Here is a 230,686-nt window from a genome sequence, read left to right as displayed (position 1 = left end):
TTTAACTTGGTTTTTGGAAACCGAGCGTACAGAGAAGTTTTCAGCTGAAACTGGTGTCTTTCCTGCAAGAAAAGATGCACTTGAAAACTCCGATTTTTGGACTAATGATGAACATCTAAGAGGATTTGTTCCAATTATGGATGTTGCAGATCCTCGTGGTCCATCACCAGAATGGCCTGAAATCTCTGACGCGATTCAAATCGCATTACAAGAAGCATTAACTGGAACAAAATCTCCAAAGGAAGCACTTCAAGGTGCAGCCGAAAAAGTGGACGAAATCCTTAACTAATCTGTGTAAAGCCCCTTTTCGAAGGGGCTTTACCATTAAACTATCATTGTACGGACAAGGAGAATTAGAAATATGAAAAAGCTCACCAGTAAATGGGAAGGCTACCTCTTCGTCATACCAGCGATTCTTTTTATGCTGCTGTTAATCGGTTATCCGCTTATCTATAATATTGTGCTTAGCTTCCAGGATGTTAATCTTAGTAATCTAGCAAACGATTCAAATCAATTTGTTGGATTTGAAAACTATAAAGAACTGGCGAATGAAGAGGCGTTCGGAATATCTGTTAAGAATACGATAATTTACACCGTTGGTAGTGTTGTTTTTCAAATCGTTATTGGATTTATACTGGCACTGTTCTTTAGCATGAAATTTCGGTTGGCTGACTTTTTGAGAGGATTTATTATGATCAGCTGGTTAATTCCGTTAACCATCACAGCGTTACTTTTTAAATTCATGATGAGCTCTGGTGTAGGTATCTTCAATCAGATGTTACTGTCGATTGGGTTCATTGATGATCCAATTCCCTGGCTGTCAGATCCAAAGATAGCTTTATGGGGTATTATCATTGCGAACATATGGGTAGGAATCCCCTTTAACATGCTATTATTATCAACTGGCTTAAGCAGTTTGCCGGAGGATGTCTATGAGAGTGCTAGCTTAGATGGAGCAAATTGGTTTCAAAAGCTTATTTACATTACATTACCTTTATTGCGTCCGGTAATCTTGGTCGTGATGATGCTTGGGTTCATTTATACATTTAAAGTATTCGACCTAGTTTTTGTAATGACAGGTGGAGGACCAATTAATTCTACGGAAGTACTATCGACCCTTGCATACCGTTTCTCCTTTAATGAGTTTGAATTTAGCTTAGGTGCGGCTGCTGCTAACGTTCTATTCTTAATATTATTCGTTGTTAGTTTAATCTACTTATTTATCATACGAAAAGATGAGGAGGCCTAATAAATGAGTAGGAGAAAAGAAAGATTACTAAATGTAATCGGAATCGTCATTGTCCTGATTTTCATATTTCCTGTGTTTTGGATGATCATTACAGCGTTTAAGAGTCAAAAGGAAATATTTCAAACGCCTCCTACACTTTGGCCACAGGATTTTCAATGGTCTAGCTTCGTGGAAATCTTTCAAAATGGTATCGGACAATACTTCTTAAATAGCATCACTATCTCTGGATTAACAACCATCTTGGTGTTATTTCTAGCTGTGCCTTCTGCCTACGGGCTAGCAAGATTCAACATAAAAGGGAAAGGCTCGATGATTTTGCTATTCCTTGTCACGCAAATGCTACCTGCAACAGTCATTTTAACACCGTTATTTATTATGTTTAATAACTTTTCCTTGTTGAATAGTTATTGGGGTCCTGTGCTATCCTGTGCCACATTAGGTGTTCCATTTTCCGTATTAATTCTTCGAACGTTCTTTATTGGAATTCCAAAGGAACTGGAAGAGGCGGCAAGAATTGATGGCTGTGGTCGTTTAGAAGCGTTTATACGCGTTATTATACCAATCTCGTATCCTAGCATTATAGTTTGTGGAGCCATCTCCTTTTTCTTCTCGTGGGGAGATTTAATATATAGCATCACATTTAACCGAAATCAAGAGCTATGGCCACTGACCGCAGGGATATATAATGCGGTAGGACGTTACGGTATTGAGTGGAATGATTTAATGGCATTTGCAACGGTTTCTATTTTACCGGTTATTGTCATTTTTGTATTACTACAGAAGCAATTAGTAAAAGGTTTGGTAAGTGGTTCGATTAAGTAATGAGGATGAGGTCGTCATTCATCATGTGAAAAGGGTGTGATCAGAGTGAAATTTACCGATGGATTTTGGCTTGTGAAAGAAGGATTTGATATCAATTTTGCCCGCGAAATTCGTGATATCCAGGAAACAAATGAAGGGTTAACCCTATATGCACCATGCAAAGCAGTTCGAAACAGAGAAGATACCTTAAATATCCCTCAGTTAACCATTCATTTATCGGCACCTAGTGAAAATGTCATTCGTGTGCAAGCATATCACCATAAAGGAACCGTTCCGAAAAAGCCGAATTTTGATGTGTTACATAGTGGTGAAGCGTTAAAAATTGAAAAAAATGAGCAGGTATACCAGCTTACTAGTGGGGATTTACATGTGAATATACAACAGGAAGGATTCGGTTTAGAATTCTTTAATCAAGAAGGGAAGCTGACACATGTTGATCCAAAAGGGTTTGCTTGGATAACCGATAAGAACAATGAATCGTATATGCGAGCTCAGCTTAATTTAGGTGTTGGAGAACATATTTATGGGTTGGGAGAACGTTTTACCCCTTTCGTAAAAAATGGTCAAGTGGTAGATACGTGGAATAAAGATGGTGGAACAAGCTCGGAGCAATCCTATAAAAATATTCCGTTTTACTTAAGTAATCATGGGTATGGTGTCTTTGTTAATCACCCAGAAGAAGTCAATTTTGAAATCGGATCAGAGGCTGTTTCCAAAACGCAATTTAGTGTCCGTGGCGAAATGCTAGATTATTACATTATTAATGGTCCAACACTAAAGGATGTATTACGTCATTATACCAATTTAACTGGAAAGCCAGCATTGCCTCCTGCATGGTCGTTTGGATTGTGGTTAACGACATCATTTACAACCGATTATACAGAAGAAACGGTGAATCATTTTATTGATGGTATGGCCGAACGTGATATACCATTACGAGTGTTTCATTTTGATTGTTTTTGGATGAAGGAATTTGAATGGTGTAATTTTGTTTGGGATACCGATGTATTTCCAGAACCCGAAGCTATGATCAAACGACTGAAGGATAAAGGGTTAAAAATATGCCTTTGGATCAATCCATATATTGCACAGAAGTCACCAGTGTTTGATGAAGCGGCTCAGAAAGGCTACTTATTGAAAAAGGAAAATGGAGATTTATGGCAATGGGATTTATGGCAAGCAGGTATGGGGATCGTTGATTTTACCAATCCGGATGCGAGTAAATGGTATGAACAAAAATTAAAGAATTTACTTGATATGGGTGTGGACTGCTTTAAAACAGATTTTGGGGAAAGAATTCCGACAAATGTTACATACCATAATGGATCAGACCCGCAACGAATGCATAATTACTATGCGTATCAATATAACCAGGTTGTATTTGATTTGTTGAAACGAGAAAAAGGTGAGCAAGAAGCGGTTGTTTTTGCAAGATCTTCAGCCGCAGGTGGACAGAAGTTTCCAGTTCACTGGGGTGGAGATTGTGATGCAACCTATGAATCCATGGCTGAAAGTTTACGCGGTGGTTTATCACTTACATTGTCTGGCTTTGGTTACTGGAGTCATGATATTGGTGGTTTTGAAAATACTGCTACACCAGATGTATTTAAGCGATGGACGGCATTTGGACTTCTAACAAGTCATAGTAGACTTCATGGAAGCTCTTCCTACCGAGTACCATGGTTATTTGATGAAGAAGCTGTAGAAGTAACGAGACATTTTACAAAGCTTAAAAACCGACTCATGCCTTATTTATACAGTACAGCAGTAGAAAACCATCAAACCGGAATTCCGGTAATGCGAGCAATGCTACTAGAATTTCCTGATGACCCAACTTGTGATGTACTTGATCGACAGTATATGCTCGGAGATTCCATAATGGTTGCCCCAGTTTTTCGAGAAGATGGGCTAGTATCGTATTATTTGCCAAAAGGAACATGGACACATCTACTCACTGGGGAGGTAGTCGAAGGGGGTTTATGGAAAAAAGCAGCCTATGACTATATGAGTCTCCCTCTTTATGTGAGAGAAAACTCTATTCTAACAATAGGATCAACCCATGATAAACCAGACTATGATTATGAAGAGGATATTACGTTTCAGGTCTACCAATTGCAAGAAGGAAAAACGTCAAGTACGACATTAGTAGACACTAATGGTGAAACAATCGCCAACATTGAAGCAGTGAAGGACGGTAATGTGATTCACTTCAAAACCGATATGTCAAAACCGTATTCGATTTTATTAGTTGGTTTTGAACAGATCACCTCCGTTTCCAGTGGAAGCTGGAAAAAGGAAGAAAATGGTGTGCGAATTGAACAAGATGGTAAGGAAGGTCATTTATCGATCACCCTTTAAATTGTTAGATTAGGAGGAAGAACCATGACAGCATTTAACAACATAAACCAAATTAAATACGAAGGTCCAACATCGACCAATCCATATGCATTTAAATTTTACAATCCCGAGGAAGTAATAAACGGGAAAACGATGAAGGAATACTTGCGTTTTGCAGTAGCATATTGGCATACCTTTACAGAGGATTTATCAGATCCATTCGGTGTTGGTACGGCTATTCGCCCGTGGGATCAATATAGTGGAATGGACTTAGCGAAAGCACGAGTGGAAGCGGCGTTTATATTCTTTGAAAAGCTTGGGGTTCCCTATTTCTGTTTCCATGATGTTGACATTGTCCCAGAAGGAAGTAGTTTACGAGAATCCAATCAAAATTTGGATACAATCGTTGCGATGATAAAAGAGTATATGAAAGATAGTAAAACAAAGCTATTATGGAACACGGTGAATAATTTTACCCATCCTCGGTTTGTTCACGGTGCAGGCTCATCCAGTAATGCAGATGTGTTTGCCTATGCTGCTGCGAAAGTGAAGAAGGGCTTGGAAGTCGGAAAAGAACTAGGAGCGGAAAATTATGTGTTCTGGGGTGGACGTGAGGGATATGAAACCTTGCTGAACACCGACATGAAGCTTGAGCTAGATAATTTAGGACGATTTTTCCATATGGCAGTCGATTATGCGAGGGAAATAGGCTTTGATGGGCAATTTTTAATTGAACCGAAGCCAAAGGAACCGACTACCCATCAATATGACTTTGATGTTGCAAGTGGCTATGCCTTTTTACAGCATTACGATCTGCAGGATCACTTCAAATTTAATATTGAAGCAAACCATGCTACCCTTGCTGGTCATACATTTGAACATGAACTACGATATGCACGTGTGATTGGCATGTTAGGTTCTGTTGATGCAAACCAAGGTCACCCATTATTAGGATGGGATACCGATGAATTTCCATCGGACTTGTATGGCACTACGTTAGCTATGTTTGAAATTATCCAAAATGGTGGCTTAGGTAAAGGTGGTTTAAACTTTGATGCTAAGGTACGTCGAGGTTCCTTTACACCAGAGGATTTATTTCATGCTCATATTGTTGGAATGGATAGTTTTGCAGTTGGACTGAAGGTTGCCAACCGCCTAATCGAAGATCGTGTTATACAAAATGTGGTCGAAGAACGGTATAACAGCTATCAATCAGGTATTGGATTGGACATTGTAAGTGGTAAAACAGATTTCCATAAGCTCGAGGAATATGCACTTGGATTAACGGAGATTACGCATCAATCTGGCCGTTTAGAGCAGATTAAAGCAACGATTAATCAATATTTCCTAACTACGTTTGTAGGAAAGTAAGTGATAGAGGAGGGGCCGAATGAAATATGTGATTGGGGTAGATCTTGGCACAAGTGCTGTCAAGATCATTCTTGTGAATCAACATGGTGCTGTTGTGCAACAGGTTTCGAAAGACTATCCATTAATCCAAGAGAAATCTGGATATAGTGAACAAAACCCGCAGGCTTGGCTAGATCAAACGGTTGCTGGATTGTCTGAACTACTAATGGATTTTGATGGTAATCGTGAGGATATCGAAGGGATAAGTTTTTCTGGACAAATGCATGGTCTGGTCTTACTTGATAAAAATCATGATGTATTACGAAACGCGATACTTTGGAATGACACGAGAACAACAGCCGAATGTCAAGAAATCACAGAGACGATAGGGAAAGAAAGGCTGTTAGAAATTACGAAAAATCCTGCCTTAGAAGGATTTACTTTACCAAAGATCCTATGGGTCAAAAAACATGAACCAGAAATTTTTCAACAGGTAGCGACATTTGTACTTCCAAAGGATTATGTGCGGTATCGATTAACCGGGAAATTACAAATGGAATATTCGGATGCAGCGGGAACTTTATTACTACATGTTTCCGAAAAAACTTGGAGTACATACATTTGTAAGGAGTTAGATATTCCATTAGATATTTGTCCACCATTAGTAGAATCCTGTAATGAGGTTGGGGTTATTTCTGCCGATATGGCAAAAATAACTGGCTTATCTCCGAAAACAAGAGTATTTGCTGGTGGAGCGGATAATGCGTGTGGTGCCATTGGCGCTGGCATATTAGAAGAAGGAAAAACACTGTGTAGTATTGGGACTTCCGGAGTGATCTTATCCTATGAGTCAAGGGATGATTTAGACTTCGAAGGCAAAGTTCATTATTTTAACCACGGAGCGCCAAATTCCTATTATTCTATGGGAGTTACCCTTGCGGCGGGGCATAGCTTGTCCTGGTTCAAGGATACGTTTGCCAAAGATGTGACATTTGAAGATTTGTTGGAGGATGCGGGCTCTGTACCAATAGGCTCCAATGGTCTACTATTTACTCCGTTTATCACTGGAGAAAGGACACCATATGCAGATGCAGAGATTCGTGCAAGCTTTATAGGAATTGACAGCTCACATACGCGTAAGCACTTTGTACGTGCGGTAATGGAGGGCATCACTTTTTCCTTAAACGAATCGGTTCATATTTTCCGACAAAAAGGGCGAGAAATTCATTCGATTGTTTCCATCGGCGGAGGAGCGAAAGATGATGTATGGCTGCAAATACAAGCCGAAGTATTCAATGCTGAGGTGATCAAATTATCAAGTGAACAAGGACCAGGAATGGGAGCTGCTATGATTGCAGCGTATGGCTGTGGTTGGTTCGAATCACTTAAGAATTGTGCAGACCATTTCCTGCAAGTAAAAAAAGTCTTTACACCTATTCCGGAGAACGTGAAGAAATACCAGTCCCTATTCTCCATCTATCAGGATATATATATCGCAACGAAAAATATAAATAAAAAATTAGTAGATTTTCGATTATAGGTTCATAGGAGAAATCCCATTTTCAAGTAAAAGGAAGGCTATTTAGAGGAATGGCAGGAGGTGATTTTATATATATATTTTTCGATTGATTTTAGAAGATTTTTCTCGAATTACTCATTACAAAGGATAAGGAGTGTATTACGAAAATGATTTCTAAATTCATTAAAAAGGCAGTAATCTTAGTGATGATACTTACGCTTTCCGGACAAGGGATGATGTTTCCAGCTGAAACAAGTGCAGAAGAATTCGAGTATCCATTTCGAAATCCAAACCTCTCGATAGATGAGAGAGTGGATGATCTACTATCTCGTTTAACACTAGATGAAAAAGTATCTTTATTGCATCAGTATCAACCAGCTATTCCTAGATTAGGCATCGATTCTTTTCGCACTGGGACAGAAGGATTACACGGTGTTGCCTGGTTGGGAGAAGCAACTGTTTTTCCGGAAGCTACAGGTTTAGCGAACACATGGGATAAAGGTTTGATAGAAGATGTAGGTTCTGCTGTAGGAGATGAAGTTCGAGCATTTCATAAAAAATATCCAGAAGATGTTGGACTATCAGTATGGGCACCGGTAGTAGATTTACAAAGGGATCCAAGACATGGGAGAAATGAAGAATCCTATGGAGAAGACCCAGTACTTGCTGGGGAAATATCTACTGCTTATGCAGATGGTTTAAATGGTGATGATGGGTATTATTTAAAAACGATTCCGACGCTAAAGCACTTCCTTGGCTACAATAATGAGGAAAACAGAGGAGCAAGCTCATCTAGTTTAGACCCAAGAAATCTATATGAGTATCAATTAAAATCATTTGAACCAGCTATTTCATCACAAGCAGCTTATGGAATGATGCCAGCTTATAATGCCATTAATGGTAAACCTGCGAACCTAAGTCCCTTAATTAATGAGCTTGTTAAGGGAGAATGGGCATCCGAAGATTTTCACGTTGTAAGTGATGCATGGGATGTTTCTGGGTTAGTAAACTCCCATAAATATGTGGATACAATGGCAGAAGCAGTGGCACTATCGATTAAAGCAGGTGTAGATAGTATTACCGACCAAGATGCAAACTCTGATATTGTGACAGGTTGGATCCATGATGCTTTAGACCAAGGGTTATTAACGGAAGCTGATATTGATAAGGCTACTAAAAATAATCTTCGTGTTCGTTTTCGATTAGGGGAATTTGATCCAGAAGGTATGGATCCATATGCTGATATTGATGAGTCCGTAATCAATAGTGAGGAGCATCAAGACCTAGCACTAGAGGCTGCACGCAAGCAATTAGTGTTATTGAAAAATGAAGATGCATTACCATTAGACAAAGATGATGAAGCGAATATTGCAGTCATTGGTCCGTTAGCTGACCAAGTATTAACAGACTTTTATAGTGGTACATTGCCTTACTCTGTTTCTACGTTAGATGGAATTAAAGATAAAATTTCAGAGGACCAAATCAATTTTACGAGAGGTCTAGATGAAATCGCACTAAAATCTGTGAAAAACAACCAATTTGTAAGCGCTTTAGCAAGTGGGGACGAGGTATTAAAGGCTAATGCAGATGAAATAGGCACAAACGAAACCTATTATCTGTATGATTATGGCTGGGATCAATTTTTACTTCGCGCAAAAGCAAATGACAAATACTTATCGAATAAGTATCGCCAGGAAGTAATTAATGATGGAAAAGCACCTGGACTACAAGAGAACGAACCTGGTACACAGGATTGGTTTACGTATGAAAACTATAATTACGAAGCACAAGAAGATGGTACCTATGCGCTTTATAATTACCAAGTCGATAATTGGGGAACTTCCTTAGACAATGGAAAATATGTCACAGTTAATGATGATGCACAATTAATTGCTTCTGAAAGAACAGTCGGGGAAGCAGAAAAATTCGAGCAAGTTATCGTATCAGATGGTGTAGAAAAAGCAAAAGAAGCAGCGAAAAATTCTGAAGCGGCAATTGTGGTTGTTGGTGATCAACCGCAAATCAATGCAAGAGAAACAATCGACCGCCAAGACATTTCCTTACCACCTTCTCAAGTAGAGTTAATTGAAGAAGTGGCATCCGTAAATGAAAATACGATTGTTGTTCTAGTTTCTGGTAATCCAATGGCGATTCCAGAAATACAAGATAATCCAAATGTAAAAGCGATCCTATATTCCTCACATGGTGGCCAAGAGGAAGGAAATGCGATTGCTGATGCGTTATTTGGTGCTTATGCACCTGCCGGAAGATTAAATCAAACTTGGTATGCTAGTGTTGATCAATTAGGTGAGATGATGGAGTACGATATTATTAAGGATGAGAAAACATACCTATATTTTGAAGGAGACCCACTGTATTCCTTTGGACATGGATTAACTTACACAGACTTTGAGTATAGCAATCTTCGAGTAAGCTCTCATTCTATTAAGGATGATGAAATGGTTAAGGTTAGTGTGGATGTGACCAATACCGGAGATGTCGCTTCTGATGAGGTTGTCCAGTTGTATACCAGTATCAAGAAATCTAGAGTGAAGCGACCAATTAAAGAATTAAAAAACTTTGACCGCGTTTATATCGAACCAGGGGAAACGAAACGAGTATCCTTTGAATTAGATGCTAGTGATCTAGCATTTTGGGATGTTACAAGAGAAAAGTACACCGTTGAATCTGGCAACTATTCGATTATGATTGGTAGATCTTCATCCGATATTCAACTGAAGAAAAATGTTCACGTCCATGGTGAAAGAGTACCATTTAGAGATTTAACAAAGGTTACAAAAGCGGAAAATTACGATGACTATCATAATGTGAAAATAGTCGAAGAGGCAATGGATGCAGACTATGCAGTTGGTGAAATTACTACTGGTAGCTGGATTGCATTTAAAGACGTAAGATTTAATAAAGGAGTGCGTTCATTTACTGTCCGTGTCGCAAGTGAACAAGAAGGTGGAACCATTGAAATTAGAACTTCTAGCCCAACCGGAAAGATAGTAGGAGAAGTCGATGTTCCAGTAACAGGTGATCTGCAGGAATGGACTAAGATTAATGAAGAAATTTCCAGAATATCTGGTAAAAGCGATGTCTATCTCGTGTTTCATGGAAGCTTTGCAATTGATTCCTTCAATTTTGATGAATTGCAAAACTAGTTAGAATGTAGGAAGAGGCTGTCCCAAAAGTAAATCTTTTGGGGCTTTTTTTTGTGGAAAAGAAAACCCTAGGCTAGGCCAAGGGTTCAAAAGAGCTTTCAGCGTTGTATTAGCAATCAATATTAGGTGGATTTTACTAATAGTTATTGGATTGCTTGGTTTTTGGTAGGATTGTGATTATATAGCCAAAAAAACGAGAAATATGATACGAATCATTCAGACGTGTCAGCAGAGGAACAACTTCAACCGATAGGAAGTTGCGAATCTACACTGGGAATATGAAGATACCTGAACAGAATTAGTTAAGTATTATCTATATACTGAATCATCAAAAAAAAACCAGCTATAAAAAGTCAAGGAACCAAATCGATTTATTTTATTTAGATTTTTAGGCATGACAAAAAACCCTTTCGTATAGCGTCAATTTCAGCGTGGGCTGTTGCATCTTGTTGAGGGTGTACTCTCTATTACGCCCTTTGGCAATCAAGTTTTGATTTTCATCTACAATAACAGCCCCAACTGGATATGTATTCTCTTTCAATGCTTGTTCTGCTTCTTTCAAGATATAGCCTAATTAAGTTTTTCATCTAAATATGACAAAACCTTCCAATCATTAGTTATGGAAGGTATTTGGCATGTTATTTTAAATATTTAACAAGTAGATGCTGAACAATCAATATTAAATGCTAAAATCAGTCGTGAAAAGTTTACAATATACACTTCTTTGGAACCTTGTCCAATGTGCACTGGTGGGATACTGTTCGCCAATATTAAAAAAGTAGCCTGGTTACTAAACGATGACTTGGGTTTTGGTGGTTATCAAAAAATAAAAGATACCAAAGTATTTGATAAAAGATTTTATGAGGTTGAAGCTATCGAGGAACCGTATGACGATTTAAAAAAGAAACAAATGGAATTAATGAGTAAATGGGCAACAAATCCTAATAACGTAATTAACTTACGAAAAGCTGTTATTCCAGAATAGGGCGCAATAGTGTAAGAACCTTTGTTTTTAAACGACTTTATTGTTAATTGTTTTGAGAAAAAAGAATATAGGTTGAAGAAAATTATACAACTATTTTTTTACACCGTTCATTTTCCGAAGGGTGTTATGTGTGTATGTAGTATTAAATTTAAACAACTTTATTGTAAATGAACAGTTGTAAGCAAATAAATGTAGAAAATAAAGGCGGAATAAAGGAATATATACTGGTTGATTGTAAAGGCAATTTTAAAGGAGATTCCGAATTATTATCTGTTCCAACTAATTAGCAGTATTTCAATTATAGGGGGCTTTAATGGAATAAACAAAAGGGAACTTCTAAAAATGGAAGTTCCCTTAATTTTGGTAAAAAAAACAATATTATTTAACATAGCCAAAACTTTTTTAGAGAACAGTACAGTTGCTTTTTTCACCAATGAAAACCTATATAATGATTGCCTTAGCATAGAAATCCTCTCTTTGCAGTACGGGTGATAGAGGCTTTGAATTTTCCAGATTTATATATACTTCGCATAATTACCAATTTAGGAGCAAATTTATATGGATCTGAAATATCTAACCGGTAAAGGGTACGGAGACGAAACTGGATTTTAGGGGCAAAATTGTTCCAGAAAAGGGCGCATTCGCTGTACAAGCTGATCAGAATTACCCAGGAATCTGGAATAAAACTAATTTAGTTTCAAAAACTATAAACTATGAAAAAAGTAGCTGTGACACTTGTGTTGACAATAATTTTATCAAGTCATAATACAACAGATTATTCACAAACGATAAATGAAGCTGACGCTGAATTATGTGACACACTCAAATATGCACTTATAAATGCCTTAGAGAGTTAATTGATAAAGCGATAGATGAAGTTTATAAGGATGGTGAGGATGCACCAGAAGGCCATACTCTTTACGAGGAAGTATAATAGAGATAGCTTATTGAATAGCGGTGATGTTATGGAATATTTAACAGCAAAAGAAGCCGGACAAAAATGGGCTATTACTGCCCGGATGGTAAATTATCATTGCACCGCCGGACGCATTGTCGGTGCGATAAAAAAAGCTGATTTTTGGTTGATACCTGCTGATGCTGAAAAGCCAAAAGAGTGACGAAGAAAGAAACCTTATGAAAATCTTAATCATTTATCAAGAAGAAACAAATAAATCGTCTTGTTATTTTTTATATACTGTAAGATGGAAAATTGCAGGAAGGAGATGGCGTTAGTGGATGAAAAGATCCTAATTGTTGACGACGAGCAGGAAATCGCAGATTTAGTAGAATTGTATTTGAAAAACGAAAATTATACGGTTTATAAGTTTTACACCGCACAGGAAGCATTAAACTGTATCGAAGCAACCGAGCTTGACCTTGCCATACTGGACATTATGCTTCCCGATATAAACGGCCTTTCGATCTGCCAAAAAATACGGGACACGCACACTTATCCCATTATTATGCTGACCGCGAAAGACGCGGAAACAGATAAAATTACAGGGTTGACGCTCGGCGCGGACGATTATATAACCAAACCGTTCCGTCCGCTTGAATTAGTGGCGAGGGTCAAGGCGCAACTGCGCCGATATAAAAAATACACCGGTGGCGCGGCGAAAGAGGATAACGGCGTTATCGTCCACTCCGGCCTTATTATTAACGTGAACACACACGAAGTATTGTTGAATGAAAAACCGTTATCCCTCACACCTACCGAGTTTTCAATCCTGCGAATACTGTGTGAGAACAAGGGAAATGTAGTAAGCTCTGAAAAATTGTTTCACGAAATATGGGGTGATGAATATTTCACGAAAAACAACAACACCATAACCGTCCATATCCGGCATTTACGCGAGAAATTAGGCGATACAATGGATAACCCAAAGTATATCAAAACGGTATGGGGGGTTGGCTATAAAATTGAAAAATAAGAATAAGAAAACCGATTATTCCAAACTAAAGCGAAAACTCTACCTGTACATCCTTGTGATTGTTATGGCAGCAGTTGTATTTGTGTTGTTTTTGCGTTTATTTATCCGTTCGCAAGCACTTGGGGAGAGGATCGTACGTTTTTTGGAAAACAGTTTTCACTTAGAGCGTCTGGACGCGATGATAATATATCAGTACACCATACGGAACAATATGGAAATCCTTATTTATGTGGCGATTGCCATCAGTATTCTTATTCTATGCCGCGTCATGCTTTCAAAATTTGCAAAATACTTTGACGAGATTAATACCGGCATTGATATACTTATTCAGAACGAAGATAAACAAATTGAGCTTTCTGCGGAAATGGAGTTCATGGAACAGAAGCTCAACACATTAAAACGGACTCTGGACAAGCGAGAGCAGGATGCAAAGCTGGCCGAACAAAGAAAAAATAACGTTGTGATGTACTTGGCGCACGATATTAAAACGCCCCTTACATCCGTTATCGGTTATCTGAGCCTGCTTGACGAGGCGCCAGACATGCCGGTAGAGCAAAAGGCAAAATATGTGCATATCACGTTGGACAAAGCGTATCGCCTCGAACAGCTAATCGACGAGTTTTTTGAGATAACGCGGTATAACCTCCAAACGATTACGCTCACGAAAAAGCACATAGACCTATACTATATGCTGGTGCAGATGACCGATGAATTTTATCCTCAGCTTACAGCGAATGGAAAACAGGCGGTTATCCATGCATCCGAGGATTTGACCGTATACGGCGACCCCGATAAGCTGGCGAGGGTCTTTAACAACATTTTGAAAAACGCCGCTGCATACAGCGAGGACAACAGCGTCATTGACATTACGGCGGGCCTATCCGGGGATGTGGTGTCCATCGTTTTCAAAAACGCTGGAAGCATTCCCAAAGATAAGCTCGTTGCCATATTTGAAAAGTTTTACAGACTGGACCATGCCCGTTCTTCCGATACGGGCGGCGCGGGGCTTGGATTGGCGATTGCAAAAGAAATCATTGTTCAGCATGGCGGGCAGATTTACGCGGAAAGCAATGATCACTACACGACATTCAAGGTAGAGCTTCCGGCCTTGCCAGACTTGGTTGGTAAAAAGAGTTCCTAAGAAATGAAACATTGTTCTTAGGAAAATCTCAAGGTCATCTCTACTTTTTCTTAGGAAATTAACAATTTAATATTAAAAAATGGCTCGTTCTTATGCGGTAATCTTAAACCGTAAGAACGCGCTTTTTTCGTTTCATCAGAGAAGGATGTGACAAGTTATGCGTGGATTAAAAAAACAAGGAGGTGCTCACATGGGTAGAAAAAGAGTGACACAAATATTCCCTTTCCTGTTGCCGTTCAGGGTAATGCAGCGGAAGTTGTGTTTTTATGCCGGGATGTGGTTTGATGGCCGCCGCTACGCGGATACCATTGACGGGAAGCAGCTTCCTTATAAGCTCTTTGAAACGGGCTGCGCGTTATACAACGGCAATACCGGCTTTGATATGGAATATCAAAAAAACAAGGTGTTTAACCTGAAGCTGGCGGCAAAGACACTGAACGGGCTCTTGATAAGACCGGGTGAAACCTTTTCCTTTTGGCGGCTTGTAAGCCATGCAGACAAGCATACTCCCTATAAAGATGGTCTTACAGTGACAAATGGCAAACTCACTACTGCGCCGGGCGGCGGCTTGTGTCAAATGAGCAATCTGCTGTTTTGGATGTTCCTGCACACGCCGCTGACGGTCACCGAACGGAGAGGCCACGAGGTGAAGGAGTTTCCCGAACCAAACAGTGAAGAGATCAAAGGGGTGGACGCAACAATCTCCGAGGGATGGATTGACTTAAAGGTGCGAAACGATACCGATTGCACATATCAAATTTCAGTGGCGTTCGATGATAAAAACATCATAGGAACGGTGTTCGTGGACGAGCGGCCCCAAGTACTGTACAGAGTTACAAACGGAGGCATTGAGTATTCCCGCGAAAGCAGCGGGATTTATGAATCCGTCAAGGTTGAGAGAGCGGAAATTGACTCGGACACCGGCGAAATAACAGGGCAAAAGCTGCTTTACACGAACAAATGTAAAATCTGCTATTCCCTGCCGGAGAACGTGGAAATCAAGGAGGCAAAATAAGTTTGAAACGATTTACCGCGATCGGTATTCCCATTTTATTTCTTATTGGTGCCTTTCGCAGAAAGGAATGGTCTTAATTATGAAGAACATCGGCATTACCGTTTATGGATGCGAGCAGGATGAGGCAGATGCATTCCATGCCCTTTCGCCGCGCTTTGGCATTATGCCCACGATCATTAACGCCGCCGTGTCGGAAACCAACGCCAAATCAGCCCCCTGCAATCAATGTATCAGCGTGGGACACAAATCCGAAGTTTCCGCGTCTATTCTTCTTGCGCTGAAGAGAGCCGGCGTGAAATATATCTCTACCCGAAGCATCGGCTGCAATCATATAGATACAACTGCTGCTAAGAGAATGGGCATCACTGTCGGCAATGTGGCGTATTCGCCGGATAGCGTTGCCGATTATACCATGATGCTGATGCTTATGGCAGTACGCAATGCGAAATCGATTGTACGCTCTGTGGAAAAACATGATTTCAGGCTGGACAGGGTCCGTGGCAAGGTGCTGCGCGACATGACAGTCGGCGTGGTGGGAACCGGCTATATAGGCAAAGCGGTTATTGAGCGGTTGCGGGGATTTGGATGTCATGTGCTGGCTTATAGTCGCAGCCAAAGTATAGAGGCAAACTATGTTCCGTTTGATGTGTTGTTGCAAAATAGCGATATCGTTACGCTTCATGTGCCGCTAAATGCGGATACGCGCCATATCATCGGTCACGAACAAATGAAGAGAATGAAGCAAGGCGCGTTTATGATCAATACAGGGCGCGGTGCGCTTGTAGATACCGAGGAGCTTGTTAAAGCATTGGAAAACGGAAAACTGGGCGGCGCCGCATTGGATGTATTGGAGGGGGAGGAAGGGCTTTTCTACTTTGATTGCACACAAAAACCAATTGATAATCAATTTTTACTGAAACTTCAAAGGATGCCGAACGTGATCATCACGCCGCATACGGCTTACTATACCGAACAGGCGTTGCGTGATACCGTTGAAAAAACAATCAAGAACTGTTTGGATTTTGAAAGGAGCCTGGCGCATGGATAGAGTAAAAGTTGCAATCCTGTTTGGCGGTTGCTCGGAGGAGCATGACGTGTCGGTAAAATCCGCAAGAGAGATCGCCGCTAACATTGACAACGAAAAATACGAGTCGTTATACATTGGAATTACGAAATCCGGTGTTTGGAAAATGTGCGAAAAACCGTGCGCGGAATGGGAAAACGGCAATTGCTGTTCAGCCGTGCTCTCGCCGGATAAAAAAATGCACGGATTGCTTGTTCTAAAGAACCATGAATATGAAATCCACCACGTTGATGTAGCATTTTCGGTTTTGCACGGAAAGTCGGGTGAAGATGGATCAATTCAAGGTCTGTTTGAATTGTCCGGTATCCCCTTTGTGGGCTGCGATATTCAAAGCTCCGCCATTTGTATGGACAAATCGCTAGCATACATCATTGCCAAAAACGCTGGCATAGCTACTCCCGAATTTTGGGTTATTCATAAAGACGATAGACCGGCGATAGATACGTTTACCTATCCTGTTTTTGTTAAGCCGGCGCGTTCAGGCTCATCCTATGGCGTGAAAAAAGTCAATGGCGCAGACGAATTGGACGCCGCAATTGAATCGGCAAGTCTATATGACAGCAAAATCTTAATTGAGCAGGCTGTTTTGGGCTGTGAGGTCGGTTGTGCCGTATTGGGAAACAGTTCCGAGTTGACTGTTGGTGAGGTGGACCAAATTACGCTGCGGCACGGTATCTTTCGGATTCATCAGGAAGCCGATCCGGAAAAAGGATCTGAAAACGCAGTTATAACCCTTCCCGCAGACCTGTCGGCAGAGGAGCGAGGGCGGATACAGGAAACGGCAAAAAAAATATATAAGGCGCTCGGCTGCAAAGGGCTTGCCCGTGTTGATATGTTTTTACAAGATAACGGCCGCATTGTGCTTAACGAAGTCAATACTTTGCCCGGTTTCACGTCATACAGCCGTTATCCCCGTATGATGGCGGCTGCCGGTATAACGCTTCCCGAACTGATTGACCGTCTGATCGTATTAGCTTTAAAGGAGTGATAAGCATGGAAAAGGGATTTGTTTTTTTAGATGAAATAGTGCAGGGTGTTCGCTGGGACGCCAAATATGCCACATGGGACAATTTTACAGGGAAACCAGTAGACGGATATGAGGTCAATCGCATAGTGGGAACACATGCCTTAGCCCTTGCGCTGCTGGAGGCGCAGAAGCAAGCGGCGGATCTTGGGTACGGTTTGCTGTTATGGGACGGGTATCGGCCCAAACGTGCGGTAGATTGCTTCCTGCGTTGGTCCGAACAACCGGAAGACAACCTCACAAAAGAAAGATACTATCCGAATATCGAGCGAACCGAGATGGTTTCAAAAGGATACGTGGCTTCAAAATCAAGTCATAGCCGCGGAAGTACGATTGATCTTACGCTTTACCGATTAGACACCGGTGAGCCTGTATCAATGGGGAGTGGGTTTGATTTTATGGATGAGCGATCACACCATGGGGCAAAAGGGATTACAAGCATGGAAGCGCAAAATCGCAGACGCTTGCGTTCCATCATGGAAAACAGTGGGTTTGAAGCATATAGCTTCGAATGGTGGCACTACGTTTTAAGAAACGAACCATACCACAATAGCTATTTTGATTTCCCCGTCAAATAAGCTTTTAACAGTTGCACGGACAACCTATATAATGCTATCTGGTTGGCGTAATCACACGCACTATTGGTGATGATCTCGGCAACGTCAGAACTTTGTTATTGCCGTTCATTGACTTCAACTTCACTGCTCTCGCTATGGTAGAGGGAGTGTTTGGCAGCTGAAAACTCTACAATATTTTTGGAACACCAATAACATTTTGGGCGATGGCATTTGTTGTAAGCCTCGTACCTGGTTTAGCGGCCGTACTGCTGACATATTAAGCCCAGAGGAAACGTTCGGCGGCATAAATGGCGTAAAAATAGGCTGTAGTCAAAGTCCAAATATACCTATCAAACTCTGCTCGACCGGAAGATTTGGAAATTTTTGCTTTGTTTGCGTCATTAAAAGCTCTATTCCGAATTTGACAACTTGCTTCCTGCGAGGTTTTCGGGTCACGCTGGGTTTGTCGAAAGGAGAGAATGTCGATGTGCGGCTTTATCGGATATATGTACAATGAACAGCAAACAAAGATAGAAGAAGAGATGACCAAACTTTGCAGCCAGACTTTTGTAATCAAACATCGAGGTCCTGATGATACTGGATTTTATACCGATTCACATGTGAGATTTGGTTTTACTCGTCTGAGTATTATTGACCTTAAAGGAGGCAGCCAACCTCTTTCCTATGAAAACGAACGGTATTGGATTATTTTTAACGGTGAAATTTACAATCATATCGAGTTGCGCAATGAAATGGAGAAACAAGGTCTGACTTTCGATACGTCATCGGACACTGAGGTCATTCTTGCTTTATACCATCAGAACGGACAAGAAGCGGTGAAAAGCTTACGAGGCATGTTTGCCTTCGTTATATGGGATAAAAAACATAAAGAAATATTTGCTGCACGAGATCCGTTTGGGATCAAACCGTTCTTTTACTTCGAAGACCGCAAAGGGATCTTTTTTGCTTCTGAGAAAAAGAGTCTTCTCCTTGGGGAGAAAGAGAACTTCTTCGATCGGAAAGCCCTTCAGCATTATTTGACATACCAGTTTGTTCCGGAGCCGTTCACTTTATCGGAAAAAATCAAACGTTTGGAACCCGGAAATTATATACAAAAAAAAGCTGGCGAACCGATGAGAGTCAATTCGTATTGGAAGCCGCAGTTTCTTCCTGTTCATCGGCCGTTTGAAGATAAACTCAAAGATATAAGAGAAGTTTTGCGTGATTCCGTGAGCGTTCATATGCGTAGCGATGTCCCGGTAGGCGCTTTCTTATCCAGTGGTATTGACTCAACAAGTATCGTTGCGATGGCAAAAGAAATTCATCCAACCTTAAAGACATTTTCTGTCGGTTTTGAAATGGATGGATATAATGAAGCCGATTTTGCAGCGGAAACGGCAGAAAAGCTCGGTGTGGAGAACCACCGAAAGATGATCAGCTCGGAGGAATTTGTTGAAGAACTTCCCAAAATCATTTGGCATATGGATGAACCTGTCGCAGATCCTGCAGCTGTGCCGCTTTATTTTGTAGCAAAAGAGGCAAGCAAGCACGTAAAAGTCGTTCTTTCCGGGGAGGGAGCGGATGAATTGTTCGGTGGTTACAATATATACAGGGAACCCTTATCATTAAAATGGTTTTCATATTTAAATCCTCTAAGTAAGAAATGGCTAAAAGAAATGGCCGTGAGACTGCCAAACGACCTGAAAGGTAAAAATTATCTGATCCGGGGCTGTACGCCAATTGAAGAGCGATACATCGGCAACGCGAAAATGTTCAGTGAGCAAGAAAAATCACAGTTGCTTGAGCGTTACAATAATCGATTTTCGTATATGAACGTTACACATCCGCTTTACAATCAAATTCGAAATTACCACGATGTGACGAAAATGCAATATATCGATCTGCATACATGGTTGCCCGGGGATATTCTTGTCAAGGCAGACAAGATGACGATGGCTCATTCATTGGAACTTAGAGTCCCGTTTTTGGACAAAGAAGTATTTCAAGCAGCTTCACAATTGTCCGTTGACGACAAAACCGGCGCCGGCATGACAAAATACGCTTTCCGAAAGGCGATGGAAGGAATCGTACCTGATTCTGTGCTTTATCGGAAAAAGCTCGGTTTTCCTGTACCTATCCGCCATTGGTTAAAAGATGAATTATACGATTGGGCATATCAATTGATTAAGGAGAGTAAAACAAGCGCCCATATTCGAAAAGATTATGTATTCAAATTGCTTGAAGACCATCGTAAAGGGAACAGTGACCACAGCCGCAAAATTTGGACAGTGCTGATGTTCATGCTGTGGCATCAGATTTATATTGAAGAGAAATTCGACATCCCTAAAATTACAGAATTTAAAAGTGAAGAAAGGATCGAACGTTTAGGCTGAAGAGGTTATCACGAGTGAATGGGCCTCTCCGGGGATGTGGTGACCATCGTTTTCAAGAACGCCGGAAGCATCCTCAAAGATAAGCTCGCTGCCATACTTGAAAAGTTTTACAGGTTGGACCATGCCCGTTCTTCCGATACGGGCGGCGCGGGACTTGGATTGGCGATTGCAAAAGAAATCATTGTCCAGTATAGCGGGCAGATTTACGCGGAAAGCAATGATCACTACACTACGTTCACGTTAGAGCTTCCGTCCTTGCCAGACTTGGTTGATAAAAGGAGTTCCTAAGAAATGAACATCGCTCTTAGGAAAATCTCAAGGTCATCTCTACTTTTTCTTAGGAAATTAACAATTTAATATTAAAAAATGGCTCGTTCTTATAGGGTAGACTTAAACCGTAAGAACGAGCTTTTTTCGTTTCACTAGAGAAGGATATGACAAGTTATACGTGGATTAAAAACAAGGAGGTGCTCACATGGGTAGAAAAAGAGTGATACAAGAGAATGGGCACCGCTGTAAGCAATGTAGCGTATTCGCCGGATAGCGATGCCGAAATCTCCTGTGCGCTGACCCAGCGCGGCATTATCACTAAGCCACTCACTTAAGGAGGAGACTGAAAATGAAGAAGTAGGGTTTTTTATTGTTATTTTTATTGTGCTTAGGTTTTGCTTTCATTAATAAGGCACCGTTTTTTCAGGATAACGCAGAAATTCAAAAATATGATCAAAATCACAAAGATCATTTAGATAAAAGAGGGACTTCTGAAAGTACCCAAACGAAAACGATTACAAAAGAACAGATTTATCAAGGAAATCTGCTCCTAATCAACAGTGAATATCCTGTTCAACAAAAGAGTATAAAATCGGATGTCATAAATTTATTTTCGCACAAAGAATTGACAGAGGGATATGGGTTGCTTAATAACGAAATTAAATTATCAGAAGAAATAGCTAGAAAATTTTCTGAAATGATAGCTGCTGCTGAAGAGGATGGGGTTAGTAATTTCTTAATTAGCAGTGGCTATCGAGACTTTGATGAGCAAAACAGACTGTACGAGGAGATGGGGTCCGACTATGCTTTGCCAGCTGGTCATAGCGAACACAATATAGGATTAGCAATTGATGTAGGGTCTACTCAAATGAAGATGGAAGAAGCACCTGAAGGAGAGTGGATAGAAGAAAATTCTTGGAAATACGGTTTTATTTTACGCTATCCAAAGGATAAAACTGTTGTTACTGGAATTCAATATGAACCATGGCATATCCGTTATGTCGGCTTGCCTCACAGTGCGATTATGAAAGAAAAGAATTTCGCTCTAGAAGAATATATGGATTTTTTGAAGGAACAGAAGTCCACTACGACTACAATAGACCACCATGTCTATAAAATTTTTTACTATCCTATCACCCAAAATACAACGATCCCTGTGCCTGCGAATGGAAAGTATGAAATTTCAGGCAACAATATGGATGGCGTGATTGTGACAGTTTATTCTGGTAAGCGAGACTAAATTCCGACGGACGAATTTATGCAATCTTGACATTCCGAAGAAAACGGAGAGAGTATCAACAACAACAACGAGCCGACCATAGCAAATGTGAGCTTTTAGAGATGCTCATAAGTGAACCAGCATTGTTTCAGGGCGGCGTGACAATAAATTGGAGGAGAAATATTGGGAAATAACAAATTGACATTCGTATTATTCATAATCTATGTATTTGCACTTATTTGGTTAGTTCTTTTTAAGTTACAGTTTTCTTTTGATCAAATAGACAGAGTGCAAGTCATTAATATGATTCCACTTAATGAGTCTGTCTTTTCTGAGGTGTATAACAATATAAGGATTTTCGTACCTTTGGGTATCTATATTTGCATGTTGAAAAGTAAGTGGTCTTTTATGAAAAAACTTCTTACAATTATTGGTTTTACTCTGGCATTTGAGATTATACAATTTGTTTTAGCAATCGGAAGAAGTGATATTACGGATATACAGGCCAATACACTTGGAGGTACAATCGGTATTGGTATTTATGAGCTATTATTCAAGATTCTAAAAAACAGGACGAAAAGATTTATAAATGTATTTGCCTTGGTGTTAACTTCTTGTGCAGTATTTTTCATTATCTTTATATTTAAAAGGCACATGTAGGTACGTAATTGAATGAATTTTTTTATCCCAAAACTTGAAAGGCGCACTTACATACCATTTTTTAACTCCCTAAAAAATGGTATCGTACTACCCCAAAAAGGTCTAGTCATAGGATTGCTGGCATAGACCCCAAAGCAGCAGATAAGTGGGGATATTTTGGACCTCTTGGGAAAATCCTTGAATTTAAGTAACTTAAATTGTTGAGGGGGAGCCAGAAATGAAAAGAATCTCAAAAATTGATGCTCATCAAGGGATGGAAGAAAGCCCAATTCTCAATTTTAGTGCTGAGGAATTGGGCTCCTTAATCATTCACACCGTCAAATTTCTATTGGAGATGAGATGACTTATATTCAACACCCCAAGTCCCTCAACTATTTCGTACTCATTATCTAAATAATATGGAATGTCTAAAAAAACCTTATATAACGCACAGCCAATGTCATGGTAGAAAACATTGCGATACCTATAAATAACATAAGTACCGTCCTTGTTAAATGGGAATTTTCAATAAGTGCAGTGAAAATCAAAAAGATAGGGAATACGTACTCGTAATGTCGAACCGGCTGATTAGATTCGTGACGACCGCAAACATGCTCGTCTCAAAGAAAATTGATAGCCCCATCGGTACGCCAATCTTAATGATTTCTATACAGCGATCCCATGAAAATCGTTTGGATGGGAAAGTGCCAAGTACGAAGAAAATGCTTCTTCGGTTTTGACAATAAACACCGTCCTAGAATGAACCAATAGGTGATTTCAGTCGCATAACCTCCACCTGCTCCTCCGAGCTCAGGGAACCACCATTTTTCCGAAAACCAACATGTAGTTTAATAGAAACTTGATCGTCAAGTTGATCATCGAATGACCATGACTACCCTTGTCTTTTCTAATGCACAAATGAACGAACGTAATACGTTAAAAATGAACAACGGGATGATCCCGTAACTAAGTCCGACCAAATAATCATGTGCTGTGCTTTAAATACTCGTTGGCAGATCCATATTGTCCAAAATAGGATCAAGTAGAAAATACCCCGCGATGATCAAATCAGCCCCCTATTATAAACGCCTGATAGATGCCATGCATTACGACTGATGATATCTCCCGATTCATCTTTTCCCCCAAAAGCTGGGCTGCAATAGGAGAAACCGCGAGAAGAATTCCGCTCAAGCCTGTGAAGACCGGACTCCAAATATAAGACCGAATGGAAACACAAGCAAGTGCAGAGGTATCGTAACTCCCGGACATAATCGTGATAAAGACACCATTGAGTACATTCCGAGCTGGGTAATTAGGATCGGAATGATCAGGACGAAGATTTGTTTTATTTTTTCCCTAAATGTATAGGTCATTATGTTGTTCCCTTGATGAAATCATCAACCATATTTATTCATTACTATCTAACATAAAACTCTTCCTCTTTTAACAGTGTATACGTTTGAAAAATTCTTTGTTGGCCTGTTCCAGCCTCAGTACCGCCTCTGCGTCATTCTCGTTGATTTCGTTTGGTCGTACATACTTCGTGTTTATAGATGATTTTCCGTATGCTTTCAATGGAAAGGTGGTATTTTTCCTCTAATTCTTTAAACGTCCAGCCCTTCATGTAAAATTGAAAGATCTCCTCGTTCCGTTGGGTTAGTAATTGGCGTGATCCGTTTAGCTTCCCCCATCCAGCCCGCTGGTCCGATTTCTTCGGGATGTAGATGAGTTCGCCCTGGATGTAGTTCTGCAACTCTTTCAGCAAACTAGGAGGGAACACCTCTTTTCCGTTCTTGTATTGCAAAATTTACGTCCTCCTTATTCAAATCAAGGTGTACGTTTACCGACTTTCAGGCATTGTTTGAAGCTCCTTTCATTGTGTATTTGAAAAACAAAGGTTTACTCGACTGTAGAAACAATAAACCATATTTTCAGTATAAGTCACTTTTGGTAAAAAGAAAATTCAGAAAATTAAAAATAGGGCTGCGAAATCACAGTCCTATTCGATGTGGTGGGATTTCCGTCTAAACGGAAATCACCTCTTCACACTTGATCAATATAATCAACCTCCTTTCAGAAGATTCTGTCGGGTCGAAAATTTCATTATCTAATAGCCTTCGTCCAACTTACAAGAGAAAGAATCGCTATAATTTTTCTTTACCAATTTTCATCCACGTTAGGTTGATTCAGAAGGAACTTTTTATTCGAATGATCGAATGGAAAAGAGTTAGTTTAACAATTCAACTTTCGTCCCTAAAAACGACTTCACCCGTTGTTGTGTAAAGAATTAGTGGTACTTCACTATCAATAAAACTGTTATTCAAGAATAGGGCCATTTTCTTGAATAAGAAATACGCTAAAATCTGCATAGGACATTAAAATTACTTACTTCATGAAAATTTTCATCAATCTATTGTAAAATGGATTAATCATGTAACCAGTGGGTTTAACCGAATACCTTCTACACGTGTTGAGTTGGCTGATTTTCCACATTTCTTCATGGGTTAACACAAAATCAAAAATCTCGCTGTTCTCTTTAATTCTTTTGGGATTCAATGATTTTGGAATAATAATAATGTCTCGTTGTAGATGCCGACGTAAAATGACTTGAGCCACAGTTTTCTGATGTTCATGGGCAATGATTTTTAATTCCGGATGTTCCAGTAACGCTTTATTCCCTTGCCCCAACGGACCCCAAGCCTCATGTGAAATGTGATGATTTTTGAGGTAGTCATGAAGTTCATTTTGCGGAAACTCCGGGTGAGTCTCAATCTGGTTAATCATCGGTTGGATTTTGGAATGTTTCATGATTTTTTCAAGATGTTGGATTTCAAAATTCGCAACGCCAATAACCTTGATCCTTCCTTCCATGTACAACTCCTCCATTGCCTTCCATGTCTCCAGATAATGAGGTGAAGCAAAATGGATGAGGTACATATCAAGGTACTTTACATTCAGCTTTTTACAGGTTTGTTCAAAAGCCTTCTTAGTAGCTTTGTAACCATGATCCGTATTCCACACCTTTGAAGTAATAAAAAATTGTTCTCGAGGGATCTGACTTTTTTCAATGGCTGTTCCTAATGCCTTTTCGTTTCCATAAATTTTTTCCGTATCAAAATGGCGAAAACCTATCCGAATAGCCTCATGAATTGCCGTTTCAAACTCTTCTTTTTTCTTTAAATATCTCTTCAAAGTCGGTCCTGTTGAGCTAAACGAAGGTATCGGACTGCTCTCGGAAATTCTCAGCTTCTTTGAAGAAGGCGCAGCTGCTGGGAAAGGTGTCCTTGAAGTCACAGGAACAGACGTTGCTGCTTTCTGCGATACGCTGATTGAAGATTCAAAAACTTACGCTGATCTCTATCAAGAATCGGTCAATCAAAAGTCGATAAAGCTATGAAAAAATAGAAGGAACGTAGTACTTGAAGGGAAAATTCTATTGAACTTTTATCTAAATCCTGTGCTAACTCGAAAGTATCGTTCGAGTTTGCTCCGTACTGGTAATATTCTGTTTTTAATTTACCTTATTATTTGGTTTTTAAAACGCTTTTCGATGGAATCATAAATGTAGGGTGACGCTACTACTTGTGTTCTATCTGATCAAAACCAGAAAAATATCAATATAAAAGTTATATGAGAAGATCGGACACTGTGTTGGCGGGAATTACGCATTTAATTACTTACTGTTCGTCACTGTTCCTACTTCCTTTGGCTCAGATCGTCTTAAAAAAATCGAGAGTATCATTCCAATAGCAGCCAAAATAGTCGCCACCATAAACGACATGTTCACGCCGTCGATTGAACCGTCCATCCTTTTTCCATTGCCAGAGGAGCTATTCGTCATTATAGTGATTAAAATAGCCGTACCTAATGCACCAGCTATTTGTCTCATCGTGTTATTCATCGCTGTTCCATGAGGGATCAGTTTTTTAGGAAGTTGGTTGATAGCTAACGTCGTAATGGGAGTCATCACCATTCCAATACCCAGCATCCGAAAGAAATAGACAATAGACAAATAGAGGAAGGTCGTCTCTGTTGTTAGATAAGAGAGCATCCATGTAGTAATAGTTACCATTCCTAAGCCCAGAATAGATAGCCATTTTGCACCAAATGTTCCGAGTTTATCGTAAAGTCGTCCCGAAAATAATGACATAATCCCCATCATGATGGCGCCTGGCAGGAGCATTAGGCCAGATTCTGTCGCTGTATAATGATGCATATTTTGCATGTAAATGGGGAGAATCGCGGTAGCGCCAATCATGCTTAAATAAATGATCATGGTAATCCCCGTGGATAGAGCAAATACCCCATAACGAAAAACGCGAAACTCAAGTATAGTGGGGTGTTTCATTTGCCGCCAAATAAATATGAAAAGTGAAAACACTCCAATAATTAACGTTAGAAGAACTTCGATATTCACCCATCCTGTGTCTCCTGCGGCACTAAAGCCATACAACAAGCCACCAAAACCGAGCGATGAAAACAAAATCGACACTAAATCGACCTTTGGAGATGTTTGTTCGGTTACATTTTTTATAAAAAAATAGGCACATACAAGATCTATGATCGAGATCACCAAAATAATCCAGAAGATGTAACTCCATGGATAATGATCAACAAGCAAACCGGAAAGAGTTGGTCCCATCGCAGGTGCCAAGGTGATAACTAACCCAAATAACCCCATGATAGATCCTCTTTTTTCTGCAGGAAAAACAACAAATAAAATTGTCTGCATAAGCGGCATCATAATACCTGCTCCCGCACCTTGAATAACTCTCCCTACTAACAAAGTAGAAAAGTTTGGAGAAATCGCACAAATAGCTGTGCCAATTGTAAAGCTTCCCATCGCAATAAAAAACAACTGCCTTGTTGTAAATTTTCCAATTAAAAAAGCAGTGATGGGGACCATGATGCCTATAATGAGTAATACAGAGGATTGCAACCATTGTGCCGTACTGGCAGATATTTGAAGATCTTTCATAATGGGTGGCAATGCCGTGCCTAATAGTGTCTGACTCAGAATGGCAATAAATACTCCCATAATCAAAACGAAAACAAGTGGAATAACTTTTACATCCGTATTATTTTTCGTTTGTGTCATTCATCATTCTCCTTTTATTATTTTTGATAATTGACTAACTCGATTTGTAAAAGCATAAGAAATCAGGTAAAATGAGACTAGTCAATTACTAAGGGATTTAATATTTAGGTTCCTTAGTAAATAGATTAAAAAACAATTTGTGTATTGTCAAGGAGAGAATAATGATCCATTCAAATTCAAGCAAACCAGACCAGAACCACTTAGCTGTGGATGTGGTACATGTTCTGATTAAAACCAATCATTATTTCAACCGAGAATTTGAAAAACGTTTGTCTTCATTAGAAATGCCAATTACCTTATCCGGTTCCAGACTTAGAGTCCTGACCATGGTTGGGAAGATGGGGGAGATTCGTATGAGCCAACTGGCAGAAAAGCTAGGGGTACAAGCGGGAACTGTCACAGATCTTGTTGATGCCTTGCAACGTGATAAGTTGATTAGTCGAGTCCCTGATCCGAAAGACCGCCGAGCCATGCTCCTAAAGCTGACCGAAAAAGCAGAAAAACATTTGGAACCAATTCATGTTATTCAATCCGAATTAGCGGAAAAAATGTTAAAACGATTTTCTCCAGAACAACGCTACCAATTGATTCACCTTCTCGAAGGAATGATGGACAATTTAAATCTCGATTGAGTCGATCAAATTCATATCAAAACCTACACAAATAAACCGACTCCTTAACGTACAGGTAGTCGGTTTATTTGTGTCTAAAATTTGTCTAAACGTACAATTTTCCCGGATTGATACCGTGACCCCTAATAGGCTCCTTTCTCAGCTATTTGATGGAGATCTTCCAGGTCCAAATATATCCTGATCCCGAATACTTCAAAAACGGAACGGTCAAAAAGCAAACCGAGTATATTCAATTAGACATGGAGGAGATCATGCATCATGTCTTCCTTTAGTAGCATGAAGCATTTCTTACAACAACGGATCAAAACTAAAGAAATCATCTGTGTTAGCTTGATGGGCATGTGGTGAGACCCCTATACAGGAGAAAATGGAAGACATTTGGAGAACATCCTACGGGACATGGCAAAACTGCAATGTATCCAATGTTCTATCTTTTTAATCTCAGTGTCAAGAGCATAATATTGACCCACAATTTTGTATGAGCTGGGTTAAACAGCATAGAAATAAGATACCTAATTGGTAGGAAGTATCGAATTCTACTTTGAATTGGATAAATGAACATACTTCAACCGGTTCATCTATTACTGAGTAGTTTAATAAAGGGTGGGGAGTAACTGTCCATCAGTTGGAAGTGCTAATGATGGACAGCTCCAATTTAAATTCAAGCTTTTACCGATTCTTTTAACGGTGCAGGATCAATACTTTGATCATTTGCAGTCAAATCGATTCCATAGTCTTTGGCAAAGACCATGTGTGTTTCAGTAAGAACTCCCTCTTTACTTTCATCTAGGTTGAATACTCTTGCGCCGCGGAGCCTGTTTTTTTCAGCTCCTGAAAGGCCATATGTGCCAAAGCCAGCGCTGCCTCCATAACCAAGTAGAACTCCGTAATAATTGCCCGAGTAAGTATTAATATGGTCATGGCCGCAAAAGACCCCCTTGACATCGTTTCTCTCTAATATGGCTGAAAACATGCCGCTGTTAAACGGTCCTGGGCATTCGTCTTCATTTCGTTCTCCTACAATATTGTGTTTTTTTACAGCTGTTTCATGGTTAGCAGCTGTTCGCCCGTCAACACTTCCGTACCACATAAAACGATGCTCCCATAGAGGAATGTGAATGAACATGAGTGAAGGTATTTTGCGATCAAATCTTTTCTCTAAACTCTTAGATGTTTCATAATACCATTTAACCTGGTTCATTCGAAGCCAATCCCAAGTAGGATAGCCTTCAAAATCCTGACCTGCAATAGTTTTTGGGGCATATCTTCCGCTGTCAAGCAGCCAGAGGTTAAACGCTGCTTTTTCACCCTTGGAATCATTAATGAGCAGGTTCATGTTTCCTGTTCCTGTAATATCTTTTTCTCCAGGTTGGTTCATATTGTATTTGTAAGACATATAGATTTTTAGCATATCTTTCTCGTTAAGACCGCTGTTAGGAGTTGAATCTTCATCATGATTTCCATAGGTAATTGCCCATTTAATTCCTCTTTTCTCCATCGGCTGGGCAACGTTGTTTATTGCTTGTTTCATCTCAAGAGCTGTGTCACAGCCACCGGCAATATTGTCGCCATTGAGCACAACAAAATCCGGTTTTTCTGTATCAAGCACTTTCTCCATTAGCTGAATGGTTCGGCGGTCAATACGCTCATCATCTTGTGTGTCATTAAACTGTACGATCTTGAACTTTCCATTTGGATTAAATTTCAGTTTAGTTTCGTCCTGCGTTTTTGCCTCGGCTGTACTGGTTAAAAAATCAACTGGTAATCCTCTTGTTCCAAGTGTCAAAGCAAGTGTACTCAGCCCGCTTATTTTTATAAAGTTCTTTCTGTCCATCTTTCTGCCTGAATTTTGATTACTCATATAAAAGCCTCCCTATCCGTACACAATTTTTTAAAAATAAAGCATTTGATAAGTAACGAAAATACAATTCTGATAACAACATAAAGAGCTAATTGTAAAACAGAATTATGTCGCCCGTATCCCTATCATTCTTCTTACTTAATCGTAGGATAGAAATGTTGATAGATTATAAACATTGAGTGAAAAGTAAGTAAAAAAACAGTAAATATTTTACATAGATTTTATGGCGACGATTTATCTGAAGTGGCTAATTGGTACTTATCAGAAGTTCTAAAAAACCATAGTTTTCATAATACATTGACAGTACCTTCTGGAGAGCCGTATAACGTTTATGCTCAGAATCTAAATTCAACATCCTTAAACACTTTGTTTATTTAACAAGATGGGCATTAGAAAGGTTAGGGATAGATTTAAAATATCTTTGGGTGGCAGAAGAGGGTAGAGTTGTTGCTTATAAAAACTGGTGAGCCAGAAGAAGCTGTATATATTGATGGAGATTCATTTAAATTCCTTTTCTCCTTTTTACCGAGCCACTCAAGACCTGTAGAAATTAGTCATTATAGTGACTTTATCAAGATACTTCCTCTTTTCCTTCATCCACGAAAGAAACATTACCAACCTGTATTGCAATCAACTTATCTTTCGTATAAAACTCCTCCTGATCTCTAACAATCATCTAAGTTTAAATTTCGCTAAAAATGATGCTTAGTTCAGACCATACTATCCTTCAGCCCCTCCCACCAAGCATCACGTAATTGTTGATCAATAAGAACCCGTGTTTCTACTTCTGTTAATTGAAGATTTATCTCTACTTTTTGGGATTGTTTTTTTTCATACTTGCTTTCCTTTTTCCGTAATATTTTGTTCCATTTCGAATACGATTAAGCTCTTCCTCCATTTGAGCAAGATTTTTAGCAATCCAAATAATAGGCTTTAATAGAGGAAGTATAATATAACGGAAAGTTTGAAATGGGGTAGCTCCATCAATTTATGCTGCTTCTATCGGTTGGTATTGTCTTTTCGATGACCAGCTTCAAATCGGTACGAATCTAGATTCAATTCGTGTTTCACAGCTGTCACGACGACTCAATGCGATCAATCCAGACATCTTCCAACAGCTATTTCTAGCAACGATCGAGAACATTAATATTTTATAAAAAGCTTTGGCATTTACTCCTCCCGTATGACTTGATCAAGTGATAAAAGCAGGAGCTTCTTTAAATACGTGCTGGTTTATCCAACAGGCCATTACGAAATATATGAAGGCTGATATAATTGTGTTAGACAGTCATTGCTGGATACCATCTGTGATAAAGACAGCATGGTTACATTTATTGAAGACCTCGTATTACAAATTTCTTCATGGATGGTCCAGGAGGAACGATCGCATTTGAAAACGGCAAAGAGAAGGTATTAATACAGCATTAAAATCAAAGGACGACCTTGAAAGATCGGGATTCCATATGATAGAGGCTTATAAGCATGGAAAGAAAAAAGTTACAGCTACGCGGCCTATACAACAAGCAGAGGTGAAGAAAACGATATCTACAGCAGTGGGAATATGGTAAGGCCGTTGTCAAGACACAAAGATGTTTTATTGTTTTATCGTCTCGACGAACTCCAAATGATATTATTGACATAATGATATAAAGGAATTATTGTGGAGGTAGGAGGTTATAGTAAATGCAGCATAATTCAAGAAAACCACTCTATTTACAAATACATGAATATTATAAAAGTCAAATCTCTTTGGAAAAGCTTTTGGAACACGAACTGATTCCACCTGAGCGAGAGATTATGAAGAAATTTAATGTTAGTCGGATTACAGTTGCTAAGGCACTGTCTAAATTAGCAAAAGAAGGTTGGATTTATCGAATTCCAGGAAAAGGAAGCTTTGTGCAAGGAGGGATTCATGAATTATCTAAAAAAGGCGTGACTGATTCTCAAGTGGAAGAGTCTTTGCTGGATGAATCAACTGAAATATTTACTAAGAATTTATCCCATCGAAAAAAAATGATTGGTCTAATCATGCCTTCTATGGAGGACTTTTTTGCGATAAGATTAATAAAAGGTGTGAGAGAGGTTCTTGCAGATTCGGACTATTACCTCGTGATTATGCTAACTGACAATTCTAAAGAAAAAGAACGAGAGGCGATTAGAGAACTGATTCGATTACAGGCGGTAGGTTTACTTATTTTCCCGGTTGATGCAGAGGTTTACAATGATGATATTTTGGAACTGAAGGTTCGTGGCTTTGACTTTGTGCTTATCGATCGTTATTTGCCCGGGGTGGAAACGAATTTTGTAGGTTCTGATAATGTCGATGGGGCAAAACTGGCTGTTTCTCACTTATGGGATTTAGGGCATCGAAACATTGCGATCTGTTCCGATTCTGCGCTTCCAACAAAATCAGTAGAAGACCGTATTAAGGGTTATATGGATGCACTCAAAGAAAGAGAAGCGATGATTGATCCCTCTTTAATATTAACTGATTTTCAAGTGGATTATGGAAACTTGGATGATAAATCCCCGTTGTATCAGTTTATGAAGCAACAATCTGCCTCCGCTTATATAACATTAAATGCAAGACTGGGGATTCATATATCCCGACTGGCAAAATTTATTGGCTTACATGTCCCCGAAGATATATCCATTCTAACCTTTGATGATCCATCGTCTGGGTACGATGATTTTGGTGTTTATACTCACATTTCCCAATCTGAGCAGGAAATGGGTCAAGAAGCCGCAAAAATATTGGTCCAATTGCTTAATAATCGAAACAAAAAAACTTCTGATTATAAAAGGAAAATGCTTCAATCTAAAATAATTGTTAATGAATCGACCGCCCTTTGTAAGACTTTTAAAAAATGAATCCCCGTTGGTATCACACTAGTGTTGGTACCTACCGAATCCGGTATAAGTAGAAGCCGAGATGAGCGAATTAAAACATAGGCAGGGATGTGACGTTAAGTCATTTCAGTCTGTTAACATGGAAACGCAAGGGGCGATGTCAATATTAATTTAAAAACGAATACTTAAATCAATAGGTAAAAAGAACGAGTAAACAATCCATCATAAAAGGCGAATCAAAATTTATTTATAAATATTTTGATTCGTCTTTTTGTACAATTTTTGAATTCTAGAAAAGGTTTTTCGGTTCCCTCATCTCATAGTAATGTGACGCTTGTTGGTTAAAAGCATCTAGTTCCCACTGAAAAATTCAGATAATTTTAACTATTACTAATATTTGTATTGACATAATTGAATCATTAAGTATAATCATATATATCAAATATACAAATAATTGTAGAAAAATTTTATTCTTGTTCTTTTGCAAGTGATGAAAACTTAAATTTCCTCTCAGAATAATTTCCTTAAAAACAAAACAAAAGTATGCATTTTTTAAAAACTTAACCTCTAGAGTTTGATATCAAACGTATTATAGCCAGTTAATTTGATCTGAGGAGGTGACTCACTCGTGCAAAATACATATTTGTAGCTCGGCTAAGTAATTAATAGTTTAGAAGATGAGGTGAACGTAAGTGATGGCTTTCTTCAGAAGAAATAGTTAATTTATTTATTGCGACCAATCAGAATTAAGGAGGAAAAAATGTTTCGAAAACTTTTATTGCTGAGTATGACATTACTCTTAGTATTAACATCTACCACTACTTATGCTGATTCCGCGATTTTAGAATTTGTGAAAAATAAAAGTATTAAATGGCCTGATAGCCAGGCTCTACCTACTTTTGAAAAGGTGAAGCATCTCGATGTCGTTAACCTGTTATCGAGCACGGGCGATGAGAAGCTGTTATTTGCTACATTACAAGGAATCGTGAATCGCGAAAAACCAAGAATTTATCTTATCGAAAATGAAGAGGAAGGGAAGTATACGTGGCTAAACGATTTAAAAGTCCCTTATACAATGAAAAGTCCACGGAATCTTTTATTGAAATATAAGGATGAGGTATCCGGTATCATCATCTATGATCCAGAAGTTGAGGATACAGTTAATGTAGCCACAACGATGGCAGGATTGAAAAATGCTGTTGTAGCCAGTCCTGAACTCGCTGAAGAGCTTAAAGAAGCCCCTTACAATTTAACAGTTGTTGAAGACTTACGCGGGCGTTTCAAAGACAGTATGGATGCATATGAATGGCAGTTTGAGAACCTTTGGTCAGAGACGACACACCGAATGCTAGTCGGTCTTAATCCGACCAGAAGTGTTGATTTACCTGATGACAATTGGGACGATTTTCAAACCATTATTCAGGAAGAAGAGCGAATAACAGATAACTCAAACCGTGATGTATATGATCTGGATTTATCCGAGTTCCTTGGGAAAGAAGCAGTCTATCTTCGTTTTCAAGATTCCTTTTCGGATGATGGATGGGGTCCTGCAGTTCATCAGGTAACAGTAAAAGCAGATGGACAAATCATTGCTCAGTTTACACCGGGAACATCAGAAGAAGAGGCTTTTTTATATGACCGCAACCAATCAAATGCGGATGAGCGCTTCGGCGGACATCGTTGGGCGGATGCTGGCGCTTACTTCGTCTATAAATTTAATCCACCTGAAGGTACTCAGGAACTGCTTGTCTCGGTAGATATGTGGAATGAGTTTAAGGTCTCTGCATCAGATGTTCAGCCTGCATCATCGGAGATAACTGAACCGTATGGTTATTTAAGAGATTATGCGGTTGCTAATCGCGCAATGGTATTCTGGCTCGATTCAAATGTGCCAGAAGAAAAGGAATTGTTTGAGCGCATCCTGTCAGATGTCGAACCAAACACACCTTATTTAGGATGGTTCTCAAACGATGTTGCAGGAGAGTTTAGCTCAACAGAACTTCTTTCCAGGCATAGTGTCCCTGTAATTCCTGCTGATTGGTTTAACAATATGACTGTCTTTTCGGGAACGAAGGGAAAAGTTAAAAAACAAAAGCCTGTTCCTGCCCCGGAACTTGATAATAAAATTTACGTCACATTTACTTTGGGAGAAGGAGACAACCTGCAGTACACACAACATAAGTTAAGACTACTTTGGGATGATGAGGAAAGAGGAAGTGTGCCAATTAACTGGTCAATCAATCCGCTTCTATATGATGCAGCTCCTTCAATTCTAAGCTATTACCAACAAACAGCAACGAAAAATGATCTTTTAATCGCAGGCCCTTCAGGTGCTGGTTATATTTATCCTACACCGTGGCCAGATGACACTTTCAGCATATATGCTAAGCAAACAAACAAGTATATGGACCTTACTGGTATGGACATTATATATGCGCTTAACCGTGTTGATGGTCAGAATTTACCATTATCGGAATCGGAAGCGCAAGACTATATCGATTATATTGATCCAAATGGAATTTTCCTCGGTTGGGGGAATTCCAGTGAAACTTCGATCCTGAATGGCAAGCTGCCACAGTCGACTTTGCTCTCTGCCAGCACTGTGGGGCAAGCAAAGAAAGTCATTGCTGAAGCATCTGCCGAATGGGATGGAATGTCACCGATGTTCATCTCAATGGGAATGTTGTCTTGGTCGATCACCCCTTCGGAAATTGAGGAGGTTGCCAAGTCGTTAGGATCGGATTATAAAGTTGTACGAGGTGACCAGTACTTTGAACTCATTCGGGAAGACAACGGGATTGATCAAGGGGACAACCAGTAGCTGATATGAAGGGCTAGTTACGCACATAAAAGGTTTTAAACTGTTGCTGACCCATTAGAAAGAACATGAATTGATTTCTGAGGATGCCTATGACGTTTTGAAAACTGATGCAAATTATTTGATTCAGAAGTGGCAATAGATTCTTGAACTTGGCGTACAAGACAATCCCCTGTGGCATGGTAATGACTTGTGCCGTAACCTACTTGATCCACGTTTTGTAATTCGAACGAGAGTAGCTTTAAATTTACCTGATTCAAACACTTCTGGATCAACTCCTGCGAATGCAACAAGCTTTTTGGGGTGATTAAACCGATCAATTTCCCCAATTTCAGAAATGATCGTTGCAGCGATTTTTTCTCCGATACCAGGGATAGATTGGATAATCTTATATTCTTCAATTTCCTTTGCGAGAGTATCTATCTCAGCCTCCAACTCTGATAGATGCTCTTTGTATTGAAGAAGCATATGAATATACATACTAAAGACTCAGTAAATGACTTTGATAGAGTGTCTTTTGGAATGGATTCCGTGCTGCTGCTTCCTTAAGTTTTTGAGCTTTCTCTTCTGCCCATTTCTTTGAACGCCTTTTACAGAATTCCTTGATTTTATTTGCCAACGTATCTTCACTAACGGCTAAAATATCTTCTGATGCAGGGAATTCTTTTAAAACAAGCAAAGACACTACCGAATATAAGTCACCAAAAACTCCTTTGTATTCAGGAAAGATTTGATCCAGTACTGCTTGAAATTGCAGCTTGTTTTGGACATATATTCCCGTCATATCCTCATGTTGTCTTGTAAGGTTACGCAGGTTTAAGAGTTGAATACCACGTCTTTTATAGGGTTCTAAATCTTCTTTGTAATAAAGCTCGCAAAGACGATAAGCATCGTTGGCATCGGTTTTAACTTTCCGTAAACTAGCACTTTTAGCTCTATGAGAGATCAACGGGTTAACGGACGGGATCTAAGTCCCACGGGCAGTTACGTTCTACCCGGCTACTGTTATAATAAGACCATATAAAAAATGGTCAACCAGAAATATCTAGCATTCTGGTTAACCTTATAATACGACGGGCAGTTTAGTGGAACAACAAATGACATAAGCAGAGGAGAATATTATACTTAGGCAATCTAACATTTGCTTCGATAAGAAAGGAATATACGAGATTATTTATGTAGATTTTCCGCGCCCACCGGGATCTATACGAAAGGGTTTTAGGGGGGAATCGTGCCTTAAGATTTTGATTTTTGACTATAATGACCACTATGCAGCTTTAATTTTTAATAAATAGGAGAGTGGAATATGGAAAATAACGTTTTTGAACAGATGGCAAAAAGATATGATACAGAAGAAAGAATTGAATTAGCTAAAGTTATAGTTAAGGAAGTAAGACCAGAATTACGAAATAGTAAATCAAAATCTTTAATAGACTATGGGAGTGGTACTGGTCTAATTAGTTTAGAATTATCAGATTTAGTGGATTCTATTTTGTTGGTAGATTCATCAAAACAAATGTTGGAGGTTGCGAAAGCTAAAATTTCTCACAAAGGAATTACCAACTCAAAAGTACTTTATTCAGATTTTACTCAAGAAACTCCTGAACTTAAGGCAGACATAGTTTTACTGTCACTAGTCCTTCTTCATATTCCGGATACCAAAAAAATTTTACAAGAATTGTTCAACATTTTAAATAGTGGTGGCAAGCTCATTATTATTGATTTTGACAAAAACGATAAAATAAATCATCCGAAAGTTCATAACGGTTTTTCGCATGAAGAACTGAAAAAAAGATTATCCGAAGTTGGATTTAAATCAATTGAAATTAAGACATTCTATCATGGAAATCGTATTTTTATGAATCAAGATGCCTCAATGTTTATATCCAGTAGTTTAAAGTGATTTCTTGTTTTTTGTTTTCTTAGTTCACACAATCCCTAAACAAGGTATCACTCTGGCTATCCCAAGGTTGGGAAGGATTATTGAATAATTGCATATAATTAAAGGTAAAAGGGATATTCTTTAAGCAAGTCGAAGTTATATTCGGACGTGAGATCACTTACTCCTTAACACGAACTGCCGTGGACTTTTCCTGGAAGAGCGGTGCCCGTGCCATTGAAGGGTATCCAATGATCACTTTGCCAAGACAAGAAATGCCATGGGGTGAGCTTCATGTTGGTGCTCACAACGCCTTCATTGCAGCTGGTTTCTGTGAGGTATCAAGACCTACCAAACGCCGGGTCGTGATGCGTATCGAACTTCAGTAGGATGTCTCATTCCTTGGGAGGGGAATAGTCAAAATATTTGCCGAAATGGTTTATTTGGTTTTTGGAATTCTAAACATTCAAGGAGGAGATGACTTTGAAACGAATTAACTTACTTTTAAACGTACTAGATTCAACATTCGATAAGGAGAGTTGGTATGCACCGTTTAAAGATGCTATAGAAGGACTTACAGCCGAACAGGCTATCTGGAAACCATCTGGAGAGACAACGAAAACCATTTGGGAGAACGTTAATCATCTTATTTATTACAAAGAGAGACTTGCTGCAAACTTGGAAGGCCGTGAATGGACAAATAATCTCGACGGTGATGAAACCTTTTATCTTACCGATCAATCTAATGATGATCAGGAATGGATGAAAATCGTTGAACGTTCCGAAAACGCTCAACGCAATTTAAGACAGGTATTGAGTACAATTTCCGATAGAGAGCTAGATCAAAATTCACTTGAGGGGAAATTACTGGACATCATGCTTCATGATGCTTATCATACAGGCCAAATAATTCAATTAAGAAAAATGCAAGGGTCGTGGCCATCAAATCGTTAACCGAAAGATATTTTGTTTTGGAAAAATGAAATTTTTATGCCCAAATCGTTGAGGAATCATATTCAGTTTACTTTTATAACCCTAATTATTTTTAGTCATATATCATTTATTAACCCCATAAAATGATATATCTAGTTTATATGGGGTGTATAAGGATGGGTGAATATCAAGTAACAGAAGCAATGCTTGAAAAATTTTATAGGCTTAATCAAAAGAAAAAGGAAATTGAATCTGCAATGAAGGAAATGAAAAAGCAATTCCATAATTACTTTGATGAGACGGTAGGCGAAAATGTTAAAGGGCAATTAACAGCTGGGGATTACATATTACAAAGGCAAGTTAGAACTATTGAGAAATTTAATGAAGAGAAGACGGTAGAGAAATTAGAGGAACTAAAATTAGAAGATTTAATGGTGAAAAAACCGGATATAGACAAAATGAAAGCAGCGGTTAACCTTGGTATTTTAAAGGAAAATGACCTGGAAGATTGTCGGGTTATCAATATTTCTCCAGCTATCTCAGTAAAAACTAAATGAACAATTGAATGATATTTTTTTGAGAAGCTGGGATTGTTGCCGCGATAACAATATGATTATGGAAACAATGAATCTTTTAGAAAGCCTTAGTCAAAAAAGGATTTCGAGTCGTTTTGAAGCAGTGTTTTATATTTAAAATCGCATTTTTGTAATAGAGGGTACAGCCCAAAGGACAATTTTAAAAATGGTTAAAGAAAAACGAGCCTCCAGAATCGTTTCTAAGGCTCGTTTGGCATTTTAAAGTCGTGTTTTCGCGGTTTAGCCACTATGATTGAACAGGTAGTTTAAATAGAGTGACCCCACCTTAAAACCAGTGAAAAAGAGCTTCGATTGCGTATTTGTCTGTTAAAATGTGCATAGGATTGGGGTTCCTATGTGAATTCGATTTTAAATCCGAACCCGCTATTAGATCGATAGTTTTTTTCCTTTCATCCAAATATGGATCTAGTAATGATGAATAATATTGAGGGAGCCATGAGACATCCTAATCCTGTATAAAAGGTTGCTGTCATCGCTCCATAAGGAACCAGTTTCGGATCGGTTGCCGCCAATCCTCCTGCAACACCGCTTGTCGTTCCCATAAGCCCTCCGTATACGATAGCTGAACGAGGGTTATCCAGACCAATATACTTAGCAATGAAAGGTGTGCCGATCATGGTCAGGATAGACTTTACGAGTCCCGCTGCAATACTTAAGGTAATGACTTCTGAACTCGCTCCTAATGCAGTACCAGTTACGGGTCCGACTATGTATGTTGCAGTTCCCGCTCCAATAGTAGTTAAGCTGACTGCATCGGTATACCCGAATGCTAAAGCAATGGCTACACCTACAACAAAGGATACCACTACACCAAGAAAAAGGGAGAGAACGCCGGTGAATCCGGCTTTTTTAATTTCTTCGATGTTAGCCCCAAAAGCCGTCGCAACGATTGCAAAGTCCCGAAGCATTCCCCCTCCCATCAATCCGATGCCAGTAAAGATTCCGATATCAGATAATCCTTTCTCTCCACCTGTTGTGACTCCTCCGATGTAAGCGAGAATCAACCCGACAATGATTGCAATTGCCGACCCATGAAGCCTTCCTTTTGTCAGCTTATCTGAGAACAAGTAGGAGAAGTACATGACGACACCGACTAACGCAAATGAAAGAATAAGCCCATTTTCTTTAAAAACATCACTTAGCATCTCGAACATGATCGCTGCCTCCAATCAATTCATCGCCAATCGTGTTCTGTTTTTCCTTTCCGATTTTGCTTAAAAGCGGGACCAATGCCCAACTGACAAAAACAGCAGCAACTCCTGCAAGGATGGCAAGAGGTCCTCCATCAATGGCACCGAAAACGTTTTGTTGAGCTGCCATAGCAATGACGATCGGTATGTACATTGCGCTCCAGAATGCCACACCTTCTTGTGATTTGACCGTCAATTTCTTTTTCTTCTTCAAATGATCGACTGCCAATACAAGGATCAACATGGCGATCCCGACGCCACCTACATTTGCTTCGATTCCAAGAATGCTTCCTAACAAATCTCCGATGAATGCACCTGTCAACATACACAATGCTAATAACGAAACTCCATAAATAACCAACGATTTCACACCTTTCTTCCTTTTTTTATACGTTAAGAAAGTATAACTTTTCAGCGATGCAGCTAACCGACATAGCAGAAAAGTTTACGAACGAAGTATCAGTGCAGCTAAGTCTCAGCCTTCGTCAAGGCTTTGCCAAACCAGGTGAAATTTTTTCCAAGTGTGTTGTCATCTATGAAGTAATCAATGGGGTATTTTTTTAAAAAGGTAAGCGCTTCCAAAAAATATACAGACGGCAATCAACTGTCGACAATTTATATCACTCATCATAAAGGGGATGGGTTAAAAAATCAAATCCTTTTTTAAATTTTCTAAAAATATTGAATAATGGATAATCAGGATGTTATAATTTAAATCGACAGTCGACCAAACGATCGATATACGGGAGGGCCACATGATGGGAAGAATCGATTTAAGCAATAATGCGTTATCCAATCATATTGCAGAACATATTACAGAACAAATCATTACTGGTGAGTTGAATCCTGGAGAGAAGCTGATTGAAAGTACATATGCAGAACAATATGGAACCAGTCGGGCTCCTGTAAGAGAGGCGATATTCCTGCTGACGATTGAAGGACTGGTAGAACGGATCCCTCGGAAAGGGGCAGTCGTAAAAGCGTATAGTGAAACCGAGATATATGATCTGTTGGAAATCAGAACAATGTTGGAATCTATGGCGATGAACCGGATAGCTGAATATGGTGTAGATGCGAAAATCCTTGAAGAGATGAAATCGATCCTTGCAAAAATGCAAGATGGGGTTGAGGTTGACGAATATACGCAGCTCAATCATTCATTTCATATGGGCCTTATAAAAAGCAGCAAGAGTGACGTCATAAAAAAAATGTATTCAAAACTGAAGCTGCCTCTGTTGAGAATTCAGAACCTTTCTTTCGGGACTGAAGGAAAGATACAGAAGTCCCTTAAAGAGCATGCGATTATCATAGATATGCTGAAAAAAAATAAAATCCAAGAAGCGACGGATGTATTGAATCAGCATAATCGAGATGTAATCTTGAACGTCCGGAATTGTTTATTTCAACAGGGCAGACTGGATGAGAAGAAATCATAGCATGTTTCCCAGTGTTCCAGGTGATATCGAATAGAAACACCTGGATTGTGTTTTTGTGAACATTGTCGACAGACGACAATCAAAAACTGATGATGAGAAGAGTGATAAAAGTGAAGGTAGCTTTCTTGTTTCCAGGACAAGGCTCCCAGGAACCTGACATGATCAGCAATTTACCGGATCATCCAGTTATCAGGCGTACAATCGATGAAGCAAGTGATGTGCTTGATGAAGATGTAAACCAGCTAGATAACAAAGATAGGTTGAATTCGAATCGGAATGTGCAGGTATGTTTGTTGGTTACTGGTATAGCAACTGCCAGAGCCTTGAAAGCAGAAGGGGTAAAGCCGGATATGGTGGCAGGTCACTCTGTGGGAGCGTTCGGATCTGCTGTAGTGGCAGGTGTAATGGAGTTCCGGGATGCTATATCCATCGTGAAACGAAGAGGAGAGTGGATGGAGGAAGCCTATCCAACCGGATATGGAATGGGCGTGATTTCAGGTCTCACAAAGAGAAAAGTGGAAGAGATCATTGAGAAGGAAAAGACAGAGGACGGACCAGTGTATCTGGCTAACGTGAACTCGGATGATCAGTTTACGGTTTCCGGCTCGCTTTCAGGTGTGGATCGGGCATTGGAAGTGATGAGGAACAAGGGGGCAAGGAAGGCTGAGCGTCTGAATGTCAATGTCCCATCACACTGTCCGTTGATGGGAACTGTAGCCGAGAAGCTGGATCAGTCTTTAAAACCCATCCCATTCAGGAATCCTTCCATACCTTATGCAGGGAACAGAAATGCCAGGCCTTTACGTGATGCCGAAGCGATAAAGGAGGACTTAGCTTCCAGTGTAGCGCACCCTGTCCGTTGGCATGAGGTCATTTCCTTATATTATGAACTGGGTGCTCGATTATTTATCGAGTTGATGCCTGGACGTGTATTGACAGATCTGGTCTGCCAGTCTTTTCCCACAGCCCGTTCGCTTGCTGTTTCAGCCAGCGGTTTGCATTCAGCGAAAATGTTGACTGAACAGATCCGGCAGATGTGACAATGAACAGATTTTAAAAAGTTGAAAGGAAGGATGTAAAATGACTGGATTGAATCAAATGACGAAAGGTCGTTCATGGACAACGAAACGAGATGCTAAAGCGGAACGTGTTGCTGGTATTGCGGGAATCGCGTCAGGAAAGGTCATACCGACAGATCGAATCGTCGAGGCTATGGAAAAATTGATCAAACCGGGAGATCGCGTCGTTCTGGAGGGGAATAATCAGAAACAGGCCTCATTTCTTTCTTCTGCCCTCAATGAGGTGGATCCAAAAAAAATCCATGATTTACATATGATCATGTCCAGTATTTCACGTCCTGAGCATTTGGACCTGTTTGAAAAAGGAATTGCAAACAAAGTGGATTTTGCCTATGCGGGACCTCAAAGCTTGCGAATAGCACAAATGCTGGAAGATGGAAAGCTGACAATGGGGGAAATCCATACATACTTAGAGTTATACAGTCGATTGTTCGTGGACCTGATTCCATCGGTGGTACTCGTTGCTGCAGAAAAAGCGGATCAGGAAGGAAACCTTTATACAGGGGCTAATACAGAGGAAACACCAACGCTCGTGGAGGCGGCTGCATTTAAAGATGGAATCGTCATCGCACAGGTCAACGAATTGGTGGATGAGTTACCACGAGTAGACATCCCCGGTACATGGATCGATTTTGTTGTTGTGGCGGATCGACCTCTCGTACTGGAACCTTTATTCACAAGGGATCCACGTCATATTACGGAACTCCAGATCCTGATGGCGATGATGACGATTCGAGGGGTTTATGAGCGGCATGACGTCCAGTCGCTTAATCATGGAATCGGTTACAACACCGGGGCGATCGAATTATTGTTACCGACATATGGCGAACAGCTAGGCCTTAAAGGAAAGATCTGCAGGCATTGGGCGTTAAATCCGCATCCGACGCTCATACCTGCAATTGAAAGTGGTTGGGTCGAAAGCATCCATTGTTTCGGTGGGGAAGTAGGAATGGAGAACTATATCGCGGCTAGGCCGGACGTGTTCTTCACTGGAAAAGATGGAAGTCTACGCTCGAACCGGACCCTTTCACAGTTAGCCGGTCAGTATGCTGTCGACCTTTTTGTCGGATCTACGCTTCAAATCGATCGTGATGGAAATTCTTCAACCGTCACGTCAGGGCGTCTGGCAGGGTTCGGCGGGGCACCGAATATGGGACATGATCCAAGGGGAAGAAGACATTCGACCCCAGCCTGGCTGAATATGATGACCTCTGATGATCCACTTGCCAGAGGGAAAAAGCTCGTCGTCCAAGTCGTTGAGACTTTCCAATCCGGAAATTCGCCTGTTTTCGTGGAATCCCTGGATGCAATAGATGTGGGGAGAGAAGCTGATCTGGCTACAACTCCTGTAATGATCTATGGGGATGATGTAACGCATGTAGTCACAGAAGAAGGGATCGCTTATCTGTACAAAGCAACAAGTTTGGAAGAACGCCGGGAAGCAATTGCCGCTGTGGCTGGCGTAACGCCAATTGGATTAGAACATGACACAAAGCGTACGAGAAAACTACGAGAAAATGGGCTTGTTGCTTTACCTGAAGATCTTGGGATCCGAAGGACAGAAGCGAAGCGTTCACTTTTAGCCGCTAAAAGTGTGGAAGAACTTGTTGAATGGTCTGATGGATTGTATGAACCACCTGCAAAATTCCGGAGTTGGTGAGGAGTGAGGAAATGACATGGTATGCAGATGAATGCAGTAAAGAATTGGCCGACCTGGCCGTCAAAGCTTTAGTGGATGAAGCTGAACTGACACCAAAGCCAGGGCTTGTCGATCAACAGGATAATGGAACACACACAGATATGGATTTCAACCTTATGATCAAGTCTGCACATGCTTTATACCCTACCTTCGAGGAAATTGGATACGTGGCCTTCCGTCAAGAGCCAACACAACAACTCCGCGAAAAAATCGCCGTGATCGGACGAAATGGTGAAGAAACGATGATGCAGACGACAGGAGGTGTCAACACACATAAAGGAGCGATCTGGGCGATCGGGTTGCTTGTTGCAAGTGCAGCAATCCATTCGTCTAGAACGGATGTCAAACAGATTGCAATCACCGCAGGGAAGATCGCTGGAATGGAAGATCGATACGCGCCTGATATTCCCACCAATGGGTCAGTTGCCAAACGACGCTATGGTGTGCCTGGGGCAAAGGGTGAAGCTCAGCTCGGTTTCCCGCATGTAATCAAAATTGCTCTACCGGCATTGTATCATGCACGGCATAAAGGATTGTCAGAAAGACGTTCCAGGCTGGAAACGTTGATCACTTTATATGCCCATGTCGATGATACATGCATCCTCCATAGGGGTGGAAAGAAAGCATTGGATGTAACGAAATCGGCAGCCCTGAAAGTCATAGACAACGGGGGAGTTTCAACATCAGAAGGGTGGCAGGCGCTGAAGGAACTTGACCAGGCCTTGATGGAATATAAGGTCTCCCCTGGCGGAAGTGCTGATTTATTAGCAGCAGCCCTGTTTCTTGACAGTATTGATCAAAAACGAACAGAAACATGGAAACGTGTAAATTTAGTGGAGGTGTAGAAATGAATACGATTCATCTTGAATTTCCTGCGACTAGACGGTTGACGAAACGTGCGCATGTCGGAGTAGTTGGTTCAGGTGATTTGGAGATTTTACTGGAGCCTTCAGAAGAACCCTTTGTGAAATTGACAGTGAGGACAGGCACAACAGGTTTTGACCGAACCTGGCAGAATGTCCTTGAAAGGTTTTTCGAGGAAAATGATGTGGCAGCCAACATCAAGATCAATGATTTCGGCGCTACACCTGGAGTGGTCAAGTTACGATTAGCTCAAGCATTGGAGGTGAGCCAGAATGACGTTGAACAACTTGAAAACTAGTTTAGTAGAGTTGGATGCCCGCAGCAGAGCAAAGGCCATTTTAGATGAAGGGACGTTCCGGGAACTGCTCGGACCTTTTGAACAACTGGAATCTCCTCATTTGGCGGCACAAGGGATTGTTCCTCAAAGTGATGATGGCGTGGTTGTAGCAAAAGGTTACATAAAAGGTGAACCTGCCGTCATCATTTCAATCGAGGGCGACTTTCAAGGCGGCGGGATCGGAGAGGTTTCAGGGGCGAAGATTGCCGGGGCATTGGAGTTAGCATTGCGGGACAATAAAAATGGGATCCCTGTACGTCCGATCCTCATTTTCGATACAGGTGGCGTTCGTCTGCAGGAAGCCAATTATGGACTGCTAGCAATCGCAGAAATTGGCTCTGCCATCATTGAACTGCGAAATTACACACCAGTTGTCGGGCTGATTCCTGGAAAAATCGGTTCATTTGGTGGAATGTCGATTACAGCAGGATTATTCAGTAAATTGATCATGACCCGTGAAGCTCGTTTGGCGTTGAATGGTCCCGAAGTCATCGAGCAGGAAGCAGGACTTGAAGAATTCGACTCACAAAACAGACAACAGGTCTGGCAAACGATTGGCGGAGAACAGAGGGTGGTAACTGGTCTTGCAGACATGTTGGTCGAAGATGATATTCCTTCAATGAAAGAGGCCATTCATGCTGTATTTGATAAACCCGAAACGGAAAAACCGCGAAGCACCCAGGTTGCACGTTATCAAACCCTTTTAAAAGCAACGGATCCTTCTTATAAAATGCAGCCTATCGAGATGAGGGAGCTCTGGAAACAGATTGCGGAAGGAAAACCTGTTCAGCAAACATCCGCATTTCATGAACCCAAAAATGGAGAAACTTCCTATAGCAGAGGGCAACGATGGTTCGAAGCGTTGGCTGGTACCTCATCGAAACATGCGGAAGTGCAGTCGATATTATGGACTGACAAGGGTATTGGTGGAGACAGAGCCCGCTTCATTGCCGTCATCCCGAATCCGAACAGTCGATTTCCCCGTGCCCGAAATGGAGAAGTAGGCTTAGAGGAAGGGTGGGCAATTGCTGAATGTGTCCGTGAAGCGGTTGAAGAAGACCGTCATGGAGAGAAGCGCGCAATCGTTGCGATTGTTGATGTACCAAGCCAGGCATATGGCTATCGTGAAGAATTGCTGGGGATCCATCTATCATGTGCAGCTGCAGTAGATGCTTATGCAACGGCAAGGCAGGCGGGCCACCCTGTCATCAGCCTCATTGTCGGAAAGGCGATTTCAGGCGCCTTTTTGGCTCACGGAATGCAGGCAAACAGAATATTGGCACTGAATGATGAAGCAGTCAATGTCCATGTCATGTCCAAGCAATCTGCTGCAAGAATCACACGCCGTTCCATTGAAGAATTGGAAAAAGCGACTGAAAAGGTCCCTGCAATGGCCTATGACATCCATTCGTTTGCAACGCTGGGTGCTTTGTTTGGCATTATTGATGGCGTCGATGCAAACACCCCCACCAAAGAAGATTCCGATAACGTCATGGAAAGGATTCATGAAGCGATCAGAGATGTGAAAAGTGGATCAACGGGTCTGGAACATCGCTTCACGCAAAACGATGGACGAAGAGCATCCATCTTGGTTCGAAAAAGGTTGGAGGAACAATGGTGATCCAGCCTCATGATTTGCTGAAAATCAAAGAGGGAAATCATTTGATCGAAAAAGAAAATGTACCTGAATGGCTTTCCAGGTCTATATCAGAGGTTCGATTCGTTGTGGTAAGACGGGCTCCGATCATCGATGGAGATGTCCCGATTGGTATTAGAGGAAAAACGAGGACGGAAAGATTCGGGGCATTCATCCCTTTAAGTGATGTAACCGAACGCATCACACCTGAACAATTGGCTGCAGCGCAAAAATGGAGAAGCCATCCTTGTTATGAAGATTTCGGTGTTTTTCAAGCATTGAACCTGGTTGAGTCGGTCCTCCAACAGTATCAGCTATCCTGGGGACCGACAGGGAGTGTCGGATTTGAATTGGCAAGCGGTCAACCGACTATAACGGAAACAAGTGATTTGGATATCATCATACGGGCAAACGATATGTCGATCAATATCGCCAAAGAGATCGTTTCTGCTTTTGAGGAAGCGAATGTAAGAATCGATCCCTTAGTCGAAAGACAAGATGGGGCCATCTCCCTGATTGAATATTCTAAAGGGCAGCCCTCTATTCTTTTACGTACAACTAATGGTCCTAAGTTGATCAACACAGTACCAGGCTATTAACCGCAAATGAATTATTTCTATCTGCCTTTGGAAGAATGGACCAATACTTTTGTGGATGAATGGCTGCTACCCGTCATGTTAATAACAAGCAAATATATAGTTGACTTATCAATTAAAAAAGACTATACTTTCAATTAAGTTGACAAGTCAACTAAAAACAAGATACACCGAATAGAAGGGTGAGTTATATGATTAGTGGAGCATTTCCTTACAAAAAAAAGCATCAACAGGTTTTCGATTTAGAAATGGCATATGTAGAGGTTGGAAGTGGTGATCCAATCGTTTTCTTGCATGGTAATCCCGCGTCCTCTTATCTATGGCGTAACATTATTCCTTATGCACAAGAATATGGGCGCTGCATTGCCCCTGATTTAATTGGGATGGGAGATTCCGATAAATTACCGGTTAGCGGTCCGGACTCCTACACCTTTGTTGAGCATCGGAAATATCTCGATGAGCTTCTCAACAAACTTGGAATCTATAAAAATATCACCTTCGTAGTACACGATTGGGGTTCAGCTTTGGGCTTTGATTGGGCAAGGCGTCACCCTGGTGCTGTGGACGGCATCGTTTATACGGAAGCGATTATCAAATCCCGTAGCTGGAGCGAGATGCCAGAACAAGGGCGTAAGATCTTTCAAGCATTGCGATCTCCAGAAGGAGAAAAGATGGTACTGGAACAAAACTCCTTTCTCAATATCAATCTTCCCGTTAATATTTTACGTGAGTTGACGGAGGAAGAGGTGGCGCAGTATCACCGCCCCTTTATAGAACCAGGTGAAGGGCGTCGTCCGATGTTATCTTGGGCGCGACAACTTCCTTTTGATGACGATTCAGCGGATGTGACCGAAATTGTCACAGCTTATGGAAATTGGTTAGCACAAAGTCCCATTCCAAAACTATTCATCCATACAGAACATGGAAGAACTCCACAATCCCACCTAGATTTTTGTCGCAGTTGGCCAGAGCAGACAGAAATTACAGTGCCAGGACGACATTATCCAATGGAAGATGCACCTGATGAGGTTGGGAAGGCTCTTGCTTCTTGGTTGAAAAGGTTGAAATAGAATTTAAGCATTATGGATTATTTGGTAATCTTTCTTTTGAGAACTTGCATATTGGAACGAGACATGCGTGTTTATTAACAGACTCAACGGCAGAGAAGGGTGACTGATAAGATGACAGTAACTCGAAGGGACGACATAGTGGATGAATTACTTTCTTGGACTGGAGTAACAGTTCAAGATCACCGATACGGAGGAATTGAATTCATTTTTGAAGGCAAAGAAATTGGTCACATACATGGAGATTATCTCATCGATCTATTTTTACCAAAATCTAAACGAGATGAAGTGGTTGCCAATGGATTCGCCCAACCCCACCACATGTACCCTGATTCAGGTTGGGTATCTGTTTATTTGATGTCTGATAAGGATATTATCAAAGCAGTCGAACTTTTGCACTTCAAGTATGATCTTATGAAAAACAGAAATCGTTCCTAACTGTTTAGGTGGCTATGGTTCTTAATAAATTTCATGTATTAACATGTATGAAAATATGTTGTGGTTTTTGAATGAGAGAGGGCTCTATTTGGCTCTCTTTTGTCTTTTTAACAAGAGCAAATAATCCCATGATATCATTGTGTTTTACATTTTTTCTATCTATCGCTCCGCTTTTGGACTTGTCGCGGACATCCCCCGATTAGGATGCGAAAATGATTTCTGCTTTTAACGATATAATACCAGTTTTAGTTGACTGCTCAACTTAATTGATGGTATATTCTTTCATATGGTTGACTAGTATACTATACGAAAAGGAGCATACTTGTGAAAAAAGAAAGCATTGCCAGATGGATTTCCGTGCTACATCGTCAATTTCAAATTTACCTGAACAGAGAGTTAAAAGATTACGATATTAACTCATCTGAATACATCTTTTTAGTTAATCTGTATGAAAAAGATGGTATTTCCCAAGAGCGGCTGTCCACCAATCTATTTATTAACAAAGCTGCTACAGCGCGTGCAATTGGACGACTTGAAAAACTCGGTTATGTAAAAAGAACCCGTGATCCAAATGACAGTAGAGCGTATTTGGTCACATTAACTGCTAAAGGATTAGAGATGCGCAATTTTATTAAAACCAAACTGAATTATTGGACTCAAACGATTTCATCCGGCTTAACGACAGCAGAAGCGGATGACTTAGTCCAAAAGATAAAAAAGATGACTATGAATGCACTGGATGAAATAAAAGGAGACGAATGAGAAGTTTAAGTTGAATTTACTCCTGTCAAATAGACAGATCATAAAAGAGGAGGTGGATCAAGCTATTTGCTTGGATCAAAAAATGACAAAAACAATTCATATGCTTAACTTACCATTTGAAGAAAAATGGATCTATCATCCGACTGTACTCTACAATGAAAACTCCAATTCGTATGTCCTTGTTGACACTGGCATGCCTGGTTAGTACGAAGAAATCCTGAAACAATTTGAAGAACTAGGGCTGCCGCGTCATTACCAATAAAGATCTTAAAGAAAACCCACCAGAAGCGTATGAATTCTTAAGCAACTGGAACATCTCGATTGATGAAGTTGAGAAAATGATTGTAGAAATTGAAGAAAACGGGAAAGACCCAGAGAAGGTCGCCTGTGAGTGGGTCGAGAATAACCAGGATAAAGTAAAGAAAATGAAGGGTGAATAATCGATCGTAATAAGAAAGCAGTGTCTAGCATTGGCCAGACGCTGCTTTCTTAAGTGTGTTTAATCATATGGGGAAGACAATCGATTTTACAAAAAGAAAAAAAGGTAAGGGAACCAAACTAAATGGTCAACATATTCATAACAACTTTAATCAATTCCTGAAAAACATTATTCCTTTATTATAGGCATAATGTTTTTGAATTTAATAGGTGAGGATAAAACGATTAGAGTTGTAGAGTCGCCGTGTTTTCCACTTGCATTGATGAAGGATTCCAGTGTTTCCATGGATTCAGCGACTACCTTAAGCAAATAATTATATTGACCGCTTATCCGATGCAATTCAATCACATCATCTGATGCCTCACAAAATTGAATGAACTTTTCACAATCCTTGGTATGGAATAATAGGAAAGCAGTTGTGTGTCTATTCACTTTATGAGGGTTTACAATTGCTCGATAATGGTCAATCACCTCACTTTCTTCAAGTCTTTTTACTCTCTCTGTCACCGCTGGCTGTGACATGGCCACCGTCTTACCTAATTCGGTCATGGATAGGCGAGCTTGTTCTTGAAGAGTAAGTAAAATATCCTTATCGGTCTTATCCACTTTCCTTCCTCCTTTTCATTTCGAACGAAATAATTCCTCACATCTTAAGAACCTATAAATCATTCGCTGATATTTATTATTCCCTTTATTTTATAACAGAACTATTCGAATCTCATTGAATATTCCCTGTGAAAATCCCCTGAAATTCTCTATTATTGGTGTAATCGATTATGAAGAGGGGAAATCCAATGCTGAACATGTATCCATATTTACTAAGCCCAATCCAAATTGGTGGCTGGAAACTTAGAAATAGAATTACCATGGCTCCTATGACACGCAGTTTTGCGGATGACAAAACAGGAGTAGTTGGAAATGATGTTGTCGAGTATTACAAGAAAAGAGCTGGGGATGGTGTGGGCCTTATCATTACTGAAGGGATCATAACGAGTCCTCGTGCGAAGGGGACTTTTAATCTCCCAGGTTTATATACGGATGAACAGGTAATGGGATGGAGGAGAGTGACGGATGCTGTACACGAGGAAAAAGGCACAATCATCGCCCAATTATGGCATGTTGGGAGGCTTACACATCATAAAGTGTCAGCTGGCCTACCACCCCAAGCTCCATCAGCAATAAGAGCGGAAGGGCATGTCCATCGCTATGGAGAGCCATTTGATATGCCAGAGGAAATGACCAAAGAGGATATAAAAGAAACGATACAACAATATGCAAAAGCGGCCAGAAATGCGATCCAAGCTGGGTTTGACGGCGTAGAAGTTCATGGGGCTCATGGGTACCTGATCGATCAGTTCAATTCAGAAGTTTCAAATAGACGAACAGACGAGTACGGAGGGCATCTTGGTCAACGATTGACCTTTATGAAAGAGGTCCTTCATGCCGTCATGGAAGAATCGGGGGTTGACAGAACGATTGTCCGGTTTTCGGAATTGAAAGATGATGCTCCAGATTATAAGTGGGAAGATCCAGAAGCTGCAATTCAAACATTTATTGATGCATTCTGAAAAATGGCCAGACATTACATGAACTTGTGAGGAAGTATTGGGACGATCCGATCATTGGAGTAGGAAATCTCAATCCATCTCTTGCAGATCACGCAATTGAAAAGAATATCATTAACCTTGTAGCATTTGGCCGGCCACTACTGGCTAACCCTGACTTTGTATCTAAACTGAAAAAGGGGACGCCTTTGGAATCCTATAATAGTCAAAAACATCTTGCAAAGCTTCTTTAAAAAAAGAATGATAATTTGAAAGGTAGATAGCTGTCTCCTATAAGGGCAGCTTTTTTTATATTTAGTGAAGTTGAAAAGTTAAGCAGTAAGGTTCTGTAATGTATTTTTCTAAATCAAACGTTGACAAAAGCAACGTTTTTAAGTATAAATAAATTAAATAATCAGAAAATGGTGAATAATTTGTATAATGAAGAAATCAGGAAGTTCAATCGATTTTATACTCGGGTATTAGGGCTGGTAAATCAATACTCTGAAACCAGTTTGTTTTCATTACTAGAATCACAGATTTTATATGAAATCTATTCTAGAGACGTTTGTATCCAAAATGAACTGTGTGAGTTCTTTTCAATAGACAAAGGATACATGAGCAGAATCCTTAATAAATTCAGCAATCAAGGGTTAATTATAAAAAAACAGTATGATCAGGATAAGAGAAAAGTCCAATTGGTTATTACCCATAAGGGACGAGAACAAACAAAAAATCTAATTGACTCTTCTAATTTTTATGTAAATAGAATGATCAAGGATATTCCTACCTCAGAACTCAACAAGCTGATTGCCTCCATGAAAACGATAGAAGATATATTGAATAAACAAGCAGATATTAGTAGTTCTAATAGTAGAGGAGGAGAAAAGTTTGAGTAACGTCTACATTGTTGTTGTGGTCCTTTATTTACTGTTGATGATTGGCATGGGGATTTATTATGCGAAACGAGAAGTGAGGACAAGTGAAGATTTCATGGTGGCTGGGAGACGGTTACCTAGAATTGTTTTAATCGGTACACTTTTGGCTACATGGGTTGGTTCTGGAACTGTTGTTGGAGGAGCCAGCTTTATCTATCAATATGGACCCTTTGCCTCGATTATCTACTTTGCAGGTGCTCCGATCGGTATATTTATTCTATATTTCATAGCTGATAAGGCACGTTCCTTGAGTAAATATACCATTCCGGAAATGTTGGAAATCAAATTCGGAAAGAATACGAGGACGATATCTGCGTTATTTATCTTATTAGCTTATGTAGGGATCACTTCTTATCAATTCATCGGTGGAGGTTATGTTCTCCATCTCACCACTGGAATGTCTGTTGAATTAGGTACGTTGATTACTGCAGCTGTCGTCATCTTTCTCGCTACGACAGGTGGAATGTTCTCTGTAGCCTATACAGACTTTCTAAGCTCCTTCCTCATCGTTATTGGTTTTATTATTGGTATTCCGTTTGCTTTATCAGCTGTTGGCGGGTTCGAAGGATTGACGGCTGGATTAGCGGACCATCAATTAGCATGGGATGGAGGATTGACCATTCCTCAATTATTGGGCTTTTTCTTACCAACCTTTCTTCTGATCCTGGGCGACCAGAATATGTATCAACGTTTTTCATCCGCAAAATCTCCCGAAGTCGCCAAGAAATCAACCATGGGATTCCTGGCCGGGGATTTATTGATCATGGGGCTGGCGATTTTGCTTGCGACTTGTTCGATCGTACTTTTCCCGAATATTCCTCCAGATACTGCTATCTTAGAACTTGCAGCTAGTGGACTTCCAATCGGAATAGGCTCACTTATTCTTGCTGCATCGGTCGCATTCATCATCACTACTGGAAACTCCTACTTATTATCATCAGCAGGTAACTTAGTCTATGACTTGATTCAGGGGCTAAAAAAGAAAAAAATTGATGAGAGTAAGATTCTTGGTTTGAATCGTTATATCGTGATCCTCCTTGGGATTTTTGCATATAGTCTTGGACAGTTCTTCCCATCCGTGTTAGCCATTCAGATGTACTCCTACACGATGTATGGCGCTGCAATCACTCCGACGATTCTGGCTAGTTTCCTTTGGAAAAGAGCCACTACTGCTGGTGTTTTGTCATCGATCATTATCGGTGGATTTGCTACGATATTCTGGGAAATCGGTCTTCAGAAACCAATGGATTGGAACAGTGTATTGTTTTCATTGCCTCTGTCCTTACTCGCGTTGATTGTTGTTAGTTTAATGACAAAGCCGAAAAAGCTTGACGTCCAACCATCAACAACGATCAATAAATAAATAAATTGGAGGGTATTACAGATGAATATCAAAAAGCGTATAGGGAGTTTTCGAAGTTACCTGAAAGAAAATGATCTGTCTGCTGCAGTTGTCATGTTGCCTGATCACCAATATTACTTGACTAGATTTAAAGCTCTAATTTACTCACGACCTATTTATTTAGTTGTTGATGCTGAAAAAAGTACGTTGATCGTTCCTGGTCTGGAAGAGCTCCATGCAATCCAGAAGGCAGAAGTGGATCATGTCGAAGTTTATTATGAGCATCCAGAAGAGGTGAACACCAATCAAATGAAGGTGGTAAGGGAAGTTTTGACCAAATACTCCCATGGCACCCGGATGGGACTGGACCTGGGAAGTGCACCTGCCAGTCTCTATCATTTCATTTCAGATCTCGGCTTTTCCATATCGGATGTAGGAGAACAACTGGTACGTATGCGCTATATTAAAGATGAAGATGAAATTGAAATGATGAAAAAAGCGGGGGAATTAGTCAACCTGGGTGTGAAATCTTCCATCGAAGCTTGTATGGAAGGGACAAGTGAATTGGAAATCGATTCAAAGGGTAATTTGGAGATCTATAAAAAAGCATCAAATGAATATCAAGAGGCGACATTGGACCTCATCGTCATGTCACCATCAGGTAAAGTGAGAACGACGTTACCACATGTTTTCTCCAATACAAGACGGTTCGAAAAGGGAGATGTCATCATCCACAGTCGTCAGGTAGCCCTGAATGGATATCGGGCTGAATTAGAAAGGACCATCTTTGTCGGAGAACCCGATCATGAACAAAAGAAGATTTTTGAAGTGGCGACAGAAGCACAATTGAAAGCATTGGAATTCATTCGTCCAGGGGTAAAGGCGGCTGAAGTGGATAAAGTAGCAAGGGATCTCATCGAAAAAGCAAACTTAGAGAAATATGCTGTCCATCGAACCGGACATGGTTTGGGAATTTCTGCACATGAAGAACCCTATGTCCGATTTGATAATGATTTAATACTGGAAGAAGGCATGGTATTTTGTATTGAACCAGGAATATACGTCCCAGGAATAGGTGGATTCAGACACTCTGATACAGTTGTCATCAGAAAACATGGAGTCGAGTTGATCACTGAATATCCCAAAACACTCAATCAATTGATCCTTCAATAATGTCAATATTATTTGAGACACCCTCCACTTGGATGGTGTCTTTTTTACGTTTCTAGTGCTAGGGGAATATTCAGCGATGGAGAATACACAGAGAGCCGGATGGACTTTAGGACCCATATATCAAGTATGGGGAAAACAACAGGTTATACAAACCTTCCTAAGATTTATAAAGAAAAACCATCGACGAGCGGGTTTTGCCAAAAGTTTTTTAATACAATCATGTTAAAAGGATTGTATCTAAGCAGTATTAATAGTAATATACTATTAAATTAATTAGTATGACATAAATAGAGATTTATAGATTATTAGTATAACCTAAAATTCAACACTACAAGTCAAAATAAGAGGGAGATCATATGTGAAAAACAAGGAAATCGTTTATGTCGTTTCTGATTCGGTTGGCGAAACAGCTGAACTGATGGTAAAAGCAGTTGCAGCACAATTTAACGGTGGAGAGGTTGAAATTAAACATATTTCTTATGTAGAGGATGTAAAAGATCTTAATAATGTCATTACTGCTGCGAAGTATAGTAATTCCATCATTGCCTATACACTGGTGGTGCCTTCTTTAAAGCAATATCTTGATGATGGGGCAAGGGAAGAGGGAATCATTGCGATTGATTTGATGAATCCGCTGATGGAAGCATTCAGTCAAAAATTCAGGAAAGAACCAGTACGTCAGCCAAAACTTATAAGGCAAATGGATGAAAACTATTTTCGTAGAGTTGAAGCAGTTGAGTTCGCAGTCAAAAATGATGATGGGCAAGATGTAAGAGGGCTCAGCCGTGCAGATATTGTATTGATTGGTGTTTCCAGAACATCAAAGACACCACTTTCCATGTATCTGGCCCATAAAAGATTCAAGGTGGCAAATGTACCGTTAGTACCCGAAATAACGCCTCCTGATGAACTTTTTGATATTCCTAAAAATAAATGTGTAGGTTTAGTCATAACACCTGATAAATTGAATGAAATACGGAAGGAACGATTGAAGAATTTAGGATTAACAGCCCAAGCGAATTATGCGAATTTAAATCGGATCCTTGAAGAATTAGATTATGCTGAAAAGATTATGAAACGAATAGGTTGTCCTATTATCAATGTCTCAAATAAAGCAATAGAGGAAACAGCAGACTTAATATTAGCGATGTTAAAAAAGAGAGGGGTAATATTCGATGACTAAATTCGTCTATATGTTCGATGAGGGGAGTAGTGAACAAAAAGAACTTTTAGGAGGAAAGGGTGCTAACCTGGCAGAAATGACTCGGATCGGTTTGCCTGTTCCTTACGGATTCACCATTTCGACAGAGGCTTGTAATTTGTATTACGAGTCAGGAAAATCCATTCCTGCAGAGATCGAGTTTCAGATTTCAAAAGCTCTTCAAAACCTTGAAGAAAAAACAGGTAAACGTCTTGGAGACCCTTCCAATCCGTTGCTTGTGTCTGTCCGTTCGGGTGCAGTACATTCGATGCCAGGAATGATGGATACAGTTTTGAACCTTGGGATGAATGATCAAACAGTAGAGGGCTTGGCAAACCTTACGAAAAACGCTCGTTTCGCTTATGACTCTTACCGTAGGTTCATTCAGATGTTCAGTGATGTGGTGTTGAAAGTTGATGTTTTTTATTTTGAGCAATTTTTAGAAGAGTATCGGATTGAAAAAGGCTACCAATCAGACCCTGAAATGTCTGCAGATGATTGGAAAGAAGTGATCAAGGGATACAAAGATCTTGTTGAAAAGCATGCTGGAAGGACTTTTCCTGAGAATCCGAAGGAACAATTATCCTTATCGATCCGTGCCGTATTTGATTCATGGAATAACCAACGTGCAATCGTATACCGTCGTCTTCAGAAAATCCCTGGTCATTTTGGAACAGCTGTAAATATCCAAAGCATGGTATTTGGAAATATGGGCAATGATTCGGGTACGGGAGTTGCTTTTACCCGGAATCCATCTACTGGAGAAGCAAAACTTTACGGTGAATATTTGATAAATGCCCAGGGTGAGGATGTTGTTGCTGGGATCCGTACCCCGCAGCCCATCGCTACTCTCCAGGAGAAAATGCCAGAAGTCTATGAGCAGTTTGTTGAAACAAGTCACCTTCTTGAAAAGCATTATCAAGACATGCAGGACATCGAGTTTACAGTAGAACGAGGAAAACTGTTCATTCTCCAGACAAGGACAGGGAAACGAACGGCTCAAGCTGCTCTGCGAATCGCGGTTGAACTCGTAAATGAACAAATCATCAGTAAGCAGGATGCCATTTTACGTGTAGATCCAGATCAGCTTGATCAGCTCCTCCATCGCCGTATTGATGAATCATACGTACGGAAACCATTAGCCAAAGGTCTACCCGCATCACCTGGGGCCGCAACAGGGCAGGTCGAATTTGATGCGGATGAAGCAGAACGATTGGCGAAAGATGGCAAACAGGTCATTCTTGTTCGTCCAGAAACAACACCGGATGATATTCATGGAATCGTTTCTTCCCAGGCGACAGTCACGAGCCGTGGAGGAATAACAAGTCATGCAGCTGTGGTTGCAAGAGGTATGGGTAAAGCTTGTATTTGTGGCTGTGATGCATTGCGTATTGATTTGAAGTTGAAGCAGTTCCAAGTGGGAGATACGATTGTCAACCGAGGGGATCGTATTACGATTGACGGTTCAACGGGTGAAATTTTCTTAGGTGAAATTCCAATGATCGACCCACAGCTTTCGGATGAGTTTCAATTGTTGCTTGATTGGGCAGATAAGGAAAGGACACTAGGTGTAAGATCAAATGCGGATAATCCTGCCGATGCCAAGAAGGCCCTTGAATTTGGCGCAGGTGGAATCGGATTGTGCCGTACAGAACATATGTTTATGGATATGAAGCGTATCCCAATTGTTCAGGATATGATCCTTGCTGAAACATATGAGGAGCGTGAAGTAGCCCTTACCAAGCTGTTACCCATGCAACAGGAGGATTTTGAAGGAATCTTTGAAGTAATGCAGGGTTATCCTGTAACGATCCGTTTATTAGACCCTCCTCTTCATGAGTTCTTGCCGGATAAGGAAGAACTGCTAGTTGAAGTAACCAAGCTTCAGATGACAGATCCAAACGGTAAGGAATTACATGATAAAGAGCATCTGTTAAGAAAAGTACGGCAGTTGGATGAATTCAACCCAATGTTAGGCCACCGTGGCTGCCGTTTGAGTATGATTTACCCGGAAATTTACCTCATGCAGACCAAAGCCATTTTTTATGCCGTTGCGAAGGTTATGGAAAAAGGCATAGACGTAAAACCTGAAATTATGATTCCTTTGGTCGGACATGTAAATGAGTTGAAAGAAATGCGGAAATTGGTGATCGATTCCGGGTTACAGGTTGAAGAAGAAACCGGGCAGAAATTTGATTATCTCATAGGTACGATGATCGAAGTACCACGTGCAGCTTTAACAGCTGACCAAATTGCTCAAGAGGCGGACTTTTTCTCGTTTGGAACGAATGATTTAACCCAAACAACATTCGGATACAGTCGTGATGATGCAGAGGGTAAATTCCTTCAAGCCTATATCGAAAATGATGTTTTATCAGAAAATCCATTTACATCTCTTGATCAAGAAGGTGTCGGAAAGCTTGTTGAAACTGGCATAAAGCTTGGCAGGAGTACAAAACAAGGGTTGAAAACAGGAATTTGCGGCGAGCATGGTGGAGAAAAATCATCGATACAGTTCTCCCATGAGGTAGGGTTGGATTACGTAAGCTGTTCACCATACCGTGTACCTCTTGCACGACTGGCAGCAGCTCAAGCTAAAATCAAACATGAACAAAAACAATACGAACCTCAAACACAACTATAAAAAATTCTTTTGAAAGAAAATAGTCATAAATAGGGATAGATTGCATTATGCAGTCTATCCCTTTCCTTATACGAGTGATATATCATACTCTTCAATTAAATCTTTCAACGTCGGCCGTTCATTCCCATCCCGACCGACGACTTTTTCAGCAGTAATCATTGAGTTCAGAATCGCTTCTTCAACCGCTTCCCCTACTGCACGGAAAGCGAGGTCCATATCTGCTTCATGGATCGTCGGAATGGAGAGGAGGTAATCCGGTTTCTTATGGGGAATCCTTGTGGCAGTAGAAAAACCGAGGGCGATGTCACCGCTTCCGTTTCCAACCGTCGATCCAGTCCGCGCCAGTCCTGTAACCGTCCGTTTTAAGATCCGGTTCAACTGTCGCTCGGAAACAGGGAGATCCGTTGCGACAATCATCATGATTGATCCTTTATCCTTTTCCTCCTTTACATTCAAAATGGAATCTCTCAACTCAGGACCTACCGCTTTCCCGTCAACCCTAAAATCACTGAGCATTCCGAAGTTCGATTGGACAAGAACGCCTAGCGTATACGTCCCATGTTCCGTCTCCATTTTTCGCGAAGAGGTGCCGATTCCGCCTTTTATGGAACAGGCGAGCGTCCCGCGTCCAGTACCGACTGCCCCTTCTTCAAATTCAACGGAAGCATTCTCAATCGCCTCGAAGACATGCTCCTTCGTGATGGACCGAGCTCGGATATCATTCAAATACATATCATTGCATTCACCCACAACCGGATTGACCGTACCTGTCTCACGTCCGATTTCAGGATTATCCTCCAGCATATAGTCGATCAGCGCATCGGCAACAATTCCGATACTCGAGGTATTCGTCAATAGGATCGGTGTCTCCAACGTCCCCAGTTCCTCGATCTGGATCGTCCCCACCGTTTTTCCATAACCATTGATCACATGGCTAGACGCAATCAATTTTTCTCTGAAAATATTCCCCTGAAGTGGAAGAACCGCCGTCACACCCGTCTGTACCTCACCATCCGCAAGCGTCACATGCCCGACCGTCACTCCTTCCACATCGGTAATCGCATTCCACTCTCCTGTTTCCAGCTTTCCGATTTTCACACCATAATCCCGTATCCGTTTCTGACCCTTCATCACTATCAACCTTTCATTATGTATGTCTAACTATCATTCTACCATTTTAGTAAACATATATTTTGGATACCTTTTTCTGTTATTATAGGGAAAAGGGGGAGGGTTTAACATGACCTATCATTCATACAGTAAGGATACAGAAGAACTGGCATTGACAATCTACAACGACGGGTTTGGTGTCGTAAAGGAAAAGCGCAAAGTTGAACTGACAGGTGAGGAAACGGAGATCCAATACCTTGATGTTGCGCAGCTGATCGAAACCGATTCGATCCTCGTCGAAGGACTTAACATACTTGAACTGAACTACGATTATGATCTTGTGAGCAAAACGAAACTGCTCGAGAAATACATAGACCAGAACGTGTTTTTATTAGATAAGGAGAAAAATGAACGGAAGGAATACCGACTGTTGAGTGTCGCTAGCGGCATCGTTCTAGAGCATACAGAAACGAAAGAAATCGTCCTCGATCCGAAAGAGGAACTGATCCTGCCGAAGCTGCCAGGCGAACTGATCGTCAAACCGGCGTTGATTTGGAAAATTAAACCTTCAAAAACGGATCAAATCAATGTATCCTACCTTACAAAAGGGATGGAATGGGAGTCCAACTATGTCGTAGAACTGAAGGACAAGACATTCAATCTATCCGGCTGGGTGAACATCCAGAACAATGCAGGCACAACCTTCGACAATGTAAAAGTGAAGCTCATTGCTGGGGATGTGAATCGAGTCGAGGATTACGAGTTAACGCTACCAGATGAACCAGTTTTATATTCGATGGAAAAAAGTTCACAACCATCATTCGAAGAACAAAGTTTCGCCGACTACCACATGTACACCCTGCAGCATATGACCACATTGAAAAACAACCAATCCAAGCAAATCAACTTCATTCAGGCAGAAGAAATTCCATATAAACACTACTATTCATTCAACCCTTACAACGATAAAGCCGAAATAAAGCTTGAATTCGAAAACAAACAAGTCCAAAAACTAGGATTGCCATTACCTAAAGGAAAAGTGAAGGTCTATCAAGAGGATAGGAATGATGGAAGCCTTGAATTCATAGGAGAAGACCGTATCGATCATACACCGAAAAATGAAACGGTAGAACTCTATCTCGGGGATGCTTTCGATATCGTCTGTGAAGGGAACAGTATTGATAGTTATAAAGATGAAAAAGGAATCCGCACAGAAAAATGGGAATATACCATCAAGAACCATAAAGAAGAACCAGCCCTCATGAAAATCACACACGACCTCTACGACCGCAACTGGAAAATGAAAGACACAAGCCACACTTATAATAAAGAAACCTCTAGCAAAATTGTATTTTGGCTGGAAGTACCTACTGATACAATAGAGACTGTTACTTTTGAGTATGAGGTGGATGAAAGAATATATATTACAAAAAGTTAAAGGGTTTGGAAAGGTGTTCTATGCTAGATAAAAATGAAGTTAAAAAATGATTTATGCTTATGGTAGATTTTATGAAATTGAAAACTTTATTAGATTATTTATTTCTGAAAATATGGATTTGTTATATGGAGCAAACTGGTATGAAATTTCTTATAAATAGATAAACAATAGAAGACCTATTAAAGCTTTTGATAATTTATTTCATCCAATAAGTACATTGAAAATGTATTCAGATATGAAATTATTAGTAATTCCTCAAAGATTAATTATGCAACTTAATTATATTACTCCCATAAGGAATAAAATAGCACACACAATACCACTAGAAGAAAATGAATATAAATATCTTGTAGATACATACAAAGAGCTAGATGAATTTAGGATCAATCAATGAGAACCGTATCAAATACTAAACCAATTATACTGAGGTGGATTTTTATTAAGTTGTAAATATAAAATAATTATTACATAATTACTATAAAACTACTTAAGGGGATATGTTAATGACAATAAATTGGTTCGTGATCTCATTCCAGAGATTATTAAAAACACAGGAAAGAACTTTAATACTCGTATTATGGAAGAAGATGAGTATAAGGTCGAGTTAAAAGAGAAGTTAAAAGAAGAATTGAATGAATATTTAGAGGCTAGTGATGACGCTTCATCTATTGAAGAACTTGCAGATATTTTAGAGCTAATTCATTCTTTAATTTCTGTACATAATTCTTCAGTTGAAGAACTTGAAGCTGTTCGGAAGGAAAAAGCAGCAAAGCGCGGGGGATTTTAAGATCGTATTTTCTTGATTGATGTTGAAGATGAGTAAAGTAAAGTTAATAACCGATAGATTGATAGACAATTTACAACAAGAGGTTCAGAGTTCAGATATTATCTATATTCTGACCTCTTTTGTTATGAAATCAGGGGTAGAACTTATTAAACCTCATTTGGAAAATGCAATTAAACGTGGATCGGAAATAAAGCTATGTGCTGGTGATTATCTTTACATTACCCAACCAGATGCATTAGAAAGTCTCACCTCTATTCATGGACTTGAGGTAAGACTGTGGAGAAGCAGGGGGAAGTCATTTCATCCAAAGGCTTATTTATTTGGTCAAAGTAATGATCAGAATGAAGGTTCTTTTATAATTGGGTCATCTAACCTTTCAGCTTCTGCGTTAACAAAAGGGGTAGAGTGGAATCTATACATGAATAAATCGGTAGAACCTTTAAGTTACCAGGAAGCTATGGATATGTACTTAAAGACGTTTTATCATGAAGATACGATTCCAGTTAATGCTGAAACAATAAAAAAGTACCGTGAAGAATATGGAAAATTCCATGCTTCTCATAATATTGCGAAGAAATGGACCGAGCAAGAAGAAACTGAATTAATGTATTCAAGTGATCCAAAGAGCGATGAAGTAAATGATGAGCCAACCACTTATGAAGTTGAGATAAGTAATGAGAAAGAGATAACGCCACGACCTGCACAGAAGGATGCCCTAACTGCACTGGAAACCACGTTTGAAGAAAACTATAACAAGTCGATGGTGGTTATGGCGACTGGCCTGGGGAAAACCTATTTGGCAGGATTTTTTGCTAGAAATTTTAATCGGGTATTATTTGTGGCACACCGTGAAGAAATACTTTACCAGGCAAAGAAATCGTTTCTACATATTATGCCAGAAAAATCGGCAGGGATTTATAATGCAAAAAACAAAGAAACAGATTGTGAATGTGTCTTTGCTTTTGTTTTTACTATTGGAACGGATCATAACCTAAAGAAATTCTCTCCAGATCATTTTGATTTAATCGTTGTTGATGAATTTCATCATGCAGCCGCCAACTCTTATCAAAAGGTCATTCAGCATTTCGAACCAAAGTTTTTACTGGGAATAACGGCTACACCTGATCGTATGGACAATAAAGATGTTTATGGACTATGTGATGGTAATGTGGCTTACCAACTTCACTTTATAGAAGCGATTGAGAAGGAATGGTTAACTCCATTTAAGTATTTTGGTGTTTATGATGATACGGACTATTCAGCAATTACATGGCTTGGAAATAAATATGATCAAGAAGAGTTATTACTTGCTCAGTTAAGGGATGATTTAGCTGACAGAATCTTGAATGCCTGGTTAGACCACTGCCAAACAAGAACATTAGCTTTTTGTTCTTCGATTAAGCAAGCTGATTTTTTATCAAATTATTTTAATCACAATGGTTATCGAACCGTTAGTTTGAATTCAAAGAACAAAAACATATCCCGTAAAGAAGTGATTCAGAAATTAACGAATCAAGAAATTGATATTATTTTTACGGTTGACCTATTTAATGAGGGTGTGGATATACCATCAGTAGATACGTTGTTATTTGCAAGGCCAACGGAATCACTGACAATATTTACGCAACAAGTGGGAAGAGGCTTGCGGCTTCATGATGAAAAAGAGTATTGTCATATCATTGATTTGATCGGTAACTATCGAAATGCAGATATTAAGATGAGTTTATTTGATCGGGATCCTCAACCGGAAAAAGGAAAAGCCCGAGCAATTCCTCAAGTACCAAGAAATTGTGAACTCAATTTTAGATTTAAATGTAATCGACTTATTGAAAGAACTACAACGAAAACGACAACCTCGTAAAGAAAAATTACACGGTGCTTATTTAAATTTAAAAGAAGAGCTAGGCCATCGCCCAACTTACCTTGAACTACATCTGTATGGTAGTGCGAATAGTAAAGAATACAAGCAAGAATTTAACTCTTACCTTAGCTTTTTATCGTGGGCAAATGAATTAAATGAAAAAGAAGAACAAGTCCTCACTAGATATGAAAAATGGATAAAAGAAGTCGAAAGTACAGGAATGGCGAAAAGCTACAAAATGATTGTTCTCTTGTATATGCTCAATCGTGGAATCGAAAATTGGACATTACCTGTAACATCTAAAGAAGTAGCGCCTTTCTTTCATCAGTATCTTACCGAAAAAGAATATCGTAGAAACATCGACTTTTCCGATAAAAACTCTCAACGACTATGGAAGTATGACGAAAAGAAAGTAAGCAAATTAATAGCAGACATGCCAATGAGTAAATGGTCCGGCAGCTCGAATAATATAGTTTCTTTTGATGGAGAGATGTTTAAATTGGAGTTCGATGTGTTAAAGGAAAATAATAAGATCTTATACGCTTGGACCAAACAGATATGCGAATACAGATTACATGAGCATTTTGAGAGAAAAGCTCAAAAGCATTCAGTAAGTTGAATGTTGATAAAGGAGTAACATTATGAATGCTATGAAACTAGGATGGATTGATTATTCCAGTGAACATAAAAACAAAGTCATGGCAGTGCTTGATCTTCTTTCTGATAAAGGGGCAATTGATGAATTGGGGATCGGTTTGATCCGTGATGGGTTTGCGGATGTTTTGTTTCCAGGTACTTCAACTCTTCAAACGAGGGCCAAATATTTTTTCATTATCCCTTATTTAATGATGGATTTAGAAAAAGAAAGACATTCCTCTCCCGGAGAATTTCTTGAGAAGCTTGGTTCCATGGAAGTAGATGTTATAGAAACTTTGCTCCGAAAAGATGCAGAAGGCGTGATTGGCGCAAGGGCTGGGAAAAAGCTTAAGCGGAAACCTTCCAGCGTATACTGGAGCGGCCTCAAGACGTTTGAAATATTTAAACATGATCTTACACTGAACAACTACGCCAAAGCTGTTTTCAGAATGCAGCGTAACAAAGAGTCTCTCCGATCGTTAGGAAATGAAGAGAGTGATGATCTAACGATTGCTGGTTCTGAATATACAAGTACGTATTGGCAGTGTCTTATTCCAGAGTCAAATTGGAAAGAAAACCTTTCTATGGATCTTACATTCAATGAGGCTGGTTTCTTAAAAGATAGAATGATTAAATCAAGGAAGTCGAAGGACAGTCTATTGGCTTTTTTACTTCAGCAAAATCCTTCGGAATTAGAAAAAATAGATGATTTTGATGCAATTGGAGAAGTATTCTCACTCCCTGATGGATTGAGTGATGATTATGCGATAGCCAAAAATTTCAGTATGTTTATTGCTGGTGCAAATATACGGTATAATGTGATCCTTTCCAATCATGAAAATAAAGAGGCTATTCAAGAATGGAAAGAGTGGAAGGAAAGTTCGTTTATTAAAAACGAATTCCCGTATTTCAGGTATCAGGATGTTCTTTACCGGCTAAAAATCAATAACCCTTTGTTGAAAAGGTTTCTTAGTGAATGGCAAAAGACGGCTCTTTCCAATGATGAGACGATGATCGATGAACTACTGATCAAACGTGAAATTGAACTGAAATCAAAAGAAAGAGCTAAATTGTATAATACAAAATTTTATGCGTATGAAGAAGGTAAATGGTTAGGGTCTAAAAAACTACAATATCGTTTTCGGAATTCAAAGGATTTAATGGTTGATATCTTATCAGGTTTGGAGGGAGGACATGCTTAAACCAGACAAGGACCGGCTAAATTATAGTGACTTGCTCAAACCGCCTGTAGGATATGAAGTGGTATTCGCTGTAGGTACTACATATTCTCTTGACTTAGAAGCATTGGTAGGTGTGCCATTGGCTCTTAGTCTTTCAGAAGAAATGGATCAAACATTAAAAGATGACCCGATCTACATGTTGGAAGGGATACGCCGAAGCGCAGATAATCTTGCAATTTTCTGTGAGGCCGGTCAGATCAAGGTACCGCAAAACGGAAACTCATTTTTTGCCTTAATGGAAGATAGCGTGTTTGAAGTAGCTCTGGAAAATGAGCGCTCTTTCCATCCGAAAACCTGGTTGATCAAATATGAGGACAGTCAAGGAGATACCCTATTTCGGTTTCTTGTTTTGACACGCAACCTTACCTTCGATCGGAGCTGGGACATCGCGTTGGCATTAGAAGGGAGACAAAAACAGGAGATGGCTCATAAAAACCGACCATTGATTGATTTTATACAATTCCTTCTCCCACAGACTACTAGCCAACAGAAACAGGAGAGTATTCAGGAGATGATGGCTGAGCTTGAGTATATTCATTTTGAATCAGGCGACAAACATATACCAGAATTTGATTTCTGCCCTTTAGGAATTGAGGGATATGAAGCAAAAGATATAGGGTTATTTGAAAGTTATCATCAATTGATCATTATGACACCATTTTTGAGTAAAAGTATAATTGCAGAGTTGAATGATTACTCTTTGACATCTCCTACCAAGGTATTGATCACCAGAAGGACGGAACTCCATAAACTTACAGAAAAGCTCATCAACGATATTGATGTATATGTGTTGAAGGACATCATTGTTGAAGGTGAAGGAGCTTTTAGTGAAGAGGAAGATGAAAACGAATTAGATCAGCTTCAGGACATCCATGCGAAACTTTACGCCCGTTCTAAGTATAATGAGCATCATTTCTTTATTGGCTCTGCGAACAGTTCCCATTACGCATTCAATGGTAATGTGGAATTCTTATTGAAGATGCAATATAAAAAGTATGGCTTCAGAATTACTGACTTATTGTTGGATTTATTTGGAGAAGAGGAAGAGGACAACCCTTTTGAAAAAGTCGAGTCCATTCCTGAAGAAGAGGATACAGAAGCCGAAGTCACTGACAAACTCCAAAAAGCGATCAAGCAACTTTGTCGTGTCAAATCACACGCTTTAGTCCAGAAAGAAAGTGATTATTTATATACCGTTCATCTCTCATTTGAGACCATACCTGATGGCATTGAATTTTCAATTGGACCATTGTTAAGCAAAAAAACACAGAAATTTCAACAGGACATGAGGATTAATGACTTAAGTATGCTCGAACTTGGAGAATTTTATGTTGTAAGGGCTCAATTAGATGGAGAAACAGTGGAACGTGTTATTAAGATCCAGACAGAAGGGCTGCCAGAAGAGCGTAATCAAGAGGTTTTTCGTTCAATAATTAATAATCCATATGTTTTCTTACAATATGTAGCATTCCTGCTTGCAGATGATTTTTTGTTGTCTGCTCTTGAGCAGATGGAAATCAAAAAACTCGGGTCAGGAGCCTGGGATATGCAGGCTGCCCGTTATCCTGTATTGTATGAAAATATGCTGAAAGCAGCTGCGCGGTCCCCAGAAAAATTGAATGATGTTCATAAATTTATTGAAATGATTGATGACGAGACAATCATACCTCAGGAATTTTACCGATTGTATGACACTTTCAATCAGGCAACGAAGTTGGTGGAAAAATGATAGATTTGAAGACAAAAGACGAAGAGATTTACGAAGGTCTTAAAGATTTTCAAAAGGCAACGGTTGACAGAGTGTATAATCTGTTGACTGATGATTTTACCCGCGTTCTGGTAGCGGATGAAGTTGGCCTTGGTAAAACGATGATAGCTAGGGGCGTTATGGCAAAGATAGCAAGGTATCACCAGGAAGTTTTAAAAGACCCCCTTTTTAAAGTTGTTTATGTCTGTTCAAATCAGAGTATTGCCAGACAAAATCTGCAAAAACTGCAAATCGATAAGCGTGTAAAGCTGGAGGACTCTTCGGATACCCGGTTATCAATGCAACACTTGAAGATATTTGAGAATGATTTTGATGAAGAGTTGAAGGAAAGGTTTATCCAATTGATTCCGTTAACGCCCTCCACTTCTTTTAATATGACATCAGGTTGTGGAAGTGCATCCGAAAGAGCATTGATGTACTTGATTCTAAAAGAATTCAGCCCCATAAAAAATTATTTGGATCAGTTGGATATCTTGTTGATGGATTCTGCCACAAAGAGTTGGGAATGGACAAAACTTGGTTACGAAAAGCGAGTAGAAGTCTGTAATGCTAAAAGTGATGGTCAGTATCTCAACACCATGTTGTACAGGATAGAGCAGTTTTTTGACAAGGACAGCTCTCTTATTGATACCATCCATGAAGTTTGTGAAAGGATCAAGCAGGAAAATGTAATAGGAATACGAGTTGAAGGTGCCAATCAATTAATTTTCAAACTGCGAAGGATGATGGCGGAAATAAGTGTCGATCTAATGGATCCCGACCTGGTTATTATGGACGAATTTCAGCGTTTCCCGGAACTAGTGAATGCTGATGGGGAAAGTGAAACTGCCCTTCTTGCTAAGAAGTTTTTTAATAGCCCTAGGTTGAATGATAATGAAAAAGTAAAGATTCTATTGCTATCTGCTACACCATATAAACTTTACTCTACGCTAGAAGAAATTTCTGAAAAGGGTGAGGATGAACATTATAAGGAGTTCATGCAGGTAACCGGATTTCTGTTTGAACATCATCCTGAACAGCAACGCCACTTCAAAAGGGTTTGGGAGGATTTTTCTTCTTCACTAAATTTATTTTCGATTAGGGATATCGCCGTCCTTCAAGCAAAAAAGCAAGAAGCAGAAGACAGCTTGTATAGAGGAATTGCCCGTACAGAACGAATGGCAGTAGAAGGATCAAGTGAATTGATTAATGCATCTCTAGAACCAGTTAAAATCACCAAAGAGGATGTCTTGTCCTATGTCCATATGGATCGTATGCTCCAGGAAATTGGGATAATGGACAACGTTCCTGTCGACTATGTGAAATCGACCCCTTTCCTTATGTCATTTATGGAACATTATAAGTTGAAACAAAAAATAACCCGTCATGTTAAAAAATATCCTGAAAACCTCTCGGTAGTTGATAAACCTCATCTCTGGATAAAAAGAGGTGCAATTAACCGTTATAAAAAACTGCCTGATACCAATGCCAGGCTTACAAAAATAAAAGAAATTGCATTGCCAAAGCATGCTGAACGGTTGTTATGGATTCCGCCTTCATTACCATATTACGAATTTGGAGGCTGCTATAGTAGACAAGAACGGTTCTCGAAATTACTTATATTTTCAGGATGGGAGATGGTTCCAAGGGCCGTTTCAACGCTATTATCCTATGAGTCTGAACGCTTGACGGTAGGGGAGTTGATTAAAAAAACATCGAAAAAAAAGAAGTGGAAAAACCGTACGTATTTTGCGGAAAGGCGGTTCCCCCAACCCCGTTTATCGTTCGCAATGAGAAATAATGCACCAGCTAATATGAATCATTTGACACTTTTATACCCTTCTATCACGTTAGCAAAGCTTTTCAATCCGATAGATGTATTAAATAAAAATCTTACACTGGAAGAGCTGAAAAGTGAAATAGCGGATAACATCCAATATCTGCTTGACCAACTGCCATATCAGACTTACGAACAAGAAGTTCGGGAAGATGAGAGATGGTATTATCTTGCTCCTTTGTTATTGGATCAAGATGAAGAAGCTGTTAAAGAATGGTTTAACAATGAAAAACTATTGCCTGTAATGGATGATAACAAAGATGAGGATACAACGGATGACAAGGCAGCCTTAACAAAGCATCTAGAAGAACTTCGTACCATTTTTCAAGAAAAAGAATTTGTGAAACTTGGTAAACAGCCAAAAAATTTGAAAGACGTACTTGTGAATATGGTTTTAGGATCGCCAGCAATTTGTGCTTTGCGTATGTTCAATGATTGGGAAGGCAGGTCCTTACCTTATGCGGTTCATCTGGCAAAAATCCTCATAGATAGATTTAACACGCAAGAGTCAATTTCGATCGTTGAATTAGAGTACGGGAACCAAAAGAACAAGGAGCGCAATGCCCACTGGCAGAATGTTCTTAAATATTGTGTGGATGGCAACATCCAGGCAATGCTCGATGAGTATGCACATATGCTGATCGAAGAGGCAGGTCTTCGGAATGTTGACAATGATTGGCGTAACGAGCAGTTAACCCATTTAATGACGAGCGCATTAAGTACCCATTCTGCAACTTATAACGTAGACACCTATGAAAGTTTCAAAAAACGTGTGAAAGATAAAAGCGGCAAGGATCAAGTAATAAAATTGCGAACCAATTACGCCGTAGGTTTTGCGGATAAACGAAATGAAGACACAACTCATAATAGAAAGAAAAACGTAAGATTGGCATTCAACTCTCCGTTTCGACCGTTTGTATTAGTAACTACATCAGTCGGGCAAGAAGGTCTTGATTTCCATTACTATTGCAGGAAGATTGTCCATTGGAATCTACCATCAAATCCAGTTGATCTCGAGCAGCGGGAGGGACGGATCAATCGTTATAAATGCTTTGCAATTCGCCAGAACATTGCCAACAAATATGGCAATATACCATTTGAGAATGATGTATGGCAGGAAATGTTTACGGCAGCAAACAAGAATGAAAGAAATGGACACACGCCTGAACTGGTACCTTTCTGGTCGCTTCCTGAAAATCAGGATATTAAAATTGAAAGAATTGTCCCAATCTATCCCCTTAGTAAAGACGGTGTGAAATATGAGCGTCTTATGAAAATCATGCAACTTTACCGGTTAAGTTTAGGACAAGCTCGCCAAGAGGAATTACTTGAATATTTATTTAAACATCAGGTGGAACAAGACCAGCTGCAAAATCTATTTATGAATTTAAGCCCTTATTATAAAGAGAAAGAAAAGATAGGTAAATATTAAGTAGAAATTCTTTTTTAAAAATTCACTTCAAATAACTGGTCTCTATAAACTAAAGATAATTACTCCCTAGGAGGATTTGTATGGCTATTCCAGATTATCAATCGTTTATGTATCCTTTACTAGAGTTATTACAAGACGAGAAAGAACATACGCTACAAGAGTCCTATGTTTATCTAGCAAATTATTTTCAACTCACTGATGAAGAAAAGGAGGATATATTACCTAGCGGAAAACAACTTGTCTATCACAATAGAATTGGTTGGGCAAGAACCTATTTAAAAAAAGCAGGACTGCTTCGAACAGTTAGGAGAGGCACCTTTGTTATAACCGATAGAGGTAGAATGGTTCTTCAAGACCCGTCAGTTACTGAAATAAACAGGAACTATTTATTGAGATATAAGGAATTTCAGGACTTTCAAAAAAAGAAGACCATAAATGAATTTTCAGATGCTAACAGTGATGAAGAAAAAGCTTTAACTCCTCAAGAACAATTAGAGGAGAGTTATAAAGAATTGCAAAGGCAAATAAGTGAAGAGATTCTAGAAAGAGTTAAAGGGTGTACCCCTGAGTTTTTTGAACGATTAGTTGTTGAATTGCTAGTTGAAATGGGATATGGAGGTTCCATTCAAGATGCAGGTCGAGCCATAGGACGAAGTGGCGATGAAGGTATAGATGGCATTATTAAAGAAGATGTACTCGGTTTGGATATGATATATGTTCAGGCCAAACGCTGGGAAGGTGTCGTAGGTCGACCAGAAATTCAAAAATTCGCAGGAAGTTTAGAGGGTCAACGGGCTAAAAAAGGTGTCTTTATCACTACTTCCGATTTTACAGAAGGTGCAAAAGATTATGTAAATCGAATCGAAAAAAAGATCATTCTCATCAATGGTACTGATTTAGCCGAGTACATGTTTAAATATGATATTGGTGTCTCCAAAGTAAGTCAATATACCATAAAGAAAGTAGATTTAGACTACTTTGAAGAGTAGAACAAGTGTCCTCTTGATGTAATTTTTGAATGAAGAAAGCTGCCTATGGAAACTACTATTAATTTAATCAAATTAGCACCGATCTATTTAGACAAGATTGTTGATATTTACTGCCGAGTTCATGGCGGAGATTTTGATTCTACTAAAGACCGTTTTGAATGTCATGTTACGTATGAAGGATATCAGGGACTGGTAGCGGTGGATGAAAACGATAAGGTCCATGGTTTTGTTTATGGTTACACCTCTTTACCCGATCAATCAAAAGTCCAATACGAGAAGTGGTTAGGATCCTTGAAATAGAGGACTTCTAGAGTTGGTCAACTCTAAATGGTCGTCTATAACCAAACATTGAAAGATATTAAGGATTTATATATTACTGTCGCAAGGCCTCGAGTCAATTGCGGTTCGTCAAACGACCAGGTTAAACTTTGGAAATATTAATAATTATATATATGAGGGTCATTAATGGGGGGAAAAGATTGAATCGTGAGAAATATATAAAAGTTTTTAGGATTTTTGTAGCTGTGGTATTAGGTGTTAGCTTAGTTATGAATTTCAAATTATTTTCCAAAATGGATCAGTTAGAGAACCAATTGAATAATGTTTCTTACGTTCAGCAAGACATTATCAGTAATGTAAATGGTCAAACAGGTCATATCGAAAATGTATTAAATGGTATAAAAGAGGAGCAGAGTTGGATTAGTAGGATCAATATGGATGTAAATACATATGAAATAGAAGATGGTCAAGCGGAAGCAACCTTCGAATGGCAAGTGAAGGAACTTCAAAGTGATTCTGAAGTTGTTTTTCATTATGCTTATGGCGATCGTGAGGATTTTACAACTATTCCCGCGGAGGAGGGACAGCAAGGGCTGTTCCAAGTGAAAGTCCCGGTTGAGGTTGATGTAGGGCCACAATGGGAGGTTGTGCGTAACCCCAGTTCGCATAATGAAATGTCCAAAAAAGAGATGGAAGAAAAAATGGAAGAGGAACACCGTCAAAATACAATCGAGTATTATGTAACCGTATCCTATGGTGACATGGTCAAGAGTGGGGAAATCCACACTGAAAATTTAGAGCATCTTGGAACGAACAATTATGGCATCTTACAAACTGACGTCCATATGTATGATAGAAAATTTGATGTTACACTAATGAATCATAATGTAAATGCTTCTTCTTTCGTGGTAGAAGAAGCGTATCTTTTCAAGTATGAGGATGAAAGGTTACTAGGAAAAGAAAAAATAAAAATAGATGAGCAATACGATCCATCTGACGAAATGATGCGCTTTTTTCATTTGAATCAAGTTGATCAATATGAAGATATGCGCCTCGTGATAAAAGTGGTATATAGTAACGGAGGGACATTCGAAAAGGAAGTTTATTAATGCTTGAAGAATCCCCTGATGTTATATGAAGCAGGGGATGAATTACAGTTTAACAAAATCTCTTAAAGGAAAAGACCCGTCATATCGACGAGTCTTTTGTTTATACGTTAGGAAACGATAACTTTTCAACATGATGTAAGTTCCGACGTAGCGGAAAAGTTTATGGACCAAGTATAAGGACAACTAAGGCTCAGCCTTCGCCAAAGGCTTGGCTTTGCCAGGTTTTCTTTACCAGTCTAGTCCTTTTTTGCCGCCGACGATCGGTAGGTGGATGCGACTGTGTTTCGGGTTAAGCGTAATTTCGGTACCAGCTTCCGGACGAAGGGTGTAGTTGTAGTCACTTGCAATGAAGACGATGCCGATCCGGTTGCCCTCTTGAAAGACATAGTCATCTGGCTGCATATTCCATTGGAACGTGTATTCCTTGCCAGGGACAAGAGCGCTTGACCATTGAGAAGATCGTAGGTTTTGTGGATCTATCCAGCCACGCGTCACGATTTCTGGCTGTTCTCCACCGTAATCGACCAGCAAAGCTGTCAAATTGGTGACTTCCCGATCAATGTTCGCACGGATGCTGACCTCCGGTGTCCCACTGATTCGAGTCTCTTCTGTCAATTCAGGTGTTAGATAGACAAGTCGATTCGGGTTATCCGATTCAGGAGATTCCACGAGATTAGTCGCCTTAATTATCGGGTCATCAATAAAGGAATGGCTTTCACTTGGACCACGCCAGGATGGATGATCACTCAGGGTGCCGTCCGCTCCATCTTCATCAGGGTTCATGTAAAGGGTCGTCGATTGGGCGTCTTCATTCGGCCAGTTGGCTTCCTGATCCCAAGTGCGGTCCTCCCGTTCAATGTCAATCATCGGCTCATCCATGATGCCATTTTTAATTCCGTACAACCAATGGTCGAACCATCTGTTCTCTGTTTCCTTCCAATTGTTCGCAGAAGTCCCGCCGTGCCCGCCTTAATGGAGCCACATTTTGCGCGGAACATCATATTTCTCAAGTGCTTCCCACCATTGGGAAAACTGCTCGGTTTTTACGTTCCAATCATTCAGTCCATGTAAGACAAGGACACTCGCTTCAATATCCTTTGCATCTTTTAAATAGTTCCGATCATGCCAGAACGGGCTGTAATCACCTGTTTCACGATCCTGCTCACGGGTCAGCTCGTCAATGATCGCCTGACACACTTCTGCGTTCTCTCTTGTCGTGACCGCTTTGGCCAATACATCTGCATCTTCTCCCTGGTAGCCACCCGGTGCGACGACCGCACCATTTGCACGGTAATAATCATACCAGCTGCTGATCGCAGCGATCGGCACGATCGTTTTCAGACCTTCGACGCCTGTCGTTGCAACGGCATTCGGGAGAGTCCCGTTGTAAGAGACACCGATCATCCCGACATCACCAGTCGTCCAATCAGCTGTCACTTTCTGACCGTCTTCGGTATAAGCATCTGCTCTTCCATTCAACCAATCAATGACCGCCTTGGTACCGAGGGTTTCCTGTTCATCTCCGGTCGTTGCACATCCTTTGGATTTTCCTGAACCTATGCTCTCACCTAAAATGACAGCATACCCACGCGGCACATAGTAGTTGCCAAGGGACCCGAGGTTTTGCGCTTCACCTTCCGTCATCGCAAAAGGTTTGCCCTTCCCCTGATGTTCGACCGGGGTTAGTGGGACGTCAACATCATAGAACTCGAGTGGATAATTCAACCCGGCACGGTATGGGCTCATTTCATAAATGACTGGGACTTTCACACCAAGTTCAGTGTTTGGCCGCATCACCTTGATCGATACACGGTCACTTTCACCATCACGATCGCTGTCCGTTTCCGTTTCGACGTACAGATTTTCAACAATCGCTTCTTCCTGAGAATAAATCGGTTGTGTCATACCGTCCTCAATCTTGATGTGATGGATATCTGCCTCCGTATCCACTTCCGCTACTGCAACGCCTGGCATACTTCCGAGCATCGAACCGATCATGCTCGCACATAGGAACAGACTCAATCCCTTTTTCTTCATCAATTTTCCTCCAAATCCGTTATTGGTTTGACATGATTCGCACTAGTAATCTTCTTTATCGCGAATCCAAAACCTTCAATATACTGGTTAAATAGGGAAATGGTAGGAGGGACAATTTATTTCATGCTGAGGGGAATTTTCGCATCAGCATTCTTTGTTAAACAGAAGGGATCTCAAAAGAATTCCAATGTAAAACAGGCCTTAGGCGAGGTATGCGGGCATTAAACGTTACTACTTGAATTTATTTGTCTGACAAATAAATTATTTTATATTTTTAATTGACAGAATATTTTATTTGTCTTACAATTAGACACAACATAAAAATACATAAACAAGGTATCAATCAGAATCAATAAAGAAAGTAGGAAAAGTTGTGAGCCAAGTGAATGACCATTTAAAAATAAAATCTGTTAAGAGAGAGACGTTATCGAACCAGGTGATCGACCAGATCATCGAATTGTTGTTGAGCGGTCAATTGAAGCCGGGGGACAAGCTTCCTTCTGAAATGGAATTGATCGATATGTTCATGGTTAGCCGGCCTGTGTTACGGGAAGCGATCAGTTCATTGGAGACGATTGGGATCGTGCGCCGAAAGACGAGGGAAGGTACGTATTTTACTAATAAAATTGGAAGCAAGCCGTTCAAAATCATGCTGTCGTTATCGGTAGGTGATATTAAAGCATTCATTGAGACCCGGATTGCACAGGAATTGGGTCTCGTCACACTCGCAGCTGAGAAGATCTCCGATGAAGATTTGGGAAGGCTTAAAGACAACATCGAGAAGATGGAAGCGCGGGAAGGAGACGCGATTGAACTTGATAAAGAATTCCATCGCATCATCGCCTACAGTGCGAGTAATCCGATCATCGAAGGGATCATTGATCCACTTTTAAACATGATCGATCAGACACAGGAAACCATCCCTCCAGAGGACCGGGACAAAGCATACACGATCGAACAGCATAAAGAAATCTACGCTGCCCTGGAAATAAGGGATCCGATTGAATCTTATTTATGTATGTACCGACATTTGGATCATGCGAGGAAAAGGATCTTGGCTCGTCATGAAGCGAAGAACTCTTTTGATCTCGATCAAAAATAGAAAGGATGAAAAGGATGGCAAACGAAAGAAAAGCACCGACAGGTATTCTAGGATTCCCGATTACGCCGTTTAATGAAAGCGGTCACATTGACGAAAAGGCGTTGAGCCGCAATATCGAATTTTTATTGGAAAATGATCTCGAAGCGATTTTCATTGCTTGCGGGTCAGGGGAATTCAATGCCGTCAGCTTAAAAGAGTATGAAAGAATGGTAGAATTGGCAACCTCTATTGCCGATCGGAAGATCCCGGTCTACACAGGTGTCGGCGGCAACCTATCCGAAACGCTGGAGCAAGCCCGGATTTCTGAAAAGCATGGAGCTGACGGCTATCTGGTACTGCCGCCTTATCTGATCGATGGGGAACAAGAAGGCCTCTATGAGTATTACAAATCGATTCTTTTGAGCACGGATTTGAATGCGATCGTCTACCAACGGGCAAATGCCGTTCTTCAGCTTGAAACATTAAAGAGATTGATCGAGTTCCCGCAGGTTGTCGGCGTGAAAGATGGCGTCGGGAATATGGATCTCAATATCGAGCTTACCCAAACGATTGGCGACCGTCTCGGCTGGTTGAACGGGATGCCGATGGCCGAAGTGACGATGCCTGCTTATGTACCTTTAGGGTTCAATTCCTATTCTTCCGCGATTTCGAACTATATCCCTCATATCTCAAGACGCTTCTATGATGCCCTGCTGAATGATCGTATGGAGGAAGTACGGGAGTTATATGAAACTGTGATCCTGCCGATCAACCGGATCCGGAAACAGAGAAAAGGCTATGCTGTCTCTTTGATCAAAGCGGGGATGGAAATCATCGGATTGCCTGTCGCTAACACGGTAAGACCGCCAATCGTTCCGGTGGAAAAAGAACACTATCAGCAGCTGGAAAAGGTATTGAACATGGCATTTGAAAAGTACCCAGTCGACAATAAGGTATCCCATTCATAACAGCGATATTTTTTTGACAATCGATATCTGAAAATTACCAATAAAATAAATTTTCATCTTTAACAGGAGGCGAATCATGACCATTCAAACGCAAAGCAAACAATACTTGAACTACATAAACGGCGAGTGGATTGCATCAAGCACAAACGAATGGATTGAAAATACGAATCCAGCGAACACCGATGAGGTTGTCGGATATGCACCGAAGTCAAGTAAAGAGGACCTGGACCAAGCAGTGGCATCTGCCAAATCTGTACAAAAGGCATGGAAGAAATTATCCGCGGATGCGAGAGGAAAATATCTGTATAAAGCAGCTGACATTCTTGAAAGCAAAGTGGATGAGATAGCCGAATGCATGACGAGGGAAATGGGCAAAACCCTTCCGGAAGCGAAAGGTGAAACAGCACGTGGTGTCGCGATCCTCCGCTATTATGCAGGTGAAGGGCTGCGAAAGGTCGGGGATGTCATTCCTTCGACGGACAGTGACGCATTGATGTTTACAACTCGCGTACCTTTAGGGGTTGTCGGTATCATTACCCCCTGGAACTTCCCTGTCGCGATTCCGATTTGGAAAGCGGCTCCAGCCTTGATCTATGGCAATACGATCGTGTTGAAGCCGGCGACAGAGGCTGCGGTGACCTGTGCGAAAGTCTTTGAATGCTTTGAGGAGGCTGGCTTTCCAGCAGGCGTCGTGAACATGGTGGCAGGTCCTGGTTCGGTCATCGGCCAGGGGATTGCCGACCATCCAGACGTGAACGGTATCAGCTTTACAGGCTCGAACGTGGTAGGCAAACAAATCGGCCAGGCTGCACTGGCGAGAGGTGCAAAATATCAGCTTGAAATGGGCGGGAAAAACCCGGTCATCGTTGATTCTGATGCCGATCTTAATCTGGCCGTCGATGCGACGATCAGCGGTGCATTCCGATCAACCGGGCAGAAATGTACTGCGACAAGCCGTGTCATCGTATTGAAGGATGTCTATGACCAGTTCAAAGAAAAGCTGGTCGCGAAAACGAATGGGATAACGGTCGGTGATGGCCTGCAAGAAGGTATATGGATGGGGGCGAGCGTCAACGAAAATCAGCTGAACACGGTTCTCTCCTATATCCAAAAGGGGAGAGAAGAGGGTGCCTCACTCATTCTAGGCGGAGAAAGATTGACAGCAGGAGAGTATGAAAAAGGTTATTTCGTCCAGCCGACGATCTTTGAAAATGTGACCTCATCGATGACGATTGCCCAGGAAGAAATTTTCGGGCCGGTCATCGCCCTCATCAAAGTCGACACGATTGAGGAAGCGCTCGTGATCGCAAACGATGTCGAGTTCGGGCTAAGTGCCTCGATCTTCACGTCCAATATCAAAAAGATGCTGACCTTCATCGACGATATGGATGCTGGGCTCGTCCGTATCAACGCGGAGAGCGCAGGTGTAGAATTACAGGCACCATTCGGCGGTATGAAAAACTCAAGCTCGCATTCCCGTGAACAAGGTCAGGCAGCAATCGAATTTTTCACATCGATCAAAACGGTTTTTGTGAAGTGATTGGATAAAGAAGACTGTCGCTGGTAACAACCGGCGGCAGTCCATCAAAAAAGAAAAGATTGAATGAAATGGATCGTTACTAGAGGAAGTCCTCCATAATATTTATATTAAAATTTTTATAGTTATAATAGTTTGTCATTCAGTAACCATGGTTTTTAAAGGGAAATTGTATGCGGTTCCAAAAATCGAAAGGGAGAGTGTAAGATGAAGAAACTTTTAACGATTTTGTTGGTGGCGATACTTGCGCTTGGTTCAGCTGCGTGCAGTAATGAGACTTCTGGATCAGGTGAAGGGTCAGAGGTGGATGTTTCAAGGGTCAGGTTGGTGATCGGCTCAACCTCAACAGGTGGGGATACATACCAGAATGCCGATACGATCAGCCGCTATTTGGAAGATCCTCTAGGTACGAATATTAAAGTGGATGCAGTTGGAGCAGTCCGGGCTTTCCAGGAGCTGGGGAAGGCTAAGAATGACGGCAGTACGATGATGTTTTTCCATGACATGGCATATTTAGGCGTCGAATATGGAAGCATCCAGGAAAACAACAAGCTGGAAAATTGGACGGTAGGACCTGTCGTATCGATCAATCCAGGGAACGCCTTTTTAGCGAAAGGGGACGCACCATATGACACGATGGCAGAATCTGCAGAATGGCTTAAAGACAATCCGGATGAAACGATCACCGTGGCGATCGAATCAGGCGGGGTATCCGAGATCACGTTCGATGGTTACTATCTATGGGTGAAAGAAGAATACGGAACTGCGGTATCTGACCGCATCAAAGCATACGTGACAGGATCCCAGGAAGATAAGAACCAGGCGTTATGGGATGGAAATGCGGATATCATCAACGGTTCGATCGGCGGCAACAACGAATATACGAAAGAAGGCGTTGAAGACAACATCAAGATGAAGTTCCTCGGCATTACAGCTGGCGAACGGGTGGAAGGCTATGACATCCCTACTTTCGCCGAACAAGGGATCAAAGTAGACGGAAAAGAGTTCGTATTCGATAAGGAATTCTTCTTCCTGATGCCTAAGGATGTTGAGGAAGACTTTGCATCGAAGTTGGATAAAGCTGTAGCAGAAGTGGAAGAAAACCCGGACTATGCGAAAGACCTCGCCAAGAATGCATATATCACCAATTACGTCCCGGCAGATAAAGCAAAAGCCTATTTACTCGAAAAGAGAAAGACCTTCCAGAATATCATCAAAAACGCACCAAGCTTGGACAAAATCACCAATTAAATCAAAAAGAGGCTGTCTGTATCAAAACCAGGCAGCCTCACTCCTTCATTACGGTTTATAGAAGAGGTGAACCCATTGAAAGACCTGCTCACGATTGAATTGAAGTTCAGTGAATACCATACCATCTTTCCTAAAATCATGTTGACGATCTTGATGTTTCTGGCGGTTCTGATGCTGCTTCTCAATATAGCCAAAAGAATAAAGGAAGGAACGTTGACAGCGTTTCGTTATCAATTCTTCATCGACAACTATGACAGGCTTAAGTTTTACGGAACGATCGTCTTATTGATCGCCTATGCGCTCGTGCTTGAACGGATCGGCTTTTTACCGGCAAGCATCCTTTTCATGTTCCTGATCACATTGTTATTCATCGGAAATGTAAGAAAGCAATCAATCGTTGTATCATTAGCCAACTCGCTGGCGACATCATTTGTCATCTGGTATTTATTCGGCCAGTTGTTCGATATTACTTTACCGTAAGGAGGGTGGATTCCAATGGATCTATTCGAAATACTCAGCCCGCTTTCAGTTTTGCTCTGTTTCATCGGTGTATTTATCGGGATCATTTTCGGGGCGATTCCGGGAATGACGGCTACGATGGCCATCGCCCTTTTTCTCCCGATCACCTACTCTCTGGATATGGTCGACGCGATCGCTTTATTGATCGGCTTATATGTCGGCGGGATCAGCGGCGGCCTCGTTCCGGCGGTCCTATTGAACATCCCGGGTACACCTTCCTCACTCTGTACAACCTTTGACGGTTATCCGATGACCCAGAAGGGCGACGGGGAAAAAGCGTTGAAAATAGGGATCACGGCCTCGATCATCGGCGGCTTTTTCAGTTTGACCGTATTGTATTTCTTCGCACCTGTGCTCGCTTCTGTCGCGATCAAATTTTCTTCCGTCGAAAAATTCCTGATCATCGTTTTTGCATTGACCGTCATTGCTTCGATATCAAAGGGCAGCTTGCTCGGAGGGATTTTCAGCGGTTTCATCGGCGTGTATTTAAGCTTGATCGGCATGTTTGCGGATAACAACCAGCTGAGGCTCATTCCGCCGGGCTTTGAGGAGGAGTTGGCTTACGGGTTTTCACTTTTACCGGTATTGATCGGTTTATTCGCGATCGCCCAAATCCTGCAGGAGTCTGAAGAGGGGATGAAAGCTTCACCCCATCAGACGTTCGACTTCAAAAAAGAGAAAAAGAATCCATTCACGTTCAAAATCTTCAACGGTCAGATCATCAATACGGTCCGTTCCTCGATGATCGGTACGTTCATCGGAATGCTGCCGGGGGTCGGCGGAAGTGCCGCGTCGATTTCCTCCTACTCGCAAGCGAAGAACTTTTCGAAGCATCCTGAAAAATTAGGGACAGGAGAACCGGAAGGACTGATCGCGAGTGAATCGGCGAACAACGGCCTGATCGGCGGTGCGCTCATCCCATTGCTATCGCTGGGGATACCGGGGGACAGTACGACCGCTGTATTAGTCGGGGCATTGTTATTGCAGGGTATCCAGGTGGGACCTTTGTTCATCCCGACCAATCCTGACTTATGGGATGGCATCATCTATGCGCTCATCATCGCGAACATTGTGATGTTTTTCTTGATGTTCTTTTCGATCAAATATATGGCAAAGATCATTTATATCCCGAAGTACATCATTTATCCAGTTATCATCGTCATGTGTGTCGTCGGCTCTTATGCCATTAACAATGGGGTCATGTTTGATGTTTGGACACTGCTTTTATTCGGATTGGCAGGCTATGTGTTTACCAAAATCGGGATCCAGGTTGCGCCATTTTTGATCGGCTTCATTTTAGGAAAGGATTTGGAAAAATATTTTATTGATAGTTTAAAAGGTAGTGGTGGAGATTTGACGATTTTCTTCACAAAGGGGCCGATTGCGCTCTTGTTATGGGTGTTGATCGCCATTTCGATCATCTATGCGATCATGGATAACCGGAGATCAAAAAAAGCAGGAGACCAGACCATCACCCCATCAACGTAAAAAGAACAAGTTTATTTAATAAGTAAATAGATAAGGAGAGGATAGGATGGAAACGGTTATGACGAAAAAACATACGACCCCGACGATCGTGGAAATGTCCGTTATCCCAGTTGCCGGTCATGACAGCATGCTATTAAATTTAAGCGGTGCCCACGGTCCTTATTTTACAAGAAACGTTGTCATCCTCAAGGATAGCAGCGGGAATGTGGGAGTTGGAGAAGTTCCTGGCGGGGAAGGGATCCGAAAAACTTTGGAAGATTCGAAACCGCTGCTGATCGGAAGTTCAATCGGCCATTATAACAATCTATTAAATAAGGTGAAGCGGTCGTTTGCCGATCGGGATGCCAACGGCCGGGGCAAGCAAACCTTTGATTTGCGGATCACGATCCATGCTGTAACCGCCTTAGAGGCTGCTTTACTCGATCTATTAGGCAAACATCTTAATGTCCCAGTCGCCGCATTGCTTGGGGAAGGACAACAGCGGGATAAAGTGAAAATGCTCGGTTATTTATTTTACATAGGAGACCGGATGAAGACCGACCTGCCTTACGTCAGTGGAGTCGGTGAAGAAGATGAGTGGCTGCGGATCCGTCATGAAGAAGCGTTGACACCTGAAGCGATCGTCGATTTAGCCAAAGCGGCTGAAAAACGCTATGGCTTCAAGGACTTCAAGCTTAAAGGCGGTGTTCTTGAGGGGAAAGAGGAGATCGAAGCGATCCGTGCACTGGCAAAAAGCTTTCCTGACGCTCGGATTACCCTTGATCCCAATGGAGCATGGTCCCTGGAGGAAGCAATTGGGCTATGCCGGGATATGCATGGAACATTGGCTTATGCAGAGGATCCGTGCGGTGCGGAAAACGGGTATTCCGCACGTGAGGTCATGGCGGAATTCAAACGCGCGATCGGGTTGCCGACTGCGACGAATATGATCGCCACCGATTGGCGGGAGATGGGACATGCGGTCCAGCTGAATGCGGTCGATATCCCGCTCGCTGATCCCCATTTTTGGACGTTGCAAGGCTCTGTTCGGGTTGCCCAGATGTGCAAGGATTGGGGGCTGACCTGGGGATCCCATTCTAATAACCACTTTGACATTTCGTTAGCCATGTTCACTCATGTCGCGGCAGCCGCTCCAGGGAAAATCACAGCGATCGACACGCACTGGATCTGGCAGGACGGCCAGCGTTTGACGAAGAAACCTTTCACGATTTCAGAAGGGTATGTGGCGGTTCCCGATAAACCTGGTTTGGGAGTAGAGATAGACATGGAACAACTTGAGAAAGCCCATCAATTATATGAAGATATGGAGCTGGATGCCCGTGATGATTCCGTTGCGATGCAACAACTCATTCCGGGCTGGGCGTTCGATCCTAAGCGTCCGTGCATGGTCCGATGATTTTTTGTAACTAGCATAAAAGAAATACAGGGAGGCTTCATTTTGAATTTTAACGCGGAACAATTAATTCACTATGTGGATGATCTTTTTAAAACAGTCGGCCTATCCTCTGAAGATAGCCATACGGTAGCGGAAAGTCTGGTTGCAGCCAATCTGCGCGGTGTCGATTCCCATGGGGTCACACGTGTTCCGATCTATGTGAAACGTTTGAAGGAAGGAGCAGTGAATCCTCGGCCAGAAATCAAAGTGATTCAGGAAAGTGATGCAACCTTGTTGATTGATGGGGACGATGGCATGGGGCAGATGGTCGGTCGAAAAGCGATGGAGCTCGGCATTGAAAAAGGGAAGAAAAGCGGCGGGGTGCATATCGGTGTCACCCGCTCAAGTCATTTTGGAGCAGGTGCATATTTTGTAAAGCGCGCTGTTGAAGAGGATATGGTCGCTTTCGCCATGTCGAATGCACCGTCAACAATGGCACCATGGGGCGGAATCCAGCCTTACTTCGGAACAAATCCATACGCCTTCGGAATACCGGCAGGCAAACACGAGCCGATCCTATTGGATATGGCAACAAGTGTCGTCGCAAGAGGGAAAATCATCATGGCAGCCCAGGATGGAAATGACATCCCGACTGGCTGGGCGATCGATGACAAAGGCCGGCCGACTACCGATTCTAACGCCGCCTTAGCAGGATCCGTCCTGCCGTTCGGTGGGCCGAAAGGATACGGGATCGCCATGATGATCGATATCATGAGCGGGGTCTTGACGGGTGCCGGCTTTGGTCCCCATATCAATAATATTTACGGAGACTATGACAAACCGCAAAATGTCGGGCATTTCTTCCAGTTGATCGATGTCAATCGCTTCATGCCGGCTGAATTGTTCAAACAGCGGGTTGACCAAATGATTGATGAAATCAAGTCCTCGCCAGCAGCTGAAGGGGTTGAAGAGATATTCGTCCCTGGAGAGATCGAATACCAGGCAGAGCAAAAAAGGCTGGAAAACGGCATCGACTTATCTGAAGAAGTCTATGAAGATATTAAAAACGCTGGGGCAGAATGCGGTGTGGACATACGAGAATATCAGAATGCCAACATCATCCGTTGATCGAACGGACTCGTGACGGAGAGGCAGTGGGACAGCTGCGTCCTGATGCCGGCTTTGATCTAATCAACATGTGGAATGTTTCGGAAATCAGAAAGGGTGAATATCCATGTCATTGGATAAGACACAAAAAGAAACACCTCTTTACATTAAAGTGAATGAAAACGATAATGTGGCGACGATCGTCAATTCAGGAGGATTGAAGGAAGGAACGACATTTTCTTGTGGACTAGAACTGAAAGAGAATGTACCAGAAGGGCATAAAGTGGCTTTAACCGATTTCAATCAAGACGAAACAATCGTCCGGTATGGGGAAGTGATCGGTTATTCGGCCGCACCGATCAAAAAAGGCAGCTGGGTGAAAGAAGCGTTGGTAAACCTGCCGACACCCACTCAGTTAGATGATCTGCCAATCGCAACAAACATACCTGACGAGCAGCCGCCGTTAGAAGGGTATACATTTGAAGGTTATCGTAATTCGAATGGCAGTGCTGGAATCAAGAATATCCTCGGTATTGCGACGAGTGTACAGTGTGTGGTCGGGGTCCTTGATTTTGCCGTTGAAAAAATCAAAAAGGAACTGCTGCCGAAATACCCTAATGTCCACGATGTAGTAGCACTCAACCACAATTACGGCTGCGGGGTCGCGATCAATGCGCCGGAATCCGAAATCCCGATTCGTACGCTTCAAAGTATGTCGACCCACCCGAACTTTGGCGGGGAAGTCATGGTCGTCGGATTAGGCTGTGAAAAACTTTTACCTGAACGGCTGATAGCAGGTGATGATAAACAGCTCAACATCCTCTCCTTGCAGGACCAACAAGGATTCACCAAAATGATTGAGGCCATCATGGCGATGGCAGATGAGCGCTTGCAAAAGTTGAACCTGCGGGAGCGGGTGACTTGTCCGGTTTCAGATTTGGTGGTCGGGTTACAGTGCGGCGGGAGTGATGCTTTCTCTGGTGTGACGGCCAATCCTGCTGTTGGATACACGGCGGATCTGTTGGTCCGTGCCGGGGCGACGGTTTTATTTTCAGAAGTGACAGAAGTCCGGGATGCGGTCCATTTGCTGACACCTCGTGCTGTCAATGAAGAAGTCGGTCGTGCTTTGATCGATGAGATGAAGTGGTATGACGAATATTTACAGAGAGGAAAGGCAGACCGCAGCGCCAATCCTTCCCCTGGCAATAAGAAGGGGGGGCTGGTCAATGTCGTTGAAAAATCGCTCGGATCGATTGCGAAATCTGGGACCAGTCCAATCTCGGGTGTGTTAGCACCAGGGGAGAAAGCATCTAAAAAAGGGCTGATTTTCGCAGCAACACCTGCCAGCGATTTTGTATGCGGCACATTGCAGCTGGCATCCGGCATGCACCTGCAAGTTTTTACCACTGGCCGTGGCACACCGTACGGATTAGCAATGGCACCTGTCATCAAGGTATCGACACGCAATGCATTGAAGAGTCAATGGGATGATTTGATTGATGTCAACGCTGGCCGAATCGCAACCGGAGAGGCTACGATCGAGGAGGTTGGCTGGGAGCTTTTTCATTTCATATTGGATGTCGCCAGCGGCCGAAAGCAGACATGGGCGGAACATTGGGGAATACAAAACGACTTGAGCTTGTTCAATCCAGCCCCAATCACGTAAAATACAAGTAACAATTCAGAAAGTAGCACAGGGGGAAAACGCCTGTGTTTTTTCTTGCTATATAAGAGTTTTATTGAACAACATAAGATGAGGGTGAAAATATTGACCATTTTTAGGCGAATACCCAAGGCCAATAGAAAAATATGTTAAAGTATAGGTAGGATTCAGGTCTCCCTTTTTAAATGATTTAACAGAGGTGAGAAGTTTGGTGAAATCAGATAAATCAGCCTCCTAAAAGAACGAAAAACATAATTTTAGGAGGCTAATCAAATGAGGTTTAATTTAATTGATAGGGAAAATTGGGATAGAACGGAGTATTTCGAGCATTATTTAAGTCAAAAGTGCACCTATAGCTTAACGGCAAACATAGACATTACAACATTATTAGAACAACTTCGCAACAAGGGAATCAAGCTTTATCCTGCCTTTATCTACATGGTCACTAGAATAGTGAATGCCCATGAAGAATTTAGAACATGTTTTAATGATGAGGGAGATTTAGGTTATTGGGACCATATGATACCGAGCTATACAATCTTCCATGATGATAACAAATCATTTTCTAGCTTATGGACTGCGTTCTCAAATGAATTTCTTGTATTTTATAAAAACTATAATGATGATATAACGCGATATTCTAATGCTAAAGGGCTTTTTACAAAAGACAATGAACCTGAAAATTGTTTTCCTATATCCAGTATTCCGTGGGTAAGTTTTACTAGCTTCAACCTAAATATAAACGATGATCATGACTTTTTATTGCCTATCATTACAAGTGGAAAATATTTTAATCAAGAAAATAAAACATTGTTACCTGTTTCATTACAAGTACATCATGCTGTTTGCGATGGATATCATGCTGGCACTTTTATTGAGGAGTTGCAACAATTAGCAAATAACTTTCATGATTGGCTGCCGTAAATACAACCGATATTACAGCTTGTTAATGAGACACTTTTTTTCAATGTGTTTATTTACTTAGTGACTTTGGATAAAGTCGAAAATGGAAATTTAGTTAAGGATGCTGAATAATATGAACATTAGAGTTAGTGAAAATATGGAAATCGATAAATTGGTAGATATATGGTACAAAGGTTCGCTTATAGCACATGATTTCATTGATAAAGATTACTGGCATTCTCAACGAAATGAGATGAAAGAAAAATATCTTCCAATGTCCGAAAACGTTGTTATATGCAATGAAGAAAAAGTTGTGGGCTTTATGTCTATGGTAGATGATTACTTAGCTGCAATGTTTATTGATGTTCAGCATCAAGGTAAAGGATATAGAAAAGAATTACTAAACTTTATAAAAGAACGAAGGAAAAATATACATTTAAAAGTTTACAAGAAAAATGATGAAGCAGTTACTTTTTACTTGAGAAACGGTTTTGTAAAAAAGGAAGAACGATTAGATGAACTGACTGGCGAGGACGAGTTTGTCATGGAATGGAAGAAAGTTTAAAACCATGAACTTTAGCCGAAATTCTCATTGGGAATAGTATTAATTTAACCCTATAAAGTTCATATCTGCAATTCTAGATTATAAGCAAACGGGCGTAATTCATAACTTTTGAATGCACCCGTTTTTTGCAAAGGGAGGCTAGCGGTTAAAAAATATAAACGAAGTAGATCTGGGAGTACCAAAGGACTTATTATAAAATCAGAGGGAGTGGTGTGGTAAATATGTCTCACGCTAAAGATGTTTTGGCCGATCAATTGTTAGCAAATGCGAACGACCCTAGCTGGTACATACCGTTTTCAGAATCAGTTGCAAACTTGTCAGAGGAAGAAGCGTTTTGGAAACCCAATGAGGAAAGTAATAGTATCGCTGAAATTGTACAGCATCTCCTCTATTGGAATAAAACGTGGCAAAAGAGGTATCAAAAATCTCACGTTGATGCCGTTCCGCCACTTAGTGATAATAAAGAAAGCTTTATGATTCCAAAAAACGAAAAATTTACTGACTTAAAAGAGCAGCTATTAAAAGTACTCTTGCAGTGGCAAGATCTACTCACTGAAGAAAAAATCGAAAGTGATATTGACGGTTTTCCTGAGACTGTAAAGTGGTGGGCAGTTCTTGGGAATCTCTCCACACACAACGCTTATCACATTGGACAAATCATTTATATCCGAAAACTGCAAAAGAGTTGGAATTAATACCAGGTAGGAAGTACATTTTAATATATCAATGATATTAGAGCAGCATGGATTACAAAGATTAGAGTAAAACATGTTGCTTATTTTATTCCTCTTATATGTCTCATTTTAATAATAATATATTTAGTTAAATCCATAACTAGTGTTTATTACTGAAAAACATCAAAGGAGGGGACATGATGAAAGCTGGATGGGAACGTTCAAAGGAATTGGTAGCACCAAATCTTGATACAGTAAGAAATCTTTTGAGGCCTTTTTTAGAAGAGGAGCTTGTCTACAGTTCCGAACTACTAAGTGGGGGTTTGAATAATTCAAACATAAAAATAACAACCAGTTCAAATCAACAATTTGTTCTCCGTATCTATAATAGCAATGATGATAGCATGGAGATTGAAAGACATATATTGAATCTCCTCAAAGGCAAAGTGCCAGTTCCCCAGGTGTTGTATGTTGATTCTTCTAAATCGATCTTGGATTATCCATTTTTACTTTTAAGTTGGGTTGAAGGAGAGCAGTTATCTGAATTAATCTATAGGGACAATAAGTTGGAAATAGAAAGTGCGGCACGCGAAGTTGGCCGTTCATTAGCCCGAATTCATAAAATTGAATTCCCTGATTCAGGTTTCTTTGATAATAGGTTACACATCAAAGAATCTATCAAACTCAATAGAGACATGTTCTTGATGTTTATTGAAGATAGTCTTATAAAAGGACATGCTGGAAAACATCTAGGAGATAACCTTTGTAAAAGTGTTTTGAACTTTTCGCAGGAACATACAAATCTAATAGAGCATCTAGGTGATCAAAACTCTTTAATTCATGGAGATTTCAACCCATTGAATCTCATGGTAGAAGGAAAAGTTGGTAAAGTTGACATTACTGGAATATTGGATTGGGAATACGCTTTCAGCGGCTCACCTTTGATGGATGTTGGGAACATGCTGAGATATGAAAATGTGAGCAATACCAAGATATTCGATCCATTCATCTCAAGTTACCAGAAACATGGAGGTCATTTACCTGCCCAGTGGTTACAAAAAGCGAAGTTATTGGACCTGATTGCCCTGTGTGATCTATTAAATAAGAAAGAATGCGGGGAAGCAAGGGTAATCGATATTAAGAAACTTATACAAAAAACAATGGATGAATGGGATCGATTTAGAACCGTCCAAGATAAGTTTAGGTGAAAGTAATGTATAATAACATCTATAACGATAAAACAAACGCCAATCCTGATATATAAAGGTTTGACGTTTTTGTTATTATTAGGATTATATTAGTGAAAGTCAACGTGTTTTTGTACTATGGATAGAAAAGCGTCCTTCATCCAAAGATTTTGGTGTGTTTCAACCAAGATCGTTTAAATTATGTGGAGGTAGGAAGAAACAAGGGTATAACGTGAAGCATAAAATATAATCCATCTATTAAATTAATGGCTCTCTTTTAAAAAGGAGTGTGTTTGAAAATTAAAGGCTCGTAATGTATTAAGACATACCTGTTATACAAGGGATATACCTTCTTATTAAGGGGGTATTCCAATTGAAGAAGGGTTTACTTTTAAGTACATCTATCGTAATCGTCTGCATATTCGGATATATGCTTTATAATCAAGATAGCAATGCTGAGGAAATTTCTAATGTTGGTGGTAAGCTTGTTTCAGAAGAAATGATGGAGGATATGTCAGAAAGAAATCTTAAACTAGTTTCTTTCATTAATGAAACTTCGAATGATACGATTACAAAACCGATAAGTATTGAACTTAATATTAAGAATTTTCCTAAACAGCTACTCTATATTAAGGTATTGCCAGGTAAACCTGTAAACACCAAAGATATAGAGGATCATTATAGTGGGATCATTAAATCGGCTAGAAATAAGTCGATACTTAAGAAAAACGAGGAAGTTGAAATTATTATATTAAACGAAAAGGGAACAAAGATAAATTAGGAAGTTTTCTTTAACCCACAAACGGAGGCTTATCTGAGATAGGTAAGCTTCTTTTTTATGAAATAAATTTATTGAGTTAGATAAAGTATTTAGAAATAATTGGTACTAAGAAGAGGATAAAATCCTAACAGAATGAAGGTGTATATATGAAAAGTAATGAAAATCATAAGAGATCTAGCAGCGGCAAAGTTCAAGAATTTTATACAAAGAGGGCATTATCCTATGAATCTTTGTATGTTAAACGTCTTGGTTGGGGAAGAGAACTAGATACTTTCTTTGGCGATTCTGATTATTTACAGTCATCTTTAAAAGTTTTAGATGCGGGTTGTGGTACTGGTGTTATAACAAGGACACTCAATAAAGTTGCTCTTAAAAAAGGTTATGAAGGTATAGAATTCCATGCTTTTGACCTAACCCAGGGTATGTTAGATATTTTTCAAATGCATATTACTGAAGAGAAAGAAATAAAAAATGTAAAATTACAGCAGGCTGATGTTTTAAAAATTGATTCACTTCCAGAAAATTGGAACGATTATGATCTTATTATTTCATCAGCCTTATTAGAGTATATTCCTAAAGAACAGATTAGTAATGCTTTAATAAACTTAAAAAAATTACTTAAGAATGGAGGGAAAATGTTAATCTTTATAACAAGAAGAAACTTTATTACCAACATAACTGGAAAACTATGGTGGAAAACCAACCTTTTCGAAGATGATCAATTTCATAGGGAACTTCAAGATGTTGGATTTAATAAAATCCAACAAAGAAATCTACATTCTAAATGGTCAAAATATATAATGGTTTTTGAAGTTACAATGTAAACCTATTCATAGAAGAGGCTTTGTCTTATAGGGGCTTCTCCAAAATAGGGTAAGCTTCTTATTATGAAATTAATGATTGTTTTAGAATTAATAATTTGAAATAATTGGTACTAAGCAAGAGGGGAAATTAAATTTAGGAAAGGTTGCAACTGGTTGATTTAACTAAATAGGGGGGATTCTCTTGGAAACTTGCTTTATATGTGAAAAGCATCAGGGCACTATAAAAACTTCTGGTAGTACGATTTACAAAGACGATTATGTTTATGTTGGTCACATAGATCGAAAAGGAAAACCAAATTATTTAGGCCATATCATGATTGATTTAAAAAGGCATATTCCAACATTAGCTGAAATGAGTATAGAAGAAGCAAAAGCTTTTGGAATGATTATGTCCAGGGTCAGTAAAGCACTAAAAGAGTCAGAAGGTGCGGAACACGTGTATGCTCTCGTATCGGGTAACTCAGTTCCCCATCTTCATTTGCACCTAGTTGCTCGTTATCCGAATACACCTGAGGAATATTGGGGACCGATGGACGTTTATGACTGGGACAAAGCACCAATGGGAGAAGAGGAAGAGGTGGTCCAACTATGTAATCGCTTAAGATATCATTTGGAAAATCAAATAATATGAATGAAGAGTATACATGGATAGGGAGTCAAAAAACATATATCGATGAAATCCATATTAAGTTATTACTTAACAGTATTGTTGTAGGGCAATTTGGCGGAAATTCTTCTGCTGGCCAATACAAAAATGAAGATGGCTGCTTAGTATGGATGGATCCCCAATTGGATTGGGAGTTTGTTGTCCTTCTAGATGCTCATAATACTGCCCAGAGTGCGGAACTTGTTGTTTCGACCTTAAAAAATAACAAGGATTTTATTATCCAAATCCTAAGCCAGAAGGATAGTGATATATTCGATAATCTCCATCACTTCCTTCTAAACCTCTTCAAAAGTGAAGAGTTCAGAAAAGACTGTAGTAAAGTACAAGGGGAAACTGCATGTCTTATTATCTTTAGAAAAAACAACTTTCTTTGGTGGTTTTCAATCGGCGACTGTATCTTACACCTATTCCACTCAGAATTAGCCTCCCTTGGTGAATATCAACAGAATCACCGGAGCTTTTTTGAATGGATTGGTCGACAAAGCACTTTCAACAAAACAATCCCTTGTTATAGTGCAGGTACAAAAGAGTTGAGGAAAGGGGCCAACCAAATTTTCTTAACAACTGATGGTTTGGTAGAATGCCCAAATGCGAACTACTATAACCCTGAAGAAATATACAAGCTATTCGATGAATACAGTAACGAAATGGGTATAGAGTATTTGCTGAAAGATATTAAAGATAAAGGTGTAAGGGACAGTACAACGATTATTTCTTGGACTATTTTTAATGATAATGATGCCACTAGGCCTAGTGATATGAAATAATGTTTATTCCAAAAAGGAGCGATTGTTCCATAAGAGCGATCGTTCTTTTAACGGGCAGAAAAGATAAATAAGCTAAGGAGATGTTAAGGGGGTGGAATTAAATGAATTTAATATTCTTTATTTTATATGGATTTCTCACCTTTGGCATTTATATCACGGTAAAATTATTTAAAAATCAAAAACCGAATGGTAATAACAGGATAATGTTCCTCATTGCTTTGTTGATTAATGTTTTTAATTTTTATATTATTTATGATTTGTTGACCGTTTCCCCTCATAGAAGTTCTGGTAATGGCAACCCACATATTCCATATATTTTTATATCATCCATTCTGTTTCTTTCTTTTTGTTTCGTTCTTTCAAAGAGAATATTTTTCATCTTGTTAAAGAAGAATGGATTGGTGATATTGCTATTTGTATCAACTGCTTTATTCTTAGGCTATTTATCAAGTGTTCTACAATTAGATTTTATTTCAATGATTAGTGTTAAACTTTTCTATCCTATAAGTAATTGGTTAAATTGGTGGAAAGACATACATTTGAATTATCTGTATTTTAATCTTTATACCTTTTTCATTTGGATTAGTCTATCAGTTTTTATCGCTGGATTACTGGCTTTTATTAAGCAACGTAAGCGTAGCGGAAAATCTAAGCATAGAGGAATAAGCCACGAACAAGACTGAACCAAAACAACAGTCTCCAAGGTTGCTTGTATGGAACTTATCAGTTAAATCCTAAAAATGGGTAGAAGAGTTAAGTCATAAAAATTATTTAACAGAATACGGTATCACAACCATTGTTAAGTATTAATAAGTGTTTTTTTAACCAATCGGGAAACCTCAGTTCCCTAAAATGTAACAACATTGAAGTTTAACAGAGCCAAACAAAAAAAGAATATAAAGTACATACTATCTTCAACTCTTACCGGCAATAAGTATAAGCCCTTTTTCTCAAAAAATTAATGATTGAGTTAGAACTTGATAATTAGAAAATAATGGTATTAAACAAGAGGGCAGCATTCTTGTTATGAAGTAATATCCGATTTGAGAAAATAATAAGCCTCTTGGTATATCTTTGAGCTCAGCAAAAAGAACATAAATAACGGAGGCTCCCACTCGGTTCTGTACCTGTCCCCAGATTACAATTCTCATGCATATTTCTATTGAAATTATGGTTTTAAAGGTATAATATATAATTACATAATAGAACGTTTGTTCTGAAGGATGAGATTATAGGATAATACCTTTTAGAATAAGGAGGAACTAATATGAATCATGGGTAATGGTAGGGGAAACATGGCGGAAGCTGAATCTCCTAACTATAATTGCTATGGAACGATTTTTCACTTCTTAATAAAAATAAGAGTAAATTTCAATTCTTGGGAGGATAAAAATGGAAAGATCAAATCCGGAATTTTCGCCGAAAACACAATCTACTTTAGATACTTACAGCCCCGTAGTAGAACTAAGGCAATATACGCTATACCCTGGACAAAGGGACGTTTTGATTGAATTATTCGATAGAGAATTTTTGGAAAGCCAAGAAGATACAGGTATGAAGATTATTGGCCAGTTTAGAGATCTTGAAGATCCAAACCGTTTTGTTTGGCTTAGGGGATTTCCTGATATGCCAACACGAGCAGAAGCGCTGTCAGCTTTTTATTTCGGTCCTGTGTGGAAGGAACATCGTGAATTGGCAAACTCAACCATGGTCGACTCTTCGAATGCGCTGCTCCTACGACCAACACATTCCAATTCGGGTTTCTCACTCATAAATGAACGTCCCCCACATGGCACAATAAATGTTCCCAAGAGATTGGTTGTGGCCACAATTTATTATTTCGATGCTCCAGTAGGAGACGATTTTCTCAAATTTTTCGAAGACTCACTCAAACCTGAGTTGACGGATTCAGGTTCTACAATCTTGGCTTATTTTATGAATGAAACGAGTAAAAATAATTTCCCGCAGCTTCCCGTTCGAGAGGGTGAAAACCTGTTTATCTATTTCTCTAGTTTCACTGATGAAGAAGCATATGAAAAACATGTAACCACTCTGGCAAAATCCGAGCGATGGCAGGGAGAGATCAAAGAAGTATTGGAGAATTCCTTAAAAGGAACACCTGAGATAAAGATGCTTTCTCCTACATCGCGCTCGCAACTACGTGGTTAAAGATTGCTTGTATCTGCAATAAAAATACGGTTCTATTTTTTCTGAAACGATCTTCAATAAAAGGGGGACGCTAGGAAATCGTCCTTTTTAATGGAATGAAAGATTGATTTAAATTACAAATTTAGAAAAAAACGTTATAAAGCAATGGGGTAGTTTTATTGAATGAAATCGGCTTTTTCGATGTAATGATTGGGTTATTCAAGAGAGCAATCTAAAAGAAACCAAAGTATATTTTTTTGCTATGATTTTAAAAAAGAAGCTGATCAATGATGACTGTAAAACTTACCCCTTATTTAAATATGGGAAGGAACACAAGGGAAGGTACTTAGTGTTATAGGTTTCAACAAGTCAACGTCAAATTCATTTTGGAGGGATGGACATGAACCAAAACAACGCAACAAACAAAATCGGAACGCAAGTAGGTGAACGCGAGATTGTAATCACCCGCGTATTTGATGCTCCACGCGATCTTGTGTTTGATGCTTGGACGAAAGAGGAGCACCTGTCGAAGTGGTGGGGACCTCGAGGTTTTACGACGACTTTTCAGAAGTTTGATATGAAACCGGGCGGTACATGGCAGTTTATCATGCACAGTCCTGATGGCGTTGATCATCCCAACACCAATGTCTTTGTCGAGGTTGTTAAACCCGAGCGAATCGTCATCAAACATGCTGTGTTCCCCCATTTTCTGGCGACAGCAATCTTTGAGAATCTGGATGGGAAGACCAAACTCACTTATAGCACAGTTTTTGAAGAAAATGCCGCTGTATTTGATAAGGTGAAAACATATGCCGTTCCAGGTGCTGAACAGACCATGGATCGTCTTGAAGAACATCTGGCAAATATGTCTTAAAAGTAATAGGCCAGCCTCGTATTTATGCCCCGGAAACAGCTCGCCATCTAAAAAGGATTTATTTGATGAAGCTTATTTTTCATTACACAGGATATTGAAGTTTTGATTATTAATATTAGTTCACCTCTAATAAATGGTAAATATAATGTATGGTAACGTATAAAGCATTTAGAATGAGGTGGAAAGGTGTATTTTTTAAAACCTATTTCTGATGAGATTCGTTTATCTCAATTAATATTTAATAGACATAATAAAACGATGAAGCTTATTTTAGGCTCTATTTTTGCTTGTATTGCTGCTATTCTACAGGCTGCTGGTGGCTATTCACCAGGTATGGGATATTTTTTAAGTCCGCTTGCCACTGGTCGTTCTCGAACTGTGGATAATATAGAACTCGATTTTGACTTTTCAGAAGTTGATATTTCTAAGACATTTACACTTATCCACATACTGTTTCTTGAATCCGATCATTCAGAGGAAAATTCCTCTTCAAATCCTGATTCAAAAGACAAAATGCCACCTTATCTTCAAATTTTTTTGCCTCTATTTATGGTACGGTTCACCGCGCTGTCTGTAACGGCAAGTTTTAGGGCCCCCTTGCGGGATGGCCCTTTCTTTTGAGATCACATTTTTTATGTTTGTTATGCTTTTATACCAGTGGATGCGGTACATAAAGTTCTTCTAAGCTCGTGATTTCTTCAGGCGTCAATATAACCGACAACGCCGAAACCGCATCTTCGAGATGGCTGATCTTTGTCGATCCGATAATCGGTGCTGTGACCTCTTCTTTTTGCAACAACCACGCAAGTGCAATTTGTGCGCGTGGAAGGCCACGATTAGCGGCAACTTCCGCAACTCTTTCCGCAACTTTGCGATCAGCTTCCTCCGTTCTTGAAAACAACGCCTTTGCTACCTGGTCATTCTCGGATCGCAAGGTCTGTTCATTCCAATCTCGGGTTAACCGTCCTGCAGCCAAAGGCAAATACGGAGTGACGCCAACTCCCTGATCTTTGCAGAGGGGGAGCATTTCCCTTTCTTCTTCCCGATAGAGTAAGTTAAGTCGATTTTCCATGGAAACGAACCGCGTCCAGCCATTGCGCTCCGCGACGTGCTGAGCTTTCGAGAACTGCCATGCCAACATGGAGGATGCTCCGATATATCTTACCTTGCCCGCCTTGACTAAATCGTGAAGGGCCTCCATCGTCTCTTCAATCGGCGTACGATTATCCCAACGATGGATCTGGTACAAATCGACGTAGTCGGTTTCAAGTCGTCTTAGACTGTTATCAATTTCGGTCATGATGGCTTTACGGGAAAGTCCCATAGCATTCGGACCTTTGCGCATCGGAACGAATACCTTTGTGGCAATAACGACTTCGTCACGACGAGCGAAGTCCTTTAATGCACGTCCGACAATTTCTTCACTTGTTCCGTCGGAATACATATTGGCGGTGCTGAAAAAATTGATACCCAATTCAAGCGCCTTTTTAATAATCGGTCTGCTTTGCTCTTCATTCAGCGACCATGGAGCATTACCGCGCTCAGGTTCTCCGAAACTCATACCTCCAAGGCTTAGCTTCGAGACATCCAAACCAGTGCTTCCAAGTTTTACATAATCCATTTCATTACACACTCCTTAAGTATATTGGGAAGGCGACCTGCCCTGGTTGACGTATCAACCTAGGTATACTGTAGCATCTTGTGGTTGACACGTCAACCGTGTTATTATGTTCTTATGGATAAGATTGAATTAACCGAAGAGGAAATGCGAATATGGATAAGATCGAATTAACCGAAGAGGAAATCCGAATATGGAATATGTGGAAAGGTTCCTTTAAGAGAATCTTCGGTCGTGTTGTAAAAGACATGTCCGAACACACAGGACTATCAGAGGGTGATTTTGGAGTATTAGATCGGTTAGTCCAATTTGGGGACGGTAAGCTTCGCCAACAGGAATTAGCCGACTCGATGGGCTGGGATAAGAGCCGATTGTCACATCATCTAACGCGGATGGAAAAACGGGGACTTGTTCGGAGGAAACAATCAGATACAGATCGTGGTGTTCAAGTCATCATTACTTCCGCTGGAAAGTCAGGCCTGGATGAGGCCACTCCCATAGTCTCAAAAGCAATTCGCAAACATTTTCTAGATCAATTAGCCGATCAAGACATTGAGTCGATTACTAAGCTGGCGGAAAGAACAAAAACAAGTTCTTCACTGTCTAGTAAAGACTCGCCACCTTGATCGTACTCCAGGAGCCCCACCCGATCGTAGTCCATCCCGCAATCCGCATCCGGATTCGTCCCCTTGTAGATAGCCAGCTTCACCGGCTCGCCCGCGATCTGTCCGAAAGCGATCGAATTCGTAAGCTGCCACGTGTCGCTGACTTTTGTCTTGGCGAGCTCGGTCAGCTCGACCGGTTGAAATGGCAGCTGTACCGATTGAGGAAACGAATAGGCCTCCACCGTTGGAGACGGCTCCGCTGATTCCGTTGCGGCGGCAGCGGTTGCAACGGAGGTCGCCGGCTTGGGCGAATTCATGTGCGCGGGCAGCGCTTGAGGCTTTGCACGAGAAGCGCACGATGACAAAAGAATGGCCATTACCAGAATGGCGATGATACGAAATGGTTTCACAGGTTTCTCTCCCTAAGTCGACTATACCGATTAGACGGCAAGCGCCGGGAAAAGTTGAATGAAGGAACAGCCCATCTAATAATTGAATGATAGCATTCCTCTCCTTTGCCCGCCTCGATCAAGCATTTCCTTAGTGGCGATCTTGGCTATTGCACAGGCTCCTGCACGGTTCTCCCCAAATAACTTGCCGTTATTTATGATACGGTTCACCTTAGATATTTAAGAGGCAAAAATAAGCGCTGGAAGTTATATTCCAGTGCTTATTTACATAATACTCCACTATTTGTATTTATAATTTAAGGATTCAAGAATGCCTTGAAATGGGTTCAAGTCCTCATCAATAACTCTAAGTTTTAAATCTTCATGACTTCCAAACTCATTGTTAAAGCTGATAGTCGCACTTTCAATTTGACAGAGAATCGGAAAAGGATTGGTATCATAAGGGTCAATAACATGTACTAAGTCTCTTGGTTTTAGACTATATTCATACTGTGACTTTAATGAATATCCTTTTCCCCCAAGATGAGAAGAACTCTTAATACTAATTAAGTTATCTTCATTAAATACTGGCAATTTATCTTGTAGAAATGCTTGATAGATAAGTTGATTTAGAGTGTGTATTGATTCTCTAATACACATTAAAGAGAATATATATTTTACAGGTATTACAGCATTTCCTCTCTTTGCACCTCTAATAGCTTCTAACATATCATTAGGGTGAGTCATAACCCCTGCTTTATATAATCTATCTGTAAATACGTGATTAGCATTTTCAATTTTCTCATCACTAATTTTATTTAGTTCAGAGTATAAATCAACTGGAATTTTACCTATTTCTTGAAACCCTTTATGTCTTCTAAAAGAAGATTTTAACCTATCCAATTGTTCTTCAGTAAATAATGATGACTTAAAACTTCCATCTTTAGTTACAATATTTCCATACATACTATATGGATTTAATGTACTCCTGTGAATTAAATTACTAGGCAATAAATTGATTATTTTTTCGTCTATAAATATAAATTCTCTTTGTAATTTGGTTAATAAATCAAAATGTTCCTGTGATAGTTCTGGTACTAGCCGATTAAATTCTTTTTCAATCTCTTTTCTTTTACTATCAGCAATTAAATATCCATAGAACTGTATATTTGCTTTTTCTGCACTTTGGTTTCTTATTGTTTTACCCATTTCGTATTTATCTAGTTTTTCACCAATTTGAACTTCTTGGAATTTTTTTATTTCATTCATCATCACAGACACTTCTTCTCTTAGAGGGGATTTTATAACGGTTTTACATAATTCATAAGCGACCTTTAAGATACTCATTGATATTTCATCCCCTTTCCGTAAAGCAAATATTCCAATTGTTCTTTAACGATCTTGTCAATATCCTCACTCAAAGTAGTAAATCTCAAATCAGTAATTCCATCTGTTTCATTGATAAAGTGTATATTATTATTCTCAATAAAATTTAAAACTAAATTAGGTATATGTCGAATTGAAACGGATAAAAACTTCTCAACCAATAGTTTCTCTCCAGTTATATCTTTTTGAATAAAGGGATTCCATATACTCGGGTTGTATCGTGATAAAAAACCCAAACCAAATAATCCGGTGTACATTGCTATTAATAGAGATAAATTAACTTTCTTACCTTGTTTTTCAAAAGATAATTTTAGGAATTTCCTCCCATATAGAGAGTATACTCCTATATCCCTATGTTTGATTTTTCTATTAAGAAATACTCTGTCTTTTTGAAATTCTGGTCTTAGATAATTCTCTCTAAATTCATTAATTTTTTCTAATAGATTAGGATTTTGTTCAAGATGTGGACACTCATCGTAGTTTATTCTTTCAACTGTTCTATTTCTTAGTTTAACAATTTCAATAGGGATTACATTTGAGTTTGTTGAATAGCAATTTTCAAAGTCATTTCTTAAATCTGGAATAATACTGAATAGTTCTTTTAATTCCCACTTCATTCCGTTAGGAAAAAAAATTACTTGAATAAATTTTATTAAATTTTGAAAAACCACCATATTCAGTATCCTTTATTGTAATAAATGATTTACCTATTCCTTCCTTTAAGTCTGTAGGAGGAATCATAGTCATACCATGGCCTTTTATATCAATTTTTGCACCTAATTTTAGACTTGCAGATCCAGCTAATAGATTAGTGACACCATAATAAATCAATAAAGGCGTTATATATAATGATGAATGCTTTGCTGATTCAAAGTAAGCATGAGACTGCATAATCGAACCTGCAATAAATTCAATCAATTCTTCATTGTGAATGTGTTGCATTTTATCAAAATATTTTTTTATATTAGAAGGATATCCATACCTCAACAGTAATTTCCATTGCTCTTCCTCTGGATTTTCAGTAACAATATACGTTTTTTCCACTTTTAGCTCATCTCCGAATTTCAATTAATTATGAATCATTTTCATTTTAATCTTTCGACTTCCCCAAAAGGTATAATTATAAATAGTATAATTATACCTTTTATAATTATTTATTGTATTAATCAAAAAGAGCTAATAAATACTACTTGTACTTATAGCTCAATATTCTTGAATTTATTATTTTAGTAAGAATTAATGGTTAGAATAACCTACAGTGATTCAATTGCCTACTTTATTTCAAAGACTTTAACCTCTTTATTTCAATAGTAATTTCTTTTCTTTGGTTTACCATCACTTGTGGTACGGTTCACCTTGCTAAATGTAAAACCAATAATTATTTATTCCACAAAATGGCCCTATTGTTGAAGATCTGCCCGAATCCATTTTGAGAAGGCACCGTTTTATGCATGTAAAATCTACCCTGGTGATTTAGGAACTAAAGGTGGTATTGTAGCGAACGCGTACGGTCAGGCACTCCGGGATAATCAACCAATCGAAGGACTATATGCAACTGGCAATTGTTCTGTATCTGTTATGGGACGTGTTTACCCTGGACCCGGCACTACATTAGGACCAACAACTGTATTTGGTTATATTGCAGCAAATCATATAAAAGAAAATTTATAACAAAATGTAGGAGGCAGTAATAATGAAAGTTTTAAACAAAGTAATAGTCGTTACAGGTGGCGGTAATGGAATTGGACGTGAACTAGTTCTTACCCTTCTTTCAAAAGGAGCAAGTGTAGCTGCAGTTGATGTTAATAAAGAAGCTTTGGGGGAAACCGCCAATTTATCAGGAGATAAAAGAGAGAAACTTTCCACACATATCGTGAATTTAACGGAACAATCAGCTGTAGAGGCACTTCCCGAGCAAGTGATTTCTCAGCATGGTGCAGTAGATGGCATTATTAATAATGCCGGTATTATTCAACCTTTTGTAAATATTCAGGACCTTGATTATGAAAAAATAAGATTAGTTATGGATGTTAATTTTTATGGAACTCTTTATATGGCCAAAGCCTTTCTTCCATATCTATTAAAAAGACCAGAAGCTCATATCACGAACATTTCCAGTATGGGAGGTTTTCTTCCGGTACCGGGACAATCGATATATGGTGCATCAAAGGCTGCTGTAAAACTTATGACAGAGGGCTTACATTCAGAGCTAAAAGACACAAATGTAAAGGTGACAGTTGTTTTCCCTGGTGGAGTCAATACCAATATTACGAAAAATTCTGGTGCAGAAATGGCTAGGAAGAAAGAAGCCAGCCAGGACCAGGTTAACAAATTATTAACACCAAAAGAAGCATCAGAAATAATTGTTAAGGGTATGGAAAATGACCAATTTAGGGTTTTAGCAGGAAAAGATTCAAAAATAATGGATTTATTCTATCGATTTAATCCTAAGCGGGCTGCTGATTTGATTGCTAAGAAGTTAAAAGTTATGTAAAAAAAGTAACAGGCTTTTTCAGAAAATGAACGATTCTGAGAAAGCCTTCCTATGTATTTTTACTTTAACTCTTTACAATCAATCTTATCCTTTTCTATTGAATAGTATGAGTCAAATATGAAAAGACGACCACTTTGAACGTAATCGCCTCTTAAGTGTTTATTATATTACCAGTATTATTTACCAGTATATTTGTACTACTCAGCAAAAGATCTTGTTATAAATGACAGTCCTTGTTCAAAAATAGATCCCCGTAAGAAGAAAAAGCTACCTTTGGCAGCTTTATATCAAGGGTTTTTGTATATATAATAAACAAAAATATTGTATTATAATTTTACATCCAATTGCCTTAACATATCAAAAGTATTTACGTAAGGCACCCCGAATTCCTTGCAAGCAACGGGAATTAATATACGATTCCTCTTTTCCCGTTTATACGCTTCATGAGTAACTAATGTACCTCCACGTGCTTTTGCATAAGCAATTTGCCATGCATCAGCATTTGAAGCAAATTCACTTTTTGCTTCAGGCAAAAAATACCAAATAGGACTCTCTTTTTTATCGGATTCCGTTAAGCCTTCGGAACATTTCGGGCGTGACACCTTCCGTCTTCTTGAACAATTTCCCGAAGTAACCAGGCGTCTCGAAACCGACTTGATGGGCAATTTCAGCGATTCGGGCATCCCACTTCGTAAGGAGCAATTCCTTGCTTTTATTGATCCGGAATAGATTAAGATATTCAATCGGGCGAATATTCATGATTTGGCGGAACAACAGGCACAGGTGCTTAACAGAAACGCCTAAGGTGTCGGCCAATTGTTCCAGCATAATTCTCCTGGTGTAATGTTGTTCGATATAGTCGAAAACCGGTTGAAGTCGTTTGAAGTTTTTTTCGATGGAAGGTCGCCGTACGGCGATGCATTTCATGATGTCGATCATGAGCATATACACGAGTTTGGAACATTCCAAGCCAGCCAGCGATTTCTGTGAAAGAGCCAGAGTAAGGGCGGCTTGCATGTGGCGGGTTATCAACTCGCCGCTAGTTATCCTGTACGTGCCTGTGGAGGTAAACCCGGCCAGACGGACCAGCGTCTCGGCCTGTTCTCCGGCAAAGTTTAACCAATACAGCTCCCATGGCTCCTTCACTGCCCGATATTCATGAGGATCATCCGGATAGAGGAACATCCCAGTGCCAGGCTTCACCTGATAACGGTGATTACCAGCTATAAATTCGCCTTCCCCGTCGATGCAATATAGAAACTGGTACAACGGATATCCATCCGGCCGAGAGACGGGTTCCTGATTGTCCCAGTGACCCACCCCGACCATATACACGGGCAATTTCATCACTATATCGGTCTGCATCAGAAACGAAAATCGTTGCACCATCCATCCCCCTTTTTATCAAAATGCGAAAATCGTTATATAAATACGAAAATCGGTTTCTGTTAACTGCGAGTCATCCGCTATATAATTTACTATATTACCAATTACCTCATTTTTCAAGAAGGAGCAGTCAAATGAGAAATTTGTTATGGATAGGATCCTTATCCTATTTGCTGATCGGGTTGGCGCATGTGGTTATGGGAGCGGTATTGGAAGAGTTGCTGCAGTATTTTCAAAGAGATTACAGTGACGGAGGACTGTTGATCTTCGCCCAATTCTCCGGTTTCTTGATCGGCGTTCTGACGACGCCTTGGTGGTCGAAACAGCTGGGTCGAAGGGGCATGATCTTGTTGGCATTCGGCGCCTTAACCCTTGGGCAATCCGTCTACAGCTTCCTGCCTTCATGGGAATGGATGATTGTGACCGCTCCGCTCGCGGGGTTCGGATTCGGTATGGTCGAGGCGGCGATTGGAGCTTTGGTCATTGGGTTCGTTCATAAAAACAAGGCCGTCGCCATGAGCCGGTTGGAGGTATTCTTTGGCATCGGGGCGTGCGTGATGCCGGTGTTAGGCAGCGTGCTGATTATGATGGGCTTGTGGAAAATATCGTTTCCTATCTTGGCCGCAATGTCCCTGGGAATGCTTATTCTCTGGTCGTTTATTTCTTTTGGATCGATGGATGCCGTGCTTACCAAACAGGATTCAAGCGAAGAGAAAGGAGCTGCTTCCGGAACTGACATTCAAGGAGAAGAGGCGCCTTCCCTCAACGGGCGCAGAGGATTGCCGTTGTTATTCATCATGGTGGTGTTTTTTTTCCTCTATGTCGGGATTGAGATGAGTCTGGTCCATTTCCTTCCATCGATCCTTATCGAGCATTCGGGTACAAGTAGCGCGCTTGGGACGCTGGGTGTTTCATTTTTCTGGATTGCGATGGTAATCGGGCGTTTGTTCGCCGGACATTTATCGGAAAAATGGGGATATGGACGTTATCTGCTGATGAACGGCTTCGGATCGCTGCTTGTTATGGCTATCATTCCGCTCATCACCGGGCTTGCCGCAAGCTATTCGCTCATCTTATTGCTCGGCCTTCTGATGGCGGGGCTGTTCGCGATCGGACTGATCTTTACGAATCAGATTCTTCCCGGAACCGCAGAACGCACCACGAGTTTGCTGATCGCAGCTGGTGGGCTCGGCGGAGCATTACTGCCGCTGTTAACAGGTAAAGTGATGGATCAATATAAATCCGTCATTTCCATGTGGACGCTCATTGGTCTGATGGCGCTCATGATGGCCATGCTGGTCATCGTCATAAGGCTTAGTGACAGTGTTCTTGTTGTAGACCGCAAAGTAAATGTGGAGAAATAAAAAAATACTCCTTATTTTTTTATTTCTCCGAGATTTCATCGGTTGATCGCCCTATATAAGAACATTGAGATATTCCTGCTAAGGATACTCATTACACAGGATATTGAAGTTTTGATTTTTAATATTAGTTCACCTCTAATAAATGGTAAATATAATGTATGGTAACGTATAAATCATTTAGAATGAGGTGGAAAGGTGTATTTTTTAAAACCTATTTCTGATGAGGTTCGTTTATCTCAATTAATATTCAATAGGCATAATAAAACGATGAAGCTTATTTTAGGGTCTATTTTTGCTTGTATTGCTGCTATTCTACAGGCTGCTGGTGGCTATTTACCAGGTATAGGATATTTTTTAAGTCCGCTTGCCACTGCACCTATTCTGTTATGTTCTATGTTTTCCATTCCATTTGGAGTAATGTCCTATTTTCTGACAATTATGTTGTTGTTCATCCTACAGCCAACTGAACTAATTGTATTTCCTTTTACAACAGGATTGTTAGGACTTGGCATAGGGGCATCTTTTCACTTTTTTAGGAAGAGATTAAGTATTATTGCTACTGGTACAATTCTTTTAATGTTAGGAATTATAAGTCTACTATTTATTTTTCACTTTCCAGTTTTAGGTCCAGCCGTCTCTGATTCCTTTTCATTTCTTACAACTGGAAGTATCTTTTTATTTGCTTTCCTATATAGCTGGTTATGGGTTGAAATGGCATTAATCATTTTTAAAAGAGTAAAAATGATTATACATTAGTGATACTCCAAATTATCCCAGTAATAGTAACTACACCCATTTTGATGGTTTAAAGTTTCATAGAATTTTATAGTTATGATTCATGGAACTATTTCAAAAACAGTGCCTTGGTTAAAATCAGTCACTTTCATAGAGCCATAAACCCCTAAGTATAATCTGGTTTGATTCAGATTCGTTCCCAAACTAACATAATAGGCTGATTGAGATCCAAAATCATAATCGATATGAATCATATCAAAATCATTTTGTTTACCATCTGGTCTTACGCAGGTATAAGCTAAAGCCCCTCTAACGTGAGGTTGAGATTCTTTCCGGGCAAGATCGGTAAACACAACCCTCCCTGTTAAACGAGGGATTCCTTTCCCCATATATGGCTGGACTCCAGTAAGTGCAGTTCCTCCAAACTTGCCGGGTCTGGGATCTTTATGAAAATAACTAGTTAAAGGCAGAAGACGACTCCCTGAAAGTGTTACTGCTTCATTGTAATAAGCAATTGTTTTCTCATCCAAAGTCGGATTTTTAGTACAGCGTCTTATAGTTGAAGTTGGAAAAGAACCTTCCCACCCTCGCCATCCAAAGTTAATAAATCCTTCTTGGTCAGGTTCAGAATTCATAAAAGAAGCTTGAATAAGCTGAGTAACCGGAATTGGTTTATAATGAACGAATGAAAAAATCGACTCGACCAAATCCTGTCCGACATTTCCCGAATATTTAATATACTGATTATAAAACCTTTGAAATGAAATGCCTGGTATATTGCGAACCCCTTTTGCCATTACCGTGAGCATTTCCTGAATACTTATGGGAAGTTCATTAAAACGTGTGACAATGGGTGGAGTATTGATGTATGTATTCTTACTTACATCAATTTCAATTATTTTACCAGCGATTTCTAGATCGTCCTGGCTTAAGTTAAATGGATCATAGCCTGACCCACCATCACCGGTGGTTAAAACAAGTTTTCCTGTTTCAGGTGAAAAGTTTAAACTGTTGACACCATTATGATTTGAAAATGGTCTTCTTAAGTTAAGTAGTGTCCGTAGTTTTTGAGGATGACCACTTGATTGTAAGATCCATTCTTCTACTGTATCAATATGGTCATATTGTGTTTCTCTATTTACCCATCTTAGGTTTAAGGTTCCAGGATCACATGGGTCAGGTTTAAAACCTTTAGGATATGCACCTGGACCTTGTGTTCCAGCTACTGAATAATGAAGATAAAACAGACCGTTATAATAAAAGTCGGGATGAAACGCCAGCCCTAGCAATCCCCGTTCATCATATCCACCACTAGAAACACCTAGTTTTATGATTCGCGGGCGTATATCTAAAAAAGTCCTGATAACTCCGTTTTCTATGTAAAAGATCTCTCCTATTTGGGTTGCAATAAATAATCTTTCAATTGAATTACCTGGAAGTATAGTTGTTTTCAAAACAGTGGGTAAATTTATCTTACTTACAATTGGCCGTAAACCAACTTTAACTTTTTCCACTAACTTGACCTCCTCCCTATTGTTTTCTTTTATAAGAATATGATTAGAGCTGTTCTATAAGTACCAAATTCGGACTGGGAATCTGACCAGGCAATATAGAATGATAAATGCTTAACAACAATCTTGGGCTTTAATATATAAAGTTGTTGCTCTAGAACTCTATTTGACATTTATAAACTATCAGGGGATATTAGCTAAACAAATAGGGCAAGAGGTTTTAGTATTTGAAGACCTTAAGGAGAGGATTTTTGCTGCTGAAGTTAAGAGAATATCTGATAAGAATTATCCCCTTTACTAAAAAAATCATTTTCTGATCCAAACTTCTCGTTAATGGGAGGAGAATCTAATGCTGATTGACAGAGAAGACCTATCAAAGTCTTAAAAGAGTAATTAACTACCTATCTAGGAAAGAAGGTAGTATTAGGTACTCCCGGAGCTGTTATGACTTTGATAATGGGATATTATGACACTAAGTGTGATTTGGATTTTTTACTACAAACCTAAACCAGATATATACAGAATGGAATTCAATGGGCAGCAATTGGTAGAGGTTAAAAGATTGTGGCAAGTTAAGATAAAACAATAAACAAAAAAGCTAAACAAACAGGATTTCATCCATTCATTTTATAAAAAACATGACAAAATTAAAAACTTTTAAGAAAGAGGGCTTTACAGTAATAAAGTGAGAAAGGTAGTAGTTGTTCTTATGATGAGGAATAGCCTTCATCAGGAGAAAATCAAACTACAAAGCATATATGGATCACAGATAGTTTATATTCATCATATAGGTAGTACCTTGGAGGATTAGAAGAAATGTACTTAAACTAAAGATCAGGTTAATTCATGAAGGAATAATACCTTTTATTTGGATGGTTGGATTTCAACAACTTTTCAAGTAGTTGTTTTTCCTCCATTGAATGAACTCCTTCAACCACAATCATCAAAACTTTGCAATTAAGACTAATCACGAAAGAAACAAGATTCGGAAGATATTCTACCTTGCAACATTTATCTTTTGCATAGATATAAACAGTACTTGAGTGCTTTTGGCAAAACTTATAAAGGTCTAATATATGTACTAGTCGTAAATGTTGAGACGACACATTAAAAGAAAAAAAGTTTTTCATCGGAAATCCCCCTTGTGACTGATTTGTACTACCCTTAGTTTCTCATAGGATAACCGTTTTTTGTACCATGGGATTTTGTCGTATATAGACTTTTTTTGTTTTTTAGTAAACACTCTCTATTGGTTTCAAGTCGGACCAAAGTAATGTTTCTTTTTTCAAATCTTCTGTTGTTTAGAAAATTTTGAAATGAGTTTAGGGGAGTTAGAGGAATTTAGAAGAGTATCATCTTTAATTAACCGAAATATTCAATAAAAGTTTATCAAAAATACATAGTGAAAAAATTTAATATTGAAAAGTGGCGGAGATGCACAATCACGCTTCATGATATATGCGATGCGGGAAGTGCAGCTCTCCAATTCGTAAATGGTTATATAGGGTAACATTTCAATTATAAAAAGCATCAAAGAATTTAAGGACTGATCAATATATCTCTATGTCAGGATTTTTATCCTTAAACCATCTTAGGGAAAAATCATTTTCGAAAATGATAACTGGATTTCCTACCTGGTCATGAACAAGGTAGTTCTGGTTATCTATCTTTATGTTTTTATCTTCCGACACCCAACGAGCACAGGAGTGGGGAAGAGGTTGTATATCCAGATCCACACCGTACTCTGTTTTCAGGCGATGTTCAAACACTTCAAACTGGAGGACACCTACAACCCCCAGAATGGTTTCTTCCATTTTATCTGTTTTGTAAACCTGTACAGCACCTTCTTCTGCCAACTGAGAAACACCTTTATAAAAATGTTTTTGTTTCATCGCATTCTTTGCACGAACCTTGGCAAAATGCTCTGGAGGGAAATGAGGCAGCTTCCCGAAAGAAAACGTATTTTTTGTACCGCAAAGTGTATCTCCGATTTGATATAGTCCAGGATCATATAAACCGACGATATCTCCGGGGAAGGCTTCATCAATATTCCCTCTGGATGCCGCGAAAAATTGTTGTCCCTGTGCTAACTTGACAGATTTGGCCGTACGATCATTCCATGCTTCCATACCCTTGATAAACTTTCCTGAGCATACCCTCATGAATGCGATCCGATCACGGTGTGCAGGGTTCATGTTCGCTTGAATTTTAAAAACGAACCCGGAAAAGTCTCGATTACTGGGGTGAATAAATCCATTATTGCTATCACGTCCCTGGGGTTCGGGTGCAAGTTCTAAAAAATGTTCCATAAAGGAAGGAATTCCGAAAGAGGAGATGGCACTCCCAAAGAAAACAGGTGTTTGTTTTCCTTGCTTGATTGCTTGTAAATCCATAGAATCTCCTGCTTCATTTAACAGTGTTATGGTCTCCTGTAGTTCAAGGAGTTGCTCAGGTTCAATCAAGTCTTTTAAAATATCTTCGTTCCAATTTCCCTTATCTAATTGATAGGATTGGTGTTCCTTCTGTTCATTATATAAATGGACTTTTTCTACAACACGGTCATAAACACCCTGAAAAGAATGTCCCATCCCAATCGGCCAGTTCATTGGAAAGGATTGAATCCCAAGAACCTCCTCGATTTCTTCAAGCAATTCGAAAGGCTCCCGGCCCTGTCGATCCATTTTATTGATGAACGTAAAAATGGGTATTCCACGATCACTGCAAACTTTAAATAATTTCTTCGTTTGAGCTTCCACACCTTTTGCAGCATCAATGATCATAACGACACTATCAACTGCCATCAATGTACGGTACGTGTCTTCACTGAAATCCTGATGACCAGGAGTATCCAAAATGTTGATTTTGTTATCCTGGTAGGTAAACTGCATGACACTTGATGTAATTGAGATTCCACGCTGTTTCTCCATTTCCATCCAATCGGAGGTCGCATACTTGTCGGACTTTTTAGATTTAACCGTCCCTGCAGAACGGATTGCCCCACTTAAGAATAGGATCTTTTCAGTCAATGTCGTCTTCCCTGCATCAGGATGGGAAATGATCGCGAATGTTTTTCTTTTGTTGATCTCTTCTTCTAGTTGTGATGATTTCCTCATAATAAATACCTTTCTATCAATAATTTAAACTTCCATGATAATGGGGAGTATGATTGGGCTCCGCTTGGTTTCTTCAAAGAAATAAGAGGTGAGTAGATCTGAAATTTTCTTTTTAAGATCAGACCATTTTGTTATACCATCTGAGAGCATCATTCTGACTTCCTTTTCAATAAGCCGTTCAGCTTCACTTAACAACTCACCTGATTCTTTCATGTAAACAAATCCTCGCGAAACAAGAGCAGGTCCGGAAAGCAACTCCCCATTTTTGGAATCAATCGTAATGGTGACTATGACTGTACCATATAACGAGAGGAGCCTTCGATCCCTAAGAACAATATTTCCAATATCCCCAATCCCTGTTCCATCTACATAGACTGGATTTGCAGGAAAGGACCCTGTAACTTGACCGCCATCCTTATCTAATTCAAGAATCTCTCCATTATCTAAAACAAAGGTTTTTTCAGGTTCCACACCACAATCAACAGCCAGCTTCACATGATTGACGAGCATCCGATATTCGCCATGAATCGGTACGAAATACTCCGGTTTTAACAAACGGATCATCAATTTCTGTTCATCCTGGGTACCATGTCCCGATGTATGGATGTCACTCATTTTACTATGTATGACATTCGCACCGATCCGTTCCAATTGATCAATCAACTTATATATTTTAGTTGCATTCCCTGGAATAGGTGATGAGGAGAAAATAACTGTATCGCCGGGTATCACTTGGATCTGCCGATGCAGCCCTTTGGCAATCCTTCCTAGAGCAGCCATTGGCTCTCCTTGGCTTCCAGTACACAATATGGTAATCTTCCGAGCAGGATATTTATTTAATTCATGCCCAGCAATAAAGGTATCATCGGGTGCTTGAATGTATCCTAACTCACGGCCGATTCTAATTGACCTCTCCATACTTCTTCCAAACACCGCTACTCTACGACCGAAAGCAATTGAAGCTTCAATTGCCTGTTGTAATCGGTATATATTCGAGGCGAAGGTTGCAAAAATAATCCTGCCTTCAATTTGATTAACAATGTCAAACAAAGTCTCTCTTACGGCTGATTCTGATAAAGAGAAACCAGGTATTTCGCTATTCGTGCTATCTGACATTAAACAGAAGACACCTTCATTACCGATTTCAGCAATTTTTCCAATGTCATAATCTCCGCCCCTAGGTGTCAGATCGAATTTGAAATCGCCTGTTTGTACGATATTTCCATAGGGTGTGGATACACATACAGCAAAAGAATCAGGAATGCTATGGCTTGTTTTTAAAAATCGCACGGAAAAATTTTTGAATTCAATCCTTGAATCCTCATCAACAGGTTTTAATATAGCATTTCGGAGCAGATGATGTTCTTCAAGTTTCGATTTTATAAATCCAATCGATAAGTTCCCCCCGTATATAGGTACATTCAATCGCTTCAAAAGGAAGGGGATGGAGCCGATATGATCCTCATGCCCATGGGTGATGAATAACCCTTTGATAAGGTCTTTATTTTTTTCCAGGAATGTGAAATCAGGAATGACATAGTCGATTCCCCGTAGTTCTTCGTCTGGAAACTTAATTCCGCAGTCAACCAAAATGATTTCATTTTCGTATTGTATTCCATACATATTTTTACCGACTTCACCAAGACCGCCTAAAGCGAATATTTTGATAGGTGGGGTAGTTTTCATGGGATACCTCCATCTTTTTATTTTCGTTTACGGTGTGACTTCTTCTTTTTCTTCAATAGCTTATATTGATATGTTCTTTCAATCAAACGACCTGTCCCCTTACATAGGGAACACCTGTCTATTCGCCCGAAAAACCACTTTCGTTTTATTTTACCGACACCATTACATTTTTTACATATAACCCATATTGCCACTTCACATAAACTCCTTGTCTTTTTCTTCGTTGTCGATATTTATATCAGAAATTTTTATATTTTGATCAGATAAAAACTTTAAGATTTCCCAATTTGAAAAGAATTCGTTTAACAGATTCTTATAATGGATGGGATTTTCAATCAAATCCTTATCAAATGTCTTCAAAACCCAGTTTGAATCCTTAACCATTAACAATGTATACAGACGGCCGTGAGTAACAAAGGCAAACCGGATTTCATTTTTATGAAATTTCTTTATTATTATATTCTCCACACCAATACACCTTCTTTCAGACATTCTTTTTGAAGGCAGCCGTATCAGGGCAGCCATGTGTGTTGATCTATTATTCAAAGTGGCATGATTATTTTTTACATACTGCAACACCAAGAGCATACTTCACACCTTGCCTCGGTGGTTCAATCGTCACACCACGTTGGTGATAGGTCTCCAAGTTGGAAAAGGGATAGGGGGTAAAAAGATTTTCAAACTCTTCGGGGGTCAACTGGAAATAATGAAAAGGGGAGCCGCAAGGTTCATTTCGACCTTGACCAAATGGAGTAGACAAAACCAGCATTCCCCCTGGATTCAATAAATGAAATAAGTTGTTGACAAATTCTTGTTCGTTAGGTATGTGTTCGATCGTTTCAAAACTAAGTATTGTATCAAACGTTCCAATTTCTTGTTTCAGATTTGGGTTTAAGGCATCCGCCACATGGTATTGGACGAATGGATGATTGTAACGCTTTGATGCATATTCAATTGCATCCACCGCATTATCCACTGCTATAAGCTCTGATATCGTTTTTTTCTTGGATTTTGCGACAAAATGACTTCCATACCCAGAGCCACAAGCCATATCTAAAACCCTTCCGCTGACATAAGGAAGGGAGAAGTAATATCGTGCAATGTGTTCCAGATAAAGTCCGTTTGTCGGCTTCATTTCATCAGGTATAATTCGCTCGCCGGTATTTTCTAACACTTGTGTCACCGCTTCGATTAGATTTTTTCATTGTTCTTCATTTTTTCGATGAAAATTGAGAGATCTTCTTTTTTTACTCGCCAATGGCGACCGATTTTAAAGCCAGGAATTTTATGTTCCTGGACGAGTTTATATGTTGTTATTTCGCTAATTTGTAAATATTCGGAGACTTGGGAAACCGTCATGATTTCCGGGTACTTATCTTCCATTTTGTCCGCTCCTCTACCTAAGGCTAAATTAATTATATCAAATTTCAGATATACATAAAAGGAATAATAGATATTTAATTATAAATGGTTATAAATGAATTACTCAAATTACACCGATAGGTACAAAACTAAGACTATCTTTGTTAAAATATAATACAGATGGAAAGGTAGGAGAGAATTTATAATGGATAACATTGAAAACTATTTAACTGGTGAGGAATACATCCGGTTCATCCACTTAGAGGAAATGTTAAATGATGAGATAGACCTGGATATTTTAAAAAGAGCACAGGCTGAGTGGATGGTTCTTATCGAAGAAGCAAATGTAAGAAAACAAAAAGATGAAATACATTGAAACGTTCAGTTTGATTTTCAGCTTTGATAGGAGGTATATGTGTTGGGAACAGAACTACATCCTGATTATCAAAAAGAGAAGGATCGGATCAAATTTTAGGTGTCACCGAACAGAATAAAGATCAATATAAAGGGAACATAAAAGATGCCTTTGTAGAGCTTGATTGGGTGGATAGCAGTTTAAGCTACATCAATATACTGACGAATACAAAATTCCTGGAGGTGAATGAACGGGATTACCGTCATCTAAAACGAATCGAAAAGAAACCATACTTTGCACGGAGTGATTTTCAACTGGCTGATGAACCGAAAAGCGATACATTTTACATTGGAAAGACATCACTTTTCCAAAAGAATACCAACGAGTCGATTAAAAAAGCTCTCTTTACTTACTTCAGAATATGGGATTGTTTATTGAGCTATTTTACTACCAATCAAAAAATAGAGTTTCATAGGAGTTGAATATATGGAAAGGATATTAGTTACTGGTGGTTCAGAATTTGTGAGTAGGGCGATTGCAATTCATTTAATATCTAAAGGTTATGTAGTTGATATTTTAACCAGAGGACGGCGGGATATTGATTATAAAGGGATAAACATACATCACATTTGTAATCGAAAAGATAAACACGGACTTTTTAATACTCTAAATGAAATTGATTATGATTATGATTATGTATTTGATATAACCGCATATACCGAAGAGGATGTTCGTATTTTAACGTCTGTAATAAATCGAAAATCACTCAAAGGATATATTTTTTGTAGCTCAGGTGCAGTTTATTTGCCTACGAATTTGAGTGTTTCTGAAATTTCGGAAACGGGGTATAACCCGAGTTGGGGAAACTATGGGGAAGATAAGAAAAAAGCAGAAGAATACCTGATCCGTTTATACAGAAAAGAATCTTTTCCAATTATAATCTTTCGACCTCCTTACATTTATGGGGAAGGAAATAATCTTTACAGAGAAGCATTTTTATTTGAGCGAATACAATGCGGCAAACCAATCCCATATCCAGAGGATGTTAACACCTCCGTTCAATTTGTTTATATAAATGATTTAGTGGAAGTCTTTTCTAGTACAATTGAAACCAATGAAGCAATCGGACAAATATTCAATGTAGCCTACCCTGAAAAAGTATCTTGGCAAGATTACTTGAAAGTGGCAATGTCAGTAATGGATAAAGAAGTTCCTATGGTGCCTATATCTGTAAATGAAATGGAACAAATGAAAGTTTCTCCGAGAGACTTTTTCCCTTTTCGTAACGATACATTTTTAATGTCAACTGAAAAAATTGAAAATTCTGGGCTTCATACTCCTAGTATAAACCTTTCATCAGGAATATTAAGATCTTATCAATGGTATAAAAGACAAAAAAACCTTCCTCTGTACCTTAAGTTGACAAAAGTTGATTATGTTTCAAAAATGTAATGTAAGAAAATTAGTCCTTTATTCAATTAAAGGGACTATAGTCGATAAAATCCTATTATGATCGAGAGATATCGAATACTTGCAAGAAGATTGGGGGAAACATCATATTGGAGAAAGTAATAGTTATCGGAGGAAGCATCGCTGGGAAACTAGCTGCTAAAGCTCTGTCACATATATGTCGACAAGTAATTATCCTGGAAGCCGGTCAAAGATGGGAAGAAAAAGCCCCTAGGAAGAAAGTGCCACAAAGCTACCATCCTCATGTCTTATTAAAAGGAGGAGAAAAAGCAATTGAGAAATTGTTTCCACACTTCCTTGATCAATTAATAGAAGACGGGAGTATTGTAAATAACTTTACAAGAGATTTGAAGTGGCATCATTTTGGGTTCTGGAAACCACAGTTTCCTGGAGAATTAGTCATGGTTCAACAAAGCCGCCCTATGTTAGAGTGGCATTTACAACACCGTATTGATCAAGTTTCTAATATTGAAACCAAGTACGAAGCAAAGGTCGAGCAACCACTATTCGATCATCAGCGTAATAAAATATCCGGAGTACGAGTACGTTCCCTGAAGACAGGAAGAGAAGAAGAACTTCTTGCAGATATGGTTGTTGATGCTAGCGGGTTTGGTTCAAAGAGTGTTGAATGGCTAAAACAATATGGTGTAGAGGTTAAGGAAGAAAAGGTGTGGATTCAACTTTTTTATGCCACCAGATTCTTCCGTCTGAAAAATCAGGACCGTCCAGACTGGTGTAATCTTCTGATTTCCCCCAGTTTCCCTGAAAACCCTTACGGTGCATTTATTCAAACGATTGAAGAGAATCGTTTCTCTGTTACCTTTAGTGGTTACGCCAATGAACGGGCACCAAAAACAAACGAGGAATTTTTCGCTTATGCACAAAAGTTACCCGTCCCTGATGTGCTTCATTTTCTAGAACAAGTGGAGCCCATTTCAGAGATAAAAATACATAAGATTCCTTATCAGGTACGTCGACGTTTTGACCTTGCGGATGTCCCGGAAGGTTTCCTTGTGGTTGGAGACGCTCACTGCCGCTTTGATCCGGTATTTGGGCAAGGGATATCTGTCGCTGCTATGGAAGCCGAAGAGTTACAGAGTTATTTTAAATATTGTACGTATCCTGATAAAGGGTTCACCAAAACATTCCACAAGAGAATTTCTAATTTGATTGCAACGCCATGGGAGATGGCAATTACAGAGGCATTTCGCCGCCCCGATATTAATGGTGACAGACCCCTCATACAGCCGTTTAAACAGTGGTATAGTAAAAAAGTATATCAGCTTTCAGCTTTTGATCCGGAAGTTTATCTAAGATTAGTTAGAGTAATGAATTTAACCCGGCCTCCCTTGCACCTTTTCCACCCTAAAGTAGGGTTTGCAATATTGAGCAATCAGAAGAAAAGGTTAAGAGTTGATTTAAAATAAAGTCTGATAGTTCGATAATTTATAATAAAGTTTGATTAAAATTCCTGTATTGATATGCAGGAATTTTTTGTTATGGAATCGGGCCATATTCTGGAAACGAAGCTCTAAGTTATTCGATTTAAGGTTAGTGGATGTCTTTTATAAGTACAGTAAAAAAGAATACTAACTAAGAATGGTGATTTTCCATATGAAAGACTATTAGATTGATTTTCGGACTATTGACTATCGGGATTATCTTAGGTATTACCTATATTTTTAACATTGATTGACTCTATGAAGGAGATCCCGGTCGTAACCTTTTATCCTACCAATAGTATTAATAGGAGGATGGGGTGGTAGGTATTTTTACAAAGTAATTAAAAAAGAAAAAGATGAAGAATATCCTTAAACCGTTTCCTTCTTAAATAAACGAAGACTAATCCGAAGTAGGATTAGCCTTCGAACTTTACTGCCGAAAAAGGAAAGTTAAATGTTCAAATAGAAGTGAACATATTTATCAGATATCTTACTGGAAGGAGGGTGAAAATTGTTTCGAACATTAGGAACTAAAATTCTTGATGGAGCCCCAAACTACTTTGTTATAGAAAATATCGGGCAGGTATCCTCTATAAACCACTTTGAAAATCTTTTACAGGAGATGAGCGAATATGTCACAAAGAAAGGTATCCCATCTGTAACGGTCGTTTTAAACGAAAAAGAAGCATTGAACAAGAATTATATTGATTTACTGGGGGATTACGATTTTTGGCAGCACGAGACGCAATATTTTTATAAAAGAGATCTAAATTCTTTAAAGGAATCCATACAAGTAAGATCCATCGAAATCAAATCTATTGAGAATACAACCACTGACTTATTTAAAAAGATCTGGCAAGAAGTCATGACCGAATCACTAAATGTCCCTTCGACCCTATCCATTGAAAAGGAATTTGAGGGTATGAAATCCGAACTAGGCAATGATTATACAAAAAGTTGTCTGGTCGCTTATTATGACAATAACCCGATTGGGATCACTATGCCACACATCGAACAAGGGACATTTAATGAAGGCAGACTATTTTATTTTGGATTAGTTCCCAAGTATCGAGGTAAAAAATGGGGAACAACACTTCATGAACTTTCCCTGCAATTTCTCAAAAGCATGGGAGCTACCTACTACATCGGTGCAACTGGACATAGAAATATTCCAATGCAACGCATCTTTGAGGCTAACGGTTGTAGAATGTTCGAAAAGAAAATCATCTACAGGTTAAAAAGACAATCTACTTGAATTTATATAGGATCTAATAAGGCTGATTCACTGGTTTAAAAGTTAGAGGTTCCTATCCTGAAGCTAATATTCGGGGACAAGGGTTAGTCTTTATAAAAGGTAGGTGTAAAAGTGAGAAAGGTAGTAGTTTGTCCTTATGATGACATGCTATACCAGATGGATATTTTCCAGATGAAGAATATCAGAATACAGTTAAAATAGGTGGGCCAGGTCCAAAAGAGCATCCAGCTGCTAGTCATAAATTTGTACATAGTTATAAATCCTTATCAGAAATGGACTGTTTTACCCCTTTGGATAATTGTCTAGAGGGGTGTTTTCATTTACCATTTTCTTTATATCGGTCTGAGTAAAAATCACCAGCGAGTGCCGAGTAAATCATTAATCGCTTTGAAAAGTGCTTTGTGTTCAAGACCTCTAGCAAGTTTCTGTCCTCCAAAATCAGTATAAGCATAATCTCTCTTGTATCTCTTCTAAGACTTCGTCTGGCATTTCCCTGACCTTGATATCCCCACCTAGGAAAAGTAGCCAATTTGTTATGTCGGTCAATTCTTCGGGCTTATTGACATTGATAAAAGTCTTTAGAATAGCTGTGGTTTGGTAAGGATTCGTATAGGAAATTGAAACTTTTAAAGGATGGTATTTTTTGAACTGGGCAATCGCTTTTGGACCAAGTTCAAGGACAAGGTTGATTCCTTCTTCCTGCTTACTTAACTTTTCTAAGATCTTTTTCTTACTTAATCTTTTTTTCGTCGAATAAGGTTCGACATCGATGAGATGGTCGACAGGAAAAATCTGCTTCTTTTCTTCATTTAAGTCAAAGCCTTCAATCAGCCAAAGGCTTTTTTCACGATAAAGGTGCAAGAGATAAATTGGATAAGACTTTATTACCTTCTCTTCTTTGATAGTAATCAATAAATAGCTATCCGTAAGAAGGATTTGGATGAGCTTTTCTAACATGGGATGGGGGAGGTCTGTTAGATCAAGCAGGTCGGGATTATTTGGGTTGGTTCCTTCAAAAAGCAAGATTTGATTTAAAAGAACAAGGTCATCTTGCTGGTTTTCGGAGATAAGGCCTAATAATTTTTCAGCTAAAGACTGACGACTCTTAAGATAAGGGAGTTGTTGATTTCTCGTGGCCATAAAAGCAATAAAAAGAGCTTTGACTTCATTATCGGTAAATTGAACATCGGGCAGGACAGAGTTTTGCATGACAAAATAACCCCCATCCCTACCAACTTCTGCGACAAGTGGCATCCCCATGGACTCAATTTCTCTTATATCTCTAATAGCTGTCGAACGAGAGATGTTAAATTCTCGCATGATTTCAGAAATTGTAAAGTGGGCACGGTTGTTGATATAGCGCATGATGATATTAATCCGTTCAACTTTTTTCATCGAGACCCCCTAAACAGTATCATTTTTTGACATGATTTAAGGCTATGATATACCTATCAAGTGAAAAAGACAAATCATTTGAAAAAATCTAAAAAGAGGAAGGTTTTGAATATGGATGTTGGTGGGCCAAATGCAACGGTCGAGATGGGGCAGCGAAACGGCTTCATTTTTGGTGAGATGTGGATTCCTGTTGTTAGGAAATAAAAGGGTGGTGTCCGTTTAGGAGTTAATCATTTGGAAAGTTTGCAACCTTGAATAAGTTTTCACTTGAAACAATGATGAGGAGGAATCAAATGAGCAAGGTTATTGGTGCGGAAACAACCGCGAAGGTAGAAACCCAGCTCCAAGGAAAATTGATTGCATATTGGTCAGTTACATTACTACTCGCAGGAGCGATTACGTTAAGTGGTATCGGGCAACTGATGCTAATTGGGGGAAACATTGAGTTAGTGACGAATATTGGTTACCCATTATACATCACGACTATTCTCGGGACTTGGAAAATACTTGGAGTCATCGCTATCGTCGTGCCACGTTTTCCTCGACTTAAAGAATGGGCTCATGCTGGTCTCTTCTTTTTAATGACTGGTGCGGCTTTGTCTCATGCGTTTGCTGACGATTATGGTGATTACGGGTTTCATTTTATTCTTCCTCTTTCATATGCTGCACTCAATATCGCTTCATGGGCGCTGCGTCCGAAGAGCCGCAAACTATAAAGAGGGATGGACTTTTTGGTAAAATATGGATTCCTGTTGTTAGGAAAAATAAAAGGGAGGGATGGAAATGTCCTATATCGTTGATTTTAAAAATGTGTCTACAGCTGGTGTAGAGTCTTCACCTGTAGTAGAAGCGCTTGCTGGTTTACGTGCTAATGAAGCCCGCTACTTTATGAACAAATACAAGCATGAATTTACAGTTGTACCGGCTAGCGAAAGCCAGGAGACCCTTGATTATGTGAACCGAATTTTGAAAGAAGAACGTAATATTGAGTTTGCAGCCAAACCTTTAGAAACGTCGCGTTTTCAAGTGGAAAATATCAAATTTGCCTACGTTTTTTATGAGGATGGTCTAGGAGTCAACGTCATGTATACGGTTAATGACCCTAAAAAGCGAGCTGTTGGTTTTAAGCTTTCTGAGGGGATGGAGGTACCGAAGGAGTTAGAAGGGAAGTTTAAGTTTGCCAGGCAGAAGTCTAAACTAGCTGGAACAATTCGGGGCTCGTTTTTTGTAATTAAAGGAGAATATTAAAGTAACCAAAAGCGCAAGTGGAGGAATCCAGCCATTTAAGTTACATTTTCTCCTCCATAATAACTGCTAAAATATTTAGTGGTTTATTCAATTAATGAGCGCAATTCAAGAATATTGGATTACGCTCTTTGTTCCGTTAAGGACCAACTGAGGAACCGTGGGGGTTCGGCGTTTTTACGTTAGGGATCCGTTCGGGAAACTCGTCAATTTAACTCATCTATAAATGAATACGTTTATAGGCACATTTTAAGATCTTACGCAATCGGGAGAAGTATTAGAATTTGTTCATATTCCAGAAAAGGGGCATATCCAAAATAGGATAAGCCTCTTTTTGCGTAATTTTTATTGAGTAAGGTCCGTTACTTAGAAATAATTGGTATTATGGAAGAGGTAGTTAAACTGATTTAGTATATATTTTACAAAAGATTATTGGGGGTTAGAATGTTTATAAAGAATAAGAAATTCGTTGTCATTTTAGTTGCTGCTTTCTCGTTAGGAGTTATATTGCTTTATAGTTATTTGAATAGTTCATTTTATCTTAATGGTAATGATAAAGAATCTATAATTAAAACCATACATTCCATAGAAACGTATGAGGATTCTTCTATTGAAATAATAGAGATCAAAGACATAGGTAATCAAAGGATAGTTCCCTTTTTAGATAATGGAAGACCTGCTTTTATTCACTTTGTTAAAAATAAATATGGAAATTATAAGTGGAAGGGTGCTGAAAGAAGTGGAGGGTCTCTTTCTAATTTCTTAATTTACAATAGGAATAAAGAAGACGGTCATTTTAGTTTGTTATTCCTTGTAGTAACCACTAAAGAAAATGAAATAGCTAAAATGGAATTACGTGTTAATGAACATGTTTTTGTAGAAGAGTTTGATATTAATAAGAATTCTGCAACATGGATTGAGTTACCCTCGGATAAGGAAATGAGATACACATATAAATACTACGATAAGGACGGCAGCTTAATTGAATAAATTATGCAATTATTCCATATAAGTGGTCGATTGCAATATTGTAATCGCTAAGGATCGGAAATAGGAGGGGGATTAAGATGCAAGAGGTAATTGATAAATTAAAAGAAATTGAATGTGATGAGGTAGGGATGATCATTTATTCGACAAAAAAGGAGAATAAAATTTCAGTATACAATAGTGATATAACTGTACCCCTAGCTTCAGCAGCAAAGATAGCAGTTGGTTTCTGTATTGCTAAATGGGTTGAAGAGAAATTGTTTGGTTGGGATGACATCGTTGGTGACATTAGTTTTAATCCAGACGAAGATAGCAAGCTAATATATCCTCACTTTCAACATAGGAAAACACTTCCACTACGAGATGCAGTGGAAGTAATGATCGCCTGCCACGATAGTTTTGTAGCTAATCGTATAGTCCAGATGTGTGGTGGATGGAAAAGAGTAAATAAAACAATACAGTCTTATTTCACCGATATAAATATTTTACAAGATCCATTTGATACGGATAACAAAGGTAACTTGACTCAAATTTCCGAATTAATGATATTAATCTTCGAAGGTTACAAGAATAATCCTGAATTATGGACGCCTATTATGAATGGATTAGTTAGGCAGCAAGGTGATATAGAAGGTATACCCAATCATTATTTAAATCATATGACGGGTGGATTAGAAAACGTGATTGTGAATATTGGAATCCTTGGTGATTTTAATCAAAATCCTCTCGTATATGTGTTCGGAGCAAATCATTTACCTAATCGATATAACAACCAATTTGCTGACGAGATAATTAATGATGCTATAAAAATGCTCTATAAAAAGCACTTACATCACAAATAAGTTTATCTTGGATAAATATTCCCTTAACTTCTACAATTTGGGGTGATGTCCCTTTTTGTGTCTAACCCCTTGATATACGGGGGCTAAAATGATGCAAACCGCTTAATGAGCCAAAGTATCACTTAAGCTCATTAAAATAGGAATACTTTTGTGACTGAACACAATTAAATAGCTTGATATAAATCAGTAACAGTAGAGATAAAGATAGAAGTAGCTGGCGATATTTGTTCGTTCATACCTAACCCTATAATTCGATACGCTTCTTGCTCAAAATCAAGAAGGGTTATAGTAGAAGGAGCATTTTTCAAAACTAATTCCGGTCTAATGTTAATACCAATATTTGCTTGTACGAGGGAAAGGATAGATTGATCATCTGAAACTTCATATTTTACAGTGGGAACGATTTGATTTTTATTAAAAAAATCCTCGACTTCATTATCCCAACCCTTTTTAGGTTTGATCAAAGGATACTTTTCTATATCTCTTACTTTCATTATCTTTTGTTTCGAAAGAGGGTTTTCGTTTGATACAATACAATGAAGTTTATCTTTGATAAGTGGGATGAACTCGATGCTTTTGTTATCAGAATCTGTTGTGAAACAAATATCCAATTCCCCAGTGCTAACAGCTTTTTCAAGACTTTTATAATCATCTTCATATATTTCAACCGTAATCCCAGGATACTTTTCAGAGAATATATTTAATATTTTGGGAATCCATTGAGAAGTAACACTTGCAAATGATCCAACCTTGATCGTCCCTGTCTTCAATCCTTTCAATGTTTGAACTTCTTGTAATAAATTGTGATGTGTTTGCATGATTCTAAGTGTATATTCATATACCCTCTCTCCCTCATTCGTTAATTGGAGTCCGGTACGGTTCCTGATTAATAGAGGAATACCTAACTCTTCCTCAAAGCTTTTAAGGGCATGACTAACCCCTGACTGAGTCAAACCTAATTCAAGACCAGCTTTAGTAATATTTTTCAACTGAACAACCTTATTAAAAACCTCATACCTTTGAATACTCATATTCTACCCCTTACATGAGAATTATTAATATAAATCATTCCAAACTTTCATTTTACTAATATCAATTGTCTGATTATACTGAAAATAAGTCAAGTAAAAAATTTGTGAATATTTAAAATCATTCGAATCATCAAAGGTTAAGAGTAACAAAGAAGTAGGTAAACAAAGGGGGTTACATGAATCAAAAGGTGAATTAGGTATTTTGTAAACGCTTTCTGCTATCAGGTGAATACTATTATTTGCTAATGTTTTGAAAAATAGTTAAAACACTTTCAATTTTCGATAGGAGGATTTTGATGGAATCGATTATAAATTGGTTGAATGGAATCGTGTGGAGTTCCGCCCTGGTTTACCTTATTTTGGGGGTTGGGTTGTTTTATTCGATTGCTACTCGTTTTTTTCAATTTAGGCATTTTAAGGATATGATAAGGTTAACGTTTAAAGGGGATAGTTCAGCGGCTGGAGTATCTTCTTTCCAGGCCTTGAGCATGTCAGTTGGAAGCAGAGCAGGGATCGGAAACATCGCAGGTGTAGCTACAGCTATAACCTTTGGTGGTCCAGGTGCAATTTTTTGGATGTGGGTAATGGCCTTTTTGTCAGCTAGCACTTCATTTATTGAAACAACACTTGCACAAGTTTATAAAAGTAAACAGGACGGGGAATATAGAGGTGGTGCCCCTTATTACATTGGAAAAGGACTAAATGTAGAATGGTATGGTATTTTATTTGCTTTCATTACGATGATTTCGATGACCATTCTTGTACCTGGTATCCAAGTTAATACAATTGCCCTCTCTATGGAAAGTGCGTTTGGTTTTAATCCTATGGTTACTGGAGCCGTACTTGTTGTTTTACTTGGTGCTATTATTTTTGGAGGGGTTAAGAGAATCGCGACAACTGCACAAATAATAGTACCTTTTATGGCTATCGGATATTTTATTGTTTGTGCACTTGTTTTACTCACCAATATTTCACAATTACCTAACATATTAGCACTTATTTTTTCAAGTGCATTCAGCATGGACGCTACTTTTGGCGGATTAATTGGTTCGGCACTTGCCTGGGGGGTTCAGCGAGGAGCCTTTTCCAATGCAGCAGGCTTTGGTAGTGAAACGTTCGAATCTGGGGCTGCAGAGGTCTCACATCCTGCTAAACAGGGATTGGTACAAGCGTTATCCGTTTATATTGATACACTGATCATTTGTTCGGCGACAGGGTTTATGATTCTACTTACAGGGATGTATAATGTGGTATCTCCAAATGGTGGGACTATTATAAATAATATAGGTGACGCTGAACCGGGATCAATTAACGCGCAACTAGCAATTGAATCGGTCTGGCCAGGATTTGGTGCTCCATTTGTTGCCATTGCTATTTTGTTCTTTGCGTTTACTAGTATCATCACTTATTCATATAAAGCAGAAACAAGTCTTGCCTATATCAATCGTAATAGAAAAGTAAAACTGACTTGGCCGTTGAATCTACTTAAAATTGGCCTGCTGGTTTTTGTTTTCTATAGCAGCACGAATTCAGCGACAATTGCTTGGGAAATGGGAGATTTAGGGTTCGGTATCATGACCTGGTTAAATATAGCAGCGATCCTATTGTTAACGAAACCGGCATTGAAAGTATTAAAGGATTATGAAATGCAGAAAAAAGAAGGTAAAGATCCTGTATTTAATCCTACGAAGTTAGGCATAAAAGGTGCAGACTTTTGGGAAAAAGAATATGAAGAAAGTCCAGATGAAATAGTTGCGAAAAGAAAAACCATGTAGCTTGTTGAGTTAATATAAAAAGGTAAATGATGCTAAATAAAGTTTAAATAGGCAGACGTCCCATTGGGCGCTCTGTTTTTTTTTTTATGAAACTCTATGCCATGAGAAATATTAATATAAACCATTCCAAACTTTCATTTTACTAATGGTTACTGTCTGCTTATACTGACAATAAGTTAGATAAATATATGAATATTCTAAACATTGAGGGAGGCGTACTTTTATGACAGCTAACACAATTGATAATTTTATTTTAGGTAAATGGACAACACCTTCAGAACCCAAATATGACGAGGTGGTAAATCCTGCTACTGGTGAAGTGATTGCTAAGGTGGCTATTTCCAGTGAGTCAGATGTTCAACAAGCTGTGAAAGTTGCTAATGAATCGTACAAAACATGGAAAAAAGTTCCTGTCCCGAAAAGAGCTCGAATATTGTTTCAATATCAACAATTGTTAAACGAGCATAAAGAAGAACTTGCAGAACTTATCACAAAAGAAAATGGAAAAAATTACACAGAAGCGCTGGGAGAGGTGCAACGAGGGATTGAGTGTGTGGAATTTGCCGCTGGTGCACCTACACTTATGAAAGGGGAACAATTGCCTGATATTGCAGTCGGGATAGAATCAGGAATGTATCGCTATCCAATTGGAGTAGTTGGTGGGATTACACCTTTCAATTTCCCAATGATGGTCCCATGCTGGATGTTCCCTTTAGCTATAGCATGTGGAAATACCTTTGTGCTCAAGCCCTCGGAGAAAACCCCATTGCTTGCTACACGGCTTGCTGAATTATTTCAAGAAGCAGGGCTTCCAGATGGTGTATTAAATATTGTAAACGGGGCCCATGACGTTGTGAACGAATTACTGGAACATGAAGATATTCAAGCCATTTCGTTTGTAGGTTCACAACCAGTCGCAGAATATATTTATAAAACAGCCGCTGCGAATGGAAAGCGGGTTCAGGCACTAGCTGGGGCAAAAAACCATTCCATCGTGCTTCCAGATGCTGAGTTGGATGTAGCCGTTCCTAATATTATCAGTGCTGCTTTTGGATCGGCGGGACAACGTTGTATGGCGGCTTCAGTCGTTGTAGCTGTGGGAAATATTGCTGATGAACTCATTGCTAGATTAAAAACAGAAGCTGACAACATTGTCATCGGTGATGGTTCAAAAGAAAACGTTTTTCTCGGACCAGTCATTCGCAAGGAGCAACAAGAACGAACACTTTCCTATATTAAGGCCGGTGAAGAGGAGGGGGCCACGTTATTACGAGATGGTCGAGAAGATGAAGTTGATGAAGAAGGTTCATTTGCCGGCGCTACTATTTTTGATCACGTCGATACCTCAATGAAAATCTGGAAAGATGAAATATTTGCGCCGGTTCTTTCTATTGTTCGTGTTGATTCTTTAGACGAAGCGATCGAGTTCACCAATCAATCTGATTTTGCCAATGGCGCTTGCTTATTTACAGACAGTGCACACGCTGTGAGAAAATTCAGAGAAGAAATTGATGCGGGTATGTTAGGGATAAATCTCGGTGTACCAGCCCCTATGGCTTTCTTCCCTTTCTCCGGATATAAGAAATCTTTTTATGGGGATCTTCATGCCAATGGAACTGATGGAGTGGAATTTTACACAAGGAAAAAGATGTTAACGGCACGTTATTAATGAAGAGGCCAGGGGGGTATTTATGTATTCTACAAAGAAAACTGCCGATGAACTTCTAAGTAAAGATGCCAAATATGTTTGGCATGCAATGAAAGGATACGCGAATGAATCGACTTCGTTGATCGTAGATAGCGCAGAAGGCGCATGGATAAAAGATGTACACGGTAAAGAATATTTGGATGGGATGTCAGGACTGTGGTGTGTAAATATAGGATATGGCCGTGAAGAACTCGCACGTGCTGCTTATGATCAACTCACCAAGCTTTCTTACTTTCCGTTATCGCATGGTCATAACCCTTCTATTTTGCTAGCCGAAAAACTGAACGAATACTTGGATGATGATTATGTTTTCTTTTTTTCCAACAGTGGGTCCGAAGCCAATGAAACAGCATTTAAAATAGCAAGACAATATCACCACCAAAGAGGCGACGTAAACCGTTATAAGTTTATCTCCCGTTATAGAGCCTATCACGGAAATACGATGGGAGCACTTGCTGCTACTGGACAAGCGCAAAGAAAGTATAAATATGAACCTTTAGGATCTGGCTTTATACATGTAGCCCCTCCTGATTTATATCGTAATCCTGAAGATAGGGAGACGTTAGCCAGTGCAGAGGCAATAGATCAAGTCATGAAATGGGAATTAAGTGAAACGATCGCTGGAGTCATCATGGAACCCATTATTACTGGTGGTGGAGTGCTTATACCTCCAGAAAATTATATGAAACGAGTAAGAGAAATCTGTGAAAATCACGGTGCTCTCTTAATAGTTGATGAAGTCATATGCGGGTTTGGAAGAACGGGAGAAGCTTTTGGATTTATGAATTATGGGGTTAAACCTGATGTTATTACAATGGCAAAAGGTATTACTAGTGCTTATATGCCTTTAGCTGCTACAGCTGTAAAGCGTGAAATATTTGAAGAATTTGTAGGAAATAGCGACTATGACCGTTTTAGACATGTGAATACGTATGGTGGGAGTCCTGCTTCTTGTGCAGTAGCGTTGAAAAACCTGGAGATAATGGAAGAAGAGAATTTATTTGAACGTTCGAAGGAAATGGGAAAGCGCCTTTTAAACGATTTAGAAGATTTAAAAGCCCACCCTAACGTGGGGGATGTGCGCGGTAATGGTTTATTATTGGGAATTGAACTTGTAGAAGACAAACGTACAAAAGATCCTATCGAGTATTCAAAAATAGAAACCGTTATGAAAGCCTGCAAAAATAACGGCCTTCTTATAGGTAACAATAAGGACACTGTTGCCGGGCACAACAATATTATTCAGTTATGCCCCCCGTTAAGCATAACGGAACAGGATTATCAATTTATCGTAGAAACCTTATTAGAAAGCTTTCAATCTATTTAATTTATTATTTCCTATAAAAATTTGCTGCGCCTCTTCATAAGTGGTGCCAAATTTTATACTACTTGAGAAGGAGTGTGAGGTATGCAAACAACTATCCGAGGTTATGAAAGCGTTTTAAGAGACAAAAAAGATGTTCAGAAAATGTATATAAATGGTGAATGGATCGAGAGTTCTTCAAAAAAAACGAGGGAGATCTTCAACCCGGCAAATAATGAAGTTATTGCCACAGTCACACAAGCTGACTCCAGCGAAGTAGATTTTGCCGTTCAATCCGCTAAGGATGCTTTTTATAAGAATGGTTGGAATACCACATACGCACGAACAAGAGCGGATCTTCTATTAAAAGTAGCAGATAAATTAGAGGAAAGAAAAGAAGAGTTTGCCATGCTGGAAACATTAAACAATGGGAAGATATACGAGGATTCTATGGTAGATATAGAGGATGCTATTAACCAATTTCAGTATTATGCGGGTCTTGCGACCAAACCTCATGGTCAAACCTATGAGGTTCCAGATGAAATACAGGCAATGGTAGTACGTGAGCCTATGGGGGTTGCAGCTTTAATCGCTCCATGGAATTATCCGCTCGTAATGGCTACGCAAAAAATGTCGGCAGCTTTAGCAGCAGGATGTACTGTAGTTGTAAAACCAGATAAGCAGACCCCCCTTACTCTCATCAGGCTATTTGAAGTTATTGATGAAGTCGGTTTTCCAAAAGGGGTTGCCAATCTAGTTTTAGGAACTGGATCAGTAGTCGGTGACACTTTGGTGAATCATCCAGATGTAGATAAAGTTTCTTTTACTGGAAGTACGGATACTGGAAAGCACATTATGAAAAACGCAGCAGATACGGTGAAAAATATTAGTTTAGAACTTGGTGGCAAATCACCAAATATTGTTTTTGCCGATGCGGATTTTGATACTGCTGTTGATTATGCATTGCTGGGTATCTTTGCTGGTACGGGACAAATTTGTTCAGCTGGTTCTCGGTTGATTCTGGAAAGCAGTTTATATGAGCAATTTGTAGAGGAGCTTATCGCTAGGGCAAAGAAAATTAAAATTGGACCTGGTTGGGATGAAAATACAGAAATGGGTCCACTGATATCAAAAGATCACATGAACAGGGTGCTCGATTATATTCGAATCGGTAAAACTGAAGGTGCAGAACTTCTATGCGGGGGAAAGCAAGTATTAGACGGCGACCTGGCTCAAGGCAATTATGTTGAGCCGACTATCTTTTCAAACACTACGCCTGAAATGCGAATTGTTCAGGAAGAAATTTTCGGTCCTGTGCTCGTTATTCAAGCATTTGATACTGAAGAAGAAGCAATAGAATTAGCAAATGGTACTGACTACGGGCTTGCTGCGGCTGTTTTCACAAATGATGGCGCTAAAGCTCAGAGAGTGATTCGAAAGCTGCAAGCAGGAATAACCTGGATTAACACCTATCACCCTACGTTCAATGAAGCTCCTTGGAGTGGTTACAAACAAAGTGGTTTCGGGGGTGGAGACCTTGGAACCTACGGTTTTGAAGAATATTTGTATAAGAAGCAAGTTAACACAGCATTGGAAGTCAAACCCTCCGGTTTTTTTAAAGGGTGATAGAAAGGTTATAGGAGGCACACCCTCATGAATAGTTTTGATGTTGTGGTGATTGGTGCTGGCATTATCGGATGCAGTGTTGCATACCACCTATCTAAAGCAGGATACACTGTAGCGCTAGTTGACAAAGGGGATGTCGCTTCAGGTACTTCTAGTCGTTGTGATGCAGTTGCTCTAATTTGTGACAAAAAACCTGGCATAGATACTGAAATGGGTTTTACAAGTATTCAACTATATAAAAAATTGGCTAAAGAGTTATCCTTTGACTTTGAATTTTCTTCCAGAGGCAGCTTATATGTGTGCGAAACAGATCAAGAACTGGAAATCGCAAATTACTATGTCAATGAGCAGGCAGCAGCCGGGTATGACATGAAAATGGTAGATGGAAAAGAACTACTGGACATTGAACCATATTTGGCCAGGGACTTAGCGGGAGGAATATGGACAGAGGTAGATTCTACCATGAACCCGTATCTCGTTTGTTTTGCTTTTGTAGAAGAAGCAAAAAAATATGGTTTAAAACTTTACTCTAATCATGAAGTGAAAGCGATCAAAAAGAGACCGGATGGTAGTGTTGAAGCTGTTGTTACTGATAAAGCGATGATACACACAAAAAAGGTTGTAAATTGTGCCGGTGTATGGGCAGGTAAGATTGGCCAAATGGTAGGAATCGATATTCCCATAAAGCCACGAAAAGGGATGGTCCTAGTATCAGAAAAAACAAAGCCTGTCGTTAGTCAAAAGGTTCATGAATTTGGTTATATGTTATCGAAATTTGAAGATATAAACTATTCACGCAATGTAAGCAAAGTGGTTGAAGAAAACAATATTGCTTTTACTATTGAGCCAACAGAAGCAGGAAATTTCCTTTTAGGAGGACACCGCTCATTTAAAGGGTATGACATTACATCTGAAAATAGAGTTATGCGCGGCATTGCAGAAAGAGCTTTACGTTTCTTACCCGTTTTGAAGGACATAGCATGTATTCGTTCTTATGCAGGAATTCGACCATGGGTTGTTGATCATTTGCCAATTGTTTCAGATGTAGAAGAAGTGCCAGGCTTTTATATAGCTAGTGGACATGAAGGTGATGGAATTAGTATGGCGCCAATTACTGGTAGAATGATGACCCAATTAATCTCAAACCACGAAACAGATTTTAATATTGATCGATTGAAATTCTCTCGCTACAAACAATCAAGTCAAATTATTTAATGAAAAAGATATTAATAGGAGGAATTTAATATGTACAAACCTACAGGTATGATTCCGGCTATGCCTACACCTTTTAATGATGAAGAAAATATAGACTTTGATTCTTATAATAAATTAATAGATCATTTAATAGATGGCGGGGTTCACTGCCTGCTTGCCGGTGGCAGCACAGGTGAATATTCCTTAATGTCTATGGATGAAAGGAAATCAGTCTTAAAGGCGGCTGTTGAAGCGGCTAAAGGCCGCGTACCAATCATGGCCGGTACAAGCGCACATAAAACAGAGGATACTCTTGAACTTACAAGATATGCAGCAGAAATCGGTGCTGACTGTGCTCTTGTTATCAATCCCTATTATTTAAAAACGAGTGAACAAGGCATTATTGATTATTACACTAAACTTGCAAAAAACGCTGATATAGGCATCGTTATTTATCACTATCCTGCAGCAACAAGTGTTGAACTTTCGCCAGAATTAATAGCAGAATTGAGTAAAATTGATGGTATTGTTGGTGTCAAAAATACGACAGATCAAGAACATACCTGTAAAGTGATTGCTCTTACAAAAGATCAAGATGATTTCTCTGTTTTAACTGGATTTGAACACTTGATTTTACCAACGTTAGCAGTCGGTGGAGATGGGGCAACAGGAATTGTACACAATTTGGTGCCAAAAGAAATTGTTCAAATGTATAAATTATTTACTGAAGATAGAGACATTGAAGGAGCTATTGAAATAAACCAAAAACTTCTTCCTCTTTATGATTATGTAGAAGCTGAACCTGTTCCAGGACCGGTAAAAGCAGGTTTAGACATTCTGGGGATTAAAGGAGGTCATGTACGCGAACCACTCGTACCAGCCTCTGAAGAATTGAAACAAAAAATGAGACAAGCACTTTCTGAGCTAGGTTACGAAGTTCAAACTGTTTAATTGCAGCAATGGAGAATATGTAACGGTGAGATAGGATGTGAGAAAGTGTCAATAAATCAATCTCAAGAATATGGCCTCATTAGTGAAGGATCCAATACAAGAATACAGATGAAGAAAGGACAGTATGTCTCGGGGTATTCAGTTGGAATATTATTTTTAGATGGTTGCTGGTATCCGACCTTGCCTGGAAATGTAGCTAATCTATCCACATATGACTTTCCAGTAGTGATGAAAGTAGTACCCGGGTGCACGCAAGAAAGAATACATGCGGGTGATCCAACATTAGTGGACGATATTATTGCTGCAGCCCTAGATTTTGAAAAAGAAGGGGCCAAGGTAATTTGTGGGGCCTGCGGTTTTTTTGGGAATTACCAAAAGCAAGTCGCTAATGCGGTTGATATACCAGTATTCTTATCAAGTGTTATTCAACTCCCATGGATCAAGCAGGGATTAAAATTAGAACAAAGCGTGGGGGTTTTAACAGCAGATATCAATGGATTGACAGATGATCTTTTTCAAAGCTGTGGAGTCAATAATACTGAATATATAAAAGTGAAAGACTTAGGAAGGCTCCCAGAATTTTCAGCAATAACTGAAAGCAGAGGAAGTTTTGACAACGATATCGTTCGTAGAGAAGTTGTGAAAGCTTCTCTGGAACTTGTCCATAACCATCCAGACATGGGAGCTATACTGCTTGAATGTAGTGATCTTCCACCATATGCTGCAGATATTCAAAGGGCAGTTGGTTTGCCGGTATATGATTTTATTACAATGATTCGGTGGGCGCATATGGCGACATCACAAAAACCCTACGGTGGCTTTCTATAACAAGGAGGTGGAATGGCGGTGATAAGTGATGACGATAAGATTATATGCAGATGTGAGGAAGTATCTTTAGGTACGATTAAAGACATAGTCCATCATTTTCATTGTTCTTCCCGTGAAGTGAAATTAAGAACGCGCGCTGGAATGGGATATTGTGGAGGAAGAATATGTCGAACAATTATAGAAAAAGTTGTACAAGACATCAACAATGAGAAGGTTAGCAATGAAAGTCAACTCAGCTATCGTCCGCCTATACGGCCAGTAACCTTCGGGCAGTTAGGAGGTAGCGGGAATGACGATGAGAGTTGAATACCACCCTGTTCTAGGAAATTTGGAAAATCAACGGAGAATAACAATCTATTTCGATGATCAAGCCTATCAAGCTTATGAAGGTGATACCATAGCTTCAGCCATGATGGCAGAAGGAGTAAAGACATTAAGATATCATGAAGTAAGCGGGAAAGGAAGAGGGGTTTATTGTAATATTGGTCATTGCTTTGAATGCAGAGTTCGCGTAAATGAAGAAAATATTGTAAGGGCATGCTTAACGCCTGTCTCAGAAGGAATGAGAATACATTCGTTATCTTAAGTTTACTTAAAGTAGGTGAAGTAAAGTGTCAGACCTTCTTATCATTGGAGCTGGACCTGCTGGATTAAGTGCTGCAATTGCTGCAGCAGAAAAAGGGCTATCTGTTACTGTGATTGACGAATTCCCGAAGGCAGGTGGGCGTCTTCTCGGACAGCTTCATCAAGAACCAAACGGTGAATGGTGGAATGGTATACAGAAAGGAGAACAGCTTAGTCAACGGGCTCGTCAATTAGGGGTAACGATTCAGTGTGAGGTTTCCGTTTATGATATTAGTCAATCGAAAAATGGATGGGACGTATACACCACTAAAGGGGAATACAAAGCTGAAAAACTGCTTCTAGCTACAGGAGCTACAGAAAGTCCTATTCCAGTGAAAGGGTGGACCCTTCCAGGAGTAATGACCATAGGAGCAGCTCAGATAATGGGAAATGTTCATCGAGTAAAGCCAGGAAATTCATGTATCATTATTGGAGCTAACGTGTTGTCTATGGCTATTGCGAATGAACTAAAGTTATGTGGTGTAAATGTTAAAGAAATCATTATTCCTAAAGCAGATATTACGTCAAACGAAGCTGGCAATCCTGAACAGGTTTTATCTTCTTTAATGCGATTGACACATCTTGCACCTACTCCTATACTTCGCCAACTAGGTAAAATAGGGAAATTGGTACATCCCAAAATTGCAATAAAGCTTTTTCCGAGAAAAGGGATCAGAATGTTTGATATCCCACTTCGCCTTAAGAATGCTGCTCTAGAAATCGTAGGAGATCGTTTTGCTACCGGTGTACGGACAGCGAATATTAAGGCAAACGGTGAAATTGATCATACAAGTGAAAAAGTAGTGGACGCTGACTTTGTATGTATTGCGGGAGGATTAACCCCTTTATCAGAACTTGCTTCAATCATCGGTTGCTCATTCAAATATATACCAGAGCTAGGTGGTCATGTTCCGGTGCACAATGAACAAATGCAGACGAATATTCCTGGTCTTTATGTAGCTGGAAATATAACAGGTATTGAAAGTGCGAAAGTAGCAATGGCTCAAGGAAGAGTTGCTGGGTTGGCTATAGCTGCAGATATTATGAACGATTGGGAGCAAATGGAGACCTCAATAAATAAAGCAATTGAGAATGTTAACATTACCAGAGATAAAGCTTTAATCCAGTTTCATCCTGGTATTTCTGATGCACGTAAGAAGTTCTATCAAAAGTCTGAAGTTGATCTGACACAAATATCGAAAATTAAAAAAAGGGAAGCTTAACTTCTAGTAACATATCATTATTAACGATTGGTAATCAGACTATGAAAGGTGGAAGCGTGAAAATTATGAGACTTTTACTAGTAGGCGCAACTGGTACTCTAGGAACAGCGGTTGCAAATGAAATGAAATCTGATGCGGATATTATAAGTGCGGCTAGAACGAATGCTGATGTGAAGGTAGACATTACATCAACTGAGAGTATTAGAGAGATGTTTAATAAAGTAGGTGAAATAGATGCGTTAGTCTGCACGGCCGGGGCGGCCCACTTTGGTCACGTAAAAGAAATGACCCCCGAGCAAAATTTAGTGGCTGTTAATAGTAAACTTCTCGGACAAATTAATTTAGTCCTTCTTGGTCTTGATTACATTCGGGAAAATGGAAGTATTACATTAACGACAGGTATTTTAATGGACGATCCGTTAGTAACAGCTTCTTCAGCTGCCATGGCAAACGGGGGAGTGCAAGCTTTTGTGAGGTCTGCGGCAATCGAACTACCTAAAAATATTCGTATTAATAATGTAAGCCCAACGATGGTTACTGAAGCAAAAGAAAAGTATGGTTCGTTGTTTAAAGGGTTTAAACCTAGAGAAGCTAAGGATGTAGCCCTTGCATACAAGAAAAGTATCCTAGGAGCCCAGTCCGGTCAAACGTATAAAGTTTATTAACTTCTTATTTGACTGCAATTAAATTTACCATCATCTTCTGTTCAGAAGAAAAACAATGTCAATAAACTAACTTATTCTTAAAGGGGTATGAATATGATAATTGGTGTGCCTCGAGAAGTAAAAAACAATGAAAACCGGGTAGCGCTGACACCTAACAATGTTGCTGTCTATATAAATGCTGGACATAAAGTGCTGATCGAAAAAAATGCAGGTCGTGAAAGTGGGTTTACCGATAATGATTATATAAATGCAGGAGCAACAATTGTGCAGGATCCTCAAAACGCTTGGGATGTAGATATGGTCATTAAAGTGAAAGAACCGATCGAATCAGAATATAAGTTTTTTAAAGAGGGTTTAATTCTATACACATATTTGCATTTAGCTCCCGTGCCAAATCTTACACAATCTCTTTTAGAAAACGGAGTTATTGCTATAGCGTATGAAACGATCCAATTAGAAAATGGTTCTCTTCCCTTATTAACACCTATGAGTGAAGTTGCAGGGCGTATGTCTGTACAAATAGGTGCCCAGTTTTTAGAAAACAGTAAAGGTGGAAAGGGAATATTGCTTGGAGGAGTTCCTGGTGTTGCTCCGGCAGAAGTCGTCATTATAGGGGGAGGCGTAGTAGGAACGAATGCTGCCAAAATGGCCTTAGGCTTAGGGGCTAGTGTAACAATACTAGACATAAGTGCAGATCGTTTACGGCAATTGGATGACCAGTTTAATGGACAGTTAAAAACCATAATATCTAACCCCCAAACAGTAAGACTTGCAGTAAAATCTGCTGATTTGTTAATTGGAGCAGTTTTAGTACCAGGAGCCCGAGCCCCACAAATCGTTACAGAGGATATGGTTAAAGACATGCGGGCGGGGTCTGTAATCGTCGATGTTGCAGTTGACCAGGGAGGTTCGATTGAAACAATCGATCATATAACAACTCATGCTGACCCTACTTATGTTAGACATAATGTCGTCCATTATGCTGTAGCAAATATGCCTGGTGCTGTCTCACGAACTTCTACCATTGCTTTAACGAATGTCACAACGCAATTTGGGTTGGAAATTGCAAACAAGGGGTATGAAAAAGCAGCTTTGGATAATCCTGCCTTAGCAAAAGGGATTAATGTAATGAATGGTAAAGTCACTCTAGAAGGAGTAGCTGATGCACATGGCTACACGTATACAAATATCTATGAGGCACTAGAAAATAAAGAATATGCAACAACCTCTTAAATTTGATGATCGCTATGTGCTAGTCAAGTCTGAGGTTTGAAAACTAGAATAGAGTATGGCGGGGTTAAGGCCATTTAAAATGACCACACAACATCAACGTTAATGTTGTGTGGTTTTTATATATAGAGAGACTAAACGAGAGATAACATGGAAATCATTTTTGAATCTGTTTAAAAAATAAAAAGGGAAAAACGGTTTCATGGAGAATTGCCGTAATGTTAAGTTTTGTTCAAAAATACTTCATAAAAGGCTTCATGTCAGGAGCTGTAAAAGAATAGAAGGGAGAGGTTTCAATGCATCATGTGTTAATTCTGGGAGCAGGTACGATGGGAAAAGTGCATGCAGCGGCTTATGCTGAGATGGATGACGTACAAGTAGTCGGGATCGTGGACAGTGATTATGAAAAAGCAGCCAAGGTTGCTTCCCCACTTGGTGCGCCGGTCTTTGCTTCAGTCGATGAAGCACTATCCACACTCGATTATTTAAATATAGTCGATATATGCTTGCCTACCTTTATGCATAAAGAAATGGTCTTTCGGTTCGCGGAGATTGGGATCGATATCATCTGCGAGAAGCCGATCGCCCGCACCCTTGAGGATGCGAGGGGGATTATCGATTTCTGTAGAGAAAAGAATGTAAAGTTGTTCGTCGCGCACGTAGTCCGTTTCTTTCCTGAATATGAGTTAGCGAAAAAACGGATTGAAGAAGGGGCCATAGGCAAACCCGCAGTGGCTCGTACGTTTCGCGGGGGAATCTTTCCGACAGGCTGGAACGATTGGTATGCCGATTTTAGTTACAGCGGCGGTCTGATCCTCGATATGATCATCCATGATTTTGACTATTTGCGATGGATGTTCGGAGAAGTGGAACGAGTCTATGCCAAAAGCTTGTTAGGTAGGAATTTACTGCGCCTTGATTATGCCCTGGTCACCCTCCGCTTTAAAAGCGGGGTAATCGCCCATGTGGAAGGCTCGTGGGCACATGAGGGATTTACGACGAGATACGAGATTGCAGGACAGAAAGGAATCATTGACTATGACAGTGCAAAAGAAATGCCACTTGTCATGAAGAGCAAGAAGGCTGGAAAGGGGGCTGGCGGGGTCGCGGTTCCGGAAAGTCCATTGAAAAAGACCCCTTATTATCTGGAGCTTGAACACTTTTTATTATGCATCGAACGAGATGAGGAACCGAAAGTGACAGCAGAAGACGCTTATAAAGCGGTAGAAATTGCTATTGCCGCTCTGGAGTCGATCCAGTCGGGAAAGCCGGTTACTCTGAATTCAGAAAAGGTACACCCGCGAGTTTAAGGAGGAGTTTTCATGAAAATCGGAATCATAAGTTTCGCTCATATGCATGCTTATAGTTATGCCAGATCCATTCAAAGGATTGACGGAGTCGAACTGGCTGGAATTGCAGATGACAACGTAACCCGTGGTACAAAAATGGCTGATACTTTTCAGACCGACTACTACCGGGATGTCGATTCATTGCTGAGTGCTGAAATAGAAGCGGTGATTGTCACTTCTGAAAACGTGCATCACGTGGATCATGTGACCGCAGCTGCTGAAGCAGGGAAACACATCCTGTGTGAGAAACCATTGGCGACCAATACCGTAGATGCAAAAAAAATGGTCGCCGTATGCAAGGAAAATGGAGTCATCCTCCAGACGGCATTTCCTGTCCGCTTCAATACATCGATCATTCGGGCGAAGGAGCTGGTGGAAGCGGGGAAACTAGGACGAATCCTTGCCATGAAGGGGACGAACCGGGGAACGAATCCAGGTGGCTGGTTCATTGATCCGAAAAAATCAGGCGGCGGAGCGGTGATGGATCACACTGTACATGTTGTGGATGTCATGCGCTGGTTGATGAAAGCAGAGGTGAATGAAGTCTATGCTGAAGTGGACCAGCTGATCACTGAGGAAAAGATTGATGATTGCGGCATTCTTACACTGGAATTCACAAATGGAGTATTCGCCACATTAGATTGCAGCTGGAACCGTAACAAGACCTACCCGACATGGGGGGATGTCACTCTTGAAATCATCGGCACTGATGGTATGGTCTCGATCGACGCGTTTGCCCAGAAAGTGAATGTTTACAGCGATGACAAAGGGTTAGCGTGGGATTTCTGGGGTGATGACATGGATTTTGGATTGATCCAGGATTTTGTCACAACCGTACTGAACAAGCGAGAGCCTTCCATCACTGGTGAGGATGGGATGAGAGCGGTAGAAGTGGCGATTGCCGCTTATGAATCAGCATCTAGGAAAAAGCCAATATACATTGGCTGATGCATGTGTAAATGATGAAGTTTGAGTATTATAAGACCCTTTGAGTGCGAAAAACCGGATGTAAGGTCCTCATAGAGGCTTTATAAGACCCTTTAAGTGCGGAAAACCGGATGTAAGGTCCTCATAGAGGCTTTATAAGACCCTTTGAGTGCGGAAAACCGGATGTAAGGTCCTCATAGAGGCTTTATAAGACCCTTTGAGTCTGAAAAACCGGATGTAAAGTCCTCAAAAAGGCTATATAGGTTAGCATATTAAGAGCTTACCAAGCTGGGGGTATGATCAATATTATAAGACCTGAACGTCATGATAAACAACGATTCAATCGTGGATTGGAGAGGGTGTGAATGAACAAAGGTATAAATGCTTGGTGTTTCCCTGAATCCTATTCAATAGAGGACATTTTCAAGTCAGCCAGGGACCATGGATATGAAGGGGTAGAGTTGAACCTTTCTGATGATCCATTTGCACCATTGCCACTGAATTTGAAAGACAAAGACTTGATGGACATTAAACTGAAAGCTTTAGACGCAGGGCTATCCCTTCCTAGTTTATCGACAGATTTATTATGGAAATGCCCGTTGACAGATGAGGATGCAAATATACGCCAGAAAGGGCTGGCGATCGTTGAAGAGATGATCCGGATGGCGGTAGTTTTCGAAGCCGATACCGTACTGGTAGTGCCGGGGGTCGTTAATGAGCATGTGTCGTATGAAAAAGCGTATGGAAGTTCACAGGAATCATTGCGAAAGTTGCTACCTCTTGCTGAAAAAGCTGGTATTACAATCGGAATTGAGAATGTCTGGAATAAATTCCTATTAAGTCCTCTTGAGATGCGACAGTTTGTAGATGAATTTAAAAGTCCGAACATAGGGGTTTATTTTGATGCTGGCAATGTGTATCCATTCGGATTTCCAGAGGACTGGATCAGAATTCTTTCTGACCGTATAAAATCGGTTCATGTCAAAGACTTTAAAGCAAGTGTTGGAAATGCAAATGGATTTGTTCCTCTTTTGGCAGGAGATATCAAATGGAACCGAGTAACAGATGCGCTGGAGGAAATCGGGTATGAAGGATTCGTCATTCCTGAAATACCTCCACATCAACATTTTCACCAGTCTTTCATAGGAAATCTTGCTGACACGATGGACGAAATCTTTCCTTTCAAGAGGTAACAGGAAGATACACATGAATAACAGCAAACCGCATGCGATAGGCCAGGATATCGGCGGAACCAATATTACTGGGGCAGTCATCAACAAAACAGGAGATATATTCGGAAAAAATATCCATTGATACCGATCCGGAAACCTGTCCAGTTGAGGTGTTAGACAGAGTCTATAGGATGATTGATGAGCTGTTGTAATAGCAATGTCTCAATAGATGAAATGGCTGGAATCGGTGTAGCCGCAGCTGGAGTCATCGATTCGAAAGAGAAACGAGCTTGCATTGAGAGCATTTAAGGAGGCAGGCTTCTATCTTGGAATAGGGATGACCAATCTGATCCTGAGGCGACCATTCTTGGTGGAGGCGTCATCAAACACCTTTTAAAGAAATTTTGGTAAAGCCAAGCCTGGGGCGACGGCGGACCTTAGTTGCACTGATACACAAGGAATAGGCTTTCTTATAGTGTGAAAATACTACTATTCCAAATATAAGAGGGGGTTATTGCTTAAGCTTGGCAGGGACTTGGCGCTTTTGGCATCATATTAGTAAAGGTGTACCTGGGGATTGTAGGAAGAGGAAAAGGCCTTCCGACAATCTCCTGTTTGGTCGTTACCGATGCTGCTATTTGGCTTCCTCGGTTTTCAGCTCTTCAAAGTGTTTGCCCATAACAAGGAAGGATCCGATTAGATACACTAAAAAGTATATAGGGAGTGAATAAATGGGGTTCCAATTAATTGGTTTATAATATCCCAGCCATTGAAAAATCGGTTCACCAATGAAAGCTCCCATAATTGAAAAGAGCACCGCTTTTAAAACAGGGGACATCTTCGGTTTGATCTGTAAAAAGAACATAAAGATCACTGGAAGAAGGCATAAATCCCACGGGATGAAAGAAGGTAAAAATGGAACGACTTCATACCGATAATCCCACAAGCCTAAATCCGCTCCAAAGGAATCAAGAAGCATTGAGACCGAAATAATATAAAATGCTCCACTTAATAATCGATTTGAACTCTCTTTTTTCCTGAATTTCCACCATAATAACCATGGGAGGATTGAAAGCAAGACACTTAAACACCATTGCCATGATAGAAGCTCATATTCAAACCATATTTGACGATCTTTGTCGTTAGCATGAGCTAGTTTTTTATAAACGGCATCTATTTTTGCAGCGACTTCTTCTGGAATAATCATATTCCCCCACCCTTTTCATAACTGAAAATAATACAATAAAAAACTCTATTTTTATTTCCTATTTCTATTCTTTGTCTTAACCCTATAAAGGTATACTTCTGAATACAGCGCTTGGACATATCTATTTCAATCATGCTTGTTATTTCCGGAAAGCTGGTATTCAAAAAATGAGGGTTTTGGAGGAAAAGATCAAACAGATTGATGAAATCGTTACGGTACATACGGCGTTTGTCATAAAAGTTGTTCGCGATTCCCTTGAAATTCAATAGATTAGTAGACTTGTTTCTCTTCATCTTGTGTAAGATATTAAGACAAAAGAAAAAGCGGTTAAAACGATCTACAGATACATTGAGCTTTTTTACCATAGGAAACGAATTCATCTAAGGAAGGGTCATAATATTTTTGATAGTGGCCACTTTCTTGACAGTGCCTGATCATACTAAAGTATCTGTTTTATTTTACCTTTTCCTGTCATATTATTAAAAAAGAGGTATTTATAAGGAGGTTAAATATGTTGAGGAAAAGTACAAATTCAGGTAGAAGGTCTGCAATAATTACTGGAGTGTTATTAATAGCCGGAATGGTTGCAGGTATATTTAGTGTTGTTCCTGTTATAGATGGAGCAGATTACATGGTGAAGGCTTTTACATATGAAAACCAGGTACTTATAGGAGCGTTTTTCCAGTTGTTAATGGTTGTTGCATATGTCGGTATTCCTATTTTGATGCATCCGATTTTAAGTAAGCATAATAAAGGTTTAGCTCTTGGATCTGTTGCTTTCGGCATTATTGCGGGTGTTTTCATTATTATTGGTGTAATCATTCTTCTGTTGCTATTGACATTAAGCCACGAATTTGCAAAAGTTGGAACTCTGGATGTATCGTATTTCCAGACATTAGGTGGATTGTTACAGACAGGACGTGATTTGGTGAATCATGTGGCAACGACACTGGCATTTGTTTTGGCTATGCTTTTGTTTAACTGGATATTTTTCCAAACAAAACTAGTTCCACGTTGGTTGTCAGTTTGGGGTCTTATTGGATCTACATTGTCTATATTGGCAAGCTTATTATTTATGATTCGCTTCATCGGTCTGGATTCAACCTACATGATGTTGAACATTCCAATAGCCTTTCAACAATTGGTTTTGGCTATATGGTTAATCGTTAAAGGGTTCAACCCAACGGTACAGGATTCTGTATCAAATTAATAGGAAAGCTCTAGCTATTGTTCTCACCTCATCCTCTATTTACCAACTATACTTCTAATGAGGGGTACGACAACTATTCTGACACAGGGGGCATATCTTTTAACTTGTTATGAATGAATGAAGATATATATACTCCTATAAAATCCATATAGTGAAGGGCGATTTGCGGCTTAACGCAATCGCTCTTTTCGTTTAAAGAAAACAAATTTGTATTTTTCTTAGCAGTACTTAACAATTTTATATTCCTTTTGAGAAATAAATGTATGGAATTGTGGGTTTACGACGGTTCGAAAAGAATTTAAAATAAAAGTATCAGAAATTTTTAAAAAATCTAATAATATATACTTTGGATCGTCTGTTTTTCTGGAGGTATGTTAAGAAGGAAATCCCAAATTAATTTACTTATCAAGGGAGAGATTGTTATGAGGGGTCTGTACAAGGTATTAGTGGTTGATGATGAAATGCTGATCAGGCAAGGAATCATTAACTATATAGATTGGGAACAAGAAGGTTTTCAGATTGTCGGGGAGGCTTCCAATGGGGATGAGGCCCTGCAATTGATTGAAAAAGAACGCCCAAATATCATCATTACTGATGTCGTTATGCCCGGTATGGATGGAATCGAATTAGTCAGAGTGGTTAAAGAGAAGTATCCAGCCATTGAAATTATTGTATTAAGCAGTTTTGAGAATTTTGATTATGTCCGCTCTACGTTTCAAAATGGTGTAGCCGATTACATATTAAAACCGAAATTAAAGGGTGAAGTATTACTTGAAACCTTACGGAAAATTGTACCAGAGCCTTCAAGTTTCTGTGAAATAAAGCAAAGCCCGCCTTCTATGGAAGAACTATTGAAAAAGAGTATACTCGGATATTCCTTGACGAAAAGTGAAGAAGCATTAATAAAAGAGTTTCCTTACAGCCAATTCAACCTTATAGCGGTTTGCAGTCTGGAAAATAAAGAAAACCTATTAACCTTTAAGGAAATCAGCAATCAGTTGATGGAACAGACCAGTCAGATGGAAACTTTCTTCATTCCATCGGATATAGACGACTCCATTCTCGTGATGCTTAATCATGACCCCGAACAGCTGGCATCCATTAAACAAACCCTAACGAATACAGCTGAGCAGCATAGAAGATCAGTAGCGGATACCTCCTGGTTAATGAGTGTCCCATTTTCATCCATTCATGAGCTGAAAACAGTCTACGAGAATAACTTGTTAAAGATGAAAGACTACCTGTTTTATCTGTCTGATCATCCGTTGTTAATCTATGATTCTTTGCCCGAAGTAGAAAAATACAGTACGCCGTTTGATTTAAGTCGGTTCATTGATCTCCTTAAGCAGAAAAGATTCGAGGTCACGGTCCGTTCCTTAAAGGATCATGTTAACTTTATATCACGTGATTATACGATTGATATATTTGAGTTCAAGTCCTGGCTGGAAAATATCATTTTCAATATGATCATCCTTTTGGGAAATATGAAGTACGATGTCGAAGAGTTGGAGAATGCAAAGTACAAATATTTTACTGTTATTAATGAAGCGAAGTATGCCAAAAAGGCTATTGCCCACTTTGATGACTTCCTGGAGGAGATCCAAACGATTCTTGCAGTAAATGACAGTAAGGATCGCCCGCTTAACATGAAATCGTTGTTGCAATATATTGAAGATCACTATGCAGAGCCACTCTCTTTAACCATACTAGCTGAACATTTTCACTTCAATCCTTCCTATTTATCAAGTTATTTCAGTACTCACCTTAAGGTAGGATTCTGTGATTATCTAAATCAAGTGAGAATAGAAAATGCAAAGCAGATCCTGGAGTCCAGCTCTGCTTCCGTATGCCAGGTAAGTGAAATGGTGGGGTACTCAGAACCCAGTTACTTTTGCAAGGTATTTAAACGTCTAGAAGGCTCATCTCCTGGCAGGTACCGTAAGAATGCTCCGGTAATGAATTGAGGACAATAATGAAGAGGTTCATAAGAACGGTTCAAAATAACAATCTATTCATTAAGATGTTTCTCGTCATGGTAATCAGTATCATTTCTGTTTCGGTACTTATTACCTTCAGTACATTTCGTATGTCCAATAACCTATTCATGGAGACGTTCAGCATCACGAATACGAAAGTGCTTAGCCAGATCAAAAAGCAATTCGAATCTTACAGTTATTCTGTGGTTTCCAGAGTAATCAACGTGCAGAACAATGGGACGATCAAGCGGTTGTTGACACTGGATGATATCAGCTCGCTCGAGGCTTCCAATTCCTTTTATACGATAGAGGATCAGTTAGAACGGATCTATTCAGAAGTTCCGCATAAGGCAAACCTTATCGTATTAGGCAAAAACAGACGGTTGTTCAACATGAAATATATGAATTGGCCTGTATCTGCTGACGACTTGATCGACCATCGGATCACTCAAAATACGAAGGCGAAACCGAATGAGATCCTCTATCAATTTATTCCAGACAGTGATATTACCAATGGAAGTCAGATAATCGTAGCGACAAAGGCGCTTACGGAGAGGTCCACCAATAATATTTATGGTTATGTATACATTCCTATTCGAGAACGGGACCTGAGAGAATCTTATGAAGGCTATACAAGTGAAGGAAACAGTATATTAGTAGTGGATGGCAACGGAATGATCATCTCAAGTAACGAACAAGACTTAATCGGACGAGATACACAGGACTTGCTTGAGCATGCTGAAGAGACAGAAGAAAATGGGTTGGAGTATCAAGATGTCCACGTATTCGGCAAAGATTATATGTTATTAGCGGAGGCTTTGCCAGCACTCGATATGTATCTTGTCAATCTAATCGACAAAGAAATGGTCATTGATAATTTGATTGATACAAAAGAAATCGTCCTCATAAGCATAGGCATTGTCCTGCTCGCAGTCGGGGTTGTTTTCATCATATCCAGAAGAATGACTACCTCGATAAGCAAGCTTGTAAGACAGATTTCCGATATGGCGAAGTATGACTTCAGCAAGCCTGTCGAGGAAAGCGGTGGTTATGAAGCGAGGAAAATTGCCCATGCGTTCAATTATATGCTCAATGAATTGCAGGAGCATGTAGAAGTTTTGCTGAAGACACAGCGTAAGCAGCGGAAATCTGAACTGGAGGCTCTTCAATATCAGATCAATCCGCATTTTCTCTATAACACGTTGACGTCGGTTAAATTCCTGGTGAAGGAAGGAAAAAAGGGAGCGGCGTTCGATACAATTGATGCTTTGATACCCTTGCTGCAAAACGCGCTTGGGAATGTGGATGAGACGATTACAGTTGAACAAGAGGTTACGAATATAAAAAACTATGTCTTGATCAATCAAACGAGATATGGGGATAGAGTCAAAGTGAATACACTCATTGCTCCAGATTGTTTCCACTATCATTTACCAAAACTGGTGATCCAGCCATTCATAGAGAATGCTTTCTTCCATGGATTCACAAAAAAGAAACAAGGGTTCATTCAAATCTTGATTGCTAAGCGGGACAATAAGCTTATTTGCGAGGTGATCGACACGGGGGATGGCATGCAAATAGACAAAATACAAAGCAATAAAGGAAAGAGACAACTGTTCAGCGGAATCGGCATCCGAAACGTTCATGAACGGATCCAATTCTTGTTCGGTCATGCTTATGGTGTGCAAGTATCCAGTGAATTGAAAAAAGGAACAAAAGTAAAAATTGTCTTACCGTTATTAGAAGAAATGACTAAAAATAATACAAAATCTAAAAATAATGCCAAAAACGATTTTCTTCACGGAGAAAATTTCTAAAAATAGTTTAATGAATTTCTAAAGATCGTTCTAACGGTCTTTTTTTTGTTGATGGTATCATTGAAGCAAGTAAAATGTCAGCGCTTACAAAAAAAGAGGGGGTTTAAATGATGAGGTTTTCCCAATTAAGGATTTGGTTGTTAGTGGTGGCTGTTGTCACGGTTCTTGCTTTGGCAGCATGTTCTTCTGATGAAACGAGCGGAGGAGAAGCTGAACCAGATAAAATTACGGCCTGGGCGTGGGATCCGCATTTTAACATTGCTGCTCTAGAGATTGCTAAAGAATCCTATGGTAAAGATCTAGAACTTGACGTTATCGAAAATGCACAAGATGATATTGTGCAAAAGTTAAACACAGGACTTAGTTCGGGAAGTATGAAAGGGATGCCTAATATTGTTTTAATCGAGGATCAACGTGCCCAAGGTTTTTTACAGTCGTATCCCGATGCGTTTTTCCCGATTGATGAATACTTCAACCTGGATGATTTCGCACCGTACAAGCTGGAACCTACCAGCTTTGATGGAAAGCAGTATGGATTACCGTTTGACACAGGTGTTACGGGATTGTACTTCCGTACCGACTACTTTAAAGAAGCTGGATATACGAAGGAAGACTTGATGAACATAACGTGGGAAAGATACATCGAGATTGGTAAAGATGTAAAAGCGAAAACAGGTAAAGACATGATGACTCTTGATCCCAATGACTTAGGCATCATTCGTGTAATGATTCAGAGTGCAGGCTCCTGGTACATGAAGGAAGATGGAAAAACTGTCAATCTAGTAGATAACGAACCTTTAAGAAAAGCTTTCGAAAACTATAAAGCCATGATGGAGGCAGACTTTATCAAAGCAAACTCGGATTGGAGCCAATTCTTAGCTGCATTCAACAACGGGGATGTTGCAACGGTTCCAAGTGGCAACTGGATCACCCCTAGTATTGAAGCCGAGGACTCACAGGCTGGTAAATGGGCAGTTGCTCCGATTCCGAAATTGGACATAGAAGGTTCTGTAAATGCATCAAACCTGGGCGGAAGTTCGTTCTACGTGTTAAACATACCTGGGAAAGAGAAAGCAGCTGAGTTTCTTGGTAAGACGTTCGGATCAAATAAAGAATTCTATCAGGATCTTGTCCTTGAAGTCGGTGCCCTTGGTACCTACACACCAGCTTCAGATGGAGAAGCCTACCAGACTGAAAATGAATTCTTCGGTGGTCAATCTGTCACTTCTGACTTTTCAAAATGGATGGAAGAGATCCCAAGCGTAAACTACGGCTTGCATACTTATGCTATTGAAGATATTTTAGTAGCTGAAATGCAAAACTATCTAAAAGGAAAAAACCTGGATGACGTATTGGCAGATGCACAGGCACAAGCTGAAGCACAACTGAAATGATGCGGACAAGTATAGAAGCCTACAAGGCAAATCTCATATAAGAGAAGCGCGGTTATCTGAAAAGGAAGTTCCAACGAATAAAGGGATTCTGCGAAAGCTGCTTATACTTTCAAGGAATCCCTTTATATTACTTTAAGAATGTATACTATGGCTTGACCTTCACAAGGTTTGGCCCGCCAAGTTTTCTGTAAAATCGTACCTTGTCTTATGTAAGGGGGAACGGAAATATGAGCAAAGTGGTGAAGAGAACGAATCTACCCTATACAATTAACCTGAAGTCAAGTGGCAGCTGGTTGAAAAAGAATTATATCGGATGGCTATTCATACTGATAGCTGCTGCTGGAATCTGTCTCTTTTACTTTTATCCGATGGTTCAAGCCTTGCTTCTCTCTTTCCAGTCTGGAATGGGGGCTAATCTGGAATATGTAGGATTGGATAACTATGTAAGATTATTTAAAGATCCTACCTTTATTGCTGCACTACGGAACACGTTCCTTTACTTGCTGATCCAGGTCCCGCTGATGATCATCCTTGCATTATTCCTTTCTGTACTTTTGAATAATGCAACATTGAAATTCAAGGGATTCTTTCGTACAGCCATCTTTTTACCATGTGTAACCTCGCTTGTAGCCTATGCTGTTCTTTTTAAATACCTATTTGGCGAGAATGGCTTGATCAACCAGTTTCTGCTTAACTTGTCAATCATCTCTCAACCGCTGAACTGGCTGTCGGATCCTTTACTTGCCAAAATAGCCATCATCATTGCCATAACATGGAGATGGACAGGGTATAATATGATCTTCTATTTATCTGCCCTGCAAAATATTGATAAATCGATGTATGAAGCAGCGGAAATTGACGGTGCCTCGAGCCTTCAAAAATTTTTCTATATTACAGTCCCGATGTTAAAACCTATCATTTTATTTACTTCCATCATTTCGACAATCGGCACCTTGCAAATATTTGATGAAATCATGAATATCACAAATGGTGGACCGGGGAATGCGACGCTTTCCATTTCCATGTACATCTATAACCTATCGTTTGAATATAGTCCTGATTTCGGATATGCAGCTACTGTTTCATATGTGATTGTCATCCTGGTTGTTCTATTGTCTCTCATCCAATTTAAAGTGGCAGGTGATAAAAAGTGAAAAAGTTGAAAAATGTAGGAGTATACACTTTTTTAAGCATAGCTGCCATAGTGTCGATCTTTCCGTTCCTGTGGATGGTCGTAAGTATGACCAATAAGTCAGTGGATGTTACCAAAGGCCGATTGCTGCCAGGGAGTCACTTAATCGAAAATTTAAATGTATTATTCGAATCGGTCAACATGGTCACGGCATTAGTGAATTCAACCATTATCGCGTTGATCACCACCTTTTTGACGTTGCTGATCGGGTCACTTGCCGGTTATGGCTTTGAAATCTACCGGACACCTGGTAAAGATAAAGTGTTTAACATTCTCTTGTTATCGATGATGATTCCGTTTGCAGCTATCATGATCCCTCTGTACCGGTTATTTGGCCGTCTTTCTTCAACTGTTCCTTTCCTGGGGATTGATACATTGGCTGCCGTAATACTGCCGACTGTCATTACTGCGTTTTTCATCTTTTTGTTCCGTCAGAACACCAAGATGTTTGCGAAGGAATTGGTGGAAGCAGGGAGGATAGACGGATTAAGTGAATTAGGCATCTTTTTCCGTATTTATGTACCAACGATGAAAACGACCTATGCGGCAGCAGCGATCATCGCATTCATGAATAGCTGGAATAACTATTTATGGCCATTGGTCGTGCTGCAATCTCCCGAAAAGCAAACCATCCCATTGCTTATTTCTAATCTTGGCGCAGGTTATACGCCGGATTTTGGTGTCATCATGACAGCCATTGTTATCGGAACCCTTCCGACAGCCGTTGTTTTCTTCGTTATGCAGAAGTATTTCGTAGAAGGGATGATGGGATCGGTCAAAGGGTAATATCTTTAGTCAAATCTTCGTTCTAGTAGGAGGTAGGACATGATTGGGAAAACATAGAAGTATTACAACAAAATCGTGAAACAGAGCGAACATGGGGTATATCAATCAAGTTGTATTGGAAAATGAGTGGACAAGGAAAGTCTTCAAATCAAGCAAATACGATTGCAGGTATATCTCAGTGAATTGGTTTTTCACTAAATAAGAAAAAGGTGATCAATATGACAGTCAGATACAATCCAGTCAGCGGAAAGATTCCCAAAATGCTGCATGGAGCTGATTATAATCCTGAACAATGGGCATACGAACCAGGAATATTAGAAGAAGATATCCGGTTGATGAAATTAGCTAAATGTAACGTAATGTCTGTAGGGATTTTTTCTTGGGCTGAACTTGAACCGGAGGAAGGGACATTCCATTTTGATTGGCTGGACAATGTACTCGATAAGTTAGCCGGAAATGAAATCTATACGTTCTTAGCTACACCGAGTGGAGCACGCCCAGCATGGATGTCAAATAAGTATGAGGAGGTGCTCCGGGTAGGTCCAGATCGGGTCAGAAACCTGCATGGACTAAGGCATAATCATTGTTATACTTCCCCTGTCTACCGTGAAAAAGTTTCGATTATGAATCGTAAACTTGCAGAAAGGTATTCCAACCATACTGCTGTAATCGGCTGGCATATATCCAATGAATATGGCGGGGAATGTCACTGTTACTATTGTCAGGATGCATTCAGGGAATGGCTTAAAGTAAAATATGAAACGCTGGATAACCTCAACCATAGCTGGTGGACGACGTTTTGGAGCCATACATATACGGATTGGCATCAAATTGAGTCACCAGCACCACATGGAGAAACGATGGTGCACGGGTTGAATCTGGACTGGAAGCGCTTTGTCACGGACCAAACACTTGATTTTTTCAAACACGAAGTCAAACCGCTGAAAGCAATCAATTCGGACTTGCCTGTCACAACAAACTTCATGGAAGCGTTCGAAGGACTGGACTATGTGAAATTTGCGGATGCTTTGGACTTTGTTTCTTGGGATTCCTATCCAACATGGCATGATAAGGATGGGGATATTCATAAAGCTGCATGGACCGCGATGAACCATGACTTTTTCCGTTCCATAAAGGACGGGCAGCCATTTTTATTGATGGAAAGCACACCAAGCCTGACAAATTGGCAGCCGATCAGTAAGCTGAAACGGCCTGGCATGCATTTACTGTCTTCCATGCAGGCAGTTGCACATGGCTCTGACTCTGTCCAATATTTCCAATGGCGTAAAAGCAGGGGTTCCAGCGAGAAGTTCCATGGAGCTGTTGTTGACCATGTTGGACATGAACATACACGTGTGTTTAAAGACGTCACAGGAGTAGGAGAAGTGCTTGACCAATTAGATTTGATCGTGGGAACGGCCGTAAATGCAGAAGTCGCCATCATTTTCGATACGGAGAATAGATGGGCAGTCAAAGACGCCCAAGGTCCTCGTAACCAGGGCGTGAACTATGAAAAAACGGTCACGGATCATTATCAGGCATTCTGGAAAAATGGCGTATCCGTAGATGTAATTGATATGGAGCGGGATATATCAAAATACAAATTAGTCGTTGCCCCTATGTTGTATATGGTAAGGCCAGGGGTTGGAGAAAAAATAGAGAAGTTTGTGAAAGAAGGTGGTACGTTCGTCACTACCTATTGGTCTGGAATCGTAGATGAAAACGATTTGGCTTTCTTGGGAGGCTTCCCAGGTCCACTCCGTCATACACTTGGTATCTGGTCTGAAGAAATTGATGGATTATATGATGGACAGGCAAATCGAGTCATGGTTGATAAAAATGACTTAGGGCTTAGCGGAGAATATATAGCTTATGAGTTATGTGATCTGATCCACTTGGAGGGTGCAAAAGCATTAGCTTACTATCAAGACGACTTTTATGTCGGCCGACCCGCTCTTACGGTCAATCAATTAGGGCAAGGTAAGGCCTACTATGTGGCTTCCCGCAATAAACAGCCGTTTAATAATGAATTCTTTTCTCAACTGATTAAAGACGTCGGAATTAAAAAAACGATCGAGAGCAAGCTTCCAGAAGGAATATCTGCTCAAAGCAGGACGGATGGGAAGAATGATTATATCTTCCTGATGAACTTCGGAGAAGAGAAGCAAGTAGTCGAGATTCCGAAGGGAGAGCTCATCGACTTGATCGCTGGGACGTCTGTAACAGAAAATGTCGAGTTATCCCCATTTGGCGTTTCCATTCTGAAAAGGAAAAAGCAATGAGCATTGGAATGGGAGGACAATCGTATGTGGGGGGGAGAATTCCAAACACCAGGAGGGAATTGTTTGTGAACCGAGGATGATTTGTAAGAGTACCTTATTGTTCGCTTGCAGAATCGTGGACAGTGATTGGAATAAAGCTGCCAAGATCGCAAGAGGCCCCGATCTTTGCATCACTCGATGAAGCATTATCCACACTCGATTTTGAATGTGGTTGATATATGCTTGCCAACGATCATGCATAAAGAGATGGTCTTCGGTTTGCTGAGACTTCCATCACATGGCCGCATATGAATCAGCTTCCAGGAAAAACCCTATAAACATTGGCTGATGCATGTGTGAATGATGAAGTATAGAGTATTATAAGACCCTTTGAGTACGAAAAACCGAATGTAAGGTCCTCATAGAGGCTTTATAAGACCTTTAGAGTGCAATAAACCGGATGTAAAGTCCTCATAGAGGCTTTATAAGACCCTTTGAGTGCAACAAACCGGATGTAAAGTCCTCAAAAAGGCTATATAGGTTAGAGGAAACCAATCTAGACATTAGAATCAAAAAATTAATCGGCGTTACTCGGATCCTGATTCTCAAGTGTTCAACTATCCGAAACTAATACAGGAAACGCTAAAAAAAAGATTTGGGTTGAAGGTTTCTCAGAATACTGATACTATAACTATAAAATCGAAAGGCTATGTGTGACTGGCGAACACGGATAACCGTGAGGGAGCACGTAGTATCGAATAGCCGTTCGCCTGGGCAGAGGTAAGGGATAATGGATCCCTTACCTCTTTATGCTTATTAGTGAGGGGGCGATCCATTTAACTAGCGAACACAGGATTTTATAACTATAAGTTCCCTATAGAGGCAGACGATTCGGATTGTTATCATGAATGTTGAGGAAATGGCAATTTATTCTTTGTTAATGGACTACAAGAAAAGAGGAGAAGATACAAATGAGCATAATGACTTTAGACAAGGTTCAAACGATCAAGACGTTAAATGGTATTGCAGAAAGCGGATTGAATGTATTCGATAAGGATGGTTACAGGATCGACAATGATAGTGATAACCCTGATGCCATTGTTGTCCGAAGTTATAACATGCATTCAATGGAATTTGACCATAACCTGAAGGCAATTGCTCGTGCCGGTGCAGGTGTCAACAATATTCCTGTTGATAAGTGTACAGAGCGTGGCATCGTTGTTTTCAATACCCCTGGAGCGAATGCCAATGCAGTAAAAGAGCTTGTGTTGACATCATTGATGGCTTCATCCCGTAATCTCTTTGCCGGTATAAGCTGGGTGGAATCATTGGAAGGTGAAGGGGAAAAAATACCTGAACTTGTAGAAGCCGGAAAAAAACAATTCGTTGGAAATGAAATAAAGGGAAAAACACTAGGTGTCATCGGCTTAGGGGCAGTCGGTGCGCTTGTAGCCAATGATGCATTGGATTTGGACATGGATGTGCTCGGATTTGACCCGTTCATCTCAGTGGATACGGCTTGGAACCTATCTCGGAAAATACAACGTGCTATGACAATTGAACAGTTGTTTGCCGAGTCGGATTATATCACTGTACACGTTCCGTTAACCAGTGATACAAAAGGAATGTTCAATAAAGCAACCTTTAACATCATGAAAGAGGGAGCGCAAATTCTGAATTTCTCACGCGGTGAACTTGTGGATGAAGAGGATATGGCTGAAGCACTTGAAAATGGAAAAATAGGCAAGTATATTACAGATTTTCCAAGTGAAAAACTGATCAACATGAAAAATGTCATTTCAATCCCTCATCTTGGGGCTTCAACTAAGGAATCCGAGGAAAACTGTGCGTTCATGGCATCTCGCCAAACGAAGGAATTTCTAGAGACAGGGAATATCAAAAATTCTGTCAACTTTCCAAACGCTTCTCTTCCTTATACAGGAAAACGACGATTCACCGGGTTTCACAAGAACGTTCCGAACATGGTCGGACAGATAACATCCGTTCTATCGAACTATAACTTGAACATTGCTGACATGGTGAACAGAAGCCGAGGGGATTATGCTTATACGATGATTGACATCGACAATCAAGTGAATGGAGAAGACATGAACGGCTTGGAGGAAGCTATCAAACAGATTGATGGTTTTATTACAGCCCGTATTATTTAATCTTCTTATAGTTATAGTCATGAAAATGTAGAAGTTAAATTGATGGCATGATTTGGTAAAGGAAAGGGAAAATAGAGGGTGGCGGTTCATTGGTAACGGTAAACCAAAGCCCTGACCCTTACAAGAAGCAGGTTTAAGGCTTTGGTTTTTATGTGTTCCTAGATCCTGTGGAAGGACCTCGCACTTTTTACCAACTTTTAAATCATTTATAATTATCATATAATAGTAGATAGATAAATCTATAAATAAATGTAATAGACTATGATAGGCTTATAAGTGAGACAAAAAGGTGTGTGACTAGGTTGCGCCTCAGATTGGTGTGATGCCTGCATCTTTTCTACAAATTTCAGGGGAAAAGGTTGATAAAAATGAGCAACAGAGAAACTGGAACAGATGTCATTTTAATTGGTGCTGGAATAATGAGTGCGACTTTAGGATCACTCCTGAAAGAATTAGTGCCGGACTGGAAAATTACAGTTTTCGAGAAGCTTGGAAACACAGGAGAGGAAAGCTCTAACGAATGGAATAATGCAGGTACGGGACATGCTGCACTGTGCGAGCTTAATTACACAAACGAAAAGCCGGATGGTTCGATAGATATTAGCAAAGCGATAAAAGTTAATGAACAGTTTCAGCTTTCAAGACAGTTTTGGTCTTATCTTGTAAACAGCAAGCTGATAAGTAGTCCACAGGATTTTATCATGCCATTGCCTCATATGAGTTTAGTACAAGGGGAAGATAATGTCACTTTTTTAAAGAAACGTTTTGAAGCGATGTCAAACAATCCTTTGTTTCAAGGGATGGAATTTTGTGATGATCCTGAAAAATTGATTGAATGGCTTCCGCTTATCATGGACGGCCGCACATTGGAAGAGCCTATAGCGGCAACAAAAATCGACTCTGGAACGGATGTCAACTTTGGCGCTTTGACACGCAAGTTGTTTGACCACTTAAAGGGTAAAAACGTCGATGTAAACTATAAACATAGTGTTGAGGATATTGAACGTACCAGCGGTGGCTTATGGGAATTGAAAGTGCGAAATATAGCCAGTGGTAAAGTTGCACGCCATACTGCAAAATTCGTCTTTATCGGAGGTGGAGGCGGAAGCCTGCATTTATTACAAAAATCCGGTATCCCAGAAGGAAAAGGTATTGGAGGATTTCCGGTAAGCGGACAATTTATGGTATGTAACAATCCTGAAGTTGCAGCGCAGCATCATGCAAAAGTATACGGAAAAGCTCCGGTTGGTGCTCCTCCAATGTCTGTTCCGCATCTTGACACAAGGTATATCAATAACAAAAAATCATTGCTGTTTGGGCCGTTTGCCGGATTCTCACCAAAGTTTTTAAAAAACGGTTCAAATCTTGATTTGTTGACTTCCGTAAAACCGAGTAATGTCCTGACGATGTTGGCAGCAGGTGTGAAAGAAATGTCGTTGACAAAATACCTGATCGAGCAAGTTATGTTATCAAAAGAAAAGCGGATGGAAGTTATACGAGAGTTTATTCCGAACGCCAAAAACGAGGATTGGGATTTAGTAGTAGCGGGCCAACGTGTTCAAGTCATTAAAGATACTGAAGCCTCTGGTAAAGGAACGCTTCAATTTGGTACGGAAGTGATTACGGCAGCTGATGGCTCGATCGCAGCCTTACTTGGCGCGTCTCCAGGTGCTTCTACTGCGGTTCACGTCATGCTGGAGATAATCAATAAATGTTTCCCGCAACATTTGAAAGAGTGGGAACCGAAGATCAAAGATATGATTCCTTCTTATGGCGTGTCACTAATGGATAACCCAGAGCTTCTGAACGAAATCCGTACTTCAACAGCGCAGACGCTTGGTCTAAATGAAAAAGAGCCGATCTATAGTTGATTCTTTAGATTATAGAAACCAAACATTTCATGATCAAGAGATTGAAAAGGCAATAAAGGCGCCTCGGGTAATGAATTCCGTTTTAGGCTGCATTCGAAAATAATGATCTAAATGACAACGCTTTCGGCAATAGAAAAGACATAGAATGTAAAGACAAAACGACTCGTCATTGACGAGTCGTTTGTCTTTCCCGAGATCATAATACTAATAAAGCTCTGATTGCGGAAGAATTATTAGATTAATTATGACTCTTGGAATGTTTAAAAATCTTTTTATTCGACTCCACTTTCTAAAATAAAGAAAGTTTCATTATTACAATCAATTTCTGCCATTGCGCCATAAGGTAAAATAAACTTCGGTTCGGTATGACCAAAATTCAAATTATAAAGAATCGGCAAATCTTCTAAATAATATTCCTTCATAACCTTCAGAATTTCATCTTTATATTCTTTATAGAATTTCTCGTCTTTTGGTTTACCAAAAATAATCCCATTCGTTCTTTGTAGAATACCTTGTGCGGCATAATTTCGTAACCAATACTTAATGTAATTTGGTTCCGGCTGTTCTTCAGATGTCTCAAAGAAAAGGATGCTATTCTCCCAATATTTTTGCTCAGGCCAAATTTCCGTTCCTTTTACGAACTCGAGTACTTCAATACAACCTCCAATCAAACGTCCTTGTACGGTATCTGATCCTTGAAGTAGTTCATATCCAGTGTTCTTTTGCATAGTACGCCGTTGACTCTTATTCGATTCTATCCATTCTAAACGCTCACTCGTCCATTCTTTAGCCGGTTGAATTTCTCCAATCATCTCATTTGAAAAGAACGTTCGATTCACCATTTCAACTGTATATGGATCCATTTCAATGTTTTCAGCAAAATCGGTTAAGATTGCTGGACCGTAAAAAGAAGAAATCCCTGCTTTATGACAAAATAAATGTGAAACGGTTACATCAGAGTACCCCATAAAAATTTTCGGGTTTTCACGTATAACACCAAAATCAATATAAGGAAGTAAGCGAATACTATCTTCTCCACCAATATTTGCAAAGATTCCTTTAATCCTTTCATCCTTAAATGCTGTCATCAAATCTTCAGCACGTGCTTTTGGATTTTTATAAAGATGGTCTCCACCTTTCAAACTATTCGGCATTGGGACAACTTTAAGACCGAAAACTTCTTCTAATCTTTTTACACCTTGCTCATAGCGCCATCTTAGTTCTGGATCACCTGCCCCTCCCCAAGAAGGACTTATTGTTGCAACCATATCTCCTGGCTGCAGTTTCTTTGGCTTTATCAACATATTAACGCCCACCCTTATATACCTCTATAACTACGACTATCATACCCCGAATTGTTGAAAAAACATAGTACATGACTTTAGTTTATAATCAACAAATTTCAACAATTATTGTCTTTGGACCAGCTTTAAATGTAAAGACAAATGCCTTGATTTATACTTAAAGTTGAAGTAGAAAGGTTCAAGGCAATCGATGGTTCCGTAGATTTGCTTTGTGGGGTCTCGACAAGGTTCTGTCGAGTTCTGGATCGGTGCATTAGATCACAAACTAATGGAAGTAGCTAGTCTATGACACACTATGAAAAGAAAAAAACCAGACCAAATAGAACGGAAGAGTTCTTCATGTCCTGGTTTCATTTTTGGGGGTTATGAGACAGCCCCTTTTTCTTGTGAATGCATCTATGATATCCGTCTGTGGATATTCCGTGATTTGCCTTGCGACTTAGTAGGGAATTCGGTTTATGGTAACAGCTATTCCATTTCCTTCAACTGGATAATCCAACCTTTTTCTTTTCATAGTGCTCGATAATTTTGAAACAAGGTGGTAATAAGAGGAGGACGACGATGATCCTCAGGACTTGGACGGCGACGACGAATGTCGAATCACCATCTAAAAGAACCGCTGTGGTTGCCATTTCTGCAATTCCACCTGGGGCAAAAGCCAAGGTGGCTGTCACGAATGTAATTTCCGTCAGTTTCGATACGATGAACGAGCAGCCGAACATAGCAAGGATGAACCCAACCGTACATAGTAATGCAAGGTTTACGATTTTCCCAAGTCCGATCAACATATCCTTGTGAAACATGGCGCCGATACTGGAGGCGATCAAGATTTGTGCAAGGACCATGAACGTGTGCGGCCACCAGACAACGATATCAGCGCTGATCATCGAAGAACCGGCTGTCTGGAATAACGCTACACCCAGCATGCTTCCAATTGTCCATGGAGCTGGGAGTTTGAGCTTTTTCCCTAAAAAGGCTCCTCCCCATGCTGCAAAAACTAGCGCAAAGGTCCCAAACAGCTGCGTGAGTTGGAATTCCGGTACAGCCATCATGTAGGCACCGTTCCCTGCGGTCGAATGATGAGGTGTCACCAACAAATACGAAACAATCATCGGTACCATCAAAATGACGAGGAAAACACGTATCGTCTGAATGATGCTTACGATTGTCGTATTTGCCCCGACCTCTTCTGCGATACTGGGCATTGCTGTCAATCCCCCAGGGGCAGTTCCATAAAAGCTTGTAAGCATATCTGTCTTACTGAATTTCCAAAGAACATACCCTGAAAGAATGGAGAAGATGATAGACATGATCAGCATGAAAAGGATCGCAAGGGAATTTTCCATGAAAACGTTCATAACGGATAGGTTGATTTTCTGTCCCAACTCGATTCCTAATAGGCATTGTCCGGTATAGATCCAAAACTTTGAGATTCCTTTCCCGCTCGTTTGTAGAAAAGGTGGTTTTCGATAAGAAAGTATAGCTGCAACGACTAATGATCCGATCATCCAGCCAATCGACATACCTGTCAAAGAGAGTAGGAAACCACCGGTACTGCTCAAGACAATGAACATCATGTTGCGATAGATAACGGTTTTTTTGTTCATAATTCAGCTCTCTCCCTTATATGAAAAATATAGTATACTTCTAGATATAAATAAAATATTGGAATTGAATGGATATCTATAAGTTTTCGTTATAGCTGGGAGGGATATTGATGGAAACACGTGATTGGTTGATCCTGCAGATCTTATTTCAGGAGAAGAACATTACGAAAGCAGCTAAAAGACTATATATATCACAGCCTGCTTTGACCAACCGTCTGAAACAGATCGAAAAGGAATTTGGTGTGAAGATCGTTAACAGGGGGAGACGGGGAATCCAGTTTACATCCCAAGGAGAGTATCTGGCACAATGCGCCGATGAAATGCTGCTAAGGATCCGAAGTATCAAGGAACATGTACATGACATGAAAGATATCGTCTCAGGAACATTAAGGCTCGGTGTATCGAATTACTTCGCCCATTATCAATTACCCGGTGTTCTGAAGCTGTTCAAAGACAGGTTCCCCAATATCGAATATAAAGTCACGTCAGGGTGGAGCAGCGAGATTGCCCCATTATTGCCTAAAAAGGATATTCATATTGCATTCGTAAAGGGAGACTTCAATTGGGTGGATGAAAAACATTTATTGTTTGAAGAAACGATATGTATCGTCTCCAAGGAACCGATCAATTTGGATGAACTCCCCGAATTACCGAGGATCGATTATCGGTCCGAATACTCCCTGAAGAGCGTAATCGATAACTGGTGGGCTGAACATTATCCGCATCCTCCACTGATCAACATCGAAGTTGATAAGGTCGATACGTGTAAAGAGATGGTGCTTAACGGCTTAGGGTATGCGATCATGCCAAGTATGATTCTAAGAGATACGGAAGGATTGCATACAATCGATCTGAAAACAAAGGAAGGGGAACCCTCATTAAGGAAAACGTGGATGTTATATCATAAAGAATCATTGAATTTGAACATGGTCAGGGAGTTTGTCAATTTTATAAAAAGCATCGATATGAATGAGGATTTTTAAATGTTAGCTCCCAGCGAGTTTCTTTTAACGACATTCTCGATTTTTCCTGCGGGAAAGAGACCCAGGCGTGCCCACGTGGCAAGAGGACCCGTGAGTAGGGATGAATCTAGCAGAAATTCGATCAACTGAAAAAACCAGTTTCTTTCTCTATCATCAGCACAAACCAATGTCCTGCTAGTTTAATAGAATAGAGTATCATGCTTTTGGAGGTGATGCTCTATTGAGAAACATTTTGTTCGTCATCAATCTTATTTTCCTCCTTATGAAATTCTCCAGCTGTGTCCAATCTGTTCGCCGCATGAAGCGATTCTGAATCGGTGTATAGGTGATGATCGGCCGATAAAGGAACGGAAGGTCAAGAAATCGGACAGTCGAATTTAGGTTCCAATAAAGAATGATCCGTGGATGGTCTTGGGTCATTTTTTAGTGGCCAAATATGGGTGGTGGCTAATGTTAACAATACTCTGTTGAAAGACAACCAAGTCGATGTGGTCCTGAATATCTAAACTAAGCGAATTCAACAAACTATTAAAGGATGAAGGGATCGTCATCAAAGTCATCCTGCAAAAAACGCCTTGACGGAATTAAGAGAAGTATATTTTGTTGGGGAAGGTAATTTCTAATCCAATGAAAGAGACAGTGGCAAGGTTACGAGTTCTAGAAAGTTCCAGATTATCGTATACCGTAACCCTTGATTAAAGGGCTGCCCAGTCTCTAGTCCAAATGACTCCTTTATCATGGTCAATCTCTGACGAAAAAATCCTAGCATTACTAGCCGATAACAGGACAAATCACAGTCGGCTTAGAGTTAGGAACAGGAACAAAACATACCTGAATCATTTTAGAAAGCAGCTTCCATTTTTGCAAAGGGTTCCGTTTAGAGGTGCAAAATCAAAAATAACGGGCTTGATGACATACGTTTTGACATTATAGTTGCATAGAGTATGTAAAACAGACTCAATATTTGATGAGTCTTTTTGTCTTTATAAAAAGGATTTTAATTTTCTTCTTACTCCATTAAAGCCCCCTTCAACGGAATATCTGGTGTAATCCAATATTCTTGAATTGCACCCGATTGTTGAATAGCTAAATATGGCTCATTAATGTAGACAGTATTATAGATTGATTACTAACTGAAAAATGGCATCATTAAGTAAGAACGATCAATGAAAAAATGACATCAAAAACGTCATTATAAGCGGCACTCCTTTTGGCAAGCTCCTTGGATCGTACAATAACTATTGTCCAATGAAAATATCGTGCCATTTGACGTGTCATTTACTAATTGAATGGAAAAACCTTGATATTAAAGCAAAATGCCCTGTGTTAAATTTACAGGACTTTTCAAATGTCATTTAAGGTTATCAACCCCAAAACGGAACCCTTTACCATTTTTGGGGCTGCTTTTTAAAATGTGTCCATATAAGGGGTTCATAGAACAAGTCGAGCATGAAAAACTGGGTTGGATGTTCGTATGAAGGGTTCATAGGAAAAACCTCGTACAAATTGATTGGATGTAATTGACAAATTGAGCGTGATGGAATATTATAAAAACAAAAATACAATTTGTTTTTATGTTTTTTGGAGGGGTTTCTATCATGCCTTATTTTCAATCAGCAGAAAAGGAAAAGCTGCGTAAGGATTTGCTCACTATCGGAAAACAGCTGTTCATTCACCAGGGGTTGAAAAAAACGTCCATCGAACAAATGACTAAAAAAGTCGGTATTGCTAAAAGTACCTTTTACGCGTTTTTTGAATCGAAGGAAGCAATGTACCTGGAACTCTTAGAAATTGAAGCCGAGGGTATGGAGGAGCGTATTTGGAAAAGGGTTGAAAACACAACGAATGCTTTTCATGGTATTAAGGCATACCTTCACCAGATGGTAGTTGAATTAAATACAAATATACTGACCAATAGGTTGATCACCAATCCGGATGAAATGGAGATGGTTAAGAGAAAAGTTACGCCAAAATTTGTTGAAAGAAAATTTCAGCGCAACATAACTCCCCTATTGAACTATATTTCTGAGCATCAGGATAAGGGAGAGATGGTTGATACAGATCCGAATGTCGTTATCGGTTTCATCCGGTCTGCTCTTCTCATAGCCGTTCATAAGCAAGACATTGGTGAAGAAATTTTCCCTCAAGTTGAAGAATTGATGTTCCAATCTGTAGCAAGTACGTTGACTCAGCAAAACAATAAGGAGTGATTGAAGTGGATTTCCAGGAGATGCTTAATTGGGCTTTTGAGCGGCATTTAAATCCGTTGAGTTGGTATATCCGTCCGGTTTTCCTAATCATACTTGTATACTTTGCATATATACGGAGAATGAAAGGGGTCATTTTGACATTCGTTTTGATGATGAGTAGTATGTTCTGGTTCCCTGCACCAGAAAAGATTAATCCTCAAATGGAGAAAGTCTTGGAATATGAGCAGATGTTGTTGAGTAATCCGGTAACATTTGCATTGACGATTGCATTCATGATGGTATTTGTCGTCTCAATCCTGATAGCTTTTTGGAAGAAGTCGATAAAATTGGGTTTGGTCATTTTAAACGTAACATTGATCGGGAAGGTTCTTTTAGCGCTTCTATTCACAGGAGAGGATGGTTGGGCACCTCTAGGAAATACTGTTTTTGGGTTAATATTAATCAATGGGATAGGGTTTTTCATACTGAGAATGAAAGGAAAGAAGATCGTTAAGGAAATATGATTTTTCTTTCATTTCCTTTGTTCTGTTGAAAGATCAATTTCCAAACACGTATGATATTGACCATATTAGAATGAATATCTACTATGGTCTTTTTATTATTTCGACGTTCCCAAAATCTGAATGTCCATGTTAGCCATTTGAAGGGGTGGGTTCCATAATCCATAAGGGATTTAAGAAGGAGAGACTACTTCGGAACATTAGAATAGCCTCCTGAAAAAAGGGATTAATTTCAGAAGGCTGAACGAATGTTTTTCAAAAGAGTGATTAGCTATCTTGTTCTATAAGTAAAGCTGGCCGGTTCCCATGATTATTGATTTTCCGCCTATTTTAACTGTTTTGATTTTATTGTCTTCCTTCACTATGGATATATCGATAAAACTCGGTCTTCCCATCTCTATTCCTTGTTCACTTCTTATCGTATGAATACCATCAGCAGCAGAAGGCACGACGCCATGCTTAACTAAATAAGCGCCTAGAGGTCCGCTTGCTGCACCTGTTGCAGGATCCTCAGATATACCCATCGCAGGCGCGAACATCCTGCTATGAACTGTAGATTGTGGCTCTTCTGTTTCCGTTGTAAATGTGAAAATATGTTTCGTATTAGGGTTCTCACTAAAATATTTTTCCCATACATCGGTACGAAAGTTGATCTTTTTCATTGCGGATAGTGAATGGACAGGGATGTACAGGAAAGGCACCCCTGATGAAACGGTTTGAAGTGGAAGGGTTGGATCCAATTCGTCCAAGGAAAGAGATAACAGTTTTGCCGCTAGTTCCCTATCAGTATATTCATCACCAAAGGAAGGTAATGGTTGTTCCATTTCTACTTTCAATATACCGTTATCCAACATTTCAACTGTTACAGGTACATCCCCGACGCCTTCTTCAAATACCCACTCATTTATACCAGTATTAGTTTCAATCATGCCTTTTTCAGCCATTACGTATGCTGCACCTATAGTCGGATGGCCAGCCATAGGCAATTCAACTTGAGGTGTAAATATACTTAACCTTCTTTCTTTTTTTGGATCATTAGGATTACGGATAAACACCGTTTCCGATAAATTTAATTCCCTGGCTATCATCTGCATGGATTCATGGGTCAAGTTTGATTCTTCTTCAAACACCGCCAATTGATTTCCTCCAAATGGTTTTGTGGTGAACACATCGACTAACGTATAATTTAAAGTTTTCATTTATATCCTCCTCGATACTTTTTAAAGATAAGAAAGTATAAAAATTTTGGTTGCTGTAAGAAATGTCTAGCTCCATCGCCCAACCATTTGGATCACTTCAGTCTTCATGCGGCGGTCGACACATTGATTTAGGTCGAAGTGTTACCCTCGTAGAACCGAACTTTGTTTGGTTCGAGCCTCCTCGTCGGACTTCCAGTGACCTTCGTGGTTAACCAGGGCGCTTGTGCTTTTCTTTATGTGGATTTAAGGGGACATAGGGATTACATGGATCTTATGATCATCGTTTTTTGTCAACTCCATATTACTTTCAGCTGTCATTTTAAAATAACCTGCAAGAATCAAAACAATCAATAAAATAGTTAATCCATTTTTTTTTATGTGTATTACCTCCCTTTTCTTATATTAATCATATGTTAGGATTTTACATTAATCAAATGAATGTTTATAATGATTAAGATGAATTAATTTAATGGAAAATGGATGTGTTAATGTGACCTTACTTCAATACGAAATCTTTAAAAAAGTTATCGATTTAGGAAGTTTTACTAAAGCCGGAGATGAACTTGGTCTTACTCAATCTGCTGTCAGTCATGCTGTAAAGGGCCTGGAAGCTGAACTCGACCTTACACTTTTGAAGAGGGGGCGTACTGGCGTTTCGTTAACGGATGAAGGGGAAAGGATCCTGACTTATATCAGAGAAATCCTAAATCTGTCAGAAAAAATGAAACAAGAGGCAGGCAGGTTGAATGGTCTGGAAATTGGAATGATTCGGATTGGTACGTTTCCAAGTGTATCAGCATACTTGCTGCCTTCAATCATAGAAAAGTTTCATACCATGTATCCTGCAATACAGGTTGAATTCCATGAGGGTGGGTACCATGACCTTAAAAAAATGGTATCGTCCAATGTCATCGATATTAGTTTTCTGACTGCTAATCATGCTGAAAACCTGGATTTCATACCATTATTTGATGATCACCTTCATGTTATTTTGCCTGGTTCACACCCCTTGATAAGTGAAAAACAGATCAGTGTCCACGATATTTCTTCAGACCCATTTATAATGCCAAAGGCTGGCTGTGATGATTTGATAAGGGAGCTTTTCAAGACAAATAAACTTAAGCCGAATGTATATTGTGAAATTGCAGATAATCAAACCATTATCGCCATGGTGGAAAAAAACCTGGGGATAAGCATCGTACCAGAGATTGTCATACATGCCAACAAAGATTTGGTTCAGATCGAGTTAAAAGAAGAAACCTTTCGGACAATTGGGTTGGCACTCCCTAACCTCCATACTGTATCCCCGGCGGTTGCAGCATTTATTGAGTTGACAAAATCAATGATCAATGAAGGAAAAAGCATTAAGGTTTAAGAAAAAAAGTTGTGAACCTATTAAAAACCTGAGTGGTGAATTTCAACACCGCTCAGGTTTTTTGTACGTTAAGAAAGTATGACTTTTCAGCGATGTAGCTAACCGGCGTAGCAGAAAAGTTTACGAACTAAGGCTCAACTTTCCGCCAAGGATTGGCTGAGCAAAGTTTTCTTTAAAAGATAAGAAGGTATAAAAATTTGGTTTCGATGAAGTGATGTCTAGCTCCACCGCCCAACCACTTGGATCACTCAGTCTTCCTGCGGCGGCCGACACATTGATTTAGGTCGAAGTGTTACCCACGCAAAACCGAACTTTGTTTGGTTCGAGCCTCTTCGTCGGTCTTTCAGTGACCTTCGTGGCTGATCAAGGAGCTTACGCTTTTATTGTGTTTTAAAAATCCCTGGAACATCAAAAAAGAAACCATCCATAAAAACGTATGTCCTTGTCTGTGCATAGTTGGGCGCTCATAGAGCACTTCCATCCGGTTTTTCACGTTCGACTGTCTGCATATATATGGGTATAGTTTTGCAAACTTTTACTTTACAATATTTACACATTGAAAACACTTACAATAGCTTAATATGAGCGCTATTATAGAAGTGGATGATGATCATCACATTCATTGAAGTACAATTATGCAAATTTAGATTTATAGATAAGGGGTGTCCCCATGGTATTGGATAAAAGACGTGCACACTTATTATCCATCATTCAACAATCCCATACTCCCATCCCGACAAAGGAATTAGTCAAAAAGATGAGGGTTTCTCAGCGTACCATCTATTATGATTTGCATCAAATCAACAATTGGTTGGAAAATCAAAACTTGGAGCCAGTCCAAAATATCCGCGGCAAAGGCCTTTACTTGCCTGGAAGTACGAGCGCTAAAGTAGAGGGTCATCACCATGATGGGTTCGATGGTTGGCAATATCAATTATCCAAACAAGAGCGTGAACTGCTGATCAAAGCTATCATTCTATTGGAAGAGCAGAATGCTTCCATGGATCGGTTCATGGAGACGACTGGCATGAGCCGGGGTACGGTTGCTGAAGCTCTCAAATCAATCAAGCAAGAATTCAAAAGTAACGATTTAAATCTGCAATACAAACCTGGTTCAGGCTATATGCTGGATGGACCTGAAGAAACCAAAAGAAGAATGGTGTCAGATGTTCTGACAACGGTCCTTTCACATAAAGAATGGCCGTTTTTGCGAAATGAAGTGCTGCGGATGATCCAGGCGGAGGATGGAGGCTTGGAGCAGGATAAAAGAGGTTCAGTCAAAACACTGCTATATGAAGCGGAAAAAGAATTAGGATTGACACTCACCGATGAAATGGTCGAGGTCTTATCGCTTCAAATCTTCATTATGTTAAAACGGATCCATCAGCAAAGATTGGTTACTGTCGATCTGGAAGAGAAAAACGTGCTTCAACAGACGGAAGCCTATCATGCAGCCTTACGTATTGCGAAGAAACTGGGAGCGATGTGGGAAGTCCAACTTCCTGAAGATGAGGTTTGCTTCATTACGATGAATCTGCTCGGCTCGAAAGTCCATCATGATGATTTTAGCCGTTATGCACAAAGTGAACTAATCGGACTTAAAAAAGTGGTCCACCGTATGGTTTCTGACTTCCAAACCTATGCATGTGTCATTTTTGATGATCGAAAGGGACTTGAAGAGAATCTCATTTCACATATCAAACCGACTTATTATCGCTTGAAATATGGCGTTAAGATCGGTAATGAATTGTCCCAAAGCATCCAGGAGAACTACCAGGACATCTATCATTTGACGAAGCGGGTCATGCTTCACCTGGAGTATTACGTCGGCGAACCGATCCCTGATGAGGAAATCGCCTACATCACCCTACATTTTGGAGGCTGGCTTACAAAAGAAAAAAAGCAGGTCGAGACGAAATACAGAGCCATCATCGTTTGTGAAAATGGAATCGGTACGTCCAACATGCTGAAAGCACAGTTGGAAAACTTGATTACCGGACTTGAAGTCATCGAAACGCTTTCTATGAGAGAGTTCCAGGCGAAGGATTTCGATGTAGATGTGATTTTTTCAACCAATTTCATCAAACCGAGAATCATTCCAGTCATCCATGTACCGGCGATTTTATCGACTATCGAAAAAGAATACGTATTCCAGCGGATGAACGAGCTTTTTGGTCAGGATGCAAGGGTGAAGGATTTACCGGATCGGGTGCTGGAAGTCGTTGAAAAGTATGCAACAGTAAATGGAAAAGAGGAATTGAAAAGGGAAATATCGGCATTATTAGAGACAAAATCACCAAAAACAAAGGAGCTACGGAAACCTATGCTCAATGAATTATTGACAGAAGAAACGATCCAGCTCGAAGACCATGTAGCTGATTGGGAGGAATCAATAAGGCTCGCTGCACAGCCTTTAGTCGATTTGGATTCGATCCGTACGGGTTATGTAGACGCGATGATCGAAAACGTGAAGGAGCTTGGCCCATACATTGTCATCGCTCCCCGGATCGCAATTCCTCACGCCCGCCCGGAAGCAGGTGTCGAGCGATTGGGGATGAGCCTGTTACGGCTGAAAGAGCCGGTCCATTTTTCATCCCAAACGAAACATCAGGCGCAGCTCATCATCGTATTGGCGGCAATAGACAATCAGACGCATCTTACAGCACTGGCTCAACTGACCGAACTGCTATCAAACGAGCAAAACGTCGATCGCCTGATTTTGTCAGAGGATCGCAAGAGTGTAGTGGAATTGATCAATCAAGCGATTACAGCTTAACAATAAGGAGGACATAGAAAATGAAAAAGATTTTAGTAGTATGCGGAAATGGGTTAGGAAGCAGCATGATCGTAGAAATGAATGTCAACGCGGCATTGAAGGATATGGGGAAAGAAGCGGAAGTTTCACATACGGACCTTACTACAGCGAAGACAGAACAAGCTGATCTCTATCTAGGGTCTGAAGATATTGTGGAAAGTTTGGAAGATGGAAAGAAAAAGGTAGTCAAGCTGAAGAATTTAATGGATAAAAACGAGCTCCGTGAAGCGTTAGAAAACAATTTGTAACCCAAATACAAAATAGAAGGGGCGGTAACCCATGGTTGATTTGATAATGAATGATATTTTAGGTACGCCTGCAATCCTGGTCGGATTATTCGCGTTGATCGGTTTGCTTGTCCAACGGAAAAACTCCGGGGACGTCGTTTCAGGAACATTGAAGACAATATTGGGATTTGTCATTCTTGGTGCAGGTGCGGGTGTGCTCGTCCAATCGTTGGACAAGTTCAGCAGTATGTTCAATGAAGCATTCTCGGTCGGCGGCGTGATACCGAATAATGAAGCGATTGTTGCGCTCGCACAGGAAAGCTTCGGTACCGAGACAGCCATGATCATGCTGTTCGGTATGGTCGTCAATATCCTGTTGGCTCGATTCACTCCGTTTAAGTATATCTTTCTGACAGGTCATCATACGATGTTCATGGCGTGTATGATTGCGGTCATTTTAAAAACCGGAGGATTATCTGGAGTATCAATGGTCATCATCGGTTCGATCATCTTAGGATCATTGATGGTCCTTTTTCCAGCAATGCTTCAACCCTATACTCGCAAGGTAACCGGTTCAGATGATTTCGCGATTGGTCACTTCGGATCCATCGGTTATTTCGTATCAGCCGCAGTTGGAAAAATGGTCGGAAAAGGATCCAAGTCGACAGAAGAGATCAAGGTGCCGAAATCACTTGGTTTCCTTCGTGATACATCCGTTTCCGTATCATTGACGATGGTGATCCTGTTCTTCATCGTAGCAGGGTTTGCGGGATCCTCGTATATCGAATCAGAATTGAGTGAAGGACAAAACTTCCTTGTATTCGCCTTTATGCAGGGTCTTACCTTCGCTGCTGGGGTGTATATCATCCTTGCTGGTGTCCGCATGCTCCTTGGTGAAATTGTGCCAGCTTTCAAAGGGATTGCTGACAAAGTCGTACCGAATGCAAAACCGGCATTGGATTGCCCGGCGGTCTTCCCATTTGCGAGTAATGCCGTCATCATCGGTTTCTTATCGAGTTTTGTCGCTGGGTTGATATGCATGGCATTCTTGCCTTTATTAGGATTGAAGGTAATCGTCCCTGGATTGGTACCACACTTTTTCACAGGAGCAGCAGCCGGGGTCTTCGGAAATGCAACCGGGGGAAGAAAAGGTGCGATCATCGGTTCGATGGCAAACGGGGTCATGATCAGCTTCTTGCCTGCGTTGTTGTTACCGGTCCTAGGCTCACTAGGATTTGAAGGCACGACATTTGGAGACACAGACTTTGGTGTTGTCGGAATCATACTTGGAAATCTCATCCGGTTGATCCAGTCAAATATCCTTGTCGTCCTCGTAATCCTCGGAATCCTTGCGCTTCTATTCTGGATCGGCTGGAAATCAAAAGCTAATGACAATAAAAATAATACGGAAGCGGCGTAATGGTAAAGAGATAATCAAATGTTAATACAAATCGCAGGTGGTTTCATAATCATCTGCGATTTTTGTGAAGTTTTGTCCTGTTTTCTTGCTAAATAATCAAAAGAGTGCAAAAACTCATTTAATTTGTAAAAAAACACTATATTGAGTTTACTTTTTTGCACAATGAATATCTATATAAAGGACCATTTCCTTCGTCTTGTAATCCTTCACTTTCAAGCCCGATTTTTTGAGCAACTCGAATTGAGTCCTCATTTTCAAAATGGATATCAGCTACTACCCGATCAATCCCAACAGTATGGAAGGCGTGGTCTAAAATAGGCTTTGCTGCTTCAGTTGCATAACCTTGGCCCCAGTAATCACGCTTTAATCGCCAACCAATTTCAATTTCTGGACCAATATTATCAATAGGGATGAGCATGATCCATCCGAGAAAATTTTTATTCTTATGTTCTATTGTCCAATAACCTAATCCTTTGGGATATTCATTTCTGATACGTGCCGCAACAAACTCCCTATGTTTAGTTTCGTTCTTCCAGGGTCCATTAATGAATCGAACAACTTCTGGATCACGGTCCATATTGATACATGACTCTATGTCTCTGATTGTACGTTCTTGTAAAATTAACCGTTCAGTGTTAAAAGGCGGTAACAAACCTTAATCCCCTCCATATAGAGAAAATTTTCATTACATAGCACTCTATACGGCTCTCGTTTGTTAGGCTAGCTTTTCTCTTTTCTTAAAGTGTCCATAATTTCAGTGTAGAGTTCTTCGAGAGTTCGAGAGCTGTCGAGTCTTAAAACAGAACTCTTTGATATTGCCATTTGATAGGAGTGTTCCGCATATGTACCTGGCATACTCTTATCTTCTTCTGACCAATATGTTTTGCACCATTCTATAAAATCATTTGTATACTCACCATTTTCATCCAACCACATTTGACTATCGTTTTTTCGTTTGATTTCCCTGTCCCTTAAACGTTTCATGCGGACTTCTTCATTAATTGAAAGAAAAACTAAAAGGTCACGGTTATTAAAACCTTCAGGACACCACATAAAAATGGAACCAGACACTATATAACTATCGTAAGAACGAATATCACTTTGGTACATCTTAATCCGTTGCTCAATAGGATTTTTTTCCGAGAAAGAATCATCTTTCCAAAGATAGTGATCTGTATCAATCCACTTTATACTTTCCTTTTCACTGATATATTTGGCTAGTGTGCTTTTGCCAGTTCCCGAGCCACCGATTATTTGGACTTTCACTGAGACCATCCTCTCTTATAGGTGATTCTAGTTTACCTCTTAATAAATGAAATATGAAACAGCCCTGATAGAAAGTAGTTCCTTAGTTTTGATTGAAAACCAGCGATTTATGTTTATCACATTGGTAGAGTGGGAAGAAATCATATGAACCCAATTCCAACAGAAAGGATGAGCATTATGGGTAAGAAGACACAGTATCAGCCTATCAGAGGGGATGGGGTACAATTATCAGACGCTCAAGAAGTCCTTTATGCCAAAGAATTCAAACAAGCAGATATCGCCGGTGGATATCGTAAACCTAGAGTGAAAGAAGCTAAAAGGGAAAATCCTGATCTAAAACAATAATAGCGCCAACTTAAAGCAGCCCTCATAAGGCTGCTTTTAAAATGTCCTAAGGGGAGCGTTAACAGCGAGAGGGTACATCGGTAACTACTCTGCCTACATTAGAAACCAATTACAGTTATTATGGAGCGACGGGTGTTGCTTGTTAGCAATTGATGTTCCAGCAAGTTGAGGTCCAATCCTGTGTAAAAATATTGAAGTTTTTGTAACTTTTATATTTTGATGATAATTTAGATTTCTACGAAAGTGTATAGGAAATCAATCGAAAAAGAACAAATAATAGATAAAAACCCTCCGATAGTCTTTACTTACGCATTGGTTTATCTTCTCCATATGTGACCAAACTACTAAATTCGTCTCTATTCGATGATATTTAAAATGAAATGACAAATCCTTTACAATCCTTCTCTACAATAATAGATAAATGTAGAAGGAGGGATAAAAGTGACAGATTATAAGGATTTTACCAAGAAGCTTAGCAGGAAAAATTTTATCAAAACATCAGGCAAGGTGGTCGGTGTGGCACTGGGGGCGTCCATCCTCAACGCATTCCCGGTAAACGAGGCAAGCGCAACATCCAATTCTTTGCAATATCCATTCACGTTAGGGATTGCATCAGGTGATCCGTTACCAGATGGGGTTGTTTTATGGACAAGATTAGCACCAGATCCATTGAATGGCGGGGGAATGTCATCCAACCCCTTTCCGGTTCAGTGGGAAGTTTCGGTGGATCCAGACTTCAAAAAAACCGTCCAAAGAGGCACAGAGGTTTCAAAACCTTCCCTAGGACATTCTGTTCATGTGGAAGTGAATGGGCTGCAGCCTGCCACTTGGTATTACTACCGCTTTAAGGCTGGTCCTGAAATCAGTCCGGTCGGAAGGACGAAGACAGCGCCTGCAATCGGTCAAACTGTAGATAAGTTTACGTTCGCGTACGCTTCGTGCCAGTATTGGAAAACAGGTTATTTTACGGCATACCAGCACATGGCAAAAGACGACCTCGACCTTGTCATCCATCTAGGGGATTATATTTACGAAGGACGACATGATTCAAGTGGTGTCAGACCTTTTGATAAAGACTTTCCAGAAATTTATACAATAGAAGATTATCGAAACCGCTATGCGTTATATAAGTTGGACAGCGACTTGCAAGCGGCACATGCAAACATGCCATGGCTGGTGACGCTTGATGATCATGAAATCGATAACAACTGGGCAGATGAAGTTCCTCAAGACCCTCATAAGCAATCAAAAGAAGACTTTTTGAAACGAAGAGCGATCGCTTTACAGGCCTATTATGAGCACATGCCGCTCCGCAGATCCTCTTTTCCAGATGGTATCGATATGCAGCTGTACCGACGCCTCTCTTTTGGAAACCTAGTGGAATTCAATGTATTGGATACTCGACAATACCGTGATGATCAAGCCAACGGGGATGGATGGGACAGCCCTAATGAGGAATCGATGGATCCGAACCGGACACTGCTTGGTGACGAACAAGAACGTTGGCTTTTAAATGGACTTGCAGCTTCAAGTGCAAAATGGAAAGTCCTTGCCCAACAAGTCTTTTTCGCACGTCGTGATTATGGGTTTGGACCGGATGCTGAACATTACAGCATGGATGCATGGGATGGCTATCCAGCAGCACGTCAACGGATCCTTGATTTTATAAAGAGGAAGAACATTTCCAATCCGGTGGTGCTGACAGGTGATGTCCATTCAAGCTGGGCGAATGAGATTAGAGCGAATTTTAATGACCCTGAGTCTGAAAATGTCGGTGTCGAATTTGTAGGGACTTCCATTTCTTCCGGCGGAGACGGATCAGATGTCCGGAGCAATACTGCTGAAATATTGGCAGAAAATCCACATATCAAATTTTTCAATAATCAGCGTGGTTATGTCCGTTGCACATTGACACAAGATAAATGGCAAACCGATTATCAGGTCGTCCCTTATGTATCAAAACCAGGTGCTCCAATAGTTACCCGTGCTTCGTTTGTAGTAGAAGACGGTAAACCGGCCTTGATAAAGATATTCGATAATGCTGATGTTCCAGTTTAATATTTTTCTAATGGTGTTGATTAAGAACTTATCATTTATGTATAAAAACTGATAGGGATTGTGGGAAGATTAACGCATCTTCCCACAATCCCTTTAACTTTTGATTTTAGGTACAGAAGCTTTGAAAATTCAATTGTGTTGACTAATCGAAGTTAACATGTCGTTAAATAACAAAATAGGAGCTTCTTGATTTCTATTTATAGCATTGTTTGGATTATTTGATGTTGTATAATTATCAACAAATAGTATACAAGATGAAGCAGAGTTCTTGTTAGGGTTAAAATAGTTGGTGAAAGGAAGGTTTGTAAATGAGAATGGAGAATCAATTGTTGAGATTTTTAAGAGGATTAAATGATAAACTTTAAGTTTGATTGGCTTTGAGAATGCCAGTAGGTTAGTCGATACACCATGCAGCTATATGAAAACCTACCGATACGTAATAGAATTTCAACAAAAAATGGAGGTTATTAACATGGGTAACATCGTTATTTTCTATGATTCTCGTTTTCCAATAGATGGCCATAGACCGCACAGTTCATTTTTTGGAAACTTTAGCAATGAAATAATCGTTTCAGATGCTGCTTCTTTAGAGGAAGTTTTAGTAAATAATGAAGTAGACTGTCTTATAAATATGCATGGTTCTTATTTTCCAAAAAGTGCTTGGCGAGCAATATATAGTCATCTTAAAAGCGGTAGAGGATTCGTACATATTGGTGGTATTCCGTTTCGAAATCCATGTTATATGACGAATGGCAATTGGGAAAAGGAGCGTGTACAAACGGCCTACCATCAGCAATTAAATATTCATGAGGCTCTGCATGTTAGCTCTGATCCGATCGCTTCTTTGCATCATAATGAGGATATTCCTGTGTTTTCAGGTAAAGAAAATCTATTTACAATTGCGGATACGTGCAATTTTGTACTACATGTGACAAAGTCCAGTGCAATTGAGGCCGAAATGGGTTCAGTAGGTCCGATGGATGCACGTATATATCCTTTGCTTAAAGGTATTTCGAAAAGCGGGCGTGAAGTAGCTGCTCCTAGTGTATTAATTGAAAATATGAAAGGGACATTCACAGGAGGTCGCTGGCTCTTCATTAATCAGGAGGTCAATGAACGATTTTGGACAGAAAAGGGTGCACAAGCTATACAGGAATTGGCTTTGTTTGTTGTAAATGGTGTAACTGAAATGTGGTTGAAAACAAACTATGCCACGTATGATGAAGGGGAACGTCCAAAAGCAACCTATCAATTACAGTCGTTTAAAAGCGAGACAACAGAATGGACATTGACTTTCACTGTCACAAAAAATAAAGATGTAGTCTTTTCTAGAACAGAAGTCGTAAAAGCTTCTCAGCAATTGAATACCCTTTCTTTTATTATCCCAATAGATATTATGCCAGGATTGTATAATTTAACATGCGATGCTGTATCAAGCAATGGTGAAACACGAATTCTTCACCAAGGTTTCTGGGGAATGGATAGTAAGCTTTTAACATTAGGTGATCCATTAACATGTGATCGGGACTATTTCCAAAAGGATGGGCGCCCGATGCCAATCGTTGGAATGACGTATATGACATCAGATGTTGCCCGTTATTTTCTTTTCTTACCTAACCCTTATGTTTGGGATCAGGATATGGCACAAATGAAGCGTGCTGGTATAAATTATATTCGTACAGGAATCTGGACTGCATGGCGTAACATGATGTTTGTTGATGGTCACGTTGATGAAAATGTGCTGCGTTCTATTGATGCTTTTATCCTATGTGCGAAAAAACACGATCTTGAAGTAACGTTTAATTTCTTTTCCTTTACACCGGAAACATGGGAAGGAGAAAACCCATATCTTGATCCGCGAAGTGTTGAGGCGCAAAAACGTTTTATTACAGCAATCGTTTCAAGACATACTGAAACGACAAATATTAATTGGGATCTAATCAATGAGCCTTCATTATTTGATCCGAGTCGTACGTTCTCTGGCCCTAGAACACTTCATGATAGGTATGATCGTAAATCATATAGAGAATGGCTTAAGAAACGTCATAGCTCTATTCGGGAACTTCAGGAAAAATGGAACATGACAGAACAGGAAATGCCATTTTTTGATGCGATTGAACCACCTGAGCCGAGTGAGATCAACTTTGGAATTAAAGATATGCTTTTTGGGAAAAAAGGCTTAAAATGGCTAGATTATACGTTGTATACGATGGACATGCATAACATGTGGGCAAAAGAGCTTACAGAAACCATTAAGCGGTTAGCACCAAATCAACTTGTTACGGTTGGACAGGATGAAGCGCTTGGCTCACAACGGACTTCACCGTTCTTTTACTGTGATGCGGTTGATTATACAACCAACCATACATGGTGGCTGCTCGATCAATTAATCTGGGATGGGATTTTTACGAAAACGCCTGCTAAGCCAAACCTGATCCAGGAAACTGGAATTATGTATGTAGAAAATCCAAATAATCAAGCTAAAAGGAGTGAAGAGGAATTACGTAACATTCTCGAAAGAAAATATGCTTATTCCTTTTCGACAGGTGGAGCTGGTGCTGTACAATGGCTCTGGAACACAAATTACTTTATGAATAATATTAATGAATCAAATATCGGAGCAATACGCGCTGATGGTACTGAAAAGCCTGAAACAAATGTTTCTTATGATTTTGGTACGTTTATTAAAGATACACGTGATTTATTCAAAGGCCGGGAACTGGAAGAAATAGTCGTTATATTCCCATATTCAAATGATTTCTCAAACCGCAGGCTAGCCTTAGATGCAACAATGAAGCTTACGAGAACATTGGCTTATGAGATGAATATACCGTTTCGTGCATTAAGTGAATATCATCTTGACGAATTAAAAAACGAACTTCCAAAATTGGTTGTGGTTCCAAGTCCGCACAATTTTAGTAGCCGTGCACTTACTAGAATTTTGGAAGTCATAAAAGAACTAGGAATAACACTATTATTTACAGGCTCTATAAACTTAGATGAATATTGGCACGATACAAAACGAATGGCTGACATCATCGGCTCAACCAGCATTGAAAATATCCTTCGTGAGGAAATGCTTGAAATGAATGGTGAGCATTATCCAGTTTCATTTGGCGGAGAACGTATTGCTGAAACGATGAAAGAGGTTTTGAGATCAGAGCAAAATTCAACGGCGGTAAAGGAAATTTCATATGGAAAAGGTGAAATTATCTGGTGTCCTTTACCTATAGAACTAAACGATAGAAGTGAGCCGATAATAGCTTTATACAAATATGTAATCCAAAAAGCAGGAGTTCGAGTTCAACTTGATTGGCAAAAAGGTGATATACCTGGCAATTACGGGAGAAAACTCTCTTTTGAGAATGGTTCTTTATTTATTTTTGTGTCCGAATTTTCTGGAGATATGCCGGTTAAAATTAAGGATCCTGAATCAAATCGAACCTATTCATTTCTGCTAGAGGCTGAAAGAACGGTTATGTTTGCCACAGATAAAAAAGGGAATATCACTTCCGTTTACCGTCCTAATGAGGTTGAGATTATTTCCTGAGAAGATTTATTTGTCACAATAATCAGACAAAAAGCACAACAAAAACCAAATTTATGCTACAATAAATCATAGAATCCCGGATTAAAGGGGTAGTCAAATTCATTTTGTGATGAACCTTCAAAATATTCTGACGAAATAACAAAATCACAGTTATTTGAGGGCTTGTCTCGGTTCTCCAGTCCACTCCGCTGGGTACGAACTCAAATTGTACTTAGAAATGCCATCTCTAAACTTAGACCCAGATGCTTTTAGAATGATGCGATACGGTTAATGAATCAAAAGGGATGGCTTGAAAATAAATCCTTCGAGGTGAAGTTCATCTTTTAGGTGACCATACCAAGCATCGATATGTTGGTTGTGTATATAGCTTAAAAATAATATTTGAAGAAATCTGCAAACAAGTCGGTTTCTTTTACCCTACTATTGTCTTTCGTTATAGAAAAAAATGGAATTATTTTCGGTTCGGGGGCTGAAATGATAATTATAAATGGTCTATTTAAATGGGTGTATGATGCGGGGAATTGGTTGTCTAAGGTAATGTATCTTCACTTTCTTTGGGTGCTGTTTACATTGCTGGGCCTGGGAGTATTCGGAATATCGCCAGCAACAGCTGCACTATTCTCAGTCATACATAAGTGGTTTGAAGAAGACTTTGATATTCCAATATTTAAGTATTTCTATTCTGTATATAAAACTCAATTTATTAAATCAAATAGATTGGGTTTTATTTTGATTGGTATAGGGATATTTTTATATATTGATATAAACATTTCACAAAAATACATCCAATCATTTTATGTTCATCTCTTTTTAATAATAATTATATTCCTATATTTTCTAACAGCCTTGTATTTATTTCCGGTATTTGTACGCTATGAACTCAAATTTTTCTTGTATTTTAAACAATCGTTTTTAGTTGCGCTAGCTCGTCCGCTGGAAACAATTGCAATGATCATTTGTATCTTTCTTCTATTTTATCTATTGAAATTTCTACCTATTCTTCTGTTTTTTGCAGGATCCTCCATTATTGCTTATCCGCTTGCATGGTTTGCGTTTCGAGCATGTGTTCAAATAGAGGAAAAGAGATTAACCTAAATATTGAGGATTAGGGGTGGGAGTGTGTTGCGTAATAGGATTAAATCTCGACTATTATATAAATATATCGTCTCCTATCTACTTGTTTTTCTTGTTCCTTTTCTTATAATGAGCACTATTATTTATTATCATTCTGTATCCAGCCTTCGGAAGGAAATTGAACATTCAAACATAAATAAATTAGAACAGGTAGAAAATCTGACAAATGAACGTATGAAAGAATTAGCAACACTAGCAGCAAGAATCTCCTATGATCCAAGACTGACGCCTTATATGATCAGTCATGGCTATTACAGTGGAGAAGCAATTGAGGAATTAAAGAAATATAAAGCAAACAGTTCGATCATTGAGGAACTATTTGTCTATTATCATGATGATGAGACAATATATTCTACCAGTGGTTCGTATACTATAGACGCCTTAATGCAAAAAAAATACCGGTTTGGTGAATGGCAAAAAGAGGATCTCATTAGTGATTTGTATACGAAAACACCATTTATTAAGCCTGTTAAGAATGTAGTTATTAAAAATGAAAACAATGATAAATATAAGAATATGATTGCTTATTTATTTCCGATATCTCCAAATAATCTCAATCCTTATGGTACAGTAATGTATTTTATAGAGGAATCCACGATCACAGATCTGATTCAAAACATACTAGGTGAATCTGAAGGCAATGTATATATAGTCGATGAAAATAATCAGGTTATTGCATCTGCCATTAATGATGAATCAATTGGTACAGAACAATTAACTTCTCTTTCTATTGATCATTACGGGGTCGATAATGTTGAATTAAATGGAAAAGATTATTCACTTGTGTCTGTTGAATCGAAGTTAAGTGGCATGAAATTTATAACGTTGATGGATGCCGATCAATTTTTTAAACGGTTAGATAATACAACAATATTAATTATTGCGGTATTAATTGTTCTTTTAATTGTTGGCTTTGTATTGGCGGTATTCCTTGGGAAAAATCAATACAAGCCGATTCAAAATCTGTTTGAAATAACAAACAGTAAGGGAAAGGAAACTGTTGATCTGGAAGGCGGAAATGAACTAGAGACCATTCGGAAAACGATTACTCATGTGTTTGAAGACCATCAAATTTTGAATGAAACAATGTATATGCAAAAGCCTTTTGTAAGAGATCAATTTTTAGTGAAACTATTAAAAGGTGATTTAAGCGATGGAAAAGAAATAAATTCATTACTGCATACGTTAAATATTCAAATGAAGGATGGGCACTACTTTGTGGCGATTATTTATTTTGAAAAAGGTACATTTATGGAGGATAATTTAGAAGAACGGGAAAAGGTTTTTAACATCCTATCGAATATTACGCTGAAAAACGCTTCAGCACATGGTGTGGATTTGATATATAATGATGCAATAGCCTTAATTGTAAGTATGGATCGAATAGGTAAAAATGCTAACAAAGAGCGTCAAAAGCTTGTCCCGTTAATTCAGCAGTATATTAAAAAAAATTGTCATTTGGATTCTACCATTGGGGTAGGTGGGCTTTATCATGAAAAAGACCGGATAAACCGATCATATATTGAAGCTCTTACAACATTGGAATATAAATTTACGAAACCACAAGGAAGTATGATCTATTTTGAGGAAATCGTGATACAGCCTGAACAGTCACTTGGATATCCGAAAGAAGAACAAATAAAGCTTGTCCAAAGTTTAAAACAAGGGGATCATGTTGTTGCTGCTGAAACATTACGCAACATGTTTACAAATCTGGCTGAGAAAGATTTGTCTATCCAGACAATAAAATGTATTTGCTTTGATATTATCAATACGATAGTGAAAACAACCTCTGAAATTGGAATGAGTAATTATATTCAGGATTTTAATAGCATAGTAGATTTTCATTCAATTGAACGATTGCACACACAACTCGAAACGTTAGTATTAATAATATGTAAAGAGGTTGAGGATAAGAAAGAAAGCCATAATGATAAACTGAAAAATGAAATTTTGGAGTATATCAGACAAAACTACAATAAGTATGAACTATCTTTGGAAAGTTTAGCGATTAAATTTCAACTATCGGTATCTTATGTTAGCCGCTTTATAAAAGGACAAACAGGTGTCACATTTTCGCAATATTTACAGGATCTCCGTATGGAAGATGTAAAGAGGCAGTTAAAGGAAACTGATAAGGCAATCAAAGATATCGTCGTTCAAGTAGGATATTTGGATGTTGCGAATTTCACCCGTAAGTTTAAGAAACTAGTAGGTGTAACACCTGGACAATATCGTAATTTAAACAAGTAACATAATCATTTTACTTAAGCTGTGATTTTTATAAATCATAGCTTTTTTAAGTTTAGGTTATTTTTGCATCTGTTTAAACTATTCAGACAAAGGAGTATCGCCGATTAACCATAAGCAAATACTACAGGTGGAAGCTTTGCTATATTATTCTTTTTAACTCTTTAAGCACCGCTATAAAGCCATTCTAATAAATTGTAAAGGGTTACATAGTAAAACAATTATTACATATATCCAGCGTTGAGAAGTCTATGAATGTAAGCGGATACAGTAGTGTAGTTATAGAGTTGACAATGTTTAATAAAAACGACATATTGATTACATTTTCAAAAAAACACTAACATAAAGGTAGTTTCAAAGAAAAATAGAAGGAGGGGTCATTCAATGAGTTCAAGTACGGCAACTTCCCCATTACAAAAGGAAGAAGAAATTAATAGAGGTTCTACATATCATAAATTAAAGCAAGAAAAGCCAAGAAAATTGAAGAAGAGAAGAAAGATTCTACAAAACTGGCAGCTTTACATATTTGTCCTACCAGCATTTTTATACTTTTTTATTTTTCATTATATTCCTATGTACGGGGTGCAAATTGCATTTAAGAATTTCAACCCAACTTTAGGGATATGGGGAAGCGAATGGGTAGGATTTGATCATTTCACCCGATTTTTCCAATCATATTATTTTTGGGATTTATTAAAGAATACATTAGGAATTAGCGTCTACGAATTAATTGTAGGTTTTCCATTGCCGATCATTTTAGCATTGGCATTAAATGAAGTAAAAGACAGTTTTTTTAAGCGTACTGTACAGACAGTGACATATGCCCCTCATTTTATTTCAGTTGTTGTTATGTCTGGGATGATCATAGCATTTTTGTCTCCAGCGACAGGAATAATAAATCATGCTATTCAATTTTTGGGTTTTGGACCGATTGCTTTTTTGAGTGATCCTGATTGGTTTAAAACGGTATATGTATTATCTGGTGTATGGCAAAGTACAGGATGGGGGACTATTATTTATCTCGCAGCTCTTTCAGGCGTTGATCCACAGCATCATGAGGCTGCAATTGTAGATGGTGCGACACGGTTTCAGCGTATTTGGCATATAAACATTCCGGCAATTGTTCCAGCAATGATTATATTATTAATTTTGAACGTAGGCAGCATTATGGCGCTGAGCTTTGAGAAAATTTTACTTTTGCAAAATCCCCTTAATCTTGAGTCTTCGAATGTAATTGCGACATTCGTTTATAAAGCAGGTTTATTAGACGCACAGTATAGTTTTGCGTCAGCCGTTGGTTTGTTTAACGCTGTTATTAATGCGATTCTCCTAATCGTTGTAAACAAAATCGCGAAAAAAACGAGTGAAACAAGTCTATGGTAAGAGGAGGTATAAAACGATGAATACTTCGATACATGAAACGAAAACGGACCAAATTTTTAAGGTATTTGTTTATATTTTTCTTACAGGAGCACTAGTGATCGTAATCTATCCATTGATTTATATTATTAGTGCATCCATAAGTAATCCGTCAGCTGTAAACTCGGGGAAAATGTGGCTTTATCCTATTGATATTACTTTTGATGGTTACAAGCTAATCTTTGAAAATGGCGCTATTTGGAGGGGGTATCTCAATACAATTTTTTATACAGCATTAGGGACATTCATAAACTTAGCAGTTACGATCCCGGCAGCTTACGCACTGTCTCGTAAGGATTTTGCTGGTAGAAATCTTCTCATGGGTATGTTTGTTCTGACAATGTTCTTTAGTGGCGGTTTAATTCCAACTTACCTAGTAGTAAAAAATTTAGGACTTATTGACACAATTTGGGCGATGGTTTTACCGAATGCAGCTGCAGTATGGAATATCGTTATTGCTCGTGTATTTTTCCAAACTGCCATACCAAAAGAATTAGAAGAGGCAGCAATCATTGATGGTGCCTCAAATTTTAAAATGTTTATTAAAATTATTTTACCTTTATCAGCACCAATTATAGCTGTTATGGCGTTATTCTATGGTGTTGGCCATTGGAATGGGTATTTTAATGCATTAATCTACTTATCTGACAAAGAAATGTTTCCGCTTCAATTAGTTTTAAGAGAAATACTTGTATTGCAAGAAATGTCAGCACAAAGCACGAATCTTACAGGCAGTATGGCTGAGGCGATACATAGTAAGCAACAGCTTGCCGCGATTATTAAGTATGGTGTAATGATTGTATCTACACTTCCAATTATTATTGTCTATCCGTTTTTACAACGATACTTTGTTAAAGGTGTGATGATAGGCTCACTGAAAGGGTAAGTAGTGTGCCTTCACTAAATTGATAATTAAAGGGGGTGATCATTCAAAAAAGATAAAATCGTCAATTTAAGGGGAAAAAAAATGAAAAGGAGATGCAGGATGAAAAAAATACTAACACTGCTCTTAACCGTTATTTTAGTACTTACAGGATGCATTTCAAAAGAAGAGGCAAGTAAAGAATCTTCTAAAGAGGTTGAAGTGAATAAAGAGGGCTTTCCGATTGTAGATGAAGAAATAAACTTAACAATGATGGCACCTGGTACTGGTATGGCAGAATGGAAAGACATGCCTACTTTAAAAGAGTATTCAGAGAAGACAAATATTAATTTTGAATATATCACTCCACCAATGAGTGATTTTCAGACAAAATTAAATTTAGCCTTTGCCAGTGGAGATATAGCAGATATTATTTATGCAGCAGGATCATCTAATTTGACTGCTGGTATGGAAGTGGATTATGGAAAACAAGGAGTATTGGTACCTTTAGAAGGCCTTATTGAAGAACATGCTCCAAATATTCGCAAAATATTTGAAGAAAACCCTGAAATTAAAAAATCCATTACAACAGTTGATGGACACATCTATTCATTACCCGCAATTAATATGCACCCTACATCTGGTTGGTATAGAGGGCCAATGTGGTTCAACGGTCAATGGCTAGATGCATTGGGTGTGAAAGAACTACCTAAGACAACTGATGAACTTTATGATTTATTAGTGCGTTTTAAAACAGAAGATCCTAATGGGAATGGAGAAGCAGATGAAATTCCATTAATTGATGTGAAAATGGATAGCACACGCCCATGGTTACTCGGTGCTTTTGGGTTGAAAGAATGGGGTATTGATGAGGTTGATGGAACTGTCAGGTATACTCCGATTACAGAAAACTATAAAGAATACTTAACTTACATGAATAAACTTTATGAAGAAGGGTTATTAGATTCAGAGACATTTTCGCAATCTGATGAACAGAAAAAAGCAAAAGGACAAGCAAACCGTCTTGGATTATTCCCAGATTATTTCTCGTTTTTTACTACTGGTGAATCAGAAGAAGAAGCAATAAACAATCCTATGTTTCATCCGTTAACCAGTTCAGTTTCAGATGAGCCATTGTTTCCTCGTAGTCCTGGAATTAATAGAGGTGCGTTCGCCATCACAAGTAACAATGAACATCCAGAAGCTTCGATTCGATGGGTTGATTATTTTTATTCAAAAGAAGGTCGTGAATACTTAAATGATGGACCTGAAGGATATCTTTGGGAAAAAGGTGAAAATGGTGCAAGAAAATATTTAGAGGTACCTGAAGGTTTTGATAGTAGTGAAGATTATCGAGGAACATTAACTCCTGCATATGGAATTACTGCACCAACTGTAACGGCTAGAATTGAAGGTATGGAACTAACAGAATTTGATAAATTTATTGAGGATGAAACGAAAGCAAAAATTGATCCTTATGCAGAAGTTCCAATTCCACTTATGTATTTAACAAATGAAGAACAATCTACAGTAAATACCATTGAAGTGGATTTACAATCCTACGTAGAACAAATGGAAGCAAAATTCATCACTGGGGTTGAACCATTATCTAACTGGGATAAATACGTAAAAACGATTGAAAATATGAATATTGAACAATATGTTCAAGTTTATCAAGATGCTTACGATCGTTGGAAAGACAGCTAATTATTAGACTGAAGATTCTTAACATTCCGGTATAATGGTAGGTTCATATGATAATAGAAGATGAATCGTATAACTAAATAAAGTAGGTATACGATTCATCGTTATATTATAAAATAGTGTGCTGTGAAAGTTACTACTTGGATGTTTAATCCTGGCAGCTATTCTTTTTGGAGGAATACATATGGAAAAATACAAAAATCATAATGATCCCATACAAGAAAGAATGAAAAGTTTAATAAACCAAATGACTTTAAAAGAAAAAATAGGTCAATTAAATCAGAAAATGTATGGATGGGATGCCTATAGAAAAACAGAAAACGGCTATGAATTAACAAAAGCTTTCAAAGAACAAGTGGCCAAATTTGATAGTATGGGTGCTTTATATGGTTTGTTTCGAGCAGATCCGTGGTCAAATGTTAATTTTTCAAATGGTATTAATGTAGAAGATAGTGCAGTTGTGACTAATATGATCCAAAGGTATGTGGAAGAAAATACAAGATTAGGTATACCTGTGCTATTTTCTGAAGAATGTCCACATGGGCATCAAGCATTGGAAAGCACCATATTTCCGACACATATTGGGTCTGGAGCCTCTTGGAATCCAGAGCTACAGCAAAAGGTTTCACAACAAGTAGCGGATGAGTTGCAAGCCAGGGGCGGGCACTTAGGTTTAGTCTCCACTCTGGACATTGTTCGTGATCCTAGGTGGGGAAGAACTGAAGAATGTTTTAGTGAAGATCCCTATTTATCTTCGAAAATGACGGAGGCTGTAGTCCGTGGAATGCAAGCAGAGAAAGAAGGTACACCAAAAGTTCTCCCAGTGCTAAAACATTTTGCTGCACAAGGGGCAGGAGTTGGAGGGCACAATGCAGGGCCGGCATTAATTGGTGAAAGAGAATTGCGTGAGATTTTTTTACCTCCAATGAAAGCGGGGGTACAGTCTGGAGTTCTAGCTTGTATGGCTGCTTATAATGAGATTGATGGTGTTCCTTGTCACGCAAACCATCTTCTATTAACTAAGATTCTTCGACAAGAGTGGAATTACAAAGGAATTGTAATGGCAGATGGTACTGCACTTGACAGGTTGCTATTGCTAACTGGAGACAAGCAATTAGCAGCTGCATATGGCTTAAAAGCGGGAGTAGATTTAAGTCTATGGGATGATGTTTATATGGCGATCGAAGCTGGTGTGGAAAGTGGGAAAATCGAAGAACAACTTGTTGATCAAGCAGTTTCAAGAGTATTGTATTTGAAATTCAAGTTAAAACTTTTTGATGACATACCAACTCTAAATAAAGAAAAGCCTTCAACTGTTATAAGGAATAATAAAGCTATCGAAACGAATTTAGAAATGGCTCGACAGTCTATTGTATTAGTTGAAAACAAGAATAATCTATTACCAATGAGTAAGGAGATAAAGAAAATAGCTGTTATAGGCCCTAATGCTGACAATATATACAATTTACTCGGAGACTATACACCACCACAGCGAAGAGAATATGTTGTAACAATCCTTGATGGTATAAAATCGATCGTCGGCAAGAATACAGATGTATTGTATGCAAAAGGGTGTGGAATCAGGGGGAATGATAAATCCGAGTTTGCCACTGCAAAGAAGATGGCTAAGGAAGCTGATATTGTAGTACTGACTTTAGGTGGAACGAGTGCTAGAGAGTTTGGAATGGAATTTGAAAATAACGGTGCTGTCAAGGAATCCAATGAAACAGAAATGGATTGTGGAGAAAATGTTGATGTCGCCAGTTTAGAACTTGGTGGAGTACAACAGGAGCTAATGAAAGAAATTAGTTCAACTGGAACGCCAATCATTTCTGTTCTTATTCAAGGACGTCCTTATTCAATTCCAATGCTGACCCAATATTGCGATGCTATTTTAATAGGATGGTATCCAGGTCAACAGGGTGGGAGAGCTATAGCTGAAGTTCTATTTGGTGATGTTAATCCAAATGGTAAGCTCCCTGTTTCTATTCCTCGTTCGTCAATGCAATTACCGGTTTATTATAACTACAAGGATAGTGGTGGTAAAGAAGATTACATTGATATGAGTGGAAAGGCATTATATCCTTTTGGTCATGGTTTGAGTTATACATCTTTTACATATCGTTTTCTTTCTGAAGAAAATGAAACGATCACCTTAAAGGAGCTTCAGAATTCCAAGCTAGTTAAGCTAGTTGTAGAAGTCGCAAATACTGGGGATAAAGATGGTTATGAAGTAGTCCAACTTTATATAAAAGATGTAGAAGCTACAGTGACACAACGGAATAAAGAACTAAAAGGATTTCAAAAAGTATGGCTAAAAGCAAATGAAACCAAGACTGTTACTTTTTCTCTCAGTTTTGAGGAGCTAGCTATATGGGATATTAAAATGAATTTTAAAGTTGAACCTGGATTAGTAAAGCTTATGGTAGGTGGGTCTTCTAATAACGTGATCGAAAAAGACTTAATCATAGAGGATCGCTCACATCATTAGAATAAAAAGACAAAAGCAGATAGGGAGGAAAAAATAAAATGCTGCGTATTCAACGTTTAATACGGATCTTACAGGCTCATCAATATAAGGATTTACTTGAAATTCAAGGTTGGACATCAAAAAAAGCTCAATATGTTAACCCTGGAGAGTATTCCTACCATAACGAAAACTTAGAAGGTTTACTGATAAATATTGGTGATTTAGTTGCGGATTCTGGTACTACAGCTTTTCTTGACAAAGAAGTAGAGATCCCTAGAAATTGGCAAAATGATACTATAGGGATTTTATTTAAAGTAAATGGTAATGGAATGCAATCTTATTGTGAAAGCCTTATCTCAATACAAGGAATACCAACACAAGGTCTGGATCGAAATCGTGATCTAGTAATAATTCCTCCTGAAAAGACAGGAAACAAAGTGTTGCATATACAAGTTGAAGTGTTTAACCCAGTTGGGATTCCTAAAGATCATCTCCGTGGATTTAACCTGGTTGCATGTCCAGAAACAGATCCACCACCAGGGTATTTAGAACAGAGTAGTTTGGTTCTGATCAATAAAGAAGTTCAAAGTCTTTTATACACATTGGAAGTTTGTTATAAGACCGCTACATTATTAGATAGAAGTGATACCCGCTACCATTTACTCCACAAAGCTATGGGGCAGGTAGTTGATCAGCTTGGTATGCCAAGTAAAGAAACACTCCTTGACCAGAGTTTACTTAGAAAGATGGAGGCAGGATTAAGTCAAACAGTTAATGATTTATCAGGTTTTAGAGAAGGGACAATTCGAGCCATTGGTCAATCGCATATTGATATTGCATGGTTGTGGCCTATTAAAGAAACAATTCGAAAAGGTTCTCGTACATTTTCTAGTGTTTGTACATTATTAGAAGAGTATAACGATTTTGAATTTGCTCAAAGTCAACCTCAGTTATTTTCTTTCTTAAAAGAATATCAACCAAAAGTTTATGAACGAGTGAAGCAAAAAGTTGCAGATGGCCGGTTTGAAATTATTGGTGGTATGTGGGTAGAACCTGACTTGAATATTCCTTCTGGAGAATCCCTTGTCCGACAACTGCTTTATGGAAAAAAGTTTTTCAAAGATGAATTTGGTGTAGAGCCCCGGGTAGAGTGGTTACCAGATACATTTGGCTATTGTGCATCTTTACCACAAATATTAAAAAAAGCTGGAACAGACTATTTTATGACAACAAAACTAAATTGGAATGATACCAATCGTTTCCCATATGATCTATTTAATTGGGAAGGAATTGATGGTACTAAGATACTATCTTACTTGCATAATATTCTTGGCCAGCAAACAGACCCAGCAGATATTCATCGTACATGGGAGGATTATAACCAAAAGAACGAATTTCCTGAGAGAATGTTGGTATATGGCTATGGTGATGGAGGCGGTGGTGTCACAAGGGAAATGATTGAGTATTTGGAACGGTCCAGCAATCTTCCAGGCCTTCCAGATGTAAAATTTGATAAGGTGCATGACTTTTTTGACAGAATAGATTCGAAAAAGCCGCAATTACCAAACTGGTATGGGGATTTATATTTAGAACTCCACCGTGGTACTTATACTACTCATGCAAAAACGAAAAAGAATAATAGAAAAGCAGAGTCTCTTTATCGAGAACTAGAGATTTGGAATAGCTTAGCCCACATCACTTTAGGTACAGCATATCCGATGGAGGAAATAAACAAAGGTTGGCAGCTAATCATGCTCAATCAGTTCCATGATATTGTACCAGGTACATCGATTTCACCTGTATATGATTTATCAGAAAAACAATATAATGAGTTATTTGAAATAGGAACAAGATTAAAAGAGGAAGCAATTAAGTATATTACTCAATCGATTAACACTGAGGGACCTGGTCAACCAATTATTCTACTAAACAGCCTTAGCTGGACTCGTGATGAAATGATAACGATTACCGGAGGAAAAGAACTATTAACTAAAAAAATTATTGATAAACAAGGGAATAGCTATAAAACAGATTTTATCGTAAGTGATGATGAAAGTGTAACACTTAATACATACATCGATCGTATTCCTGAAATGGGCTATAAAACAGTGTGGTTAGAGGATGCTGATCAACAAGAAGTCGCACTTTCTAAAGAATTCAGTAGTCATTGGGAGACCCTTGTTTATAAAGTAGAATTTACGGATAATGGATGGATTAGTCGATTATATGATAAGGAAGCTGATAAAGAGATTATTAAAGATGGAGAATATGCGAATGAGTTGCAAATATTCGATGACTTACCAACTGATTGGGATGCTTGGGACATAGATCCGAACTTTGAAAAGCAGCGTGAAATAAATCCCCATTTAATGGACTCTAAAGTAATTTATAAAGGGTCTGTTTCTGATAAATTAGAATTCATTTGGAAAGTGAATCATTCATTGGTGACTCAAGAAATTACCTTTTACCATGACAGTAAAAAAATAGACTTTAAAACAACAGTAGATTGGCTAGAAAAACATAAACTTTTAAAGGTTGCATTCCCAGTAAATATTTATAGCTCTAAAGCGACTTATGAGATTCCGTTTGGTTCGATTGAACGTGCTACTCATAATAATACAAGTTGGGAACAAGCTCAGTATGAAGTATGTGGACAACGATGGGCAGACCTTTCAGAGGGGAATTATGGTGTAAGTTTATTAAATGATTGTAAATATGGTTATGACATAAAAGGAAATAAAATAAGACTTTCACTTTTGCGTGCTCCAAAATGGCCCGATACCCAGGCAGATCTAATGAAGCATGAATTTACTTATTCTTTATTCCCTCATGAAGGGGACTGGAGAAACGGAGATACAGTTAAAAAAGGCCAAGAGTTAAATTCTCCAATTACTGTTGCTATGACATCTGCACATTCGGGTGAATTACCAGATTTGATGGCATTTATAAACACAAAAAGTGAGAGTGTAATCGTTGATTCAATCAAACAAGCTGAAAATAAAGATGGGATTATTTTGAGAATGTATGAATCTAAAGGAAGTGAAACTTCTGCTATTTTGCAATTTGGACAAACGATAAATGCTATAAATGAAACGAATTTACTTGAGCAACCTGTGACTAAATTGTCTATGAAAGACGGACAAATCAGTCGGAAATTTCATCCATACGAGATTAGTACATATCACGTAATGAAGTAGTTTTGGAGGTTTAAATTGGAAGATAAAAAGGTTATCCACATTATTTCACATACCCACTGGGATAGGGAATGGTACTTGCCATATGAGAAGCACCATGTCCTTTTAACGAAGCTGATGGATAGGCTGTTGGAAACATTGGAAAGCAATCCTGACTTTAAAAGCTTTCATCTTGATGGACAAACAATCATTTTAGATGATTATTTACAAATTCGCCCTGATATGAGAGAAAAGCTTCAAACGTTCGTCAGAGATGGAAGACTTCAAATCGGCCCTTGGTATATTTTGCAGGATGAATTTTTGACAAGTATTGAAGCTAACATCCGTAATCTTCAATACGGAATGAAAGATGCAGTACGATGGGGAGGTGTTGCAAAGGTAGGCTATTTTCCGGATTCATTTGGAAATATTGGCCAAGCTCCACAAATCTTAAGCCAGGCTGGAATTAACAATGCTGTTTTTGGAAGAGGTGTAAAACCAACTGGATTTAATAATGCCGTCAGTGAAGCAGAAAATTTTGAATCACCATATTCAGAAATGCTCTGGCGCTCCCCAGACGGATCATCTGTTCTCGGTATTTTATTTGCCAATTGGTACTGTAATGGAAATGAAGTTCCAACACATGAAATAGAAGCACAGAAATATTGGGATCACCATATTGCTTCCTTAGAAAAATATGCTGCAACTCCACATATGCTCATGTTGAATGGCTGTGATCATCAGCCAATACAAACCGATTTGCCAGAAGCGATTCGAACGGCTGAAAAGCTTTATCCGAATATCGAATTTGTTCATTCGAATTTTAATGATTATGTAGGCAAACTTGCATCAACACTACCGGAAAATTTAAAAGTAATTGATGGAGAGCTACGAAGTCAACAAACGGACGGATGGGGAACTCTCGTTAATACAGCATCAGCACGCGTATATCTTAAACAAATGAATCAATTCAATCAGGCACTCCTTGAGAAAGTAGCAGAACCTTTGTCTGTATTCGCATACTTGCAAGGAGAAGATTACCAGCATCACTTAATTGAATATGCATGGAAGACATTAATGCAAAATCACCCGCATGACAGTATTTGCGGCTGTAGTGTGGATGAGGTTCACCGTGGCATGGTTACAAGATTCGAGAGGAGTAAACATGTAGCTGAGATGATAATTGATGAAAGTCTCGAGTCCATTTCCGGAAAAATAAATACAACTCGTTTTGAAAAATGGGGTGCTGATGCCCTTCCATTTACTGTCTATAATACGACTGGATGGGATCGTACCGGAGTTGTTTCGATTACACTTGATGTAAGAAGGAATTACTTCGCAGCAGGAGTAAACAAACAAGCGCTTAAAGAATTTTCATTAGGGGAAAGAACACTGGTTGATGATACAGGCACTGAATATCAATATAAAGCGGAAGATTTAGGAATATTTTTTGATTATGATCTGCCAGAAGAGAAATTCCGTCAACCATATATGGCTAGAAGGGTTTGCCTTACATTTGAAGCAGAAAAGGTTCCTGCGCTTGGGTATAAGACATACGCATGGGTTTCAGCTGCAAAACATAAGGATGCTAGTTCCTTGATCGCTAACGAAAATGAAATGGAAAATAAATTTGTAAACGTAAAAATTAATGAAAATGGTTCCTTAACTGTGACTGATAAAGCAAATAGACGTACTTTTGAAGAATTATGTGTGTATGAAGATACAGGAGATATTGGAAACGAATATATGTATAAGCAGCCAAATAATGAACAAGCACTTACAACAAAAGATTTAATTGCAAAGGTAAACATTATTGAAGATACACCATTTAAGGCTGCATATGAGATTGTCCATGAATGGGAAATCCCTAAAAGCGCATCAGATTTACTGGAAAAAGAGCAAAAGGAGCTTGTCTGGTTTACTGGCAGAACGTCTGCACGCGTGGAGGAAATGGTTCCGTTCATAATAAAAACAGTCGTAACGTTAGAAAGGAACAGTAAAGGTATAAGTGTGAAAACATCTTACAATAACCAAGCGAAAGATCACCGCCTCAGGGCATTATTTCCGACGGATATTCAAACAGACGTACATTATGCTGATTCAATCTTTGAAATAGCAAAACGTCTCAACGAGCCTTCACAGGAATGGACCAACCCAGATCATTCACAGCATCAACAAGCATTCGTAGATGTAAGTAATGATATCGCAGGCTTAACAATTGCAAATCTTGGATTAAATGAGTATGAAATCATCCGTGATGGGCGGAATACGATTGCGGTAACTTTGCTGCGTTCTGTAGGTGAGCTTGGTGATTGGGGGTATTTCGCGACACCTGAGGCACAGTGTTTAGGAGAGCATTCTGTTTCATTTCGTATTTATCCACATGAGGGAAAAGCTGGTGCAACGAAGGCATATCAGAATGCATATCAATATCAGGTACCGTGGTCATTGAAACAGACAGGTCTTCATGATGGGAAGTTGCCACCTGTGCATTCATTTCTCCAGTGGGAATTTTCAAATCTGGCTTTCTCTTCTATGAAAGTATCTGAACAGTCTGGTGATGTCATGGTGCGCTGGTTTAATATGACTGATGAAAGCGATACTCTTATAGTCAAGTCTTCAGAAACTTTTCATCATGCTTATATAAGTAATGTGATTGAAGGAAAAGGGAAATCATTACATGCGGTTGGCAAAGGTGTTCAAGTCCCTGTTCGTAAGCATGAAATCATTACAGTTGGCTTTGAAAGATGAATCCGTAAATAGCGTTCAAAAAATGTGTATTATGAAAAAATGGGCAGCTTTTTGCATACTCCATTATTATAAGAATACGAAAAAAGAAAGTAGGTACGTTATGCAAGGACAGTTACCACGATCAATGAAAGCATTAATAGATGAAGTGAAAACAGCATTTACTCATGATCAAAAAGTACAAGCGATATTTGAAAACTGTTTTTCCAATACGTATGAAACTACAATTCGACCTCAAGGTGATGGAACGACGTTTGTGATTACCGGTGACATACCTGCAATGTGGCTACGAGATTCAGCTGCACAGGTTCGTCCGTATTTAATACTTTCTGAATATGATGAGAAAATGGCCGACATGATTGAGGGTGTTATAAAAAAACAATTCTCCTTCATAATCCATGATCCATATGCAAATGCATTTAACGAAGAAGCAAATGGAAACCGCTTTCATGATGACAAGACGGAGATGACCCCTCTTCTATGGGAACGAAAATATGAAATTGATTCACTTTGCTATCCAATTCAGCTGTCGTATTTATTTTGGAAATCAACGGGAAGAACATCTCATTTTAATGAATTGTTCCAGGAAGCTGTTGCAAAAATAATTGAAACCTGGAAGACGGAGCAAAACCATGAAGAGAAGTCCAACTACTTGTTTGAAAGGGATAACTGCCCTGCGCAGGATACATTATCACATGGAGGAAAAGGGGCTCCTGTAGGGTACACAGGAATGACCTGGAGTGGTTTCCGTCCTAGTGATGACGCTTGTCAGTATGGCTACTTAATCCCTGCCAATATGTTTGCTGTCGTTGTTTTGAAACAATTAAAGGAAATTGCTGAAAAAGTCATTGATGATAAAAGTCTTGCGAAAACAGCATTTGAATTGGCAAATGAAATTGATCAGGGGATTCAAAATTTTGGTAAGGTAGAACATCCAGTCTATGGAACAATTTACGCCTACGAGACAGATGGCCTTGGAAATTACAACCTAATGGATGATGCAAATGTGCCTAGTCTTCTCGCACTTCCTTATTTAGGGTATTGCGATGTGGAGGATAAAGTTTATCAAAACACAAGAAAATTCATTTTAAGCTCTGAAAACCCTTATTATTACCAGGGGAACGTGGCGAAAGGGATTGGCAGTCCACATACACCTGAGCAGTATATTTGGCATATTGCTCTTGCGATTCAGGGGATGACAGCATTAACAAGTGAGGAGAAAGAAGAAATTCATGATCTGTTTAAAAACACCGATGCAAATACAAACTTTATGCACGAAGGATTTCATGTTGATGAACCTGGAAAATTTACGAGACCATGGTTTTCATGGGCCAATTCGATGTATAGTGAATTTTTATTAAGTCAATGTAATCTGTTTGTGAAAGGCAGTCCATTAGGAAATAGGCAAAGGTAGTTTCCGTAAAAATTGTTGTTTTTCAATTAGTCTTTTATTGAAAGTTATGATTGGAACTGAAGAACAATGGCCATTAATCTTCACAAGTATTTTCGAACAAATTAATAGGAAAAATCTATTGAATAGAAAGTAAACCTACTAAATAAGAGGTGAAGTGAGATGAAATTAGGATTAAGTACGTATAGTTTGTTAGATGCAATTAATGCTGAAGAAATGGATGTTTTAGATGTTATTGAATGGATTGCTGATAATGGTGGGGAGCATATGGAAATTGTTCCTTATGGATTCACTTTAGTAGATAACTTGGAACTTGCAGATAAAGTACGAGAAAAGGCAAAAGAAGTTGGCATTGAACTATCAAACTATTCAATGCCTGCAGATTTTGTCCAGGATACTGAGGAGGAATTTGAAGCAGAGGTTGCACGCCTGAAAGAACATGTAGATCTGTTAGACCGTATGGGTATCAAACATATGCGTCATGATGTGACTGCATTTACATTACCACCTGAAAAAACAACAATTGAATACTTTGAAAACAGCCTGCCTCAAATCATTGAAGGAAGCCGCCGCATTGCTGATTATGCAGCAAAATTCGGGATAACAACGACAATTGAAAACCATGGTGTTGCTGTACAGCATAGTGATCGTGTCCAACGCGTTCTCCAAGCAGTAGACAGACCTAACTTTAAAACAACATTGGATATAGGAAATTTCATGTGTGTTGATGAAAACTCCATTATAGGTGTAAAGAAGAATCTACTATATGCATCTCTTGTTCATTTTAAAGACTTTTATTTCCGTCCTTACTACGAAAATCCTGGTGCAGGAAAATGGTTTAAAACGTCTAACGGTAACTTTTTAAGAGGTGCAATTGTCGGACAAGGTGATATTGAAATAAGGGAAATTGTTAAACTGATTAAAGATTCGGGTTATGACGGTTATATAACATTGGAATTTGAAGGAATGGAAGAATGCAGAGAAGCTTGTAAAATTGGAATGGATAATCTAAGACGATTCTGGGAGGAAGCTTAATTCTAAAAAGTAATTTATTGAGATCAAGATATTCATAGATCCAATGGATGAAAGGAATGAAATAGGATGACAGAATTGAAAGACCAGGAAGTCAATCATGGTGCCCATAATTATAGTGCAGAAGAGAAATGGTTTAAACCAAAAGATCCTTTGATATTGGAACGTTTGGAATGGTTTAAGAATCAAAAACTAGCCTTGATGATGCACTGGGGGCCTTATTCTCAGCTTGGTGTTGTGGAATCGTGGGCTTTAAGTGATGAAGATGCCGATTGGTCTCGCACAGATATCGACTGGGAAGATGATGGCGAGGAATTCAAGCGACAATATTTTAATCTAAATAAAACCTTTAACCCCATTCGATTCCAACCGGAAGTTTGGGCTGACTTAGCTGCAGAAGGCGGTTTTAAATATTTAATTTTTACGACGAAACATCATGATGGCTTTAGTATGTGGGACACGAAAGAGACGGATTATCGTATTACTTCTTCAGATTGTCCTTTTCACAGTCATAAGTATGCTGATATATGTAAGCACGTTTTTGATGCTTTTCGTGAAAAGGGCTTGAGTATTGCAGCATATTTTTCTAAAGCAGATTGGCATACACCTTACTATTGGGCTCCTGGCATGGCTCGGGGCAAGGAAATGTGGCGCGGACCCTCTTATGATCCAGATGAATATCCATGGTTGTGGGAAAAGTTTGTAGCCTTTACACATAATCAGATTTTGGAACTAATGTCCAAATACGGTCGAATTGACGTACTGTGGTTAGATGCAGGCTGGGTTGGTAAAGGAAAACAGGATATCCGCCTCGGAGAAGTAGTGGAAAGAACACGTGAAATACAGCCTTGGTTAATTACAGCTGACCGTACTATAGGAGGGGAGTTTGAAAACTACATTACCCCCGAACAGACAATTCCTGACGGTCCGATGAATGTGCCATGGGAAAGCTGTATCACAATAGGGACCTCTTTTTCTTTTAAATATGAGGATAAGTATAAGTCTACACGGGAAATTGTACACACGTTGATTGAAATCATATCTAAAGGTGGAAATCTTGCTCTAAATGTGCCGCCACAACCTGATGGACGCCTACCTGAGGGAGCAATGAAAAGGATGAAAGAGCTTGGAGCTTGGTTGAAAGTTAACGGTGAAGCTGTGTATGGGACACGTATTTGTGCACCTTATTTTAAAGACGATTTTGCTTTTACAAGAAAGGGTGAAACAGCTTACTGCTTCCGATTATATCAAAGCAAAGATGATCGTTATATGGATGAATATGTTTACATTCCTTATCCTGAAAAGGTATGCCGAATAGATATGCTTGGCGGTGAAGAACATCTTGAATTTAATCAGATGGATGGAGGGGTTTCTGTAAGAATGCCAAAAATGGCGGAAAAGGAAGGTAATACTCCGATCGCTCATGTATTTAGTCTAACATAATTAATCATCGTTTTAACAAGGCATAAGAATATGTGAAAGCGTTGTCTAGTTAGTGTGTAATTCAGGTAAAATGGAGGGCTATTAGTGAAGCTTGGTATAAGTTCCTACAGTTTAGCAGGAGCAATAAACTCTGGGGAAATGACGATTTTGGATGCTATTCAATGGACGGCTGATCAGGGCGGCGAGCATATTGAGCTTGTGCCAATGGGTTTTAGCTTGACGGATAACCCAGGGTTAATAGAAGAGATTCTTCAAAAAGCAGAAGAAGCAAGTATTGAAATTTCAAACTATGCGATTGGTGCTGACTTCCTGAAAGGTAATAAGGAAGTAGTTGAACAAGAAATGGTTAGAGTAAAAAAAGAAGTTGATATTGCAAATCAATTAGGTGTAAAGCTGATGAGACATGATGTAGCTTTTAAGCCTGCTCAAGAGGCAACCATTAAACAATTTGAACTGGATTTACCGAGATTAACAGAAGCTTGCCAAAAAATAGCTGATTATGCAGCGCAATATGGCATTGTAACAAGTGTGGAAAATCACGGTTTCTATGTTCAGGCAAGTGACAGGATTCAGCGGTTAATCGAGAATGTAGACAGACATAATTTTAAAACGACACTTGATATTGGGAATTTCCTGTGTGTGGACGAAGATCCAGTTGCAGCCGTGAAGAAAAATATTGCCTATGCATCAATGGTTCATACGAAAGACTTTTACTTTCGACCTGCTTCTTCTTATCATCCAGGTGAAGGATGGTTCCAAACTGCTTCAGGTAATTATTTAAGAGGAGCAATTACTGGTCATGGTGATATTCATTTATATGATGTTCTAAACGTTATTAAACAATCAGGCTATGATGGGTACATTTCCATCGAATTTGAAGGCCTGGAGGAGTGTAAACGTGGCTCAAAGATAGGATTGGATAATGTCAAGAGAATTTGGGAGAAACTTTAAAAGGATAGGAGCTAAGAAAATGGGGAAAATAAAAGTAGGTGTAATTGGCGCAGGCTCTATTTCTGAAATGCATTTTGAATCCTATAAAAATAATGATGATGTAGAAATCTATGCTGTTTGTGATATGAATGAACAAAGAGCAAATGAAAAAGCAGAAAAATATGGTGCCAAAAAGCATTATAAAAACTATCAAGACTTACTAGCAGATTCAGAGATTGATGCAGTCAGTATTTGTACATGGAATAATACACATGCTGAAATTACTATAGCCTCTTTAGAAGCAGGTAAACATGTACTAGTAGAAAAACCATTAACAACAACAGTGGAGAAGGCAAAACAAATTGAAGAGACCGTAAACAAAAGCGGTAAAATACTCCAAGTAGGTTTTGTTAGAAGATTCGCTAGTAATACGCAAATACTGAAAAAGTTTATTGATAATGGTGAATTAGGAGAAATCTATTATGCAAAAGCATCTTGTATTCGCAGATTGGGAAATCCAGGCGGCTGGTTTGCTGATATTGAGCGTTCTGGGGGCGGTCCGTTAATCGATATCGGGGTTCATATAATTGATCTATGTTGGTATCTAATGGGCAGACCAAAAGTAAAATCTGTCACTGGTAATACTTATCATAAATTAGGGAATCGATCGAATGTGGAAAACCTTTCTTTTTATAAGGCTGCTGACTATAACTCTAGCAAAAACAATGTAGAAGATTCCGCCAATGCACTTATTCGATTTGAAAATGGTGCTTCTCTGTTTGTGGATGCAAGCTTTTCTCTCCATGCTAGAAAAGATGAAACCAGTATAAAGCTCTATGGTGAAAAAGGTGGGGCAGAAATTGAACCATCACTAGAAATCGTTTCGGAAAAATTTAATACCATTCTAAATGTAACTCCTCAGGTTGATTCACTAACATTTAATTTTAACCAAGCATTCGAGTCTGAAGTTAGTCATTTTGTCGAGTGCGTTTTAGAAAACAAAGTGCCTATTAGTCCAGTGGAAGATGGCGTGGAAATCATGAAAATATTGTGCGGTATTTATGAATCTAGTGAAAAAGGCATTGAGGTAACCTTTTAATCAGAGTAAAGGTAAACAAATCTCTATTTGATAGGAGCAACCAATGGCAGAAATATGGAATCAAGAAGAAAAAATAACAGAGAAGTTTTTAATGAATAGAGAAATTACTCAAATAAATGATACATTGGTAAAAAGTGATGTCATTGAAGAAGAATAAATGGCTTATTCGTTAAAGTACGCTTCAATAGAATAACAATCCCCTAAATAAATTTCTGCATTAGGAAAATCAAATAGAGGGGATATCTAAAAATCAGTAGGGTTAATGGGAGAGACACAATTCATATTTGGAAAAAATACAGAAAAACCATCTATCAATTTTACCAATAGACGGTTTTGTGAGTGCTGACCTTTTATCATCAGGTTAAGTCGTTCTAATCAGTCGACACTTGTTCTGCCACTGTATGAATGTTCATGTGGCGGCATTCCATCAACCGTGGTTTCACCTTCAAACTCGTGGATGTGTCCACCTCCCTGAACTGGAATAGCCGGTCCGGTAACCCCTATTATTTCATGCCGATGTCCATCATCAAAGGTTGTAATCGTATGAAATCGATGGGAATGTTGGACTCCACTCGGGGCAGGTTCTGTCGTCCCCTCATATCCGTGGCGGTGTCCAACGTCAAAAGAGGTCACACCTTCAAACTCGTGAACATGGACAGGCCTTCCATCCCAGTGAGTCAGGTAAATAGCATGCGAATGTTCCGATTCAGAATTACTTTCACCACATTCATAAACAAACCCCGCTACAGGTATCTTCTTCAACAGAATCCCCCCATTGATCAATTGCAATAATTGTATGAATCAAATCGAATAAACTTTCCATAAAAATGTCTATCCCTTGATTATTTAACATGTCCATCACATCTTTATCAAACGTAATTGAACAACCAGGTAGACGATTTAAATCAGGAGAGCTTCTTTTAACATAGGGACCATGAAAAAGAGGATTTTTCCAGAATTAAATTGAATTCTTAAGTTATTCCGAGAATATCTGGTTATGGAATTAAAAAAGAGACCATTTGGGGGGAGTATAATTGATACTTGACTTAAAAGGTGATTCAAACATGGATCCAATTGTAGGAATGTTCTACTCTGCTGGAAAAGAAAATTTTCAAAGGTTGAACGCTATTGCTTCCGGAATGTCACAACAGGAAGTTGATTATCATGGCCCGGAAGGAAAGTTTAATAGCACCGGCCAATTAATAAAACATTTAAGTTATGTGGACCTCCTTTGGGTCTATCGCATAAAAGGTGAACCTTTACCACATGCGTTGGAGGAGAAATACGGACCTATGTTGGATAGGAACAATCAGCTTCCAAAAATAAAAGATGTCCCGCTGCAAGAGCTTTTAAATGATTATAAGAAAGTATTTAATATGTTTAAATCGGAATGTGCCCAATTAACTGAACGTGATTTAGATAGAATTGTCGTTTATGAGGATGGAAAGAAAGCAACCATTCGCTGGGGTATATGGCATATGGCTGACCATAGCCGGTACCATCAAGCTCACATCAATCAATTGCGAAAATGGTATAGGGAATGTGTTGATAAAAGCACACTTGGTATAAATGAAAGGTGAAGAACCAGAAGGGAGTATATAGTATGAAGAAGAATGTGTTATTCATACATAGTGCAGGAACTCAAGGTCTTCACCAGGGAAGCAGCGACCTGGCTGCATATCTACAAGACGCTTTAGGTGATGAGTATAACGTATCACACCCCGAGATGCCTAACCCAGAAAATCCTGAGTATATGCTTTGGAAAGGCCAGATTAAAAAAGAACTCTCTACATTGGACGGTGAGGTGATTTTAATCGGTCATTCTTTAGGCGGTTCAGTTTTGCTGAAATATCTTTCGGAAGAAACTTGTAAACTACCCATCTTAGGATTATTTTTGATTGCAGCTCCATTCTGGGGCAAAGACGAAGATTGGCAAGCTCAAGAATATACATTACAAGATGATTTTGTTTCAAGGCTCCCTCAGATATCGCACATTTTCATTTACCAGAGCCGGGACGATGAAATCGTACCTTTTTCTCACCTTGACCATTACGCAGAAATTCTTCCACAGGTAATTACCCGGGAACTCGACGACCATGGGCATTATTTTAACAATGGGGCATTTGAAGTTATAGGAGACATCAAAGGAATTTAAAACTGTTCCTTTTCTAAGACATTTAAGCCTCCCATTTTAATAATTTTCATTTATGTCACAGATTTAGAAAGATCCGTACAATGGTACATAAACTTTTAGGTATAGATGTTGGTGGTGTGGAATACAAGAACCGATTAAAGGGACACGGACGACCAGGATGACGTTAGATGATCATTATTTAGATCAGGAGTATGAATTCCATACTGGCAATATTACTTCAGGTATTTTTCTTTATTACTTACCACAAGAAAACGCTCAGAAGCCGCCAAATAGATAAGATTATACGATATATGGTAAAAATTAAGCTGGTTAAAACCAATGAAATCTTCTCTGTTAAACATGTATCTCAGACAAGAATGGTTCACTCTTTACAATACAAACACCAGCAGCACATTATCAAGTTGAAATACGCTCAACAAATATAAAAAACAGGAAATAGAGCGAGAAATTGATAGTCAATAGAACCGAGGCGATTGTTATGTCGATTACACAGTATCTTGTTTTTAGACATTAAATTACGAACGAAATCACCTGCGTTTTCCCTTATCAGGAGGAAACCTATTTCGTCAGATTTTTATTGAACGATTTTACGAGAGGGGAAGCATCAGATGGTTTGTATTCATGATGAATAGTATAAGGACTAATACAAGAAATACCATAGCAGGCGCCGTTTTGCTGAATGGGTCTTTCACTCTCAAGTGTGCTAGACACGCCGCCAGCATCGTAATGCCCAGCCAGATGCCAGCCCATACGACAGCCCATCCATACCAGTAGCCAATGACAAGTGCAGCTGCTCCGATTAACTGAACGATGCCTGTGACGAGGCGAAACCATTGAGGTAGTTTTAAATCATTGAAAATATCACTCCAGTATTTAGCACCTATGACCTTTGCGATCCCTGAGAATATAAAATAAGCCGCCAACAAACTTTGAAGAATGATGGAAATGACAGACATAGAATTTTCCTCCTTAATTTTTTTGATCCCTTAACAGCTTTTCAAGTTGGGTGGCCATATTCACCCAGCCGTATTTGGCCCCGTTGTACGATAGGCTCTCGCTCTGGAATCCGGTATGCTCGAGATGCAGATGGGTAACATTGTCCATTCTTTTCAGTGACCAGGTAACAATTGTGTTTTCTCCGGCAGTAACCCAGGTATAGGACAATCTGTAAGGCTCCTCCACAACGAGTACTTCTGAATCGACAATACCATTCCAATGCTTAGTCGGCTCCGTATGGAACTGAAATTTGTGGCCAACGATTGGTTTGAAGTTGTTATCCATGACCCATTTTGCCAACATAGTTGAATCGGTTAAAGCATGCCATACCTTTTCAACCGAACTTCTAAATTCAAAGTCTAATGAAATTTCAGGTTTCATTTTGCTCCTCCTCTAATAATCTACGTAAAAGCTCTGCTCTTTCATTCCAGAATTTCGTGTAATACGATACCCAATCTTCAATTTCTTTGAGCGGCTCCGCATTAAGTCGAAAGCGGGTTTCACGTCCGGCTTTCCGCTCTTTTACTAAATCAGCATCCTTTAAGATCGCTAAATGTTTAGAAACCGCTGTACGCCCCATTTGAAATTGCGCTGTCAACTTATGGAGGGGCAACTCATCAGCTTCAGCCAATAACTGAAGCAATTTGCGACGTGTAGGATCGGCAACGGCAGTATAAACATCTCTCGTTTCACTTTTCTTATTCAATTCCACCCTTCTCCTCATCTTCATTAGTAATTGGACACTAATTGGTGTCATAATGTATATATTTATAATATGACACTATATGGTGTCCTGTCAACTGTTGGAAAACCTTAGCTTCATTAATAAATAATGACATCAAAGTAGGCTTTTTTCATACAATATTGTTGGGGTGAAAAAATGCCAAGAGTGAAATATACAAATTCGGATGTTGATTTAATGGCGAGGATGATGAGAGCGGAAGCCGTGGGTGAAGGAAAACTAGGAATGTTATTTGTCGGTAATGTAATTGTTAATCGTGCTAAAGCGGATTGTTTAGACTTTAGAGATGTAAGGTCAATTCCTCAAGTCATTTATCAAGTACAAGGAGGGAATTATTCTTTTGAAGCTGTTCAAAAGGGTAATGTATTTTATAACAGAGCGAGAACTGCTGAGAAAAGATTAGCAAAGAAGAATTTGGATTATTGGAGGGACCACCCAGCGAAATTTGCTCTTTGGTATTTCAATCCATATGCTCCATGTCCTCAAACATGGTACGGTCAACCTTTTTCTGGTCAATTTAAAAATCATTGTTATTATGAACCAGAAGCAGGGACATGTGACAGTGTTTATATGGGGTAAGCTTGCCCCTTCTTATTTGTTTTGGTGTATTTTCGTAAAAACAAAACTTCCGGGTTTGGATATGTTCCTTATTTAATAGCAATATTGGGTTATCACAATTATCAAGTAAACAGTTTGACTTTAAAAAGAATAATTAGGAAGCCAATATGACAAATATGGCTTCCTGGTTATTCTTTTTTATTCCAGGACCATTATGGTAAAGTGAGATTTCCCCTTTGTTTATTGTCCATCTTCCCGATTGAATCGACAAGGAATGGTAAGCTTTTTCCCGGCAAGATTATAAAAAGTTTGAAGCTCACGCCAATCAGGTATAAAAATAAACAGGCTTTTTTATGTTGCTCTGTTAATGAATCTATTGATTCCAAGTCTAGTTTAAGGAGGATGAATGGAAATGAACGGTTTAATCAAAGGGAAAATTGGTCTAGGTACGGCTCCTTTAGGAAATATGTTCAGGGAGGTTCCGGAAGAAGAAGCGCTGGAAACCATCAGTACAGCATGGGACCAGGGTGTCCGATATTTTGACACTGCCCCGTTTTATGGCGCTGGACTAGCAGAGAGCCGGCTTGGTGAAGTTTTATCAAGACATGATCGGGACGACTATTTCTTAAGCACCAAGGTAGGGCGGTTGATCTCAGATGAAATGGAGGATAAGGAAGGGCTATTCGAATATGGCCGGAAAAATAAAATCATCGAAAATTATAGTGAAGACGGGACCCTACGCTCGATCGAGCAAAGCCTTGAACGTTTGAAAACAGATCGATTGGACTTCGTATATGTTCATGATATTTCTCCGGACTTTCACGGAGATGATTGGATTACAAAGTTTGATACGGCTAGAAAAGGAGCATTCCGAGCACTGACGCGCCTCCGTGAAGAAGGTGTAATCAAATCATGGGGATTAGGCGTCAATCGAACCGAGCCGATCGAAATTGCAATCGAACTGGAAGAGACGATTCCAGACCTTTGCTTACAGGCTACGCGCTACACGCTCATGAACCATGAACATGCCTTGCAAAAATTAATGTCGTCAGCACTGGAGAAAAATATCGGCATCATCGTTGGCGCGCCGTACAGTTCCGGTGTTCTCGTGGGGGGAAATCATTATGAATATCAAGAGGCACCAGATGAAATTGTTACCAAAGCAAAGAAAATCCAGGAATTGGCTTCCAAGTATCAAGTGAGTGTCAAAAGCGTTGCGTTACAATTTTCAATGGCACACCCTGCAGTAGCTGCGGTCATTCCTGGTACTACTCGCCCTGCACATGTTAAAGAGGATATAGCGGCAACACAGGAAGTGATCCCATCCGTATTTTGGCAGGATCTCCGTGAACAAAACCTGGTCTCACCTATTGCACCTCTACCGATAGATGAATAGAATTCTGAAGAAAGGCTGTCCAAGAAGAAAAGTGTCAGACACCTCCAATACAACATTTTGTTTCAAAAACACGCTTTTTCTTAAAATGTTATTAAGTTCGGAGGCTAAGACACTTAATGGACAGCCCTTATCTTTTTATCTGAGCAGGCTTGAAGAACCATTCTATGAGGCTTCAGTGAATAGTAGGAAGTTCTCTATTGTATTTCGGTTAAAAGAGGAAATAGACAAAAAACAAAGAAACAAATAACGAATGAGGTGAAATTGTTTTATTAAAGAACGGAGATGATTGCTGGATAGGGTGAGAGCCCTTCTCTTACTAAAGAAGTGTTTTATTGAGCAATTAAAGATTCTTTAAAGTCATATGTGATAAAATTAAGTGAACCTGACTCGGGGACCATAATGCCGAATAAGGATCGATTGTATTATGACGAGGTCTTCAAGAAGTGGAGGATTGACTCTGCTTTAAGAATTATTTTGTCATCATTGCCAACCATCTATCAGGTATTCTTAAACCCAGAAGCAAGGTAGTCTCGTATAAAGGAATACAGTCTCGTATAAAGGAATACTTATTTCGAAAAGATATCCTTTTTGACTAGAAAGAAGGATTAGACGACAGAGAAAGGTAGGGCATAAGATGCTTTATATTTGGGATATCGAAAAGATCATCGAAACGACATTACGTGAGCTAAATTTGGATATAAATTGCGAGTTTGACAATACTTTAAACGTACCGATGAGTTATAACCTATCGACAAATACGATAAAATTCAACTACCTTCAAGTTAACGGTTATAAAAGTAAAATCAAAATAAAAGAGACTGAAGAAAACTTCGTTAAACTCATTGTTTATCGGATGATTGGTTATCATTTAGGAAGAAATCGAATTGATTTAAGAACCTTGTTGTATGGCGGGGAGGATCAAAAAGAAGAGCTTCGTGCTAAAATAGATGAGGATTCTTGGGAATATGGTAGAAAGGTGGTACCCGAACAACTAGTAGAGTCATATGATCGGGTCTGGGAACTGGATAAACGTTTACTCAAGAACGAAATTAAAGGATAAAGGGGCTTTTTGTTAGTTATAATTTGTAAAAACCGTTACATAAAAAGAGGAAGGATACATTTGTAGCAAAGATACTAAAAACTGTGATAGAGTCGCATTTAAAATGGACAATATAGTCAGCTAAAAATATACAAAATCGTCGCCTTAAATTTCGACAAACTTCATAATTAGATTGAATCCTAAGAAAAGAGTGCTTATATTTCTTTGCTTTTTAATATTAATAATTGGTTGTGAACTTCGTATTCAAGACCAATTACCAGGGGATCCAAATGGAGATATCCTTCAGGATGTTATTATTGAGTGGTAAGAAATTCGGTTAAATTAAGAAGATTTATAGTAAACATTCCGTATAAATTAAGCTGGACACAAAAAAATATACTAAAGCTCCTTTATAAAAGACTGGATATTTCCAAGATAAGGAGGATTTAAATGTCGTACAAACACACATTTATCAAAATTTCAGAGGATTCAGGTGCCAGTAGCGGTTTAGTGCCAACACCAAGAAACGGAAAACCGACGATCGCATCCATTGAATATGACTTGATCAAAAATAATCCTTATCAATATACTCAAGAAGATGTACAGTTTAAAACTTATCTGATCAAGAAACAGATTGAATCAGGTCAAAATTTAGATGAACTCCGAGAACAATTCTTTTCAAAACCTAAAGCTTGTTTCAGGGCTTCTCCTTTAGTAAAGAAATTTGGGTGGGGGATCCATTATGATCATGAAGGGAAAGTGGCATTAGTAGATGTAAGCAGTAATGAATATGCTCAATTTCTCAACGTGGATAACCTGAAAATAGTGAAAGGTATGCGCTCGAAAAGAACTTAATAGAAGAGAAGGGGGCTGTCCTATATTTGTGGACAGCCTCTAAACTATTGTGGGATTGCATAGACTTCGACAGTGAAGTTTTCTCCATTGGTGTTTTCCGGTCTGGCGATGTAGAAATCTTCGCTCGTTTCGATTTCTGTCTCGGATCCGTCTGTTAGGTCATAGAAGATCGTTTCGTCGACGCCGAAGCTGATGTCTTTCATGACATCGAATTTTGCATCTTTCGGACCGTCGACGATTTTCCATTGTAACTTTGTCGCGTAAGGAGGGATGTTCCCGATCGTGAAGTTGTCACTTGACCGGTTATCTTGGCCGTCCTGAGGCTGGCCTTCCGATTGGATCGTCGCGATTTTCTCAGGAGCTTCGACCTCCACATGAAAAGCATCTCCATCCAGGATCCGGTCATAGGCGTACCAGGCACCGAGCCATGTCCCTGCAGCACCGTTCGAATCAGCGGAAATCATTCTCACTGAAAAATTATTCGCTCCGTTCGTCGAAGATCCTTCCCATGTGGAAGCAAACGGGTATTCATCACACTGCTTACCTGTCCGATCCTCATTGCCGAACTCCCGGTCACAAACCCTTCTTGTCTTGTTCCTGTTCCGGTTATATTCTTCCCGATGACGCCTCGGATACATCCGTGTCAGTGTGCTATCCCCAACAGCTCCTGGTATGTTCTTTCCAACCATTTGAGGCTTCGTCTGTGCTGGATGATCCATCGCGTCCTTCCAATGCTGTCCGGCTTCATCCAGCATTGCGAATTCAGGTTCCGTGATCGGGACATTGAAGATCGGTGTAGCATTACTGAATACAGCACCTTGTCGGAAATATTCATCAGGGAAAGCGAACATGTATCTTGCAGAGTCATAACGGACAGTCTGTTTGATGCCATCTATGCTCTTTTTGTATTTCCTTGCTGAATGGGTAAGGGTGAGTTTCGGCCAAAATTCCATGTATCCCAACTGGTCAGGATTTGTATCAGTTGCCGGGGGCGCTTCTGAGGTGAAGATTTCTGTACTGAAGTTCGAGTTTTTCCATTGGGCGATCGTTCGTTCTGTCGGTGGATAGTCTGGGTCCTCTTTACAATCGCCTGGGTTCAGTTTTGATTCACATACCATATCGATTTCCAACTTGGCACCATTTAAAGCTGGATCGGTCACGATGATATCGTCAAGTGTATAATAGACTCTCATGTTCCGGCTTTGGTTGGAACCATAACCTATTTCCGTGAATTGAAATTGAACCCCTGCGTTTACACAAATCCCTCCGATGCATTTTACAGGGACTTGATATGACGCCACATGGGACCAGCAGAAGGAATAACGGTTCTTGATATATCCTGTTTCTGAACTGCTGTCTGGACTACTCCGACATTCATCTACAGTAAGGATATGATCATAGTCGAATTCGGGAGGCGTCCATCCGAGTGCCGTCTTGATGGGAGGAGCCAAGTTCGCTCTGTATGTCGCTTCACTTTCCTGGTGTTCTTCCATCAATTCATCTAATGTCTGAATGCCTTCTTTTTTCTGAATCTGATCCTGCTTGATCCCAAGCTCTCCGAGGGACTTGCCCTGCTTCATCAGTTCGGTTGACTTCTCGATCTTGTCGTCTGGGATCCAATACCCTCCGCCTTCGTCCATACTTGCTTGTGTCTGTGCAGGTGAAAGGACACCGATGGCCATAAATGTGACAAGGACGGCTGAAAAGAATTGCTTGTGTAACCGGGACATCAAATTTTCCTCCTTGATTGAATGATGACAGCTGTTTTCCCACCAATGAACTAGTCGACTAATAGATGGATGTGATTTAAATCGAGGATAGGTTACTACAGGGAAAAGTTTTTTACAATACATTCCAGATTAATTCATTCTATAAACCTACATTTTCTTACAAAAAATTCTTTAAATAGGAAGAAGGGATACGTGGCAATAGACCCTGTGGCATCGAGAACGTTAAATCTTGTCCTGGATGCTATCGAAATACGAGCATTAATCGATTTTCTTGAATAAAGTTCACGTTTTCTATTGATTGTCGTATATGGGTTTGCTATATTGGCATATAACATAATGCTCGTGCATGCACAGTAATAGGGTCAGAGTATGTTTTACCGGGGTCTAACTTTGACTTGGTGGAATCTTGTGCCCGGCCTGCTTAAGTGATTTAGAACATAATAGGGGAAAGACAACCTGTTGAAATTCATTCTTACCGGACAAATATTCCGCTATTTGTGTTTGGTAGGTTCTTAATAAAGCTATTAAAGTGATTAAGGTCTGCTGTGTCCACTAATGTAAAGAGGGGTTGAAGGGATGTATACTCCTATGCATTTTAAAATTGAAGATCTAGATGCCATCTACGATATCATAAAAGAAAATAGCTTTGCGACGCTATTTTCCCAACACGATGGGAGACCATATGCAACACACTTGCCGCTGATTTTGGATGAAAATAAACAATATCTATACGGCCATTTCGCGAGACCGAATATGCAATGGAAGGATATTGAGAGTCAAACGGTCTTAGCCGTTTTCCACGGTCCACATTGTTACATTTCTCCGTCGTGGTACGAGACGAAAACAGCGGTCCCAACATGGAATTATGTCACGGTACATGTATACGGTAAAGTGGAATTATTAAGAGAAGACCAGGAAGTCATGAAATCCTTACAAGATATGGTCTTGAAATATGAAGCCCCAGAAAGCCCATACAAGTTGGAAGATGTCGATGATGGTTACATCGCTGGGATGAGCAAAGGGATCCAGGGGTTCAAAATCAAAATTGACGATTTGCAAGCAAAAGCGAAATTAAGTCAAAACCATCCAGTCGAACGGCAGCAGCGAATTATTAAAGAACTTGAGAAAAGCGCGAAGTCGGATGAACAGAACATTGCAAGACTGATGAAGTCAAACCTTGCTTAAAATTAACACCCGAGTAAATTTTTCTTGACTGAGACCCGTGTCATTTCCCAAAATGCATATTGACAACAAATGTATTTAAGGGTATCCTATGGTTAATAAAATAAAAATTCGTCTCCTAAAGGGGAGTAGCTTTTACAGCAAAGTCGTCATTCCAGAGTTTCCGAACTCTCGGCTTTGTTGGCAACGAAACTGTTGTTAGCAAGACCTTTACCTGTTATGGTGAAGGTCTTTTTTGGTGGCCTTTACCAGCTCATGGTAGAGGCCATTTTTGTTTTACATATCAAATTAGAGGGAGTGTTTTGAATGGAGTTGTTCGGGGCTGAATTTTTCTCGGCACTATTGGCCATTGTAATCATTGATCTTGTGCTTGCAGGTGATAACGCGATCCTGATCGGGCTTGCTGCAAGGAATTTACCTGCACAACAACAGAAGAAAGTCATCATTTGGGGAACGCTTGGCGCGATTTTGATCAGAATTGTTGCTACACTAACTGTTGTTTGGTTGCTTAAGATTCCGGGATTGTTGTTAGTCGGAGGATTATTGCTGGTCATCATCGCTTATAAACTCTTAGTTGATAATAAGGACCACGATGTAAAAGCGGCTGGAGGATTCTGGGCTGCGATACGAACCATCATTGTTGCAGATGTATTAATGGGGTTAGACAATGTATTAGCGATCGCAGGTGCTTCTCACGGCAACTTACTTTTGGTTGTATTAGGTTTGCTGATTTCTGTACCAATCATCATGTTTGGTAGCCGACTCATTTTGATATGGGTTGACCGATTCCCGATCATCATTACGATCGGATCTGCCGTATTAGCATGGACCGCATCGAAAATGATGGTTAGTGAACCGTTCTTAAAAGGCTTTTTCGAGAATGGGTTCATCAAATATGGATTCGAAATTGTAGTAGTGGCAGCGGTAATTTCAGCAGGATATCTCAAAAAGCGGAAAGTGGAAAAAGAAGTGGACCAAGAAGCAGAACTGGCCGTGTTACGGAAAGTGGAATAATAAGTTGAAAATGCTTGATTTATAATGGAAAAACGACTCGTGTATAGTCACGAGTCGTTTTTAATTGGGGGTACCCATTTAAAAAGAGATCTATCAAGAGCGTTTGACTAAAAACTTATAGATCAATATTGCTGCAGCCACAACCAGCAGGATATGGATGATCCCGCCTACGATGTTGAATATGAATCCAAGTAACCAGATGATGAGTACAATCCATAATATGGTCCAAATCATAAGTTGAGATCCTTTCAATTCTGTATTTTTGTATTGTAGTCTCTCCTAAAAAACCAATAGTATTCTTATCCATTTCATTTCCATAAGTTTTTCTATCCTTCATGCCCTTGATTGCGGATAATTGTCACCAATACTTTAATAATTGGAATGTTGGGGTCTTTTAAGATACACCTGCTGGGAGATCTGGATTTAGGGACCAAATAACGCCTAACAAGAGAACAGCTTTAAAAGGAGAAGCTGTAGGGTAGGGGACAACCTTAAGAAAAGCGGAAACGCCCTGACTGGAGGGCACTGGAAGTCCGACGAGGAGGTTGTCGCCGCCGCAAGAAGAATGAAGTGATCCAAGTGGTTGGGCGTTGGAGCTAGACATTATGGTAATATGAACAAGAATCGTTCAATCCCATAGGTGTAGGATATACAGCCACATCAGATCGTTACGTATAAAATCAATTCCTTCGATCCTACATTCAAGTTTGGATAAATCCAGCATTTTCCCACTGCAATTTGAGTGAGAAAGCATATGAACAAATCATTATTTAATGAAGTTTTACCTTTTTTAAGGAGGTTGGATCAATTGAATCCTTTATATGATGAAATCGGAAAAAGCTATGACGCTACCCGTAAAGCTGATCCTGAAATAACGAGGCATTTAAGAAACCATCTGCAAGTACCTAAGGGAACCAAAGTCCTGGATATCGCCTGCGGTACTGGAAACTATTCCATTGCATTAGAACAATCAGGTTTGTATGTAACTGGGTGCGACATATCCACTGAGATGATCGAGATTGCAAAACAAAAGTCAAGTAAAATTAACTGGGAGTTGGCGGATATCAATTGCCTTCCTTATGAAAACAAGACATTCACCGGGGTATCGTGTATCCTTTCGATTCACCATTTTGGGGAGCTTTTTGTTCCGTTCCAGGAAGTTTTTCGCGTTATGGATAGAGGTAGGTTTGTCATATTCACCTCCTCTCCTGAACAAATGAATACATACTGGCTTAAAGAGTATTTCCCACAGGCTATTGAGGCTTCGTCTAAGCAGATGCCGGATCTAACCACTGTCAACAACACCTTACAAGCAGTCGGCTTTGACATTATTGGTCATGAGACCTTTTTGATCCAACCTGATCTCGAGGACTTTTTCCTATATAGCGGCAAATATGAACCGCACATTTATTTGGATGAAACTGTGCGTGCAGGCATTTCTACTTTTGCAAACTTGGCAACAAAGGAGGAAATCGTTCTCGGTTGTTCAAAATTAAAAAGGGATATTGAAACTAAAAAAATCAATGAGGTTTTACCCCGTTACAGTAGTGTTAAAGGTGATTATGTTTTTGTAGTAGCTGAAAAGAAAAAATAGCAGAAAAGATCTGCTATTTTTCGAGGGAATGAATGGCTGTACGAAAGTGTGAAACTCAAGCTAAGATCAAGTTCTAGCTATCCAGGATCTTAGATGCTGGTGAGTCGCTGACAAACCAGTCCATCCTTAAAAACATGTCATAAAGTTTGCCATACTTATCATTATGAAGGTCCCGCTAAAATGGCTTAGGCTTATTTGATGGTAAATAAAGGTAATTATTTCCGGTGTAATGGATACTTCAATATTTTTTAAGGAGAATAAAATGGAGAAGATAAAGGTTTGGGCAAAAAGGATTAAACGACAAATATTCATACTTTACTTTGCATATAAAGATGAAAGAGTGCCCTGGTACGCGAAAGTATTTACAGCATGTGTTGTAGCATATGCTTTCAGTCCTATTGACTTGATACCAGACTTCATACCCGTGCTTGGTTATATAGATGATTTGATCATTGTCCCCCTGGGAATTGTAGTTGCGCTGAAAATGATCCCTGAAAAAGTCATATCAGACTGTGAAATAAAAGCCGAAGCCATGATGAAAAAAGGTAAACCGAAGAATTGGTTTGTTGGTTCCATCATCGTTTTGGTTTGGGTCGTGATCACCCTATGGATCAGTTTGAAGGTATATCATATATTACAGTAACGACACAAACGATGACCTCTTTACTTTGCGTAGTATCGGATCAACCAGGAGTCGAATTAGTAGGAGGTATTATTATGGATACATCTCATGAAGTACACTTACAGCGGTATAAACCAGAGCATTTAAGTTTCTTAAAAGCTTTTACTTTACCAGAAGAACAGGCAAAATTTACAGCTCTCCCCTCAGAAGTCATAGAAGTTAAGAAAGGACAACATCCGATTGTCCTTTCAGATCTTAGTAAACCAGTTGGATTCTTTCTATTGCATGCTAATGAAAGAGTCAAAGAGTACTCAGATAATCCTGATGCTATGCTTTTGACAGCCCTGTCAATCAATCATATGGAACAAGGGAAAGGTTATGCAAAGAAAGGGATGTATGAACTACGGGACTTTGTAAAAAATGAGTTCCCGACATGTACCGAAATCGTATTGGCGGTGAATCATAAAAACCTGCCTGCCCAACAGCTTTATTTAAAAGCCGGCTTCATCAATACGGGGAGAACGAAGATGGGGAGCATCGGCAAACAATTCATCTACAGCCTTCTGGTCAATGAATAAAGCCAGTTGTATTTGGAGAAGACTTTAGTAAAAATGAGCGTAGCCGGGGTATTGTGGAATGTTTTAATGATCTGCAACACCCATAAACGATATCAATTCCATAAACCTTTATAATCCAGTGATACCATGAACCTTCATCATGGTATTTTTTTGTTTTTTATGAACTTCGAAATCCAATCCAGTGAACAGCAGAATTGTTCAGTTATCCCCCTTAAGTATGTTGATGATTTTATAAAAGGGGCTGTCCTATAAGTGTCTGACACTTTGTTTTGAACAGCCCCTTTTTTATCTTTTAAAGGATGGGTTTCCCAGTCATCTTATAAATGGTTATAAATCTTACCAATATCCTAACCAATCATCATCAGAGGAACATGAATCATAGGAACCACGAGATTTGCGAGATTCCACATAAACGTCTTTTGTTGATTTTTTATATACGTGTTTTGGAACCTCCACAATGTGGTGTCTGTTTATGATATTGATAGGATGGACGTAAGTAACCTCCCGAGTTACATAGGTGTCACGAACGATCGTTTCAGGCTCACAATAAACAATTTCCTCTGAACATCCAGAGCTGTAGCGTTTGCTCATATCGTTCACCTCCTTTCTCTATTAGATGTAAAACTATTAAAAATGAAACGGCTAAACACCTAGAATGATAGATTTTCTGATGAACTCTATTTGTGAGGATCTAAGAGGGTTCTCCCGAATCCATACGGACAGTCGAGCACGAAGTACTGGATGAAATTGTACTATGATAGAGTCTGAAACTTATTGGACATCTTGGAGGTGGTATTGACGAAAAGGTAAAATCGTTCAAAGGACTCGATTGATTTAGTTGTTTTTACCCTTTAGGAAAGATGGATTTGGTTATAGCATGGATTGTGTAAAATTAGAAAAGGAGGTAAAAAATGTATTGGATGAGGTCATAAAGAGGTTCATTGAGAAAACAATTGAATTGAAGGAGGAGTTAATATGATTTCAAAGAGAAGACTTCGGGTAGCATGGACCATAAGTGGCCTGGTTATTTTGTTTATGCTGTTTGACAGTATATCCAAGTTTTTCAAGCCAGCTTCTGTTGTTAAAGGGACACTGAGCCTCGGGTTTTCCGAACATCATATTTTTGTAATCGGTATCCTTGGTTTATTATCTGCTATCCTTTACATGATTCCTCGATTTTCTGTTTTAGGTGCAATCCTGTTGACGGGTTATTTCGGTGGCGCTATAGCCACACATGTTCGACTTGACAACCCACTTTTTACCCACACCTTATTTCCTGTTTATATAGCTGTTTTGGCATGGGCAGGAATTTGGTTAAGGAATGAAGATTTACGTAAACTTTTTCCGTTGAAGAAAAAAGAACAAACAATTGGTCAAAAAAAGCTTGACCAGGCAAATATTAGTTGAATGTTAAGGTAAAGAGGGAGCTTGGTTCGAAAGCCAAGCTCCTCACTTTTTTCTAATTACTCCCCACTATAAATCCATTCTTGCTTGAGACGGTCGAATTCACCTTGCAGTTCCATTTCTTCCATCCAGAGGTCCACCCAGTTTTGGAACGCTGGATCGTTCCGGTGCATGAGGTATCCTTTTTGGCTTTTCGTGAATGTGCTATCTGTCAAGGCTGCATATAGTCTTTCGTCTTTGCTGGCATAATAGATCGCCTCAACTTTATCGGTGATCATGACATCGACTTCACCTTCTGCAACCATCGGTGGGATGTCGAGGTTATTTTCAATGACGACGACATTCGCTTGTTTGATGTTCGCGTCCACAAACTTCTGGTTCGTTCCGCCAGGGTTCACACCAATCGTGACATCTGGCTGATCGATATCCTCCAAGCTCTGGAAGCGATCTTTGTCTTCTTCACGGATCAATGGTGACTTTCCATCATCCAGATAAGGGATGCTCAAGTGACCGGTTATTTGACGATCGGTATTCCGGCTGATGCCGCCGACTGCGATATCGAACTTGTCATCCAAAAGATCCTCCATCAATGTAGGCCACGAAGTCTTGACAAATTCGACCTCGACTCCTAGATCCACAGCCATCAGCTTCGCTGCATCGATATCCAGTCCTTCAAATTCGTTTGTTTCCTCGTTGAAGTAGGTGAATGGCTTATAGTCGCCGGTCGTTCCTACTCGGATTACCCCTTTCTTCTGGATCCGATCCAGCCTTGACTGCATCACGTATTTGTTTTTGCTTTTATGTATGTCGGTTCCTGATGCCTGCGCCGCCTGTTCAACCTGAATATAGGACTTTCCGTTCGCGTCCAAAGTAGCGATCTTCTGGCCATTCCATTCAAGCAGATTGCCTTTCTTCGCTTCCGCCAGTGATAGATTCAATCCACTTATGACAAGGAAGACCAGCAGAGATATAATCGCGAAATTTTTTAACTGAAATTTCTTCAAAGCAAATCACTCCCTATGAAAGTTTAGAAACAAGTATAGCGGTTCACGGTTTGAGAGTAAAATCATATGTCTGAAAATTAAAAAAATAATACTTTGGTAGGCTATTGGGGAAGTCTATCGGTTTACTAAGATCATAAAAACATGTGTAAAACAATCCTCTTAAGGCATGCTAACAATAGCATCTCTGTGAGGTGATTTGATGAGGAAAGCTTTTCTCCTTTTGTCCTTAGGATTTTTGGTCCTGGCTGAATTGAATCCTGGCCCGGCAACTACATTTGCGATGAATGAAGAAGGCTCGTCAGATTTGAATTTACGGGTGATGACCTACAATGTTCGATTCATGAACAATTCGGTTCCATCTCCGTATAATTGGGATGGAAGGAGGCCGTTGATCCGTAAGGTGATCCGTAGCCACATGCCGGATATCATCGGAACCCAGGAGCCTCTTTTTCAACAGGTAAAAGAAATGGGTTCTGATCTTCCAGAGTATGACTGGATCGGACTCGGAAAGGAAGGCGGAAGTAAAGGATTATTCATGCCGATCTTTTATAAGAAAACACGGTTCACACCATTGGAATATGACCATTATTGGCTTTCCGATGCACCAGAGACAATCGGTTCCCGATCTTGGGGAAACATCAATCCTAGGATGGTAACCTGGGTTAAGTTCCTCGACCTTCAGACCAATCAGTCGTTCTACTTTATAAATACGCACTTGGATCATATTTCAGAGGAATCAAGGCGGAAAAGTACCACACTGATTATAAAAAAAATGAAAGAACTCGATCCAGCTTTACCGGTTCTGATAACTGGGGATTTCAACGTGGGTCCGGAAAGTGTCGTCCATCAAAAACTGACAAAAGAGGGACCTTTCACAGATTTGTGGGAAATAGCCGAAAGCAGGATCAACGAAGATCTGGGTACATTCAATGCTTTCCGTGATCCAACTGGCGGGGGGCCAAAGGATCGGATAGACTGGATCCTCTCAAAAGGAAAAATGACTGTACATGAAATCGCAATTTTAGATGATCGGGAAGAGGGTCGGTTTCCGAGTGATCATTATCCGGTTATGGCTGGTTTGACACTTCATTATGCTCCTTAAGGGGTGTCGGACCCATACGTTCTGCTATCAAACGAAAATAACCTCCGAAGCCTGTGCTCGGAGGTTAATGATTTTGGGGAAGTATTTAAAAATGTTCGTTTACTTCCCATGACTCGACTATTTGGTGAGCCATTCTCGGATGAAAGCCCTTTCCAATCAAATAGCTGATCGCTGCAACTTCCATCATCGCATGTCTGTACGAAGTATGTTTCGCTTCCTCCAGACCATATCCAACAAACGGCTGGACTGTCATCAATGTTTGACTCTTCAATTGTGGGTATAGGGGACCGTGTGATTGTTGGTGATAGTATTGTTCTTGTTGTCCCCAATTTGGTTGCTGACCTCCGTGGTATGGATTCCCGTTCATATGAGCACTCCTTAATTGTAATCAAACTGTATTGTCATTTTATGTGGGTAAAACATGTCCATTGAGCCTATTTCTTACCATCTGGCCATTTCCATGTAATTTTTAAAAACATATGTATAATTTTCCATTGAACTTTCCAAACTAAGGTCGAAATTTGAAAATCACAAGTAAGGAGGAATTTACATGTTCTTGAAAACAAAATTTTTGCTGGTTGCATGTCTTTTCGCTACTGCACTAGTTGCTTGTAACATGGGGAACAACGGGGATGATAACGGCGCTGATAACGGCGCTGAAACTGAGAACATCGGCGATCGTGATAATGGGGTTATTGATAATAATAACAATGATGCCAATATCATGAACAACAATGGAAACAATCGTGTTGAAGTAGCTAATGAAGCTGCAGATAAGATCACGAATTTGCCTGAAGTACAAGATGCGAATGTGTTCGTTACAAATGAGAATGCTTATGTGGCAGCACAACTTACTGCTGGGACACAAACTGAAGGTGAAGTAACGAGAGAGCTTGAGAAGAAGATTTCCGACCAAGTAAAAGCGACTGACCGGGACATCAATAACGTTTTCGTTTCAACGAACCCGGAATTCTTTGATCGCTCTGCCAATTATGCAGAAAAGTTCGGTCGTGGGGAGCCCGTACAAGGTCTATTTGAAGAATTCAATGAAACGATCCGCCGTGTATTCCCTAACGCTCGCTAAAAAGTAGTGAGAAAAAGATCAATCCTGACCATTGAATATAGTGGCGGGTTGATCTTTTTTCAATTATCCCGACAACTTTGGCATCGTCCGCTACAAATTTGAAATTATCCCGACAACTCCGAAATTATCCCGATAACCCCCAATTACTCTTCTTCCGACCATAATCTGTATTATTATTTAAATGAAAGGTAAAATGAAAGCGCTTTATTTAAGAATTTTCATAAATACTGTTGAATAAAAATACTTATGTATGTATAATAATCCGAAATAGCAAACAGAACAGCAGATAGGAGAGGGAGTCATTTGAAAGCAGCAATTATCGGAGGAACCGGTTATGGGGCAGTTGAACTGGTAAGGTTGTTACATAATCATCCGCTAGTTAAAATTTCCACTATTGTTTCTCACTCGAACAGCGGCAATGAGCTTCAATCAATCTACCCGCATCTTTCAGGCATCATCGAAACTTCTTTTTCTGAAATGGATGTAGAGAAAGTCAGTGAAGAGGCCGATCTCGTTTTCTTCGGGACGCCATCAGGAGTCAGTACCGAACTTGTCCCGCAATTTCTGGAACAGGGTGTTAAATGCATCGACCTTGCGGGGGACTTCCGGCTGGATTCCCCAGAAATCTATGAAAAGTGGTATAAAATATCCTCACCGCCACAGGAATACACAGAACAGGCGACATACGGCCTAAGTGAAATTTATAAAGAAGAAGTGAAAAATGCAACATTGGTCGCAAATCCAGGCTGTTATCCGACAGCCACATTGTTAGCACTCATTCCAATTTTAAAAGAACAACTGATCGAACCGCAATCCATCATCATCGATGCTAAGTCTGGTCTATCCGGGGCAGGGAGAAGCGTCTCCTTGAAAACCCATTTCTCTGAATCGAATGAGAATTTCAGAGCTTATAAGCTGGCGGAGCATCAGCATATCCCGGAAATTGAGCAGATCCTCGTTAAAGAGAGCGGAGTCGATCTGCAAGTATCATTCACTCCTCATCTCGTTCCGATGACTAGAGGCATCATGTGCACGATCTATTCGAATATGACGGTCGGAAAAACGACTGAGGAAATCATCGAGTTATACCAAGGCTTTTACAAGGAACATCCTTTCGTACGTGTCCGTCCTGAAGGGATCATCCCTGGAACGAAAGAGGTGTATGGAAGCAATTATTGCGACATCGGTTTCAAGGTGGACGATCGGACGGGAAGGCTGATGACCGTTGCTGTGATCGATAATCTTGTCAAAGGTGCAGCAGGGCAAGCAATCCAAAACATGAATTTGATACAAGGCTGGGACGAACAGACCGGGCTTACGAATGTTCCAATCTATCCATAATCGGGAGGAGGAAAGATAATGCAAGCAATGAAAACGAACGAAATCATCAGTCTGATAGATGGAGGTGTAACAACCCCGCAGGGATTCACCGCTGGAGGCCTCCATTGCGGACTCCGGAAAACGCGTCTTGATCTCGGTTATGTTTTATCAGAAGTTCCAGCTGTAACCGCCGGTGTGTACACGACCAACCTTTTTCAAGCAGCACCCCTTCATGTCACGCAGGAAAGCATCGCGGTCGAGAACAAGATCCAGGCGGTACTCGTGAATTCAGCTAATGCAAATGCATGTACAGGGGACCAGGGGCTGAAGGACGCCTATGAGATGCAGCAGGTCTTCGCAAAAGAACTCGGCGTTGAGAAGCATCATGTCGCTGTCACGTCCACTGGAGTCATTGGCGTGCAATTACCAATGGATAAGATCAAGTCCGGTGTAAAAAAGATCCTCTCGAAAAACTACGAGGGTGCGGCGAACTTCGAGGAAGCGATCCTTACGACGGATACAAAGGTCAAGCATCATGCTGTGAAATTCGAGGTCGACGGAAAGCCGGTCAGTATCGGAGGTGCAGCCAAAGGTTCGGGCATGATCCACCCAAACATGGCGACCATGCTCGGGTTCATCACGACGGATGCAAACATCGGTCATGAGAGCTTGCAGGCTGCATTACGGCAGGTGACTGATGAGACATTTAACATGATCACGGTTGATGGGGATACGAGTACGAATGACATGGTGCTCACGATGGCGAACGGAAAAGCGGGGAACGAACTGCTTAATGAAAACCATCCGGATTGGGCTGTATTTTTACAAGGGTTGAAATCAGTCTGTACATCCCTGGCGAAAAAGATCGCAAGGGACGGTGAAGGGGCGACGAAACTGGTCGAGGTCCATGTGAAAGGGGCAAGGAGCGGGGGTGCCGCCCGTGCTGTCGGGAAGGCGATCATCTCCTCCAATCTTGTGAAAACTGCGATTTATGGAACAGATCCAAACTGGGGAAGGATCGTATGTGCGATCGGTTATAGCGGGGAGCAGGTCAATCCAGAGAAGGTAAGTGTCTCCCTCGGCGATATCCAAGTCGTCGGGAACGGTCTGCCATCATCCTTCAGTGAAGAGGAAGCGAAAGACTATCTGCAACAGGAAAATGTGCATATCTACGTGGATTTGAGTCAAGGAGAACATGAAGCCACGGCTTGGGGCTGTGATCTGTCTTATGATTACGTGAAAATCAATGCGTCTTATCGAACTTAAGGAGGAAGCTGATGACTTATCTTGTCATTAAATGTGGCGGAAGTGTTTTGGAAGCTTTACCTGAATCGTTTTATGAAAATATCGTCCATCTTCAAAAAGAGCTTGGTGTAAAACCGGTCATCGTCCATGGCGGTGGACCGCTCATATCATCCCTTTTGAAGAAGATGGGCACGGAAACGACATTTGTCAACGGACTCCGCGTAACGACGGAGGAAGTACTTGATGTCGTCGAAATGGTCCTGAGTGGATCGGTCAATAAGCAAATCGTGAGACATCTGGTGGAAGAAGGCGGCAATGCATACGGCTTGAGCGGTATCGACGGTGGGCTGTTGAAAGCAAAGAAGTTGCAGAGCTCTGTTGATCTCGGTTTTGTCGGAGAGATCTTCCACGTTGAAACGAAGTTGATTTCACAGCTCGGTGATCATGGTTATATCCCGGTCATCTCACCGCTTGGAATAGATGAACGTGGTCAACGGTACAACATCAACGGGGATATCGCAGCCGCAGAAGTGGCGAAAGCCCTCGGGGCAAGGCTTTGTCTGATCAGTGATATTCCTGGGCTTTATGTAGAAGAAGGAACGGAAAAGAAAGTCCTCCATACGGTAACGAAGGATGACATCCTTGAACTGATGGATAACGAAGTGATAACTGGAGGGATGATCCCGAAAGTGAAATCGGCAGTCGATGCACTTGAGCATGGTGTGCCTGAAGTATCGATCATCAATGGAATGACTGCAGATGCCCTGATCGATTTTTGCACCGGGAAAGAGATTGGAACGAAAATCATATTGGCTGAGGAGGTCGCAAATGTCCACTGAACTACTCATAGAACAGTCTCCCCTGATGAAAACATACAACCGGTTTCCAATTACACTTGAAAAAGGAAAAGGGAGCTATGTCTGGGATCAGGAGGGGACCAAATACCTGGATTTCACATCGGGTATCGCCACGTGCAATCTGGGACACCTTCCGGATGTGGTGAAAGAACACGTGGATGTGCAATTGGAGAAGCTATGGCATTGCTCGAATCTTTATCATATACCTGAACAGGAGGCGTTGGCCGAGCTGTTGGTCAAGAATAGCTGCGGTGATCAGGTCTTCTTCTGCAATAGTGGTGCAGAGGCGAACGAGGCAGCGATCAAACTGGCGAGACGTTACGCGAGTGTGGCGAAGGGTGGTGAGGAAGTTTTCGAAATCGTAGCATTCAACCAATCGTTCCATGGGCGTACGATTGCGACATTATCTGCAACAGGCCAATCCAAGCTTCAGGACGGTTTTGCACCATTGCTTCAAGGATTCCGCCATCTCCCTTACAATGATGTGGAGGCGCTGAATAAGCTTTCTTCCGATAAAACGTGTGCCGTTTTAGTCGAACTCGTCCAAGGAGAAGGAGGCGTGAATCCAGCCGATGTGGAGTGGATCCAGCAGCTTGAGGACATATGCAAAGCGAACGACATCCTGTTGATGGTGGATGAGATCCAGACAGGCATGGGCCGGACTGGGACGTTGTTTGCCTACGAACAGTATGGAATCGACCCGGATGTCATATCGGTTGCTAAAGGACTCGGCTCCGGTTTTCCGATTGGTGCGGTGATTGCAAAAGCGAAAGTAGCTGAAGCGTTCGGACCTGGAACCCACGGAAGTACTTTCGGAGGAAACCCGCTGGCGTCCTCAGCCGGGTTTGCGACAGTGAACCACCTCGTTTCGAGTGATGTCATCAACGATGCGTTCATCCTCGGACAGTATCTGAAGGATCAGCTGGAAAAGTTGAAGGCGGAGTGTAAGGAAGTGAAGGAAGTACGTGGAAAAGGCTTGCTTATAGGAATGGAGATTAGTGGTAAGGCGATCTCGATTGTAGAGAAAGCGCGAGAGAAAAACGTACTCATACTGGTAGCTGGCCCGAATGTGGTCCGGATTTTACCGCCATTGACCACCTCAAAAGAAGAGATCGATTATTTCATAGGGGTAATGAAGGAGATTTTTGTTGAATCATAAGGGCCTAAGTGCCGTTATATACAGGAGAAAGCAAGTGATTTCTTTACGAAGTCACTTGCTTTTTTTTACGTTAAAAAAGTATAACTATTCAGCGATGTAGCTAACCGACATAGCAGAGTTGATCAGGGCGTTTGCGCTTTTCTTAATCAGCTTTTCTCATTCTGCAAAAAGAGAGAGGATATATTCTTTCAGATCAACCATTCGACGAAACCTTGGCTCTTTGTCTGTTCCAGTTATGATCATAGCTGCTAATGTATCATCTTTATGAATTCCGCCATGTTCCCCACCATCAGGATGAATGGGAGCGGTCTCAGAGAAAAAAGAATAGCCTGGTTTGGCAGTTAATATCAAAACAGGTTCATCATGACTATGAAGCGCGCTTTCCAACTGATTAAGCACATCTGGATAATCACCGTATCCAATCGTACCTTGCGGCTTTACTTGTAACGATAAAATATCCGGGTTTCCCTCCAAAGACCATGATTGAGCGTATTCATCCTTCCATTCACCGCCAGCCTTATATCGAAACACTCCTTGTTCATCGGGACTGATGACATTGACCCATCCATTTTCCACCCATGCTCCAAAAGCTATTCGCTTATCTTTTATCCCTGTTTCCGCTAACTCGGATAATGGATCATGATTCTTGACTGAGTAGACATACGTCATTCTGTGGTTATTCCCGAATGCGATATCACCTTTGCTTACCTTGCCTCCAAAAGGAGCAATTGTATATTTTTTATATAACCGTTCCAAATCAATGGTCAGTTCATCTTTGTCTTTAACTGTTTCGGTTTGTCCGTGATCACCAATGACAATGAAAATATAATCCTTCATCGCTTTCTCCCAACTTCCAGAAGCACTTAAAATCTCACCAAGATAATTGTCAGCTTTTTGGAGACCTTCTTTATATAGTGGACCGTTTTTATGCGCTTCTTTATCAAAATCAGGAAAATAAACCATTGAAAAATCTGGGAGCCTTTGTTGCTTTATCAATGCTTTTACAACTTCTGCTGAATAATGATCCGTGATTCCGAACTTTTGAAAAATGGAGTCAGGTAAATTCTTATCCAGCTCTGGAGCTGACAATTTACCAAAAGCCAATACATCCGGACCTTTTGTCTTATAGGATCTGGGAGAGTTTGTGAACTTGCTGATAGGGTAGGGTACTTTCAGTTCGTGATCTGCACTGCCTCGATACACTAACGTATTGACTGAACCTGTTGATACACCCTGTTGTTGTAAGTTCTCAAAGACCGTTGTCACATCTTTGCTTAAATGTTCATTATTCAGGTTATGAAGCGTATCAGCCAATACGTTTTGTACCCCTCTTTTCCTCATCACTTCAAATGAGGTGCCATAATCGACCAATCGATCCTTCTCGGCCGAATACCACGTTAAACCTGGAATTTTATGTGCATCTGGCATCTCACCTGTCAAAATCGTACTTTCTATAGTGACTGACATGGAAGGGAAAGCAGCTACCAGGTCTTCATAAAGTCTACCATTCGAGGCAAGAAACTTTAGAGCCGGAAAGTCATTATCAGCAAAACCTTTATGTAAAAGTTCAGAGGTCATTGAATCGATGATGATCAGTACAACCTTTTTCCGACCTGATTGTTCACTTGTTTGCAGCAAGCCATCCTTTTCATTGGAGTCAAGGATAATCGCTACAAAAATCATTGAGCTTAAGACCAGAAACAATAGTAAGAATGTGTATTTTTTCATCATTGCCCCCGCTATGTTTGAACTCTTTCAATGATTGAAGCGTTTACTCGAATTGTTGTTTTATTATCCTTTCGTTATTTTTACTTTTTATTCGATTTCACAAACATTGCATTGTTATGGTTTCTTTAAGGATATTTATGATAAACGAAATATTGGTGGAGTAGGTATAAGGATGGAATACTGCTATTGGAAGTGTTTCTTTGGTTTCATATGGTGATTATTGGAATTCATTCATCTTTACATATTTTATAAATCAAAACTTCACACTATAAGAGAAAAAACAATATGGTGGGGTAAAGAATGAAATTTGGAACAAAAACCTTTACAATCGCGGCCTTAGGATTATCGTTGTTTACTTTCTATCGTTATAGAGAACGATTTACAATCGATGCGATGGTCAGGAGCTTTTCAATTCCTATTCAAGATATTGAAAAGAAATAAAAGCGTTTTATGATTTTCTAAAGGGGGCGGTGTGCTTGCAACTTTTTTTCGATGGTCTGCTGGATAAATTTAAAAAAACAGTCATGGCCTTATATGAATTTGAGTATGACGAGTTGTTTTACAAACTCAAAAAGTAAGTTGTAAATGCAACGTTTTCAAACAATGTAGAGACTTTTTTGTCTGTTCCGGATGGTCAAAGGGGTCTTTCCCAGGATTTCACCATCTGCGTGTACGATAGAAGGAACCTCAGATTCGACTTGGACTTCTTTACAACGAAATGTTTCAACACAATGGTAATCGATATGGTCACCCTTATAAACTTGTGGAAACAACTTTAGAAGTTCCCATCTCTTCAGATTGGAAACGATGCATACATCCAGCCATCCATCATCTGGTTTGGCCGCAGGTGATATTCTCATACCCCCACCATAAAAACTCGAATTTGCAACCGCCACAAGCCAAACATTCGGGAACGTTTTACTCTCGCCATCTATCGTTAATGTAAGGTTCGAAGGAGTGTAACCCCTTAACACATTTAATACACTCAGTACATAACTGACTTTCCCCATCCGTAAAGTATTCATAATGCCCTTATATTTTGACTCATTCGTTGCTAAGGCTACCTGTCCATCAAATCCGATCCCGGCTACAGTAGAGTAAAACCGAGACTCATCATTATGTTTCAATATCTCTCCAACGTCAATTGCTTTTATTTTCCCTTTTAACACATGATTAAGTGCCATTCTCCAATTCAACGGGATGTTCATCTCCCTGCAAAGATCATTTCCAGACCCTGTTGGCAAAATACCCAAAGGGACATTGGTACCGACCAATGCATTGAGCACTTCATTGACAGTGCCATCACCGCCAACTGCCACAATCACTTTCGGATTATTTTCATTCAACAGGTCATAAGCCAGCTGGGTACCATGCCCTTTTTGTCGAGTAACCCTATAGCAATAAGGGATTTGTCGTTCTTTCAGAATCAGCTCCACCTTTTCCCATATTTTAGCTCCCCTACCATTTCCAGAATACTTATTGACGATAAAGCCATACATATGATCACCCGTTCTTCCAAAATTGTCTGGTTATTTTGAAGTATAGACATTTAGGTGCGATGGCAATACCTCAAAGCTGAAGTTATTGAGGTAGACTTGTTCACCATCCAGGTTGAAAGGCATGATTTCTGAAAATGAGAATTCCACGGAACGTACCGATTGATACTCAAAGGATGTGACCTTATGAGGTAAATGAATCATTTTGGATAACAATGTAAAAAACAGTCTGATTTTTTCTTGATTTCGCAAGGCTAATAAATGAAAATGACCATCCTCACGATTTGCAGTATCAATTAAACGTTCAAATGGTCCTAAAGCATTTCCATTCATGATCAGGAATAGTGAGAGATCCTGTAAAACGTCGGTTTGCGAAAGAGTAATCGATATATTGGATGTTTGTTTTGTGAATAGATAGGTTCTTAGAAAGGAAAGACAATAAGCCAATTCACCAAGCCATGATTTGAGGGTTGGGGACGTGTTATATGTGATGTCAGTCAACCAGCCTGCAGCAGCGATATTCCCAAAGTAGTGGTTTCCGATTTTTCCGATATCGATCGGTTTGATCGTTTGTTGATCAACGAGAGGGATGATATCAAGAAGTTTGGTGGGCATTCCTAAGTACTTCGCGAATTCATTGCTGGTGCCAACCGGGATGATGCCGATATTCGGCCTGTATCCTTCAACCGAAATGGACTGGATACATCTGTTGACTGTTCCATCGCCTCCTAAGATGAAGATAGAGTGCACTTTTCGTTTACATGCATCAGTGATGGAACCTTCCACTTGATCAAAATGTTCAATTGTATGGATGTCCAGGTCAAATCCAAGATCTGAAAGGTGCTCGATCAATTTTGGTACATGTTTATGATTTTTTCTTTTTCCGCATCCAGGGTTATAGATGATTGTTGCTTTTTTAACTTTTGACATTGTAAAGCCCTCTTTTGGATTTATCAATCAATATTAATTTCTCCAGATCCCGCCAAATTAGTCCTCAGATTGTTTATGAATATGAGATGAATAACCATTTCAATGTTGGATATATTATCCAAATAGAAGGGAGATTGAGGTATGAAAGCGATTCAGTTCAATTTCAGTAAATCAAGATACATATTCTCAAAAGTGGCCGGACGTTTTTTAACAAAAGCTTATTGGGATCCGCGATTCTCATGCTTACAGTACACAGACCACCACCGGAAAGAATTACCGAATGATGATTGGTTGAGAGTTGAAGTCAAATATAGCGGAATTTGTGGAAGCGACTTGAATCTAATCTTTCTGAAAGACAGTCCGGCTACTTCTCCCTATGTTTCCTTTCCGTTTACGATCGGTCATGAAATCGTCGGAACAGTCACTGAAATAGGTTCGAATGTCAAGGGGATTCAGAAGGGACAAAGGGTCGCAGTGGATCCTATATTGTCTTGTGAAGTCAGAGGGATTGAAAAACCGTGCCGACCCTGTCAGGAACAGAACTACAGCTTATGTGAACGAAAGACCGAAGGCGCAATTTCCCCGGGATTATTGACAGGTGCCTGTCGGGATACAAGTGGAGGATGGAGCCCTTGTATCGTGGCGCATAAAAGTCAGATTTTCAGCCTTCCCGATGAAGTTGATGATTTGAACGGCGTTCTGGTGGAACCTTTCAGTTGTGCCATCCACAGTGTGATGAGGAGTCAACCGAAGCAAGGGGATACTGTATTGGTGATCGGTGGAGGGGTTCTTGGATTAAGTACAATTGCTGCAATCCGCGCCCTGGGCTTCCCCTGTAAAATTGCCAGCCTGGTCAAATATGGTTTCCAGGGAGAATTGGCCACCTATTACGGTGCTGATGAAGTTATCCATCTTTCAGGATCAGGTTATGATGAGGCTTTTGCAAAGGCAATCGACGCTACGGTTCTATCTCCTTTATTCGGTCCTAAGGTCATTGAGGGAGGAGCGGACATCGTATTTGAATGTGTTGGCAGGCAGCAGAGCATAAATGATGCTTTACGATTTACCAGGAATGGCGGAAGAGTCGTTCTGTTAGGACTTGCGGGCATCATGGACGGGATAGATTGGACGACCGTCTGGTTGAATGAGTTGGAGATAAAAGGGACTTTTGCCTATAGTACCGAGACATACCAAGGAAAGCGGTTAAGGACCTTCGAGCTGGCCATCCAATTGATAAAAGAAGGCAAGGTTGATCTGTCACCAATGATTACCCACAGATTTCAGTTGGAAAACTATCAAAAAGCCTTAAGAGCTGTTTCAAGCAAAGGAAAAAAAGATGCAGTCAAAGTGGTTTTTGAACCATGATTTCGATCTATGAAAAGGAGTTGACAGAAGATGAAAAATTTTACAATCACAGGAGTGGAACCAAGCGCCTTTCTTGAGGAATTTTCTGATGGGTTAAAACAAACCTTTACGGATAAGGGATACCATTTTGAAGAGAACACCGACAATGAAATACGTGTAGTCTTCAATAGGATTGATTCTGAGAAACCAAGACCTTTTCGCCGTAAAGCGCAAGCTACCTTCGTCATATCGATTCTTGAAGTCGATTCAGGATCCGACAATACATTTGAGTCAGCCTACCCATATTTAATCAGATCTCTTGCTAATCATCTGATCTATATCTTTCACAGAGGGGACACTACAGAATTGTATTTCATATCACCTGAACAAGGATTTTATAAAATGGAATACTCGAATGGGCAGGACTTCTATAACCAAGTATTCAACCGGTTAGAGCCCATTTCGACAGCACAATTGGTCATTGACAATGAATTCATAGAAGATTTAGGGGACGCTTTTTGGGAAGGGAATGAAATAACGTACAAATTGCGTGATTCGGGGAAAAAACTTGATGAGATGGATCTGCTGCCAGCACCTTTTCCACTGGAAAAATATCTGTCCCAAAGAGATATGCGCCAATTGAAAAAGCTGTATGGAATTGGTGGTTTAAGTTATGGGAACCTCAGCAGTCGCCAGGATCACAAGAATTTTTGGATGAGTGCTAGCGGAATAGACAAATCCAATATGCAAAAAATCGGACAAGATATCCTTTATATTAAAGGATATAATCCAACGAAAAATACAATGGAAATCAGCATACCGCCAAAGGTGACGCCGAAAAGGGCTTCAGTTGACGCAATCGAACACTGGATGATCTATAGGGAGCATCCAGATGTAGGGGCAATTGTCCATGTCCACGCATGGATGGAGGATATCGAGGCTACTGAGGTGAATTATCCGTGTGGGACGTTACAACTTGCGGAAGCCGTTGCAGATCTGGTCAAAAAGGCGCCGGATCCATCACGTGCTGTCATCGGATTGAAAAATCATGGTCTGACGATAACCGGTCGAGATCTGGATGATATTTTTGATCGGATTGACGGAAAGATTATCAGGCAAGTTCCAATGACTTGACCTAAGAAAATAGCTATGAAGCTTTGCATTAAAACAGGGGGACTCCCCCCTGAAGGATTTTATAGCCGTTTTTTTAATGAATCCGTTAAAATGGTTTCGATATTATCCTGATCCTTCAAGTGATTTGAGAGACTCTGTTGGATCTTATGCCTCTCCGTACTATTTTCCAGGAAGTCGAGGAGGCTGTTTTCCAATTCATCCAGATTTGCCTTTATGGCCAGGTTTTCTTCCATTAAAAATTGTTCATTTCGTTCTTCCGGACCTGGAAGGGTGTCCAGGAGACAGAGCGGAATACCTTTACGGATACATTCGCTGATCGTTACCCCACCTGGTTTCGATAACATAATGTCCATCTGTTCATAAAGGCGGTTCATCTCCTCTCTTGAAGATATGTACGAAATCGGTTGTAGGAAAGGATGATCCATTTGCTCAATACGTTTGTATAACTGCTCATTCTTTCCGCATAACACAAAGTAGTTGATCTTTCCTGAAAATGAAGTGAAGTTGATCCTTTCTATAGCTCCGACTCCTAAGTTGCCACCCGAAACCAATACGTGATATGGAGGGGACTGTCGGGCAGTTCCGCCTACCTTCGGGGTAATGAGGGGGTGGACGGGTATGCCTGTTACGGCAATTTTTTCAGGAGTAACGCCTTGAGACATCAAAAAATGTTTCGATGAACGGCTTGGCGCGAGGTGCACATCAATTTGATCAAGTCCCCATATCGAATTGATGAAATAATCTGTGTAAACATTCATCACCGGCACAGATAATTGTCCTTCCTTCTTTAAAAGGTTTACTAAAGAGGAAGGAAGGCAATGCGTGCAAATGATCATATCCGGATTTTCTTGTTTGATCAGTTTTTTAATGCTTTTCAAAAAAATGAGTTCATAAAAGGATAAACGTTGATCCTCTTTACTACATGCATTATTCTGATAAATCCGGCTGTAGAAAGAGGGAGCCCTTTTGATTGCTGTCAAATAGAAGTAAGATGTCAGTTGTTCCGCCAACGGAGAGGTGTAGGAAAAAATGTCCACCTTTTTGATAGTGACTGAAGCGTCGATCTCTTTCAGATATGCGCTTATGGCATCCGCTGTCTGGTGATGCCCAGATGGAA

General features: G+C 39.7%; 196 protein-coding genes, 11 pseudogenes and 1 riboswitch (2 of these 208 cut by a window edge). Of the genes and pseudogenes, 161 read left to right on the top strand and 46 right to left on the bottom strand.

Annotated elements, in window-relative coordinates; translation table 11 throughout:
• The 7 genes from L1611_RS07870 to L1611_RS07840 all read left to right on the top strand — a co-directional run.
• Positions 1–289: the end of an ABC transporter substrate-binding protein gene (locus L1611_RS07870; RefSeq protein WP_236312533.1), read on the top strand. Its footprint begins 968 nt before the window's first position; only the last 289 of its 1,257 coding nucleotides appear in the window; its start codon lies off the left edge, out of view; it ends in the stop codon at positions 287–289.
• Between the two features lie 72 nt (positions 290–361).
• Positions 362–1,249, top strand: a complete 888-nt coding sequence (locus L1611_RS07865) for a carbohydrate ABC transporter permease (protein ID WP_236312532.1) — start codon at positions 362–364, stop codon at positions 1,247–1,249.
• Positions 1,250–1,252: 3 nt separating this feature from the next.
• The gene (locus L1611_RS07860) at positions 1,253–2,071 is read left to right on the top strand and encodes a carbohydrate ABC transporter permease (RefSeq protein WP_236312531.1); all 819 of its coding nucleotides are present in this window, start codon (positions 1,253–1,255) and stop codon (positions 2,069–2,071) included.
• 45 nt (positions 2,072–2,116) lie between these two features.
• Complete coding sequence (gene yicI, locus L1611_RS07855; protein WP_236312530.1) at positions 2,117–4,429, top strand: alpha-xylosidase; 2,313 nt, start codon at positions 2,117–2,119, stop codon at positions 4,427–4,429.
• Positions 4,430–4,453: 24 nt separating this feature from the next.
• A complete protein-coding gene (gene xylA / locus L1611_RS07850) occupies positions 4,454–5,779 on the top strand; it encodes a xylose isomerase (RefSeq protein WP_236312529.1) in 1,326 nt (441 codons plus the stop codon).
• 19 nt (positions 5,780–5,798) lie between these two features.
• Entirely contained in the window at positions 5,799–7,298 is a 1,500-nt protein-coding gene (gene xylB, locus L1611_RS07845) for a xylulokinase (RefSeq protein ID WP_236312528.1), read from the top strand.
• 146 nt (positions 7,299–7,444) lie between these two features.
• A complete protein-coding gene (locus tag L1611_RS07840; RefSeq protein ID WP_236312527.1) occupies positions 7,445–10,444 on the top strand; it encodes a glycoside hydrolase family 3 protein in 3,000 nt (999 codons plus the stop codon).
• 410 nt (positions 10,445–10,854) lie between these two features.
• Here L1611_RS07840 and L1611_RS07835 read toward each other — a convergent pair.
• Positions 10,855–11,009: pseudogene (locus tag L1611_RS07835) on the bottom strand (nucleoside deaminase); the annotation flags it as partial.
• Positions 11,010–11,120: 111 nt separating this feature from the next.
• Here L1611_RS07835 and L1611_RS07830 point away from each other — a divergent pair.
• The 13 genes and pseudogenes from L1611_RS07830 (at position 11,121) to L1611_RS20645 (ending at position 23,066) form a co-directional block, all read left to right on the top strand.
• Positions 11,121–11,429 carry a cytidine/deoxycytidylate deaminase family protein gene (locus tag L1611_RS07830; protein ID WP_322972536.1) on the top strand — a complete coding sequence of 103 codons (309 nt, stop codon included), beginning with the start codon at positions 11,121–11,123 and terminating at the stop codon, positions 11,427–11,429.
• An 896-nt stretch (positions 11,430–12,325) separates the two neighbouring features.
• Positions 12,326–12,547, top strand: a complete 222-nt coding sequence (locus L1611_RS07825) for a hypothetical protein (RefSeq protein WP_236312525.1) — start codon at positions 12,326–12,328, stop codon at positions 12,545–12,547.
• Between the two features lie 114 nt (positions 12,548–12,661).
• The gene (vanR, locus tag L1611_RS07820; protein WP_236312524.1) at positions 12,662–13,360 is read left to right on the top strand and encodes a VanR-ABDEGLN family response regulator transcription factor; all 699 of its coding nucleotides are present in this window, start codon (positions 12,662–12,664) and stop codon (positions 13,358–13,360) included.
• Positions 13,344–14,501, top strand: a complete 1,158-nt coding sequence (gene vanS / locus L1611_RS07815) for a vancomycin resistance histidine kinase VanS (RefSeq protein ID WP_236312856.1) — start codon at positions 13,344–13,346, stop codon at positions 14,499–14,501. Before vanR ends, vanS begins: the two co-directional genes overlap by 17 nt.
• A 190-nt stretch (positions 14,502–14,691) precedes the next feature.
• On the top strand, positions 14,692–15,516 hold the full coding sequence (vanW, locus tag L1611_RS07810; RefSeq protein ID WP_236312523.1) for a glycopeptide resistance accessory protein VanW: 825 nt from the start codon (positions 14,692–14,694) through the stop codon (positions 15,514–15,516).
• A 79-nt stretch (positions 15,517–15,595) separates the two neighbouring features.
• A complete protein-coding gene (gene vanH / locus L1611_RS07805) occupies positions 15,596–16,564 on the top strand; it encodes a VanH-A/VanH-Pt family D-lactate dehydrogenase (protein ID WP_236312522.1) in 969 nt (322 codons plus the stop codon).
• Entirely contained in the window at positions 16,557–17,588 is a 1,032-nt protein-coding gene (gene vanA, locus L1611_RS07800; RefSeq protein ID WP_236312521.1) for a D-alanine--(R)-lactate ligase, read from the top strand. Before vanH ends, vanA begins: the two co-directional genes overlap by 8 nt.
• Positions 17,589–17,593: 5 nt before the next feature.
• Positions 17,594–18,202: a D-Ala-D-Ala dipeptidase VanX gene (vanX, locus tag L1611_RS07795; RefSeq protein ID WP_236312520.1), complete on the top strand. Its 609-nt coding sequence runs from the start codon at positions 17,594–17,596 to the stop codon at positions 18,200–18,202.
• A 464-nt stretch (positions 18,203–18,666) separates the two neighbouring features.
• Positions 18,667–20,574, top strand: coding sequence for an asparagine synthase (glutamine-hydrolyzing) (asnB, locus tag L1611_RS07790; RefSeq protein ID WP_236312519.1), 1,908 nt, complete (start codon positions 18,667–18,669; stop codon positions 20,572–20,574).
• A gap of 21 nt (positions 20,575–20,595) precedes the next feature.
• Positions 20,596–20,862, top strand: a pseudogene (locus tag L1611_RS07785) (ATP-binding protein); the annotation flags it as partial.
• A 352-nt stretch (positions 20,863–21,214) separates the two neighbouring features.
• On the top strand, positions 21,215–22,084 hold the full coding sequence (gene vanY / locus L1611_RS07780) for a VanY-A/VanY-F/VanY-M family D-Ala-D-Ala carboxypeptidase (protein WP_236312518.1): 870 nt from the start codon (positions 21,215–21,217) through the stop codon (positions 22,082–22,084).
• A 162-nt stretch (positions 22,085–22,246) separates the two neighbouring features.
• Positions 22,247–22,723 (top strand): VanZ family protein, encoded by a 477-nt coding sequence (locus L1611_RS07775; RefSeq protein ID WP_236312517.1) that lies wholly within the window; start codon positions 22,247–22,249, stop codon positions 22,721–22,723.
• Between the two features lie 217 nt (positions 22,724–22,940).
• Positions 22,941–23,066, top strand: coding sequence for a hypothetical protein (locus L1611_RS20645; protein WP_265738388.1), 126 nt, complete (start codon positions 22,941–22,943; stop codon positions 23,064–23,066).
• 704 nt (positions 23,067–23,770) lie between these two features.
• Here L1611_RS20645 and L1611_RS07770 read toward each other — a convergent pair.
• The 3 genes from L1611_RS07770 to L1611_RS07760 form a co-directional block, all read right to left on the bottom strand.
• Complete coding sequence (locus tag L1611_RS07770) at positions 23,771–23,971, bottom strand: MATE family efflux transporter (protein WP_236312516.1); 201 nt, start codon at positions 23,969–23,971, stop codon at positions 23,771–23,773.
• A gap of 238 nt (positions 23,972–24,209) precedes the next feature.
• Positions 24,210–24,506: a CD3324 family protein gene (locus L1611_RS07765; RefSeq protein ID WP_236312515.1), complete on the bottom strand. Its 297-nt coding sequence runs from the start codon at positions 24,504–24,506 to the stop codon at positions 24,210–24,212.
• A 581-nt stretch (positions 24,507–25,087) separates the two neighbouring features.
• On the bottom strand, positions 25,088–25,894 hold the full coding sequence (locus L1611_RS07760; protein ID WP_236312514.1) for an aldo/keto reductase: 807 nt from the start codon (positions 25,892–25,894) through the stop codon (positions 25,088–25,090).
• Here L1611_RS07760 and L1611_RS07755 point away from each other — a divergent pair.
• Positions 25,881–26,099: pseudogene (locus L1611_RS07755) on the top strand (DUF1048 domain-containing protein); the annotation flags it as partial. The gene L1611_RS07760 and the pseudogene L1611_RS07755 sit on opposite strands and share 14 nt — an antisense overlap.
• Positions 26,100–26,375: 276 nt before the next feature.
• Here the strand turns inward: L1611_RS07755 and L1611_RS07750 are convergent.
• Complete coding sequence (locus L1611_RS07750; RefSeq protein ID WP_236312513.1) at positions 26,376–27,800, bottom strand: MDR family MFS transporter; 1,425 nt, start codon at positions 27,798–27,800, stop codon at positions 26,376–26,378.
• 161 nt (positions 27,801–27,961) lie between these two features.
• Here L1611_RS07750 and L1611_RS07745 point away from each other — a divergent pair, with 161 nt between their 5' ends.
• Complete coding sequence (locus tag L1611_RS07745; protein ID WP_236312512.1) at positions 27,962–28,432, top strand: MarR family winged helix-turn-helix transcriptional regulator; 471 nt, start codon at positions 27,962–27,964, stop codon at positions 28,430–28,432.
• 661 nt (positions 28,433–29,093) lie between these two features.
• On the opposite strand, the gene L1611_RS07740 is transcribed toward L1611_RS07745, so the two are convergent.
• On the bottom strand, positions 29,094–30,293 hold the full coding sequence (locus L1611_RS07740) for a metallophosphoesterase family protein (RefSeq protein ID WP_236312511.1): 1,200 nt from the start codon (positions 30,291–30,293) through the stop codon (positions 29,094–29,096).
• Between the two features lie 1,013 nt (positions 30,294–31,306).
• Here L1611_RS07740 and L1611_RS07735 point away from each other — a divergent pair.
• The 3 genes and pseudogenes from L1611_RS07735 to L1611_RS07725 form a co-directional block, all read left to right on the top strand.
• Positions 31,307–31,441, top strand: a pseudogene (locus tag L1611_RS07735) (IS4 family transposase); the annotation flags it as partial.
• 535 nt (positions 31,442–31,976) lie between these two features.
• A complete protein-coding gene (locus L1611_RS07730; protein ID WP_236312510.1) occupies positions 31,977–33,164 on the top strand; it encodes a GntR family transcriptional regulator in 1,188 nt (395 codons plus the stop codon).
• Positions 33,165–33,903: 739 nt separating this feature from the next.
• Positions 33,904–35,964 (top strand): GxGYxYP domain-containing protein, encoded by a 2,061-nt coding sequence (locus tag L1611_RS07725; RefSeq protein WP_236312509.1) that lies wholly within the window; start codon positions 33,904–33,906, stop codon positions 35,962–35,964.
• A gap of 189 nt (positions 35,965–36,153) precedes the next feature.
• Here L1611_RS07725 and L1611_RS07720 read toward each other — a convergent pair.
• Positions 36,154–36,919: pseudogene (locus L1611_RS07720) on the bottom strand (IS110 family RNA-guided transposase); the annotation flags it as partial.
• A gap of 348 nt (positions 36,920–37,267) precedes the next feature.
• On the opposite strand from L1611_RS07720, the gene L1611_RS07715 reads away from it, so the two are divergent.
• From L1611_RS07715 to L1611_RS07700, 4 genes are all read left to right on the top strand, one after another.
• A complete protein-coding gene (locus L1611_RS07715) occupies positions 37,268–37,864 on the top strand; it encodes a class I SAM-dependent methyltransferase (protein ID WP_236312508.1) in 597 nt (198 codons plus the stop codon).
• Positions 37,865–38,091: 227 nt separating this feature from the next.
• The gene (locus L1611_RS07710; protein ID WP_236312507.1) at positions 38,092–38,229 is read left to right on the top strand and encodes a hypothetical protein; all 138 of its coding nucleotides are present in this window, start codon (positions 38,092–38,094) and stop codon (positions 38,227–38,229) included.
• A 94-nt stretch (positions 38,230–38,323) separates the two neighbouring features.
• Positions 38,324–38,794: a DinB family protein gene (locus L1611_RS07705; protein ID WP_236312506.1), complete on the top strand. Its 471-nt coding sequence runs from the start codon at positions 38,324–38,326 to the stop codon at positions 38,792–38,794.
• 155 nt (positions 38,795–38,949) lie between these two features.
• Positions 38,950–39,330 (top strand): hypothetical protein, encoded by a 381-nt coding sequence (locus tag L1611_RS07700; protein WP_236312505.1) that lies wholly within the window; start codon positions 38,950–38,952, stop codon positions 39,328–39,330.
• A gap of 428 nt (positions 39,331–39,758) precedes the next feature.
• On the opposite strand, the gene madM is transcribed toward L1611_RS07700, so the two are convergent.
• Both madM and madL read right to left on the bottom strand, forming a co-directional pair.
• Positions 39,759–40,523 carry a malonate transporter subunit MadM gene (madM, locus tag L1611_RS07695; RefSeq protein WP_236312504.1) on the bottom strand — a complete coding sequence of 255 codons (765 nt, stop codon included), beginning with the start codon at positions 40,521–40,523 and terminating at the stop codon, positions 39,759–39,761.
• Positions 40,504–40,920, bottom strand: a complete 417-nt coding sequence (madL, locus tag L1611_RS07690) for a malonate transporter subunit MadL (RefSeq protein WP_236312855.1) — start codon at positions 40,918–40,920, stop codon at positions 40,504–40,506. The genes madM and madL overlap by 20 nt, the downstream gene beginning before the upstream one ends.
• 397 nt (positions 40,921–41,317) lie before the next feature.
• Here madL and L1611_RS07685 point away from each other — a divergent pair, with 397 nt between their 5' ends.
• The 12 genes from L1611_RS07685 (at position 41,318) to L1611_RS07630 (ending at position 50,913) form a co-directional block, all read left to right on the top strand.
• Positions 41,318–41,995, top strand: coding sequence for a GntR family transcriptional regulator (locus L1611_RS07685; protein ID WP_236312503.1), 678 nt, complete (start codon positions 41,318–41,320; stop codon positions 41,993–41,995).
• A gap of 110 nt (positions 41,996–42,105) precedes the next feature.
• A complete protein-coding gene (mdcH, locus tag L1611_RS07680) occupies positions 42,106–43,035 on the top strand; it encodes a malonate decarboxylase subunit epsilon (RefSeq protein ID WP_236312502.1) in 930 nt (309 codons plus the stop codon).
• Positions 43,036–43,075: 40 nt separating this feature from the next.
• Positions 43,076–44,734: a malonate decarboxylase subunit alpha gene (gene mdcA, locus L1611_RS07675; RefSeq protein WP_236312501.1), complete on the top strand. Its 1,659-nt coding sequence runs from the start codon at positions 43,076–43,078 to the stop codon at positions 44,732–44,734.
• Between the two features lie 11 nt (positions 44,735–44,745).
• Positions 44,746–45,618, top strand: a complete 873-nt coding sequence (locus L1611_RS07670; RefSeq protein ID WP_236312500.1) for a triphosphoribosyl-dephospho-CoA synthase — start codon at positions 44,746–44,748, stop codon at positions 45,616–45,618.
• A gap of 2 nt (positions 45,619–45,620) precedes the next feature.
• Positions 45,621–45,935: a malonate decarboxylase subunit delta gene (locus L1611_RS07665; protein WP_236312499.1), complete on the top strand. Its 315-nt coding sequence runs from the start codon at positions 45,621–45,623 to the stop codon at positions 45,933–45,935.
• The gene (gene mdcD / locus L1611_RS07660; RefSeq protein WP_236312498.1) at positions 45,910–47,595 is read left to right on the top strand and encodes a biotin-independent malonate decarboxylase subunit beta; all 1,686 of its coding nucleotides are present in this window, start codon (positions 45,910–45,912) and stop codon (positions 47,593–47,595) included. The genes L1611_RS07665 and mdcD overlap by 26 nt, the downstream gene beginning before the upstream one ends.
• On the top strand, positions 47,592–48,209 hold the full coding sequence (locus L1611_RS07655; RefSeq protein ID WP_236312497.1) for a malonate decarboxylase holo-ACP synthase: 618 nt from the start codon (positions 47,592–47,594) through the stop codon (positions 48,207–48,209). The genes mdcD and L1611_RS07655 overlap by 4 nt, the downstream gene beginning before the upstream one ends.
• Before the next feature lie 188 nt (positions 48,210–48,397).
• Positions 48,398–49,276 carry a haloalkane dehalogenase gene (locus tag L1611_RS07650; protein ID WP_236312496.1) on the top strand — a complete coding sequence of 293 codons (879 nt, stop codon included), beginning with the start codon at positions 48,398–48,400 and terminating at the stop codon, positions 49,274–49,276.
• Positions 49,277–49,387: 111 nt separating this feature from the next.
• Complete coding sequence (locus L1611_RS07645; protein WP_236312495.1) at positions 49,388–49,711, top strand: luciferase domain-containing protein; 324 nt, start codon at positions 49,388–49,390, stop codon at positions 49,709–49,711.
• Positions 49,712–50,035: 324 nt separating this feature from the next.
• Positions 50,036–50,473 carry a MarR family winged helix-turn-helix transcriptional regulator gene (locus L1611_RS07640; protein WP_236312494.1) on the top strand — a complete coding sequence of 146 codons (438 nt, stop codon included), beginning with the start codon at positions 50,036–50,038 and terminating at the stop codon, positions 50,471–50,473.
• 10 nt (positions 50,474–50,483) lie between these two features.
• Positions 50,484–50,678: a hypothetical protein gene (locus L1611_RS07635; RefSeq protein ID WP_236312493.1), complete on the top strand. Its 195-nt coding sequence runs from the start codon at positions 50,484–50,486 to the stop codon at positions 50,676–50,678.
• A 46-nt stretch (positions 50,679–50,724) separates the two neighbouring features.
• Positions 50,725–50,913: a glycine betaine ABC transporter substrate-binding protein gene (locus L1611_RS07630; RefSeq protein ID WP_236312854.1), complete on the top strand. Its 189-nt coding sequence runs from the start codon at positions 50,725–50,727 to the stop codon at positions 50,911–50,913.
• Positions 50,914–51,080: 167 nt separating this feature from the next.
• On the opposite strand, the gene L1611_RS07625 is transcribed toward L1611_RS07630, so the two are convergent.
• Positions 51,081–51,518, bottom strand: coding sequence for an Lrp/AsnC family transcriptional regulator (locus L1611_RS07625; protein ID WP_236312492.1), 438 nt, complete (start codon positions 51,516–51,518; stop codon positions 51,081–51,083).
• A gap of 209 nt (positions 51,519–51,727) precedes the next feature.
• Between L1611_RS07625 and L1611_RS07620 the strand changes: the two are divergent.
• From L1611_RS07620 to ppdK, 6 genes and pseudogenes are all read left to right on the top strand, one after another.
• Positions 51,728–52,710 (top strand): annotated as a pseudogene (locus L1611_RS07620) (oxidoreductase); the annotation flags it as partial.
• Between the two features lie 180 nt (positions 52,711–52,890).
• Complete coding sequence (locus L1611_RS07615; protein WP_236312491.1) at positions 52,891–53,355, top strand: MarR family winged helix-turn-helix transcriptional regulator; 465 nt, start codon at positions 52,891–52,893, stop codon at positions 53,353–53,355.
• The gene (locus L1611_RS07610; protein ID WP_236312490.1) at positions 53,348–54,757 is read left to right on the top strand and encodes a sodium:solute symporter family protein; all 1,410 of its coding nucleotides are present in this window, start codon (positions 53,348–53,350) and stop codon (positions 54,755–54,757) included. Before L1611_RS07615 ends, L1611_RS07610 begins: the two co-directional genes overlap by 8 nt.
• 21 nt (positions 54,758–54,778) lie before the next feature.
• Positions 54,779–55,909, top strand: coding sequence for a M24 family metallopeptidase (locus L1611_RS07605; RefSeq protein ID WP_236312489.1), 1,131 nt, complete (start codon positions 54,779–54,781; stop codon positions 55,907–55,909).
• Positions 55,910–56,267: 358 nt separating this feature from the next.
• Entirely contained in the window at positions 56,268–57,092 is an 825-nt protein-coding gene (locus tag L1611_RS07600) for a pyruvate, water dikinase regulatory protein (RefSeq protein WP_236312488.1), read from the top strand.
• A complete protein-coding gene (gene ppdK, locus L1611_RS07595) occupies positions 57,085–59,754 on the top strand; it encodes a pyruvate, phosphate dikinase (protein WP_236312487.1) in 2,670 nt (889 codons plus the stop codon). The genes L1611_RS07600 and ppdK overlap by 8 nt, the downstream gene beginning before the upstream one ends.
• 66 nt (positions 59,755–59,820) lie before the next feature.
• Here the strand turns inward: ppdK and L1611_RS07590 are convergent, their stop codons facing one another.
• The gene (locus L1611_RS07590) at positions 59,821–60,885 is read right to left on the bottom strand and encodes a DmpA family aminopeptidase (RefSeq protein WP_236312486.1); all 1,065 of its coding nucleotides are present in this window, start codon (positions 60,883–60,885) and stop codon (positions 59,821–59,823) included.
• A 109-nt stretch (positions 60,886–60,994) separates the two neighbouring features.
• Between L1611_RS07590 and L1611_RS07585 the strand changes: the two genes are divergently transcribed.
• The 9 genes and pseudogenes from L1611_RS07585 (at position 60,995) to L1611_RS07545 (ending at position 74,220) form a co-directional block, all read left to right on the top strand.
• Positions 60,995–62,302: a DUF4139 domain-containing protein gene (locus L1611_RS07585; RefSeq protein WP_236312485.1), complete on the top strand. Its 1,308-nt coding sequence runs from the start codon at positions 60,995–60,997 to the stop codon at positions 62,300–62,302.
• A 514-nt stretch (positions 62,303–62,816) separates the two neighbouring features.
• Positions 62,817–63,089, top strand: coding sequence for a nucleoside triphosphate pyrophosphohydrolase (locus L1611_RS07580; RefSeq protein ID WP_236312484.1), 273 nt, complete (start codon positions 62,817–62,819; stop codon positions 63,087–63,089).
• 28 nt (positions 63,090–63,117) lie between these two features.
• Positions 63,118–65,569 (top strand): annotated as a pseudogene (locus tag L1611_RS07575) (DEAD/DEAH box helicase family protein).
• Positions 65,570–65,591: 22 nt separating this feature from the next.
• Complete coding sequence (locus tag L1611_RS07570) at positions 65,592–66,788, top strand: DUF6361 family protein (protein ID WP_236312483.1); 1,197 nt, start codon at positions 65,592–65,594, stop codon at positions 66,786–66,788.
• Positions 66,781–68,556 carry a phospholipase D family protein gene (locus L1611_RS07565; protein WP_236312482.1) on the top strand — a complete coding sequence of 592 codons (1,776 nt, stop codon included), beginning with the start codon at positions 66,781–66,783 and terminating at the stop codon, positions 68,554–68,556. Before L1611_RS07570 ends, L1611_RS07565 begins: the two co-directional genes overlap by 8 nt.
• Entirely contained in the window at positions 68,553–71,843 is a 3,291-nt protein-coding gene (locus L1611_RS07560; RefSeq protein WP_236312481.1) for a helicase C-terminal domain-containing protein, read from the top strand. Before L1611_RS07565 ends, L1611_RS07560 begins: the two co-directional genes overlap by 4 nt.
• An 80-nt stretch (positions 71,844–71,923) precedes the next feature.
• Positions 71,924–72,832, top strand: a complete 909-nt coding sequence (locus L1611_RS07555; RefSeq protein WP_236312480.1) for a restriction endonuclease — start codon at positions 71,924–71,926, stop codon at positions 72,830–72,832.
• A gap of 45 nt (positions 72,833–72,877) precedes the next feature.
• Positions 72,878–73,132, top strand: a complete 255-nt coding sequence (locus tag L1611_RS07550; RefSeq protein WP_236312479.1) for a hypothetical protein — start codon at positions 72,878–72,880, stop codon at positions 73,130–73,132.
• 248 nt (positions 73,133–73,380) lie between these two features.
• Entirely contained in the window at positions 73,381–74,220 is an 840-nt protein-coding gene (locus L1611_RS07545; protein ID WP_236312478.1) for a hypothetical protein, read from the top strand.
• A gap of 228 nt (positions 74,221–74,448) precedes the next feature.
• Here L1611_RS07545 and L1611_RS07540 read toward each other — a convergent pair.
• Positions 74,449–76,257, bottom strand: a pseudogene (locus L1611_RS07540) (Xaa-Pro dipeptidyl-peptidase).
• 373 nt (positions 76,258–76,630) lie between these two features.
• Between L1611_RS07540 and L1611_RS07535 the strand changes: the two are divergent.
• The 21 genes from L1611_RS07535 to L1611_RS07435 all read left to right on the top strand — a co-directional run bounded on the left by L1611_RS07535 (position 76,631) and on the right by L1611_RS07435 (position 97,257).
• Entirely contained in the window at positions 76,631–77,359 is a 729-nt protein-coding gene (locus tag L1611_RS07535; RefSeq protein ID WP_236312477.1) for a FadR/GntR family transcriptional regulator, read from the top strand.
• 14 nt (positions 77,360–77,373) lie between these two features.
• Positions 77,374–78,306 (top strand): 5-dehydro-4-deoxyglucarate dehydratase, encoded by a 933-nt coding sequence (gene kdgD / locus L1611_RS07530; protein ID WP_236312476.1) that lies wholly within the window; start codon positions 77,374–77,376, stop codon positions 78,304–78,306.
• A 76-nt stretch (positions 78,307–78,382) separates the two neighbouring features.
• Positions 78,383–79,846 carry an alpha-ketoglutaric semialdehyde dehydrogenase GucD gene (gene gucD / locus L1611_RS07525; RefSeq protein ID WP_236312475.1) on the top strand — a complete coding sequence of 488 codons (1,464 nt, stop codon included), beginning with the start codon at positions 78,383–78,385 and terminating at the stop codon, positions 79,844–79,846.
• A 204-nt stretch (positions 79,847–80,050) separates the two neighbouring features.
• A complete protein-coding gene (locus L1611_RS07520; RefSeq protein ID WP_236312474.1) occupies positions 80,051–81,094 on the top strand; it encodes a tripartite tricarboxylate transporter substrate-binding protein in 1,044 nt (347 codons plus the stop codon).
• Positions 81,095–81,169: 75 nt separating this feature from the next.
• Positions 81,170–81,574, top strand: a complete 405-nt coding sequence (locus L1611_RS07515) for a tripartite tricarboxylate transporter TctB family protein (protein WP_236312473.1) — start codon at positions 81,170–81,172, stop codon at positions 81,572–81,574.
• Positions 81,575–81,589: 15 nt separating this feature from the next.
• The gene (locus tag L1611_RS07510) at positions 81,590–83,101 is read left to right on the top strand and encodes a tripartite tricarboxylate transporter permease (protein WP_236312472.1); all 1,512 of its coding nucleotides are present in this window, start codon (positions 81,590–81,592) and stop codon (positions 83,099–83,101) included.
• Positions 83,102–83,147: 46 nt separating this feature from the next.
• A complete protein-coding gene (gudD, locus tag L1611_RS07505) occupies positions 83,148–84,497 on the top strand; it encodes a glucarate dehydratase (RefSeq protein WP_236312471.1) in 1,350 nt (449 codons plus the stop codon).
• 42 nt (positions 84,498–84,539) lie between these two features.
• Positions 84,540–85,604 carry an Ldh family oxidoreductase gene (locus tag L1611_RS07500; protein WP_236312470.1) on the top strand — a complete coding sequence of 355 codons (1,065 nt, stop codon included), beginning with the start codon at positions 84,540–84,542 and terminating at the stop codon, positions 85,602–85,604.
• A gap of 106 nt (positions 85,605–85,710) precedes the next feature.
• Positions 85,711–87,249, top strand: a complete 1,539-nt coding sequence (garD, locus tag L1611_RS07495) for a galactarate dehydratase (protein WP_236312469.1) — start codon at positions 85,711–85,713, stop codon at positions 87,247–87,249.
• Positions 87,250–87,519: 270 nt separating this feature from the next.
• Positions 87,520–88,170, top strand: coding sequence for a type A chloramphenicol O-acetyltransferase (gene catA / locus L1611_RS07490; protein ID WP_236312468.1), 651 nt, complete (start codon positions 87,520–87,522; stop codon positions 88,168–88,170).
• A 112-nt stretch (positions 88,171–88,282) separates the two neighbouring features.
• Positions 88,283–88,714, top strand: coding sequence for a GNAT family N-acetyltransferase (locus L1611_RS07485; protein WP_236312467.1), 432 nt, complete (start codon positions 88,283–88,285; stop codon positions 88,712–88,714).
• Between the two features lie 221 nt (positions 88,715–88,935).
• On the top strand, positions 88,936–89,409 hold the full coding sequence (locus L1611_RS07480) for a DinB family protein (protein ID WP_236312466.1): 474 nt from the start codon (positions 88,936–88,938) through the stop codon (positions 89,407–89,409).
• A 179-nt stretch (positions 89,410–89,588) separates the two neighbouring features.
• A complete protein-coding gene (locus tag L1611_RS07475) occupies positions 89,589–90,596 on the top strand; it encodes a phosphotransferase family protein (protein ID WP_236312465.1) in 1,008 nt (335 codons plus the stop codon).
• Positions 90,597–90,948: 352 nt separating this feature from the next.
• Positions 90,949–91,356, top strand: coding sequence for a hypothetical protein (locus L1611_RS07470; protein ID WP_236312464.1), 408 nt, complete (start codon positions 90,949–90,951; stop codon positions 91,354–91,356).
• Between the two features lie 146 nt (positions 91,357–91,502).
• Positions 91,503–92,180, top strand: a complete 678-nt coding sequence (locus L1611_RS07465; RefSeq protein WP_236312463.1) for a class I SAM-dependent methyltransferase — start codon at positions 91,503–91,505, stop codon at positions 92,178–92,180.
• A 181-nt stretch (positions 92,181–92,361) separates the two neighbouring features.
• The gene (locus L1611_RS07460) at positions 92,362–92,811 is read left to right on the top strand and encodes an HIT family protein (RefSeq protein WP_236312462.1); all 450 of its coding nucleotides are present in this window, start codon (positions 92,362–92,364) and stop codon (positions 92,809–92,811) included.
• Complete coding sequence (locus L1611_RS07455; protein ID WP_236312461.1) at positions 92,808–93,614, top strand: PP2C family serine/threonine-protein phosphatase; 807 nt, start codon at positions 92,808–92,810, stop codon at positions 93,612–93,614. The genes L1611_RS07460 and L1611_RS07455 overlap by 4 nt, the downstream gene beginning before the upstream one ends.
• A gap of 101 nt (positions 93,615–93,715) precedes the next feature.
• Positions 93,716–94,297, top strand: coding sequence for a hypothetical protein (locus L1611_RS07450; RefSeq protein ID WP_236312460.1), 582 nt, complete (start codon positions 93,716–93,718; stop codon positions 94,295–94,297).
• 709 nt (positions 94,298–95,006) lie between these two features.
• A complete protein-coding gene (locus L1611_RS07445; protein ID WP_236312459.1) occupies positions 95,007–95,783 on the top strand; it encodes an NIPSNAP family protein in 777 nt (258 codons plus the stop codon).
• Positions 95,784–96,162: 379 nt separating this feature from the next.
• Complete coding sequence (locus L1611_RS07440; protein WP_236312458.1) at positions 96,163–96,636, top strand: SRPBCC family protein; 474 nt, start codon at positions 96,163–96,165, stop codon at positions 96,634–96,636.
• A gap of 186 nt (positions 96,637–96,822) precedes the next feature.
• Positions 96,823–97,257, top strand: a complete 435-nt coding sequence (locus L1611_RS07435) for a hypothetical protein (RefSeq protein WP_236312457.1) — start codon at positions 96,823–96,825, stop codon at positions 97,255–97,257.
• Between the two features lie 28 nt (positions 97,258–97,285).
• Here the strand turns inward: L1611_RS07435 and L1611_RS07430 are convergent, their stop codons facing one another.
• Positions 97,286–98,257, bottom strand: a complete 972-nt coding sequence (locus L1611_RS07430; RefSeq protein WP_236312456.1) for an aldo/keto reductase — start codon at positions 98,255–98,257, stop codon at positions 97,286–97,288.
• Between the two features lie 152 nt (positions 98,258–98,409).
• Here L1611_RS07430 and L1611_RS07425 point away from each other — a divergent pair, with 152 nt between their 5' ends.
• Complete coding sequence (locus L1611_RS07425; protein ID WP_236312455.1) at positions 98,410–98,880, top strand: MarR family winged helix-turn-helix transcriptional regulator; 471 nt, start codon at positions 98,410–98,412, stop codon at positions 98,878–98,880.
• Here the strand turns inward: L1611_RS07425 and L1611_RS07420 are convergent.
• From L1611_RS07420 to L1611_RS07405, 4 genes are all read right to left on the bottom strand, one after another.
• Entirely contained in the window at positions 98,799–99,269 is a 471-nt protein-coding gene (locus L1611_RS07420; protein ID WP_236312454.1) for a hypothetical protein, read from the bottom strand. The two genes, L1611_RS07425 and L1611_RS07420, sit on opposite strands and share 82 nt — an antisense overlap.
• 279 nt (positions 99,270–99,548) lie before the next feature.
• Complete coding sequence (locus tag L1611_RS07415; RefSeq protein WP_236312453.1) at positions 99,549–100,595, bottom strand: hypothetical protein; 1,047 nt, start codon at positions 100,593–100,595, stop codon at positions 99,549–99,551.
• Positions 100,592–101,308: a YaaC family protein gene (locus tag L1611_RS07410; protein ID WP_236312452.1), complete on the bottom strand. Its 717-nt coding sequence runs from the start codon at positions 101,306–101,308 to the stop codon at positions 100,592–100,594. Before L1611_RS07410 ends, L1611_RS07415 begins: the two co-directional genes overlap by 4 nt.
• The gene (locus L1611_RS07405) at positions 101,256–101,678 is read right to left on the bottom strand and encodes a YaaC family protein (RefSeq protein WP_236312451.1); all 423 of its coding nucleotides are present in this window, start codon (positions 101,676–101,678) and stop codon (positions 101,256–101,258) included. The genes L1611_RS07410 and L1611_RS07405 overlap by 53 nt, the downstream gene beginning before the upstream one ends.
• A gap of 378 nt (positions 101,679–102,056) precedes the next feature.
• Here L1611_RS07405 and L1611_RS07400 point away from each other — a divergent pair, with 378 nt between their 5' ends.
• Both L1611_RS07400 and L1611_RS07395 read left to right on the top strand, forming a co-directional pair.
• Complete coding sequence (locus tag L1611_RS07400; RefSeq protein WP_322972534.1) at positions 102,057–102,305, top strand: FAD-binding protein; 249 nt, start codon at positions 102,057–102,059, stop codon at positions 102,303–102,305.
• 22 nt (positions 102,306–102,327) lie between these two features.
• Positions 102,328–103,128 (top strand): SDR family NAD(P)-dependent oxidoreductase, encoded by an 801-nt coding sequence (locus tag L1611_RS07395; RefSeq protein ID WP_236312450.1) that lies wholly within the window; start codon positions 102,328–102,330, stop codon positions 103,126–103,128.
• A 326-nt stretch (positions 103,129–103,454) separates the two neighbouring features.
• Here the strand turns inward: L1611_RS07395 and L1611_RS07390 are convergent, their stop codons facing one another.
• Both L1611_RS07390 and L1611_RS07385 read right to left on the bottom strand, forming a co-directional pair.
• The gene (locus L1611_RS07390) at positions 103,455–103,730 is read right to left on the bottom strand and encodes a DUF4411 family protein (protein ID WP_236312449.1); all 276 of its coding nucleotides are present in this window, start codon (positions 103,728–103,730) and stop codon (positions 103,455–103,457) included.
• Positions 103,687–104,514 (bottom strand): AraC family transcriptional regulator, encoded by an 828-nt coding sequence (locus L1611_RS07385; RefSeq protein ID WP_236312448.1) that lies wholly within the window; start codon positions 104,512–104,514, stop codon positions 103,687–103,689. Before L1611_RS07385 ends, L1611_RS07390 begins: the two co-directional genes overlap by 44 nt.
• Positions 104,515–104,648: 134 nt before the next feature.
• On the opposite strand from L1611_RS07385, the gene L1611_RS07380 reads away from it, so the two are divergent.
• Together L1611_RS07380 and L1611_RS07375 are read left to right on the top strand one after the other, a co-directional pair.
• Positions 104,649–105,878, top strand: a complete 1,230-nt coding sequence (locus L1611_RS07380) for an MFS transporter (protein ID WP_236312447.1) — start codon at positions 104,649–104,651, stop codon at positions 105,876–105,878.
• 195 nt (positions 105,879–106,073) lie between these two features.
• Positions 106,074–106,634 carry a YybS family protein gene (locus L1611_RS07375; RefSeq protein WP_236312446.1) on the top strand — a complete coding sequence of 187 codons (561 nt, stop codon included), beginning with the start codon at positions 106,074–106,076 and terminating at the stop codon, positions 106,632–106,634.
• Positions 106,635–106,714: 80 nt separating this feature from the next.
• Here the strand turns inward: L1611_RS07375 and L1611_RS07370 are convergent, their stop codons facing one another.
• Positions 106,715–108,127, bottom strand: coding sequence for a PQQ-dependent sugar dehydrogenase (locus L1611_RS07370; protein WP_236312445.1), 1,413 nt, complete (start codon positions 108,125–108,127; stop codon positions 106,715–106,717).
• A gap of 190 nt (positions 108,128–108,317) precedes the next feature.
• Between L1611_RS07370 and L1611_RS07365 the strand changes: the two are divergent.
• Positions 108,318–108,713: pseudogene (locus tag L1611_RS07365) on the top strand (histidine phosphatase family protein); the annotation flags it as partial.
• A gap of 961 nt (positions 108,714–109,674) precedes the next feature.
• On the opposite strand, the gene L1611_RS07360 reads toward L1611_RS07365, so the two are convergent.
• The 5 genes from L1611_RS07360 to L1611_RS07340 form a co-directional block, all read right to left on the bottom strand.
• Entirely contained in the window at positions 109,675–111,237 is a 1,563-nt protein-coding gene (locus L1611_RS07360; protein WP_236312444.1) for a peptide chain release factor 3, read from the bottom strand.
• 24 nt (positions 111,238–111,261) lie between these two features.
• On the bottom strand, positions 111,262–112,923 hold the full coding sequence (rnjA, locus tag L1611_RS07355) for a ribonuclease J1 (RefSeq protein WP_236312443.1): 1,662 nt from the start codon (positions 112,921–112,923) through the stop codon (positions 111,262–111,264).
• Positions 112,924–113,118: 195 nt separating this feature from the next.
• Positions 113,119–113,391, bottom strand: a complete 273-nt coding sequence (locus L1611_RS07350) for a hypothetical protein (protein ID WP_236312442.1) — start codon at positions 113,389–113,391, stop codon at positions 113,119–113,121.
• Positions 113,392–113,479: 88 nt separating this feature from the next.
• A complete protein-coding gene (locus L1611_RS07345) occupies positions 113,480–114,097 on the bottom strand; it encodes a class I SAM-dependent methyltransferase (protein ID WP_236312441.1) in 618 nt (205 codons plus the stop codon).
• 17 nt (positions 114,098–114,114) lie between these two features.
• On the bottom strand, positions 114,115–114,306 hold the full coding sequence (locus tag L1611_RS07340; RefSeq protein ID WP_236312440.1) for a helix-turn-helix domain-containing protein: 192 nt from the start codon (positions 114,304–114,306) through the stop codon (positions 114,115–114,117).
• Between the two features lie 184 nt (positions 114,307–114,490).
• Here L1611_RS07340 and L1611_RS07335 point away from each other — a divergent pair, with 184 nt between their 5' ends.
• The 5 genes and pseudogenes from L1611_RS07335 to L1611_RS07315 all read left to right on the top strand — a co-directional run.
• Complete coding sequence (locus L1611_RS07335) at positions 114,491–114,661, top strand: hypothetical protein (RefSeq protein ID WP_236312439.1); 171 nt, start codon at positions 114,491–114,493, stop codon at positions 114,659–114,661.
• Between the two features lie 465 nt (positions 114,662–115,126).
• Entirely contained in the window at positions 115,127–116,092 is a 966-nt protein-coding gene (locus tag L1611_RS07330) for an NAD-dependent epimerase/dehydratase family protein (protein WP_236312438.1), read from the top strand.
• A 104-nt stretch (positions 116,093–116,196) separates the two neighbouring features.
• Positions 116,197–117,537, top strand: a complete 1,341-nt coding sequence (locus L1611_RS07325; protein WP_236312852.1) for an NAD(P)/FAD-dependent oxidoreductase — start codon at positions 116,197–116,199, stop codon at positions 117,535–117,537.
• A 526-nt stretch (positions 117,538–118,063) separates the two neighbouring features.
• Entirely contained in the window at positions 118,064–118,807 is a 744-nt protein-coding gene (locus L1611_RS07320; RefSeq protein WP_236312437.1) for a GNAT family N-acetyltransferase, read from the top strand.
• A gap of 149 nt (positions 118,808–118,956) precedes the next feature.
• Positions 118,957–119,082, top strand: a pseudogene (locus L1611_RS07315) (class I SAM-dependent methyltransferase); the annotation flags it as partial.
• Positions 119,083–119,245: 163 nt separating this feature from the next.
• Here L1611_RS07315 and L1611_RS07310 read toward each other — a convergent pair.
• Entirely contained in the window at positions 119,246–120,202 is a 957-nt protein-coding gene (locus L1611_RS07310) for a helix-turn-helix transcriptional regulator (protein ID WP_236312436.1), read from the bottom strand.
• Positions 120,203–120,319: 117 nt separating this feature from the next.
• Here L1611_RS07310 and L1611_RS07305 point away from each other — a divergent pair.
• From L1611_RS07305 to L1611_RS07280, 5 genes and pseudogenes are all read left to right on the top strand, one after another.
• Positions 120,320–120,406, top strand: a pseudogene (locus L1611_RS07305) (transcriptional regulator); the annotation flags it as partial.
• 89 nt (positions 120,407–120,495) lie between these two features.
• On the top strand, positions 120,496–120,918 hold the full coding sequence (locus tag L1611_RS07300) for a DoxX family protein (RefSeq protein ID WP_236312435.1): 423 nt from the start codon (positions 120,496–120,498) through the stop codon (positions 120,916–120,918).
• Positions 120,919–120,985: 67 nt separating this feature from the next.
• Entirely contained in the window at positions 120,986–121,450 is a 465-nt protein-coding gene (locus tag L1611_RS07295; RefSeq protein ID WP_236312434.1) for a phage tail protein, read from the top strand.
• Positions 121,451–121,891: 441 nt separating this feature from the next.
• Positions 121,892–122,437, top strand: coding sequence for a hypothetical protein (locus L1611_RS07285; protein ID WP_236312433.1), 546 nt, complete (start codon positions 121,892–121,894; stop codon positions 122,435–122,437).
• Positions 122,438–122,514: 77 nt separating this feature from the next.
• Positions 122,515–123,276, top strand: a complete 762-nt coding sequence (locus tag L1611_RS07280; RefSeq protein ID WP_236312432.1) for a serine hydrolase — start codon at positions 122,515–122,517, stop codon at positions 123,274–123,276.
• 164 nt (positions 123,277–123,440) lie between these two features.
• Here the strand turns inward: L1611_RS07280 and L1611_RS07275 are convergent, their stop codons facing one another.
• A complete protein-coding gene (locus tag L1611_RS07275) occupies positions 123,441–124,307 on the bottom strand; it encodes a LysR family transcriptional regulator (RefSeq protein ID WP_236312431.1) in 867 nt (288 codons plus the stop codon).
• A gap of 296 nt (positions 124,308–124,603) precedes the next feature.
• On the opposite strand from L1611_RS07275, the gene L1611_RS07270 reads away from it, so the two are divergent.
• The 15 genes from L1611_RS07270 (at position 124,604) to L1611_RS07200 (ending at position 140,903) form a co-directional block, all read left to right on the top strand.
• Positions 124,604–126,082, top strand: a complete 1,479-nt coding sequence (locus L1611_RS07270) for an alanine/glycine:cation symporter family protein (RefSeq protein ID WP_236312430.1) — start codon at positions 124,604–124,606, stop codon at positions 126,080–126,082.
• 223 nt (positions 126,083–126,305) lie between these two features.
• Entirely contained in the window at positions 126,306–127,751 is a 1,446-nt protein-coding gene (locus tag L1611_RS07265; RefSeq protein WP_236312429.1) for a CoA-acylating methylmalonate-semialdehyde dehydrogenase, read from the top strand.
• Positions 127,752–127,773: 22 nt separating this feature from the next.
• Positions 127,774–129,117 (top strand): aspartate aminotransferase family protein, encoded by a 1,344-nt coding sequence (locus L1611_RS07260; protein WP_236312428.1) that lies wholly within the window; start codon positions 127,774–127,776, stop codon positions 129,115–129,117.
• A gap of 81 nt (positions 129,118–129,198) precedes the next feature.
• On the top strand, positions 129,199–130,719 hold the full coding sequence (locus L1611_RS07255) for an aldehyde dehydrogenase family protein (RefSeq protein WP_236312427.1): 1,521 nt from the start codon (positions 129,199–129,201) through the stop codon (positions 130,717–130,719).
• Between the two features lie 27 nt (positions 130,720–130,746).
• The gene (locus L1611_RS07250; RefSeq protein WP_236312426.1) at positions 130,747–131,934 is read left to right on the top strand and encodes an NAD(P)/FAD-dependent oxidoreductase; all 1,188 of its coding nucleotides are present in this window, start codon (positions 130,747–130,749) and stop codon (positions 131,932–131,934) included.
• Between the two features lie 30 nt (positions 131,935–131,964).
• Positions 131,965–132,864, top strand: coding sequence for a 4-hydroxy-tetrahydrodipicolinate synthase (dapA, locus tag L1611_RS07245; RefSeq protein WP_236312425.1), 900 nt, complete (start codon positions 131,965–131,967; stop codon positions 132,862–132,864).
• Positions 132,865–132,909: 45 nt separating this feature from the next.
• The gene (locus tag L1611_RS07240; RefSeq protein WP_236312424.1) at positions 132,910–133,692 is read left to right on the top strand and encodes an aspartate/glutamate racemase family protein; all 783 of its coding nucleotides are present in this window, start codon (positions 132,910–132,912) and stop codon (positions 133,690–133,692) included.
• Positions 133,693–133,704: 12 nt separating this feature from the next.
• Positions 133,705–133,998, top strand: coding sequence for a (2Fe-2S)-binding protein (locus L1611_RS07235; protein ID WP_265738385.1), 294 nt, complete (start codon positions 133,705–133,707; stop codon positions 133,996–133,998).
• The gene (locus tag L1611_RS07230) at positions 133,982–134,278 is read left to right on the top strand and encodes a (2Fe-2S)-binding protein (RefSeq protein WP_236312423.1); all 297 of its coding nucleotides are present in this window, start codon (positions 133,982–133,984) and stop codon (positions 134,276–134,278) included. The genes L1611_RS07235 and L1611_RS07230 overlap by 17 nt, the downstream gene beginning before the upstream one ends.
• Before the next feature lie 25 nt (positions 134,279–134,303).
• Positions 134,304–135,539, top strand: a complete 1,236-nt coding sequence (locus L1611_RS07225; RefSeq protein WP_236312422.1) for an NAD(P)/FAD-dependent oxidoreductase — start codon at positions 134,304–134,306, stop codon at positions 135,537–135,539.
• A gap of 65 nt (positions 135,540–135,604) precedes the next feature.
• Complete coding sequence (locus L1611_RS07220) at positions 135,605–136,204, top strand: short chain dehydrogenase (RefSeq protein ID WP_236312850.1); 600 nt, start codon at positions 135,605–135,607, stop codon at positions 136,202–136,204.
• A 93-nt stretch (positions 136,205–136,297) separates the two neighbouring features.
• Positions 136,298–137,437 carry an alanine dehydrogenase gene (gene ald / locus L1611_RS07215; protein ID WP_236312421.1) on the top strand — a complete coding sequence of 380 codons (1,140 nt, stop codon included), beginning with the start codon at positions 136,298–136,300 and terminating at the stop codon, positions 137,435–137,437.
• 293 nt (positions 137,438–137,730) lie between these two features.
• Positions 137,731–138,744, top strand: a complete 1,014-nt coding sequence (locus L1611_RS07210) for a Gfo/Idh/MocA family protein (protein ID WP_236312420.1) — start codon at positions 137,731–137,733, stop codon at positions 138,742–138,744.
• A gap of 12 nt (positions 138,745–138,756) precedes the next feature.
• On the top strand, positions 138,757–139,731 hold the full coding sequence (locus L1611_RS07205; protein ID WP_236312419.1) for a Gfo/Idh/MocA family protein: 975 nt from the start codon (positions 138,757–138,759) through the stop codon (positions 139,729–139,731).
• A gap of 344 nt (positions 139,732–140,075) precedes the next feature.
• Positions 140,076–140,903, top strand: coding sequence for a sugar phosphate isomerase/epimerase family protein (locus L1611_RS07200; RefSeq protein ID WP_236312418.1), 828 nt, complete (start codon positions 140,076–140,078; stop codon positions 140,901–140,903).
• 613 nt (positions 140,904–141,516) lie between these two features.
• Here L1611_RS07200 and L1611_RS07195 read toward each other — a convergent pair.
• Positions 141,517–142,089, bottom strand: coding sequence for a CBO0543 family protein (locus L1611_RS07195; RefSeq protein WP_236312417.1), 573 nt, complete (start codon positions 142,087–142,089; stop codon positions 141,517–141,519).
• Between the two features lie 511 nt (positions 142,090–142,600).
• Between L1611_RS07195 and L1611_RS07190 the strand changes: the two genes are divergently transcribed.
• The 9 genes from L1611_RS07190 to L1611_RS07150 all read left to right on the top strand — a co-directional run bounded on the left by L1611_RS07190 (position 142,601) and on the right by L1611_RS07150 (position 156,767).
• Positions 142,601–143,299 (top strand): DUF4386 domain-containing protein, encoded by a 699-nt coding sequence (locus L1611_RS07190; protein WP_236312416.1) that lies wholly within the window; start codon positions 142,601–142,603, stop codon positions 143,297–143,299.
• Positions 143,300–143,721: 422 nt separating this feature from the next.
• Entirely contained in the window at positions 143,722–145,263 is a 1,542-nt protein-coding gene (locus L1611_RS07185) for a response regulator transcription factor (RefSeq protein ID WP_236312415.1), read from the top strand.
• 8 nt (positions 145,264–145,271) lie between these two features.
• Positions 145,272–147,092 carry a sensor histidine kinase gene (locus tag L1611_RS07180; RefSeq protein ID WP_236312414.1) on the top strand — a complete coding sequence of 607 codons (1,821 nt, stop codon included), beginning with the start codon at positions 145,272–145,274 and terminating at the stop codon, positions 147,090–147,092.
• Positions 147,093–147,202: 110 nt separating this feature from the next.
• Positions 147,203–148,486, top strand: coding sequence for an ABC transporter substrate-binding protein (locus L1611_RS07175; protein ID WP_236312413.1), 1,284 nt, complete (start codon positions 147,203–147,205; stop codon positions 148,484–148,486).
• Between the two features lie 227 nt (positions 148,487–148,713).
• Positions 148,714–149,640 (top strand): carbohydrate ABC transporter permease, encoded by a 927-nt coding sequence (locus tag L1611_RS07170; RefSeq protein WP_236312412.1) that lies wholly within the window; start codon positions 148,714–148,716, stop codon positions 149,638–149,640.
• Positions 149,637–150,464: a carbohydrate ABC transporter permease gene (locus L1611_RS07165; RefSeq protein WP_236312411.1), complete on the top strand. Its 828-nt coding sequence runs from the start codon at positions 149,637–149,639 to the stop codon at positions 150,462–150,464. The genes L1611_RS07170 and L1611_RS07165 overlap by 4 nt, the downstream gene beginning before the upstream one ends.
• A 218-nt stretch (positions 150,465–150,682) precedes the next feature.
• The gene (locus L1611_RS07160; protein WP_322972525.1) at positions 150,683–152,746 is read left to right on the top strand and encodes a beta-galactosidase; all 2,064 of its coding nucleotides are present in this window, start codon (positions 150,683–150,685) and stop codon (positions 152,744–152,746) included.
• Positions 152,747–153,428: 682 nt separating this feature from the next.
• Positions 153,429–153,508, top strand: a riboswitch (ZMP/ZTP riboswitch).
• A 188-nt stretch (positions 153,509–153,696) separates the two neighbouring features.
• Entirely contained in the window at positions 153,697–154,896 is a 1,200-nt protein-coding gene (locus L1611_RS07155) for a phosphoglycerate dehydrogenase (protein WP_236312410.1), read from the top strand.
• 368 nt (positions 154,897–155,264) lie between these two features.
• On the top strand, positions 155,265–156,767 hold the full coding sequence (locus L1611_RS07150; protein WP_236312409.1) for a malate:quinone oxidoreductase: 1,503 nt from the start codon (positions 155,265–155,267) through the stop codon (positions 156,765–156,767).
• Between the two features lie 272 nt (positions 156,768–157,039).
• On the opposite strand, the gene L1611_RS07145 is transcribed toward L1611_RS07150, so the two are convergent.
• Together L1611_RS07145 and L1611_RS07140 are read right to left on the bottom strand one after the other, a co-directional pair.
• Positions 157,040–158,071, bottom strand: a complete 1,032-nt coding sequence (locus L1611_RS07145) for a S66 family peptidase (protein WP_236312848.1) — start codon at positions 158,069–158,071, stop codon at positions 157,040–157,042.
• A gap of 482 nt (positions 158,072–158,553) precedes the next feature.
• On the bottom strand, positions 158,554–159,678 hold the full coding sequence (locus L1611_RS07140) for an AbrB family transcriptional regulator (RefSeq protein ID WP_236312408.1): 1,125 nt from the start codon (positions 159,676–159,678) through the stop codon (positions 158,554–158,556).
• 110 nt (positions 159,679–159,788) lie between these two features.
• Between L1611_RS07140 and L1611_RS07135 the strand changes: the two genes are divergently transcribed.
• The 3 genes from L1611_RS07135 (at position 159,789) to L1611_RS07125 (ending at position 163,374) form a co-directional block, all read left to right on the top strand.
• Positions 159,789–160,661: a LysR family transcriptional regulator gene (locus L1611_RS07135; RefSeq protein ID WP_236312407.1), complete on the top strand. Its 873-nt coding sequence runs from the start codon at positions 159,789–159,791 to the stop codon at positions 160,659–160,661.
• Positions 160,662–162,259: 1,598 nt separating this feature from the next.
• Complete coding sequence (locus L1611_RS07130) at positions 162,260–162,871, top strand: TetR/AcrR family transcriptional regulator (RefSeq protein ID WP_236312406.1); 612 nt, start codon at positions 162,260–162,262, stop codon at positions 162,869–162,871.
• A 5-nt stretch (positions 162,872–162,876) separates the two neighbouring features.
• Positions 162,877–163,374 (top strand): hypothetical protein, encoded by a 498-nt coding sequence (locus L1611_RS07125; RefSeq protein WP_236312405.1) that lies wholly within the window; start codon positions 162,877–162,879, stop codon positions 163,372–163,374.
• A 278-nt stretch (positions 163,375–163,652) separates the two neighbouring features.
• On the opposite strand, the gene L1611_RS07120 is transcribed toward L1611_RS07125, so the two are convergent.
• On the bottom strand, positions 163,653–164,570 hold the full coding sequence (locus L1611_RS07120; RefSeq protein ID WP_236312404.1) for a PhzF family phenazine biosynthesis protein: 918 nt from the start codon (positions 164,568–164,570) through the stop codon (positions 163,653–163,655).
• A gap of 490 nt (positions 164,571–165,060) precedes the next feature.
• On the opposite strand from L1611_RS07120, the gene L1611_RS07115 reads away from it, so the two are divergent.
• The 4 genes from L1611_RS07115 (at position 165,061) to ulaA (ending at position 170,407) form a co-directional block, all read left to right on the top strand.
• Positions 165,061–165,945 (top strand): LysR family transcriptional regulator, encoded by an 885-nt coding sequence (locus tag L1611_RS07115; RefSeq protein WP_236312403.1) that lies wholly within the window; start codon positions 165,061–165,063, stop codon positions 165,943–165,945.
• 670 nt (positions 165,946–166,615) lie between these two features.
• Positions 166,616–168,721: a BglG family transcription antiterminator gene (locus tag L1611_RS07110; RefSeq protein ID WP_236312402.1), complete on the top strand. Its 2,106-nt coding sequence runs from the start codon at positions 166,616–166,618 to the stop codon at positions 168,719–168,721.
• A gap of 20 nt (positions 168,722–168,741) precedes the next feature.
• The gene (locus L1611_RS07105) at positions 168,742–169,008 is read left to right on the top strand and encodes a PTS sugar transporter subunit IIB (RefSeq protein ID WP_225066222.1); all 267 of its coding nucleotides are present in this window, start codon (positions 168,742–168,744) and stop codon (positions 169,006–169,008) included.
• Positions 169,009–169,039: 31 nt separating this feature from the next.
• Positions 169,040–170,407: a PTS ascorbate transporter subunit IIC gene (gene ulaA, locus L1611_RS07100; RefSeq protein WP_236312401.1), complete on the top strand. Its 1,368-nt coding sequence runs from the start codon at positions 169,040–169,042 to the stop codon at positions 170,405–170,407.
• Positions 170,408–170,543: 136 nt separating this feature from the next.
• Here ulaA and L1611_RS07095 read toward each other — a convergent pair whose 3' ends face one another.
• Together L1611_RS07095 and L1611_RS07090 are read right to left on the bottom strand one after the other, a co-directional pair.
• Positions 170,544–171,059 carry a GNAT family N-acetyltransferase gene (locus L1611_RS07095; RefSeq protein ID WP_236312400.1) on the bottom strand — a complete coding sequence of 172 codons (516 nt, stop codon included), beginning with the start codon at positions 171,057–171,059 and terminating at the stop codon, positions 170,544–170,546.
• 68 nt (positions 171,060–171,127) lie between these two features.
• On the bottom strand, positions 171,128–171,673 hold the full coding sequence (locus L1611_RS07090) for an AAA family ATPase (protein ID WP_236312399.1): 546 nt from the start codon (positions 171,671–171,673) through the stop codon (positions 171,128–171,130).
• Positions 171,674–171,817: 144 nt separating this feature from the next.
• On the opposite strand from L1611_RS07090, the gene L1611_RS07085 reads away from it, so the two are divergent.
• The 16 genes from L1611_RS07085 (at position 171,818) to L1611_RS07010 (ending at position 199,301) form a co-directional block, all read left to right on the top strand.
• A complete protein-coding gene (locus L1611_RS07085) occupies positions 171,818–172,018 on the top strand; it encodes a YfhE family protein (protein ID WP_236312398.1) in 201 nt (66 codons plus the stop codon).
• A 441-nt stretch (positions 172,019–172,459) separates the two neighbouring features.
• Complete coding sequence (locus L1611_RS07080) at positions 172,460–174,076, top strand: alkaline phosphatase D family protein (RefSeq protein WP_236312397.1); 1,617 nt, start codon at positions 172,460–172,462, stop codon at positions 174,074–174,076.
• A 472-nt stretch (positions 174,077–174,548) separates the two neighbouring features.
• Complete coding sequence (locus L1611_RS07075) at positions 174,549–177,626, top strand: beta-galactosidase (RefSeq protein WP_236312396.1); 3,078 nt, start codon at positions 174,549–174,551, stop codon at positions 177,624–177,626.
• 474 nt (positions 177,627–178,100) lie between these two features.
• Positions 178,101–178,721 (top strand): YesL family protein, encoded by a 621-nt coding sequence (locus L1611_RS07070; protein ID WP_236312395.1) that lies wholly within the window; start codon positions 178,101–178,103, stop codon positions 178,719–178,721.
• 27 nt (positions 178,722–178,748) lie between these two features.
• Positions 178,749–181,013 carry a helix-turn-helix domain-containing protein gene (locus tag L1611_RS07065; protein ID WP_236312394.1) on the top strand — a complete coding sequence of 755 codons (2,265 nt, stop codon included), beginning with the start codon at positions 178,749–178,751 and terminating at the stop codon, positions 181,011–181,013.
• A gap of 381 nt (positions 181,014–181,394) precedes the next feature.
• Positions 181,395–182,393: an ABC transporter permease gene (locus L1611_RS07060; RefSeq protein WP_236312393.1), complete on the top strand. Its 999-nt coding sequence runs from the start codon at positions 181,395–181,397 to the stop codon at positions 182,391–182,393.
• Positions 182,394–182,409: 16 nt separating this feature from the next.
• Positions 182,410–183,315 (top strand): carbohydrate ABC transporter permease, encoded by a 906-nt coding sequence (locus L1611_RS07055; protein ID WP_236312392.1) that lies wholly within the window; start codon positions 182,410–182,412, stop codon positions 183,313–183,315.
• A 99-nt stretch (positions 183,316–183,414) separates the two neighbouring features.
• Positions 183,415–184,998 (top strand): extracellular solute-binding protein, encoded by a 1,584-nt coding sequence (locus tag L1611_RS07050; protein WP_236312391.1) that lies wholly within the window; start codon positions 183,415–183,417, stop codon positions 184,996–184,998.
• 181 nt (positions 184,999–185,179) lie between these two features.
• Positions 185,180–187,486, top strand: a complete 2,307-nt coding sequence (locus L1611_RS07045) for a glycoside hydrolase family 3 N-terminal domain-containing protein (protein ID WP_236312390.1) — start codon at positions 185,180–185,182, stop codon at positions 187,484–187,486.
• Positions 187,487–187,524: 38 nt separating this feature from the next.
• Positions 187,525–190,662: an alpha-mannosidase gene (locus L1611_RS07040; protein WP_236312389.1), complete on the top strand. Its 3,138-nt coding sequence runs from the start codon at positions 187,525–187,527 to the stop codon at positions 190,660–190,662.
• A 15-nt stretch (positions 190,663–190,677) separates the two neighbouring features.
• Positions 190,678–193,389: an alpha-mannosidase gene (locus tag L1611_RS07035; RefSeq protein WP_236312388.1), complete on the top strand. Its 2,712-nt coding sequence runs from the start codon at positions 190,678–190,680 to the stop codon at positions 193,387–193,389.
• A 100-nt stretch (positions 193,390–193,489) separates the two neighbouring features.
• Positions 193,490–194,800 (top strand): glycoside hydrolase family 125 protein, encoded by a 1,311-nt coding sequence (locus L1611_RS07030; RefSeq protein ID WP_236312387.1) that lies wholly within the window; start codon positions 193,490–193,492, stop codon positions 194,798–194,800.
• A 159-nt stretch (positions 194,801–194,959) separates the two neighbouring features.
• Positions 194,960–195,832 carry a sugar phosphate isomerase/epimerase family protein gene (locus tag L1611_RS07025; RefSeq protein WP_236312386.1) on the top strand — a complete coding sequence of 291 codons (873 nt, stop codon included), beginning with the start codon at positions 194,960–194,962 and terminating at the stop codon, positions 195,830–195,832.
• Between the two features lie 66 nt (positions 195,833–195,898).
• Entirely contained in the window at positions 195,899–197,272 is a 1,374-nt protein-coding gene (locus L1611_RS07020; RefSeq protein ID WP_236312385.1) for an alpha-L-fucosidase, read from the top strand.
• A gap of 84 nt (positions 197,273–197,356) precedes the next feature.
• On the top strand, positions 197,357–198,223 hold the full coding sequence (locus L1611_RS07015) for a sugar phosphate isomerase/epimerase family protein (RefSeq protein WP_236312384.1): 867 nt from the start codon (positions 197,357–197,359) through the stop codon (positions 198,221–198,223).
• A 19-nt stretch (positions 198,224–198,242) separates the two neighbouring features.
• Positions 198,243–199,301 (top strand): Gfo/Idh/MocA family protein, encoded by a 1,059-nt coding sequence (locus L1611_RS07010; RefSeq protein WP_236312383.1) that lies wholly within the window; start codon positions 198,243–198,245, stop codon positions 199,299–199,301.
• Between the two features lie 375 nt (positions 199,302–199,676).
• Here L1611_RS07010 and L1611_RS07005 read toward each other — a convergent pair whose 3' ends face one another.
• Entirely contained in the window at positions 199,677–200,063 is a 387-nt protein-coding gene (locus L1611_RS07005; RefSeq protein WP_236312382.1) for a YmaF family protein, read from the bottom strand.
• 302 nt (positions 200,064–200,365) lie between these two features.
• Between L1611_RS07005 and L1611_RS07000 the strand changes: the two genes are divergently transcribed.
• Both L1611_RS07000 and L1611_RS06995 read left to right on the top strand, forming a co-directional pair.
• Entirely contained in the window at positions 200,366–200,881 is a 516-nt protein-coding gene (locus L1611_RS07000; protein WP_236312381.1) for a DinB family protein, read from the top strand.
• Positions 200,882–200,904: 23 nt separating this feature from the next.
• Positions 200,905–201,456 carry an alpha/beta hydrolase gene (locus tag L1611_RS06995; RefSeq protein ID WP_236312380.1) on the top strand — a complete coding sequence of 184 codons (552 nt, stop codon included), beginning with the start codon at positions 200,905–200,907 and terminating at the stop codon, positions 201,454–201,456.
• A gap of 587 nt (positions 201,457–202,043) precedes the next feature.
• On the opposite strand, the gene L1611_RS06990 is transcribed toward L1611_RS06995, so the two are convergent.
• From L1611_RS06990 to L1611_RS06980, 3 genes are read right to left on the bottom strand one after another with little or no spacing between them, the layout of a single operon-like run.
• Complete coding sequence (locus L1611_RS06990; RefSeq protein ID WP_236312379.1) at positions 202,044–202,412, bottom strand: DoxX family protein; 369 nt, start codon at positions 202,410–202,412, stop codon at positions 202,044–202,046.
• Positions 202,413–202,425: 13 nt separating this feature from the next.
• A complete protein-coding gene (locus L1611_RS06985; protein WP_236312378.1) occupies positions 202,426–202,833 on the bottom strand; it encodes an SRPBCC family protein in 408 nt (135 codons plus the stop codon).
• On the bottom strand, positions 202,823–203,158 hold the full coding sequence (locus tag L1611_RS06980; protein WP_236312377.1) for an ArsR/SmtB family transcription factor: 336 nt from the start codon (positions 203,156–203,158) through the stop codon (positions 202,823–202,825). The genes L1611_RS06985 and L1611_RS06980 overlap by 11 nt, the downstream gene beginning before the upstream one ends.
• A gap of 174 nt (positions 203,159–203,332) precedes the next feature.
• Here L1611_RS06980 and L1611_RS06975 point away from each other — a divergent pair, with 174 nt between their 5' ends.
• The 4 genes from L1611_RS06975 (at position 203,333) to L1611_RS06960 (ending at position 207,042) form a co-directional block, all read left to right on the top strand.
• Entirely contained in the window at positions 203,333–203,773 is a 441-nt protein-coding gene (locus L1611_RS06975) for a cell wall hydrolase (protein WP_236312376.1), read from the top strand.
• Positions 203,774–204,164: 391 nt separating this feature from the next.
• Positions 204,165–205,148: an aldo/keto reductase gene (locus L1611_RS06970; protein WP_236312375.1), complete on the top strand. Its 984-nt coding sequence runs from the start codon at positions 204,165–204,167 to the stop codon at positions 205,146–205,148.
• 634 nt (positions 205,149–205,782) lie between these two features.
• The gene (locus tag L1611_RS06965; RefSeq protein ID WP_236312374.1) at positions 205,783–206,208 is read left to right on the top strand and encodes a hypothetical protein; all 426 of its coding nucleotides are present in this window, start codon (positions 205,783–205,785) and stop codon (positions 206,206–206,208) included.
• Between the two features lie 429 nt (positions 206,209–206,637).
• Complete coding sequence (locus tag L1611_RS06960) at positions 206,638–207,042, top strand: DUF6157 family protein (RefSeq protein ID WP_236312373.1); 405 nt, start codon at positions 206,638–206,640, stop codon at positions 207,040–207,042.
• 44 nt (positions 207,043–207,086) lie between these two features.
• Here L1611_RS06960 and L1611_RS06955 read toward each other — a convergent pair whose 3' ends face one another.
• Complete coding sequence (locus L1611_RS06955; RefSeq protein WP_236312372.1) at positions 207,087–208,772, bottom strand: NucA/NucB deoxyribonuclease domain-containing protein; 1,686 nt, start codon at positions 208,770–208,772, stop codon at positions 207,087–207,089.
• A 576-nt stretch (positions 208,773–209,348) separates the two neighbouring features.
• Between L1611_RS06955 and L1611_RS06950 the strand changes: the two genes are divergently transcribed.
• Together L1611_RS06950 and L1611_RS06945 are read left to right on the top strand one after the other, a co-directional pair.
• Positions 209,349–209,957, top strand: coding sequence for an FMN-binding negative transcriptional regulator (locus L1611_RS06950; protein WP_236312371.1), 609 nt, complete (start codon positions 209,349–209,351; stop codon positions 209,955–209,957).
• Between the two features lie 303 nt (positions 209,958–210,260).
• On the top strand, positions 210,261–210,968 hold the full coding sequence (locus L1611_RS06945) for a TerC family protein (RefSeq protein ID WP_236312370.1): 708 nt from the start codon (positions 210,261–210,263) through the stop codon (positions 210,966–210,968).
• A 93-nt stretch (positions 210,969–211,061) separates the two neighbouring features.
• On the opposite strand, the gene L1611_RS06940 is transcribed toward L1611_RS06945, so the two are convergent.
• Entirely contained in the window at positions 211,062–211,202 is a 141-nt protein-coding gene (locus L1611_RS06940; protein ID WP_236312369.1) for a lmo0937 family membrane protein, read from the bottom strand.
• Positions 211,203–211,776: 574 nt separating this feature from the next.
• Here L1611_RS06940 and L1611_RS06935 point away from each other — a divergent pair.
• The 3 genes from L1611_RS06935 to L1611_RS06925 all read left to right on the top strand — a co-directional run bounded on the left by L1611_RS06935 (position 211,777) and on the right by L1611_RS06925 (position 213,762).
• The gene (locus L1611_RS06935; RefSeq protein ID WP_236312368.1) at positions 211,777–212,562 is read left to right on the top strand and encodes a class I SAM-dependent methyltransferase; all 786 of its coding nucleotides are present in this window, start codon (positions 211,777–211,779) and stop codon (positions 212,560–212,562) included.
• Between the two features lie 262 nt (positions 212,563–212,824).
• Positions 212,825–213,205, top strand: a complete 381-nt coding sequence (locus L1611_RS06930; RefSeq protein ID WP_236312367.1) for a YkvA family protein — start codon at positions 212,825–212,827, stop codon at positions 213,203–213,205.
• 74 nt (positions 213,206–213,279) lie between these two features.
• Positions 213,280–213,762: a GNAT family N-acetyltransferase gene (locus L1611_RS06925; RefSeq protein ID WP_236312366.1), complete on the top strand. Its 483-nt coding sequence runs from the start codon at positions 213,280–213,282 to the stop codon at positions 213,760–213,762.
• A 336-nt stretch (positions 213,763–214,098) separates the two neighbouring features.
• Here the strand turns inward: L1611_RS06925 and L1611_RS06920 are convergent, their stop codons facing one another.
• On the bottom strand, positions 214,099–214,353 hold the full coding sequence (locus L1611_RS06920) for a hypothetical protein (RefSeq protein WP_236312365.1): 255 nt from the start codon (positions 214,351–214,353) through the stop codon (positions 214,099–214,101).
• A 384-nt stretch (positions 214,354–214,737) separates the two neighbouring features.
• On the opposite strand from L1611_RS06920, the gene L1611_RS06915 reads away from it, so the two are divergent.
• Positions 214,738–215,169 carry a DoxX family protein gene (locus L1611_RS06915; protein WP_236312364.1) on the top strand — a complete coding sequence of 144 codons (432 nt, stop codon included), beginning with the start codon at positions 214,738–214,740 and terminating at the stop codon, positions 215,167–215,169.
• Between the two features lie 56 nt (positions 215,170–215,225).
• On the opposite strand, the gene L1611_RS06910 is transcribed toward L1611_RS06915, so the two are convergent.
• A complete protein-coding gene (locus L1611_RS06910; protein ID WP_236312363.1) occupies positions 215,226–216,170 on the bottom strand; it encodes a transporter substrate-binding domain-containing protein in 945 nt (314 codons plus the stop codon).
• A gap of 199 nt (positions 216,171–216,369) precedes the next feature.
• On the opposite strand from L1611_RS06910, the gene L1611_RS06905 reads away from it, so the two are divergent.
• Entirely contained in the window at positions 216,370–217,272 is a 903-nt protein-coding gene (locus L1611_RS06905) for an endonuclease/exonuclease/phosphatase family protein (protein ID WP_236312362.1), read from the top strand.
• An 85-nt stretch (positions 217,273–217,357) separates the two neighbouring features.
• On the opposite strand, the gene L1611_RS06900 is transcribed toward L1611_RS06905, so the two are convergent.
• Positions 217,358–217,639, bottom strand: coding sequence for a hypothetical protein (locus tag L1611_RS06900; RefSeq protein ID WP_236312361.1), 282 nt, complete (start codon positions 217,637–217,639; stop codon positions 217,358–217,360).
• 183 nt (positions 217,640–217,822) lie between these two features.
• Between L1611_RS06900 and L1611_RS06895 the strand changes: the two genes are divergently transcribed.
• The 5 genes from L1611_RS06895 (at position 217,823) to argD (ending at position 222,937) form a co-directional block, all read left to right on the top strand.
• Positions 217,823–218,356, top strand: a complete 534-nt coding sequence (locus tag L1611_RS06895) for a YhcN/YlaJ family sporulation lipoprotein (protein WP_236312360.1) — start codon at positions 217,823–217,825, stop codon at positions 218,354–218,356.
• A gap of 303 nt (positions 218,357–218,659) precedes the next feature.
• Positions 218,660–219,697, top strand: coding sequence for an N-acetyl-gamma-glutamyl-phosphate reductase (argC, locus tag L1611_RS06890; RefSeq protein WP_236312359.1), 1,038 nt, complete (start codon positions 218,660–218,662; stop codon positions 219,695–219,697).
• An 18-nt stretch (positions 219,698–219,715) separates the two neighbouring features.
• Positions 219,716–220,942 carry a bifunctional ornithine acetyltransferase/N-acetylglutamate synthase gene (argJ, locus tag L1611_RS06885; protein WP_236312358.1) on the top strand — a complete coding sequence of 409 codons (1,227 nt, stop codon included), beginning with the start codon at positions 219,716–219,718 and terminating at the stop codon, positions 220,940–220,942.
• 11 nt (positions 220,943–220,953) lie between these two features.
• Positions 220,954–221,760, top strand: a complete 807-nt coding sequence (gene argB, locus L1611_RS06880) for an acetylglutamate kinase (protein ID WP_236312357.1) — start codon at positions 220,954–220,956, stop codon at positions 221,758–221,760.
• Complete coding sequence (argD, locus tag L1611_RS06875) at positions 221,750–222,937, top strand: acetylornithine transaminase (RefSeq protein WP_236312356.1); 1,188 nt, start codon at positions 221,750–221,752, stop codon at positions 222,935–222,937. Before argB ends, argD begins: the two co-directional genes overlap by 11 nt.
• 156 nt (positions 222,938–223,093) lie before the next feature.
• Here argD and L1611_RS06870 read toward each other — a convergent pair whose 3' ends face one another.
• Positions 223,094–224,665, bottom strand: a complete 1,572-nt coding sequence (locus L1611_RS06870) for an alkaline phosphatase family protein (protein WP_236312355.1) — start codon at positions 224,663–224,665, stop codon at positions 223,094–223,096.
• Positions 224,666–224,965: 300 nt separating this feature from the next.
• On the opposite strand from L1611_RS06870, the gene L1611_RS06865 reads away from it, so the two are divergent.
• On the top strand, positions 224,966–225,106 hold the full coding sequence (locus L1611_RS06865) for a hypothetical protein (RefSeq protein WP_236312354.1): 141 nt from the start codon (positions 224,966–224,968) through the stop codon (positions 225,104–225,106).
• A gap of 155 nt (positions 225,107–225,261) precedes the next feature.
• On the opposite strand, the gene L1611_RS06860 is transcribed toward L1611_RS06865, so the two are convergent.
• Complete coding sequence (locus L1611_RS06860; protein WP_236312353.1) at positions 225,262–226,164, bottom strand: diacylglycerol/lipid kinase family protein; 903 nt, start codon at positions 226,162–226,164, stop codon at positions 225,262–225,264.
• Positions 226,165–226,194: 30 nt separating this feature from the next.
• Positions 226,195–227,091 carry a diacylglycerol/lipid kinase family protein gene (locus L1611_RS06855; protein WP_236312352.1) on the bottom strand — a complete coding sequence of 299 codons (897 nt, stop codon included), beginning with the start codon at positions 227,089–227,091 and terminating at the stop codon, positions 226,195–226,197.
• Positions 227,092–227,232: 141 nt separating this feature from the next.
• Between L1611_RS06855 and L1611_RS06850 the strand changes: the two genes are divergently transcribed.
• Together L1611_RS06850 and L1611_RS06845 are read left to right on the top strand one after the other, a co-directional pair.
• Positions 227,233–228,456 (top strand): zinc-dependent alcohol dehydrogenase, encoded by a 1,224-nt coding sequence (locus L1611_RS06850; protein ID WP_236312351.1) that lies wholly within the window; start codon positions 227,233–227,235, stop codon positions 228,454–228,456.
• Positions 228,457–228,486: 30 nt separating this feature from the next.
• Positions 228,487–229,569 carry a class II aldolase/adducin family protein gene (locus tag L1611_RS06845; protein WP_236312350.1) on the top strand — a complete coding sequence of 361 codons (1,083 nt, stop codon included), beginning with the start codon at positions 228,487–228,489 and terminating at the stop codon, positions 229,567–229,569.
• 59 nt (positions 229,570–229,628) lie between these two features.
• Here L1611_RS06845 and L1611_RS06840 read toward each other — a convergent pair whose 3' ends face one another.
• Positions 229,629–230,686, bottom strand: the 3' portion of a protein-coding gene (locus tag L1611_RS06840) for an MGDG synthase family glycosyltransferase (protein ID WP_236312349.1). Its footprint extends 34 nt past the window's final position; only the last 1,058 of its 1,092 coding nucleotides appear in the window; the start codon falls outside the window, past its right edge — the gene reads right to left on this strand; it ends in the stop codon at positions 229,629–229,631.

Source organism: Pseudalkalibacillus salsuginis (assembly GCF_021646685.1).
Lineage (GTDB): Bacteria > Bacillota > Bacilli > Bacillales > Fictibacillaceae > Pseudalkalibacillus > Pseudalkalibacillus salsuginis.
This window is presented reverse-complemented; position numbering and strand designations above follow the sequence as displayed.

Excerpts from the sequence above, each read along its gene's own strand:
- ald (WP_236312421.1), top strand. The coding sequence starts at position 136,298 with ATGATAATTGGTGTGCCTCGAGAAGTAAAAAACAATGAAAACCGGGTA.
- L1611_RS06905 (WP_236312362.1), top strand. The coding sequence starts at position 216,370 with ATGAGGAAAGCTTTTCTCCTTTTGTCCTTAGGATTTTTGGTCCTGGCT.
- L1611_RS07520 (WP_236312474.1), top strand. The coding sequence starts at position 80,051 with ATGAAGAAACTTTTAACGATTTTGTTGGTGGCGATACTTGCGCTTGGT.
- L1611_RS07750 (WP_236312513.1), bottom strand. The coding sequence starts at position 27,800 with ATGACACAAACGAAAAATAATACGGATGTAAAAGTTATTCCACTTGTT.
- L1611_RS07645 (WP_236312495.1), top strand. The coding sequence starts at position 49,388 with ATGACAGTAACTCGAAGGGACGACATAGTGGATGAATTACTTTCTTGG.
- L1611_RS07840 (WP_236312527.1), top strand. The coding sequence starts at position 7,445 with ATGATTTCTAAATTCATTAAAAAGGCAGTAATCTTAGTGATGATACTT.
- L1611_RS07440 (WP_236312458.1), top strand. The coding sequence starts at position 96,163 with ATGAACCAAAACAACGCAACAAACAAAATCGGAACGCAAGTAGGTGAA.
- rnjA (WP_236312443.1), bottom strand. The coding sequence starts at position 112,923 with ATGAAAACTACCCCACCTATCAAAATATTCGCTTTAGGCGGTCTTGGT.
- L1611_RS06990 (WP_236312379.1), bottom strand. The coding sequence starts at position 202,412 with ATGTCTGTCATTTCCATCATTCTTCAAAGTTTGTTGGCGGCTTATTTT.
- argD (WP_236312356.1), top strand. The coding sequence starts at position 221,750 with ATGTCCACTGAACTACTCATAGAACAGTCTCCCCTGATGAAAACATAC.
- L1611_RS06985 (WP_236312378.1), bottom strand. The coding sequence starts at position 202,833 with ATGAAACCTGAAATTTCATTAGACTTTGAATTTAGAAGTTCGGTTGAA.
- L1611_RS06895 (WP_236312360.1), top strand. The coding sequence starts at position 217,823 with ATGTTCTTGAAAACAAAATTTTTGCTGGTTGCATGTCTTTTCGCTACT.
- L1611_RS07770 (WP_236312516.1), bottom strand. The coding sequence starts at position 23,971 with ATGTCCGGGAGTTACGATACCTCTGCACTTGCTTGTGTTTCCATTCGG.
- L1611_RS07725 (WP_236312509.1), top strand. The coding sequence starts at position 33,904 with ATGTTTCGAAAACTTTTATTGCTGAGTATGACATTACTCTTAGTATTA.
- L1611_RS07330 (WP_236312438.1), top strand. The coding sequence starts at position 115,127 with ATGGAAAGGATATTAGTTACTGGTGGTTCAGAATTTGTGAGTAGGGCG.
- L1611_RS06940 (WP_236312369.1), bottom strand. The coding sequence starts at position 211,202 with ATGATTTGGACCATATTATGGATTGTACTCATCATCTGGTTACTTGGA.
- L1611_RS07250 (WP_236312426.1), top strand. The coding sequence starts at position 130,747 with ATGAATAGTTTTGATGTTGTGGTGATTGGTGCTGGCATTATCGGATGC.
- L1611_RS07340 (WP_236312440.1), bottom strand. The coding sequence starts at position 114,306 with ATGGAAGATAAGTACCCGGAAATCATGACGGTTTCCCAAGTCTCCGAA.
- L1611_RS07050 (WP_236312391.1), top strand. The coding sequence starts at position 183,415 with ATGAAAAAAATACTAACACTGCTCTTAACCGTTATTTTAGTACTTACA.
- mdcD (WP_236312498.1), top strand. The coding sequence starts at position 45,910 with ATGACGTTGAACAACTTGAAAACTAGTTTAGTAGAGTTGGATGCCCGC.
- L1611_RS07220 (WP_236312850.1), top strand. The coding sequence starts at position 135,605 with ATGAGACTTTTACTAGTAGGCGCAACTGGTACTCTAGGAACAGCGGTT.
- xylB (WP_236312528.1), top strand. The coding sequence starts at position 5,799 with ATGAAATATGTGATTGGGGTAGATCTTGGCACAAGTGCTGTCAAGATC.
- L1611_RS06915 (WP_236312364.1), top strand. The coding sequence starts at position 214,738 with ATGATTTCAAAGAGAAGACTTCGGGTAGCATGGACCATAAGTGGCCTG.
- L1611_RS07235 (WP_265738385.1), top strand. The coding sequence starts at position 133,705 with ATGGCGGTGATAAGTGATGACGATAAGATTATATGCAGATGTGAGGAA.
- vanA (WP_236312521.1), top strand. The coding sequence starts at position 16,557 with ATGGATAGAGTAAAAGTTGCAATCCTGTTTGGCGGTTGCTCGGAGGAG.
- L1611_RS07190 (WP_236312416.1), top strand. The coding sequence starts at position 142,601 with ATGTTGAGGAAAAGTACAAATTCAGGTAGAAGGTCTGCAATAATTACT.
- L1611_RS07110 (WP_236312402.1), top strand. The coding sequence starts at position 166,616 with ATGGTATTGGATAAAAGACGTGCACACTTATTATCCATCATTCAACAA.
- L1611_RS06870 (WP_236312355.1), bottom strand. The coding sequence starts at position 224,665 with ATGAAAAAATACACATTCTTACTATTGTTTCTGGTCTTAAGCTCAATG.
- asnB (WP_236312519.1), top strand. The coding sequence starts at position 18,667 with ATGTGCGGCTTTATCGGATATATGTACAATGAACAGCAAACAAAGATA.
- ppdK (WP_236312487.1), top strand. The coding sequence starts at position 57,085 with ATGACTAAATTCGTCTATATGTTCGATGAGGGGAGTAGTGAACAAAAA.
- L1611_RS07130 (WP_236312406.1), top strand. The coding sequence starts at position 162,260 with ATGCCTTATTTTCAATCAGCAGAAAAGGAAAAGCTGCGTAAGGATTTG.
- L1611_RS07265 (WP_236312429.1), top strand. The coding sequence starts at position 126,306 with ATGACAGCTAACACAATTGATAATTTTATTTTAGGTAAATGGACAACA.
- L1611_RS07550 (WP_236312479.1), top strand. The coding sequence starts at position 72,878 with ATGGAAACTACTATTAATTTAATCAAATTAGCACCGATCTATTTAGAC.
- L1611_RS07710 (WP_236312507.1), top strand. The coding sequence starts at position 38,092 with ATGATCACTTTGCCAAGACAAGAAATGCCATGGGGTGAGCTTCATGTT.
- L1611_RS07665 (WP_236312499.1), top strand. The coding sequence starts at position 45,621 with ATGAATACGATTCATCTTGAATTTCCTGCGACTAGACGGTTGACGAAA.
- dapA (WP_236312425.1), top strand. The coding sequence starts at position 131,965 with ATGTACAAACCTACAGGTATGATTCCGGCTATGCCTACACCTTTTAAT.
- L1611_RS07170 (WP_236312412.1), top strand. The coding sequence starts at position 148,714 with ATGAGCAAAGTGGTGAAGAGAACGAATCTACCCTATACAATTAACCTG.
- garD (WP_236312469.1), top strand. The coding sequence starts at position 85,711 with ATGTCATTGGATAAGACACAAAAAGAAACACCTCTTTACATTAAAGTG.
- L1611_RS07230 (WP_236312423.1), top strand. The coding sequence starts at position 133,982 with ATGACGATGAGAGTTGAATACCACCCTGTTCTAGGAAATTTGGAAAAT.
- L1611_RS07510 (WP_236312472.1), top strand. The coding sequence starts at position 81,590 with ATGGATCTATTCGAAATACTCAGCCCGCTTTCAGTTTTGCTCTGTTTC.
- L1611_RS06955 (WP_236312372.1), bottom strand. The coding sequence starts at position 208,772 with ATGTCCCGGTTACACAAGCAATTCTTTTCAGCCGTCCTTGTCACATTT.
- L1611_RS06970 (WP_236312375.1), top strand. The coding sequence starts at position 204,165 with ATGAACGGTTTAATCAAAGGGAAAATTGGTCTAGGTACGGCTCCTTTA.
- L1611_RS07270 (WP_236312430.1), top strand. The coding sequence starts at position 124,604 with ATGGAATCGATTATAAATTGGTTGAATGGAATCGTGTGGAGTTCCGCC.
- L1611_RS07825 (WP_236312525.1), top strand. The coding sequence starts at position 12,326 with ATGCACCAGAAGGCCATACTCTTTACGAGGAAGTATAATAGAGATAGC.
- L1611_RS07040 (WP_236312389.1), top strand. The coding sequence starts at position 187,525 with ATGCTGCGTATTCAACGTTTAATACGGATCTTACAGGCTCATCAATAT.
- L1611_RS07455 (WP_236312461.1), top strand. The coding sequence starts at position 92,808 with ATGAATGAAGAGTATACATGGATAGGGAGTCAAAAAACATATATCGAT.
- L1611_RS06900 (WP_236312361.1), bottom strand. The coding sequence starts at position 217,639 with ATGAACGGGAATCCATACCACGGAGGTCAGCAACCAAATTGGGGACAA.
- L1611_RS07545 (WP_236312478.1), top strand. The coding sequence starts at position 73,381 with ATGAATTTCAAATTATTTTCCAAAATGGATCAGTTAGAGAACCAATTG.
- L1611_RS06920 (WP_236312365.1), bottom strand. The coding sequence starts at position 214,353 with ATGAGCAAACGCTACAGCTCTGGATGTTCAGAGGAAATTGTTTATTGT.
- L1611_RS07445 (WP_236312459.1), top strand. The coding sequence starts at position 95,007 with ATGGAAAGATCAAATCCGGAATTTTCGCCGAAAACACAATCTACTTTA.
- L1611_RS07120 (WP_236312404.1), bottom strand. The coding sequence starts at position 164,570 with ATGAAAACTTTAAATTATACGTTAGTCGATGTGTTCACCACAAAACCA.
- L1611_RS07395 (WP_236312450.1), top strand. The coding sequence starts at position 102,328 with ATGAAAGTTTTAAACAAAGTAATAGTCGTTACAGGTGGCGGTAATGGA.
- L1611_RS07295 (WP_236312434.1), top strand. The coding sequence starts at position 120,986 with ATGTCCTATATCGTTGATTTTAAAAATGTGTCTACAGCTGGTGTAGAG.
- L1611_RS06845 (WP_236312350.1), top strand. The coding sequence starts at position 228,487 with ATGAAAAATTTTACAATCACAGGAGTGGAACCAAGCGCCTTTCTTGAG.
- L1611_RS06995 (WP_236312380.1), top strand. The coding sequence starts at position 200,905 with ATGAAGAAGAATGTGTTATTCATACATAGTGCAGGAACTCAAGGTCTT.
- L1611_RS07145 (WP_236312848.1), bottom strand. The coding sequence starts at position 158,071 with ATGTTGATAAAGCCAAAGAAACTGCAGCCAGGAGATATGGTTGCAACA.
- L1611_RS07200 (WP_236312418.1), top strand. The coding sequence starts at position 140,076 with ATGAACAAAGGTATAAATGCTTGGTGTTTCCCTGAATCCTATTCAATA.
- L1611_RS07185 (WP_236312415.1), top strand. The coding sequence starts at position 143,722 with ATGAGGGGTCTGTACAAGGTATTAGTGGTTGATGATGAAATGCTGATC.
- L1611_RS07565 (WP_236312482.1), top strand. The coding sequence starts at position 66,781 with ATGCTTAAACCAGACAAGGACCGGCTAAATTATAGTGACTTGCTCAAA.
- L1611_RS07585 (WP_236312485.1), top strand. The coding sequence starts at position 60,995 with ATGACCTATCATTCATACAGTAAGGATACAGAAGAACTGGCATTGACA.
- L1611_RS07255 (WP_236312427.1), top strand. The coding sequence starts at position 129,199 with ATGCAAACAACTATCCGAGGTTATGAAAGCGTTTTAAGAGACAAAAAA.
- vanX (WP_236312520.1), top strand. The coding sequence starts at position 17,594 with ATGGAAAAGGGATTTGTTTTTTTAGATGAAATAGTGCAGGGTGTTCGC.
- L1611_RS07285 (WP_236312433.1), top strand. The coding sequence starts at position 121,892 with ATGTTTATAAAGAATAAGAAATTCGTTGTCATTTTAGTTGCTGCTTTC.
- L1611_RS07450 (WP_236312460.1), top strand. The coding sequence starts at position 93,716 with ATGAATTTAATATTCTTTATTTTATATGGATTTCTCACCTTTGGCATT.
- L1611_RS07745 (WP_236312512.1), top strand. The coding sequence starts at position 27,962 with ATGATCCATTCAAATTCAAGCAAACCAGACCAGAACCACTTAGCTGTG.
- L1611_RS07740 (WP_236312511.1), bottom strand. The coding sequence starts at position 30,293 with ATGAGTAATCAAAATTCAGGCAGAAAGATGGACAGAAAGAACTTTATA.
- L1611_RS07670 (WP_236312500.1), top strand. The coding sequence starts at position 44,746 with ATGACATGGTATGCAGATGAATGCAGTAAAGAATTGGCCGACCTGGCC.
- L1611_RS07025 (WP_236312386.1), top strand. The coding sequence starts at position 194,960 with ATGAAATTAGGATTAAGTACGTATAGTTTGTTAGATGCAATTAATGCT.
- L1611_RS07260 (WP_236312428.1), top strand. The coding sequence starts at position 127,774 with ATGTATTCTACAAAGAAAACTGCCGATGAACTTCTAAGTAAAGATGCC.
- argB (WP_236312357.1), top strand. The coding sequence starts at position 220,954 with ATGACTTATCTTGTCATTAAATGTGGCGGAAGTGTTTTGGAAGCTTTA.
- L1611_RS07310 (WP_236312436.1), bottom strand. The coding sequence starts at position 120,202 with ATGAAAAAAGTTGAACGGATTAATATCATCATGCGCTATATCAACAAC.
- L1611_RS07020 (WP_236312385.1), top strand. The coding sequence starts at position 195,899 with ATGACAGAATTGAAAGACCAGGAAGTCAATCATGGTGCCCATAATTAT.
- L1611_RS07155 (WP_236312410.1), top strand. The coding sequence starts at position 153,697 with ATGAGCATAATGACTTTAGACAAGGTTCAAACGATCAAGACGTTAAAT.
- L1611_RS07055 (WP_236312392.1), top strand. The coding sequence starts at position 182,410 with ATGAATACTTCGATACATGAAACGAAAACGGACCAAATTTTTAAGGTA.
- L1611_RS07700 (WP_236312505.1), top strand. The coding sequence starts at position 38,950 with ATGGGTGAATATCAAGTAACAGAAGCAATGCTTGAAAAATTTTATAGG.
- L1611_RS07465 (WP_236312463.1), top strand. The coding sequence starts at position 91,503 with ATGAAAAGTAATGAAAATCATAAGAGATCTAGCAGCGGCAAAGTTCAA.
- gucD (WP_236312475.1), top strand. The coding sequence starts at position 78,383 with ATGACCATTCAAACGCAAAGCAAACAATACTTGAACTACATAAACGGC.
- L1611_RS07030 (WP_236312387.1), top strand. The coding sequence starts at position 193,490 with ATGCAAGGACAGTTACCACGATCAATGAAAGCATTAATAGATGAAGTG.
- L1611_RS07605 (WP_236312489.1), top strand. The coding sequence starts at position 54,779 with ATGAATATCAAAAAGCGTATAGGGAGTTTTCGAAGTTACCTGAAAGAA.
- vanH (WP_236312522.1), top strand. The coding sequence starts at position 15,596 with ATGAAGAACATCGGCATTACCGTTTATGGATGCGAGCAGGATGAGGCA.
- L1611_RS06960 (WP_236312373.1), top strand. The coding sequence starts at position 206,638 with ATGTCGTACAAACACACATTTATCAAAATTTCAGAGGATTCAGGTGCC.
- L1611_RS07650 (WP_236312496.1), top strand. The coding sequence starts at position 48,398 with ATGATTAGTGGAGCATTTCCTTACAAAAAAAAGCATCAACAGGTTTTC.
- L1611_RS07105 (WP_225066222.1), top strand. The coding sequence starts at position 168,742 with ATGAAAAAGATTTTAGTAGTATGCGGAAATGGGTTAGGAAGCAGCATG.
- L1611_RS07140 (WP_236312408.1), bottom strand. The coding sequence starts at position 159,678 with ATGAACAAAAAAACCGTTATCTATCGCAACATGATGTTCATTGTCTTG.
- L1611_RS06950 (WP_236312371.1), top strand. The coding sequence starts at position 209,349 with ATGTATACTCCTATGCATTTTAAAATTGAAGATCTAGATGCCATCTAC.
- L1611_RS06945 (WP_236312370.1), top strand. The coding sequence starts at position 210,261 with ATGGAGTTGTTCGGGGCTGAATTTTTCTCGGCACTATTGGCCATTGTA.
- L1611_RS07415 (WP_236312453.1), bottom strand. The coding sequence starts at position 100,595 with ATGAGTATCTTAAAGGTCGCTTATGAATTATGTAAAACCGTTATAAAA.
- L1611_RS07410 (WP_236312452.1), bottom strand. The coding sequence starts at position 101,308 with ATGGTGGTTTTTCAAAATTTAATAAAATTTATTCAAGTAATTTTTTTT.
- L1611_RS07475 (WP_236312465.1), top strand. The coding sequence starts at position 89,589 with ATGAAAGCTGGATGGGAACGTTCAAAGGAATTGGTAGCACCAAATCTT.
- L1611_RS07865 (WP_236312532.1), top strand. The coding sequence starts at position 362 with ATGAAAAAGCTCACCAGTAAATGGGAAGGCTACCTCTTCGTCATACCA.
- L1611_RS07360 (WP_236312444.1), bottom strand. The coding sequence starts at position 111,237 with ATGAGGAAATCATCACAACTAGAAGAAGAGATCAACAAAAGAAAAACA.
- L1611_RS06865 (WP_236312354.1), top strand. The coding sequence starts at position 224,966 with ATGAAATTTGGAACAAAAACCTTTACAATCGCGGCCTTAGGATTATCG.
- L1611_RS07195 (WP_236312417.1), bottom strand. The coding sequence starts at position 142,089 with ATGATTATTCCAGAAGAAGTCGCTGCAAAAATAGATGCCGTTTATAAA.
- L1611_RS07560 (WP_236312481.1), top strand. The coding sequence starts at position 68,553 with ATGATAGATTTGAAGACAAAAGACGAAGAGATTTACGAAGGTCTTAAA.
- L1611_RS07480 (WP_236312466.1), top strand. The coding sequence starts at position 88,936 with ATGTCTCACGCTAAAGATGTTTTGGCCGATCAATTGTTAGCAAATGCG.
- L1611_RS06965 (WP_236312374.1), top strand. The coding sequence starts at position 205,783 with ATGCTTTATATTTGGGATATCGAAAAGATCATCGAAACGACATTACGT.
- vanW (WP_236312523.1), top strand. The coding sequence starts at position 14,692 with ATGGGTAGAAAAAGAGTGACACAAATATTCCCTTTCCTGTTGCCGTTC.
- L1611_RS07730 (WP_236312510.1), top strand. The coding sequence starts at position 31,977 with ATGCAGCATAATTCAAGAAAACCACTCTATTTACAAATACATGAATAT.
- L1611_RS07160 (WP_322972525.1), top strand. The coding sequence starts at position 150,683 with ATGACAGTCAGATACAATCCAGTCAGCGGAAAGATTCCCAAAATGCTG.
- L1611_RS07485 (WP_236312467.1), top strand. The coding sequence starts at position 88,283 with ATGAACATTAGAGTTAGTGAAAATATGGAAATCGATAAATTGGTAGAT.
- L1611_RS06975 (WP_236312376.1), top strand. The coding sequence starts at position 203,333 with ATGCCAAGAGTGAAATATACAAATTCGGATGTTGATTTAATGGCGAGG.
- madM (WP_236312504.1), bottom strand. The coding sequence starts at position 40,523 with ATGTTCGAGATGCTAAGTGATGTTTTTAAAGAAAATGGGCTTATTCTT.
- L1611_RS07685 (WP_236312503.1), top strand. The coding sequence starts at position 41,318 with ATGGGAAGAATCGATTTAAGCAATAATGCGTTATCCAATCATATTGCA.
- L1611_RS07380 (WP_236312447.1), top strand. The coding sequence starts at position 104,649 with ATGAGAAATTTGTTATGGATAGGATCCTTATCCTATTTGCTGATCGGG.
- L1611_RS07335 (WP_236312439.1), top strand. The coding sequence starts at position 114,491 with ATGGATAACATTGAAAACTATTTAACTGGTGAGGAATACATCCGGTTC.
- L1611_RS07175 (WP_236312413.1), top strand. The coding sequence starts at position 147,203 with ATGAGGTTTTCCCAATTAAGGATTTGGTTGTTAGTGGTGGCTGTTGTC.
- L1611_RS06925 (WP_236312366.1), top strand. The coding sequence starts at position 213,280 with ATGGATACATCTCATGAAGTACACTTACAGCGGTATAAACCAGAGCAT.
- L1611_RS07060 (WP_236312393.1), top strand. The coding sequence starts at position 181,395 with ATGAGTTCAAGTACGGCAACTTCCCCATTACAAAAGGAAGAAGAAATT.
- catA (WP_236312468.1), top strand. The coding sequence starts at position 87,520 with ATGAGGTTTAATTTAATTGATAGGGAAAATTGGGATAGAACGGAGTAT.
- xylA (WP_236312529.1), top strand. The coding sequence starts at position 4,454 with ATGACAGCATTTAACAACATAAACCAAATTAAATACGAAGGTCCAACA.
- L1611_RS07860 (WP_236312531.1), top strand. The coding sequence starts at position 1,253 with ATGAGTAGGAGAAAAGAAAGATTACTAAATGTAATCGGAATCGTCATT.
- L1611_RS20645 (WP_265738388.1), top strand. The coding sequence starts at position 22,941 with ATGAAAAGAATCTCAAAAATTGATGCTCATCAAGGGATGGAAGAAAGC.
- mdcA (WP_236312501.1), top strand. The coding sequence starts at position 43,076 with ATGACTGGATTGAATCAAATGACGAAAGGTCGTTCATGGACAACGAAA.
- argJ (WP_236312358.1), top strand. The coding sequence starts at position 219,716 with ATGCAAGCAATGAAAACGAACGAAATCATCAGTCTGATAGATGGAGGT.
- L1611_RS07425 (WP_236312455.1), top strand. The coding sequence starts at position 98,410 with ATGGATAAGATCGAATTAACCGAAGAGGAAATCCGAATATGGAATATG.
- L1611_RS07000 (WP_236312381.1), top strand. The coding sequence starts at position 200,366 with ATGGATCCAATTGTAGGAATGTTCTACTCTGCTGGAAAAGAAAATTTT.
- L1611_RS07430 (WP_236312456.1), bottom strand. The coding sequence starts at position 98,257 with ATGGATTATGTAAAACTTGGAAGCACTGGTTTGGATGTCTCGAAGCTA.
- ulaA (WP_236312401.1), top strand. The coding sequence starts at position 169,040 with ATGGTTGATTTGATAATGAATGATATTTTAGGTACGCCTGCAATCCTG.
- L1611_RS07210 (WP_236312420.1), top strand. The coding sequence starts at position 137,731 with ATGCATCATGTGTTAATTCTGGGAGCAGGTACGATGGGAAAAGTGCAT.
- L1611_RS06930 (WP_236312367.1), top strand. The coding sequence starts at position 212,825 with ATGGAGAAGATAAAGGTTTGGGCAAAAAGGATTAAACGACAAATATTC.
- L1611_RS07280 (WP_236312432.1), top strand. The coding sequence starts at position 122,515 with ATGCAAGAGGTAATTGATAAATTAAAAGAAATTGAATGTGATGAGGTA.
- L1611_RS07010 (WP_236312383.1), top strand. The coding sequence starts at position 198,243 with ATGGGGAAAATAAAAGTAGGTGTAATTGGCGCAGGCTCTATTTCTGAA.
- L1611_RS06850 (WP_236312351.1), top strand. The coding sequence starts at position 227,233 with ATGAAAGCGATTCAGTTCAATTTCAGTAAATCAAGATACATATTCTCA.
- L1611_RS06855 (WP_236312352.1), bottom strand. The coding sequence starts at position 227,091 with ATGTCAAAAGTTAAAAAAGCAACAATCATCTATAACCCTGGATGCGGA.
- L1611_RS07180 (WP_236312414.1), top strand. The coding sequence starts at position 145,272 with ATGAAGAGGTTCATAAGAACGGTTCAAAATAACAATCTATTCATTAAG.
- gudD (WP_236312471.1), top strand. The coding sequence starts at position 83,148 with ATGGAAACGGTTATGACGAAAAAACATACGACCCCGACGATCGTGGAA.
- L1611_RS07715 (WP_236312508.1), top strand. The coding sequence starts at position 37,268 with ATGGAAAATAACGTTTTTGAACAGATGGCAAAAAGATATGATACAGAA.
- kdgD (WP_236312476.1), top strand. The coding sequence starts at position 77,374 with ATGGCAAACGAAAGAAAAGCACCGACAGGTATTCTAGGATTCCCGATT.
- L1611_RS07275 (WP_236312431.1), bottom strand. The coding sequence starts at position 124,307 with ATGAGTATTCAAAGGTATGAGGTTTTTAATAAGGTTGTTCAGTTGAAA.
- L1611_RS07085 (WP_236312398.1), top strand. The coding sequence starts at position 171,818 with ATGAACCCAATTCCAACAGAAAGGATGAGCATTATGGGTAAGAAGACA.
- L1611_RS07300 (WP_236312435.1), top strand. The coding sequence starts at position 120,496 with ATGAGCAAGGTTATTGGTGCGGAAACAACCGCGAAGGTAGAAACCCAG.
- L1611_RS07590 (WP_236312486.1), bottom strand. The coding sequence starts at position 60,885 with ATGAAGGGTCAGAAACGGATACGGGATTATGGTGTGAAAATCGGAAAG.
- L1611_RS07070 (WP_236312395.1), top strand. The coding sequence starts at position 178,101 with ATGATAATTATAAATGGTCTATTTAAATGGGTGTATGATGCGGGGAAT.
- L1611_RS07135 (WP_236312407.1), top strand. The coding sequence starts at position 159,789 with ATGGAAACACGTGATTGGTTGATCCTGCAGATCTTATTTCAGGAGAAG.
- L1611_RS07075 (WP_236312396.1), top strand. The coding sequence starts at position 174,549 with ATGGGTAACATCGTTATTTTCTATGATTCTCGTTTTCCAATAGATGGC.
- L1611_RS07555 (WP_236312480.1), top strand. The coding sequence starts at position 71,924 with ATGGCTATTCCAGATTATCAATCGTTTATGTATCCTTTACTAGAGTTA.
- L1611_RS07570 (WP_236312483.1), top strand. The coding sequence starts at position 65,592 with ATGAATGCTATGAAACTAGGATGGATTGATTATTCCAGTGAACATAAA.
- L1611_RS07150 (WP_236312409.1), top strand. The coding sequence starts at position 155,265 with ATGAGCAACAGAGAAACTGGAACAGATGTCATTTTAATTGGTGCTGGA.
- L1611_RS07205 (WP_236312419.1), top strand. The coding sequence starts at position 138,757 with ATGAAAATCGGAATCATAAGTTTCGCTCATATGCATGCTTATAGTTAT.
- L1611_RS06860 (WP_236312353.1), bottom strand. The coding sequence starts at position 226,164 with ATGTATGGCTTTATCGTCAATAAGTATTCTGGAAATGGTAGGGGAGCT.
- L1611_RS07045 (WP_236312390.1), top strand. The coding sequence starts at position 185,180 with ATGGAAAAATACAAAAATCATAATGATCCCATACAAGAAAGAATGAAA.